Annotated in this window: 188 protein-coding genes and 8 tRNA genes (1 of these 196 running past the window's edge); 106 read left to right on the top strand and 90 right to left on the bottom strand. The window is 57.2% G+C overall.

Annotation, left to right across the window (positions count from 1 at the left end; translation table 11 throughout):
- From G482_RS19645 to G482_RS0110765, 5 genes are all read right to left on the bottom strand, one after another.
- Window positions 1-16 carry the beginning of a DUF3299 domain-containing protein gene (locus tag G482_RS19645; protein WP_051258938.1) on the bottom strand. Its footprint begins 653 nt before the window's first position, so 16 of the gene's 669 nt are visible here — the first part of the coding sequence; the start codon lies at window positions 14-16; its stop codon lies beyond the left edge, outside the window.
- 100 nt (window positions 17-116) lie between these two features.
- The gene (locus G482_RS0110780) at window positions 117-419 is read right to left on the bottom strand and encodes a hypothetical protein (protein ID WP_028450035.1); all 303 of its coding nucleotides are present in this window, start codon (window positions 417-419) and stop codon (window positions 117-119) included.
- A gap of 201 nt (window positions 420-620) precedes the next feature.
- Window positions 621-815 carry a hypothetical protein gene (locus tag G482_RS18300; RefSeq protein ID WP_034619515.1) on the bottom strand — a complete coding sequence of 65 codons (195 nt, stop codon included), beginning with the start codon at window positions 813-815 and terminating at the stop codon, window positions 621-623.
- A gap of 4 nt (window positions 816-819) precedes the next feature.
- Window positions 820-1,584 (bottom strand): peroxide stress protein YaaA, encoded by a 765-nt coding sequence (gene yaaA / locus G482_RS0110770; protein ID WP_028450034.1) that lies wholly within the window; start codon window positions 1,582-1,584, stop codon window positions 820-822.
- 78 nt (window positions 1,585-1,662) lie between these two features.
- Window positions 1,663-2,280 carry a response regulator transcription factor gene (locus G482_RS0110765; protein WP_028450033.1) on the bottom strand — a complete coding sequence of 206 codons (618 nt, stop codon included), beginning with the start codon at window positions 2,278-2,280 and terminating at the stop codon, window positions 1,663-1,665.
- A gap of 249 nt (window positions 2,281-2,529) precedes the next feature.
- Here G482_RS0110765 and G482_RS0110760 point away from each other — a divergent pair, with 249 nt between their 5' ends.
- Genes G482_RS0110760 through G482_RS0110735 form a run of 7 tightly spaced genes read left to right on the top strand, consistent with a single transcriptional unit; the run spans window position 2,530 to window position 9,600 of the window.
- Window positions 2,530-4,191 (top strand): glycosyltransferase family 39 protein, encoded by a 1,662-nt coding sequence (locus G482_RS0110760; RefSeq protein WP_051258937.1) that lies wholly within the window; start codon window positions 2,530-2,532, stop codon window positions 4,189-4,191.
- The gene (locus G482_RS0110755) at window positions 4,188-4,571 is read left to right on the top strand and encodes an SMR family transporter (RefSeq protein ID WP_028450031.1); all 384 of its coding nucleotides are present in this window, start codon (window positions 4,188-4,190) and stop codon (window positions 4,569-4,571) included. Before G482_RS0110760 ends, G482_RS0110755 begins: the two co-directional genes overlap by 4 nt.
- Window positions 4,572-4,582: 11 nt before the next feature.
- A complete protein-coding gene (locus tag G482_RS0110750; RefSeq protein ID WP_028450030.1) occupies window positions 4,583-5,719 on the top strand; it encodes a DegT/DnrJ/EryC1/StrS family aminotransferase in 1,137 nt (378 codons plus the stop codon).
- Window positions 5,716-6,693, top strand: a complete 978-nt coding sequence (locus tag G482_RS18295) for a glycosyltransferase (RefSeq protein ID WP_245575276.1) — start codon at window positions 5,716-5,718, stop codon at window positions 6,691-6,693. Before G482_RS0110750 ends, G482_RS18295 begins: the two co-directional genes overlap by 4 nt.
- On the top strand, window positions 6,686-7,618 hold the full coding sequence (locus G482_RS18290; protein ID WP_051258936.1) for a formyltransferase: 933 nt from the start codon (window positions 6,686-6,688) through the stop codon (window positions 7,616-7,618). Before G482_RS18295 ends, G482_RS18290 begins: the two co-directional genes overlap by 8 nt.
- 18 nt (window positions 7,619-7,636) lie before the next feature.
- Window positions 7,637-8,683 (top strand): bifunctional UDP-4-keto-pentose/UDP-xylose synthase, encoded by a 1,047-nt coding sequence (locus tag G482_RS18285; RefSeq protein ID WP_034619514.1) that lies wholly within the window; start codon window positions 7,637-7,639, stop codon window positions 8,681-8,683.
- On the top strand, window positions 8,683-9,600 hold the full coding sequence (locus tag G482_RS0110735; protein ID WP_028450029.1) for a polysaccharide deacetylase family protein: 918 nt from the start codon (window positions 8,683-8,685) through the stop codon (window positions 9,598-9,600). The genes G482_RS18285 and G482_RS0110735 overlap by 1 nt, the downstream gene beginning before the upstream one ends.
- On the opposite strand, the gene G482_RS18280 is transcribed toward G482_RS0110735, so the two are convergent.
- From G482_RS18280 to G482_RS18275, 5 genes are read right to left on the bottom strand one after another with little or no spacing between them, the layout of a single operon-like run.
- Window positions 9,597-11,906: a PAS domain-containing sensor histidine kinase gene (locus tag G482_RS18280; RefSeq protein WP_051258935.1), complete on the bottom strand. Its 2,310-nt coding sequence runs from the start codon at window positions 11,904-11,906 to the stop codon at window positions 9,597-9,599. The two genes, G482_RS0110735 and G482_RS18280, sit on opposite strands and share 4 nt — an antisense overlap.
- Window positions 11,899-12,894 (bottom strand): 2-hydroxyacid dehydrogenase, encoded by a 996-nt coding sequence (locus G482_RS0110725; RefSeq protein ID WP_028450028.1) that lies wholly within the window; start codon window positions 12,892-12,894, stop codon window positions 11,899-11,901. Before G482_RS0110725 ends, G482_RS18280 begins: the two co-directional genes overlap by 8 nt.
- Window positions 12,895-12,899: 5 nt before the next feature.
- A complete protein-coding gene (locus G482_RS0110720) occupies window positions 12,900-13,160 on the bottom strand; it encodes an RNA-binding protein (RefSeq protein WP_028450027.1) in 261 nt (86 codons plus the stop codon).
- A 14-nt stretch (window positions 13,161-13,174) separates the two neighbouring features.
- Window positions 13,175-14,119 (bottom strand): complex I NDUFA9 subunit family protein, encoded by a 945-nt coding sequence (locus tag G482_RS0110715; protein WP_028450026.1) that lies wholly within the window; start codon window positions 14,117-14,119, stop codon window positions 13,175-13,177.
- Window positions 14,119-16,071, bottom strand: coding sequence for a lytic transglycosylase domain-containing protein (locus tag G482_RS18275; RefSeq protein ID WP_051258934.1), 1,953 nt, complete (start codon window positions 16,069-16,071; stop codon window positions 14,119-14,121). Before G482_RS18275 ends, G482_RS0110715 begins: the two co-directional genes overlap by 1 nt.
- Before the next feature lie 240 nt (window positions 16,072-16,311).
- Between G482_RS18275 and glyQ the strand changes: the two genes are divergently transcribed.
- The 7 genes from glyQ (at window position 16,312) to G482_RS20850 (ending at window position 23,527) form a co-directional block, all read left to right on the top strand.
- Window positions 16,312-17,217: a glycine--tRNA ligase subunit alpha gene (gene glyQ / locus G482_RS0110705; RefSeq protein ID WP_028450025.1), complete on the top strand. Its 906-nt coding sequence runs from the start codon at window positions 16,312-16,314 to the stop codon at window positions 17,215-17,217.
- Window positions 17,218-17,232: 15 nt separating this feature from the next.
- A complete protein-coding gene (locus G482_RS0110700; RefSeq protein WP_028450024.1) occupies window positions 17,233-17,718 on the top strand; it encodes a surface-adhesin E family protein in 486 nt (161 codons plus the stop codon).
- Window positions 17,719-17,748: 30 nt separating this feature from the next.
- Window positions 17,749-19,818 carry a glycine--tRNA ligase subunit beta gene (gene glyS / locus G482_RS0110695; protein ID WP_028450023.1) on the top strand — a complete coding sequence of 690 codons (2,070 nt, stop codon included), beginning with the start codon at window positions 17,749-17,751 and terminating at the stop codon, window positions 19,816-19,818.
- A 48-nt stretch (window positions 19,819-19,866) separates the two neighbouring features.
- A complete protein-coding gene (gene gmhB, locus G482_RS0110690; RefSeq protein ID WP_028450022.1) occupies window positions 19,867-20,424 on the top strand; it encodes a D-glycero-beta-D-manno-heptose 1,7-bisphosphate 7-phosphatase in 558 nt (185 codons plus the stop codon).
- 18 nt (window positions 20,425-20,442) lie between these two features.
- Window positions 20,443-21,186 carry a lysophospholipid acyltransferase family protein gene (locus G482_RS0110685; protein WP_034619512.1) on the top strand — a complete coding sequence of 248 codons (744 nt, stop codon included), beginning with the start codon at window positions 20,443-20,445 and terminating at the stop codon, window positions 21,184-21,186.
- An 11-nt stretch (window positions 21,187-21,197) separates the two neighbouring features.
- Window positions 21,198-21,896, top strand: a complete 699-nt coding sequence (locus tag G482_RS0110680; RefSeq protein ID WP_028450020.1) for a M48 family metallopeptidase — start codon at window positions 21,198-21,200, stop codon at window positions 21,894-21,896.
- 227 nt (window positions 21,897-22,123) lie between these two features.
- Complete coding sequence (locus G482_RS20850; RefSeq protein ID WP_051258933.1) at window positions 22,124-23,527, top strand: lytic polysaccharide monooxygenase; 1,404 nt, start codon at window positions 22,124-22,126, stop codon at window positions 23,525-23,527.
- A 62-nt stretch (window positions 23,528-23,589) separates the two neighbouring features.
- Here the strand turns inward: G482_RS20850 and G482_RS0110670 are convergent, their stop codons facing one another.
- The 5 genes from G482_RS0110670 to G482_RS0110650 all read right to left on the bottom strand — a co-directional run bounded on the left by G482_RS0110670 (window position 23,590) and on the right by G482_RS0110650 (window position 29,534).
- Window positions 23,590-23,844 carry a hypothetical protein gene (locus tag G482_RS0110670; RefSeq protein ID WP_028450019.1) on the bottom strand — a complete coding sequence of 85 codons (255 nt, stop codon included), beginning with the start codon at window positions 23,842-23,844 and terminating at the stop codon, window positions 23,590-23,592.
- A gap of 127 nt (window positions 23,845-23,971) precedes the next feature.
- Window positions 23,972-25,516: a phosphoethanolamine transferase gene (locus G482_RS0110665; RefSeq protein WP_028450018.1), complete on the bottom strand. Its 1,545-nt coding sequence runs from the start codon at window positions 25,514-25,516 to the stop codon at window positions 23,972-23,974.
- 74 nt (window positions 25,517-25,590) lie between these two features.
- Complete coding sequence (locus G482_RS0110660; RefSeq protein ID WP_028450017.1) at window positions 25,591-26,916, bottom strand: deoxyguanosinetriphosphate triphosphohydrolase; 1,326 nt, start codon at window positions 26,914-26,916, stop codon at window positions 25,591-25,593.
- Entirely contained in the window at window positions 26,913-28,169 is a 1,257-nt protein-coding gene (locus G482_RS0110655) for a putative bifunctional diguanylate cyclase/phosphodiesterase (RefSeq protein ID WP_028450016.1), read from the bottom strand. Before G482_RS0110655 ends, G482_RS0110660 begins: the two co-directional genes overlap by 4 nt.
- 3 nt (window positions 28,170-28,172) lie before the next feature.
- Window positions 28,173-29,534 (bottom strand): cyclic di-GMP phosphodiesterase, encoded by a 1,362-nt coding sequence (locus G482_RS0110650; protein ID WP_028450015.1) that lies wholly within the window; start codon window positions 29,532-29,534, stop codon window positions 28,173-28,175.
- Window positions 29,535-29,761: 227 nt separating this feature from the next.
- Here G482_RS0110650 and G482_RS0110640 point away from each other — a divergent pair, with 227 nt between their 5' ends.
- The 5 genes from G482_RS0110640 (at window position 29,762) to G482_RS18260 (ending at window position 34,969) form a co-directional block, all read left to right on the top strand.
- Complete coding sequence (locus G482_RS0110640) at window positions 29,762-30,850, top strand: ABC transporter ATP-binding protein (protein ID WP_034619508.1); 1,089 nt, start codon at window positions 29,762-29,764, stop codon at window positions 30,848-30,850.
- A 12-nt stretch (window positions 30,851-30,862) separates the two neighbouring features.
- Complete coding sequence (locus G482_RS18265; protein ID WP_034619506.1) at window positions 30,863-31,792, top strand: ABC transporter permease; 930 nt, start codon at window positions 30,863-30,865, stop codon at window positions 31,790-31,792.
- On the top strand, window positions 31,782-32,558 hold the full coding sequence (locus G482_RS0110630; RefSeq protein ID WP_028450012.1) for an ABC transporter permease: 777 nt from the start codon (window positions 31,782-31,784) through the stop codon (window positions 32,556-32,558). Before G482_RS18265 ends, G482_RS0110630 begins: the two co-directional genes overlap by 11 nt.
- Window positions 32,559-32,748: 190 nt before the next feature.
- Window positions 32,749-33,807, top strand: a complete 1,059-nt coding sequence (locus tag G482_RS0110625; RefSeq protein WP_028450011.1) for a polyamine ABC transporter substrate-binding protein — start codon at window positions 32,749-32,751, stop codon at window positions 33,805-33,807.
- A 52-nt stretch (window positions 33,808-33,859) separates the two neighbouring features.
- The gene (locus tag G482_RS18260; protein WP_084414619.1) at window positions 33,860-34,969 is read left to right on the top strand and encodes a VanZ family protein; all 1,110 of its coding nucleotides are present in this window, start codon (window positions 33,860-33,862) and stop codon (window positions 34,967-34,969) included.
- Between the two features lie 60 nt (window positions 34,970-35,029).
- Here G482_RS18260 and G482_RS0110615 read toward each other — a convergent pair whose 3' ends face one another.
- Window positions 35,030-35,626: a 6-pyruvoyl trahydropterin synthase family protein gene (locus tag G482_RS0110615; protein ID WP_028450010.1), complete on the bottom strand. Its 597-nt coding sequence runs from the start codon at window positions 35,624-35,626 to the stop codon at window positions 35,030-35,032.
- Window positions 35,627-36,295: 669 nt separating this feature from the next.
- On the opposite strand from G482_RS0110615, the gene G482_RS18255 reads away from it, so the two are divergent.
- From G482_RS18255 to G482_RS20845, 3 genes are all read left to right on the top strand, one after another.
- The gene (locus G482_RS18255; protein WP_156905389.1) at window positions 36,296-39,277 is read left to right on the top strand and encodes a glycosyl hydrolase family 18 protein; all 2,982 of its coding nucleotides are present in this window, start codon (window positions 36,296-36,298) and stop codon (window positions 39,275-39,277) included.
- 675 nt (window positions 39,278-39,952) lie between these two features.
- Window positions 39,953-41,941: a glycosyl hydrolase family 18 protein gene (locus G482_RS0110600; protein ID WP_028450009.1), complete on the top strand. Its 1,989-nt coding sequence runs from the start codon at window positions 39,953-39,955 to the stop codon at window positions 41,939-41,941.
- A gap of 132 nt (window positions 41,942-42,073) precedes the next feature.
- Entirely contained in the window at window positions 42,074-45,139 is a 3,066-nt protein-coding gene (locus tag G482_RS20845; RefSeq protein ID WP_084414615.1) for a glycosyl hydrolase family 18 protein, read from the top strand.
- A 73-nt stretch (window positions 45,140-45,212) separates the two neighbouring features.
- Here the strand turns inward: G482_RS20845 and G482_RS18245 are convergent, their stop codons facing one another.
- From G482_RS18245 to phoB, 5 genes are all read right to left on the bottom strand, one after another.
- Window positions 45,213-46,022: a BUD32 family EKC/KEOPS complex subunit gene (locus tag G482_RS18245; RefSeq protein ID WP_051258929.1), complete on the bottom strand. Its 810-nt coding sequence runs from the start codon at window positions 46,020-46,022 to the stop codon at window positions 45,213-45,215.
- 61 nt (window positions 46,023-46,083) lie between these two features.
- Window positions 46,084-46,710 (bottom strand): nucleotide-binding protein, encoded by a 627-nt coding sequence (locus G482_RS0110585; RefSeq protein ID WP_028450008.1) that lies wholly within the window; start codon window positions 46,708-46,710, stop codon window positions 46,084-46,086.
- A 249-nt stretch (window positions 46,711-46,959) separates the two neighbouring features.
- Window positions 46,960-48,039, bottom strand: a complete 1,080-nt coding sequence (tal, locus tag G482_RS0110575) for a transaldolase (RefSeq protein WP_028450007.1) — start codon at window positions 48,037-48,039, stop codon at window positions 46,960-46,962.
- Window positions 48,040-48,258: 219 nt separating this feature from the next.
- Window positions 48,259-49,545: a phosphate regulon sensor histidine kinase PhoR gene (phoR, locus tag G482_RS0110570; protein WP_051258928.1), complete on the bottom strand. Its 1,287-nt coding sequence runs from the start codon at window positions 49,543-49,545 to the stop codon at window positions 48,259-48,261.
- A gap of 71 nt (window positions 49,546-49,616) precedes the next feature.
- Complete coding sequence (phoB, locus tag G482_RS0110565) at window positions 49,617-50,303, bottom strand: phosphate regulon transcriptional regulator PhoB (protein ID WP_028450005.1); 687 nt, start codon at window positions 50,301-50,303, stop codon at window positions 49,617-49,619.
- 190 nt (window positions 50,304-50,493) lie between these two features.
- On the opposite strand from phoB, the gene G482_RS0110560 reads away from it, so the two are divergent.
- From G482_RS0110560 to G482_RS0110540, 5 genes are read left to right on the top strand one after another with little or no spacing between them, the layout of a single operon-like run.
- Complete coding sequence (locus tag G482_RS0110560) at window positions 50,494-50,871, top strand: gamma-butyrobetaine hydroxylase family protein (protein WP_028450004.1); 378 nt, start codon at window positions 50,494-50,496, stop codon at window positions 50,869-50,871.
- 17 nt (window positions 50,872-50,888) lie between these two features.
- Window positions 50,889-51,626, top strand: a complete 738-nt coding sequence (gene ubiE / locus G482_RS0110555) for a bifunctional demethylmenaquinone methyltransferase/2-methoxy-6-polyprenyl-1,4-benzoquinol methylase UbiE (protein ID WP_028450003.1) — start codon at window positions 50,889-50,891, stop codon at window positions 51,624-51,626.
- Window positions 51,626-52,201 carry a ubiquinone biosynthesis accessory factor UbiJ gene (locus G482_RS0110550; RefSeq protein WP_034619501.1) on the top strand — a complete coding sequence of 192 codons (576 nt, stop codon included), beginning with the start codon at window positions 51,626-51,628 and terminating at the stop codon, window positions 52,199-52,201. Before ubiE ends, G482_RS0110550 begins: the two co-directional genes overlap by 1 nt.
- Entirely contained in the window at window positions 52,201-53,724 is a 1,524-nt protein-coding gene (gene ubiB / locus G482_RS0110545) for a ubiquinone biosynthesis regulatory protein kinase UbiB (RefSeq protein WP_034619499.1), read from the top strand. Before G482_RS0110550 ends, ubiB begins: the two co-directional genes overlap by 1 nt.
- Window positions 53,725-53,741: 17 nt before the next feature.
- Window positions 53,742-54,374 (top strand): hypothetical protein, encoded by a 633-nt coding sequence (locus G482_RS0110540; RefSeq protein WP_028450000.1) that lies wholly within the window; start codon window positions 53,742-53,744, stop codon window positions 54,372-54,374.
- 23 nt (window positions 54,375-54,397) lie between these two features.
- Here the strand turns inward: G482_RS0110540 and G482_RS0110535 are convergent, their stop codons facing one another.
- From G482_RS0110535 to G482_RS0110485, 11 genes are all read right to left on the bottom strand, one after another.
- Window positions 54,398-54,838 carry a type IV pilin protein gene (locus G482_RS0110535; protein ID WP_034619497.1) on the bottom strand — a complete coding sequence of 147 codons (441 nt, stop codon included), beginning with the start codon at window positions 54,836-54,838 and terminating at the stop codon, window positions 54,398-54,400.
- Window positions 54,838-59,550 carry a pilus assembly protein gene (locus G482_RS18240; protein ID WP_051258927.1) on the bottom strand — a complete coding sequence of 1,571 codons (4,713 nt, stop codon included), beginning with the start codon at window positions 59,548-59,550 and terminating at the stop codon, window positions 54,838-54,840. The genes G482_RS0110535 and G482_RS18240 overlap by 1 nt, the downstream gene beginning before the upstream one ends.
- Window positions 59,551-59,561: 11 nt before the next feature.
- Window positions 59,562-60,089, bottom strand: coding sequence for a pilus assembly PilX family protein (locus G482_RS0110525; protein ID WP_028449998.1), 528 nt, complete (start codon window positions 60,087-60,089; stop codon window positions 59,562-59,564).
- Between the two features lie 9 nt (window positions 60,090-60,098).
- Complete coding sequence (locus G482_RS0110520; RefSeq protein ID WP_028449997.1) at window positions 60,099-60,875, bottom strand: PilW family protein; 777 nt, start codon at window positions 60,873-60,875, stop codon at window positions 60,099-60,101.
- Window positions 60,876-60,884: 9 nt separating this feature from the next.
- Window positions 60,885-61,535, bottom strand: a complete 651-nt coding sequence (gene pilV, locus G482_RS0110515; protein ID WP_028449996.1) for a type IV pilus modification protein PilV — start codon at window positions 61,533-61,535, stop codon at window positions 60,885-60,887.
- Window positions 61,536-61,544: 9 nt separating this feature from the next.
- Entirely contained in the window at window positions 61,545-62,069 is a 525-nt protein-coding gene (locus G482_RS0110510; RefSeq protein ID WP_028449995.1) for a GspH/FimT family pseudopilin, read from the bottom strand.
- 472 nt (window positions 62,070-62,541) lie between these two features.
- Entirely contained in the window at window positions 62,542-64,440 is a 1,899-nt protein-coding gene (locus G482_RS18235) for a putative bifunctional diguanylate cyclase/phosphodiesterase (protein ID WP_051258926.1), read from the bottom strand.
- 108 nt (window positions 64,441-64,548) lie between these two features.
- Window positions 64,549-67,353 (bottom strand): valine--tRNA ligase, encoded by a 2,805-nt coding sequence (locus G482_RS0110500; RefSeq protein WP_028449994.1) that lies wholly within the window; start codon window positions 67,351-67,353, stop codon window positions 64,549-64,551.
- 176 nt (window positions 67,354-67,529) lie between these two features.
- Window positions 67,530-69,626 carry a hypothetical protein gene (locus G482_RS0110495; protein WP_028449993.1) on the bottom strand — a complete coding sequence of 699 codons (2,097 nt, stop codon included), beginning with the start codon at window positions 69,624-69,626 and terminating at the stop codon, window positions 67,530-67,532.
- Window positions 69,601-70,050, bottom strand: a complete 450-nt coding sequence (locus tag G482_RS18230) for a DNA polymerase III subunit chi (protein WP_051258925.1) — start codon at window positions 70,048-70,050, stop codon at window positions 69,601-69,603. Before G482_RS18230 ends, G482_RS0110495 begins: the two co-directional genes overlap by 26 nt.
- A 63-nt stretch (window positions 70,051-70,113) precedes the next feature.
- Window positions 70,114-71,577, bottom strand: a complete 1,464-nt coding sequence (locus G482_RS0110485) for a leucyl aminopeptidase (RefSeq protein ID WP_028449992.1) — start codon at window positions 71,575-71,577, stop codon at window positions 70,114-70,116.
- Window positions 71,578-71,654: 77 nt separating this feature from the next.
- Here G482_RS0110485 and lptF point away from each other — a divergent pair, with 77 nt between their 5' ends.
- The 4 genes from lptF (at window position 71,655) to G482_RS19640 (ending at window position 76,144) form a co-directional block, all read left to right on the top strand.
- Window positions 71,655-72,716, top strand: coding sequence for an LPS export ABC transporter permease LptF (gene lptF, locus G482_RS18225; protein ID WP_034619492.1), 1,062 nt, complete (start codon window positions 71,655-71,657; stop codon window positions 72,714-72,716).
- Between the two features lies 1 nt (window position 72,717).
- Window positions 72,718-73,791: an LPS export ABC transporter permease LptG gene (lptG, locus tag G482_RS0110475; RefSeq protein ID WP_028449991.1), complete on the top strand. Its 1,074-nt coding sequence runs from the start codon at window positions 72,718-72,720 to the stop codon at window positions 73,789-73,791.
- A 36-nt stretch (window positions 73,792-73,827) separates the two neighbouring features.
- Window positions 73,828-74,841 (top strand): UDP-glucose 4-epimerase GalE, encoded by a 1,014-nt coding sequence (gene galE, locus G482_RS0110470; RefSeq protein ID WP_028449990.1) that lies wholly within the window; start codon window positions 73,828-73,830, stop codon window positions 74,839-74,841.
- Between the two features lie 100 nt (window positions 74,842-74,941).
- Window positions 74,942-76,144: a hypothetical protein gene (locus G482_RS19640; protein WP_051258924.1), complete on the top strand. Its 1,203-nt coding sequence runs from the start codon at window positions 74,942-74,944 to the stop codon at window positions 76,142-76,144.
- Between the two features lie 36 nt (window positions 76,145-76,180).
- Here G482_RS19640 and G482_RS0110460 read toward each other — a convergent pair whose 3' ends face one another.
- Window positions 76,181-76,849, bottom strand: a complete 669-nt coding sequence (locus G482_RS0110460) for a type II secretion system protein (RefSeq protein WP_028449989.1) — start codon at window positions 76,847-76,849, stop codon at window positions 76,181-76,183.
- A 188-nt stretch (window positions 76,850-77,037) separates the two neighbouring features.
- Between G482_RS0110460 and G482_RS20840 the strand changes: the two genes are divergently transcribed.
- The 3 genes from G482_RS20840 to G482_RS0110450 all read left to right on the top strand — a co-directional run bounded on the left by G482_RS20840 (window position 77,038) and on the right by G482_RS0110450 (window position 79,362).
- Window positions 77,038-77,487 carry a pilin gene (locus G482_RS20840; RefSeq protein WP_308417127.1) on the top strand — a complete coding sequence of 150 codons (450 nt, stop codon included), beginning with the start codon at window positions 77,038-77,040 and terminating at the stop codon, window positions 77,485-77,487.
- 97 nt (window positions 77,488-77,584) lie between these two features.
- Window positions 77,585-77,980 (top strand): pilin, encoded by a 396-nt coding sequence (locus G482_RS20095; RefSeq protein ID WP_034619490.1) that lies wholly within the window; start codon window positions 77,585-77,587, stop codon window positions 77,978-77,980.
- Between the two features lie 17 nt (window positions 77,981-77,997).
- Complete coding sequence (locus G482_RS0110450) at window positions 77,998-79,362, top strand: O-antigen ligase family protein (protein ID WP_084414610.1); 1,365 nt, start codon at window positions 77,998-78,000, stop codon at window positions 79,360-79,362.
- Window positions 79,363-79,376: 14 nt separating this feature from the next.
- On the opposite strand, the gene nrdG is transcribed toward G482_RS0110450, so the two are convergent.
- The 3 genes from nrdG to hslU all read right to left on the bottom strand — a co-directional run bounded on the left by nrdG (window position 79,377) and on the right by hslU (window position 83,832).
- On the bottom strand, window positions 79,377-79,883 hold the full coding sequence (nrdG, locus tag G482_RS0110445; RefSeq protein WP_028449987.1) for an anaerobic ribonucleoside-triphosphate reductase activating protein: 507 nt from the start codon (window positions 79,881-79,883) through the stop codon (window positions 79,377-79,379).
- Between the two features lie 69 nt (window positions 79,884-79,952).
- Complete coding sequence (nrdD, locus tag G482_RS0110440; protein WP_028449986.1) at window positions 79,953-82,112, bottom strand: anaerobic ribonucleoside-triphosphate reductase; 2,160 nt, start codon at window positions 82,110-82,112, stop codon at window positions 79,953-79,955.
- A gap of 397 nt (window positions 82,113-82,509) precedes the next feature.
- Window positions 82,510-83,832, bottom strand: a complete 1,323-nt coding sequence (gene hslU / locus G482_RS0110435) for an ATP-dependent protease ATPase subunit HslU (protein WP_028449985.1) — start codon at window positions 83,830-83,832, stop codon at window positions 82,510-82,512.
- Window positions 83,833-84,004: 172 nt separating this feature from the next.
- Here hslU and G482_RS18205 point away from each other — a divergent pair, with 172 nt between their 5' ends.
- The 4 genes from G482_RS18205 to G482_RS0110415 all read left to right on the top strand — a co-directional run bounded on the left by G482_RS18205 (window position 84,005) and on the right by G482_RS0110415 (window position 91,102).
- Window positions 84,005-85,612 carry a sensor histidine kinase gene (locus tag G482_RS18205; protein WP_169721067.1) on the top strand — a complete coding sequence of 536 codons (1,608 nt, stop codon included), beginning with the start codon at window positions 84,005-84,007 and terminating at the stop codon, window positions 85,610-85,612.
- Window positions 85,609-87,177 (top strand): DUF3369 domain-containing protein, encoded by a 1,569-nt coding sequence (locus G482_RS0110425; protein ID WP_211227608.1) that lies wholly within the window; start codon window positions 85,609-85,611, stop codon window positions 87,175-87,177. Before G482_RS18205 ends, G482_RS0110425 begins: the two co-directional genes overlap by 4 nt.
- An 81-nt stretch (window positions 87,178-87,258) precedes the next feature.
- Complete coding sequence (gene ilvA, locus G482_RS0110420; protein WP_028449983.1) at window positions 87,259-88,782, top strand: threonine ammonia-lyase, biosynthetic; 1,524 nt, start codon at window positions 87,259-87,261, stop codon at window positions 88,780-88,782.
- Between the two features lie 109 nt (window positions 88,783-88,891).
- A complete protein-coding gene (locus tag G482_RS0110415) occupies window positions 88,892-91,102 on the top strand; it encodes a PAS domain-containing protein (RefSeq protein ID WP_028449982.1) in 2,211 nt (736 codons plus the stop codon).
- Window positions 91,103-91,283: 181 nt separating this feature from the next.
- On the opposite strand, the gene cysK is transcribed toward G482_RS0110415, so the two are convergent.
- Window positions 91,284-92,216: a cysteine synthase A gene (gene cysK / locus G482_RS0110410; protein WP_028449981.1), complete on the bottom strand. Its 933-nt coding sequence runs from the start codon at window positions 92,214-92,216 to the stop codon at window positions 91,284-91,286.
- A 94-nt stretch (window positions 92,217-92,310) separates the two neighbouring features.
- Between cysK and G482_RS0110405 the strand changes: the two genes are divergently transcribed.
- On the top strand, window positions 92,311-93,540 hold the full coding sequence (locus tag G482_RS0110405; protein ID WP_028449980.1) for a multifunctional CCA addition/repair protein: 1,230 nt from the start codon (window positions 92,311-92,313) through the stop codon (window positions 93,538-93,540).
- Window positions 93,541-93,834: 294 nt separating this feature from the next.
- Here the strand turns inward: G482_RS0110405 and G482_RS18200 are convergent, their stop codons facing one another.
- From G482_RS18200 to G482_RS19630, 4 genes are all read right to left on the bottom strand, one after another.
- Complete coding sequence (locus G482_RS18200; RefSeq protein ID WP_051258922.1) at window positions 93,835-95,487, bottom strand: sensor domain-containing protein; 1,653 nt, start codon at window positions 95,485-95,487, stop codon at window positions 93,835-93,837.
- On the bottom strand, window positions 95,484-96,296 hold the full coding sequence (locus tag G482_RS0110395; RefSeq protein WP_028449979.1) for an alpha/beta fold hydrolase: 813 nt from the start codon (window positions 96,294-96,296) through the stop codon (window positions 95,484-95,486). The genes G482_RS18200 and G482_RS0110395 overlap by 4 nt, the downstream gene beginning before the upstream one ends.
- A 149-nt stretch (window positions 96,297-96,445) precedes the next feature.
- The gene (locus tag G482_RS19635) at window positions 96,446-97,480 is read right to left on the bottom strand and encodes a sensor domain-containing diguanylate cyclase (protein WP_028449978.1); all 1,035 of its coding nucleotides are present in this window, start codon (window positions 97,478-97,480) and stop codon (window positions 96,446-96,448) included.
- Between the two features lie 51 nt (window positions 97,481-97,531).
- Window positions 97,532-99,040 carry a YiiX/YebB-like N1pC/P60 family cysteine hydrolase gene (locus tag G482_RS19630; RefSeq protein ID WP_051258921.1) on the bottom strand — a complete coding sequence of 503 codons (1,509 nt, stop codon included), beginning with the start codon at window positions 99,038-99,040 and terminating at the stop codon, window positions 97,532-97,534.
- A gap of 189 nt (window positions 99,041-99,229) precedes the next feature.
- Here G482_RS19630 and chrA point away from each other — a divergent pair, with 189 nt between their 5' ends.
- Both chrA and G482_RS0110375 read left to right on the top strand, forming a co-directional pair.
- Window positions 99,230-100,540, top strand: a complete 1,311-nt coding sequence (gene chrA, locus G482_RS0110380; protein WP_211227605.1) for a chromate efflux transporter — start codon at window positions 99,230-99,232, stop codon at window positions 100,538-100,540.
- A 58-nt stretch (window positions 100,541-100,598) separates the two neighbouring features.
- Window positions 100,599-101,090, top strand: coding sequence for a hypothetical protein (locus tag G482_RS0110375; protein ID WP_156905388.1), 492 nt, complete (start codon window positions 100,599-100,601; stop codon window positions 101,088-101,090).
- A gap of 262 nt (window positions 101,091-101,352) precedes the next feature.
- Here G482_RS0110375 and G482_RS18185 read toward each other — a convergent pair whose 3' ends face one another.
- From G482_RS18185 to G482_RS0110360, 3 genes are read right to left on the bottom strand one after another with little or no spacing between them, the layout of a single operon-like run.
- Complete coding sequence (locus G482_RS18185) at window positions 101,353-101,862, bottom strand: copper uptake system-associated protein (protein ID WP_051258919.1); 510 nt, start codon at window positions 101,860-101,862, stop codon at window positions 101,353-101,355.
- A 16-nt stretch (window positions 101,863-101,878) separates the two neighbouring features.
- Complete coding sequence (locus tag G482_RS18180) at window positions 101,879-102,346, bottom strand: copper chaperone PCu(A)C (protein WP_034619485.1); 468 nt, start codon at window positions 102,344-102,346, stop codon at window positions 101,879-101,881.
- Window positions 102,347-102,403: 57 nt separating this feature from the next.
- Window positions 102,404-102,976, bottom strand: coding sequence for a hypothetical protein (locus G482_RS0110360; RefSeq protein WP_028449975.1), 573 nt, complete (start codon window positions 102,974-102,976; stop codon window positions 102,404-102,406).
- A gap of 65 nt (window positions 102,977-103,041) precedes the next feature.
- Between G482_RS0110360 and metF the strand changes: the two genes are divergently transcribed.
- Window positions 103,042-103,878 carry a methylenetetrahydrofolate reductase [NAD(P)H] gene (gene metF / locus G482_RS0110355; RefSeq protein ID WP_028449974.1) on the top strand — a complete coding sequence of 279 codons (837 nt, stop codon included), beginning with the start codon at window positions 103,042-103,044 and terminating at the stop codon, window positions 103,876-103,878.
- Window positions 103,879-103,947: 69 nt separating this feature from the next.
- Here metF and G482_RS0110350 read toward each other — a convergent pair whose 3' ends face one another.
- From G482_RS0110350 to G482_RS0110335, 4 genes are all read right to left on the bottom strand, one after another.
- Complete coding sequence (locus G482_RS0110350; RefSeq protein ID WP_028449973.1) at window positions 103,948-104,418, bottom strand: outer membrane lipoprotein; 471 nt, start codon at window positions 104,416-104,418, stop codon at window positions 103,948-103,950.
- Between the two features lie 111 nt (window positions 104,419-104,529).
- Window positions 104,530-105,141 (bottom strand): 2OG-Fe(II) oxygenase, encoded by a 612-nt coding sequence (locus G482_RS0110345; RefSeq protein ID WP_034619483.1) that lies wholly within the window; start codon window positions 105,139-105,141, stop codon window positions 104,530-104,532.
- The gene (locus G482_RS0110340; protein WP_028449971.1) at window positions 105,125-107,128 is read right to left on the bottom strand and encodes a site-specific recombinase; all 2,004 of its coding nucleotides are present in this window, start codon (window positions 107,126-107,128) and stop codon (window positions 105,125-105,127) included. Before G482_RS0110340 ends, G482_RS0110345 begins: the two co-directional genes overlap by 17 nt.
- A 26-nt stretch (window positions 107,129-107,154) precedes the next feature.
- Entirely contained in the window at window positions 107,155-107,412 is a 258-nt protein-coding gene (locus G482_RS0110335) for a YkgJ family cysteine cluster protein (protein WP_051258987.1), read from the bottom strand.
- A gap of 102 nt (window positions 107,413-107,514) precedes the next feature.
- Here G482_RS0110335 and G482_RS0110330 point away from each other — a divergent pair, with 102 nt between their 5' ends.
- The 8 genes from G482_RS0110330 (at window position 107,515) to oppF (ending at window position 116,982) form a co-directional block, all read left to right on the top strand.
- Window positions 107,515-108,231, top strand: coding sequence for a hypothetical protein (locus G482_RS0110330; RefSeq protein ID WP_028449969.1), 717 nt, complete (start codon window positions 107,515-107,517; stop codon window positions 108,229-108,231).
- A complete protein-coding gene (locus G482_RS0110325) occupies window positions 108,228-109,460 on the top strand; it encodes an acyltransferase family protein (RefSeq protein ID WP_028449968.1) in 1,233 nt (410 codons plus the stop codon). Before G482_RS0110330 ends, G482_RS0110325 begins: the two co-directional genes overlap by 4 nt.
- A gap of 503 nt (window positions 109,461-109,963) precedes the next feature.
- Window positions 109,964-111,001, top strand: a complete 1,038-nt coding sequence (locus G482_RS0110320; protein ID WP_028449967.1) for a porin — start codon at window positions 109,964-109,966, stop codon at window positions 110,999-111,001.
- A 185-nt stretch (window positions 111,002-111,186) separates the two neighbouring features.
- Window positions 111,187-112,788, top strand: coding sequence for a peptide ABC transporter substrate-binding protein (locus tag G482_RS0110315; RefSeq protein ID WP_028449966.1), 1,602 nt, complete (start codon window positions 111,187-111,189; stop codon window positions 112,786-112,788).
- 331 nt (window positions 112,789-113,119) lie between these two features.
- The gene (oppB, locus tag G482_RS0110310; RefSeq protein WP_028449965.1) at window positions 113,120-114,040 is read left to right on the top strand and encodes an oligopeptide ABC transporter permease OppB; all 921 of its coding nucleotides are present in this window, start codon (window positions 113,120-113,122) and stop codon (window positions 114,038-114,040) included.
- Window positions 114,041-114,050: 10 nt separating this feature from the next.
- Window positions 114,051-114,965, top strand: a complete 915-nt coding sequence (locus G482_RS0110305) for an ABC transporter permease (RefSeq protein ID WP_028449964.1) — start codon at window positions 114,051-114,053, stop codon at window positions 114,963-114,965.
- Between the two features lie 9 nt (window positions 114,966-114,974).
- Complete coding sequence (locus tag G482_RS0110300; RefSeq protein WP_028449963.1) at window positions 114,975-115,970, top strand: ABC transporter ATP-binding protein; 996 nt, start codon at window positions 114,975-114,977, stop codon at window positions 115,968-115,970.
- Complete coding sequence (gene oppF / locus G482_RS0110295; protein WP_051258918.1) at window positions 115,960-116,982, top strand: murein tripeptide/oligopeptide ABC transporter ATP binding protein OppF; 1,023 nt, start codon at window positions 115,960-115,962, stop codon at window positions 116,980-116,982. Before G482_RS0110300 ends, oppF begins: the two co-directional genes overlap by 11 nt.
- A gap of 141 nt (window positions 116,983-117,123) precedes the next feature.
- Here oppF and G482_RS0110290 read toward each other — a convergent pair whose 3' ends face one another.
- The 5 genes from G482_RS0110290 to G482_RS0110270 form a co-directional block, all read right to left on the bottom strand.
- On the bottom strand, window positions 117,124-117,507 hold the full coding sequence (locus tag G482_RS0110290) for a nuclear transport factor 2 family protein (protein ID WP_211227603.1): 384 nt from the start codon (window positions 117,505-117,507) through the stop codon (window positions 117,124-117,126).
- Between the two features lie 276 nt (window positions 117,508-117,783).
- Window positions 117,784-119,754, bottom strand: a complete 1,971-nt coding sequence (locus tag G482_RS0110285; RefSeq protein ID WP_051258917.1) for a hypothetical protein — start codon at window positions 119,752-119,754, stop codon at window positions 117,784-117,786.
- Between the two features lie 3 nt (window positions 119,755-119,757).
- The gene (locus G482_RS20425; protein ID WP_028449959.1) at window positions 119,758-120,180 is read right to left on the bottom strand and encodes a GtrA family protein; all 423 of its coding nucleotides are present in this window, start codon (window positions 120,178-120,180) and stop codon (window positions 119,758-119,760) included.
- On the bottom strand, window positions 120,180-121,451 hold the full coding sequence (locus tag G482_RS0110275) for a mannosyltransferase family protein (RefSeq protein WP_028449958.1): 1,272 nt from the start codon (window positions 121,449-121,451) through the stop codon (window positions 120,180-120,182). Before G482_RS0110275 ends, G482_RS20425 begins: the two co-directional genes overlap by 1 nt.
- A 72-nt stretch (window positions 121,452-121,523) precedes the next feature.
- On the bottom strand, window positions 121,524-122,468 hold the full coding sequence (locus G482_RS0110270; protein ID WP_028449957.1) for a glycosyltransferase family 2 protein: 945 nt from the start codon (window positions 122,466-122,468) through the stop codon (window positions 121,524-121,526).
- A gap of 430 nt (window positions 122,469-122,898) precedes the next feature.
- On the opposite strand from G482_RS0110270, the gene G482_RS0110265 reads away from it, so the two are divergent.
- Window positions 122,899-126,741, top strand: a complete 3,843-nt coding sequence (locus G482_RS0110265; protein ID WP_028449956.1) for a phospholipid carrier-dependent glycosyltransferase — start codon at window positions 122,899-122,901, stop codon at window positions 126,739-126,741.
- A 108-nt stretch (window positions 126,742-126,849) separates the two neighbouring features.
- On the opposite strand, the gene G482_RS0110260 is transcribed toward G482_RS0110265, so the two are convergent.
- A complete protein-coding gene (locus tag G482_RS0110260; RefSeq protein WP_028449955.1) occupies window positions 126,850-127,233 on the bottom strand; it encodes a YidB family protein in 384 nt (127 codons plus the stop codon).
- A gap of 228 nt (window positions 127,234-127,461) precedes the next feature.
- Between G482_RS0110260 and G482_RS0110255 the strand changes: the two genes are divergently transcribed.
- The 3 genes from G482_RS0110255 (at window position 127,462) to G482_RS0110245 (ending at window position 131,444) form a co-directional block, all read left to right on the top strand.
- The gene (locus G482_RS0110255; protein WP_028449954.1) at window positions 127,462-128,685 is read left to right on the top strand and encodes an HD-GYP domain-containing protein; all 1,224 of its coding nucleotides are present in this window, start codon (window positions 127,462-127,464) and stop codon (window positions 128,683-128,685) included.
- Between the two features lie 32 nt (window positions 128,686-128,717).
- Window positions 128,718-130,220 (top strand): polyphosphate:AMP phosphotransferase, encoded by a 1,503-nt coding sequence (gene pap / locus G482_RS0110250; protein WP_028449953.1) that lies wholly within the window; start codon window positions 128,718-128,720, stop codon window positions 130,218-130,220.
- Window positions 130,221-130,364: 144 nt separating this feature from the next.
- Window positions 130,365-131,444, top strand: a complete 1,080-nt coding sequence (locus tag G482_RS0110245; RefSeq protein ID WP_028449952.1) for a hypothetical protein — start codon at window positions 130,365-130,367, stop codon at window positions 131,442-131,444.
- A gap of 6 nt (window positions 131,445-131,450) precedes the next feature.
- Here G482_RS0110245 and G482_RS18175 read toward each other — a convergent pair whose 3' ends face one another.
- Window positions 131,451-132,281 carry a class II glutamine amidotransferase gene (locus G482_RS18175; RefSeq protein ID WP_051258916.1) on the bottom strand — a complete coding sequence of 277 codons (831 nt, stop codon included), beginning with the start codon at window positions 132,279-132,281 and terminating at the stop codon, window positions 131,451-131,453.
- Window positions 132,282-132,364: 83 nt separating this feature from the next.
- On the opposite strand from G482_RS18175, the gene G482_RS0110235 reads away from it, so the two are divergent.
- Complete coding sequence (locus G482_RS0110235) at window positions 132,365-132,769, top strand: hypothetical protein (RefSeq protein WP_028449951.1); 405 nt, start codon at window positions 132,365-132,367, stop codon at window positions 132,767-132,769.
- Between the two features lie 74 nt (window positions 132,770-132,843).
- Here G482_RS0110235 and G482_RS0110230 read toward each other — a convergent pair whose 3' ends face one another.
- The 3 genes from G482_RS0110230 to G482_RS0110220 all read right to left on the bottom strand — a co-directional run bounded on the left by G482_RS0110230 (window position 132,844) and on the right by G482_RS0110220 (window position 136,072).
- Complete coding sequence (locus G482_RS0110230) at window positions 132,844-133,635, bottom strand: enoyl-ACP reductase FabI (protein ID WP_028449950.1); 792 nt, start codon at window positions 133,633-133,635, stop codon at window positions 132,844-132,846.
- Between the two features lie 48 nt (window positions 133,636-133,683).
- Window positions 133,684-134,700 (bottom strand): CAF17-like 4Fe-4S cluster assembly/insertion protein YgfZ, encoded by a 1,017-nt coding sequence (ygfZ, locus tag G482_RS0110225; protein WP_028449949.1) that lies wholly within the window; start codon window positions 134,698-134,700, stop codon window positions 133,684-133,686.
- Between the two features lie 91 nt (window positions 134,701-134,791).
- Window positions 134,792-136,072, bottom strand: a complete 1,281-nt coding sequence (locus G482_RS0110220) for an AsmA family protein (protein ID WP_028449948.1) — start codon at window positions 136,070-136,072, stop codon at window positions 134,792-134,794.
- A gap of 81 nt (window positions 136,073-136,153) precedes the next feature.
- Between G482_RS0110220 and G482_RS0110215 the strand changes: the two genes are divergently transcribed.
- From G482_RS0110215 to G482_RS0110200, 4 genes are all read left to right on the top strand, one after another.
- Window positions 136,154-136,229 (top strand) — tRNA-Asn (locus G482_RS0110215).
- 62 nt (window positions 136,230-136,291) lie between these two features.
- Window positions 136,292-136,367 (top strand) — tRNA-Asn (locus G482_RS0110210).
- Window positions 136,368-136,512: 145 nt separating this feature from the next.
- On the top strand, window positions 136,513-137,052 hold the full coding sequence (locus G482_RS0110205; RefSeq protein WP_028449947.1) for a hypothetical protein: 540 nt from the start codon (window positions 136,513-136,515) through the stop codon (window positions 137,050-137,052).
- Window positions 137,053-137,151: 99 nt separating this feature from the next.
- Window positions 137,152-140,067 carry an HD domain-containing phosphohydrolase gene (locus G482_RS0110200; RefSeq protein WP_028449946.1) on the top strand — a complete coding sequence of 972 codons (2,916 nt, stop codon included), beginning with the start codon at window positions 137,152-137,154 and terminating at the stop codon, window positions 140,065-140,067.
- A gap of 85 nt (window positions 140,068-140,152) precedes the next feature.
- Here the strand turns inward: G482_RS0110200 and G482_RS0110195 are convergent, their stop codons facing one another.
- Both G482_RS0110195 and murJ read right to left on the bottom strand, forming a co-directional pair.
- Window positions 140,153-141,355 carry an amino acid aminotransferase gene (locus G482_RS0110195; protein WP_028449945.1) on the bottom strand — a complete coding sequence of 401 codons (1,203 nt, stop codon included), beginning with the start codon at window positions 141,353-141,355 and terminating at the stop codon, window positions 140,153-140,155.
- 124 nt (window positions 141,356-141,479) lie between these two features.
- Window positions 141,480-143,015, bottom strand: coding sequence for a murein biosynthesis integral membrane protein MurJ (murJ, locus tag G482_RS0110190; protein ID WP_028449944.1), 1,536 nt, complete (start codon window positions 143,013-143,015; stop codon window positions 141,480-141,482).
- A gap of 166 nt (window positions 143,016-143,181) precedes the next feature.
- Here murJ and rpsT point away from each other — a divergent pair, with 166 nt between their 5' ends.
- A complete protein-coding gene (rpsT, locus tag G482_RS0110185; RefSeq protein ID WP_028449943.1) occupies window positions 143,182-143,445 on the top strand; it encodes a 30S ribosomal protein S20 in 264 nt (87 codons plus the stop codon).
- A gap of 155 nt (window positions 143,446-143,600) precedes the next feature.
- On the opposite strand, the gene G482_RS0110180 is transcribed toward rpsT, so the two are convergent.
- The gene (locus G482_RS0110180; protein ID WP_028449942.1) at window positions 143,601-143,954 is read right to left on the bottom strand and encodes a hypothetical protein; all 354 of its coding nucleotides are present in this window, start codon (window positions 143,952-143,954) and stop codon (window positions 143,601-143,603) included.
- 146 nt (window positions 143,955-144,100) lie between these two features.
- On the opposite strand from G482_RS0110180, the gene G482_RS18170 reads away from it, so the two are divergent.
- Window positions 144,101-145,207 (top strand): response regulator, encoded by a 1,107-nt coding sequence (locus G482_RS18170; RefSeq protein ID WP_051258915.1) that lies wholly within the window; start codon window positions 144,101-144,103, stop codon window positions 145,205-145,207.
- 56 nt (window positions 145,208-145,263) lie between these two features.
- Here G482_RS18170 and G482_RS18165 read toward each other — a convergent pair whose 3' ends face one another.
- Entirely contained in the window at window positions 145,264-147,063 is a 1,800-nt protein-coding gene (locus tag G482_RS18165; RefSeq protein WP_051258914.1) for a GGDEF domain-containing protein, read from the bottom strand.
- A 211-nt stretch (window positions 147,064-147,274) separates the two neighbouring features.
- Window positions 147,275-148,894, bottom strand: a complete 1,620-nt coding sequence (locus G482_RS0110160; RefSeq protein ID WP_028449941.1) for an NAD+ synthase — start codon at window positions 148,892-148,894, stop codon at window positions 147,275-147,277.
- Window positions 148,895-149,067: 173 nt separating this feature from the next.
- On the opposite strand from G482_RS0110160, the gene G482_RS19625 reads away from it, so the two are divergent.
- Together G482_RS19625 and G482_RS0110150 are read left to right on the top strand one after the other, a co-directional pair.
- Window positions 149,068-150,363 (top strand): serine/threonine-protein kinase, encoded by a 1,296-nt coding sequence (locus G482_RS19625; protein WP_051258913.1) that lies wholly within the window; start codon window positions 149,068-149,070, stop codon window positions 150,361-150,363.
- Between the two features lie 90 nt (window positions 150,364-150,453).
- A complete protein-coding gene (locus G482_RS0110150) occupies window positions 150,454-151,491 on the top strand; it encodes a hypothetical protein (protein ID WP_028449940.1) in 1,038 nt (345 codons plus the stop codon).
- Window positions 151,492-151,587: 96 nt separating this feature from the next.
- On the opposite strand, the gene G482_RS0110145 is transcribed toward G482_RS0110150, so the two are convergent.
- Window positions 151,588-152,469: a LysR family transcriptional regulator gene (locus G482_RS0110145; protein ID WP_028449939.1), complete on the bottom strand. Its 882-nt coding sequence runs from the start codon at window positions 152,467-152,469 to the stop codon at window positions 151,588-151,590.
- Window positions 152,470-152,571: 102 nt separating this feature from the next.
- On the opposite strand from G482_RS0110145, the gene G482_RS0110140 reads away from it, so the two are divergent.
- Window positions 152,572-153,021 (top strand): multidrug/biocide efflux PACE transporter, encoded by a 450-nt coding sequence (locus G482_RS0110140; protein ID WP_034619477.1) that lies wholly within the window; start codon window positions 152,572-152,574, stop codon window positions 153,019-153,021.
- Between the two features lie 48 nt (window positions 153,022-153,069).
- Here G482_RS0110140 and G482_RS20835 read toward each other — a convergent pair whose 3' ends face one another.
- Window positions 153,070-154,893, bottom strand: coding sequence for a chitinase (locus G482_RS20835; RefSeq protein ID WP_084414602.1), 1,824 nt, complete (start codon window positions 154,891-154,893; stop codon window positions 153,070-153,072).
- A 178-nt stretch (window positions 154,894-155,071) separates the two neighbouring features.
- Complete coding sequence (locus tag G482_RS18150; RefSeq protein WP_051258912.1) at window positions 155,072-156,829, bottom strand: SulP family inorganic anion transporter; 1,758 nt, start codon at window positions 156,827-156,829, stop codon at window positions 155,072-155,074.
- Window positions 156,830-156,985: 156 nt separating this feature from the next.
- Here G482_RS18150 and G482_RS0110125 point away from each other — a divergent pair, with 156 nt between their 5' ends.
- The 4 genes from G482_RS0110125 to G482_RS20830 all read left to right on the top strand — a co-directional run bounded on the left by G482_RS0110125 (window position 156,986) and on the right by G482_RS20830 (window position 161,897).
- Complete coding sequence (locus G482_RS0110125; RefSeq protein ID WP_156905387.1) at window positions 156,986-157,381, top strand: DUF2946 family protein; 396 nt, start codon at window positions 156,986-156,988, stop codon at window positions 157,379-157,381.
- A gap of 103 nt (window positions 157,382-157,484) precedes the next feature.
- Window positions 157,485-159,608, top strand: a complete 2,124-nt coding sequence (locus tag G482_RS0110120; RefSeq protein WP_028449936.1) for a TonB-dependent receptor family protein — start codon at window positions 157,485-157,487, stop codon at window positions 159,606-159,608.
- Entirely contained in the window at window positions 159,605-161,104 is a 1,500-nt protein-coding gene (locus G482_RS0110115) for a PepSY domain-containing protein (RefSeq protein WP_028449935.1), read from the top strand. Before G482_RS0110120 ends, G482_RS0110115 begins: the two co-directional genes overlap by 4 nt.
- 52 nt (window positions 161,105-161,156) lie before the next feature.
- Window positions 161,157-161,897 (top strand): energy transducer TonB, encoded by a 741-nt coding sequence (locus G482_RS20830; RefSeq protein WP_034619475.1) that lies wholly within the window; start codon window positions 161,157-161,159, stop codon window positions 161,895-161,897.
- Between the two features lie 33 nt (window positions 161,898-161,930).
- Here G482_RS20830 and G482_RS19620 read toward each other — a convergent pair whose 3' ends face one another.
- The 6 genes from G482_RS19620 to G482_RS0110080 form a co-directional block, all read right to left on the bottom strand.
- Window positions 161,931-164,354 (bottom strand): ATP-binding protein, encoded by a 2,424-nt coding sequence (locus tag G482_RS19620; protein WP_051258911.1) that lies wholly within the window; start codon window positions 164,352-164,354, stop codon window positions 161,931-161,933.
- Window positions 164,355-164,419: 65 nt separating this feature from the next.
- Window positions 164,420-165,568, bottom strand: a complete 1,149-nt coding sequence (locus G482_RS0110100; RefSeq protein ID WP_028449934.1) for an ABC transporter ATP-binding protein — start codon at window positions 165,566-165,568, stop codon at window positions 164,420-164,422.
- Window positions 165,546-165,872: a hypothetical protein gene (locus G482_RS20325; RefSeq protein WP_028449933.1), complete on the bottom strand. Its 327-nt coding sequence runs from the start codon at window positions 165,870-165,872 to the stop codon at window positions 165,546-165,548. The genes G482_RS0110100 and G482_RS20325 overlap by 23 nt, the downstream gene beginning before the upstream one ends.
- 8 nt (window positions 165,873-165,880) lie before the next feature.
- Entirely contained in the window at window positions 165,881-166,723 is an 843-nt protein-coding gene (locus G482_RS0110090; RefSeq protein ID WP_034619472.1) for a carbohydrate ABC transporter permease, read from the bottom strand.
- Window positions 166,724-166,732: 9 nt separating this feature from the next.
- Entirely contained in the window at window positions 166,733-167,644 is a 912-nt protein-coding gene (locus G482_RS0110085; RefSeq protein ID WP_028449931.1) for a carbohydrate ABC transporter permease, read from the bottom strand.
- A 193-nt stretch (window positions 167,645-167,837) separates the two neighbouring features.
- Window positions 167,838-169,082: an ABC transporter substrate-binding protein gene (locus G482_RS0110080; protein ID WP_028449930.1), complete on the bottom strand. Its 1,245-nt coding sequence runs from the start codon at window positions 169,080-169,082 to the stop codon at window positions 167,838-167,840.
- Between the two features lie 377 nt (window positions 169,083-169,459).
- On the opposite strand from G482_RS0110080, the gene G482_RS18135 reads away from it, so the two are divergent.
- From G482_RS18135 to G482_RS0110045, 7 genes are all read left to right on the top strand, one after another.
- Window positions 169,460-170,752 (top strand): ABC transporter substrate-binding protein, encoded by a 1,293-nt coding sequence (locus G482_RS18135; RefSeq protein ID WP_245575275.1) that lies wholly within the window; start codon window positions 169,460-169,462, stop codon window positions 170,750-170,752.
- Complete coding sequence (locus G482_RS0110070; protein WP_028449929.1) at window positions 170,724-171,443, top strand: response regulator; 720 nt, start codon at window positions 170,724-170,726, stop codon at window positions 171,441-171,443. Before G482_RS18135 ends, G482_RS0110070 begins: the two co-directional genes overlap by 29 nt.
- A complete protein-coding gene (locus tag G482_RS0110065) occupies window positions 171,436-172,983 on the top strand; it encodes an ATP-binding protein (protein ID WP_028449928.1) in 1,548 nt (515 codons plus the stop codon). The genes G482_RS0110070 and G482_RS0110065 overlap by 8 nt, the downstream gene beginning before the upstream one ends.
- A 180-nt stretch (window positions 172,984-173,163) precedes the next feature.
- Entirely contained in the window at window positions 173,164-173,958 is a 795-nt protein-coding gene (locus G482_RS0110060; RefSeq protein ID WP_211227602.1) for a phytanoyl-CoA dioxygenase family protein, read from the top strand.
- 76 nt (window positions 173,959-174,034) lie between these two features.
- Window positions 174,035-175,066 (top strand): GGDEF domain-containing protein, encoded by a 1,032-nt coding sequence (locus G482_RS18130; protein WP_051258910.1) that lies wholly within the window; start codon window positions 174,035-174,037, stop codon window positions 175,064-175,066.
- A gap of 100 nt (window positions 175,067-175,166) precedes the next feature.
- Window positions 175,167-177,515: a glycosyl hydrolase family 18 protein gene (locus G482_RS20825; protein WP_034619470.1), complete on the top strand. Its 2,349-nt coding sequence runs from the start codon at window positions 175,167-175,169 to the stop codon at window positions 177,513-177,515.
- Window positions 177,516-177,542: 27 nt separating this feature from the next.
- On the top strand, window positions 177,543-177,758 hold the full coding sequence (locus G482_RS0110045) for a hypothetical protein (RefSeq protein ID WP_028449925.1): 216 nt from the start codon (window positions 177,543-177,545) through the stop codon (window positions 177,756-177,758).
- 63 nt (window positions 177,759-177,821) lie between these two features.
- Here the strand turns inward: G482_RS0110045 and G482_RS0110040 are convergent, their stop codons facing one another.
- The 4 genes from G482_RS0110040 to G482_RS0110025 form a co-directional block, all read right to left on the bottom strand.
- Window positions 177,822-178,250, bottom strand: coding sequence for a YkgJ family cysteine cluster protein (locus tag G482_RS0110040; protein ID WP_034619468.1), 429 nt, complete (start codon window positions 178,248-178,250; stop codon window positions 177,822-177,824).
- Between the two features lie 170 nt (window positions 178,251-178,420).
- A complete protein-coding gene (locus tag G482_RS0110035; protein WP_169721066.1) occupies window positions 178,421-180,640 on the bottom strand; it encodes a carbohydrate-binding protein in 2,220 nt (739 codons plus the stop codon).
- A 119-nt stretch (window positions 180,641-180,759) separates the two neighbouring features.
- Window positions 180,760-181,809 (bottom strand): polysaccharide deacetylase family protein, encoded by a 1,050-nt coding sequence (locus tag G482_RS0110030; protein ID WP_028449922.1) that lies wholly within the window; start codon window positions 181,807-181,809, stop codon window positions 180,760-180,762.
- A gap of 198 nt (window positions 181,810-182,007) precedes the next feature.
- Complete coding sequence (locus G482_RS0110025; protein ID WP_028449921.1) at window positions 182,008-183,225, bottom strand: MFS transporter; 1,218 nt, start codon at window positions 183,223-183,225, stop codon at window positions 182,008-182,010.
- A 208-nt stretch (window positions 183,226-183,433) separates the two neighbouring features.
- On the opposite strand from G482_RS0110025, the gene G482_RS0110020 reads away from it, so the two are divergent.
- The 6 genes from G482_RS0110020 (at window position 183,434) to G482_RS0110000 (ending at window position 191,796) form a co-directional block, all read left to right on the top strand.
- A complete protein-coding gene (locus G482_RS0110020) occupies window positions 183,434-184,357 on the top strand; it encodes a hypothetical protein (RefSeq protein ID WP_034619464.1) in 924 nt (307 codons plus the stop codon).
- 123 nt (window positions 184,358-184,480) lie between these two features.
- The gene (gene fba / locus G482_RS0110015) at window positions 184,481-185,548 is read left to right on the top strand and encodes a class II fructose-bisphosphate aldolase (protein WP_028449919.1); all 1,068 of its coding nucleotides are present in this window, start codon (window positions 184,481-184,483) and stop codon (window positions 185,546-185,548) included.
- Between the two features lie 174 nt (window positions 185,549-185,722).
- On the top strand, window positions 185,723-186,862 hold the full coding sequence (wecB, locus tag G482_RS0110010; RefSeq protein WP_211227601.1) for a non-hydrolyzing UDP-N-acetylglucosamine 2-epimerase: 1,140 nt from the start codon (window positions 185,723-185,725) through the stop codon (window positions 186,860-186,862).
- Complete coding sequence (locus tag G482_RS18125; protein WP_051258909.1) at window positions 186,859-188,307, top strand: glycosyl transferase family protein; 1,449 nt, start codon at window positions 186,859-186,861, stop codon at window positions 188,305-188,307. The genes wecB and G482_RS18125 overlap by 4 nt, the downstream gene beginning before the upstream one ends.
- A 4-nt stretch (window positions 188,308-188,311) precedes the next feature.
- On the top strand, window positions 188,312-190,834 hold the full coding sequence (locus tag G482_RS19615) for an NfrA family protein (RefSeq protein ID WP_169721065.1): 2,523 nt from the start codon (window positions 188,312-188,314) through the stop codon (window positions 190,832-190,834).
- The gene (locus G482_RS0110000) at window positions 190,834-191,796 is read left to right on the top strand and encodes a DUF4434 domain-containing protein (RefSeq protein ID WP_028449917.1); all 963 of its coding nucleotides are present in this window, start codon (window positions 190,834-190,836) and stop codon (window positions 191,794-191,796) included. Before G482_RS19615 ends, G482_RS0110000 begins: the two co-directional genes overlap by 1 nt.
- A 3-nt stretch (window positions 191,797-191,799) precedes the next feature.
- Here the strand turns inward: G482_RS0110000 and G482_RS0109995 are convergent, their stop codons facing one another.
- On the bottom strand, window positions 191,800-193,242 hold the full coding sequence (locus tag G482_RS0109995; protein ID WP_028449916.1) for an NAD-dependent succinate-semialdehyde dehydrogenase: 1,443 nt from the start codon (window positions 193,240-193,242) through the stop codon (window positions 191,800-191,802).
- Window positions 193,243-193,374: 132 nt separating this feature from the next.
- Between G482_RS0109995 and G482_RS18120 the strand changes: the two genes are divergently transcribed.
- A complete protein-coding gene (locus tag G482_RS18120) occupies window positions 193,375-194,124 on the top strand; it encodes an LOG family protein (RefSeq protein ID WP_051258907.1) in 750 nt (249 codons plus the stop codon).
- 54 nt (window positions 194,125-194,178) lie between these two features.
- Here the strand turns inward: G482_RS18120 and G482_RS18115 are convergent, their stop codons facing one another.
- From G482_RS18115 to gloB, 4 genes are all read right to left on the bottom strand, one after another.
- Entirely contained in the window at window positions 194,179-195,711 is a 1,533-nt protein-coding gene (locus G482_RS18115; protein WP_051258906.1) for a S41 family peptidase, read from the bottom strand.
- 98 nt (window positions 195,712-195,809) lie between these two features.
- Window positions 195,810-198,644 carry a DUF2339 domain-containing protein gene (locus G482_RS18110; protein ID WP_051258905.1) on the bottom strand — a complete coding sequence of 945 codons (2,835 nt, stop codon included), beginning with the start codon at window positions 198,642-198,644 and terminating at the stop codon, window positions 195,810-195,812.
- 109 nt (window positions 198,645-198,753) lie between these two features.
- Entirely contained in the window at window positions 198,754-200,292 is a 1,539-nt protein-coding gene (locus G482_RS18105) for a lytic transglycosylase (RefSeq protein ID WP_051258904.1), read from the bottom strand.
- Between the two features lie 121 nt (window positions 200,293-200,413).
- The gene (gene gloB / locus G482_RS0109970) at window positions 200,414-201,160 is read right to left on the bottom strand and encodes a hydroxyacylglutathione hydrolase (RefSeq protein WP_028449915.1); all 747 of its coding nucleotides are present in this window, start codon (window positions 201,158-201,160) and stop codon (window positions 200,414-200,416) included.
- Between the two features lie 24 nt (window positions 201,161-201,184).
- Between gloB and G482_RS0109965 the strand changes: the two genes are divergently transcribed.
- The 12 genes from G482_RS0109965 (at window position 201,185) to G482_RS0109910 (ending at window position 212,538) form a co-directional block, all read left to right on the top strand.
- Window positions 201,185-201,919, top strand: coding sequence for a class I SAM-dependent methyltransferase (locus tag G482_RS0109965; protein WP_028449914.1), 735 nt, complete (start codon window positions 201,185-201,187; stop codon window positions 201,917-201,919).
- A 168-nt stretch (window positions 201,920-202,087) separates the two neighbouring features.
- Complete coding sequence (rnhA, locus tag G482_RS0109960) at window positions 202,088-202,519, top strand: ribonuclease HI (protein WP_028449913.1); 432 nt, start codon at window positions 202,088-202,090, stop codon at window positions 202,517-202,519.
- A gap of 133 nt (window positions 202,520-202,652) precedes the next feature.
- Window positions 202,653-202,865, top strand: a complete 213-nt coding sequence (locus G482_RS0109955; RefSeq protein WP_028449912.1) for a hypothetical protein — start codon at window positions 202,653-202,655, stop codon at window positions 202,863-202,865.
- 230 nt (window positions 202,866-203,095) lie between these two features.
- Window positions 203,096-204,226 (top strand): methyl-accepting chemotaxis protein, encoded by a 1,131-nt coding sequence (locus tag G482_RS20820; RefSeq protein WP_051258903.1) that lies wholly within the window; start codon window positions 203,096-203,098, stop codon window positions 204,224-204,226.
- Window positions 204,227-204,235: 9 nt separating this feature from the next.
- Window positions 204,236-204,604 (top strand): response regulator, encoded by a 369-nt coding sequence (locus tag G482_RS0109945; protein ID WP_028449911.1) that lies wholly within the window; start codon window positions 204,236-204,238, stop codon window positions 204,602-204,604.
- Between the two features lie 12 nt (window positions 204,605-204,616).
- Window positions 204,617-204,907: an STAS domain-containing protein gene (locus tag G482_RS0109940; protein ID WP_028449910.1), complete on the top strand. Its 291-nt coding sequence runs from the start codon at window positions 204,617-204,619 to the stop codon at window positions 204,905-204,907.
- The gene (locus tag G482_RS0109935; RefSeq protein WP_028449909.1) at window positions 204,900-207,056 is read left to right on the top strand and encodes a chemotaxis protein CheA; all 2,157 of its coding nucleotides are present in this window, start codon (window positions 204,900-204,902) and stop codon (window positions 207,054-207,056) included. The genes G482_RS0109940 and G482_RS0109935 overlap by 8 nt, the downstream gene beginning before the upstream one ends.
- 81 nt (window positions 207,057-207,137) lie before the next feature.
- The gene (locus G482_RS0109930; protein WP_028449908.1) at window positions 207,138-208,787 is read left to right on the top strand and encodes a methyl-accepting chemotaxis protein; all 1,650 of its coding nucleotides are present in this window, start codon (window positions 207,138-207,140) and stop codon (window positions 208,785-208,787) included.
- Window positions 208,788-208,799: 12 nt separating this feature from the next.
- Window positions 208,800-209,372 carry a chemotaxis protein CheW gene (locus tag G482_RS18095; RefSeq protein WP_051258902.1) on the top strand — a complete coding sequence of 191 codons (573 nt, stop codon included), beginning with the start codon at window positions 208,800-208,802 and terminating at the stop codon, window positions 209,370-209,372.
- A gap of 15 nt (window positions 209,373-209,387) precedes the next feature.
- Complete coding sequence (locus G482_RS0109920) at window positions 209,388-210,194, top strand: CheR family methyltransferase (protein WP_028449907.1); 807 nt, start codon at window positions 209,388-209,390, stop codon at window positions 210,192-210,194.
- A 20-nt stretch (window positions 210,195-210,214) separates the two neighbouring features.
- The gene (locus G482_RS0109915) at window positions 210,215-211,321 is read left to right on the top strand and encodes a protein-glutamate methylesterase/protein-glutamine glutaminase (RefSeq protein ID WP_028449906.1); all 1,107 of its coding nucleotides are present in this window, start codon (window positions 210,215-210,217) and stop codon (window positions 211,319-211,321) included.
- An 8-nt stretch (window positions 211,322-211,329) separates the two neighbouring features.
- Complete coding sequence (locus G482_RS0109910; protein WP_034619461.1) at window positions 211,330-212,538, top strand: protein-glutamate methylesterase/protein-glutamine glutaminase; 1,209 nt, start codon at window positions 211,330-211,332, stop codon at window positions 212,536-212,538.
- A gap of 69 nt (window positions 212,539-212,607) precedes the next feature.
- Here the strand turns inward: G482_RS0109910 and G482_RS0109905 are convergent.
- The 3 genes from G482_RS0109905 to G482_RS0109895 form a co-directional block, all read right to left on the bottom strand.
- Window positions 212,608-212,683: transfer RNA gene (locus tag G482_RS0109905), tRNA-His, on the bottom strand.
- A gap of 30 nt (window positions 212,684-212,713) precedes the next feature.
- Window positions 212,714-212,790, bottom strand: a tRNA-Arg gene (locus G482_RS0109900).
- Between the two features lie 22 nt (window positions 212,791-212,812).
- Window positions 212,813-212,889 (bottom strand) — tRNA-Pro (locus G482_RS0109895).
- A gap of 134 nt (window positions 212,890-213,023) precedes the next feature.
- Between G482_RS0109895 and folD the strand changes: the two genes are divergently transcribed.
- The 11 genes from folD (at window position 213,024) to G482_RS0109840 (ending at window position 226,139) form a co-directional block, all read left to right on the top strand.
- Window positions 213,024-213,878 (top strand): bifunctional methylenetetrahydrofolate dehydrogenase/methenyltetrahydrofolate cyclohydrolase FolD, encoded by an 855-nt coding sequence (gene folD / locus G482_RS0109890; protein ID WP_028449904.1) that lies wholly within the window; start codon window positions 213,024-213,026, stop codon window positions 213,876-213,878.
- A gap of 287 nt (window positions 213,879-214,165) precedes the next feature.
- Window positions 214,166-215,197, top strand: coding sequence for a quinone-dependent dihydroorotate dehydrogenase (locus G482_RS0109885; protein WP_028449903.1), 1,032 nt, complete (start codon window positions 214,166-214,168; stop codon window positions 215,195-215,197).
- A gap of 168 nt (window positions 215,198-215,365) precedes the next feature.
- Window positions 215,366-215,947, top strand: coding sequence for an electron transport complex subunit RsxA (gene rsxA, locus G482_RS0109880; RefSeq protein ID WP_028449902.1), 582 nt, complete (start codon window positions 215,366-215,368; stop codon window positions 215,945-215,947).
- The gene (gene rsxB / locus G482_RS0109875; RefSeq protein ID WP_028449901.1) at window positions 215,944-216,504 is read left to right on the top strand and encodes an electron transport complex subunit RsxB; all 561 of its coding nucleotides are present in this window, start codon (window positions 215,944-215,946) and stop codon (window positions 216,502-216,504) included. The genes rsxA and rsxB overlap by 4 nt, the downstream gene beginning before the upstream one ends.
- The gene (rsxC, locus tag G482_RS18090) at window positions 216,504-218,843 is read left to right on the top strand and encodes an electron transport complex subunit RsxC (RefSeq protein ID WP_084414590.1); all 2,340 of its coding nucleotides are present in this window, start codon (window positions 216,504-216,506) and stop codon (window positions 218,841-218,843) included. The genes rsxB and rsxC overlap by 1 nt, the downstream gene beginning before the upstream one ends.
- Window positions 218,840-219,895, top strand: coding sequence for an RnfABCDGE type electron transport complex subunit D (locus G482_RS0109865; RefSeq protein WP_028449900.1), 1,056 nt, complete (start codon window positions 218,840-218,842; stop codon window positions 219,893-219,895). The genes rsxC and G482_RS0109865 overlap by 4 nt, the downstream gene beginning before the upstream one ends.
- Window positions 219,892-220,518 carry an electron transport complex subunit RsxG gene (gene rsxG, locus G482_RS0109860; RefSeq protein WP_034619459.1) on the top strand — a complete coding sequence of 209 codons (627 nt, stop codon included), beginning with the start codon at window positions 219,892-219,894 and terminating at the stop codon, window positions 220,516-220,518. Before G482_RS0109865 ends, rsxG begins: the two co-directional genes overlap by 4 nt.
- A gap of 4 nt (window positions 220,519-220,522) precedes the next feature.
- On the top strand, window positions 220,523-221,233 hold the full coding sequence (locus G482_RS0109855) for an electron transport complex subunit E (protein ID WP_245575274.1): 711 nt from the start codon (window positions 220,523-220,525) through the stop codon (window positions 221,231-221,233).
- A 344-nt stretch (window positions 221,234-221,577) separates the two neighbouring features.
- Window positions 221,578-222,756, top strand: coding sequence for a macrolide transporter subunit MacA (macA, locus tag G482_RS0109850; RefSeq protein WP_028449897.1), 1,179 nt, complete (start codon window positions 221,578-221,580; stop codon window positions 222,754-222,756).
- Entirely contained in the window at window positions 222,749-224,704 is a 1,956-nt protein-coding gene (locus G482_RS0109845) for a MacB family efflux pump subunit (protein WP_028449896.1), read from the top strand. The genes macA and G482_RS0109845 overlap by 8 nt, the downstream gene beginning before the upstream one ends.
- 10 nt (window positions 224,705-224,714) lie before the next feature.
- Complete coding sequence (locus tag G482_RS0109840; RefSeq protein ID WP_028449895.1) at window positions 224,715-226,139, top strand: efflux transporter outer membrane subunit; 1,425 nt, start codon at window positions 224,715-224,717, stop codon at window positions 226,137-226,139.
- Between the two features lie 78 nt (window positions 226,140-226,217).
- Here G482_RS0109840 and pdxR read toward each other — a convergent pair whose 3' ends face one another.
- On the bottom strand, window positions 226,218-227,648 hold the full coding sequence (pdxR, locus tag G482_RS0109835) for a MocR-like pyridoxine biosynthesis transcription factor PdxR (protein WP_028449894.1): 1,431 nt from the start codon (window positions 227,646-227,648) through the stop codon (window positions 226,218-226,220).
- Between the two features lie 79 nt (window positions 227,649-227,727).
- A complete protein-coding gene (locus G482_RS0109830; RefSeq protein ID WP_028449893.1) occupies window positions 227,728-228,618 on the bottom strand; it encodes a CPBP family intramembrane glutamic endopeptidase in 891 nt (296 codons plus the stop codon).
- Between the two features lie 258 nt (window positions 228,619-228,876).
- On the opposite strand from G482_RS0109830, the gene G482_RS0109825 reads away from it, so the two are divergent.
- A complete protein-coding gene (locus G482_RS0109825) occupies window positions 228,877-229,521 on the top strand; it encodes a pyridoxamine 5'-phosphate oxidase family protein (protein ID WP_028449892.1) in 645 nt (214 codons plus the stop codon).
- A gap of 80 nt (window positions 229,522-229,601) precedes the next feature.
- Here the strand turns inward: G482_RS0109825 and G482_RS0109820 are convergent, their stop codons facing one another.
- The 4 genes from G482_RS0109820 to G482_RS0109800 form a co-directional block, all read right to left on the bottom strand.
- Complete coding sequence (locus G482_RS0109820; protein WP_156905386.1) at window positions 229,602-230,072, bottom strand: hypothetical protein; 471 nt, start codon at window positions 230,070-230,072, stop codon at window positions 229,602-229,604.
- A gap of 253 nt (window positions 230,073-230,325) precedes the next feature.
- A tRNA-Leu gene (locus tag G482_RS0109810) sits at window positions 230,326-230,410 on the bottom strand.
- Between the two features lie 86 nt (window positions 230,411-230,496).
- A tRNA-Cys gene (locus tag G482_RS0109805) sits at window positions 230,497-230,570 on the bottom strand.
- A 37-nt stretch (window positions 230,571-230,607) separates the two neighbouring features.
- Window positions 230,608-230,683: transfer RNA gene (locus tag G482_RS0109800), tRNA-Gly, on the bottom strand.
- Window positions 230,684-230,686: the final 3 nt, after the last annotated feature.

The raw sequence follows: 230,686 nt of genomic DNA, 5'->3' as shown, positions 1-230,686 counted from the left end.
GGAACAGGGAAGGCATGATGAATTACCGCAAAAAGGATGACTTATTGTAACTGAGTTGCATCTGAGTGGGGAGTATGCCGCACACAGATGAAAAATTGGTGACAAAAATCCCTGCCTTACTGCACGGGTTTGAATTGCGGCTGCAAATTGCTGAGGATGGGGTCGAGCCGCTGGGCTGCTGCGGCATGCTCCGGCTGCAAGTACAAATACACAGCCAGCGGGGCAAATTGGCTGATTTTCCAGCTGCGCTGCAGGCTAGAGAGCTCGCGCTGCAGCGGTACGGCGGAGCTGGTGACACAGATCTGGCTGCGCGCCGCACGCACCATCGCCAGACAAGATTGCAGGCAATCCACCGGCCACAGCGTAGCCTGGCCGCGTAAGATTTGCTCCAGCTCGCGTGAGCCACGCGGGTAGCTCACGCTCAGGCCATGTAAATCCTGCCAGCTGTTGATGCGCTGTTGTTGGCTGAAAGCGTAATAATGGCTGATAGCCAGCGGGGCTTGGAGGCGCAGCAGCTGAGGGTGGCGCAGGCCAAACGCTAGCGTGCGGGCCGGGTCGCCGGCAAACTGGCCGTTTTGTAATTCTAGCTCGGCGCGCTGGGTGGGGCGGTAAGTCAGCGTCTAGCTCAGGCCCGCTTTGCCAAAGAGTAAATCCAGCCGCTGGCGTAAGATCTGCTCGGAGGGGCTGCCCGGCTCAATGCTGCTGACCAGCGGCAGCGGTTCGGCCGCCGCCAGTGTGGTGAACAAACCAAGGACTAAGCTAAGGAACACGCGCATGCCCCAGTATAGGCGGTGAAAGTGCGCGGTTCCATGCATCTGCTTAGCCTGCCAGCTGCCGGCGGAACACCCAGCGTTCGGCCGTGCTGGCCTCGGGCGCCAGTGCATAGCCTTCCAGATCAAACTGACGCAGGGCGCTTGCCTCGGTAATCCCGCGGTCGGCTGCGTAGCGCACCATCAGCCCGCGCGCGCGTTTGGCGTAAAAGCTGATGATTTTGTATTGCCCGCCTTTAAAGTCTTCAAACACCGGTGTAATCAGCTGCGCTTGCAGCTGCTTGGGCTTGATCGCCTTGAAATATTCATCGCTGGCTAGATTCACCACGGTGTCTTGCTCCAGCGCATTGACCGCTTCGGTGAGCTGCAGGCCCCAGAATTCATACAGATTTTTGCCGCCGGGGTTGGCAAGGCGCGTGCCCATCTCAAGGCGATAGGGCTGCATTAAATCCAGCGGGCGCAACAGGCCATACAGGCCCGATAAAATCCGCAGGTGCTGGCTGAGATAGCCGAGCTGCGCCGCCGACATGGCTTGGGCATTCAGGCCTTCGTACACGTCGCCCAGAAAAGCCAGCACGGCCTGTTTGGCATTGGCGGGGGTGAAGTCGGGCTGCCAGCTTTGATAGCGGGTGAAATTGAGCTGGGCCAGCTCATCGGATAAATGCATCAGCTCGGCGATTTGCGCCGGGCTATAGTCGCGCAGTACGGCAATCAGCCGCGCCGCTTGCGCCAGATAGGCAGGCTGCGTGTAATCGCTGATCTGCGGCGGGGTGGTGTAATCCAGCGTTTTGGCTGGCGAAATCAACATCAGCATGGGGTTTGATGGGTATATGAATAAAGGCCAGATTTAGGCTGGCCTTGAGGTTGATACATGGGCTAGGTATGTGCGAGCTTAATTGACATCCACCCCGGCATCGCGCAGTTTGGCGGCCAGCTCCATCGCAGTTTTAACCTGCATTTTTTCCAAAATGCGCGCGCGATGTACCTCAACGGTTTTCATCGAGATCGACAAATCATCGGCGATTTGTTTGTTCAGGCGGCCGGTGAGGATGAGCTTCATCACTTCGTTTTCGCGTGGGGTGAGGCAAGCCAGACGCTCGCCCACCGCAGTGCGGTTTTCCCATTCGCTGCGATGCAGCTGATCCATCGACAGGCAGCCTTCCACCAGATCGACAATATCATTATCCGAGAACGGCTTTTCGATGAAATCGGCCGCGCCCTGTTTCAGCGCCGCCACTGCCATTGGCACATCGCCATGGCCCGTCAGAAACACCACCGGCGGGCAGTAGGCAAATTCTTGTAGCTTGCCAAATAGCTCCATGCCGCCCATGCCGGGCATCCGTACATCCAGAATCAGACAGCCGAATAAATCCGGGTTGTAGCTGGTGAGTAATTCTTCGGCGCTGGCAAACAGTTGCACCGAGTGATTGCGGGTGGAAAACAGCCAGGAGAGGGCGTCGCGGATCGCGTCGTCGTCATCAACAATGGCAATGTGGCGATTCTGGCTCATGGCGCAAACTCCAGTTTTTGGCGTCGCTCAGCACTGGCAGCCAGCTAGTGGGGACGCATAAATGACATATAGCCAGTATTGTGCATGATTCGCCTGCCTGTTGGGCAATTGGCGGTGAAAAATCGCTGTCGCGTGCGACAGCGGCTTTCGGCTGGCTGTCATCAATGTTTTATCTGCCCGCAATACACTGCCCCGCATTCCATATGGTCGCATCGCGATCAGGTACTCGCATCGAGGGCTGGGCGGTTGATGAATTCGGTGAAACTGGGCGGGCAACATCGCTGGGCGCAATTAGATCGCCCGGCGCTTGGGTTTTGGCTGGGCTTGATTGTGCTGTGGCTAGCCAGTTTGCCAGTGCGCGATCTGATTAGCCCCGATGAAGGCCGCTATGCCAGCTTGGCGCTGCAGATGTTGCAATCAGGTGATTGGGTAACGCCCCGACTGAATGGCATTTTGTATTTTGAAAAGCCACCGCTGCAATACTGGGCTGGGGCCGCGAGCATGGCGCTGTTTGGGGTGAATGAATTTGCCGCCCGATTCTGGCCGGGGTTCACTGGCTTGCTGGCGGTTGCTGTGGTGGGCTGGACTGCGCACAAACTCTGGGAGCTGGGTGAAATCGCAGCGCTGGTGCTGGCCGGCTCGCTGTGGATTGTTGGGAATAGTCATTTTCTGACCCTGGATATGGGTCTTACCGCCTGCTTAAGCGCAGTACTGTGTGCGGTGATGTATGCCATGCATACTGAAGTAACGCCGCAACAGCAGCGCTGGAGCCTGCGGCTGGCTTGGGTTGCGATGGCGGGCGCGGTGTTGGCGAAGGGGCTGGTTGGGTTGGTGATTCCGGGCGCTAGTCTGTTGCTGTATAGCCTCGTTTGCCGCGATTGGCGGCTGTGGCGGGTGATGCCATGGCTGAGTGGGTTGGCGCTGCTTTTGGCATTGACGGTGCCTTGGTTCTGGCTGGTGAGTGCCCGCAACCCAGGCTTTGCCGAATTTTTCTTTATTCATGAACACTTTCAGCGCTATCTGACTACCGAGCATCGCCGCACCGGCGCGATCTGGTATTTCCTGCCGATTTTATTCGCCGGTTTTCTGCCGTGGAGCGCTTGGCTGCCAAAGCTGGTGCGCGAGGGCTGGCAGCACAACCCACCGGCGGGTTGGCAGCCCAATCGATTTTTGCTGATCTGGGCCGGCTTTGTACTGGTGTTTTTCAGTGTTTCCGGCTCGAAACTGCCTTCGTATATTTTGCCGATGTTTCCCGCTTTGGCGCTGCTGTTGGCCCAGACTTTGGCCCGTGGCAACCCAGCCCGCTGGCGGCCTTATCTATGGCTGCCGATTGGTTTGTGGGCGCTCGTGCTGCTGTATGTGCCACTAGCGGGCCGGTTTGCCTCGGGCAATACGCCGCTGGAAGTCGTGCAGCATTTTGCGAATTACCTTGGGGCGGCGGCCTTACTCTTTTTGCTCGCGGCAGCCTCGGCTTGGCGCTATCTCGGGCAAGGCGCTTTGCGCCCGGCGCTGCGCTGTCTGGCGCTAGGCAGTGTGCTCACCGTGGTGGTGGGCAGCGCCGGCCATGATGAATATGGCAATTTGAAAAGCAGCAAAGCGCTGCTGGCGCAGGTGGGGCAGCATACGTCGCTGGCAGTGCCATTTTTCACCGTGCGCACCTACGAGCAAACGTTGCCGTTTTATCTGGGCCGGCCAGTAACTCAAGTGGAATACCAAGATGAATTTGCCTTTGGGCAGCAAGCCGAGCCGGGCGTGGCTCTGAGCATGCCGCAGTTTCTGACCCGCTGGCAGAGCTTGCCCGCCGTGCTGGTTTTACTGGATGAATCCACTTATCGCGAGTTGCAACAGCAAGGTTTACCCATGCGCGTGGTGTATCGCGATCATCGGCGCATGGTGGTGGCTAAACCATGAGCGCCATCAGCTGGGCCTTGATTTTGAGTGGGGTAATGCTGAACGCCATTGCACAGCTGCTTTTAAAAGCAGGCACGCGATCGCTGGGTGAGATTGGGCTACACCCTGCCGCCTGGGGGCCAACTCTGCTGGCTCTGGCCGGCAATTTACCCATTCTGACGGGCTTAGCTTGTTATGTATTAAGCGTGTTGGTGTGGATTGCGGCGCTGTCACGTGTAGAGGTGAGCGTGGCGTATCCGATGCTGTCCTTGGGCTATGTGCTCAATGCCTTGCTGGCCTATTACTGCTTTGGCGAAGCACTAAGCGTACAGCGGGTGCTGGGTATTACGGTAATTTTGGCGGGTGTGTTACTGGTTGCCCGCAGCGCCGGACCACATTAAGGAAGCACTGAGTGGACGATTTTCTCCCCTTTACCCGGCCGGACATTGATGAGGCCACGATCGCTGAAGTAGCGGCGGTCTTGCGTTCGGGCTGGTTAACCACTGGTCCGCGTTGTCGCGAACTGGAAGCGCAACTCTCGGTGCGAGCAGGTGGGCGACCGGTGCGGCTGGCGAGCTCCGCCACCGCCGCGCTGGAGTTTGCCTTGCGCATTGCGGGCGTGGGCGGTGGTGATGAGGTAATCACCACCGCCCTGACCTGGGTGGCGACGGCGAATGCGATTTTGGCAGTGGGCGCCACACCGGTGTTTGTGGATATCGACCCCCGCACCCGGTTGCTTGATCTACAGCGCGTTCCCGCCGCGATTACCCCCCGCACCAAAGCAATCCTGCCGGTGGATCTCGCAGGGTTGCCGCTGGATCGCGAGGCTTTGTACGAACTGGCCCAACGATATGGCTTGCGGGTGATTGAAGACGCAGCCCAGGCGCAAGGGGCGCAGTGGCAGGGGCGTGAGTTGGGCAGCTTTGGCGACCTTACCGTCTTTAGTTTTCACCCGAATAAAAACATCACTACCGGAGAGGGCGGTTGCCTGGTGATGAACACGGCTGAGGAGGCGAGGGCGTTTGAGCTCTGGCGTTTGCAAGGGGTGGAGCGTGCGCCAGATGGCACTTACGACTGTGTTTTGCCCGGTGGTAAAGCCAATTTAACTGATATTGCGGCTGCAATCGGTTTGGGGCAGCTGCGGCGGCTGGATGAATTGAATGCGCGCCGGCGGGTGCTGGCGCAGCGCTATTTTGCTTGCTGGCCGCATGCCGAGCTGGGGCCACACTGGCAGCTGCCGCCCGCTGATTTCACCAACAGCAATTGGCATATGTTCCAGGTGTTGCTCCCGGCCGCGCAGGCGTCGCAACGCCCGGCCTTGCTGGCGCAATTGAAAGAACTGGGCATCGGCGCGGGGGTGCATTATCCGGCGGTGCATACCCTAAGCCTGTATCGGTCGCAGGGCTGGCAACCCACGGATTTGCCGCACACGCTGGACGTCGCGGCACGGATTTTAACTTTGCCGCTTTTCCCAGCGATGCCCGATGCTGCCGTTGAGCGGGTGTGCGCAGCCTTGGTGACGGCCACTCAAACTTGGCGAGCCGCATGATGAATGATCGAGTTAGTCACTTAGCAGCACCACAGCTCAGCGTGGTGATTCCGGTTTACAACGAAGAGGCCAGCCTGCCTGCTTTGTTTGCCCGCTTATATCCGGCGCTGGACGCCCTCGGTTTGCGCTATGAAGTCATTTTTATCAATGACGGCAGCCGCGATCGATCGGCAGGTTTGCTCAGCGAGCAATATGCCCAGAGGCCGGGCGAAACCCGGGTGATTTTATTTAACGGCAATTTTGGCCAGCACCGGGCGATTTTGGCGGGCTTTGCTCATGCGCGGGGCGAGCAGATTGTCACCCTGGATGCCGATCTGCAGAACCCGCCCGAAGACATTGGCCGCCTGCTGGCGCCGATGGCGGAAGGCTTTGATTACGTGGGCTCGATACGTCGGCAGCGTAATGATCATTGGTGGCGACATGTGGCCAGCCGGGCGATGAATCGGCTTCGCGAGAAAATCACCCGCATCAAAATGACCGATCAAGGCTGCATGATGCGGGCCTATAGCCGCCGCATTATCGACATTATCAATCAATGCGATGAAATGCATACCTTTATCCCCGCGCTGGCCTATTCGTTTGCGCAGCGCCCAACCGAGGTGGTAGTGGGGCATGAGGAGCGCCATGCTGGCGAATCAAAATACTCGCTGTATAGCCTAATCCGCCTGAATTTTGACCTGATGACCGGGTTTTCCCTGGTGCCACTACAGCTGTTTTCGATGCTGGGCATGTTGGTGGCGCTCGGCTCAGCGCTGCTGTTTGTGTATTTGCTGGCCCGCCGCTTGTGGATCGGCCCGGAAGAGGGCGGCATGTTTACCCTGTTTGCCCTAGTGTTCTTTCTGGTGGGCATCGCACTGTTTGGGATCGGGCTTCTGGGTGAATATATCGGGCGCATTTATCAAGAAGTGCGCACCCGCCCGCGCTATCTGATTGCGGCCGTGCTGGAGCAAAGCAGTGAGGTGACGCATGACTAGAGCGGTGGTGTTTGCCTATCACAATGTCGGCGTGCGCTGCTTGCAGGTGTTGCTCGCGGCTGGCGTAGAGGTCGCGCTGGTAGTGACCCACACCGATGATCCGCGCGAGCAGATCTGGTTTTCCTCGGTAGCGGGCCTCTGTGCGCAATATGGTTTGCCCTGTATTGCCCCTGCCGATGTTAACGACCCGGCCGTGGTGGCTCAGGTGGCCGCGTTGGCGCCGGATTTTCTGTTCAGCTTTTATTATCGCCAGCTGCTGCAGGCGCCGTTGCTGGCGATCCCAACCCGTGGGGCTTACAACATGCACGGCTCCTTGTTGCCACAGTTTCGTGGGCGAGCGCCGGTGAATTGGGCGGTGCTACACGGGGCCCGTATAACGGGTGCCACGCTGCATCAAATGAATACCAAGCCGGATAACGGCCCGATCGTGGGTCAGCAGGCGGTACCGATTTTGCCGGACGATACGGCCCACGAGGTATTTGCCAAGGTCACCGTGGCGGCTGAGATGTGCCTGTATCAATGTCTGCCGTATTTGCTTGAGGGCAAAGCGGATCATCGCCCGCAAGATCTTACCCTAGGGGGGTATTTTGGCGGACGCCGACCGGAGGATGGGCGGATTGATTGGCACCAGCCCGCGCGGGTGATTCATAACTTGGTGCGTGCGGTTAGTTATCCGTATCCGGGGGCGTTTGCCGATTTGCCGCTGGGGCGGCTGGTGCTCTGGCAAACCCGGGTGCTGGCCGAAGACGGCTATCCGCCGCAAGCCTGCTGTTTGCAGCTCGATGAGCAGCAACGGTGGGTGATTTACACCACCGAGGGTGGGCTATTGCAAGTCTTGGCGGGCGAGCTGGATGGCCGCTCGCTCGCTGAACCCGAAATCGCCCGTGCGCTGCAGGGTCGGATCCGTTTGAGTAATCCCGCTTGACCGACAAGAGATGATCGCATGAAAAAAGTACTGATACTGGGCGTGAATGGTTTTATCGGCCATCACCTCACCAAGCGCATTTTGGCCACCACCAACTGGGAAGTGTTTGGCATGGATATGTATGCCGACAAGGTGCGCGAATTTATGCCACATCCGCGCTTTCATTTCTTTGAAGGTGACATCACGGTTAATCGCGAGTGGATCGAATATCACGTTAAAAAATGTGATGTGGTGCTGCCGCTGGTCGCGATCGCCACGCCCGCAACCTATGTGCAGGCGCCATTGCGGGTGTTTGAGCTCGATTTTGAAGCGAATCTGCCCATCATCAAATGGTGTGTCAAATACCGCAAGCGGGTGGTGTTTCCGTCGACTTCCGAGGTGTATGGCATGTGCCGCGATGAGGAGTTTGACCCCGAGCAGTCGGAGCTGGTGTATGGGCCCATCAATAAACCGCGCTGGATTTACGCTTGTTCGAAGCAATTGATGGATCGCGTGATTGCGGCCTATGGTCAGCAAGAAGGCCTGGATTACACGCTGTTTCGCCCCTTTAACTGGATTGGGGGTGGGCTCGATAGCATACACACGCCGAAGGAAGGCTCTAGCCGGGTGATCACCCAGTTTCTGGGGCATATCGTGCGTGGCGAAACTATTCAGCTGGTGGATGGTGGCCGGCAAAAACGCGCTTTTACCTACATCAACGATGGGATTGATGCGCTGATGAGCATCATTGCTAACCCCGGTGGGAAAGCAAGCGGGCAGATTTACAATATTGGCAACCCGCACAACAACTACTCGATACGCGAGCTGGCCGACATGATGCTGGCCTTGGCGCGTGAATATCCTGAATATGCCGCGGGTGTAGCGCAGGTGCAGGTCGTGGAGACCACGGCTGGGGCGTATTACGGCCAGGGCTATCAGGATGTGCAAAATCGGGTGCCGAAAATCAGCAATACCATGGCCGACTTGGGCTGGCAGCCACAAGTGAGTATGCAGGAAGCTTTGCGGGGGATTTTTGAATTTTACCGCGATGAGTTTGCGGCCGAACGCGATTTGGCGGTGGCGTGATGTCGCGTCAGCTGGTGTTGAAAGTGGATGTAGATACCTGGCGGGGCACCTGCGAAGGTGTACCACGGCTGGTCGACTTATTTCAGCGCTATCAGGTCGGGGCGACCTTTTTGTTTAGTTTGGGGCCAGATCACACCGGGCGGGCGCTTAAACGGGTCTTTCGCCCAGGCTTTTTGCGTAAAGTTTCGCGCACTTCAGTGCTGTCGCATTATGGCTGGCGCACTTTACTGTATGGCGTGCTGTTACCCGGCCCCGATATTGGCCGGCAAGGCGCAGCGATCTTGCAGCAAGTGCAGCAGGCTGGGTTTGAAGTTGGGATTCATTGCTGGGACCACGTGGCTTGGCAAGATCAGGTGCCCACACAAACATCCGCTTGGACTGCGCGGCAGCTGGAGTCTGCGGTCATGCGTTTTCGCCAGGTTTTTGGCTGTGCCCCGCTAACGCATGGTGCCGCCGGCTGGCAAATGAATGAAGCGGCCTACCGCCAGCAACTGGCTCTCGGATTGCGCTATGCCTCCGACAGCCGCGGTACAGCGCCATACTGGCCGATGAACGAGGCAGGTGAGGTGATTGGCGTGCCACAGCTGCCCACCACCTTGCCCACGCTGGATGAGTTGCTCGGGCGTGATGGCTGGCAGGCCGAGAATGTGCATGAGGCTTTGCTGGCTTTAAGCGCTGAGGCGAACTCATTGCAGGTGTTCACCCTGCATGCGGAGCTTGAAGGGCAGAAACTCTTGCCAGTACTGGAACGGCTGCTGCAAGGCTGGCTTGCGCAAGGATATCAGCTGGTGAGTGGCGAGACGGCGCTGGCGGGCTTAAATCTACCGCATCTACCCAAACACTACCGCCGCCGCGGTGAAGTGCCTGGCCGCAGTGGCGAGCTGGAGCTGCAAGGCCCGCCTTACTTGGCGGCCTAAGGCTCGTAGGCTTCGTTTTCGAGCACTAGGGGCAGAGTAAAGCGGAAAATCGTGCCGCCGGCAGGGTTGGCCTCCACCCACAGCCGGCCCTGATGGTGCTCGATGATCGAGCGGCAGATATTCAGCCCCATGCCCATGCCGCTGCCCTTGGTGGTGTAGAAGGGCTTGAAGAGCTGCTCCATCTGCTCGTCGCTGATGCCGGTACCGCGATCAATAATGCTGACTGCCAGCATTTCGTCCTGTTTGCGCAAGATGATCTTGAGTGCCCGATCTTTCACAGGCGTAGCGGCCATCGCTTCGATGGCGTTTTTGCTCAGATTAAACATGACTTGTTCCAGCATCACGGCATCGGCGTAAATTGCCGGCAGCTCTGGGTCGCGCTCGACTTGCAGTTTGACTTGGGCTTTTTTGATCTCTGCGCCTAATAAGGTGAGCACAGTTTCCAAAAGCTCACTCACTTCGCAGCGGGTGCGGTGCGGTGCGCGGCGCTGCACGAATTCGCGAATTCCGCGGATGATTTGCCCGGCGCGTTTGGCCTGCGCGGCCATTTTTTCAATCGCCTGATCCAGTTGCGCCACATTGGGCTCGGCTTGCGACAGCACATTGCGGCAGCCAGTGGCATAGCTGGCAATGGCGGCCAGCGGCTGGTTGAGCTCATGCGCAAGGCTGGAGGCCATTTCGCCCATGCTGATCAGGCGGGTGGTTTGCTGGAGTTGCTCGTTTTGCTGGCGCTCTTGCTCCTGCGCGGTTTTCAGTACTGTGACATCGGTGGCGATTTCCAGCCACACTTCGGAGCCATCTACCCACACGCTGCTGCGGCTTTTTACCTGATACCAGCGCTGGTGAAAATCATCAAACCATTCGCCATCGACCGGCAGGCGTTTATGCCGGCTAACCACCGGAATATTGCAATAACGGCCGTGTTTTTCGGGGATATCAAAAGCGCGATCAAATTGCCGGTTGGACAGCAGTAGCTCGCCTGAATTGGCATCGGACACCGATACCGCCGCATCTAGGCCATTGAGCACGGCCACAAAACGCTCATGCGACGCTTGCAGTGCCTCGCGCTCGCGCTGTAGCTCGGTAATGTCGTAAATTGCGCTAATCCAGCCGGTGTGCACACCTTCACCATCAATCAGCTTGGTGGCATACAGCCGCACATCAAAGCGCTCGCCATTGCTGCGCATAAAGCGCATCTGGTAGCCGGTGCTATCGGCACGGCCACTGAGAATCGCACGGTAAATGGCCATGCATTCTTCGATGTCTTCCGGCGGCCAGTAGGGCATGGGGTGCGAAGCGCCCAAGAGTTTTTCCTGTGAATAGCCCACCATCTCGCAAAACGCACGGTTCACATAGAAGAGCCGGCCTTCTAGGTCCATGGCCCGAATGCCGGTGACCAGCGAGTTTTCCATCGATTCACGCAGGGCTTGCTCCTGGCGCAACTGGGCTTCGGTGCGCTGGCGCTCTTTGATGTGCCGGCGTAGCGCCCAGGTGGAGGCCAGCATCAGCAATGACAGCGCCCCCACCACCAGCGTGAGCGCAGTTTGCCAGTTATCGCGTTTTTGCGCATACACATGCGCGGTGAGTTTGAGTTGATTGGGGCCCCAGGCCAGATCAATGCTGCTATTGAGGTGGCTGGCGTCGTGCGAGCGATCAAAGCGGCCAGCTAATAGTTTTTCTTGCTGCCAGAGGCTGATTTGATAGCGTTGGGCAATCCACCACGGCACTTGCTGTTGCAACATGGTGCGTAAATTGAGCTGGGCGATCAGCACATGGCGGCCATTGAAATTGAGCGTAATCGGCACTGCGATGGCCAGCACCGGCATATCTTCCGCCACCATAATGATTTTGCTGTAGGCGCTGGGCGCGCCGGCCAGCACCGCATCGCGAATCGCGATCAGCTCCGGGTGGCGATAGTCGGGCAGCTCGGCCACTTTGATTTCGGGCTCGCGCCAGCGCTGGCGGCCGGTTTCATCCACATATTCCAGCGCGATGATTTCCGGGGATTCTTGTAACAGACTCAGCGTGCGGGCGGTGAATTCGGCCGAGGCCAGACCATCGGTGGCCATGCTGGCGGCCACGGTACGTAGTTGGTGGGTGAAATTATCCACCCGGGTGGTGAGCGCCTGCTTTTGCCAGAGCAGATCCTGCGTCAGGCTGTTATTGCGTGCCGAGCGATCACTGTAGGCGGTAAAGATCAGGAAAATGGCCAGCGCAAGGCTGAAAAGCGCGGCGGCAAACGAGGGGAGTGTCAGCAGCCAGCGCGATTCAATGGTCTTGTGGGTGCCAAAGCGCGGGCTAGGCACTCGGCTTTACCTCATTGCGCAAAGGCTGGCCATTGGCTTGGTCGGTGATATTTTGCAACGTGGTTTCTGCGATGTTTTTCAGCGCCACATCGGTTAGATAACCCTGATGCGAGGTGATAAGCACATTCGGAAAGGTGGTCAACCGCGCCAGAATATCGTCTTTCAGCACGCTATCGGAGTGATCTTCAAAAAACACGCCTTCCTCATGCTCGTATACATCCAGCCCCAAGCCGCCAATCTGGCCGCTTTTGAGCGCGGCGAGGGCGGCGCGGGTATCAATCAGACCGCCGCGTGAGGTATTCAGAATAATCACGCCAGCTTTCATGTGCGAGAGCGTCTCGGCATTGATTAAATGCTGCGTGCTGGCCATCAGCGGGGTGTGCAGCGACAAAATATCGCTGCCGGCCATGACTTCTTCGAGCGTCATAAAGGTGCAATCGACATCGCACTCTTTGGGCGGGTAGGGATCATAGGCCAACACCTTGCAGCCAAAGCCGCGGGCGATGCGGGCAGTGGCCAGGCCGATTTTGCCTGCACCCAAAATCCCGAAGGTTTTGCCGTGCAGATTAAAACCCTCCAGCCCTTCGAGCTGGAAATTCCCTTCGCGCACCCGATTGTAGGCGCGGTGAATTTTGCGGCTGAGCGTTAGCAGCAGTGCAAAAACATGCTCGGCCACCGCCTCGGGCGAGTAGGCCGGCACACGCGTGACCGGAATGCCCAATTGCTGGGCCGCCACGAGGTCAACGCCGTTAAAACCGGCGCAGCGCAGCGCCACATGACGCACGCCGTATTTGGCGAGCTTGGCGAGTGTGGGGGCATCGAGGCGGTCATTCACAAACGGGCAGACCACCTCAAAACCATCTGCCAGCGGGGCCGTGTGGATGCCCAGCCGTTCCTCGAAAAACACCAGCTCATGCTGGTGGGCGGCATTGGCCGCTTCCAGGGTCTGGCGATCGAATCGTTTGCTGTCAAACACGGCGACCCGCATGGGGCTTACTCCTTAAAATTATGCGAAATGGTGGCGTCCAGATCGTGGCCCTGATAATGCAAGCCGCTGATCTTTTCGTCTAGTACCTTGCCCAGTGCGGCCGGAGCGTCTTCCGGATAGCGCACGCAGGCCAGCGCATTGCGCTCGCCAGCACCGGTTTCCAGGCGGATATCCAGCGGCGCAGGGGCGCCGAGTTGTTCGGTTAGCAGGCGGTGGACATCTTCTGCGGTGGTACTGACGGGCAGGTTACTGATTAACAACTGCATGGTGCTACCTCCGGTTAGTGAGAACGACGGGCCTGCCGACGCAATTCATCCAGCCGCCGGGCTGGGTTTTGGCCGGCAAGATATTCAGGGGCGATGGTTTCCAGCGCGCTGGGCTGCCAGCCCAAAATCGCCGCAAACCCTGCCGGATCAACATTATCCACTTGCAATGAATCTAAATTATCGTGGCTGACCGGGGGCTTGGGCAGCACACTCATCAAGGTGGCTTGCAGGCGCGCCGCCCAGTTTGGCAGCCCGATCACGCAGCGGGGGTGGCCGCTGAGGCGGCCGCTCAGCTGCACCAGCTCGCGCAGGGTATAGACTTTATGGCCCACCAAACTCAGTGTTTGCCCAATCAGATCGCGCCGGCTAACCGCCACAGCAAATGCTTCGGCCACATCGCCCACCCACACCGGCTGAAAGCGGGTGTCTGCGCCACCAATCGGCACCACCGGCGCAAACGCCTGCAGGCTGGCAAACAGATTCAAAAAGCTATCCTGCGCGCCAAACACCACCGAGGGGCGGAAGATCGTCCACGCCAGCTCACTGGCGCGCACTTTGGCTTCGGCCTCGCCCTTGCTGCGCTGGTAGTGTGAAGGGCCGTTCACGTCGGCACCCAGCGCGCTCATGTGCAAATAGCGCTGCACGCCCGCGCTTTTGCAGGCGGCGATAATCTTTTCGGTAAGGAGTATATGGCTGTGAGCAAAGTCTGCTGCGCTTCCCTGCAATATACCCACCAGATTAATTACCACATCCTGCCCATGGCAGAGCTGAGCCAGCGTGGCCGGATCATGCACATTGGCATTCACCACTTCGCAGCCTGGCAACACCAACAGATCGGCCTTGGTGGCTTCGCGGTGGCGGGTCGGAACGGTGAGGCGATGGCCAGCCCGGGCGAGCTTGGCCGCAATCTGGCGACCGATAAACCCAGAGCCGCCAATCAACAGAATGGAAAGTGCCATTATTCAGAAACCTCCTGCGCGGAATTTTTGCCGGGAATCGCGGGCAGCCGTTTCAAGAGTTGGGTCGTGCTACCCGGGAAATAATGCGCATAATGCGTCGCATTGGTCAGCACCGCTTTGACATAATCGCGGGTTTCGTTAAACGGGATCGTCTCAATATAGATCGCCGCTTCCAATTCGCGCGCATCTCGCCATTTGCCCGCATTGCCGGGGCCAGCGTTGTAGCCGGCGGTGGCCAGCACCGGGTTGCCGCCAAACCGCTCGGTCCAGTAGGCCAGATAGTAGCTGCCCAATTGCGGATTGATCTCAGGGTCGCTCATATCGCTGAGTTTGAAATCGCTGAGATTCATTTTCTTGGCCACCCACTGCGCGGTGGCGGGCATCAGCTGCATCAAGCCGGTAGCACCGGCGCTAGAGCGGATGTCGGCGATAAAGCGGCTTTCCTGGCGGATCAGCCCAAAGACCCAGGCCGGATCCAGGCCATTGGCTTTGGCCGCACTCTCGACCGAAGCCCGATACGGTAGTGGAAAGCGCAGGCTGAAATCATTGAGCGTTTTCGGGCGCATGGCCGCGAAAATACTGCGGTCGTACATCTGATTGCGGCTGGCCAGCTCGGCGGCGGCGAGCAGTTGCTGATCGCTCAGCCCCCGCATGGCGGCGTTCCATTCACGATTGGCCTCGATGCGCCAGCCCTGATCATTCAGCAGCAGCGCGCGGCGCACGCCCGGTACTTGATTGATCGCGGCCAGATCGTCTTTGCTGGCTTTGTAGCCCGGCACTGGCGCGCTGAGGATGCTACCCAGCTCTTCGCGAGCCAGCAGGCCATAAAAGTCGATTTCCTGGCTTAATTCCGTCCACAGCGCATTGGCGGTGGCAGCTTTGTTTTGCGCCAGCAGCGCGCGGGCTTTCCAATAGCGCCAGGCGCTGTCTTGTTGCTCATCAGCGGGTAGGGCGTTGATGCGTTGCTCAACGGTTTTCCAGTCGCCACTACGCAGCGCGGCACGGATGGTCCAGGCGCGATCATCGCTACTTAAATCTTGTAAATGCCCACGCGCGATCCATTGCGAGGCTTCGGGCAGATTGCGCCGGGCGGCGATTTGCCCCAGCTGCTGCCAGCCAAATTGCAGCTCGGTGGCCGGCAGACTGCTATCGCTTAGCAAACGGGCAGCTTGGGCCGGATTATTGCGAGCGATTTTCTCGACCGCAAACAGCCATAGCTCACGGCCAGCGCGGCTGCTGGTGTCGATTTCATCCACCCAGCGCTCGGGCGCGGTGTTGACAGTATTGAGATTGGCGGTGAGGACCGGAGTGCTTTTTTTGCCTTTCTTCACCATCACTGGTGGGCGTGGCACCAGATACTCGGGACTCCCCACGCGGGCCGCCAGCTGCCGGGCGAGGTCGAGCTGATTGTTGCTCAGCGCCTGCCGAATGCGCCACCAGATGTCTTCTTCTTTGAGCAGGCCTTGGCTAAACAGCGCTTCAAAGTAGGGGTTACAGGCGCTGGCTTGGGGTTTGGCGCTAAACCACAACTGGCGATGATTGGCCAATGCGCTGAAATCATTGCGCTTGAGCATGGCTTGCTGTTTCAAGCAGATCTGCTCGGCGTTCGGGCTCTCAAGCCGGCTGTAATACACCTCGTATTGCGCCCAATCTTGGCGGCGGGCCAGCTCTTTAAGCCAGTCGGCCAGAAAGCGCTCGGCCAGAGGGCTGGGGGAGTAGCGGCTGAGAAACTGGCCGGCATCGCCATCGCTGGTTTGATTAATCTGGGTTGTGAGGTAGTAATAGCGCGGATACATTTCCAGCGGGTCGCCCACGCTTTGCTCGCTCAGTTGGGCGAGCGCAACCATATCTCGGGCGCGCGCGGCTTCGCGTAGCTCGTCAAGGTTCATGCGGGCTTGGGCGCTGGCGGCCAGCAGGCAGCTCAGCATAATCAGGGTGGCTTTTTTTAACATGGACAGCAGCAATTTACAGTGGCGGGACGGCAGCGCTAAGGATAAACGAGGGCTGCAGGCTTGTCTTGCATCAATGGGGTGGTTTTGTTCAGTTTTGTGTAGGTAATTTGTGGCATCTGGCGCTGCCGAATGTTGCACTCAGCCCTGCTTGCCGCCGTGGCGTGGCACGGGGAGGGCAAAACCAAGTAGAATTAGCGAGTTTAGAAAATTTTAGCCGCGCTTTTGGCGCCCAAAGAACACATGCTGACTTTTCAGGAAATCTTGTTAAAGCTCCAAAATTACTGGAGTGACCACGGTTGTGCCCTGCTGCAACCCTACGATATCGAAGTGGGGGCGGGCACCTTCCACACGGCGACTTTCCTGCGATCACTGGGCCCCGAGCCATGGAATGCCGCCTACGTTCAGCCTTGCCGCCGCCCGAAAGACGGCCGCTATGGCGAGAACCCCAACCGCTGCCAGCATTATTACCAATACCAAGTGGTGCTCAAGCCTTCGCCAGACAATATCCAAGAGCTGTATCTGGGCTCGCTGGAATACCTGGGTATTGATACCAAAGTCCACGATGTGCGCTTTGTGGAAGACGACTGGGAAAGCCCAACGCTGGGCGCCTGGGGGCTGGGCTGGGAAGTGTGGCTCAACGGGATGGAAGTGACGCAATTTACCTACTTCCAGCAAGTGGGCGGTCTGGATTGCAAGCCGGTATTGGGCGAGATTACCTACGGGGTTGAGCGTCTAGCGATGTATCTGCAAGGCGTGGACAACATCTACGACATCGTTTGGACCGAATACCCGAACGGCCAGAAAGTCACCTACGGCGACATCTATCATCAGAACGAAGTCGAGCAATCGATTTACAACTTCGAGCAATCGAATGTGCCGTTCCTGTTTGATCAATTCAATCAGTTTGAAGCCGAAGCCAAGCGCCTGATCGAAGGCGGCCTTGCGCTGCCAGGCTTTGAAATGGTGATGAAATGCTCACACATGTTCAATCTGCTGGATGCGCGTGGCGCGATTTCGGTGACTGAGCGTGCGGCCTACATCGCCCGCGTGCGCAATCTGGCGCGGCTGGTGGCGCAGGCTTATTACGATTCGCGCGAAGCCTTGGGCTTCCCGATGTGCCAGCCGGTAGAGAAAGCCGCCAAATAAACGAAGGAGCCGCACATGCAACGTCTGTTATTGGGTTTACTGGTAGTGACTGTGGCAGCGTGCGGCAAATACGAGGACAAGGTGAGCGGCCCGGTGCCGGTGCCGGATCAAAAAGCCGACTGGCGCAGCTACGGCAAAATGCCGGACTTTGAAACCCTGGTGGATGTCAATTCGATCCAGCATGATGCCGGTTATGCCGAGCAGAATTACACCTTTGTCTGGATGGTGCAGCGCTTTAACGAAGACCAGATTGATGGCACTTCCAAGGGCAAGTACCGCTACAAATACACCCGGCAGGCCATTGATTGCCCCTCTGGCAAGATGGCCGGCGTGGCGGTGTCGATGAATGATGCGGATGATCTGGAAGTCGCCCGCTACGACGTGCCGGGCTTTCAGTGGGAATTTGCGCCCCAGCAGCCGGGTACTTTCGGGGCGGATTTCGTGGCCCAAGTGTGCAAAATGATGGCCGAAAAAGAGCAGGCCAAGCAAGCTGAAGAATAACTGAGGATGCTGCCAACGCAGCAAAAGCATATGAATCCAACCTTACTGATCGAACTGTTTACAGAAGAACTCCCTCCCAAGGCGTTGCCTAAGCTCGGCGCTGCGTTTGCCGAAAGTATTGCCGCGGAGCTAGTGAAACTGGGCTTTGCCCCTGCCAGCAGCGAAGTGAATACTTTTGCCAGCCCACGCCGTTTGGCGGTCACTGTGGCGGATGTGGCGGCGGTGCAGCCTGAGCAGGCCATCGAAAAACGCGGCCCTGCAGTGAGCGCAGGTTTTAAAGATGGCCAGCCTAGCCCCGCCTTGCTGGGTTTTGCCCGCTCGTGCGGTCTGAGTGCCGAGCAGCTGGATCAGCTGGGCACCGTGCATGACGGCAAGCAGGATGTGTATGTATTCCGTTCGGTGAAGGCGGGCGAGCCGCTGGCGACGGTGCTGGCCGACATCGTGGCGGCAGCAGTGAAAAAACTGCCGGCGCCCAAAATGATGCGCTGGGCCGATCGCGATGGCCAGTTTATCCGTCCGGTGCATGGCCTGATCATGTTGCACGGCGAACACGTGGTGCCCGGTCAGGTGCTGCATTTAAGCTCAGGTCAAACCACACGCGGGCATCGTTTCCTGTCGCAGGGTGAGCTGACCATTGCCAATGCGGCCGGCTATGCGCGCCAAATGTATGAAGAAGGCAAAGTGGTGGCCAGCCTCGCCGCCCGCAAAGCCCTGATCAGTGAAAAACTGCAGGAAGCCGCCGCCGCACTGAATGCCCGCATCGCTGCCGATGAAGCGCTGTTTGACGAAGTCACCGCGCTGGTGGAATGGCCGGTGGTACTCAAAGGTGAATTTGAAGCCGAATTTCTGCAAGTGCCGCAGGAATGCCTGATCCTCACCATGCAGCAAAATCAGAAATACTTCCCGCTGCTGGATGGTAACGGCAAGCTGATGAATCAGTTCTTGCTGGTGTCTAATCTGCAAACCAGCGACAGCAGCCACATCATTAACGGCAACGAGCGCGTGCTGCGCGCGCGCCTGTCTGATGCCAAATTCTTCTTCGAACAAGATAAAAAAGCGCCGCTTGATAGCCGGGTGCCGAAGCTCGCCAATGTCGTTTACCACAACAAGATCGGCTCGCAGCTGGAGCGCGTACAGCGCTTGCAAGCGGTTGCCGGCGCCATTGCTGGTTTGCTTGGGGCCGATGTGGCCAAAGCCGAGCGCGCGGCCTATCTGGCCAAGGCCGATTTGCTGACCGATATGGTGGGTGAATTCCCTGAGCTGCAAGGCATTATGGGTCAGTACTACGCCAAGCACGACGGTGAAGATACCGAGGTGGCGTATGCGGTTGAAGCCCATTACAAACCTAAGTTTGCGGGCGATACCCTGCCTGAAGGTGCGACTGCGCAAGCGGTTTCACTGGCGGATAAGCTCGAAACGCTGGTCGGTATTTACGGGATTGGCCTGATTCCAACTGGCGACAAAGATCCATTCGGGCTGCGCCGTGCGGCGCTGGGCGTGTTGCGGATCGCCCTGCAATCACCGCTGGATCTGCGCGAATTGCTGCGCACCACGGCCGCGCAATTCCCGGCCGGCCTGATTGCCGAAGGCACGGTGGAAGGCCTGTATGGCTTTATGCTCGATCGCCTGAAAAACCTGCTGGCAGCGGATTATCCGGCTGCAGATATTGATGCTGTGCTGGCGCTGAAACCAAGCCGCATCGATGATTTGCTGGTGCGTCTGGCGGCTGTGGCCGAATTTAAGGCCTTGCCCGAATCAGCCGCACTGGCGGCTGCGAATAAGCGGATTCGCAATATCCTGAAAAAAGTCGAAGGCGAAGTGCCAGCCCTGGACGCGGCCTTGCTGCAAGAAACGGCCGAGCAAGAGCTGTTTGCCGCGCTGCAAACCTTGCAAGCGCCCGTGGCGGCAGCGCTGGCGGCCAATGACTTCACCAGCGCGCTCAAGCAACTGGCCGCGCTGAAAGCCCCCGTAGATGCCTTCTTCGATGGTGTGATGGTCATGGCCGACGATCTGGCGGTGCGTGGCAATCGTCTGGCGCTGTTGAGCGCGCTGGCCGAAGTAATGAATCGCGTGGCCGAGCTGTCGCTGCTGGCCGACTAAACCCCGGGCGGGCTTGCCCGCCCTTGCCGAGGAAGATGGATGCCTGCCATGAAGCCCGAAGCCAGCAAGCTGTTGATTCTTGATCGTGATGGGGTGATTAACGAAGACCGGCCGGACTTCATCAAATCGCCGGAAGAATGGCTGCCGATTCCGGGTAGCCTGGAAGCGATTGGCGAATTAACCCGCGCCGGCTGGACCATCGTGGTGGCCACCAACCAAAGCTGTATCGGCCGCGGCATTATCGATATTGATATGCTCAATCGCATTCACGCCAAAATGCACCGCGCGGTGGTGAATGCCGGCGGGCATATCGATGCGATCTTCTTTTGCCCGCATGCGCCCGATGCCGGCTGTGATTGCCGCAAACCGGCGCCCGGCATGGTGCAGGATATCGCGCGCCGCTTTCGGGTGGATGTGGATGAATGCCTGATGGTGGGCGATTCGCTGCGCGATTTGCAGGCGGTGAGTCGTGCTGGCGGGCAGGCGCTGCTGGTGCGCACCGGCAATGGCCGTAAAACCGAAGCGGCTGGCGATTTGCCGGCTGGCACGCGTGTGTATGATGATCTGGCCGCCGTATGCGCCAGTTTGCTGGAAAACCCCAATTAATCACCTTGTTGCCCGTTCATGATCTGGTTTCGTTCTGCCCTGTATAGCCTTGGCCTGCTGGTATTAACCCCGCTATTTACCTTGATTGCCATTCTGGTCTTGCCGCTGCCGGCGGTGACCCGCAATACTATTGTGGCCTGGTGGGCGCGGCTGATGTTTATCTGGCTGCGCATCACCTGCGGGCTGACCTTCAAGGTGGAAGGCGCCGAGAATATCCCACATGGGCCGGCGATGATTATGTGCAAACACCAATCCGCCTGGGAAACCATGGCGCTGCAGCTGATTTTTCCGGCGCAGGTGTGGGTGCTGAAACGCGAATTGCTGCGCATTCCATTTTTTGGCTGGGGCCTGGCGGCCACTTCGCCCATCGCGATCGACCGCGGTCAGCGCGCCCAGGCGCAAAAACAGTTGATGGAGCAGGGGCGTGATCGGCTGAATAAAGGCCTGTGGATCGTGATTTTCCCCGAAGGTACGCGCATCAAGCCGGGCGAGCGTGGCCAATACAAGCAGGGCGGCGCCCGCTTGGCCAAAGATCTAGAAGTGCCGATTGTGCCGGTGGCTATGAATTCGGGCGAATTCTGGCCGAAAAATTCGTTTTGTAAATGGCCGGGGGAAGTGACGGTGCGAATTGGTGCGCCGATTAGCCCCGAAGGCAAAAATTCGCTCACCTTGATCAATGAAGTGGAAAACTGGATCGAAGGTGAAATGGCGCAGATTACCGGCCGTGGGCCGTGTTATGTGGCGCCGAGCAAGGCCGAATAAGGGGTATTGCCATGCAGGCAATATTTCGCCTGCCTCAGGGCGAAATACCCTATCAGGTATCGCGTAGCGCCCGCCGCCGCAGCATTGGTTTGAAAATCGATGCCGGCGGGCTGACCGTGATCTTGCCCGCCCGGGCGCCGCTGGCTGAGGCCGAGCGGGTGATTCAACTTAAACTCACCTGGATTCAAACCAAGCTGGCGCAGCGGGCCGCGCAGCCATCGGCGCTGGGGCCGGCGCCGTGGCGTTGGGGCGATGAAGTGCGCTGGCTGGGCGCCCCGCGCCGCTTGCAGCCAGCCAGCCGCACACGGCTGACGGAGGCCGAGCTGTACTTGGCCGCCGCGCGCGAAGACCTGCTCACTCCTGCGCTCGTGCGCTTTTATCAGCGCAGTGCCCGCGCGTATTTTGCTGAACGCGTGCCATTCTGGGCGGCGCGGATGGGCTTGCAGCCGCAGCGCATTTTGCTGACTTCGGCCCGCACCCGCTGGGGCAGCTGCACCAGCCAAGGCGCAATCCGCCTTAATTGGCGGTTGTTGCAGGCGCCGGCCGCGGTGATTGATTACGTGATAATTCATGAGCTGGCGCATCTGCGAGAAATGAATCATTCGGCGCAATTTTGGGCGCAGGTGGCGCAAGCCTGCCCCGATTGGCGGCAATATCGCGCCTGGCTGAAGACCCACGGTCAAGCCTTAATGGTACTGGATCAGCGCTAAATCCAGACCGGCTGTGCCACAGTTCACATCTACGGGTTAACCCTAATCCGGGCTTTGCTTGTCAGCTTTCATGCCAGCGTGGTAAATTGCTCTCGCGAAAATGTAGTCGAATTTTTCGCGCTAAAAATCAAGCAAAAGTATGAATAAAATCATTGGTTTGTGCGGGTTGTAAATCAGAAAATACTGATATGACTGCCAAGCCAGCTCACCAGAAACTGGAGAAGACAATGCAACAACAACGTAATGGGTTTGCTCTGCCCGTGCGTATTGCACTTGCCGTAGGTTGTTTGGGTGCCGCACAACTGGTATCAGGTCATGGCTCGATGGAAGTGCCAATCAGCCGTGTGCTCAGCTGCTTTAACGAAGGCCCGGAAAATCCAAAATCCGCCGCCTGCCAGGCCGCAGTAGCGGTATCAGGCCCACAATTTTTGTACGACTGGTCGGGTGTGAATCAAAACCCGAACGGCAACCATAAAGGCTTCGTCCCAGACGGCCAGCTGTGTGGTGGTGGTAAAGCCAACTACGCTGGCCTGAATCTGCCGCGTACCGATTGGCCAGTGACCAATATCGCGCCCGATGCCAATGGCAACTTCGAATTTATCTGGAATGCGCCAGCGCCACATACCACCAAAGACTGGGTGTTTTATGTGACCAAAGACAGCTGGAATCCAAACCAGGCGCTGTCTTGGGGCGATCTGGAACAATTCTGCCAGCTGGGCAATGTGCCGGTAACTGCCGACAAGCGCTACAAAATGACCTGCCCGCTGCCAAAGAAAACCGGCAAGCACATCATTTATGTTACTTGGCAACGTAGCGATAGCCCAGAAGCGTTCTACTCATGCTCGGATGTGAATTTCTCGGGGGCGGTGTCGACCTACAAAGAACTGGGGCAGATTCGCGCGCAGCAAAATCTGGCGCAAAGCACCAAAGTCACATTCCGTCTGTTTGATAACGCTGGCCGCGATCTGGAATCTGCGCAAATCATCGCCGATTACGATGCGCAAACCGGTGCCGATCTGACGCAAATGAACATCTGGCCGTATTTCCTGGCGCAGAAAGTGAATGGCAGCTCGAAATATGTGAGCGTGGGTGTATTGCAAGCCAATGGCTCGGTAGCGCCTGTGCAAACCGCGCAAGACAATCGCGTATATAGCCGCTCAGGTGCCGATTACATCTTCCGCGTGGATATCGAAGCGCCGGCCGGTGTAACCCCTAAACCAAGCACGCCAACACCGGCTCCGGTGGTGACGCCAACACCAAAACCTGTGGTGACACCAACCCCAGCACCGGTGGTAACGCCAACGCCAGCGCCAGTGGTTACGCCGACACCTAAACCCGTGGTTACCCCAACTGCGGCTCCGGTGGTGACACCCACTCCGAAGCCAGTGGTAACGCCAACCCCTGCACCAGTGGTGACTCCAACGGCAAAACCGGTCGTGACCCCGACGCCGACACCAGCAACTGGCTCAACCTGCGTTACTGCGTGGGAAGCGGGCAAAGTGTATGCCGCACCGGGCAACAAAGTGAGCTACGGTGGCCGCAACTTTGAAAACAAATGGTGGACCACGAACGAGAAACCCGATCCAAGCAGCCAGTGGGGCGTGTGGAAAGATCTGGGCGTTTGTAAATAAGCCCAAGTCCAGCTAGCCGCTAGGCCAAACCCGCGAGCAATCGCGGGTTTTTTATTGCCTGTTTAATGCTCGGCGTGGGCGACACTACTGGCGGGCTGCGTCGCGGCGGTTGAGGCCGCGCTAGCTTGCGCTGCGGCGTAGGCGAGCTCGCCGACGGCATAGGCGCCTTTGACGCCAGCTTTGCCGACGTCATAGCTCACCTCAACGGCCGTGGCGGCGACCGACACCGCGGCGCCAGCCACCATGGCGGTGGTCGTTACAACTGCGCAACCCGAAAGTAGCGTGGTGATGGCGAGGAAAAAGAGGCTTTTTTGCATCGGCTTGGCGAAGGTTCAAAGTGGGAACGGGATTGTGGGCTAGAATCGTCGATTCGTCGATCTGCCTGCTGAAAGTCTGTATGCCACGCCGTGATTAAAGCTAACAGACTTCCGATTTCATGCTTGGTTATTGGATTAGAATTCCTTCTAATAGACGAGGCTCTGCTTGAAAGTCAGGTGAAAGAAGATTGTCCTTAGGTTTAATGAGGTCAGATTCTATGTCAAGGAATGGAATCAAGGTTCCTGGGAAGCGAGACATTGAGAAAGGGCGCTTGGTTTCATGCTGATTTAATTGAAGGTTTGGCCAGAATATTAAAGGAATGCTATGCCCTGACATGCGCCCGGGGGCGTGTCCATATGTGTTTTGGTCATGACCTACATTTTGTGCGTGATCTGACGTGTAAATGACCTTTACTCGGGTGCCATTTTCTTTTTCTATTTTTGAGCTTAGAGTGATTATTTTGGAAAGTAGCTCGGATTGGTATTTGATGGCGGTATCATAGTTTGATCTTGCCTTGATTACCCAGGGCCAGCGCCCTTCTTTTTTCATCGTAGTAAATACTTTGTCCTCTGTGAAGTCTGTCGGGATATATCCTTGGTGTCTTAGGTCATAATGAGGGTGTGCACCAATTAAGTGGAGAATGATGAATTTCAATTGGGCGGTCTCTTGAAGTGCGGTCGCTAAGTGCGGCAGTACTTTTTCATCTAGACTCGCGTTGTTTCTACCCTCGCTGCCAGTGTTGGCGCTTATGAAACTATCACTCTCCATCCCAAAGCGCCCATTGATATAGCTGTCGGACTGATTTGATATCCAGTAGGTTCTATATCCAGCAAGCCTGGCTGCTTGGATTACACTAGGACCAGTTTTATTGGTGTCGATGATCAACATATCTCGAATCGCAGGGAGTGTGCTCCCCCAGCGTGAGGTTATGTCGTCAAAGACTGATAGCTCTGCGCGGCGCTGAATAAGCTCTGGAGTAGTGTTTCGCATATAACCATATAGTGACATGTTTGATTTGTTTATGCTTTCACTAATGATGAGAATTATGCTTTGTTGGTTGGGGCCAATATATTTTATGTTTTTTGAGCTGATTGATGTATGTGATTGAGCTATTTCCTTGTCGGTTTGAAGCGCTTTCTCTTTCCATGCGATCATTTGGTTTTTTGTTTGTAGGAAGTAGAATATGGGGTTTTCTTTTCTTGTTGTTGGGTTTGCATGTGCAATGACGAAGAGTAGCCCCCACAGTATTGTAGGCCATTTCTTTGAGTGTTTTCTTATTGATATGGGTGCAATAAATATTAGTGATGTTAGGGTTATGTATAGAAGTAGGAGGGTAATCTCGAATCGATTTGATATCAGAAATTCTAGAGCTTCTATTTTTGTTGTGTTGGCCACTGATGAAATTACTATGGCTGAGTGAATTGGCTGGTTGTATTTTAGTAATGAGAAAGCTGTTAGCCCTATTTTTGTTGCCATTAAGATAAGCAAGCCGGTAAGGATTGCTGTGTGTGGGTTTTTTCTTTGAGCTTGAATAAGTAGAAGAGTTAGTGCGCCTAGGAAAAGTGCGGTCTTCGCAACTTCGCGCCAATTTGCACCCGCAAACGAGAGGGTTGCAATTGTTAGTGCAAAAGGAAGGATGGTAATCAAAAAACGGTAGATTTTGGACTGCATTTAGTTAGGATCTTGTTATTTATTATTCAATTATTGGCCAGCGAAGTTTCTTCACTGGCATCAAAATGGCGAGCTTATCGCCCCATGCCACCCACTTGCTGTGCCAGATAGGTAGCGTAGTTGTCGGTCATGCCGCCGACAAAGTCCAGCACCCGGCGATAGGTTTCATACAGCGGCCAGTCTTTACGCGGGGCATTGTATTCCATCAGATCGAGCACCCGTTTCATGCGGAATGGCATGTGAGTGCTCACTTTCAGTTCGTATGAGGCTTTGCAGAAGGCATCGAGCAGGATATCGAGACAGGTGAACGAGCCGACTTCGATTTCGATTTTGCGCCGCTCGTTAAAAATCCGATCACGGGCGAGCTGTTTGGCTTCATTAATCCCTTGGCGCATGGCGTAGGGGCAGTCATTGAGTAAATCGCCCTGATACGTGCCAGCCATCAGGCGTGGATAATTGGCCATAAAGGTCTCGGCCACCCCGCGGATGCAGCGATCAATCGCCTTGCCGCGTAACAAGGAGATTTTGCGGCGGACCGAGGGGGCTGCCGCGACTTCCAGTTCCAGCAGACTACGCTCGCCACCGCAGATTTTCATCAGCAGTGGCTCCACGCTCTCGTAGGGCAACATGCCGATTTCGATGCCGTCTTCCAGATCGAGAATGGCGTAGCAAATATCGTCGGCGGCCTCCATCAGGTAGGATAAAGGATGGCGTGCCCACTTGCCGGGCGCTAATTCCGGTAGCCCAAGGCGCTGCGCCACTTCGGCCAGTAAATGCTGTTCACTTACATAACAGCTGAATTTGCCTTTGCCGCCGGCATGTTCGCTGGTCCACGGGTATTTGAGCGTGGCGCCCAAAGTGGCGTAGGTGAGGCGCAACCCGCCTTCAAAGCGATGGTTTTCCAGCTGGGTGATAATGCGAAAACCTTGCGCATTGCCTTCGTAGGTCATTAAATCGCGACGTTCTTCGGCGCTGAGGTTTTGTAGCAAATAGGCGTGTTCTGGCCGGCGGAACCAGTCACGGATCGCATATTCGCCGGCGTGACCAAAGGGCGGGTTGCCAATATCGTGGGCAAGGCAGGCGGCCTGCACAATGCCGCCTAGGTCATAGGGGGTGATATGGGCGGGTAGCTCGTCTTTGAGGCGCTCGCCGATCAGCACCCCTAGGCTACGCCCCACGCAGGCAACTTCGATACTGTGCGTGAGCCGGGTGTGAACGTGATCATTTTCGGTCATCGGGTGGACTTGGGTTTTGCGCCCCATCCGGCGAAACGGCGAGCAAAACACGATCCGGTCATGATCTTTATGAAAATTACTGCGGCCCGCTTCGTTATCCAGTGCTTCGCTGGCGTCGGTGCCCAAACGTGCGGCGGTGAGTAATTGCACCCAATTCATGCTCATCGTGGTTTCGCCAGGAAAGTGAGTAAGTCCGCCAGTTTGAGTGGGCGGCTGTAGTAGTAGCCCTGAATTTGATCACAGCCATATTGCTGCAAAAGCGCAAGCTCGGCGGCTTGCTCCACGCCTTCGCCGGTCACCATTAATTGCAAACGGTGGGCCAGGGTAATGACTGATTCGACAATTGCTCGGTCTTCCGTCGATTCGGACAGCTGCATGACAAAGCTACGGTCAATTTTTAGCTCATCAATGGGCAGGCGTTTTAAATATGCCAGCGATGAGTAGCCGGTACCGAAATCATCCAGCGCCAGTTTGCAGCCCATCTGTTTAATTTGTTGCAGGTGTTTGAGCGAAAGCTCGAATTCTTCAATCACCGCTGATTCGGTAATCTCGAATGTAACCAATTCGGCCGGAATTCCCCATACGGCCATCGCATTGCCAATAAAGCCGGCTAGGTGTGGGTCGCGTAGATTGTTTGGCGCCAGATTGATGCTCAGCGTGCCTTGATAGCCCGCGAGGCGTAATTGCGAGAAATTGCGCAAACCGGTTTGAATCACCCAGTGGGTCAGCTGATCCATCAGCCCGAGATAATCGGCAACGCTGATAATTTCGTAAGGGGAGATGCTACCCAGGAGCTCGTCTTCCCAGCGCAGCAGGACTTCTACGCCGCTCACTGCGCCGCTGGCGGGGGCGATTTGCGGCTGAAAGGCCAAATGAAAGCGGTTGTCGTACAGTGCATTGCGCAATGGTTGCTCAAGCCGTACCAATTGTTGGCCCAGCCAATCGCGATCAGGGTCGTAGACCCCAATATGCTCTTCAGCAAACTGATGGGCCGCAATCTTGGCCGCATCGATCAGCGCTTCACCATCGCGGCCATGCTCGGGGGCCATGGCGATGCCGATTTGTGGGTAGAGCTTGAGCTCATCGCTGCCCACATCATGCAGCAAGGTTTTGGCCCGATGCGCAGCTAACAGGGCATGGCTGGTGCCATTCAGCTGGCCGAGTAGCAACCCCACCGAGTGGGAATCGAGCTGAAAGATATGATCGGCCGGCCGCAACAAAGGCAGCAGGCGGCTGATCAGGCATTCAAGTAAATGATCGCGATAATGGCCGGGGTGCAGATGGCGTAATTCGAGGTAAATCAGCGCACTTTGCTTGTCAGGCCCGCCGCGCTCTAGGGTTTGCCTGATGCATTCATCCAGTTGGCCCAGCGGGGTGAGTTTTTGCTTGATGGGATGCAAAGGGCGCGGATTGCTCATCGGCTACTCCAGGAAATACTCGCGCGGATCAATATTGTAAGCGCCCCGGCTCAATTCACGCCGCAAAGAGATCGGCAAGCCATTCGGGGCCGTTGGATTGGTGATCAAATCTAGCGTGTGCGGTTTGGCGTAGGGGGTTTTATCCGGCGCCAGAATGACCATTAACTTGGGTTTTAGTCGGCGGACCCGGTTTTGGCCAATTACAATCCCGACTTCGCCCGTTGAGAGCTCAACTAAGGTGCCGACGTGGAAAATGCCGATGCACTGCGCAAATTGCTCAACCAGCGCCGGGTGGAAATATTTTTCGCTCCACTTGTACAGCAGTTGCAGCGCTTCATGTGCGGGTTTGGCATCGGAGTAAGTGCGCTCGCTGGTGAGCGCGGTGAAACAGTCAACAATCCCCGCCATGCTGCCAAACATACCAATCTCTTCGGCTTTGAGTCCCTGTGGGTAGCCGCTGCCGTCATAGCGTTCATGATGGCGGGCCACCATATCCACCACATCCAGCGGTACGTTATCCATCTGACCCAGAATATCGAGACTATGCTGCACATGGGTTTTCATCAGCATGAATTCGCCTGGCGTATAGCGCCCAGTGCGATTAAGCAGATCTTCGGGCAGGCGAATTTTGCCAATATCCAGCATCAGGCCAGCGAGGCCCAGCTTGCGTAGTTCCTCCACCGGGTAGCCCAAATGCCGGCCAAAGGCGAGTAAATACACGGCGGTATCGATCGAATGTGAGTAGGTGTACTGATCGCGGTCTTTTAGTTGGGTGAGTAGCAGCAGGGCATTGGGGTTGCGTACGATTGAATCAACTAGATCGTTGACCACCGCATTGGCTTCTTCGATCTTGGGGTGTAGCTCTTTACGTACAGATTCCATAAAGCTGCGCATAAAGGTTTGCGAGCTTTTATGGACGGCCTGAGCTTTGGGAAGCTCGACTTCTACTTGCTCTTCGCGATCATACAGAATGACCTGCGTGTTAAAGCTGCGGCGAGGCGTGGCAGTGTCGCGCTGAAACAAGCCAGCAAAGAGGCGGCGCAACTCCAGCAAGAGGCTGATCCGTTCGCGGCGCTCTTGTTCTTGCGGATTATGTTGCAGCAAAGCGCTGATGGGCGGGGCGCTAAACGCGGCTTTGTCGGATTTGGGTTTGATATCAAACAGCCCGGCCCAGCGATTGATGCCGCCATTCGAGCGGCTGAAATCGACCGTGACGTATTCGCAGTATTCGCGCAGCTGCTCCAGTTGCTGGTGCTGCTCGATCAGAAAGCCCTGTAGCAGAAATGGGGTATCCAGCCACGGCCGATCCAGCTCGGTAACATAGAGCCCAATTTGCAAGTCCAGAACGTGTACGCGGGTTTCCACAGGCAATTAGTTCTTACGAATGAGTCGCATTTCTATTGATCTTGCCTGACTCAGAGTTGATCCAAAACGCTATTCTAGGGCAATCCATGGTCTTCGGGGCGAATGAAATGCGCTGTGCAGTTAGAGTAATCCCTACATTTTGCCGCCACACAGCCCTTTTTTCGCCGATTTCCCCCCCCATGGGAGCGAGTTTGCTAAAATGTCGCGGCTTTTTCGTGAGGATAATCATGGCGCTGCTCGAGATTCGTGATGTTGTAAAACAGTTTGGTGATTTTACAGCGGTCAACCACGTAAGCCTCTCTGTCGAGGCGGGCGAATTCTTTACGCTGTTGGGCCCATCGGGCTGCGGTAAAACTACGCTGTTGCGCATGCTGGCCGGCTTTGAGCAGCCTGATTTAGGTGAAATTCTGCTCGACGGCGTCAATATGGCCGGGGTGCCGCCCGAAAAACGCCCGGTGCATACCGTGTTCCAAAATTACGCGCTTTTCCCGCATATGACCGTGGCGCAGAACATTGCGTTCCCGCTGAAAATGGCCAAAGTACCGGCCGAAGAAATCAAAACGCGGGTAGCCGAAGTGCTGGACGATGTGCGTCTCAGCCAGTTTGCCAGTCGCTATCCGCATGAAATGTCGGGTGGGCAACGGCAGCGGGTGGCCATTGGCCGCGCCTTGGTGAATCGCCCACGCTTGCTGCTCTTGGATGAGCCCCTCTCGGCGCTGGATGCCAAGCTACGTGAAGAAATGCAGATCGAGCTGATTAATCTGCAAAAAGAAATCGGCATTACCTTTGTGTATGTCACGCATGATCAGGGCGAGGCGCTGGCGCTGTCGCACCGTATTGCCGTGATGAATAAAGGCCAGGTAGCGCAGCTGGATGCGCCGGAAACCATCTACAGCTATCCGAAAAGCCGCTTTGTGGCCGATTTTATCGGTCAATGCAATTTGCTGGATGCCACCATCAAATCAATTGGCGCCGACCGCATGCAGGTGGAAATCGCCGGGGTGGGCATTGCCGAAACGCTGCCGGTGGCGGGGGCGCAAGTGGGCCAAAGTGGTTGCCTGACCTTGCGGCCAGAGAAAATTAAGCTGGGCGCGACCTTGCCCACTGGCGACGCAGACGAAGTGCATTTCAAAGGCCGGGTGCATGATTGCCTGTATCTGGGCGATGTGACGATTTACATCGTTGAGCTGGAAAACGGCATGCTGGTTGAGACCATGCTACCTAACTCGGCACCGGGGCGGGCGAAGTTCTTTGATGATAATGATCAGGTGGAGCTGGCATGGCGCTATGACGCTGGCCACTTCATCTTGGCCTAAGGATGGGCGGTCATGGCGAAAAGCAATCGAATTAATAAGTGGCTCATTTCCGGGCCACCGCTGCTGTATCTGATCATTTTCTTTGCAATTCCATCGTTGATCATGGCCTTTGCGGCCTTCCGTTATCCGGGTGATTACGGTGGCTTGCTGCCTTTGATTGGGCCAAACCCCGACACCGGCGCGAATGAATTGCTGGTGACGGCGGAAAACTGGCGCGACTATCTGACTTTCGATAATTTCGGCTTGTTTTTCTCAGACCCGATTTATATCGAGCTGTTTTTGAAGTCGTTCTGGTATGCCGGGATCACCACGCTGGCGTGCTTGCTACTGGCCTATCCGCTGGCTTGGCTGATCGCACGCAGCCCGAAGAAATACCGCGATCTGATGATCTTGCTGGTGATTCTGCCGTTCTGGAGTAACTTCCTGATCCGCGTGTATGCCTGGATGATTATTCTGGGGCCGCAGGGCTATTTCACCATGGCGCTCAATCAGGTCTTGGGTGTGGTGGGTTTAGGCCCGGTGCAGCTGATGTTTAGCCACTTTGCCGTGATTATCGTGCTGGTGTATGTGCACCTGCCCTTCATGGTATTGCCGCTGTATGCCAATCTGGAAAAACACGATATGGCATTGCTGGATGCGGCTCAAGATCTGGGGGCATCGGGCTGGCAGCGTTTCTGGAAGGTCACTTGGCCGCTATCCCTCCCGGGGGTATGGGCGGGTGCGGCGCTGGTGTTTATTCCGGCGCTGGGGATGTTTGCAGTACCGGATCTCGTTGGTGGTACCGATGGCATCATGATCGGCAATCTGATCAAACAGCAATTCCTGGATAGCCGCGATTGGCCATTTGGCTCGGTACTGTCGATTATGTTGACGCTGGCCGTCTTGCTGCTGGCGGGGCTGGCGGCCATGGTTGGGCGCGGAGGTAAGCGCGATGCACTCTAAACAATCGAAATGGCTGTGGGCGGCGGCGCTGTTGGCCTATGCTTTTTTGTATGTGCCACTGATTATTGTGGTGGTGTATTCCTTTAACGATTCCAAGCTCAATGCCGAGTGGGTGGGCTTTACCTTCAAATGGTATGAGCATCTGCTGCATAACGAGCAAATGCTGGTGGCCGCACGTAATTCGCTGTTGATCGCCATCGTGACCAGCTGCTGCGCCACGGTGCTAGGTACGCTGGCAGGTATTGCCATGCATCGCTACAAATTGCGCTTGCTGCCCTTGCTGGTGCTCACGCCCATCGCCATTCCCGAAATCCTGATGGGTGTGTCGCTGCTGATCTTCTTTGTGATGCTGAATATGACGCTGGGGCTGGTATCGGTCACCTTGGCGCATATTGCGTTTTGTATCGGTTTTGTAGCGATTGTGGTGCGTTCGCGCTTACAAGGGATGGATGATGCCTTGGTGGAGGCCGCGCGCGATTTGGGCGCAACGCCATTGCAGGCTTTCCGCCTGGTGACGATGCCGCTGATCATGCCTGGCATTATTGCGGGGGCTCTGATGGCGTTTACCTTGTCGATTGATGATTTCGTGATCACCTTCTTTACTGCAGGGGCGGGTGCTTCAACGTTGCCGCTGCAGATTTATTCGATGATCCGGATTGCGGTTACACCGGAAGTGAATGCGATTTCAACGCTGTTGATGTTGCTCACGCTGGTGCTGATTCTGATTGCCAGCAAGGTGGCGCCAAGCGCATTGCGGGCTGAATAAAGCCGCCTTATCGCGATTAAAAAGGCAGCGCAGCGCGCTGCCTTTTTTCATGCCTGCAGGTAGATCAAGGTCTTGTGCAAAAAACCGTCAACCGCATGCAGATTGCCGCGACAAGACAATAATTCGTGGCATAATCGCGCAACTTGGGGTGGCCAAGTTTTTCCACTTTTAATTCTTGATGGTGAACACAATGAAAAAGTTCTTACTGGCCCTGCTGCTGGCCGCGGGCACCGCAAACGCTGAAGATGTATTGCATCTTTATAACTGGAATAACTACATCACCCCAGAAACCGTCAAGAATTTTGAAGCCAGCTGCAAATGCCGTGTGGTGCAAGATTACTACGGCGCGATGGAAGAAATGCTGGCTAAGCTCTCGGCCGGTGCGAAAGGCTACGACGTAGTCGTGCCAACCGGTTTTGCGGTGCAGCCCCTGGTGAAGCAGGGCTTGGTGCAACCGCTGGATAAATCCAAGCTGCCGAACATCAAGAATCTAAACCCATCGTTTATGAACAGCGCTTTCGACAAGGGCAATCAATACTCGGTGCCATACGCCTTCACTACCACGCTGGTGGGCTACAACGACAAAAAGATCAAAGAGCTGGGCATCGATCCAAGCTCATGGGCGATTATTTTTGATCCAGCCGTACTGGCTAAAATCAAAGGCAAAGTGACGGTACTGGATGACAGCCGCGAAGTATTTGCCGCTGCGCTGATGTATAACGGCTTCTCGGCTAATTCGACCAAGCCGGAAGAGCTGAAAAAAGCCCAAGAGACCATCCTGAAAGCCAAGCCATTCTGGGCCGCCTTCAATGGGCAAAGCTATATCAAGGAGCTGACCCTGGGCAATATCTGGGTGGCGCACGGCTACTCGAACGATATGTTCCAGGCCAACACCGATGCCAAAGCAGCCAAGCGCCCATTCGGGATTGCCTACAGTCTGCAAAAAGAAGGCAACACCTTGTCGCTGGATAATATGATGGTGCTGAAATCAGCCCCACGCCCAGATCTGGCGGCCAAGTTCATCAACTTTATGCTTGATGGCAAAAATTCGGCCCAGCTGACCAATGCCATTGGCTCAGGTAACCCGAACGCAGCATCACAAGCGTTTGTGAAACCCGAAGTAAAAGCCATTAGCGCGGTATTCCCAAGTGCTGACAATATGAAGAAACTGCAGCAGCTGAATGCGCTCGAAGGCAAAGCGCTGCGCGATCTGGGCCGGATGTGGACCCAAGTCAAAACTGCAAAATAAAATGAGCTGAACGACAAGCGGGGGCGTAAGCCCCCGTTTTTCTTCCTACGCTATGGCGCGATTTCCCCCTATCCGCTACCTTGCCCGTCAAGCCGAGCCGACTCGGGTGTCACCCTTCTTTGTGGCGGTGGCTTTGTTGCTGGTGCTGGTGGTGAGTCTGTTCCCCTTTAGCGATTGGCGCTTCACGGGCGAGCCGGTGTTTGCCTTTTACACCTATCCGCTGCCGTACTACATCACCCTCTTTGATAACACGGTCAATGTGCTGGCGTATATTCCGCTGGGCTTAGGCTGGATGCTGCTGTTTCGCCGGCGCTGGTTTGCGGCGATTTTGGCGGTGTTGCTGTGTGCCCTCACCTCGGCCAGTGTTGAATTTGTGCAGCAATTTTTGCCGGGGCGGGTGGCCTCGAATCTGGATATTCTCAGTAATACCGCCGGTGGCGTGATCGGCGTAGCCATTGGTTTGGTGTTGCGCAGTCGGCGCTGGATGCAGCGCTGGTTAATTTTCCGTCACGAAGTTTTAGCCCCCGGCCGGATGATGGAGTGGGGGGCGGTATGGCTGGTGGTGTGGCTGGTGGCCCAACTCGACCCAAGCCAGCCTTTTTTGGGCGTGGTGGTCGAGCCACGTGGCTTGCCGCAGCCCTTTATTGCGCCGCTGGCGGATGCCGCACTGTTTTTGCGCCTGCTGGAAGGCGGCGGCATGATGTTGAATCTGGTTGGGGTAGGCTTGTTTGTGTCGGTGCTGCTGGCCTATCAGCGGGATTTCCCCCGGGCGATGTTTGCACTCCTGGGGGCGGCCTTGCTACTGAAAATGGCTTTTGCCGGCATGTTGCTGCGGCCAGAGCAGTTTTTTGTCTGGCTGAATCTGAATATCGTACTGGGGGGCGTGGGCGGCGTATTGCTGCTGGCTTTATGCTGGCGCCTGCAGCGGCGCTATCGCGCCTTGCTGTCGGTGTTGTGTTTATCGCTAGCAACGGTGGTGAGCTTGGTGTGGCCGCTCTCCCCGCAATTGTCGGCCACGTTGCCGCTATTTAAATGGCAGTATGGGCACTTGCTGCACTTTAGCGGGCTCTCACAAATCATGGGCGATCTCTGGCCGTTTGTTGCCGTGTTGCTGATGCTGGTGTATCTACTCAGCCCACGCCGCAGCGATGAGTGGTACTAAGGTATATTGCCGTAGCCTTTATTGATTGTGCGTTATACGGCTATACCCCTTGGTTTGGTCTTAGGCGTCAACTTGCCGTGGCACGGCTGGATTATAAAACTGCTGCTCGCTGAGCAGTTTCTGGTACATGTCGGGGTCTTTCCATTCGGCCTGACATTGGGGCGAAAAGATGATGTCCTCAAGCCGAATGGTGCCCATACGCGGGTTGTAGGCATCATCGCGAAAGGCTTGCGCGTAGCCGGTATCGGTTTCATGCGCAATGATCGAATGCAGGCGCACATCGGCTTCACCATTGGCCATAATCGTTTGCGCCAGAATCTGGTCGATGATCACGAAAAACAGTCGCGCAAACTGTTCGGCCGAAGGGGATACCGGCATCGCAATCCAGCGCGCCGAGAAGGTTTGGCACAGGCGGATGTACTCGGCATCATCTTTATCCCAAAAACACACCGCATGGTCGAACGCATCGATCACATCACGGATCGTGCCTTTCATTAAGCCAAAATCATAAACCATCTGCCCGTGATCCAGCGCGCTGGCTTCCAGTAGCACTTCAACCTTATAGCTGTGGCCGTGAATGGAAGAGCGGCAACGCTCGGATGAGCAGTTGCGCACAATATGTGCATTTTCAAATTTAAATAGTTTACGAATCAACATTTTAACGCGCCCAAACGGTGAGGCATGGTTTTATCAGATGGCGCCCGGCGCCACAAGGGGCGATTTTACCAAGCCACCGGGTTTAATGCTTGTTTCCTTGCAGGGATAAGCCGCTGGGTGCCGTAGCCTAATACCAGTCCGTGGCGCCTACTTACAAAAACGATTAGAAATTCAGTGGAAAGCAAAAAAGAAATCATCGTGTAAGTATTTGCGTGGGCGAGGTGGAATTCACTTTTTTGAAACACTCCAGCAGGAAAAAAAGTGAAGGCAATTTGTCTGTGAAACTACTCACAGGCGCAATGAAAAGTTACATCAGCAAGCGCTAATGGTGTGGCGCGCTATTTTTATGTTGCAAAAAAAACCAATAAAAACAATATTTTTTTGATTAAATTGTGCGTCGCACAACTCGATATTGCGGTTTTTATGTAGTTTCATGTAGTCCACAAAAAAAAGCTTCAGTGGCCTAACTCACAAGCCCAAATCGGGGTGTTGACAAGGTTTTTCTCGGCACGTTAAAACAGTCTCACTGGTTAAGCTCAGCCCTTAAAGCGAGCTGGCTAGCGGTAAAAATCACCAGATACTTACAATACGGTGACAAGCAGGCAGTTGGTGGGCAAGACCACTTATCCACTAGTGCCAATGCCATTTATAAAATCGGAGGAGACATTAATGTCCCGTTTTAATCGTCTTGCACTTGCTGCCCTGCCAGCTGCAATGTTCGTGGCCTACAGCTATGCCGCACCATTGTGGCAAGAAGGCAATACGTACAATGCTGGCACAGTCGTTACTTATAAAGGCGTGGACTACTCTGCGCTGGTGACCCATACCGCTTATGTCGGTGCTGGCTGGACCCCTGATACCACCCCAACACTGTGGAAAGCAGTGGGTGCTTCAACTAACCCAACTGCCGCACCAACCACCGCGCCGACTACAGCGCCTACCGCTGCTCCAACCGCAGTGCCTAGCGCAGCGCCAACCACCGCACCGACTGCTGCGCCAGCGGGTTGTGGCAATGTGGCGGCTTGGAATTCAGCGACTGCCTACACTGGCGGCGCTGTAGTTTCATATAACGGCCGTAAATTCTCGGCTAAATGGTGGACTCAAGGCCAGACGCCTTCTTCTACTGATCAGTGGGGCCCATGGAAAGATGAAGGCGCTTGTAGCGGCGCTACGGCTACCCCAGTGGTAACCGCATCACCAACTCCAGTTGTGACTGCGTCACCAACTCCAGTTGTGACTGCGTCACCAACTCCAGTTGTGACTGCGTCACCAACGCCAGTTGTGACCGCAAGCCCAACACCAGTAGTAACTGCATCGCCAACGCCGGTGGTTACCGCGTCTCCAACTCCGGTTGTGACTGCTCGCCCAACCCCAGTGGTAACCGCTTCACCTACACCTACGCCAGTGGTTACTGCGACTCCAACACCAGTGGGTTCGCCATCGCCAACGCCAGTGGTTACTCCAACACCAACACCTTCAGTGACGCCACCCGCTGGCAGCCAAGACCAGTGTCGTCCAGTGGGTCTGGTTTCTGAAGTTGCAAACGTTCCATATTGTACTGTTTACGATACCAACGGCCGTGAGAAGCTCGCCAATGGTATGAAACGCCGCAGCATCGGTTACTTCACCAGCTGGCGTAATGGCGCAAACGGTCAGCCTGCTTACCTGGCTGCCGATGTGCCTTGGAACGACATCACTCACGTGAACTACGCTTTTGCGCACATCGACCAGAACTGGAAAGTTTCTGTCGGTACCGATGGCCCAACTAATGCCGCAACTGGCATGTCTTGGGATGACAAAGGTCCGAAATACGCGCTGGATCCATCACTGCCATTCAAAGGCCACTTCAACATGCTGAACAAGCATGCAGATGCCAAAGGCGTGAAACTGCTGCTGTCGGTTGGCGGCTGGGCTGAAACTGGCGGTTACTTCGATGATTCAGGCAAACGCATTGCCAGCGGTGGTTTCTATTCACTGACCGTGGATGAAGCAACTGGTGCAGTTCGCCAAGATCGTATCAATACCTTCGCTAAATCAGCGGCTGAATTCGTGACCAAATATGGTCTGGATGGTATCGATATCGACTACGAATACCCAACTTCAATGTCGGATGCGGGTAGCCCAGACGACTGGAAGATTGCCAATAAGCATCGTGGCAAACTGTGGGACGGCTACATGGCGCTGATGAAAACGCTGCGTCTGGAGCTGGACAAAGCCGCTGCGGCCCAAGGCAAGTACTACATGCTGACGATCGCTTCACCATCTTCAGGCTACCTGCTGCGTGGCTTCGAAGGCTTCCAGGCACTGAAATACCTGGATTACGTGAACATCATGAGCTACGACTTGCACGGTGCTTGGAACCACTTCGTGGGTCACAACGCCGCGCTGTATGATACTGGTAAAGACAGCGAGATCGCTGATGCCAAGATCTACGACACTGCAGGCGATGGCAAGTACTACAACGCTCAGGGTTACCTGAACATTGACTGGTCATACAAATACTTCCGCACTGCATTGGCAGGTGGTCGTGTGAATATCGGCCTGCCTTACTACACACGTGGCTGGCAAAACGTAACTGGCGGCACCAACGGTCTGTGGGGTACTGCAGCGGTTGCTGATCAGAAGACTTGCTACAACGGTACTGGTGGCAACCTGGGTCCTGATGCATTGAGCCCGAAAGCCGGTGCGCCATGCGGCTTTGGTGCACAAGGTATCGACAACCTGTGGTTTGACGTGGATGCCAACGGCAAAGAAATGTTTGCCGGTGCTAACCCACTGTGGCACGCCAATAACCTGCGTGATGGCTTGCCAACACCATACGTTGGTATCTATGGCCACGATCTGAGCAAGCCAGAATCGAAAGTTCGCGGTACGTATATCGAGAACTACGATGACATCGCTCAGTCTTCATGGCTGTGGAACCCAACCACGAAAGTGTTCCTGTCGACCGAAAACGAAAAATCGTTCAAGGCTAAAGTACAGTACGCGATCGACCAGGGTGCCGGCGGTATCATGTTCTGGGAGCTGGCAGGTGACTACAGCAAACCATCAGAAAATGGTCTGGGTTACTACTACTTCGGTAGCACTCTGACTTCTCTGGCTGGCCAGATGCTGAAAAACGCAACACCGTACGGCGTACTGCCAGGCGATGAGAAGTTTGTTCAGCCAGCTGAGCAACTGGATGTTGATGTTGATCTCGTAGGCTTCCTGCCAAAAGGTGAAGACAACTACCCAATCCAGATTGGTCTGAAGCTGAAAAACAACTCGAATGTTGATCTGACTGGTGCGAAAGTGGCCTTTGATGTGGCGCCTTCGACTCCGCTGACTTCGTCAACGGTTGAGTTCCTGAAACCTTTCGCACCTCCAGCAGGTAAAGGGATCGAGAACCTGGTTGATATCTACAGCGGCGGTACTTGGTCAGCAACTGTCGCTTCAAACAAAGTAGGTAACGTGGGTGGTCTGCCAAATGCCTTCCATCGTCCAGCCTACCAACTGAAGCAAGGTACTGTGGGTACTACATGGGGCGTGACCGACTTCGGCCCAGGTAAAACCATCACCATCGGTATGCGTATCTTCATGCCAATGCCAGTGCCAACCAACTTCACTCTGACGCTGCCTAACGGCAAAGTCTACGGTATCAAGCGCAAGTAATTCGCGCCCAATCCGCAAAACGCCACGGCTTGCCGTGGCGTTTTTTTATTTGGGCGGTGCAAATTGCGCGATAAATGGGCTGAGATTTTGGCCGACTGAGCAATACCAGTTGCTGACTTTATGGCGAAGTAGAAGTTTTAAATCGGCTTGATTAGTAAGCTTTATGTTGTTGACAGCTTTGTTTTTTGTTTGTCAATATTTGGTAAGCTTTGCGGGCGTGTGCTATGTCACAGTTGCAGCCAAAATAAGCCACCCCATGAAAAAAATTAGGTAGTGAATAGCCTTAAAACTACATCACGTTATTGAAAAAGCTACATCAACGAGCGCTAATGTTGCGATGCACATCGCATTTTGCAGTGGTTTTAAGCTATTTTTTCGTCTTTGATTGAGGTTTGTTGTGCGATGCAATAATTCTTTTGTCATGTAGTTGGTAGTTTTTTTGCAGAGTTTTTTTTGCTGTTGGAAAAAGACCACTTTTTAGATCACAGGGGGTGTTGACAAGGTTTTTGCTTTGGAGATTAATAGAGTCCAACACCGGTCAGCGAAGAATGCGCGGTGAAAAGAGCAGGTGCAGATCGATATATGCTTTCAATAATCTGACTGCACGGCGGATCTGGTTAGTACCAGTTGCATTGCGCGAGTAATGCCAAAAAACACACGAGGATGGAGACCCTTATGTCGCACTTTAATCGTTTTGCTGTAGCTGCTATTCCTGCTGCACTGATGGCCGTGGCCAGCTTCTCTTACGCTGCTGATGCGTGGAAAGAAGGTTCGACCTATAACGCAGGCACTGTTGTTTCATATGCCGGTAACGACTACCAAGCTCTGGTGACTCACACTGCCTACGTGGGCGCTAACTGGAACCCTGCTTCAACCCCAACACTGTGGAAACTGGTTGCTACCGGTTCTGCTACGCCAGCGCCAACCGCGACGCCAGTAACAACGGCTAAGCCAACCACGGCCCCAACAACTGCGCCAACCACCGCACCGACAACTGCTCCAACTACCGCGCCAACTACTGGCCCAGTAGCAGGTTGTGGCTCTGTAGCGGCTTGGAATTCAACTGCTGCGTATAGCGGCGGCGCAGTAGTTGCCTACAACGGCGGCAAATACTCAGCTAAATGGTGGACACAAGGTCAGGCGCCTTCTGCAACTGATCAGTGGGGCCCATGGAAATACGAAGGCGAGTGCGGCCCAGCTGTAACTGCGACGCCAACTGTAGCGCCAACACCAACCCCAGTTGGCATGACCCCAGCACCAACCGTAGCGCCAACTCCAACTGCAGTTCCAACTGCAGCGCCAACACCAGTTGCTACCTTGGCTCCAGGTCAAGAAGTGCCTCCACCTGCGCAAGCGCAAGTTGGCTCTTACTTCACTCAGTGGGGCGTGTATGGTCGTGACTACCAAGTTGCCGACATCATCTCTAGCGGCGCTGCTCAGCAACTGACCTTCATCAACTACGCCTTCGGTAACATCTACCAGAAAAATGGTGGTTACGAGTGCGGTATCGTGAACAAACTGGAACCAGGTGCAACTGATGCAAATGCACCAGGCGCTGGTACTGGTGGCGATGCTTGGGCCGACTTTGGTCTGACTGCGAAACGTCGTGTTGATCCAGCTGATCAAATCAAGTGGGACGACAAACTGGCCGGTAACTTCCGTGAGTTCCAGGCTTATAAGAAAAAATTCCCAGACACCAAACTGTTCATCTCTCTGGGTGGCTGGACTTGGTCGAAATGGTTCTCTGCTGCATCGAAAACCGACGCGCTGCGTAAACAGCTGGTTAAATCGTGTATCGACATCTACATCAAAGGTAACTTGCCAGTGGTGGATGGCCGTGGTGGCGCAGGTTCAGCTGCGAACATCTTCGATGGTATCGATATCGACTGGGAATTCCCAGGTGTTCAAGGCGTGGGTTACAACACTGTAGCGCCTGAAGACAAACAAAACTTCACCCTGTTGCTGGCTGAATTCCGCAAACAACTGGATGAACTGGCTGCCGCTAACCAGAAGAAATACTACCTGACCGTTGCTATCGGTGTAGGTCGTGACAAGATCGAAATGACTGAGCCACGCGAGTACGCACGTTACCTCGACTGGATCAACATGATGACTTACGACTACAACGGCGGCTGGAACGCACAAGGCCCGACTGACTTCCAGTCTCACCTGTTCGCTGATCCAAGCAACCCACAGTACAAGTGCTCTGGCAAACCAGCCGACAAGTGCTACGGTGACCGCAGCCTGGTGTCTTACTACAACACCGATGACGCAGTGAACCTGCTGATCCAAGCTGGCGTGAATCCGAAGAAACTGGTGGTTGGTATTCCTAAGTACGGTCGTGGCTGGACTGGTGTGACCAATGTGAACAACGGTCTGTACCAGAAAGCGACTGACGCAGCACGCGGTACCTACGAGAAAGGCATCGAAGACTTCAAAGTACTGAAAAACGCTGCGGGTACTGTGTATGTACACCCAGTAACTAAACAGTCTTACAAGTTCGACGGTTCTACTTTCTGGTCGTACGATACACCTGAAGTGATCCAAACTAAGATCGACTACGCCAAAGCCAAAGGGCTGAACGGTGGTGTGTTCAGCTGGTCACTGGATGGTGACGACAGCGCAGCAACACTGTCGAAAGCCATGGGTAAAGCCCGTCAGTAATCTGGCACCAAGAACCCCCTCGCAAGAGGGGGTTTTTTTATATCTGCTCGTTAGAAGCAGAACTGAGCTAGCGAAGCCAAAGATGCGCGCAGCCGGGGATTTTCCCCACCAAAAACATATGGAGAAGATGAAATGTTGCACACAACCTCGCGCAAGTCGTTTGCGCTCAAGGCGCTGCCAGCAGCAATGCTGCTGGCAGCCGGCCTGGCTTCGGCCACCGATGTCGCCCCGTATTATGAAATGTGGTACGCGGGCAATAATCTCTCGCTAACGCAAGCGCGCCAGCAGCTGGGGCTCAATTCTGTGACCTTAGCGTTTACCATTGCCAAGGGTAATAGCTGCGCAATCAGCAATGACGGGTCGGGTACAGATATACTCAATGGGGGTATGAAGACCGACATCGCCACCTTCCGCCAAGCGGGCGGGCGCGTGATTGCCTCGTTCGGCGGAGCTTCCGGCACGTATCTGGAAGCGGTTTGCTCGGTGGATGCCATGGTCAATTTGATCGATGGCATGATCACCACGCATGGGATTAAGGCGCTGGATTTTGATGTGGAAGGCGGCTCACTCAGCAACGCGACCTACAACAGCACTCGCTCGGCCGCGATCAAGCAGTTGCAAGCCAAATATCCCGATCTGTACGTGTCATTCACCTTGCCGGTGATGCCAACAGGCCTCACAACCGAAGGCGTGAACGCGGTGAAATCGGCCATTAACGCCGGCGTGCGCGTGGATATGGTCAATGTGATGGCGATGGATTATGGTTCATCCGCTTCAGCCAGCAAGAAAATGGGTGATTTGGCCGTACAGGCCGCGCAAAGTACCTTTATCCAGATCAAGCCGCTGTTCCCCGGCCTCACTGACGCCCAAATCTGGGCCAAAGTGGGCGTGACGCCCATGCTGGGTGTGAATGATGTGCAATCGGAAGTCTTTGGGTTGGCCGATGCCCAAATTCTCACCGACTTTGCCAAGCAAAAAGGCCTGGGGCTGATCGCGTGGTGGTCATTCCATCGCGATAACAGCAGCAACGGGGCCAGCAAAGCCAATTTTGAATTCTGGAATATCTTCAAAAACGCGCAGGGTGGCGTGGTTGCGCCTACGCCAACTCCGAGCGTAACCCCGACGGCAACACCGGTGGTGACACCCGTTGTGACCGCTACCCCCAAACCTGCCGTCACCCCAACGCCAACCCCGGGTGGGGTAGCCGCATGGGATAAGGGCACGATTTATACCGGTGGCCAGCGTGTGGTCTACAACGGCGTGGTGTATGAAGCGCAATGGTGGACGCAGGGCGAAGTGCCCGGTGCCGCGCAGTGGGGCCCGTGGAAAGTGGTGAGCGGTAGCACGCCGGTGCCAAGCAGCGCACCAACTGCGGCGCCAACCGTCGCCCCAACAACTGCACCGACGATCGCTCCAACCGTAGCGCCGACCGCAACGCCAACGGCGCGCCCGAGCACGCCGAACCCAACTCCGGTCGTGACCGCGACCCCGGTACCGGGCAATAGCTGCGCAGTTTGGGCTGAAGGTAGTACGTATAAGGCTGGAGACGTTGTCAGCTATAGCGGCCAGAGCTATACCGCCCTGTCTGCCCACACCGCTTATGTCGGCGCGGGCTGGACGCCATCGACAACGCCGACCTTGTGGAAAGTAGGTGGTGCGTGTGGTTCTGCAACTCCCACCCCGACCGCCACGCCAACGGCTACGCCAGTCGTAACTCCGGTCGTAACGCCGGCCGTCCCCACCGCAACCCCAGTCGTTACCCCGGGTGGCACAACGCCAACGCCGAGCGCCCCAGCCGTTACCAATACACCAGCGCCAACCGTACCGGGTGGCGCGGTTCCCGCGCCAAGTGAAAAGCAAGTTGGTTCTTACTTTGCCCAGTGGGGCGTGTATGGCCGTAGTTTTGAGGTGGTGGATTTTGTGAACAACGGCTCGGCCGCACAAATGACCTTCCTGAACTACGCCTTCGGCAATATCTATCAGAAAAACGGCGGCTACGAATGTGCCGCCGGGATCGATAAGCTGGAGCAAGGCGCCACCAGCCCGAATGCACCCGATGCGGGTACGGGGGGCGATGCCTGGGCCGATTATGGCCGCCCACCGGCTCGGCAAGTAAACCCTGCCAATGCCATCACTTGGGAAACGCCGCTGGCTGGGAATTTCCACGAGCTCAAAGACCTGAAAGCGAAATTCCCGAACCTGAAAGTGTTTATCTCGCTCGGGGGCTGGACGTGGTCGAAATGGTTCTCGGCGGCTGCGAAAACCGATGCGCTACGCAAACAATTGGTCGCTTCGTGTCTGGATATCTATATCAAGGGCAATCTGCCGTCGTATAGCGGCCGCGGTGGGCCGGGCTCGCTAGCCGGCGTGTTTGACGGGATTGATGTGGATTGGGAATTCCCAGGCGTTGTCGGTCAGCCCTACAACACCGTTTCGGCAGAAGATAAGCAAAACTTCACCCTGCTAATGGCGGAATTCCGCGCGCAACTGAATGCGCTGAGCGCCGCCAACGGCAACAAGAAGTACTATCTGACCGCGGCGATGTCGGCGGGTAAAGACAAGATCGAGATGACTGAGCCGGCTAAGTACAGCCAGTATCTGGATTGGATTAACCTGATGACCTACGACTTCCATGGTGGCTGGGAATACACCAGCGCCACCTATATGGATAGCGCGTATGAAAATCATGCTAATCCAAATGCCAAGACTGACTTCCATTCGAATTTGTACGCTGATCCGAAGAGCCCGAATTATCTCGATCCGGTAACCGGGCAACGGGGTGTGGCTTCGTATTACACCATCGATGACGCGGTGAGCAATCTGACCGCGGCAGGCTTCCCGGCCAATAAGATTGTGCTCGGGGTGCCATTCTATGGCCGTGGCTGGACTGGGGTGCCGAACGTGAATAATGGTCTGTACCAAACGGCCACGCAACCGGCGCGCGGAACTTGGGAAGGTGGCATTGAAGACTTCAAAGTGCTGAAGAACGCCGCGGGTACGATTTATACCCACGATGTGACTAAGCAATCTTGGAAGTTTGATGGCTCAACCTTCTGGTCTTACGATACGCCGGAAGTGATCCAAACCAAGATCAACTACAGCAAGGCCAAAGGACTGGCCGGGATGTTTAGCTGGTCGCTGGATGGCGATGACAGTAGCGCGACACTGATGAAGGCAATGAGCAAAGTGAAGCAATAAGGTCACCTTGTTCAGCCTTAAAGTGAAAGCCCGGCGCGAGCCGGGCTTTTTTGTGGCGCATGGGCTAGGCATTTTAAGGTGCCAATGGCCCGGGCACATCCAGACACCGATAGGCATGCAGCGTGGCCGCCGCGCCTTGCAGCGAAATCACATCGCGGCCCCAGGGTTTGCGCTGCTTGGGCAGGTGGCGCAACCAGGCCAAAGTGCTGGCGCTGCGGGCCACCAGCTGCTGCACGGTGGGATCGTCTTGGCGCAAATAGCGCGCCAATAGTTGTGCCTGTTCGGCGGGCCCCGCTCTGAGCAGATAACTGGTGGAATGCAGATAAAACAGCCAATCGCGGCTTTGCGCTTCGGCGAGACTCAATACACTGAGCGGATCATCTTCAAAATCAATGAAATGTACCTGACCGGCGTGGAAAATAATATTCCTGGCAAAGGCCTGGCTTAAGGCCTGCCCACAGCGGTGAGTGGCCAGAATCGCATTCAGGCCCGCCAGCCACACTTTGCGCTGATCGGCGGGCTGATGTGCGAGCAAATGATCAATCGAGGTCTTGCCCACATTGCGCATCACCAGATAGCCGGGCTGTGCGGCCAATAATTCGGGCACCAAGACGCCGGCTGCATGCAGGGTTTGCAGTCGCCGGGCTTCAATCGCCTGCCCAGCGGCGCCGCCCGGGGCAGGCACTGCACACAGCAAAGGCTGGCGCAGGCTGCGGGCGAGTAGATTGAGTAATGAATACGCCAGCGGGCGGTTGCGGCCTTCTTGGCGTTTTACAATCACGGCCTCGCCGGCCAGCTCTAGCGCTAGCACGCGACCTTGCTGTTGCGCGAGGGCGCGCTCGAGTTCGGTCTGTTGTTGCGTGCTAAGAAGGGTGAAATGCATGGCGGCCTCAAAGTGAAGCCGGCGATTGTACGCCGAAATGCCGCCGGCTGGCTGTAGCGGATTACCGCTGCAGCACCCACTGAATCAGCGGCCGCCATTCCTGGACGTCGCGCTGATTTTTGCTCGCGGGCAGATCAAACAAGGTCATGCCGCGCTGGATGGTTAGATTATAGAGCTGCGTATCGCGGATGGTGGCGATCAGCGGAATCTCGAATTGGCGCAAAAACTCGGCCAGCTGTTGCGGCGCATTGCTACGCGGATTCACGCGCATGGCGACGGCGGCCACTTGGACTTCTTCGCGGCGCACGGCCTTGGTTTCGGCCAGCTCCGCCAGAAAATCCTGGCAGGCCCATAAGTCAAAGGCAGAAGGCAAAATCGGGATAATGACCCGATCGACGACTTTCAGGGCTTTTTTAAGTTTGCTGCCGCCAAAGCAGGCGGGGCTATCCAGCACCGCCACTTGGCTGCCTTTGGGCGGGCGGGCGATTTGATCGCTGCCGATTTCCCAGCGCTCGATACGGGGTAGATTGCTAGGGCGGCGATCCAGCCAACGCTGGCTGGAGTGCTGGCGATCCAGATCGCCCAGCATCACCTTGGTTTCTTGCCACGAGAACCAGCTGGCCAGATGGGTGGAGAGGGTCGACTTGCCGCTCCCGCCTTTGGGGTTGGCAATCAAGATCTTGCGCATATTCAATCACCAAGTAACAGGGGAAACATTATGGCAGGTAATGTCAGCTTTATTGTTACATATTTGTTAAATTATTACAAAATTAGGAAGCTTTAATGAAGGTTGAGCTGGGTGTGGTGGAAAAGCTGCGTTTTATGTCGATGGGTATATTGTCGCGTGTTTTGTTTGTCAATGGGTTGATTGGTATACCCTGGTGGGGTAATAAAAAACCCGCCTGCTGGCGGGTTTTTTGCTGAAAAACTAGACCGTTTATTTGGTCAGTTCCATCAGTTTGGCAAAGGCTTCGTCAAACTGTTTCAGGCCTTCAACCTGCAGCTGCTCGCCGGCCAGATTGTAGTTAATGCCCAGCTCGCGTACTTTCACCAGTGTATGTACGGCAGCATCAATGCCGGTGTCCAGCGTGTTTGCGGCTTCGCCGTGGTCACGGAACAGCGCCAGGGTGGCATCGGGTACGGTGTTCACTGTTTCTGGGCCGATCAGGTCTTCCACGTACATCACATCGCGGTAGGCTTTGTTTTTCGTGCCGGTAGAAGCCCACAGCAGGCGTTGTGGGTTGGCGCCTTTGGCTTTCAGCGCGGCAAAACGGTTGCCGTGGAACAGCGCTTTGTAATGCTGGTAAGCCACTTTCACGAATGATTTAGCCACGGTGCCACGCAGAGCCAGCGCATCGGCCGTGCCAATGGCTTCCAGTTGTGGGTCGATCAGGCTATCCACGCGTGACAGGAATACTGAAGCCACGGCTTGCACTTTATCGATTGGCAGGCCGGCGGCCGCGCGCGCTTCCAGGCCGCGAATGTAGGCGGTCAGTACGTTATCAACGTGTTTCAGGTTGAACATCAGGGTGATGTTCACGTTGATACCAGAAGCAATCAGCTCTTCGAAGGCCACGACGCCAGCATCAGTGGCTGGTACTTTGATCATGGCGTTCGGGCGATTGATTTCGGCCCATAGGCGTTTGGCGTTGTCGATGGTGCCTTGCGCGTCGTTCGCCAGTGTTGGAGATACTTCCAGGCTCACGTAGCCATCTTGGCCATTGGTGGCGTCGTACATGGCGCGAGTCAGGTCGCAAGTGGCTTGAATGTCCGGTACAACCAGCGCTTCGTAGCGTTGTTCGGCGGTCAGGTCCTGTTTTTTCAGTTCAGCCAGATCACCGGTATACAGCGGATCAGAAGAGATTGATTTGTAGAAAATCGCAGGGTTGGAGGTAACGCCGGCGATGTCGTCTTCGGCGATCAGCCGAGCCAGCTCGCCAGAGGCCAGAAGGCCGCGCGACAGGTTGTCCAGCCAGATGCGTTGGCCGAAAGGTTTGATTGCTGCGATTCTGCTCATGGTAAAAACCTCATTAGTATTGAACTGATGCAAACAGGGTGGAACGTCGTTGCAAAGGACATGGGGCATTATCACTGCAAAACAAGCCTGATGCCTTTGCGCAGGCGCAAAAAAACCGTGATTGCTGCAATGTACGGATAGTTGTCCGGCAGAGCAAGTGCTGGCCTTGGCTTGATCCACGTTGACGGCAACAAAAAGCCCGCGCAAGGCGGGCTCGGTTTATTCGATGATGCGGGTGGCGGGAAACTTCACCGCAAATTCACTGCCTTTGCCAGGCTCGGAGGTGATGCACAGCTGCGCCTGATGGCGGTGCAGAATGTGCTTCACAATCGCCAGCCCCAGGCCGGTGCCGCCGGTATTGCGAGAGCGGCCACGATCAACGCGATAAAAGCGCTCGGTCAGGCGGGGAATATGCTCGGGGGCGATGCCGATCCCGGTGTCGCGGCAGGTAAAGCACAGCATATCGTCGCGCCGCTCCCAGCCAATGGTGATCTTGCCGCCCGCCGGGGTGTAACGAATGGCATTGGAAACCAGATTGCCCAGTGCCGAATGCAGCTCGTCGTTATTGCCGATCAGACGGGCGCGTTCCAGTTTGCCGATTTCGACCGTATGCCGGCCTTGCGAGAGGCCCATGCCTTCGGTGCGCAGTAATTGCATCAGCTGCGGAATATCGACTTCCTCTTCGCGCACTTGCGCGCCGCTTTCCAGTTTGGAGAGCGTGAGCAAATCATCCACCAGTCGCTGCATGCGCTGGGTTTGTTCGTACATCAGCTGCAAATGCGTGTCGCGGGTTTGCGCATCTGACGCTGGCATATCGATCATGGTTTCGATAAAACCACCCACCACTGTTAGCGGGGTGCGCAGCTCGTGCGAGACATTGGCCACGAAGTCGCGATGCACGGTTTGTACGCGCTCGAGTTGGGTAATGTCGCGGCTGAGCAAGAGTTTGCGTGTTGAATCAAATGGCACCATCTGCGCCGAAAGCGTTTGCTCGGTGGGGCGGGTAGTGCGAATCACGATCGGGTGGCTAAAGTCTTCCTGCTTGAGGTATTCACGCAAGCTAGGGTGACGTAGCAAGTGTGTAATCGGTTGGCCGGTATCGGTTTTACGATTCAGCGCCAAATGATCGCAGGAAGCCGGATTGCACCATTCGATGCGATCGTACTCGTCCAGAATCACCACACCATCGGGCAGCGCTTCGGCGGCCGATAGAAAACGATCCAGCGTATTAGCCAGCCGCTCTTTGGCTTTTTTCTGCTTGCGCACTTCGGTGTAAAACTGATCGAAGACTTCTTGCCAGAGCAAAAAGCTGCTGGGCACATTATCGACTTGCGGGTTTTGCAGCCAGTGATACAGGCGGTGCAAATTAAAAATATGAAACAGGCAGGTGAGTGAGACGACCACCAAGGCAAAGGTCAGCCCCCACTCCCGTCCGGCAATCCCGCCGATAAACAGCGCGATCAGGGTCACGGACAAATAAAAAACGATGGAGCGGAGCCAGAGCATTCGGTGCCTTTGAGAGCGGGCGTCAGGTCAGGGTAATGCAGTGCATTACCCCGAGGAACTGCGGATTGTACTTAATTGACAGACAGGCGGTAGCCTGAACCACGAACGGTTTGAATCAGATGATCGTGGCCAGTTCCCTCCAGTGAAGAACGCAGGCGACGAATGTGTACATCAACCGTGCGCTCTTCCACGAATACATGGTCGCCCCATACTTGGTCGAGCAGGTGAGCGCGGGTATGTACGCGCTCAGGGTGGGTCATAAAGAAGTGCAGCAGACGGAATTCGGTAGGACCCAGATCCAGCGCCTTGCCATTGCCCGATACGCGGTGAGTGACCGGATCAAGGCGCAGGCCTTGGATTTCCACCGGATCATCAGTTGCTTGTGGCGCACGACGGCGCAGCACGGCTTTGATGCGTGCTTGCAGTTCACGTGGGCTGAAGGGTTTGGTGATGTAATCATCGGCGCCGGTTTCCAGCCCCGCGATTTTGTCTTGCTCGTCCGAGCGGGCCGTTAGCATAATCAGCGGAATGCCACGGGTACGTTCATCGGCGCGCAATTTACGTGCGAAGTCGATGCCGGACATGCCAGGCAACATCCAGTCGAGCAGAATCAGATCGGGCAGGGCATTGCGCACAATGCTCTGCGCGCTTTCGACCGAGTCGGCACGCATGATGTGGTGACCGGCTTGGGTCAAGTTAAAGGCAATCAACTCCTGGATTGCTGGTTCGTCCTCGACCAGCAGAATGTTTGCGGCCATGACAGCTCCTCGCGCGATAAGTTCAATTCAGATTGGTTGCGAGAATAAGGCTTTAGTGTGAACTTAATATTACAAGTCTGCAAACTTATGGCATAAATTTCATGGGGTGAAAGCAATGTCACTTCGCTGGCGGCTACAAGGGCGGCGCGGTATCATGGAGGCTATTCAAATCAACCCTTTTGAGCTGGATATGGCCGGTTTGCACGCCAACACCCCGCAGCCCACCGAACTGACGCTGCATCAAGCTTCCCGAGTACTGGAAATCGCCTTCGATGATGGCGCGCGGTTTAGACTGCCGTGCGAGTACCTGCGGGTATTTAGCCCCTCGGCCGAAGTGCGCGGGCATGGGGTGGGCAATGAAGTGCTGCAAGTCGGCAAAAAGCTCGTCAATATCCGCGCGATTGAACCGGTGGGCCATTACGCGGCCAAACTGGTGTTTGATGATGGCCATGATAGCGGCCTATTTAGCTGGCAATATTTATACGAACTGGGCGCCCAGCAGGACGCCAACTGGCAACAATACCTGAGCGATCTCGCCGCCGCCGGCGCATCGCGTGAACCGCTGTAAGCAGCAAGGGCAAAGCAATGAGCGACGCGAAAACCCACTTCGGTTTTTCTACAGTCAACGAATCGGAAAAAGCGCAAAAAGTCGCCGAAGTTTTCCATTCGGTGGCCCAAAAATACGATGTAATGAATGACCTGATGTCAGCAGGTCTGCACCGGGCCTGGAAGTTTTTCACCATTGAAACCAGTGGCGCCAAGGCGGGTGATCGGGTGCTGGATATTGCTGGTGGCACCGGCGATTTATCCAAGGCCTTTGCCAAAAAAGTAGGTAAATCGGGGCAGGTGTGGCTGACCGATATCAATAGCTCGATGCTGGGCGTGGGCCGTGATCGCCTGCTGGATTCCGGATACCCCCTCCCGGTAGCTCAATGTGATGCAGAAAAGCTGCCGTTCCCAGACGAATACTTCGATATTGTTTCGGTGGCGTTTGGCCTGCGCAATATGACGCACAAAGATGCTGCGCTGAAAGAAATGTGCCGCGTGCTCAAGCCCGGCGGCCGTTTGCTGGTGCTGGAATTTTCCAAAGTATGGGCGCCACTCAAGCCGGCTTACGATCTGTATTCATTCAAGCTGCTGCCGCTGATGGGCAAGCTGGTGGCCAATGATGCCGATTCCTACCAATATCTGGCCGAATCCATCCGCATGCATCCGGATCAGGAAACCCTGAAAACCATGATGCGCGATGCGGGCTTTGGCCGCGTGGATTACCACAATATGACCGGTGGCGTGGTGGCGCTGCATAAAGGGACCAAATTCTGATGCTGCTGGCGCGCTTGCTCAATCATTTGCTGGCGCAAGCGCCAGAGCAATTGCAGGCCTTGCAGCCGCTGGCCGGGCGTAGCTTTGCGCTGCAGCTACCGCTGCTCACCGCCACCGTGGTGGTGATGCCCGATGGCCGCTTGGCTGATTCACAAGCCGAGCCGGAAGCTACGCTGACGTTGCCGACGGCGTACTTTCTTACCCGGCTCACCGATCCGCAAGCCGCATCGCGGCAAGTGGTGCTGGCGGGCGATCCGGATTTGGCCGCCCGCGCCGGCGCCGTACTGGGCGCGCTCGCCTGGGATGCGGCCGAAGATCTGTCGCGCTGGACTGGTGATATTGTGGCGCATCGGGTCGTACGCTCAGGGCAAGCGCTGGCGCAATGGCCCTTGGCGGCCGGTGAGCGGCTGGCCACGGCCGTGGCGGAGTACGCGCGCGATGAAGCGCGCTGGCTGGTGCGTAAAGAGCAGGTGGCCGACTACTGTAGCGCGGTGGACACCTTGCGGCACGATGTGGCGCGACTGGAAAAACGGCTGGCCCGCCTACAGGCGCGGCTGGCGGACAAAGGCGAATAATGCTGCGTTTTTTTCGCATTCTGTATGTGATTGTCCATTTCGGGCTCGATGAATTTTTGCTGGGGCACGAGCGTGTACGTGGCCTGCGGCAGCTGATCGGCGCGCTGTTTTTCTGGCGCAAATTACCCGATAGCCGCGGTGTGCGTTTGCGGCTGGCGCTGGAATCACTGGGGCCAGTGTTTGTTAAATTTGGCCAGGTGTTATCGACCCGCCGCGATTTATTGCCGCCTGATCTGGCCAATGAACTGGCCTTGCTGCAAGACCGAGTGAAGCCCTTTGCCTCGGAACTTGCCATTCGGCAAATCGAAACCAGCCTGAATCAGCCGTTGGCGGCGCTGTTTGCCGAGTTTGATGCCACACCGGTGGCTTCGGCCTCGGTGGCGCAGGTGCACCGCGCCCGGCTGCATGCTCCCGCGGGAGGGGTAGGGCAAACGGTGGCGGTGAAAGTGCTACGCCCGGGTATTTTGCCGGTGATCGAAAGCGATCTGGCTTTGCTGCGCATGCTGGCGCTGTGGGTGGAAAAGCTATTTGCCGATGGTAAACGCCTGAAGCCCCGTGAAGTGGTGGCCGAGTTCGACCGTTATCTGCACGACGAGCTGGATTTAATGCACGAAGCGGCCAATGCCAGCCAGCTGCGGCGCAATTTTAAAGATTCCGATCAGCTGATCGTGCCCGAAGTGTTTTATGACTATTGCGCGCGCGAAGTGCTGGTGCTGGAGTGGATGGACGGTATTCCCATCGGCCGCATCGACGAGCTAAAAGCCGCGGGCATGGATTTGAAAAAGCTCAGCCGCTACGGGGTGGAGATTTTCTTTAGCCAGGTATTCCGCCACGGTTTTTTCCACGCCGACATGCATCCGGGCAATATCTTTGTGGCGCCAGATAACAGGTATATCGCGCTAGACTTTGGTATTGTTGGCTCGCTGAGCGATACCGATAAGCAGTATCTGGCGATTAACTTTCTCGCTTTTTTTAATCGCGACTATCGGCGGGTGGCGACGGCACATATCGAGTCGGGCTGGGTGCCGAAAGAAACCCGTGTGGAAGAGCTGGAAGCTGCAGTGCGCACGGTGTGCGAGCCCTTCTTTAATAAGCCGCTGAGCCAGATCTCGTTTGGTTTTGTTTTGCTGCGGCTGTTTGAGACTTCGCGCCGGTTTAATGTCGAAATCCAGCCGCAGCTGGTGTTGCTGCAAAAAACCTTGCTCAATATCGAAGGGCTGGGTCGCCAGCTCGATCCCGACTTGGATTTATGGCAAACCGCCAAGCCATTCTTGGAGCGCTGGATGAATGAGCAAATCGGCTGGCGCGGTCTGCTCACCACGCTCAAACATGAGGCGCCGCAGTGGGCGACCCTGCTGCCGACTTTGCCGCGTAAACTCAACGAAGTTCTGAACCAAAACCACACCGAGCTCTTGCTGGCGGGCTATAAAGGGCTGATGTGGGAGCAGAAAAAGCGCAATTATCTGCTGGGGCTGATCGCCGCTCTGCTGGCCGGCCTGCTCGCAACAATTTGGTGGTACTAACTCGGGAAGCAGATGGCATGCAGCGGCGCAGCTTGGCTCCATCGGTATTGCGCCACTGGCTGGCTCCCATTGTGCTCTCGCTCAGCGTGCATGGGCTGCTGCTGTGGACTTTACGCCCGGATTCGGGTTGGAGCACGCCGTGGCCGGCGGCTACTACGGGCGGGGCCGGGGCGCTGAGTGTGAGCTTGGCCGCATCGCCCTCGGCTGAGCAGGCTGCCGCCGAACCAGCGGCAATTCCTTTACAAAGTCTGGCCGACCCAACTGCATACACAACCGCTGCCTTGCAGCCGTACCAGCCGGCCCTTGATCTGCTCGCTAGTGCACAACTAGCGCCAAGCCCCACGGCGCAGTCTGCTGCCAGCATGGGGGCGTTGCCCACCCCTGCGCCAGAGCGGCAAGAGGCGGTGGCATTGAGTGAGCCGCAATTTGTACCCAGTGACTTTGCCCGCAGCCCTGCCGAGCTAGTGCTGGAGCTGGAGATTGATGCCACCGGCCTAGTGCAACAGATTCACGTGCTCAGCGGCAATATCCCCCCCGAAGAGCGCCACCCCATTTTGCGTAAAGTGGGCGCCATGAAATTTCGCCCAGCCATTGAAAATGGACTGGGCGTCGCTTCCAGCAAAACCTATCGAGTTGAATTTACCCACTAAGCCTGCGCCGAGCGGGCACGTGTTTACCAGTTGTCTTCACCGGTATCGGCGGTATCGCCATCGTTATTTTTATCCCAAGCTTTGCGACCGGTATGCCGCAGCTCCAGAATGCCGTTGCCACTTTGCGCGCCTTTGGGGGTCGCGATGAGTGTGAAGGTGGAGCCATCGGCACTGCAGTTGCTCATCGCGATATCGTAATACTTGGTACTGCCATCAATCGGCGACTCGGTATACGGTGGCGTTGGGCAGGTGGATGACGCCGAGTAACGGCTGTTTTCGGTAAAACGCCGCTCAAGGATTTGTGCACTTTGCATTAGCACCCCTTGCGCATCTGCCCGCCGGGTCTTGCGCACGTAATCCTGATAATTCGGGATCGCGATCGCGGCCAAAATGCCGATCACCGCCACCGTAATCATCAGCTCGATCAGCGTAAAGCCGCGTTGTGCCGCCAATGTGCTTGTCATTATTTGATTACCTCGCTCCAGTTCACCGGTACAACCACCCGTGAGTCACACACATTGATCTGAGTGGCATTGCCTAATGGATCAACGTCGATGGCTTTTTCACACGCGCTGGTGGATTTCTTACCGTTATAGTTGCGGCCAAAGCCCCGTTCATCATTCAGGCCGGAAGGAATCGAGCCTTTAATGGTGGTGGTCCCGTTCGGGGTGGAGGTGGTCGACAAAAAGCCGACATTATTAATGCTAACTTTGGTGCCTGTGCCGCTATTGGTAATCACAAAGCGCGGGCGCGATTGGCCACCATCATCCAGATTCAGTGCCATCAGCCCCGATTTAGAGGTAAATGCGCAGCTGTTGCTCACGTCTTCGGCTGGCGTCATGGTGTTAAAAATCACCGTGCCGCCCGAAATCCGTGGCATCCCGACGTGACGCTCTTCCCCAAGTGGGAAATTGGTATACCAGCCATATTGAATGCCAGCTGTGTATTTATTGTCATCGGAGCAATTACTCTGGAAAGTGCCATCCTCTTTTTTCGGCAGGATACAGCGGTATTTCTCAATGTCGCTGAGCAGCAAGCCGGGGATATTTAATTTGGTCAAATCAGCGCTATTGAACTGGGCAATTCTTTGCTCGACCAGGCTGGTGAGCGCAGGTGGGGTGTAGCTATTGCCCACTGCGGCATTGGTCATTACCCCATCGCTGCCGATGCTCAGTTCTGGATCAACAATGCCATAGAAACTATTGGCATCTGCTTGTCCGGTACAACTGCTGTTATAACGGTCGCAGTCTTCATAAAACTTGCCGGTGCCGAAATACACCATCAGCCGTTTATTTGTGATGCTGAGTGAGGATTCGGCCTTTTTCTCCATAGCGATCGCCGGTGGGCTTACAATCGATTGTGCCTTATCACTTCGCACGGCACGGAACATCGGTTTACCACCGAGGCCAACCCGCCATTGCGCGGAGTTGGTGCTGCTCACATCAAATTTCCACAGATTGCCAAACATATCCCCAGCATAGATGTAATCAGCGGTGCCGTTGCTATCAATATCGGCCGCAGTTGGGGCTGATAGACCATTGCTATTGCTGAAAAGACCATTATTGCCCGCGATGGTGGCATCGACCGTCAGTTTCACCACTTTACCGTTCCACCCACTGCTGCCCGGGCCAGAAACATCCAGCATAAACAGGGTGGCACTGCCCGTGGTGCTATTTAAACCATTGCCAGTAATCACATACCATTTGCCATCATTCATCTTGGTAATGAGCGGGCTAAATGGTTGGTAACCCATATCCGGGCTGCCTTTGGCGGTGTCGTTGCTATTGAAAAATTCCCAGCGGGTGACGCTGGAAATCACCGACGAACCCACGCTCAGCGGATTGCTAATATCCAATGCAAACAGCCCTTTGCCGCCAAAACCAGCGGTAGCGGCCAGTAGAGTGCGCCAAGTGCCATCGTCAGTTTTAACATCCTGCACGGCGGTTTGGCCATTCAGGTAATACTCGTGGCTATATGATTGCTCTTCGAGTTTGCGCAGCTTGTCGAATACAAAAGAGGGAATATAGCCAAAGCGCTCACGACCATTGTGTTCCTGATTGGTGACCACATCGTCCATAAAGGCGTGATACACCCCGCCATTGGCGCCGGCATACACGAAATTAATCCGGCTGGCCTGTTGGTTGGCAAACGCTGCGTAGCCTGTATCGGCATAATAGTCGGCGCGTGGTACAGGCCCCACCGCGTAGGGTTGAGCGTCCAGAATGTCAGCAATGTAGTTGGTTTCATTTCCGACTTGTTCGCGCACCCGATATTTACCGCTGGTGGTCCCTTCGTTGCTGTTGTCGCCACGGATGTATTTGGCGCGCGCTTCCATGCGCGGGGTTACCACAAAGCCACCAGGGTCGCCATCTGGGTAATTGAGGGCTGCTTTTTGCGCCGATGAGAGTTGCGCCATTTCGGCGGCTGCATCAAAGGCCCGGCCAGTGCGGGTGTCCGGGTTCCAGGACATCAACACCCGTTCGATCGGTGGAATGAGCTTGCCGGGGTCGTTAGCATCCCAGTACACCGTACCCAGTTGCAGGCTATCGGTATTCAGCGCCAGAGCCGACAGATTACCGCTCCATTGATTGGCTTTGTAGGCGGTACGGTAAATCCGGTACTCCGAACTTTGCGAGCTACTACCGGCGGTGCTACCCACTGGGGCACTGGAGCGGGTGGTGGAGTCGATCCGCGAGAATGCCCGATCTAGCTGTTCTTTCAACTTCAATGGATTGGTAACCAAGAAGTAGTTATCCGGTACTCCATCACCATCGGCATCCCATTCGGCAATGTTATCCAGAACATCTTTGTTGGTACTCCCTTCTGCGTCATCATCAATGAAGCCACCGTATTTAGCGGCGTACCAAAGTGGTGACTTCAGGTCGGTGATGGTGCTCGCCGCACTATTGGGCGTGAAGGTACGGGTGTCGGTGAGTGCACTCATATTGCCGGTGGCGCCGAACGGTGTGCCCGATGGGTTGCCAGTAGTGGCCGGCAGCGCATCCATCCAGTATTTCACATCGCGGCCACCAATATCTTTTACCACCAGATACACGCCATCTTTGGTCGAGCCAGACACTACATAGCCCATATGCTGATCAATCCCACCTGCGGCGTAGGTCGAATTGACCTTTACTTCGATGGTGTTGTTGGCCAAGAGGCGAATTTCATATTCGGCGATGGCATCCATATCATGGTCGCCACCGTATTCCACATCTTCAAAGTTGATGCGGAACTTATAGTAAGGGCGGCCAGCATTGATCGATGTATCAGTGGCAAAGCCGGGTACATTGCGGATGGTATCGATGTAAAAATCGACAATCTGATTGGTTGGCCGATAGTCGCCCTGATTACCGGTGCCACCGCCATTGGAAGGCGACTTGGCAAACGGCGTGAAGACTACTTTTTGGCCCGCTACCGGAATCTCGATTTTGGGCAGGGCTGAAGCCAGGGCGATCGAGAAGGTGCTAATGGTTTGCTTCGATGGCGCTGCATTGATGTCGTTTTTGCGGGCAAAGTCTGCCACAGCCGCGCTGTAGAATGTCCCGGCTTTGCCTGGTTCTTCTGGCAAGCCTTTTAGGCCAAAAAAGCTGCTAGCGGCTTTGGTGGTAGGGGCCTGATCATTATTCGTGCCATTCTCACCAATGATGACATTCTTGCTGCCTGAGCCAAATTCGCTTTGCCACATGGCATTCAGAATGCTCTGAATATTGAAGCTATTGCCGTTCAGGCTGGAATTGCTCAAATTGCCGTCGAAATTGGGATAAATATCGGATAGCAGGGTGATCACGGGCTTGGCGCAGACGTGGTTGCGGCGTTGCGAACCATTCATGCCATAGGGGTCGGTCCAGGCGGCGACCGAGAGGCCAACGCCGGCGCCTTTGGCATCGCTGGTATAGCCGGCGCTACCACCGGCATAGTATTTCACGGTTTCCCACAGCATTTCTGCTACCGGGTTGCCCCAGCTACTGCAACGGCCATTGTTCAGTTGCTTAGAAAACGCATTGCCATAGCTACAGTCATCATCATTGGTACTGACGCCGTAGTATTCGCGACTATTCGAAAAACCCTCGATCCGCATATTGTCGATATTGCGGATGATGCCAACGGTGCTGGTGAAGGTGCCATTGCTGGTGTTGATTTCGTCGCTGATGCTACCGATATTTTTACGCAGTACCCCGCCTTGGGTGTTGTCTGAGTAGCTGCCGGTAAAGAGCCCAAAGCGCATGCCATCAGCATCGCCGTATTGCTGGATCAGGCCATAGGGCTTGTAGGAAGTGCCATAGCGCTTGCACTCGTCCTCGAGCAGACCGGTTTTGCAGACTTGTACGCGCACGACATAATCAGTGAGATCGCTGGTCGGGATGTTCACGCGGTTATTCGAGCCATCCGCATATTGGGCATCCGCCACCGGGCGCTCGATACTGAGCCATTCCCATACCCGGCGGTTGCTGTCTTTAATGGTGCGCAACAGCGGTGGGTTGAGATAACTGGTCTGGCAGCCATTCGGGGTGCAGCGCGTGGTGTTGGCAAAGAGGTGGCGCCGACCGGATGCAGGCAAAGCCATTGGGGTATAGTCCTGAATGTCATAGCCATCAACGGCTATACTCATATACTCCTTGCCCCAGCTGTGCGCATCCTGCGGGATGAATGTGCGTTCTAGAACCGTGTCGCTGGCGGTATCTGTACTGCGTTTTCCGCCATACAAGACCCGGCGAATGGCATCAATCCGTGAGGTGGTGAGGTAGTTGAGGAAGTCACCACTCCAGCGCGCACTGCTGAAACTGCGGCATTTTTTATTGGTGGTGGTGTTAATGGGTTCAAAGCGCGAGTTACTGCTGTTGTAGCTGTAGCACTTATAGCTATCGAAATAGCCGTAGTAATCGATCTTGAAGTTGCCTTTACCTTCGCCATAGCCGGGTTTGACCCGCCAGCCTTGGTAACCCACATCGTAAACGCCATCCCCATCCAGATCGGATGCGTCATTGTAGGCCTCATAATAAAGCCGATGATCTTTACCCAACACCAGCATATTCAGCGGTGGCTCGTTGGATGACTGATACAGCGGGGTGAATGGATCGCGCCCGCCCTGGGTCAGGTTATTCAGTGCCACTGCCTGCGCGAATGCGGGCAGAAATAGCAGGCTGAGCATGAGAGATAAAGTGGTGCGTTGCATGATCAGACTCCTTAGCTCTCGCAAGCTTTCACAATCGATTTCAGTAATACCGAGCTATTGGCGTCGGCGCCGGTGCCTTGCGCCCAGATTTCGTAATAGGTGCAGTCGCCTTGGACATTGTTATTCATATCGCGAATTGCCCAGCGCGGCTGAGCGGCTACGCCAGCCACGGTTTGGATGGCAGAAGCATTGCCACTTTGGGGTTTATTGCAACTCGTGTTGTTGATGGCACAGGTACCCGTGCCACTACCCCAGTTGGTACTATTGAGCAGGTAGGTTTTGGTGGCGTCTTCTTTGTTGCACAGGCCATTACTGCAGCCTGAGGCTGGAAAAATCACTTCTTCGGTTAACTGGGCTTGCGCACGGCGCATGGCCAGCTGGGCCATTTCAAATGCTTGTGCACGGGCGCGGTTATTCCCGGCCGAGTGCTCCCGTAAGGTCGCGCTGCGGACGGCGTAGACCACCGTGATGGTGATCGCCACCAGAAACACAATGCTGGTGATCAGCACAAAACCATGCTGGGTATGCGTTGAGCGCATGTGGCCTCCCTAATTGGTCTTGTTACGCAAATACAAAGTGGTCGAGAAGGTGCGGTAGAGATGACCGTCACTATCGTCCACTGATTGTTGTGCGTGGTTAGGGAAATTGCAGTTCAGGTAGGTTTTGCCCGAACTGCTCACGGTAATTTTGTCGTCACTGCTGCGCACGACCATACACGCGCGTACCGCATAGACATTGGCCCAGTTGGTGGGGCTGTCGGTGTAGCTATCGGCCAGCCGGTCGCCATCGCTGTCCACGCCATAGGTGAGCTTGAAATCAACGATATTGTCCGCCAGCACCTGCGAGTTACTCACCGTCGTGCCGGCGGTATTCAGTGTGCCGCAGCTGAGCTGGTTGTTTTGAAAGCTGAGCCGATAGGCATATTGCTGGTTGAGTTTCAGCGCCGGGTAATCGGCATTGCCGCTCGTGTCTTGCGCACAAGTCACCATATTGCCTTCAGTGTCACCCAGAAAGCGCAGGTCGACGCTGGTACTGGTGCCTTTGATAAAGGCGCCAGCCGTCATGCCATAGCCAGCCGGAAAAGCTGTGGCCGCCGCCGCGGTCATATTGGCGGTATTTTGAAAGCCCGCCTGATAAATCATGCGTTGCAAGGTTGCGAGCGCATATTTGCCATCTTCGGTCATCCGGGCCAGCGCAGTCTGGCTGCGAAAGGTTTGCCGGGTTTGCAGATAAATATTGGCGATCCCCAGTGTGAGCAACAAAGCCAGCGTTAAGCCGACCATCAGTTCAACGAGGGTGAAGCCGGATTGGCGAGGTTTAAACATGCTGCCCCCCTAGGAAATCGTCAGCGAGAAGCGGGTTAGATCCGGGGTGGGATCCTCTTTGGTCGGCTTTTCGTCCTGCCACCAAATTTTGACGACAAAGGGTGCTGTCGCGTAGGCCGCATTAGTGCTGGGTAGGCAGCCGGTTTTGGCTGCGAAATCTTCGCTGGTGCTATCGCGTACGGGTTCAGTGCCGTCGTCTGGCGTCGTATCACGGCAAATAACCGCCCCGCCAGTACTACCGAGGGGGAGCGATGCCGCCACGAGGTCAAGCCAGGCTGCGAGCTCCGCGCGGGCGAGGGTTGTGCTATTGCTGCTGCTTTCTGGGGTGTACCCGGTGGCGTTTGCACAGCCAAAACGGCTGGTAGTGGTATTGAAGGTGCAGGTAAAACGGGCGTAGTCGGGTGATTTGGGCAATAGTGGTGCGCCAGTGCCGTAGTAGCGGGCATCTGCGCCCGCTTCGGTGGAGGCAATGGTTTTGGCCCGATTGGCCTGTACCTGCTCAGCCAGACTGCTGGCTAAATCGCTGGCCACTGAGCGTAAATAGGAGCTTTGCGTCGCGCGCAGCGAATACGCCTGCAACGAGGCTAGCCCCAAAATCCCTACCGCCAGTACCACTAACGATACCAGCACCTCGATCATGATCATGCCACCTTGTTTCATTGCGGGCTCCTAGCTGCAGGTTGTGCCCAGATCACGACGGATGCGGCCAACCTTGTCGACCGTTACTGTGCGTGCCTTGGCGCCGCTGTTACATAGGGTAAACACGGTATCGCTGCTGCCGGCTAACACCACTGAACGAAAGCGCAGCGCTTTGGTGTTGTTGCTCACGCTGATGCTGCTGACGTTTTTCACGGCATGGCCGATCTGCAGCAGTGTTTCGCCCGAGTCGTAGCTACTGTCGCCATCTGCATCCAGAAAAACGAGCCAGCCTGTTGTCCAGTTGGGCGTGCTGGTGACGCAAGTTGGCGTATCGGCCGTTGGGTTGGCCGAGTTGCAGACCGAAATACTGGTGCCACGTTTGATCGCCTCGGTTTTGGCGTAGCTAAACACATTCAGCAAATCTTCTGAGGCGCCGCTCAGGGCGCTGTTTTTGGCAAACATGGCTAAGCTGGGGGCGGCAATCCCGGCAATAATGCCGAGCAAGGCCACCACGATCATCATCTCGATGAGTGTGAATCCGATTTCTTTGCGCACTGGGATACCCTCTAGTTTTCAAAATATTAGAATATTCTGATTTTCAACGTAAATAGGCGCGATACCCTTAATGAATAAACCATCTTGACGCGAAGCCCAATTTGGGCTGCTTAACGTGAGGCTTTGGTGAATGGAAGGTCGGCAGGCGAAGCCTATGTAAGTTATTGCGAGATTAAGTAAGGGCGGATGCGGTGAGGTTTGCGAGTGTGGATGATTTTAATCTAATGATTTTTATGCATTTTTATTGTTGTCTTTGCTGTCCGTTGGTATGAGGGTGGCAAAGTGTAACAAGAACAGCCGCTGGTGCTGCAGCACCTGCCGTTTGGCGGGTGTCTGAACAAAAAGTGCTGGAATATTGCCTTGATAAGGCGATGTGTTTCCAAAAAGAAACACTTTGGAGGGGCGGGAGAGATCCCCGAAGTGAAATAGCCCTCAGGCGAGGCGATGGCCGGTGCGCGCCGGCTATTGCCGATTAGGCTGCCGGCGAGGGGCTGGCTTGATGCTGCAGCACATAGCGTTTGAACTCGCTTGCGGTAATTGCTGGCGACCACAAAAAGCCCTGGCCTTGCTCGCACCCAAGCTCTTGCAGCTTGGTTAGGGTGCGGGTGTCCTCAATCCCTTCTGCGATCAGGTGTAGATTCAGGCTATCTGCCACTTGAATAATTGCCCGCACAATGGCCTCATCGTGCGCATCATCGCTCAGGCGACGTATAAATGATTGATCAATCTTGAGACGCTCGACTTCAAAATGCTTGAGGTAGCTCAGATTGGAATATCCCGTGCCAAAATCATCAATCGAGAAACTGATGCCTAGGCTACGTAGATTTTGCAGAATGGTTTTCAGGTGGGCCGAGTCTTCCAGTAGCAATGATTCGGTAAGCTCTAGCTCCAGCAGGTGCGCCGGTAAGCCGGTTTGTGCGAGGGCGTGATTGATTAGCTGCTCCACATCGCCACGGCGAAATTGGATCGGCGAGATATTAATCCCGACCACTAATTCACCAAGGCCTTCGTCTAGCCAATACTTGGCTTGTCGGCAGGCCTCCAGCACAATCCATTCACCCATCTCGACGATCAGCCCAGAATTTTCTGCGACCGGAATAAACTTCCCTGGCGGGACTAAGCCGAGCTCGGGGTGGCGCCAGCGCACCAGCGCCTCCGCGCCGATAATTTGGCCGCTGCGCAAATCAAATTGGGGTTGGTAGTGCAGGGTGAATTCCGATTTGATCAGCGCCACGCGCATTTTCGAGGCCAGCTCCAGTTGCTCCGTGGCTTTGGTGTTCATGCTGTCATCGTAAATCCGGAACGCATTGCGCCCGGCGCCTTTGGCCCGGTACATCGCCATATCGGCTTTTTGCAGCAGGCTATCAAAGTCATCCTGCTGATCGTGGGCGACGGCGACGCCGATCGAGCAGGTAGCGGTAATGTTCAGCGGGCCGAGGGCCAGCGGCTCGGCCAGACGCTGGATCACCTGCTTGGCAATGTCGGCGGCGATTTCCGGTGCCGGAATGCATTCCAGAATAATCAAAAACTCATCCCCGCCTTGGCGCGCTACCGTATCGCTTTCACGCACGCAGGTTTGCAACCGCTCGCTCATGGTGAGCAGCAGCTGATCGCCGGCGGCATGCCCCAAGGAGTCATTGATGGTTTTGAAGTTATCCAGATCGATATACAGCAAGGCGGTTTGCTTGTGCGCACGGCGGGCCAAAGCCAAGGCATGCTCGCAGCGATCGCGCGCCAGTAGCCGGTTGGGCAGCTTGGTGAGTGCATCGTGGCTGGCCAGAAATTCCACTTCTTTTTGAGAGCGCCGTACGCGTTGATTTTCGCTGCGCAGCGAAGCTAGGGCATGGCGAAAATCGCGCATGATTAAGGCAATACTCATGCTCACCGTCACCATAATCAGGGTGACATCAATCCAGAATGGCCAGCCGGGGAGCGCATCCTTGGCCACGCGCCAGCCTTGTGCCTCGGCAATCACCAGTAAGGTGATATTGAGCATGATCAGTGCAAACTCAAGCCAGAATAGCCACGGTGCACACAGTAGGCCGGTAAAAACCATGAGGGCTGGATAGGCCAGTAGTGTCGGGTCGTGGGTGCCGGTACTTAGCCAATGAATGGCCGCCAGCACGGCCAGTAGGCTGAGGGTGAAGGTGGCGGATGCTGCTTGGGTATAACCGCGTTTGGCCATGCCGTAGGCGCCTAGCGTCAGCACCGCACCGCTCACCAGTAAAATGGCATCACGCCAGTTGCCAAAAAACACATTGTGCGCGCTGCTGATCAGCAGGGCCACGATGGTAATGGTTATAAATTGCCCGAGCCGTCGCCGGCGGATGCCTTCCGTGTTGGGGTCAGAGCTGAGCAGGTATTTGCGCATGCGGGCGGGTGGTCAGAGTGAGGGCTTTTGCTTATCGGCAATGCGCCGCAATATTAAAGGGCTGGGCGATAAAAAAACGGCCCGAAGGCCGTTTTTAATAGCGCAATTTTATTGCAACTTGGCCAGTTGCGCGGCCAGTTTCGCCAATTTGTCATCCAGCTCGGCCAGCTGTGCCCGGTCTTTTTCGACCAAGTGCGCCGGTGCTTTGTCGGTGTAGCCTGGTTTTTCCAGCTTGGCCACCAGCTTGTCGCGGGTGTCGGTGGTTTTGCCGATTTCCTTATTCAGGCGGGCGGTTTCAGCGGCTTTATCCACTTCCACTTTCAGCATCATGCGCGTGGTGCCGGCGACGGCCACAGGCGCATCATCGGCGGGCAGCGCGGCCACGATATTCACTTCCGACAGTTTGGCCAGCGGCTTCAGATAAGGCGCAAACTCGGCCATCTCTGTGCTGCCTTCGAGGAACATCGGCACTTTTACTGCTGGAGATAAGCCCATTTCACCGCGCAGATTACGGGCGGCAAAGGCCAAGGCTTTCAGGGTTTCGACCTTGGCGTCGGCGACCGCATCCACCCGTGATAGATCTGCCACCGGCCATTGGGCCAGCATCAGTGATTCGCTGTCTTTTTTGCCGGCCAGCGGCGCCACGGTTTGCCACAGCTCTTCGGTAATGAACGGCATAATCGGATGCGTGAGGCGCAGAATCGTCTCCAGCACCCGGATCAGCGTGCGGCGGGTGGCGCGTTGCTGCGCTTCGGTACCGGTTTGGGTCGATACTTTGGCCAGTTCAATATACCAGTCGCAGTATTCGTTCCAGACGAATTCGTAGATCGCTTGCGCTGCCAAGTCAAAACGGAAGGTGTCGAGCGCTTCGGTGACCTGGCTTTCGGCTTGTTGCAGGCGGCCAATAATCCACAGATCAGGGAAGCTGTAATCCAGCTCGGCGCCGTCTGCCAGGCCACAATCTTTGCCTTCGATGTTCATCAGCACAAAGCGGGTGGCGTTCCAGATCTTATTGCAGAAATTGCGATAGCCTTCGCAGCGTTTCTGGTCAAAGTTGATCGAGCGGCCCAGTGAGGCCAGCGACGCAAAGGTAAAGCGCAGCGCGTCCACGCCATAGGCTGGGATGCCATCGGGGAATTCTTTCTTGGTTTTTTCGGCAACTTTTGGCGCTTTCTCTGGGCGACGCAGACCGGTGGTGCGTTTTTCCAGCAGCGGCTCTAGCGCAATGCCGTCGATCAAATCAACCGGATCCAGCACATTACCCTCGGATTTGGACATTTTCTGCCCTTCCGCATCACGCACCAAGCCATGCACATACACATGCTTGAACGGCACTTTGCCGGTGAAATGCGTGGTCATCATAATCATCCGGGCCACCCAGAAGAAAATAATGTCGTAGCCGGTCACCAGTACGGATGATGGCAAGAACGCCGCTAATTCAGGGGTTTCCTGCGGCCAGCCTTGGCTCGAGAACGGCACCAGCGCCGAGCTAAACCAAGTATCCAGCACGTCGTCTTCGCGGCGCAGCGTTTTGCCCGGGGCTTGCGCCTGGGCTTCGGCTTCGGTGCGGGCGACATACACTTGGCCATCTTCGTCATACCAGGCCGGAATCTGATGACCCCACCACAGCTGGCGGCTGATACACCAATCCTGAATATTATTCAGCCAAGCGTAATAGGTATTCACCCAATCAGCAGGCACAAACTGCACTTCGCCGTTTTTCACCACGTCGAGGGCTTTGTCGGTAATGCTGCGGCCATCCTCGGTCGGTTTGCTCATCGCCACAAACCATTGATCGGTCAGCAGCGGCTCGATCACGGTGCCAGTACGGTCGCCGCGTGGCACCATCAGTTTGTGCGGTTTGGTGTCCAGCAACAGCCCTTGTGCTTCCAGATCAGCCAGCATGGCTTTGCGGGCGTCGCCGGTGGTGAGGCCGGCGTAGGCGGCCGGTAAATCGAGACTGCCCAAGGCGGCACCATCAAAGCTGAAGATCTGGGCTTTGGCCAGAATCGTCGCTTGCAGGCTCATCACATTGATCAGTTGCGTGTTGTGGCGTTTACCCACCTGATAGTCGTTAAAGTCATGGGCCGGAGTGATTTTTACAAAACCGGTACCGAAGGCCTTATCCACATATTCATCGGCAATGATCGGAATCTGCCGGCCAGTGAGCGGCAGCTCAACCTGTTTGCCCAGCAGATGCTGATAACGCTCGTCGTCCGGCGCAATGGCCACGGCCACGTCGCCCAGCAGGGTTTCCGGGCGGGTGGTGGCAACGATAATGAATTCATCGGAATCCACCACCGGATATTTGATATGCCACATCGAGCCGTTTTCTTCTTCGGAAATGACTTCCAGATCGGAAATGGCGGTGCCCAATTTGGCATCCCAGTTTGACAGGCGTTTGCCGCGGTAGATCAGGCCTTCGTTGTACAAACGCACAAAGGCTTCGATCACTGCGGTCGACATGCTGTCGTCCATGGTGAAGTATTCGCGATCCCAATCCACCGAAGCGCCCATGCGGCGCATTTGCTGGGTGATGGTATTGCCCGATTCCTGTTTCCATTCCCAAACTTTGTCGAGGAAAGCGGCGCGGCCAAATTCATGGCGAGAAGTTCCTTTGGCATCCAGTTGGCGCTCGACCACGATCTGGGTGGCGATCCCCGCGTGGTCGGTGCCCGGCAGCCACAGGGTGTTTTCACCCTTCATGCGGTGGTAGCGGGTCAGACCATCCATCACGGTCTGGTTGAAGGCGTGGCCCATGTGCAGCGTGCCGGTCACATTGGGTGGTGGCAGCTGAATGCAGAAGGCCTCGCGGGCGAGGTCCATATTGGGCTTGAAGTAACCCTGGCTTTCCCAGAACGGATACCAGCGTGATTCGATATTCTGTGGTTCGAAGCTCTTGGCGAGTTCCATGTCGGCGTGCTCAAAAATACGCGAAACCCCAGATTATACGTCAGTTGCGCAAGTGGGTGCGCGTGGCGGCAGCGTGAAGGGCTAGATGGGATGCGGGGTAGCGGTTTGGTGGGCAGGTATTGCCGCTGAAGCCTTTATTAATGAGCTTTGGCAGGCAATACCCTTAGTTTGCGAGCTTAAAGTAGGCCTTTGCTGCGCAGCTCGGCCTGCACCAACTCGCTAATGCGCGGCGCGAGCTGGGCTTCCAGATCAAGGCTGATCTGGGTGGTGAGCTTGCGGAGCGTTTCTTCATACAGCTGATTCATCAGCGTACTGAAATGCTGTTTAGCCAGCTGCTCGACTTCGCTGGCGATATCTATCGCCAGCTGCGCACCGACCATGGCCGTGATGTCATCAATCGCATGCTGATTGAGTGTTGGGGGTATAGCTTCGCTTGGCTCATCCGGTAAGGCTGCTGTGGCGATACTGGCAGGGGTATCGTGGCCAACCGGCTGCGGTTCGGGGGCGCTGCCTGCTGTGGCAAGTGTTTGCGGTGGCAGCTCAGGTGTGGGGCTTGCCGTTTCCGCGGTTGCCGGCAACGGGGCTGAGCTTGTGCTTTCGGTGCTTGCTTCTGCCAGAGTCGGGGCGGCGGCAGGGGGGCGCATCGCTGGCTCGATAAAGCTCAGGCTGGGTTCGCTGGCATCCAGATCAATATGCGCTTGCGGCGCGGCCGGAGCAGCGTATAAAACCAGCTCTTCTTCATCGTCCCAGTGCAGGCTGGCGCTGGACGGTGTGGTATTGGGTTGCGGTGTTTTGCTCGTCTCAAAGCTGACGCTGGCGGCGGGTGGCAAATCGGGCACAGCGGCCCATTCCATCGCGCCGGCGGCGGACGCGGCGGGTTGCTCAGGCGCGGCCAGCGGTGAAGCGATGCGATGCGTACCGTCCGCTAAGGCGTCAGGTGTTTCTGCCCCTGCGCTTGCCGCTGGCTTTGAAGCTAACCCGGCAACCATGCCGGTGTTGGTGCTGTTTTGCTCTAGAGGGGTGTCGTTCAGGCTAAGGGCCTTGGCCTCCAGCGCGGGCGCTGCCCACTCGGTGAGTACGGGCGCAGCGGGCGCCAGATCGGCAATGGTCAGGTGGATTTCATCCCCAAGACTAATGCTGAGTTCATCCTCAGTCACCAGTGTTGGCGCTAGCTCGCTGGCTAAATTGGAGGTGGCCGGCAGGCTGAAGTCTGAACTGCTGACTAGATCGGGCTGCGCGGCGCTTGGCTGGGGTTCGGCGTGCAGGGGCTCTGCGTGCAGGGGCTCTGCGTGCAGTGACGATACTACCGGCGGCTCAGTCAGTGTTGCTGGTGGCGCCACTTCGATGACTTCGCTCTGTTCGGGCGCAAGTGCGATCTCGGTATCGGCCACGCTCAGCGTGGTGTCGTCTTGCAATTCTGGATTGCTGTCCAAGGGCTGGAGTAGCGCGTCCAGATCGAGTTGCGGAATTTCCGCCGCAGCGGCGCTGGTTTGCGCCAGCACTTGCTGGAAGTCACCAATCGTGACCGGCTCCGCCACGCTCAGGGTGGGCAGCTCGTCCAGTGGCAAGACCAAATCGGTAGCGATAAATTCTGGCTCAACCAGCGCTTCAGGATCGCGTGGGGTGTGGATGGCCAGCTCGGGTAAATCCAGCAACTCGCGGGGGGGCTCGTTCAGGGCGGTGAGATCGAGCAGCGGCAAATCCAGAAATTGCGGCGCACTGTGATTGGCTGCGGTGGCCGTAGGTGCGCTAGGGATGGTGAAGCTGGGGGCGCTGCTTTTCGGGCTTGGCGTCTCAATGCGTGGCCAGCGGGCGGCGGTTTCAGGCCGGGTTGGGCTAGCTGGGGCAGTGGCCGGCTTGGCTTGCTCAGCAGGCGCTACCGCGGGCTCGGCCGGTACGGGGGCATTCGCTTGTGCTTCGGCGCGGGCCGGGTTGGGGCGAAACGGCAGCGGTTCGATATCGAGCGAAGGCTTGGCTTTGCTGGCGACCAGCGGAATTTCGGCATCGAGATGGCTAATGTCCGGCTCGCGATGATCGTGCACCCATTCGCGCTCCAGATGGGCGATTTTGTCGGCCAGATCGAGCTCAACCACCTCGGTCAGCGCGGGAATATCATCATCACTGACCGGCTGCGGGGCGCGGGCCACTTCGGTGAGGACCGGAATATCATCCTGCTGCGGGGCGGCACCATGCCGATGGCGGGCCATCAGGGCATCCATCTTGTTAAAGAGTGGATTGACCGAATCGTCAGCCGGCGGATTCTGCTCGGGCACGGTATAGCTCCTGCATGTCGGTGCCCTGCGGCGCGTAGCCTAGTTGTTTGTAGGCAGTCCAGCGCCGGCGGGCGGCCAGTTTTAGGTCTTCATCAGTATCAACAATTTCGATCAGACGGGCGCAGCGCTCAAGCTGGGTGACAACATGGTCAGTCCAGTTGAACAGCACATCGCGATCGTGCAGCAATTCTACCCGGTGATCAATCACGATGGGTGTTAGCCCGACCATTGCATCATCGGCGGCACAGTGGGGCAGAAAGCCGGTGGCGGGCACTTCCCACAATAGGCGATCCAGCGCGGCGCTGGCGGCGGGCGAGCCGGTGAGGATCCACACCGATTTGCCAGCGGCAATCGCTTTGCCAGCCAGTTGGCACAAGGCGCTTTCGCGCGAGCTTACATTAAAATAAAACGAGATTACGGTCATGGTGTGCTGGGTATTGCCTTGCAGGCTTTGTCGAAAATGGCCTGCAAGGCGATACCCTAAGGGTTACAGATTGCTCAGGTATTTCAGCAGCAAAGGTACTGGCCGGCCAGTGGCGCCTTTGGCTGCGCCTGATTTCCAGGCGGTGCCGGCGATGTCCAGATGCGCCCATTTTTGCTCTTTCACAAAGCGTGAGAGGAAGGCTGCGGCGGTAATCGAGCCGGCTGGGCGGCCACCGATATTGGCCATATCGGCAAAGTTGGATTTAAGCTGCTCTTGATATTCATCGAACAATGGCAGCTGCCAGGCTTTGTCATCTGCTTGTTTGGCGGCTTTGAGCAGGGCGTGCGCCAGCTCATCGTCGTTAGCAAACAGGCCGGTGGTGGTGTGGCCCAGCGCAATAATGCAAGCGCCAGTGAGGGTGGCAATGTCGATGATGCTGGCGGGCTCGAAACGCTGCACATAGGTCAGCGCGTCGCACAAAATCAGCCGGCCTTCGGCATCGGTATTCAGAATTTCGACCGTTTGGCCACTCATGGTGGTGACAATATCACCCGGTTTAGCCGCATTGCCCGCTGGCATGTTTTCGCACGCGGCAATCACGCCGACCAGATTGATTTTCAAATCCAGCTCGGCCACAGCGCGGAATACGCCCAACACGGTCGCGGCGCCGCACATATCGTATTTCATCTCGTCCATGCCTTCGCCCGGCTTGAGCGAAATGCCGCCTGAATCAAAGGTGATGCCTTTGCCGACCAGGGCCACTGGCTTGGTTTTTTTATCGGCATTGCGGTATTCCAGCACGATCAGCTTCGGTGGCACGACCGAGCCTTTGGCCACGGCAAGGAAGGAATCCATTTTCAGTTGTTCGAGCTCTTCTTGCTCCAGCACGTGTGCCGAGAAATCAAACAGCTCGGCCAGTTGCACGGCGGTTTCGGCCAGATAAGCCGGGGTGCAGACATTCGGTGGCAAATTGCCCAGATCGCGGGTTAGATTCATGCCATGGCCCAGTGCCAAGCCATAAGTGAGGCCGGCTTCTACTTCGGCCAGATCGGCTTTTTTCGGCGCCAGCAGGCTGACGGTGGCTAATTTACTGGCGGGGGCCGGCTCAGATTTGAACTGCTCGCAGCGATAGGCTTCCAGCATCAGGGCGTTTACCACTTCCTGGGCTACGGCTTGCTGGTCTTGTTTTTTGTAGCCGGCGGCGCTCAGGGCCACGCAGACGCTGGTGTTGCTGCTGGCAAGCAGGGCTTTGGCCAGCGCACGCGCGGTGTCGCGTACGGCCGCTTCGGTGGGTTCTTTACCCAGTTGCGCCAGAATGACGCGTTTGAAATCCAGGCCCGCTGGGAGGCCAAGGCTCAGTACGGCACCGGCCTTGGCTGCCAGCTCGCCATCTTGAATCGCCTGGCTCAGAATGCCGCCGGCGGTGATATCCAGTTCCTTGCCAAAGGCGGGTAGTTTTTCACCGCAAACCGGTAATACTAAACAATCCGCAGATTCGGGGGCGGGGGAAACTATGGTAAATTCCATCTTTGCTGCTCCGGGGCAATTTCGATAACTAATCGATTATTCACTTCCACCACCGTCAAGTCAAAAGACAATCGCCGATGCTTTTTCGCAAAACCCTGATCCATGAAATGACATGGCTGGCCTTTGGCCTGTTTATTGTTTTGCTGTTGATCGTAATGACCTCGCAAGTGGTGCGCCTATTGGGCGAGGCCGCGCTGGGCGCCCTCGCTAGTTCCGCCGTGTGGGCGGTAATGGGTTTTACCGCCGTGCGCTACTTGCCCCTGCTGTTTTCCCTGATGTTGTTTATTACCATCCTCACCGTGATTACGCGCTTGTGGCGTGATCATGAGATGTTTGTCTGGTTTTCGGCCGGGCGCTCGATTTACAGCTTCATTCCGCCGGTTTTGCAGCTGGGGGTGCCGGTGGTGCTGCTGATTGCCGCGTTGTCGCTGATCGTCTCGCCCTGGGCGCAACTCAAAGGACGCGAATACCGCGAAACCAGCCTGAAAAACGAAGAAGTGACCCAAGTGGCTCCGGGCGTGTTTCGCGAATCGCGCAATGCCGATCGGGTGTACTTTATCGAGAATTTTTCCAGCGAGCGCGGCGAGGGCGAAAATGTATTTATGCAGATCCGCCGCGACGGCAAGTTGACCACCGTGCTGGCCGAGCAGGGCGGAATTGAGGTCGACGACAACGGTGATCGCTGGCTGTGGCTCAAGCAGGCGAAATCATACCAAGCCACGCCCGGTGTGGCGCAATACGATATTCTGGCCTTTAGCGATGGCAAAATCCGCCTCGATGAGCCTAGCCGCCCGGTGACGAGCCCGGCGATTGAGGCCATGCGCACCAGCGAGCTGGTGAAAGAGCTCACCCCCCAGCGCTGGGCCGAGTTGCATTGGCGGCTAGCGCTGCCGATTCAGGCGTTGATTTTGTTGCTGGCGGCGGTGCCGCTCGCGTTTGCCAACCCGCGCGGCGGGCGCTCGTTCAATATTCTATTCGCGGCCTTGCTGGCTTTTTCGTATTACAACGCCATGAATGTGCTGCAGGCCTGGATTGCCACGGGCAGAGTGCCAGGCTGGCTGGGGATGTGGCCACTGCACGCTGCGGCGGCGCTGCTGACGGTTGGGCTGTATGTGTGGCGTAGCAAGGTAAGGGGCTGAAATGAGCCGGTTAGGGCGTTATGTATTAAGCACCATTAGCTGGTATGTGTTGCTCACCTTGCTGGTGCTGTTGGGGCTATTTGTCTTTTTTGATCTGATTGGGGAATTGCGTGATGTGGGCAAGGGCAGCTATCAGTTTCAGCATGCGCTGGTGTATGTCTTGCTCAGTGCCCCATCCCGGGCCTATGAGCTGCTGCCGGTGTCTTTATTGATTGGCAGTATCTTTGCGCTGTCTAGCTTGGCTGATACCTCGCAGATGACGGTGATGCGCGCGGCGGGGGTGTCGATGCTACGGCTGGTGCGCTGGCTGGTGGTGGGCGGCGTGGCCTTTGGGGCGCTCACTTTTGTCACCGGCGAATATCTGGCGCCGGTCAGTAATGACGCGGCGACGCGCTATCAGGTGGCCGCCAAAGAATCATTACTGTTTGGCCGCTTTCGCTCTGGCGTCTGGGTGAAAAACGATGATCAGATCATCAATGTGGCCGCCATGCAGCCGGATTTCACGTTGCAGGGCTTGCGCATTTACGTGCACGATCACCGCCACCAACTGCTGAAAACCTTAGATGCCGAGCGCGCGGTATACCAAGGCGATGGCCAATGGCAGCTACACAATGTGGTACAGACACGCTTTTTTGTCGATCAGGTGCAGGTAAGCAAAGCCGCCCAATCGGCATGGACTAGCTCGCTCGATCCGAAAATGCTGGCAGTGTTGATGATCAAGCCCAAAGAAATGGCCGTCTCGGCTCTGGCCCAATATATCGGCCACCTTAAGCAAAACCGGCAAAGCACCACGCGCTACGAGCTAGCGATGTGGAGCAAGATTTTTTATCCGGTGGCCTGTGTGGTGATGATGCTGATCGCCCTGCCGTTTGCGCTGGGTCAGCGTCGCAGTGGCAATGTGGGTGTGAAGATCTTCCTAGGGATTTTGCTGGGCGTCACGTTTAATTTTATTAACCAAATGATGGCGTATATTGGCGAGTTGTATCGCTTGCCACCACTCTTGGCGGCGATGTTGCCGACACTGGCTTTGGCTCTATTGGCCGGCTATTTCCTCTGGCGACAAGAACGCACCTAACACAATCACGATTCGGTACTTTTGGATACCCCTACTATGTATGTCTTGCTAACTGGCGGCGCAGGTTATATTGGGTCGCATACCTATATTGAATTGGTCAAGGCTGGCTTTAAGCCAGTGATTTTTGATAATTTTTATAATGCCAAGCCGGAAGTGCTCAATCGCCTGCAGACAATTCTGGGTGAAGAGATCCGTTGCATTCAGGGCGATATCCGTGATCGTGCTGCCATGGCGGCGGCGTTTGCGCAGTATGCGTTTTCTGCCGTGGTACATTTTGCTGGCTGGAAGGCGGTGGGCGAATCGGTGGCCAAGCCGCTGGAGTATTACGACAACAATGTTGTCGGTACGCTGCGCCTTTTGGAGGCAATGAAGGCGGCTGGAGTTAAAAATCTGGTGTTCTCATCCAGCGCCACCGTGTACGGCGACCCGCACACCGTACCGATTCTGGAGCATTTTCCGCTCTCGGCCACCAATCCATATGGCCGGAGCAAGCTGATGATCGAAGACATGCTGCGCGATTTACGCGTGGCCGAGCCTGAGTGGAACATCGCCCTGCTGCGTTATTTCAATCCGGTGGGCGCGCATGAATCGGGCCTGATTGGCGAAGACCCGCAAGGCATCCCGAATAATCTGATGCCATTTGTCGCGCAAGTAGCGGTGGGTAAGCGCGACAAATTATCGGTCTTTGGTGGCGATTACCCAACGCCGGATGGCACTGGTGTGCGCGATTATATCCATGTGGTTGATCTGGCCATCGGGCATGTCAAAGCGCTGCAAAAACTGGCCACTAAGCCGGGCAATGTGACGGTGAATCTGGGCACGGGCAATGGTTATTCTGTGCTCGATATGGTCAAAGCATTTGAAACTGCCTCGGGTCGTACGGTGCCGTATCAGATTGTGGCGCGGCGGCCGGGGGATATTGCCGCGTGCTACGCTGACCCGCAAGCCGCCTTCGAGCAGCTGGGCTGGCGCGCTGAGAAAAATCTGCAAGACATGTGCAATGACAGCTGGCGCTGGCAAAGCCAGAATCCGCAGGGCTACGGCGACTAATTCCTCGCCCCAGCAACCCGCAAGCTTCCGGCTGACTTCGCTCGCGCGTTCTAGCGTGCGTTTTCTATAGTGATGAAGTCTGTTGCTTGCCGGGTTGTGCATGCGTTTACCTTCCCAGCAGCAGGGCGTTGCCTTGCTGCTTTTACTTTTTCTGCTCGCGGCGGTCGGTAGCTCGCTGCTGCTGCGCGAACTAAAATCGCGCGAGCAAAGCGCGCTGCGGCAGCAACGTTCGGCCGAGGCCTTGCTCACGGCTCGCGCGGCACTAGTGGCCTATTCGCTAACCCAGCCCAACGCAGCTGGCGTGCCGTTGCAGCTACCTTGCCCGTATCTGAGTACTTCATTAGGCGAGGGCATTGCGGCCAGTAGCTGTGCGCATGGTGAAGTCGGCCGCCTCCCTTGGCGTACGCTGGGAATTCAAAATCCGCTCGATGGCTGGGGTGAAACACTGTGGTATACGCGGGATAGTAATTTCCGCGCTCCGGCCAGCGGGCGGCTGCTCAATAGCGATTTGCGCGCCACACTGCAGGTGTATCAAAACGATGGCACGACGCTGGCCACGGCAGCGGGTGATGAAGCCGCCGCCATTTTATTTGCGCCCGGGCCCGGGATTTATGGTCAAGATCGCAGTAATCTGTGGAATGCCGCCGCCTTTCTCGAAGCCCGCGCGGGGCGCAATAACGCCACGGCCGGTGGCCCATATATTCAGGGCAGTCTAGATGCTAGCTTTAACGATCAGCTGCTGATCATCAGCGCCAGTGACTGGCTGGACCGACTCAAGCAGCGCTTGGCTAGCGAAATTAAACTGGCGCTAGAGAGCTATCGCTCCAGCCACGGTTACTATCCGGCGCCGGCGCGTATCAGCGACGCCCGCTGCAGCGATAATCGGCAGAATAGCGGCAGCAGCACGGATTGGTGTCCTAGTGTGGTGGGCGAATGTCGCGGCATTCTGCCGCAAACCGATGAGACATATGCCGCCATCAACTACCCCACCTGGTTTCGCAATAATCTCTGGCATCGTGCGGTGTACTATACCGTGGGAGGCACGGCCAGTTGCGGAGTGCTGACGGTGCAGCGCAGTGGCCAAGCCGATAGCCACCCCTCCGTGCTATTTTTCTTGCCCGGCACGCCACAAGCCAATATCGCCCGCATTGCCGCTACACAAACGACCAGCAGTGTGGTGAGTACAAATTTGAGTGATTATCTGGAAGACGCCGCCAATCAAGATGGCTGGGGTGGCGCGGCAGATGATGCCTATGTGTGGCCAAGTGCGGGCAGCAATGATCGGCTGTTTAGCATACCCTAGAGAGTATATGGATCAGATCTATTGAGGATAATGCTTTTATGGCAATACCCCAGCACTCACCATGCGCCCTAGTACTAAAGTCGTCGGCAACCAGGCCGTGACATCGTCGTAACTCTCATCGGCATTGCGGCTAATAAACGTGGTATCGCCATTGCTGTTTTCTAGCTGATCACCTGTCGCGGCGGCCAGGCTTGAGCCATCATTGGCATAGCCACCCAGACCATCCTTGCCATGTGAAACGAGCACCACCGGCAAGTTATTCGCTACGATGGTGCCGCCGCTGCTCGCGCGAACCGTGATATCGCCGCTACTGCTCAAATTCGGCAGGCTGCTGCTGCGTGAAAAGCTATTACTGACGCGATACGTCACTCGACGATCCCAGCCATCCACTTTACTGACCCCCAGCGTCACCCATGGCAGCGCGCCGACGAGGCGATTGCAGCTGCCAGTGCCGGTGTTCAAGTCTTCCAGGCCCTCGCCCGTGCCGCTAGTACTCGGATTGGCCGGGCAGGGCAGCCGCTTATTCTGCACCGCAAAGCCCAGCAGCGCCTCTTTGCTGGTCTCCAGCACAGTTTTCGTCTGCGCCAACTTGCGCGCTTCCAGCTGCGCCCCTAATGGCCCCAGCAGCCCCGCCATCAGTAGGCCGACAATGACCAATACCACGGCTATTTCAACGAGGCTGAAGCCCCGCGGTAGTTGTTTCAAGGTTGCGCACTCCGTTTGACTGAGTGTTGAGGTGTCCTGACCTATTGCCGATAGACTAGCAATTGTGAATGTTGTCACAGGCCGTGAGTATTGGAATCTAAGCGTGAGTTGTACTTGGCACGCAAAGTGCTTAATCAGATTCGAGCGAGCAAAAGCTCTCACCCTCACTTTAAACAGGAGTTTTAAGAATGCAAAACACTATGAAACGTGCCCAACAAGGTTTCACCCTGATCGAGTTGATGATCGTTGTAGCGATCATTGGTATTTTGGCGGCCGTAGCGATTCCCGCATACTCAAACTATCAAGCCAAAGCAAAATTGACAGCTGGCTTGGCTGAAGCTTCAGCTGGTAAAACGGCAATTGAAGAATTGCTTAATAATGGTACAAAAGGTACTGATATTCCTGATGCTGGAGCTGCAGGCTCTCCATTCCCTAAAGCAACAACAGGCAATTGCACTTTGGCCACTGACTTTGCAGATGATGGCACAGGGACAATTGAATGCACAGTGCAAAATGCTCCTGCATCTGTGAATGCAGCTAAATTGACGCTGACTCGTTCTGCGGTTGGTGGCTGGACTTGTGAGACCACTGGCGCTACTGATAAAACATTGGCTCCTAAAACTTGCCCGCAATCATAACTCTTAACATTTTTGTTAAACCCCATCCTTGGATGGGGTTTTTTTATAACAAGGCATGAACTATGCTTCTGGAGTTATAAAGCACAGGGGAAGAGCAATGCGCAAACAAATAGGCCTAACTCTGATTGAATTGATGGTGGTTGTTGCAATCATTGGAATTATTGCTTCGATTGCGAGTGCTCAGTACCAAATTTATTTGGCCCGTAGCAAAGTAGTGGCTGCATTCTCAGAAATTTCAACTGGAAAAGTGAATTTTGTTACTCGATCTAATAATGGCGATATCAATAATAGCCCGGCGAGTATTGGATTGCAAGAATTAACTTATAACTGTAAAACAACTGTAGATACAACTTCAATAACATGTGAGCTGCAGAATACGCCTAGTAGTCTTGTTGGTGGTGTGGTCACCTTGATATATAGTAGCGTTGCCGATCAATGGGTGTGTACAACTAGCAATATAGTTGTAGAGCTTCGACCTGAAACCTGTAGTTAAGAAGTCGATAATTAATAATGCTTCGTTATTCGATAATAAGTAAAGAATGGAATAAATATCTTCTCGTGGGTGTTTTGTTGGTTTGGTCTTTTTCCTGGCCTTTGCTTAACTCTATTTTTGATGCTGTTTCAGCTGATTATTATGATCGTTTTCGGATGCTGATGTTGCTGGTCTTTACGATCTCTGCATTGTTTTGTAAGATGCGCGTCATTCGGGTTGGTTTTGGTTTTGTTGTAATTCTATGGCTGGGCTTTTTAAGTTCATTAATGGCTGTTAGGCCAATTTATGCCCTTGTTGAGCTGATTTTAATTATTTTGGCTTATCTTGTTTTTGTGCAAAGCCAGAGTTTTGGTATAAAGCAGCTTTACATTTTTCGCTTTGGTTTGGCTGAGACTAGCCTGGTATTTTCAATATTGTATGGTGTCTTGTTTTATTTCTCTTTTTTCTCATTTTTGGCTAGTTTGCCAGTAGGCATTTTTTTTCGTGTCGACATTGTTCCTCTATATCCATTTGTTGAGAATGTTCGTTACATCAACTCGGCACAGGTTATTTTGATTTTTTTACCATGGCTTACAGTTCGGTTGAAGCAAATGTGGGGCATGCATGTCTTATTTGCGTTGTTGGCAAGTTCTCTGACTTTGAGTTTGTTATTAATTGGTGGCGCACGCTCAGGATTGCTATCCGTTTTGCTCGGTTTGGTAGTGTTGTTTTTTACGGGTAAAAATAAGCGCGCTGTTTTAATATACTCATTAATCAGTATCGTTCTGGCCTTACTTCTTTATTTTTTCACATCGCTGGTATCCGAGCTTGTTTTTAATAAGGGATTTACTGGGGATTTTTTCTCAAGGTTTGGTGCTGGTCAACTAAATTCAATCAACGCAGTAACAAGTAGTCGATATGATCTTTGGGTTTTGGCCATTAAAGTGGCAATATCGAATCCACTGTTTGGAATCGGGCCTCAGCACTTTGCAAGTTTAAGTTCGTTTGTGGCACACCCACATAATTTTTATCTGAATATTGCTGCTGAATGGGGTATTCCAGCGCTGCTGCTTCTTGTGTATCTAACCTACAAATATTATCGCCATCTTTTCCAATGTCTTGGTGGGCAGGTGTTGCTGGCGGTCATGGTGGCCATTCTTTGTGATGCACTTTGGTCTGGAAATACCGTCTACCCCATTTCCCAGATGTACATCTTGCTCGTCGCAATGCTAGTCCCTCCTTACCAATCTGTACATGGATTTGTAATGTCTCAGTCCCTGACCAAAGCGGTTGCGGTTACATTGGCTATTGGTTTGGTTGTGCTTAGTGTAATTACATTTCAGAGTAGTTTGCTCGAGTTGGGTGAGGCCATGCCACGGTTTTGGATTGTCGGTACGTTTTAAGCTCGCTCACTCACTCATGTTGCGGCTTGCATTTTTGATCTTTGGATATTGCCTTGAGCGTGATCTTTTATTCGCAAATGCTGCAACTCAATAGCACGCTGATTTCCCGATCCGCGCCACGGCAATGTGGTGGGGTTTTCTTTTTCGTATTTGCCGTCGATCACCACATCCACAAATCCAAACACCTCCAGCTCCTGCACTTCTTCAAACAAATACCCCGTCCATAACCAAATATTCTTTTCTGGATATCTGGCTTTAAAGGCTTTGCAGAGCCAAAGAATCGCTGCGCGGTTGGCGGGGTGAAGTGGATCACCTCCAGATAGGCTGAGACCGTCGAGTTCTTCGCAGGCATCCAGTAATTCTTGCTGGACTTGTGCCGTAAAAGGGTGACCCGATTTTCTATCCCATGTGGATTGGTTGTAGCAGCCGGGGCAGGCGTGGACGCAGCCAGTGACAAAAAGCGTCACTCTAAGCCCCGGGCCGTTTACCATATCGTAGGTGTAGTAGCGATCGTAGTTCATGGTGATCTCTGCTTGGCGATACCTATAGCGGTATATTCTGAAAATCTAATATTTATGCGGCTTGGTGGGCTATACCTTCGCCAGTTTGCGCTCGCTCACTGCTTCAAAATGCTTTACGCGGCGCATCACTTCTTTTTGTTTGCCGGCGTTAAATGGCCGTGCATTGGGGCTGCCGAGGTAGCCGCAAACGCGGCGGGTGACGGAAAGTGTCGCACTGTCGGTGTTGCCGCAGTCCGGGCAGACAAAACCTGCCGCGGTGGCCAACGCTTCGCCCATAAACCCGCAGGCGCCGCAGGCATCGACTGGGGTGTTGCTGCCAAAGTACGGCACTTTTTCTACTGCGTAATCCCAAATGCGCTCTAGCGCCAGCAGGTTGTGCTGCATATTCGGTAGCTCAACATAGGTAATATGCCCGCCGCTGGCGTATTCGGCGTAGCCGGCTTCAAAGTCGATCTTGGCGAAGGGGTTGACCTTGCGCAGCACATCCAGATGGAAGGAGTTGGTGTAGTAGCCCTTGTCGGTCACTTCGGCGATGTCGCCAAAACGCGCGGCATCCAGTTTGCAGAAACGATGGCACAGTGATTCACTCGGGGTGGAATACAGCGAGAAGCCGATGCCGGTTTCTTTTTTCCAACGCGTGGTGGTGTCGGCCATCACCCGCACCACATGGCGCAAGAAGGCCTGCGCTTCGGCACATTCGGCCGGATGCGCGCCAAACAGCAGCACGCCTACTTCATGCAAGCCGATATAGCCCAGCGAAATCGAGGCGCGGCCATTACGAAATAGGCTCATGATGTCGTCTTGCGGTTTGAGCCGTACGCCAAATGCGCCTTCGGTATATAAAATCGGCGCCACATTGGCTTTCACGCCGGATAGACGCTGAATGCGGATATTCAGCGCTTGGTAGCATAGCTGCAGGCGGCTGTGCAAAATCTCAAAAAAGCGGGTCTGGCTGCCTTGCGCCTCAAGCGCGATGCGCGGCAAGTTCAGGCTGACCACGCCCAGGTTATTGCGCCCATCCAATACTTCGCGCCCGGCTTCATCGCGCCACACCGACAGAAAGCTGCGGCAGCCCATGGGCGAGACCGGCACGCTAGAGCCGGTGATCTGGCGGTTGAGCTTGGCCGAGATGATGTCGGGGTACATCCGTTTCGATGTGCATTCCAGCGCCAGCTGTTTAATGTCGTAGTTCGGGTCGCTGGGTTTGAGGTTGATGCCGGCTTCCAGAAAGAACACCAGTTTCGGAAACACCGGTGTAGTGCCTTCTTTGCCCAGCCCTTTGATGCGCACGCGCAAAATTGCCTGCTGAATAATCCGCTCCGCCCAGCTGGTGCCCATGCCGAACGAGAATGTCACAAACGGCTGCTGGCCATTCGAGCTAAACAGCGTGTTGATCTCGTATTCGCAGGCCTGAATGCCATCGTAGGCTTCTTTTTCGGTGCGTTCGCGCGCATAGCGTTCCGGCTCACTGATGCCATAGTCGGCGGCAATGGCCAGGTTTTTCTCGTAGGTTTTCAGTACATACGGCGCCAGCGTTTGATCGATATTCGGAATCGTGGTGCCGCCGTATTGATGGCTGGCCACCTGGGCAATGATTTGTGCCGTCACCGCGCAGGCCACGCCTACGGATTTAGGGCTTTCGATCTTGGCATTACCCAGGCGAAAGCCGTGTTCCAGCATGCCTTTCAGATCAACCAGGCAGCAGTTGGTAAAAGGCAGAAACGGCGAGTAATCCAGATCGTGAAAATGAATATCACCGCTATTGTGCGCTTCCAGAATGTCTTTGGGCAGAAAAGTGCTGGCAAATTGCTTGGAGACAATCCCGGCCATCAAATCACGCATTACCGGGAATACATTGGCGTCTTTATTGGCGTTTTCGGTGGTGGCATCCACATCCGTTTTATTCACCAGCCCCATCAGCTTGGCGTGCAGTTCTGAGCCTTGCGCGCGAATACGATCACGATCGTGGCGATACTCGATGTAAATCCGCGCCACTTCCGGGTATTCCAGCATCAGGGCGTTTTCTACTAGCTGCTGAATCGTCGGGATGTCGAGCGGGCCTTGCTGGCTGAGCAGGCGGCAGGTTTCTTCCACTTGCTCGGTGATCCGTTCGGCCAGCGCCTCGGGCTGCGGATAGCGCGCCGCCGAGGCCGCTTTGCGGCAGGCTTCAAAAATCTTGGCGCTATCGTAGGCGGCACGGGCTCCGTCGCGTTTGGTCACTTTGAGCATGATGGGCAAAATCCTCGCAAGAAAAGGGGCGCTAGGGCCAAAAAAGCGGGCGGGCGGTTGGCCCGCCCGAAATATGGCTCCGTGATGGTCTGCACGCAGACCGGAACAACCTGCACGACTTCAGCTAGGGGCTGATGTCGTGTTGAAACACAATATATTGTGTTTTTTGCGGGGGCGTTGCGCTAAATATTTGAGTTTTGATGCGGGTCAAATTCTGACGCGTACTGGCGCTGCAGCCTGTAAGGCGGAGGTGCTCGTCGGCTGGCCGGGTGATATTGTGGCGCGGGGATGGGATTGGCGCGTGGCGGTCTGGCGGAGTGGTCTTTGCAGAAATGAAAGGGGTATTGCTATTGGGGCTTTTGAATATCTAGCCTCCAAGGCAATACCCAGGCGGTGTTTAGAGCATGTAGCGCGCGAGGTCTTCGTTGGCCGCAACGCCGCCGAGTTTCTGGCGCACAAATTCGGCATCGACCACCACGGCGCCGCGTTTGGCCTCGAAGGAAACATCTTCCAGTAGCCGTTCCATGATGGTGTACAGCCGGCGCGCACCGATGTTTTCGGTGCTTTCGTTCACCTGAAACGCCATCGCCGCCATTTGCTGAATGCCTTCAGGCGTAAATTGCACCTCGATCTCTTCGGTGGCCAGCAGCGCCTGATACTGCTTGGCAAGGCACGCATCGGTACCAGTCAGGATGGTGGCGAAATCATCGACGGTGAGCGAATTGAGCTCCACGCGGATCGGGAAACGGCCTTGCAACTCAGGGATCAGATCCGATGGTTTGGCCAGATGGAAGGCGCCGCTAGCAATAAACAGAATGTGGTCGGTTTTCACCATGCCATATTTGGTGCTGACCGTCGTGCCCTCTACCAGCGGCAGCAAATCGCGCTGTACCCCTTGGCGTGAGACTTCGCCGCTGCTGCCTTCGGCGCGGGTGGTGACTTTATCGATCTCGTCGATAAACACAATGCCGTTTTGCTCTACAGCTTGCAGTGCTTCTTGCTTGGCATCGTCTTCGTTCACCAGCTTCGCGGCTTCTTCATCCACCAGTAGCTTGAGTGCGTCGGCGACTTTGAGTTTTTGCTTCTTCGTTTTGCCGCCCATCGCGCCTTTAAACATCTGCTGCAGCTGATTGGAAAAGTCTTCCATCCCCGGCGGGCTGAATACTTCCATGGTCGGTGGGGCGGCGGCGACGTCGATTTCGATGTCTTTGTCGTCAAATTTGCCTTCGCGCAGCATTTTGCGGAATTTCTGCCGCGTTTCGCTTTGGCTGTCATCGTGATTCACGCTGCCATAGCTGTTTGCCGGTGGGGGCAGCAGCACATCCAGTACGCGCTCTTCCGCCGCGGCTTCGGCTTTAACGCGGTTGCGGGCGATGGCCTGATCGCGCACCTGCTTGATGGCGATTTCCATCAGATCGCGAATGATGCTGTCGACATCTTTGCCCACATAACCCACTTCGGTGAATTTGGTGGCTTCGACTTTAATAAACGGCGCGTCAGCTAGCTTGGCCAGCCGGCGGGCGATTTCGGTTTTGCCCACCCCGGTGGGGCCGATCATCAGAATGTTTTTCGGGGTGATTTCATGCCGCAGCGGCTCGGCCACTTGCTGGCGCCGCCAGCGATTGCGCAAGGCAATGGCCACGGCTTTTTTGGCGGCGGCTTGGCCAACAATGTGTTTGTCCAGCTCGTGAACAATTTCCTGTGGGGTCATCTGCGTCATGCTGTGCTTCCTGGGAATCAATGCTGTATTAAATAGTGCCGTGCCGCCGAATTTAAAGCCCCGCTTGGCGCGGCGCGCGGCGCAATGCCTGTCTATAGTAAGAGCCGGTCAATGCAGATGCGGGCGGCCTGTGACAGCGAAGCGATATTTTTATGGGGCGATGGCGGGCGTGGTGTTATTGCCTGCGGGCCTGCTGCTGGCGCTGGTTTTGTTGCCGCTGGAGCAATGGCCATTCCAGATTAGTAGCAGGGCGCTGGCGGTTAGCCTGAGTTGGCAGGGTATTGCGCTACTGGCCTTGGTATTGCTTTTTTGTATGGCTATACCCCTAGTGTTTTCGGGGTTGTGGTTGCTGGCGCAACGTCAGCGCGTTTTGCAGCGCTGGCGCGCCGAGGGCGACCCCTTTTTACACACCGCCCACACCGGCTGGTGGCAACCGTTGCTGCAGGCCTGTGGTCAGCGGCTGGCTGCGCAGGAGCTGGAGCTGATCGCCTTGCGCGAGCGCAATGAGCTGTTTGCCGATGCACTGGATGAAATCAACGACATCAGCTTGCAGCTGCGCCGCTCTGAGCGCCGCTGGGCATTGGCCTTGGAGGCCACGGGCGATGGCATCTGGGAATGGGATGCCGAGCACGATCAGTGGTATTTTTCTTCGCGCTGGAAATCCATGCTGGGCTACGCCGAGCATGAATTAGCCGATGAGCTGGCCAGCTGGCATGGCTTGCTGCACCCGGATGATCTTGACGCGGTCAAAAGCCAGTTTTTGCAATATGTGCAAATTCGCCCGCTGGAGGGCGAGCGCATCTTGGCGCTGGAATATCGCTTGCGCCATCAGGATGGAGGCTGGCGAGTGCTGGTGTGCCATGGCGTGGCCGATCGTGATGTTAGCGGGCGGGTGATTCGGGTGGTGGGCGCGCAGGCCGATGTGACCACCCAGCGGCAATTCACGGCCGAACTGGCGCAAGCCAAAGAAGAGGCCGAGGCTGCGCTGGGCCATTTGCGCCGCGCCCAGCAGCAAATGATCGAATCAGAAAAACTCGCCGCCCTCGGCGCGCTGGTGGCCGGGGTTTCGCATGAGGTAAATACCCCGCTGGGTATTGCGCTGACCGCCGCATCCACGCTCGATACTGAAACCCATACCCTGCAGCAGCAACTGGAAGAAGGCCATCTCAAGAAAAGCGATCTACAGCATTACGCCACTGTCGCTCGCGATGCGGCCACGCTGATTTTGCGGCATTGTGATCACGCCGCCGCGCTGATTCGCAGCTTTAAAAATATCTCGGTGGATCAGACGGCCGCGGTGGTGCGGGAGTTTGTACTTGGCGATTATCTGGAAGAAATCTTGCAATCGCTGCGCCCCACTTTGCGCAAAACCGCTCATCAAATTGCGCTGAGCTGCCCGGCGGCGATCCAGTTGCGCGCCGATCCATCGGCCTTTACCCAGATCATCAATAATCTGGTGAATAACGCGATTTTGCATGCGTTTACCCCCGAGCAAGCCGGGCAGATTCAGATTAGTGTGCAGGAGTTATCTAGCACGGTGCTAGAGCTGCGCTTTCAGGATAACGGGCGCGGCATCGAGCCGGCCGCGCGAGCAAAAGTATTCGAGCCGTTCTACACTACAAAACGTGGACAAGGTGGCAGTGGCCTAGGGATGAGCATCGTGCACAATCTGGTGGTCGCGCATCTGAAAGGTTCGATTCATATCGAAGAAACACCGGGCGGTGGCGCGTGTTTTGTCATTCAGTTTCCCCGTTACGGTTTAGGGAGTACGACACAATGAGCATGCTGGACGACGACAACTGGCTGGAAGACGATACCCAGGTCGAAGAGCAGAATAAGGTGCAGCCCTGGAATGTATTGGTGGTCGATGATGAGCCTGATATCCATCACGTTACCAAGCTTGCGCTGACTAATATTGATTTTCTGAAGCGGCCGCTGAATATTCTGTCCTGTTACTCCGGCCGTGAGGCCGTTGAGCTACTGGCCCAGCGCGATGATATTGCGCTGGTCTTGCTTGATGTGGTGATGGAAACCGAAGACGCCGGCCTGATGGTGGCGCGCGAAATTCGCGAAACCTTAAATAACCATCATATCCGCATCATTTTGCGCACCGGCCAGCCCGGCGTGGCACCTGAACGGCATGTGATCGAAAACTACGACATCAACGATTACAAAGCCAAAACCGAGCTGACTCGCGACAAACTGTATACCTCGGTACTGGGTACTTTGCGTTCCTACAACGACATCATGCTGATCGAGCATCAGCGCCGCCAGCTGGAAGCCAACCGCCGTGGCCTGATCAAAGTCGTGGATGCTTCAACCAGTATTTTCCGCCTGCAGTCAATCCAGCAATTTGCCCAGGGCGTGCTGGAGCAGCTGCAGTCCTTGCTGTTTTTTGAGCAAGACGCGCTCTACTTGGTGGTGAATGGGGGTATGGCTGCGCTAAGCCAGGATAATGACCTAGTGGTGATGTATGCCACCGGGGGGTATCAGCAGTTTTGCGGCCAGCCACTCAGCGGTGCCGAGCTGAGCCGCCTGCAGCCGTCAATCGATGAGGCGATCAGCAAGCAGCAAAGCGTGTTTGCCAGTGATCATTTCGTAGGCTTTTTTATCTCGCCGCACGGGCCGATTAATCTGCTGATTATCGATGGCCCGGTCGAGCTATCACACCCCGATGCCAATCTAATCGATTTATTCTGCAAAAACGTGGCCATTGCCTACGAAAACCTGATGCTGAATAAAGAAATCGAAGACACCCAGCGCAGTATTATCTATCAGCTTTCCGAGGTGATTGAAAACCGCTCGAAAGATACCGGCAAACACATTCATCGCATGGCTGAGTTTTCCTATGTGCTGGCGCTGGAGCTGGGCTTGAGCGAAGAAGAGGCGCAAATTATCCGCGCGGCCAGCCCGCTGCATGATATTGGTAAAGTGGGGATTCCCGATCAGGTGCTGAATAAACCCGGGCCACTCGATAGTGCCGAGCGGGCGGTGATGGATACCCATGCCCAGCTGGGCTATGACATGCTGCGCGAATCCAAGCCCCGCATTCTGAAAATGGCGTCGGTGATCGCCTATGAGCACCATGAGCGCTGGGATGGCAGCGGCTACCCGCGCAAACTCAAGGGCGATGAGATCCATATCGCCGGGCGCATTATTGCGCTGGCCGATGTTTACGATGCCCTCACACATGCGCGTTGCTACAAAGACCCTTGGCCGCGCGATCAGGTGCTCGAGACGATCCGCAGCGAATCGGGCAAGCATTTTGACCCGAAAGTGGTGGACGCCTTCTTTAAGTGTCTGCCCCGTATCGAGGAAATTCGCCAGACCCTCACCGATCACTGAGCCCGCGGGGGGCTGGTTTAGGGGTAGAATGGGCAGTTGGGTACGCACTGCCCATTTTTTGTTGATTGCTCACTGGCCCCGATGATGACCGATTACCTTGAACGCACCTTGTCTGCCCGCGTCTACGACGTGGCGATCGAATCCCCGCTGGAATTTGCCCCGAATTTATCACGCCGCATGGGTAATACCATTTACTTCAAGCGTGAAGACATGCAGCCGGTATTCTCGTTCAAGATTCGTGGTGCGTATAACAAGATGGTGCAGCTAACCCCGGCCGAGCTGGAGCGCGGCGTGGTGGCGGCTTCTGCCGGCAATCACGCCCAAGGCGTGGCCATGGGGGCGCAACATCTGAAATGCCGCGCCACCATCGTGATGCCGGCGACCGCGCCCCGCATCAAGGTGGAGGCCGTGAGCCGCCGCGGCGCCGAAGTGGTGCTGGTGGGCGATTCGTATTCCGATTGCTACGAGCACGCGATCAAACTCGCGGCGGAGAGCGGCGCTACTTTTGTTCACCCTTACGATGATCCGGATGTCATCGCCGGCCAAGGCACGGTGGCGATGGAGATATTGCGTCAGCACCCCGATCCGATTCATGCCGTGTTTATCCCGGTGGGCGGTGGCGGCCTGTTGGCCGGGATGGCCGCGTATATCAAGCGCTTGCGCCCAGAAGTGAAAGTCATCGGGGTTGAGCCCACCGATGCCAACGCCATGTATCTCTCGATGAAGCTGGGTGAGCGGATTACCTTGCCCCAGGTCGGGATTTTCGCCGACGGCGTGGCGGTGAAGCAGGTGGGTGAAGAGACTTTCCGCCTGACGCAGCAATACGTGGACGACATTATTCTGGTCGATACCGATGCGATGTGTGCGGCGATCAAAGATGTGTTTGAAGATAACCGCTCCATTCTTGAGCCGGCTGGCGCTCTGGCCATTGCCGGGGCCAAAGCGTGGGCCGCGCGCGAAGGCGTGGAAGGCCAAACGCTGATCGCGATTGCCTCGGGTGCGAATATGAATTTTGATCGCCTGCGCTATGTGGCCGAGCAAGCCGAAATGGGCGAGCAGCGCGAAGCCATTATGGCCGTGACGGTGCCGGAGCAACCCGGCAGCTTCCGTAAATTCTGTAGCCTGATCGGTGCGCGCAATGTCACCGAGTTTAACTACCGCTATGGTGCGGATGATCAGGCGCATGTGTTTGTCGGTCTGTCGATTCAGCAGCGTCGTGAAGTGGTGGAGCTGATCGAAAAATTGGCTCAGGAAGGTTTGCCGGCACTGGACCTCACCGACAATGAAATGGCCAAGCTGCATATTCGCCACCTCGTGGGCGGGCAGGCCCCGCAAGCGCTGCATGAGCGAGTGATCCGCTTTGAATTTCCCGAGCGGCCAGGCGCGCTGCTCAATTTCCTCAATGGCATGAGCGATAACTGGAATATCTCGCTGTTTCATTACCGCAACCACGGTGCGGACTATGGCCGCGTGCTGGTCGGGATACAGGTACCTCCGGAAGACGATGCGGCCTTTGGCGAGTTTTTGTCCCGCCTGGGCTATCCGTATTGGCTGGAGACGGAAAATCCCGCTTATCAGCTCTTCCTTAGCGCCGGAAACGCGTAAGAAACGCCACACCGCCGGGGCCACAGTTGCCCCGCCTGCCAATCTGGCATACAACTACAACAGGCCTGCCGGTTAACGGCAGGCCGTTGTGATTGCGGGAGGTCATTTGTTGAAGCTGTGGTCCTGGATCAAGCGCTACGCCGTTTTGCTAGCGGTCTTGGCTGGTGGTTTGCTGGTGCTGCTGTCGAGTGCCGCGCTGTTGTTGCAGCAGGTGGAAAGTACGGCGCAGCATCAGCTCGAAGTGATTGCGGCCGGGCAGGCCAGCGAGCTCGAAGGGCGGCTGAATCAGCAGCAAGAAGTGCTGCTCGGCTTGCAGGCCGCGGTCACCCTCAACCCCGCGCTGGATCGGCAGCAGTTTTATGATCTGCTGTTGCAGAGCAATGTGCTCTACCGACATCCCAGCTTGCTGGCCATGGCCTTGGTGCGGCCGATTGGTGAGTCCCAAATCCAGGCCCATATTGCCGCCGTCCGCGCGGATAAACGCGTGGCCCCGCTAGCCTACAAAGACTATCAGCCCGCCCCGCTCACCGGCGAAAGCCCTTACCAGATTCTGGAATACCTTTATCCGATCAACCGGATGACCGGCGATCTGCTCGGGCAAAATGTGCTGCAATCGCTGGCGCTGAGCGAAACCCTGATCCGCGCGCGTGATACTGGCCGACTGCTGACCAGCCTGGTGTTTCGCCTGCCGGGCTCTGAAGAGCCGATGTTTGCCTATATCGCGCCGATCTATCGTGATTTGCCCCCCGAGCCCTCAATGGATGATCGCCGCGCTCAGCACGCCGGTAGTGTGGTGGCGCTGGTGCGCTTACGCGAGGTGGTGCGGCCGCTGATTCGAGGCAACTATGATGACCGTTTGAGCTGGCGCTTGGTTGATCAAGGCTATGCGCTAAAAACCTGGGTACGGGCACGGCCAGCCAGTGAGGTGATGCGCTACGAGGTAGCGCCTGAGCTAAAAATCACGCGCTCAACCACGCAGCTGGTGCATTTGCCTGGGCGGCAATGGCAATTGCATTACGACTCGCACACCGAGTTTCTCAATGAACATCAAAATGAATGGCTGTTGATGGCGCTGGGCGTGGCGCTGCTTGGCTTGGCCGGGCTGGCGGGGCTGATGCAATACCTCTACAGCTCTCGGCATTGGGCGCTGCAAGTGCTGGAGCAAACCAAGGGTGATCAGCTGGAGCGCCAGCAGCAGGTGCAATACCTGTTGCAGGCGGTAGAACATACCCGCGATGCGGTGGTGTTGCGCCAGCCGGATGGCCGAATTTTGTATGCCAATGCCGCCGCAGATGCGCTGTTTTGCCCGCCGGGCGAGAAGCTGGCCGGGCAATATCAGGTGCTGTTAAGCCAATCCGAGCTGGGTGAATTACCCTTCCCGCAAAGTTTTGCCAGCCGGCACACGCTACCGGATGGCGAGCTGCGCCACCTCGAAGCCTATCTGCAGCCGATTCAGAATGACCGGCTGCAGCCCGTGGCCAATGCTTTGTTTGTACGTGATATCAGTGTCGAATATGAACAAAGCCTGAGCCTGAAAAAGCAGGCCCAGCGCTTGCAGGAAATGCTCGACCTCTCCAGCGATTGGTTCTGGGAGCAAGATGCCGAGGCCCGCTTTACGCTGGTGACTGGTGGTTTCTTTACCCGCTTTGATATCGCGCCGAATTTCTTCCTTGGCAAGCGCCGCTGGGAGCTGGGCACCGGCGGGCTCACGACGGCACAGTGGGATGAGCATCGGCATGTGCTGGCTATGCACCGGCCGTATCGCGATTTTGAATACACCTCCCAACTCGGGCGCGAAACCATCATCGTCAGCGTCTCGGGCCATCCTTTGTATAGTGATGATGGCGAGTTTTTGGGCTATCGCGGCATTGGCCGGGATGTTACATCGGTGCGGATGGCGCAGCGCGCCTTGCTGGCCGAGCAGCAGCGCGCGCAAGCCACGCTGGATTCAATCGCCGATGGCGTGATCACCACCGATGTTTTTGGCCGGGTAGATTACATCAATCCGGTGGCCTCATCCTTGGTGGGCTGGGAGCTCAGCGCCGCGCGTGGGCAGCCGCTGAGCGCCATTTATCAGACCGTAGACCGGCTCAGTCGCTTGCCGCTGCCTGATCTGATTGATGAAGTCTTGCGCGAAGGCGGGCAATATCACGGCGCGCGGCGCAGTGTGCTGCTGAATAAATTCGGGCTCAATTTCCAGATTGAAGAGTGCGGGGCGCGGATTCGCGATGAGCAGTCGCACACGATCGGTGCGGTGCTGGTATTCCGTGATGTGAGCAACTGGCGGGCGCTGGATGATCGGCCGGAGATTGATTATTAGCCGGATTATTAGCCGGATTACTAGCCGGATTACTAGCCGGATTACTAGCCGGATGACTCGTGATAGCGCTTCGTGGCGTGCAGTCGGGCGACTGCGTTTCCGCTAGGGGGTAGAGCTTTGTTGGGTATATGGCTGTAAACCTTGATTGATTTGGTTTGCAGCCATATACCCAGGTTGCTGCTTAGTCGGCCAGACCTTCAAACAGCTTGGTCGACAAATAGCGCTCGCCAAAAGACGGAATAATCACCGCAATCAGCTTGCCGGCGTTTTCTGGCCGCTGCGCAACCTGAATCGCCGCCCAGGTGGCCGCACCGGCCGAGATACCGCACAAAATCCCTTCTTGCGTGGCCATGGCCCGCGCGGTTGCAAAGGCATCGTCATTGCTCACGCGGATCACTTCGTCGTAAATCTCGGTATTCAGCACTTTTGGCACAAAGCCGGCGCCAATCCCTTGGATCGGGTGCGGGCCTTTGGCGCCGCCACTCAAGACTGGGCTGGCGTCGGGCTCGATGGCAATGGCTTGGAAAGAGGGTTTTTTCGCCTTAATCACTTCGGCGATACCGGTAATCGTACCGCCCGTACCCACCCCGGAGATCAGAATGTCGATCTGACCATCAGTGTCTTCCCACAATTCCAGCGCGGTGGTGTTGCGGTGAACTTCCGGGTTGGCCGGGTTTTCAAACTGCTGTGGCATAAAGTAATTAGCGTGTTCTTCGGTCAGCGCCTTAGCTTTGGCAATCGCGCCGCCCATGCCCTCAGGGCCTGGGGTTAGAATCAGCTCGGCGCCATAGCCGCGCAGCAGCGCGCGCCGCTCTTTGGACATGGTTTCCGGCATGGTCAGAACCAGCTTGTAGCCGCGTGCAGCGCACACCATGGCCAGACCAATACCGGTATTGCCCGAAGTGGGCTCCACAATCACGGTGTCCGGGGCCAAGAGGCCGGCGGCTTCGGCGGCATTGATCATGCTGACGGCGATACGGTCTTTTACCGAATGCGATGGATTAAAGTATTCCAGCTTGGCCACGATGGTGGCGCCCGCGCCGGCACTCACGCGGTTGAGTTTGACTAGCGGTGTTTTGCCGATCAGTTCGGTGACATTGTTGGCAATCTTCATAACCCCATCCTCATGCTGAATTAAGCGATAATCGCTAGATTGTAGACCGGAAATGACGGCCGGCAGAAGTAACTCTTCAGACTAAGGAAATAACATGCAGATTTATCGGGTTGGCGGCGCGGTACGCGATCGTCTGCTGGGGCTGCCGGTCAAGGATGTGGATTGGGTGGTGGTGGGCGCCACGCCCGCAGCGATGTTGGCCCAAGGCTTTCAGCCGGTGGGCAAGGATTTTCCGGTGTTTTTGCATCCAGATACCCATGAGGAGTATGCGCTGGCGCGCCTTGAGCGTAAAAGCGGTCATGGCTATACCGGTTTTGAGGTGCACGCCAGCCCCGACGTAACGCTCGAAGAGGACTTGCTGCGTCGCGATCTCACCATCAATGCCATGGCCGAAGATGCTGATGGGCAATTGATTGACCCCTATGGCGGCCAGGCTGATCTGGCGGCGCGCACTTTGCGCCATGTCTCGCCCGCCTTTGCCGAAGACCCGGTGCGGATTTTACGTCTGGCCCGCTTCGCCGCCCGTTTCGGGTTTGCCACTGCGCCCGAAACCATGGCGCTGATGCGGCAGATGGTGGCCGCAGGCGAAGTGGATCATCTGGTGCCCGAACGGGTGTGGCAGGAAATCGCCAAAGGCCTGCTGGAGGCGCGGCCCAGCCTGATGTTTGCGGCTTTGCGCGAATCCGGCGCGCTGGCGCGTATTGCCCCAGAGCTTGACGCCCTGTGGGGTGTGCCGCAACGGGCTGATTATCACCCGGAAGTCGATACCGGCCTACATACGATGCTGGTGCTGGATTATGCCGCCGCGCAAGGCTGGCCGCTGGCCACCCGCTTTGCGGCTTTGTGCCACGATCTCGGCAAAGCCCTAACCCCAGCCGACGTCTTGCCGCGGCATATTCAGCATGAAATGCGCGGAGTGCCACAGGTGGAAGCGCTCTGCCAGCGCTTGCGCGTGCCGAGCGAATGCCGCGATCTGGCGGTGCTGACTTGCCGAGAGCACACGCTGGTGCACACCGCCTTTGAATTACGCCCGGCCACGGTGTGGCAGCTGCTGCAGCGCTGTGATGCGCTACGCCGGCCCGAGCGCTTTGGCCAGCTCTTGGATGCTTGCCTCGCCGACGCGCGCGGGCGCTGGGCGTTTGAGGATTGCGCCTATCCGCAAGCCGATTATCTGCGCGCCCTACTGGCAGCGGCGGCGGCGGTGAATGCCGGCGCGATCGCTACCGCGTGCGCCGACAAACGGCAAATCCCGCAAGCGGTGGAAGCTGCGCGGATCGAGGCGATTGCCGCGGCCAAAGCGAGCTATCCGCAGCCGGCCAGTTAAGTGGCTATTTTGTCAGTAAAATGTGTGGGCGTGGCGGGTAGCTAGATACCACTTTGGTAGGTGCTTTTGTGGCGAGGTATTGGTGGGGAAGGTGGCTTAAAACGGTTGTTTGGGCGGGTTTTCTTTGTGCGCCAGCTCACGGTGTGTAGTGTGCCTACTTGGCACTACTGCCAAATCTGGTATTATCTCGCTCAGTTTGATGTTGCCACTTCGTGGCAGTGTTCTACCGTTTTTTTTGCGCACATCGAGGGCTTCGGCTCTTGATCTTCCAACCGGCCTTTGGGCCGGTTTTTTTTATGCCTGCAGCGCTGTGGCATCGGGCGCTCGCGCAAAACGAAAGGTGTTTTTGCCTGCGGTTTTGGCCGCGTACATGGCCTGATCGGCGGCTTGCAGTAATTCGGCTGCCCGCAGAGCATGGATGGGAAACTGGGCAATTCCAATCGATACGCCCACCTGCAGCGCCTGCCCACCCCAGTCTAGCGCTTGGTTAACTGCTGCAATCATCCGCTCGGCAATCTGGCTGCTGGCCAGCGCATCCATCGGGTGGTTGAGCAGCACAATAAATTCATCACCGCCAAAGCGCGCCACGGTATCGGCGCTGCGGGTTTGCGCCACGAGCCGCAGCGCCACTTGCTGCAATACCCAGTCACCGGCATCGTGGCCAAATTGATCATTGATTTGCTTGAAACCATCCAGATCCAGATACAGCAGGGCTATGTGTTTGGGTTGGCGCTGTGCGCTGATTATGAGTTGTTCCAGCCGCTCCATGGTCAGGGCGCGATTGGGCAGATTGGTGAGCGGGTCATGAAAGGCCAGATGGCGAATGCGCTCATCTTTTTGCCAGCGCTCGGTGATGTCATTGAGCATCCACACCAGCCGCGGCGCGGCGGACTCGTGTCCCGGCAGTGCCGCCACGGTTTGCCAGGCGAGAAAAGGGCGGCCATCGCGGCGTAGATACCAGCTCTCGCCGGCCCATTGCCCATGCTGCTGGATCGCCTCTACCAACGCCGGGTGATGATCGGGGGCTTCAGGCGGGTTTAGCGTACTCATCGAGCAGCCCAGCGCAGCGGGGGCCGGCCAGCCGGTGATGCGGGTAAAGGCGGGGTTGACCGAAATGATCTGCAATTGGGCATCGGTAACGACGATGCCTTCGCTGGCTGCCTCATACACACTGGCCGCCAATTGCAAGTCGGCCTGTGCGAGTTTGAGTGCGCTGACATCACTGACCAGCACAAAAAAACCGATCACCTCACCCAGCAGATCGCAATCCGGGGTGAGATTCACCAAGGTGTGGCGCAAGGTGTGTTGGCCAGTGGCCATGCTGCGCTCAAATTGCTGTACTTGCCCGGTTAATACGGCCTGAATGGCCGCGTCTTCGTTGGCAAACAGGGGGCTGGCAAGTATCGCGCTGCCGATGATGGCCTCGCTTGTGCAGCCAAACCAATCTTGATACACCTGATTAGCAAAGCGGTAATGCAATTGCCGATCGACATAGGCCACAAGGCTGGGCAAGGCATTGGCAATGGTGTTTAAAAAGCGTTCGTTATCGGCGAGCGCCAAATTGGCCGCTTCCACCCGCTGGCGGGCATCGAGTAATTCGGCTTCAAACGCACTGCGCTCCTGCGCAACAAAAAACACCCAGCAATACTGCGGCCGCTCGGTGCTGCCAGTTTGCTGGCAATTGGCCAGCACCGGTATCAGCTCGCCGTGCGGGCCTAAGAGTTTGAGATAGATCTCGCGCAGCTCCCCATCGCGCAAGAGCATGGGCCATAAATGGGTATGTAGAAAAATCCGCCCGGCTGGGGGGAGCAATTGCTCTAGTCGCAATTGCACGAGCTGCGCCGCCGGCTTCCCGGTGAGCTGACACAAGGCGACATTGACTGAGAGCAGCTGCCCTTGGCCATCGCATTGCGCCAGCGGGCAGGGCACCTGATCGAGCTTGATCATGCTGGAGCGCTGGCAGTGGCCTGTAAAAAGCGGCGCATGCTGGCAATCACCAGCTCGGGGTGGGACAGATGCGCGCAATGGCCGCCCACATCCAGCACTTCCAGCTGGCTATGCCGCAATGCCCGGTGCATGTATTCGCCCACGCTGAGCGGCACCAGTGCATCGCGTTCATGCTGAATAATCAGTGCTGGCGTGGTAATGCGTGTCAGCTCGGCGCGGGTGTCGGCAAAAAAAGTGGTGCGGGCAAAGACCCGTGCCACCTGCGGGTCGGTAGAGCAAAAGCTTTCGTTCAATGCTTGCGTGGTCGGTGAATCTGGCGCGCCGGCGGCCAGCGGGGCCAGATAGTTGGCCCAACCGATGTAGTTCTGATCCATCAGATTCAGGAGCTCATTCAGATCGGCTTGTTCAAAGCCGCCAAAGTAATCAGGTGGATGGTTAAGAAAACTGGGCGAGGGGCCAATCAGGATCAGGCGTTTTATCAGCTTGGGTTGGGCGAGCGAAGCCAGTAGCCCCACCGAGGCACTTACCGAGTGACCAACGAAAGTGAGACCCTCGCTAATGCCCAGCGCGGCGCAGATTTCCAGTACATCGGCCACATACCCCTGCAGCGTGCTGTAGCGCTGCGCATCAAAGGCGGCGCGCACAGAGCGGCCGCTACCGACGTAATCAAACAGGATAAGCCGGTATTCATCGGCAAAGGCCGGGGTGAGGCGCTGCCACATGGTTTGATTGCAGCCAAACCCATGCGCGAGCAGCATCGGCTCGCCATTTCCGAGTTGCTGGACATAATTGCGCTGCAGAATCTCCATCATCCCCTCCGCGCTACAAGCAGGCGTTCAAGTCGGCTTTTCACTATAGCCAAGCGCGGCTATTCATGCGGGCGGATTAGATAGCTTTGGGGGTATTTCCCTTATGGCTATTTGGATAAATGCCTTCAGGGCATTACGGGTGATGGGTATTAGATGCTGATGCTGTAGTCGCTGTCTTCTTGCCGGATGCGGCTATGGATCAGGAGCTCATGTTGCAGTGGCCGGTATTCCAGCCGATCGCGGCCAAGGTGCTTGGCCTGATACAGCAGCTGATCGGCTTGCTGTAATACTTCGCCCAGACTTTGGTTGCGCTGGCGCTCGACCAGCCCGCCGCTGATGGTCAGGGCGCGCGGGACTTCGAGGCAGTCGCGCGAGAGCCAACGCACGCCAGAGAGGATTTTTTCGCCCACGGCCACGGCTTGCTCCAGCGGGGTGTCGGGTAGTAGCACAACAAATTCTTCCCCGCCCCAGCGGGCAATCAGGTCTTCGGCCCGCAGCAGGCGCTGAATATGGCGCGCCACCGCCTGGATGGCCAGATCGCCGGCCGAATGGCCGTACTGATCATTGATGGATTTAAAATGGTCAATGTCTAAAAACAGCACCGATAGCGCACGCTGATGCCGGTCGGCGCTGCCAATAAGCCGCTGTGCTTCCTGCTCGAACGCTCGGCGGTTGGCCAGCCCGGTGAGTGGGTCTTGGGTGGCCATGCGCGCCAGTTCACGATTGGCCCGCTCCAGCTGCGCGGTACGGCGGCCGACCATTTCTTCCAATAGCTCATTACTGCGGCGCAGCAGCTGTTCTTGTTCCTGCAGTGTGCGCAGGGTATTGGTGAGGGTGGACACATCACTCAAAATGGTGATGATCTGGGCGCTGCCATCGGGCTTGATCAGCGTTTTAAAGGCGGAATGCACAAACAGGGCGTGGCCATCTTTATGCCGCACCCGCCACTCGCTGGGCGCGGCGCGATCTTCGGTGAGCGCCAGCTGCAGGATTTCCGGCTCGCGTGCTTGGTCTTCCGGCAGCAAAATCAGGCCAAAGGTCTGGCCCAGTAGCTCCGCGCGCGAGTAGCCAAAAATACTGCAATACGCGTCATTCACATGCAAATAGCGGCCCGCCTCATCGGCAATGGCAATGCCGGAAGGGGAGAGATCAAACAGCGCTTGCAGGATTTCGGCGGTAATCATGCCGTGGCCTTCAGTCGGTGAAGGTGAAGTGAGAGCAGCACGGGAAAAAACTCAATTTTGCGCCATCCATGTTGCTTTCGGATTAATCAGTTTGGCGAGCTTAGTGCGTAAATCATTTTGTTGGCGCTGTCCCGCGCGATATAGCACCACCGGGTCGAGTAGCGGCTGTGGGCCGATGGCCAGCTGCGCGACGTTATCCGGGCTGATGGTGTAGCGCCCCAGGGTTTTATCCAGCGGCCAGGGCAGATCTGGGAATACCACATACGCCAGCTCCGAGCAGACGATGCGTTCGTGCGTCAGCACATCAAAATTAAAATCGTATTCTTTGCCCACTTGCGCCACTGTGGTTAGCGCGGCCGCTTGCAGATAATCGCGTTCACTGCGCAGGTTTTGCCGCAGCACTAACAGATCATCGATATCCAGAAAATGCTCTAACCGGCTAATGGTCACGCCGCTGCGCAGCGCCTCGACTATGCGCCCGCCCTGGCGGATTTTCTGCTGATGCGCGGCCGGAATCCGCTCCCACACACCCAGCTCGCGCAGTTGGGCTTCGCTGCCCAGCCAAATTGCCACATGGCCATAGTGGCCGGGGATCATTTTGTCGGTAAGGCGGAAAGGGGTTTTTTCCAGCAGGATATCCATTGGCTGCAGCTGGCTTTCGAGTTGCGTCTGTTCGCTGGCGGGCATGTCACGCAATTTGCCGTTGCGGGTTTTAACCAGCCCCAGCATATTGCCAAAGCCCATGCTCAGCCCAAAGCTGACGGTGTTTTCTAGGCTTTTTTCCTGCTGGCTAAGATTGCTCACCAGCTGTTTCAGGCTGCCGCTGCTGAGCGCCAAGCTGTTTTCGCGGTGTAGCCTTACATACCACACCGTACTTTGGCTCAGCGCATAGTAGTCGTTTTCGGCCGGACTACTATCCAGGCCCCGCTCACGGCGCTGCTGCATGAGTTGGTCAACAAACTCAGTCGCGCGCTTGAGGCGGGTGCGGTATTCGGCCGAGTAATAGTTATTCGAGAGCTGGCGCAGTGTGACATTGTTGCCGACATCGTAGGTCAGCAGATAAGCAATGGCCGGATTATTGCGGTAGGGCTCAATCGCGATCTGGTAGCTATCCATCAAAACCAGCGCCGCCGCCAGCCCACGTTGGATGTCTTCGAGCAGGGCCTGCCCGCGGGCATCGCCGGGGTTTATGTAGGCGCTGCGAATGCCTTTGCTCAGCGCCTGGGGCGGGTTATCCAAGATCAGCTGCGCATCGGTGGCTTCGTGCTGGCTTAATTGCAGATTGACGTTGGTTTGAAACAGCGGCGCCATCTGGGTGGCATAAGGTAGCAGGGCGGCGCGCAATTCGATGTAGCGCAGTGCCATTGCCCGCAGCTGATTGCTTTGCGCGCGGGTAAGCGGTGGCGTTTCGGCTTTGGTGATCTGATTTTTTACGGCAAATTGATAGGCCTGGTTGCGCAGCGATACCAGCTGCGCCACCTGCGATTGAAATTGACTACTGCTCTCGCTGGCCACCGCGCAGTGTGCCAGCAGTCCGAGCAGGATGCACATCCAGCGCATACGGCCTCCTGTATAGATGATGATGATGGCGTTAAGCGCTTATTTTGTAAATATAATCCCTAGTTCGTGTAGGGCTGTTGTTGCACTTTCTGATACTGTGTTTAATGTTGCTTTGCAGCATCTGTCGGGCTGTGCTGGGGCCGCGCTTGCGGCATAATCGCCGCATTCAGCCTAAGCGGATGCACTATCTTGCCCACCCCAACGATTTCCTTTGCGACTGCCTTGCGCTTCTGGTTCAAGCTGGGCTGCATCAGCTTTGGCGGCCCGGCCGGGCAAATCGCGCTCATGCATCGCGAGCTGGTGGAGGAAAAACGCTGGATTAGCGAGCCCCGCTTTACCCATGCGCTGAACTATTGCATGTTACTCCCCGGCCCGGAAGCCCAGCAGCTGGCCACCTATCTGGGGTGGCTAATGCATGGCCGCCTTGGGGGTATTGCCGCCGGCGCATTATTTATATTGCCTTCGCTGATTATACTGCTGGCAGTATCTGGCCTGTATGTCCATTACGGCAATGTCGGTTGGGTGGCGGCGGTGTTATATGGCATCAAGCCGGCGGTGACCGCGATCGTGGTGCAGGCGGTGTATAAACTGGGCCGGCGCACGCTGCGGCGAGGCGTCTTGCTGGCGCTGGCAGGCTCGGGATTATTGGGTAGTTACTTGGGCGTGCCGTTTCCGCTCTTGGTGGCCGTAGCCGCCTTGCTAGGCTGGGCGCTGGCGCGCTACGCGCCGACTTACTGGCCAGCGGCCAGCATTGGGCATGCGGCGGCCGCCGAGCCCGCCGAATCGGCTGCACCACTGAGCGCGCAGGCTGTGCATACCCGTTGGCGGCCACGTTCGGTGCTCGCGGTGGCGCTGACAGGGCTGGGCCTGTGGGCCGCGACGCTGGCGGCACTGTATCTTTGGGCGGCGCCCCTGTATACCCAGCTGGGCTGGTTTTTTACCAAGGCGGCCTTGTTAACCTTTGGTGGCGCCTACGCGGTGTTGCCCTATGTCTATCAGGGCGCTGTGCAGCACTTTGGCTGGCTGAGCGCGGGGCAAATGCTCGACGGCCTCGCGCTGGGGGAAAGCACGCCGGGGCCGCTGATTATGGTGGTGACGTTTGTCGGCTTTCTGGCGGGCTTTCAGACCGCCAGCGGCGGGCAAGACCCGTGGCTACTGGCGCTTGGCGCCGCGCTGTGCGTGACGTGGTTTACCTTTCTGCCCTCGTTTGTGTTTATCTTGGTGGGGGCGCCGCTGGTGGAAGCCAGCCGGCAAATCCGCAGCTTGCAAGCGCCCTTGCTGTCGATCAGCGCACTGGTGGTTGGGGTGATGCTCAATCTGGCCCTATTTTTTGCCGGGCATGTATTCTGGCCGCAGGGCTTCAGCGCTTGGCCGGATGTGACTGCGCTGGGCCTGGGCCTTTTGGCAGCGTGGGCGCTGTTGCGCTGGCAATGGTCGGTACCGCGGGTGCTGGTATTGGCCGCGGGGCTCGGTCTGCTGCGCCATGCCTTTGGCGGATAAGGCTGGGCGTGAGGCGGGCGAGGGCGTAGAATCGCCGCAACTTGAAAAGGATCAACCCATGCAAAAGAAAGCCCTGAGCGAATTGCTCGAAATCATCGTGGACGGCAGCCTCGATCACGACGATATCCAGGCCATGCTCAATGAAGTGATCGCCGCCGCCGATGATGCGGCCGCCTATCTGGCCAACGATCCCCAATCGGCCTATCGGCCGGAGCTGAATCTGCCGCTGTGGCAGTGGGTGTTGCTGGAGCAGCTGGAAGACGGCCTGCTGTTCCGCGCCGATGAAATTCCGGCCTTGTATGCCCAGATTATCGATGCCTTTGGCGATGATGAACTCGAGCTGCCACTGGCCGGCTTGGATGGCCTGAGCGAGCAAGCCGCCCTGTATAAGGTGCAAGATGAGCTGGAGCCAACCTTTACGCTGGTGAATTTCAGCCAGCCATTTGGTGCGCGCTGGCAAACGGTGCTGGTGCGCAGCCAGAAGCTGAGCCGCTTTCTGGATCTGGCCAAGGCACTGGAAATCCCCGCCCGCCCCAGCGATCTGGCCTAAACGCCCGCTAGCAAAAAGCCCCGCAGTTGCGGGGCGCATGCTGTTGACACCGTGGTAGAACAGACCTAGTGGTAGAACAATGTTCTTCAAGTCTCGGCAAAGCCGAGCCCGGGAAATAGGCATTTAATCTGCAGCCTTGATGTTCTATTCCCACCCCTCCCGTCCCCTCCTTGAGGGGAGCCTCGCTTTGCGAGTGGAGCGGGTCATCAAGCAAAAAGCCCCGCAGTTGCGGGGCTTTTTTTCAACTAGACAGCAGCCTGACTTAGTGGCTATGTGCGCTGCTGGCGGCGCTGGCCGCATGGGCTGCGTGCGCCGTATGCTCAGCTTGTGCGCTGGCCTGACCGTGGTGGGCGTGTTCGCCATGGTGACCTTTGCCATCCATCTTCACCACGCCAACAAATGAATCCAGTTGTTGGCGTTCGGCGCTACTAAGGCTGGCTTCGGCTTGATTCAGCTTTTTCAGCAATTGCTGCGCGCTGCTGACGCTGATGCCCGCTTGGCGCAGCAGATCGCTACTCAGTGCGCCGGCGCAAAGCTGGGTTTGCCACTGGCCATGCTGTTTGCGTAGCACCGCGCGGCCACCGCGCTCGCCTTGCAGCCATCCGGCCAGCGCTGCATCACCCACTACTACCACCGGTTTAACCGTAAGTGGCGCATCGGGTTTTTCCCATTGCTGTTGCATGCCGTGGCGGATGTCTTCGATATCGCCAGCTCGCGCGAGGCCTGTCTGCAAGAGGCCCAGTACGGCCAAGGCCAAGAGGATTTTCTTCATGCTGATCTCTTTTTAATTAATGGCCGCTGTGCGCGTCGTCTTTGGGTTGATAAGTCATGTCTTCGACTTTGACTTGCACTTCCACCACGCCACCTTTGGCAAAGGTGAGTTTCAGTGGGAATTTCTCACCGGCGACCAGTGGGCGTTTCAGACCGAGCAACATCACGTGGTAGCCGCCGGGGGCGAGTTTGGCTGGGGCAGCCACGGTCACCGGCAGGCTGGCAATAGGGCTCATTTTCATCACGCCATCGGCCATTTTCATTTCATGCAGCTCGGTTTTTTCAGCGATATCGCTATCGACTTTCACCAGCTGATCATCTTTGGTGGTTTTGATCAGCATAAAGGCGCCGGCATTTTTTGCGGCTGGCGCGGTCGCGCGCGCCCATGGATGCTGAATAGTCAGATCACCCACGGTAAAACCATGAGCATAAGAGAGTGTCGTGGCGCACAGCAGTGCCGCGCCAGCAAAAGCGGCTTTCAACATCGGATGATTCCTTGCGGTCAATTTGATTTTTATGGGGGTATGGCTTGCCAGAGTCTATTACAGCTGGGGTGGAGCCTGACTCGGGGGGAGGGTATAGATCGGGTCCGCGATAAAAGAGCCTTCGAATCGCATCAGTCGGAGCGAGCTGACGTGCTCTCGAAACGAAGGCAAGGCGGTCAGCGCCGGCGGGGGCGCGAGGGTGCTGCTGGCCTGCACGGCGCAAATGGCGCACATCGGCAGGCCGGAAGCGGCGGGGGCACTCTCCGGGTTGGTGGTGCCTGGGATACTGGTTGTGGCAGTGAGGTTGGTGGGCTGATCCGCGCTCACTGGGCTGGTGCTGCCCTTGGTGTTAGCGGCGCTGCCGAAGGTACGGCAGGTATTTTGTGCCAGCAGCTGATCCAGCTGGCTCGGCATGCTCAGGGCGTGGGCAAACGGCAATAGCAGGTGCAGGCTGAGCGCGATGAGCGCCAGCAACACCCAGCGGGGATTGCGCATGCGAGCCAGTGTGAGCATAAAAAAGTGAGCCGATTCAATGCCAAAGCAATGGCCGCCATTGTAGCGGGTGTTGTGGGCGCTGGATAGTGAAGTGGCTTGATGGAAATCATGCATGTTGAAATGAATATTCTTCATCTTGGGGCGACGCTTTATCAATTAGCATTCATGGTTAAACGCAATTAGCATGAGTTTTGTTCATTATGAGTCGCCCAGCCACCCCCATTAGTTTTGAGTTTTTTCCGCCCAAAACCGCCGAAGGCGCAGCCAAACTGGCGGCCACCCGCGATCAGCTGGCGCAGTTTCAGCCCGAATTTTTCTCGGTGACCTTTGGTGCCGGTGGTACCACGCAAAGCGGTACTTTGCAGGCGGTGTGCGATATTCGTGCCGCCGGCTATGCGGCGGCCCCGCATTTATCGTGCATTGGCGCCACGCGCGAGTCGATTCGCCAGATTGTGCAAACCTATCAGGCGCATGGTATTCGCCATATTGTGGCGCTGCGTGGGGATATTCCATCCGGCATGGTGGATGTGGGCGAATTCCGGCATGCCAATGAGCTGGTGAGCTTTTTGCGCGCCGAATTTGGCGACTGGTTTCATATCGAGGTGGCGGCGTATCCGGAATGCCATCCACAGGCCGAGAACGCACTGGCCGATATTCAGCATTTTGTGCATAAGGTGCGCGCTGGGGCGGATTCGGCGATTACCCAGTATTTTTTTAATGCCGATGCGTATTTTCGCTTTGTAGATGCGGTGCGGGCGCAAGGGGTGGAGATTCCGATCGTGCCGGGGATTATGCCGATTCAGAATTACAGCCAGCTGCAGCGCTTTTCCGATATGTGCGGTGCCGAGATTCCGCGCTGGTTGCGCTTGCGCTTGCAGGCGCTGGGCGATGATAGCGCGGCGATCCGCGCCTTTGGTCTGGATGTGGTCACCGAGCTGGCCGACCGGCTTTTGGCCGGCGGCGCGCCAGGGCTGCATTTTTATACGCTCAATAGCGCCGGGGCGGTGTCGACCATTTGCCAGCGGCTGGGCTATTGATTGTGTTTGATTGGGTATATGGCCAAAAGCCTTAATTGATAAGGATTTTGGCCGTATACGTGGTGGGGTTTATTGGCGAATCGTTACCCGGGCGGTCACGCCATCGGTGATCACATCCACGGTTTGGCCCACGGCGAAAGGTTGATCAGCGTCTTGCACAATCACCAGCCGCTCGCCGTTATCTTGCATCGCCACGGTGAGCTCTTTGGCCGGTTTACGGGTGATCTGGTTTTCGGCCTGATTGCCCAGCCAGCCGCCTAGCAAACTACCCAGCACGCCACTTACCACCGAGCCGGTGCCTTTGCCGACATTGTTGGCTGCCACCACGCCGCCAATGACCGCGCCGGCAATCGAGCCCACGCCGCTGGTGCTGTCGGCCATTTCAACGGTGCGCATGCTTTCAATCTTGCCCGCGCGGGCTTTGGCGACGCGCTTCATTTCGTCTTTGTGGTACACATTGGCCGAGTCGGCGGTGATACAGCCGCTCAGTAAACTACTGGCCGCCAGTACGGCGGCGGCTAACAGGGTGGTGTAGCGCATGATGCTCTCCGGTGGGCCGGGGTAATCCAGCCAGTCTCATTTTGGATTGAATGGCTTTGAGTCTACCCGTCTGCCGCAAAATTGACTGTGGCATATGCACAATCGGCGGCTTTAGCTGCGTCGGCGGTACCAGCCGGTGAGCGAAAAGCGTTCGCGCCGGGCGGGTAACACTTCATGCTCGAAGCGATTAGATAGAAACACCACCAGCGTGCCGCCATGCGGGGTGACGTCCACGCTTTGCTCCTCGTCGAGATAAATGCGCAGCTGGCCGCCATCTTCGGCTTGCCAATCAGCGGCGTTGAGGTATTGCACCACGGTGACTACCCGGGTGTCTTGCTCACGATGCTGATCCAGATGGCGCTGGTAAAACGCGCCGGCCGGGTAGCTGGCAAAATGCCATTCCAGCTCGGCAAGGCCCAGATACAGCTCGCGGTTGAGGCTTTGCTGCAGCTCGGCCATCCGCGCGTTGGCTGCTTGCATGGCCGGATCGTGCTCATCGACCCACAGCACCGAATCGCCACGAATATCATCACGAATCCCAAAGCCGCCCGCGCGGCCCACCCCGGCGCGGCTAAACTCGGCCTGCCGCGTTTGCGCCAGCTGACGGAGCTCGTCTACCTGCGGGCGGCTAAGAAAATCGGGGATCACCAGCCAGCCGGAGCCAGCCAGCGCATCAGCGACCGTTTGAAACACGGTGCTGTGCTGATTAGGGTTTGGGTTCATCTTTAGGCTCGGCCACCACTTTGGGGGCAATCAGAAAATCAATCGGTTTATGCCAGAAACGGCGCCAGATCAGGCCGACCACCGGGCGCAATTCGCCCAGCCGGCGTTTGCGTGAACGCAGCGCCACCCACAGCGCCAGCACGAAGCTGGTGATTAGATTGGTGGCGCCAATCAAGGCCACGCCCAGCATGGCCCAGCCCAAAGTCCACCAGGGCAGCACAAAATCATTGGCGGCTAAGGCGTATGAAACATTAGCGGCCGAGAAAGTGATATGACGAATATCAATCGGTAGGCCCAGCAAAATGCCCACCGTACCAATGCAGCCCAGCATGCAGCCAAAGTAGAAATTACCCGCCAGCGCCCCGAGATTGTGTTCGATATAGCGGCCAAACTGCTGACTGCGGCGCTCACCGAAGAGTTTATTCAGGAGCGGCAGCGCGGCAATCCGCTCGGGGATGCGGTTATACAGGGCTTTATTGTCGTAATAACCGGAAATCAGCCCCGCCAGGAACAAACAAACGCCCGCAATGGCCGCATGCGGCACCCCCAGCCCGGTGAGCGGTTTCAGATCGTTCAGTAGGTGATCGGCTTTTTCCAGCCCGACCACATGCACGCCGGTTTGTTGCCACCAGAACCAGGCAATCGCCAGCGCCACCGGCATGGCCAGCGCCACATTGCCCAAAATGGCAATCAGCTGGGTGCGGATCACTTTCACGATCAGCTCAACCAGATTGCTATAGCCCTCCAGTTTTTTACTGCCCGGCGGCGGCAGCGCCGCGGCGATACTGGCGGCGGTCATGGCCGGCTGCTTGGTGGCAATCGTGCAATGCAGCAGATGCACCAGCATAAAGCCCAGCGCGTAATTCATACTGAAGGCAAAGGCTTCCAGCAGCAGCGGTAAATGCGCTTTGGCGATCAGGATTTTGATCAGCGCCATAAAGCCCACCACCACCCCGGCCCCGGCGGCCGAGCGGAACATCCCCATCCACTCGCCACGCGAATCGGTGGTGTAGTGCTCGCCCGTGTGGCTGGCGTGCTCGGTGATTTGCAGCGCCAGCAATTCGGTGTTTTCGCGCATCACATCGGTGACGCTGGTTTTGCGGTTTTCGGCCTTGACCAGCTCTTTAAACAGCCGGATCAGCGGCGGGCCGTGCGGCGCGGTGGGGTCGACCAGCTCAAACAGTAATTTTAAGCGATCGATGTGCTGCTTCAGACGCAAGAGATGGTAAGTCAGGCTGACCGACACCCCGTTTTTCGAGGCATAGCGCCAGACCTTGCCCATGATGGTTTCGCATTGGCTCAGCAGCACCAGTAAATGCCGATGATCTTCATCCGGCACCCGGCGGGCGGTGAGATCGTGGCGGTATTTCTCGATATAGGCGAGGATTTCGGCATTAAGGCGCACAAACGGCGATTCAAAGCGCTCGACTTCAGGGTGGTTGCGGATGATTTCCGGCTCTAGCCCGATGGCCGAGATCCGGCAAGACAGCACCTGAATGGCCTCGAGCTGCTGCAGGCGAATATGGGGTGGTAGCTCCCCGGGGCCGAGTTCTTCCATATGCGCGGCGCGGCCCAGCTCATGCCAGACTTCGTCGGGAATCGCGTCTAGCCATTGATAATCATCGCGGCGATGGAAAATCTGCCCCAGCAAATCACTAAAGTGCTCAGGGTTGCTGATCGGGGGTAAGAGTTTGGCCCCGATCCGGCGTTTTACCGCGGTGACCATGCTTTCATTCAGCAAAATACCGGTTTCGGTATAGAGATCGACCTGGCGGGTGTTATCCAGCAGCGCAAACAGCGCTTTGCGCAGCCAAGCGCGATAGTCGGGGTGTTGCTCTAATAGGTAACACAGGGCGCGAATATTATTAATGGCCGCGACGTGATCGTGGCTTTTGGCGGGGCGCAAGGCCGCCACCAATTGAGTTAAGACCGAGAGTGAATCCTGGTCATTCTGGCTGTGTTGCATCTGCCGCAGCAAAACTTCCATGGCGAGGACCTCTGCAAAGAATAGGGTTAGTGCGGGCGCGTGGCCTGCTCTAATTCGGTGAGCCACAGCATGGCTTGGCCGCGATCCAGGCCGCACATTTCCAGCTGGGGCTGTAACCCGGCGCACACGGCCGGGCGATCGGGGTGGCCGAAAATCCGGCAGCGCAGCGCCTCATCCAGCTGCACGCAGGGCACGCCGGCGGGCTTGCCATTGGGCATGCCGGGAATCGGGCTGGTAATCGAGGGTGCGGTACAGCAGGCACCACAGTGTGATCGACATTGCATGCGCCGATTATACCCGATGCACACCTTGGCGCTGGCAGATGCGCAGCGCTGACGGCTTTGGTACATTTTCACTGATAAACAAAAACAAAAGATGGAGTGAATATGTGGGGTCGTCTATCCGCCCTTGGTCTGCTATGGCTGGCCGTGGGCTCAACTGCGCTGGCGGCCGAGCCGGCGCCACTGTGGCAAGAATCTTTCGAGCAAAGCCCGAATTTACCCAGCGACTGGCAATGGTCGGCCTGGAAGCCCGAGATTTCCCGTGCCGAGATCAGTAAGCAGGCTGCGGCCGATGGCCAGCAGGTGCTGCATCTGATCAGTAGCCAGCCCAATCATGCGCGCCTGACCAAAACCATCGCCATCGAGCCCAATCGCCTCTATCGTTTTAGTGCCCAACTGAAAGCGCAAGGCGCGAATGCGGACAAACTGGCCGCGGTGCTGGGGGTTGATGGGGTTTACGAAGCGAGCGAAACCGTACGCGCAGCCGATCGCTGGTATCCACGCGAGCTGTATATCCGCAGTAATGACGCCAGCGCGGTGACGGTATCGCTGGGGCTGGGGCATTTTGGCAATGAAAATCAGGGCGAGGCCTGGTTTGATGCGGTGAGCCTGACTGCGGTGGAGGCGCTGCCCACCGGGGCGAAGGTGGTGGATTTGCCCAAGCTCGCGGCCAGTAGCGCAGCCAGCCCCGCCGTACCGGCTGGGCGTACGCCCTGGTTGTGGCTCGGTGCGAGTTTGCTGGCGCTGGGGTGCCTGATTGCGGCCGTGGCGGCGCTCTTGGCGCGGCGGGATCAGCCAGCCACGGCGGAGGCGCGAGAATGAGCACCGCCCAGCTTAAGGCCGGGCCTGCCCCGGCGACCCAGCATGTGGCCATTGTGGATGGCTTGCGCGGGCTGGCGATTGCTTTGGTGATCTTGTTTCACTATTGGCAGATTACCTGGTGGGTGATTCCGCTGCCCTTAACCGGTGGCCAGCATAATCTGGAAGCGTTGCAAGTGGCCGGCGCGCTGGGGGTGGAGCTGTTTTTCTTTCTGAGCGCGTTTTGTCTTACCTACCCGCAGGCCAAAACCATGCTCGAAGGCGCGCCGCTGGCGAGTCTGGCGCATTACACCTATCGGCGGGCGATCAAGATTTTGCCTTCCTATTGGCTGGCAATGCTGATCCTGCTGGTATGTTTCCCTACGCTATATCCCACAAGCGCTGAGCGTGGATACTGGGTGGATGTATTGATGCATCTAACCTTTATCCACAATCTGTTTGCCGATACGCATTATTCGATCAACGGGGTGTTCTGGTCGCTGGGAGTGGAGGTGCAGTTTTATCTGCTGTTTCCATTGCTGGCTTGGGGTTTTAGGCGCCAGCCGTGGCTAGTGTGCGCCGGCATGGTGCTGCTGGCACTGGCGTATCGGGCCTGGACGCATACCCAGCCGCTGGGCGAATTTTCGCATCGGAATAATCAACTACCGGGTTTTCTGGATCTGTTTGCGGCGGGCATGCTCAGCGCCTATCTGCTGGTGTGGTTACGGCAGGGGCCGGCCGTATTGTGGGCGCAATTGCGCCCATGGTGTGCGGGGCTGGTGTTGCTGGCCTTGCTGGTGCTGGCGTTATTGTTTGCCGATTTGAATCAGGCGCGGGGGGCGGCCGAAGGCTATGCGCTGTGGCAATCGGCGCACCGGCTGGCGCTGGCCGGCTTGTTTGTGGTGCTGGTGGTGGCGGGCAGCTACGCCCCGGCGCTGGTGCGTAGCCTGATTGCCAACCGCGTCACGGTTTGGCTCTCGCTGCTGTCCTACAACCTTTACCTCTGGCATCAGGTGGTGGCGCGGGTTATCAAGGAATATGGCTGGTGGCCGGCTGCAACACCAGTGCCGATGGATGATCCCAGCTGGCGCTGGAGTATGTTTGTGGTGGCATGGCTGGCGGCGCTAGCGTGGGCGGCTCTGCTCACTTATGGCTTCGAGCGCCCACTGTTGCAGCATGGTGTGCGTGGGGTGCTGGCCCGTTTGCGGACCCGCTGGCAGCAATTTCAGCAGGCTAATTTGGCCGAAGCCTAACTACAGGGCGTTTTAAACGCGACCTATGCGCCGAGCATAACAGTTTGGGTGATGTTTGTGCGCAACAGTTTGGCCCCGCCTTCTGGCGGGGCTTTTTTATGCACCGAAAATATGACGCGATTGTTAAAAGCTATCTTTCCTTGACCACGATAGGCTGCTAAACCGCATTTAGCCGTCGATTTGGGCGGTTTTCTGTCGTAAAAGTACGTAGTGATTGGGTGGGCTTGTAATCTTCGTGCGAGCTTTGTGTGGGTAATTTCGGTGAATAGGCGGCGATCTACGGGAAAACACCTATCAATCTGTTTTTGGGGTAGTTTGGGTGGTTCGATGAATGGTAATTGGTGAATAAAATCAGTGTGTTGGTGCTAGTGGTGAGTATTGATTGATGGGCTCTATTAGTGATACCCCTACTGCCGCTAGGTTTACCTGTTTGTGAAAAATTGTTGATGGAAATGTGAATTTTACATTGAGCGATTTTCGACCAATTACAGGGAGTCACCCACATGCAAACCAAATTTATCGCTGCCGCCATCGCTGCGGCTTTCCTCGCCGCTGGCGCCCAAGCTGACATCACTGTGGGCGGCTTTCTGCAGACCGAAGTGACCTACAACAAAGACCAAACCAACCACGACGGTAAAACCGATTTTTACCAAGGCCCATCGGATGTTGGCTCTTCGATCGATGTGAAAGGCACGCATGACATCACTGCGAGCGGCAAGCTGCAGTGGGAAGTGAGCACCTACCTGAGCAAAGACACCGACGTCATTCCGGCCGGTCTGGGCTTCTTCGGTGATCGCAAACTGTACGTACGCTGGGCCGATAGCTTCGGTACCGTTACTGTGGGTCGTGATGATTCTCCGATCCGTATGGGCTTCATTGGTTACGATATTTTCAACGGTTACGCTTCACTGGGTACGCTGTTTGATCGCGGCGCTGCTAGCCGTCCTTCGAAACAAATCAAATACGTATCGCCAAAAATGGGCGGTCTGACTGTTCGCGCCAGTGTGCAAGTGGATACCACCCAAGGTACCAATGAGCCAGATCAGGCTTTCTACACCAGCGTGGCCTACGATCTGAACCCAATGTTCGGTTTTGATTTCGGTTATGCCGCTGAGCGTGATCGTGGCGCGGTAAAAGGCAATGACCGTAATTCGGTACTGGCCGGCGTACGCGGTAAAGTGGCTGAAGGCCTGACTTACGGCGTGGTGTTTGTGAATACCGAAAAATGGGCCAACGAAAAAGCTGCACGTAGCAGCGGCTGGATGCTGGGTGAGAACATGCAATACGTGACCGGTGATCACACCTTCCGTATCGCACACACCTACGCGGATAAATCAGGTGCCAACCTGTTCCTGGCTGGTTACGAATACGCATTGCCAGAAGTGACCATGGGCAGCAAAAAGATCAGCTCAGCGCTGTATCTGGAAGGCTCGCTCATCGATAACAAAGCCGATACCGACTTTGTACCAGGCTTCAAATCAAGCACCGTGGCCGGCAAAGATCCAGCAACTGTAGCGCTGGGTGTTTACGTTAGCTTCTAAGCGTGTAGCAGCCTTTGGGCTTGGCTGAGCCAAGCCTAGGGCAATCGGCAATTATCGCGCACGAACAAGCGTCACATAATGGCTTGCATGCTGGTTGATCCAGCCCGCATTTCGCCGCTGTGCGGCCCTGCTGGCCTCTTGCTCGTGTCGCGCTTCGTATCCTTCTTGCTTAAGGAGTTGTTTCGATGAATCACAAATTACTGGCCAGCCTGCTGGCAATCGGTTTTGTAGCCAGCACTCAAGCTGCAGAAATCCCTAAAGGCGTTCAACTGCACGCCACTCAGGAACTGACCCGCACCAATGGTGCCGAGCCTGAAACTCTGGACCCGGCTAACGTGGAAACCGTACCGGCCGCCAATATCGCGATTGATCTGTTTGAAGGTCTGACTGCGATTAATGGCTCAGGCAAAGTGGTACCGGCCGTGGCCGAGAGCTGGAAGCAAACCGATGCGACCACTTGGGTGTTCAAGCTGCGCAAAGATGCCAAATTCAGCAATGGCCAGCCGATCACGGCCGATGATTTTGTGTATGCATTCCGTCGTTTCATCGATCCTAAGCAAGCTTCAAATTACAGCTCGGCATTCGGCGTATTCTTTGCCAATGGTAAAGAAGCAGCTGAAGGCAAAGCACCTACCGATAAACTTGGCGTGCGCGCAATCGACAAAACCACGTTCGAAGTGAAAACCAACGGCCCAGTGGCTTTCCTGCCTGAGCTGCTGGCGAACCCGAACTTCGCACCACTGCACCGCGCAACTGTAGAAAAATTCGGTAAAGACTGGGTGAAACCGGGCAATCTGGTAGGTAACGGCGCTTACGTGCTGAAAGAGTGGAAAGTCAACAGCAAGATGGTGCTGGAGAAAAACCCGAACTACTGGAATGCGAAAAACGTGCAGATCACCAAAGTGAACTATCTGCCGATCGAATCGCAAGATGCCGCGCAAAAACTGTATCTGTCTGGCGAAGCCGACTGGACACTGGAAATCACCCCGAATAGTTTTGCCAAGCTCAAAACCGATTATCCAAAAGAGCTGCGCAACTCGCTCGGCCTGGGTATTCGCTACTACAGCCTTAACAACACCGATCCACTGCTGAAAGACGTACGCGTACGTAAAGCGCTGAATCTGGTGCTGGATCGCGAGTTGCTGGCCAATAAAGTGACTGCCGATGGTCAGCCACCGGTGTACAGCATTATGGTGAATGGCGTAGCCGGTGCTAAATCCGTACCGTACGAGTGGGCGAAATGGCCTATGGCGAAACGCGTGGATGAAGCCAAAAAGCTGTTGGCAGATGCTGGCGTGAAACCAGGCACCAAGCTGACCTTCATCTACAACACCAACGAATACCACAAGAAAATGGCAATTTGGGCCGCTTCTGAGTGGAAATCCAAACTGGGCCTTGATACCCAGCTGGAAAACATGGAATTCAAGGTGCTGGTGAAAAAACGTCATGACGGTGATTATCAAATCGCTCGCAATGGCTGGAGCGCGGATTACAACGACGCGACTTCATTCACCACCTTGGTGGAATGTGGCTCTGACCAGAACGACAACAAAAACTGCAATGCTAAAGCGCAGGAATTGTTCAAACAGGCCGCCGCGACCACGGATGCCGCCAAACGCAGCCAGCTGCTGACCGAAGGCACGCGTCTGGTGATGGAAGACTATCCAGTGATTCCATTGCTGCAATACACCTATCCACGTCTGGTGAAAGCCTATGTGGGTGGTTACGATCAGGCGAACCCAACCGAACGTCGTCGTACGCAAGACCACTACATCATCAAACACTAAGCCTGGCTTAGTGTGGCAACCCCGTCTGCAATGCAGGCGGGGTTTTGTCTTTTGAAAGTGGCAAAACCTAGGGATACCACCTAGCTGTATTCCCTGATGAAGTAAATCTACCTTGCTACGGCGATGTATACCCCTGGTCGCGATCTAGGGATATCCCGTAGGAAGGGCAGTTGGCGCAGCGAGATTTAATCCTGCGCAAAGTGTGGGGCCCGCCAAGCCGTTACAACAGTAGGGTGCCCGCGCGTTGTTGAAGCTGCCTTCGGGCCGTCTTGCCATCGCCATCACGGGATGGATTAACCCGCCTTGCGGGAAACGTTTTTGGAGTTTCACTATGTGGTCTTATGCGCTACGTCGCCTGCTGGCAACGATCCCGACCATGTTGGCGGTGATTACCGTCTGTTATCTGCTTTTGCATGCCACGCCGGGCGGCCCGTTCGATACCGAACGCAAAGTGTCCGAAGCCGTGCTGGCCAATCTGAATGCCAAATACCATCTGGATCTGCCGCTGTGGCAGCAATACCTGTACTACCTCAAAGGCTTGGTACAGGGCGATCTGGGGGCTTCTTTCCGTTATGCCGACTGGTCGGTGAATGAGCTGGTGGCTGCAGCCTTGCCAGTATCGCTGACCATCGGTGGTGTCGCCATGGTGCTGGCGCTGATTATCGGCGTGGCGCTGGGCGTCACCGCCGCGCTGCGGCAGAACAGCATCGTGGATTACTTTGTGATGTTGCTGGGCAATGTCGGCAGTGCCGTGCCATCGTTTGTGATCGGCCCGGTGCTGGTGCTGATTTTTGGCGTGTGGCTCAAATGGCTGCCGGCCGGCGGTTGGCAAGGCTTTCAGCTCACCTATATGGTATTGCCGATTGCGCTGCTTACCGTGATTAATATGGCCACCATTGGCCGGGTGATGCGCGGTAGCCTGATCGAAGTGCTGAACAGTAACTTTATCCGTACCGCCCGCGCCAAAGGCTTGCCGATGCACACCATCATTCGTCGCCATGCGCTCAAACCAGCCATGCTGCCGGTGGTGTCGGTGATGGGCCCGCTGACGATTTCTTCGATTGCCTCGGCGGTCGTGACCGAAACGGTGTTTTCGCTGCCGGGCTTGGGCAAGCTGATTGTGAATGGCGCGTCAAACCGCGATTACACGCTGGTGCTGGGGCTGGTGGTGCTGGTTACCGTTTTTGCTGTGCTGCTAAACCTGATCGTCGATCTGGTGTATGCCGCCCTTGATCCGAAGATTCGCTACTAAGGGGGCCGCCATGAATCAAGAAAAAAACCAAGCTATTTTGCAGGCCGCCGCCGAGGCTGTAGCCGCGCCGCAAATCGCCAGCCGCAGCCCGTGGGCTGATGCGCGCCGCCGCTTTTTACGCAATAAAGCCGCCGTCGTCAGCCTGGTCTTGCTGTCGCTGATTGCACTGGCCTGTATTTTTGGGCCGATGTTCCTGCCGCATCAATTTGATACCACCGACTGGGATGCGATGGGCCTGGCGCCAACCTTGCACAATATGCATCTGTTCGGTACCGATGAAATGGGCCGCGATTTGCTGGTGCGCACGCTGATTGGCGGGCGGATTTCGCTGTTTGTCGGGCTGATGGCCACGCTGGCCTCGGTCACTTTGGGCATTTTGTGGGGCGCCACCGCCGGTTTTCTGGGTGGTCGGGTCGATAGCATCATGATGCGGATCGTGGACATGATGTATGCCGTGCCGTACCTGCTGATCGCCATTCTGATGGTGACGCTGCTGGGCCGCGAGTTTTATCTGGTGGTACTGACCATCACCGTGTTTAGCTGGATGGACATGGCCCGCGTGGTGCGGGGACAAACGTTGTCGCTGAAATCGAAAGAATTCATCGAAGCGGCGCGCTGTATCGGGGTACCGGTGCATAAGCAGATTCTGCGCCATATCGTGCCTAATCTCTTGGGCATCGTGGTGATCTACACGACGATTACTGTGCCGGGCGTGATTTTGACCGAATCGGTGCTGTCTTTCTTGGGGCTTGGGGTGCAAGAGCCGATGACCAGCTGGGGGGTGTTGATTCATGATGGCGCGGCCGTGATGGAAAACACGCCATGGATGTTGCTGTTCCCCGGTGTCATGCTGAGCTTGACGCTGTATTGCGCCAACTACATCGGTGACGGGATGCGCGATGCGCTCGACCCGAAAGATCGCTAAGGAAAGACCATGACATTATTACGAGTGAATAATCTGGGCGTGGATTTTGCCACGCATGATGGCCTGGTTAGCGCGGTGAACGGGGTGTCGTTTGAGCTGGATCGCGGCCAGACCTTGGGCATCGTGGGTGAATCGGGCTCGGGTAAAAGCCAGACCGTGCTGGCCATGATGGGGCTGTTGGCCAAAAACGGCCAGGCCCGCGGCGAAGTGCTGTTTGAAGGGCAAAACCTGCTGGGGATGTCGACGCGCGAGCTTAACCGCATTCGCGGTAATCGCGTGGCGATGATTTTCCAAGACCCGATGACCTCGCTCAACCCGTATCTGACCGTGGAACGGCAGATGACCGAAGTGCTGGAGCTGCACAAAAACATGACCCGCCGCGCGGCTAAAACCCGCGCCATCGAGTTGCTGGAAGCGGTGAAAATCCCTGAAGCAGCGCGCCGCGTGGATATGTATCCGCACGAGTTTTCAGGCGGGATGCGCCAGCGGGTAATGATTGCCATGGCCTTGCTGTGCGAGCCGGAAGTACTGATCGCCGATGAGCCCACTACCGCGCTGGATGTAACGGTGCAGGCGCAGATCATCACCCTGATGCAGGAATTGCAGCGCGATTTCGGCACCGCGATTGTGATGATCACCCACGATCTGGGCGTCGTGGCCGGCCTATGTGACCGGGTGATGGTGATGTACGGTGGCCGCGTGATGGAGCAGGGCAGCGCTGAGCAGATTTTCTACCAGCCTACCCATCCGTATACCGTGGGCCTGTTGGGCGCCTTGCCACGGCTGGATCACGATGGCGATACGCTGGTATCGATTCCCGGTAATCCGCCCAATATGGCGCATATGCCTGCCGGCTGTGCCTTCTGCGAGCGCTGTACGCTGGCTGAGGCTCGCTGCCACAGCGAACGCCCGGCCTTGCAAACGCTGGAAGGCGGCATCTTGCGCGCCTGTCACAAATCATTGGCCGAAGTGAGCCAGCTGAAGGAGATGAGCCATGTCGGTTGAAACCGCAACTGTGGCCGAGCGCCAACCCATCCTGTCAGTGCGCGATCTGAAAGTGCACTTCAAGGTAAAGCACGATAAAGGCTGGCTGCCGTCTACCCGCACGCTCAAAGCCGTGGATGGGATTTCCTTTGATCTGTATGCCGGCGAAACCCTGGGGATCGTCGGCGAATCGGGCTGTGGCAAATCAACCCTGTCGCGCGGCATTTTGAATCTGATTCCGGCCACCGGCGGCGAAATCGTCTGGCTGGGGCGCGAGCTGCACAAAGCCGGCGCCAAAGAATGGCAAGCGGTGCGGCGCGAAGTGCAAATGATCTTCCAGGATCCGCTCGCGTCCTTAGATCCACGCATGACCGTGGCGCAAATCATCGCCGAGCCGCTGCACACGCATTACCCCGAGCTGGGTAAAGACGAAGTGATGCGCCGCGTGCGCGTGATGATGCAGCGTGTGGGCCTGACCGAGCAGCAGATCAACCGCTATCCGCACGAATTCTCGGGTGGCCAATGCCAACGGATCGGTATTGCCCGCGCACTGATTTTGCAGCCCAAGCTGATTATTTGTGACGAGCCGGTGTCGGCGCTGGATGTGTCGATTCAGGCGCAAATTATCAATTTGCTGAAAGAATTGCAGCAGGAAATGGGCTTGGCGCTGATTTTCATCGCCCACGATCTGGCGGTGGTAAAGCATATTTCCGACCGGATTTTGGTGATGTATCTGGGCCGCGAAATGGAGCTGGCTGAAAAACACGCGCTGTACGATCAGCCCAAACATCCGTACACCAAAGCGCTGCTGTCGGCGATACCGATCCCCGACCCTGAGCTGGAGCGCAAGAAAACCATCCAGATCTTGCAGGGGGATTTGCCATCGCCGATCGATCCACCGTCAGGCTGTGTTTTCCGCACCCGTTGCCCGCAAGCCCAGCCGCTGTGCGCCGAGCAGCAACCACAACTGCGCGTGGTGAATGCCCGCACCCAGGTGAGCTGCCTGTTGGCCACTTCGGAGCAAGTGGCCTAAGGCTAGTCGCTATCGGCTAAGCTTGCTCGCTAGCGCGCAAGCTTAGTGCTTGGTGAAGATTGAAAAAACCACCTCAGCCTGCTGAGGTGGTTTTTTATGGCTCAATGCGATTAGCCAGTTGGGCGGTGAGCCGACAGTGCTTTAGCTGATGTCAGTGATTTTGCCGATCAGCCCATCCCAAAATTCGAATTCAGAACGGCCGGAGAAATTGAGAATTTGCCCTTGTTGCAGGCCGTTGGGCAGGTCGCTGGCGACGACGGCGTGAAAGGCGATGTGCGCATGGGCAACGCCATCCCGGATTTCGAATGCTTCAATCCGCTGTTGTCTGGCTGAGAACAGGGCCAGCGATTGCTGGGCCAGCTGTTTGAGTGCCTCAATCCCTTCTGTACTGGCATTGACCACGCCGCCCTCGATGTTTTTAAACTCCACCTGTGCATGCATGCACGAGAGCATGGCATCAATATCCATGCGGTTATAGGCGTCGATATAGCGATCGACCAGTGCGCGAATTTCATTGGGTTGCAATTGGCACCTCCGTGCAGGGCTTGGTAGCGTGAGTGTTTGAGGGTACATCACTGATGCTACACGGGTTTTGCATGGCGTTTTTTGCGTGCACTGAAGGCAATTGCAAGTGCCAATATAGGTGTGGGGCGCGTTTTGTGGTGGGGTCGAGCAAGGTCAATAGTGCCGTGAGAACCGCCGTTATCTCACTCAATTTATCGCTGGCGATGAGTGCAGAACGTACTGGGTATTGCTCTGTAGGCTAATATCATCAACCTTTTTCAGGCAATACCCCTTGGATTACTCAGCAGGTGTCGTCGAGCTTGACCGGGCGCGGGCGGAGACTGCCAGAACCTGCACTGCGCCATTATCAAAGATCACCGGATACGCGCCAAACAGACTGCTCAGCGCCGGATAACGGCCGCGCTCGAAATCGCTGACGTAGATATAGTCCACCTGATATTGCGCCAGTAGCGCGGCGCGGCGCTCTGGGTCTTGGTACATCGCGGCGACATCGTCATGGCGCTGCTTGGTATTCAGGCCATGGAAGAACAAATACGTATCGGTGCCCACCACGATATTGCGGCCGGTGAGGGCGGCAACGGTGTTGTTGTGATTGTCGGCGGTGATAAACATCGCGTTGGCCGGGGTGCGGGCCACAATAAACTCGGCCGCTGCCACATGCGCGCCGCTGTAGGCGTTGTAGTTCGACACCCACTCGCGGGCGAGGGTGAGTGCGCCCGAAATCGTGCCCAGCACCAGGCTGAGGACCAAAATCGCCGCCGCCCACAGATAGCGCTGCTGCTGCCGCCAGCGGCGGTACAGCGTAATGATCAGTGCGCTGGCGGTAATGGTGGCGAACACATACCAGATGTAAAACAGCTTGTTGTTATCGTACAAATTGGGCTGAAAAATCAGCACTTCGGCCACCAGATAAATCAGTGCCGGGCCAAATTGTAGCCAGGCCAAATCGCTATCCAGCAAGCCGCCCAGCTGGCTGCGCCAGCGGCTGTGCGCCAGCAGTACCAAGGCCGCCAGCCAAGCCAGATACACCACGCCGATGTTTTTCAGATAAAACCATAGATAGGGGTCGATTTTAAGTTCGTTCACCCAATTGAGATGCCAGTGCACAAAGCCGCCACCGGCGGTGGCTTGCGGGAAAGTCCAATACAGCAGCTGCCCAATCGCCACGGCAATCGCCGGCAGCCCATACCAGCACCAATCAGCAATCACCGTCAGCCAGTGCTGCCGGCGCACGACTAGATCCACCCCGAGCCAGCCGAGCGAAATCAGGCCAATAGCCATAAACGAGTGGGTATGGATCATCGGCAGCAATCCCACCAAGGCTCCGGCGAGGATACCCCACCCCCGTTTGTCTGCGCCGCTGGCGCGGGTAAAGCGTAGCAAGCTCCACAGTGTAAACAGCGCCACTGACCAGCCAGCCATGGTGGTCCGTTGCGGGATGATCATATCGGCGATCACGTTCGACCAACGGATATTCATCTCATTGTAATTGGTGGGGGTTTTGTAAAACTCGGTCAGAATCTGCCCGAAAGTGTACTCATGCCAGCCAAAGAAATAGATAAACCCCAGCCCGCCATTCAGGAAAAACAGCAGGGTTGCCAGCTCCGTGGCGCGGCTGTCTTTGCTCACCTCTAGCGCCAGCAGCATAAAACACGCCACAATCAGCGCGCACATCAGTAGCGATGGCAGCAATAGTGCCCAGCGCAGCGGTAAGCCCAGCTGCAAGAGTGACGAAGACACCAGATTCACCAGAAACGGATAGCTCAGGCGCTGGCCGGGCAAAATGCTGTAATCGGGTGGGAATACTTGCTGATGCGCCAGCGAGGTCACCATGCCCATATGCATTTGCAGATCGCCAAAAGTGGATTGGCCGACATCCAGACCGGCCGGGCTGGGCTGAATCAGATGGGTGTGCAGCAAATAGGCCATCAGCAGCAGCAAAGGCAGCCCCAGCCACAGTAGGCTGCGTGCTAGGGCTTGATAATCCAGGGCCGGATTAGCCGCCAAGGGCTTGGCATACAAAGCCAAACCCGCCGCCAGCCCGAGCGATAGCGCCAAGCCCAAGCCATGCGCCAGCGGGGTAAAACCCAGCAGAAAAGCAAAGGGCACTGGCGCCCACATCAGCGCGACTGTCGCCAAGACCAATCCCGCAGTGATGCGCACCCAGTGCGGATGCGTAGCCAATAAACGCTGGCTGGCGTATTGCCAGCCGCCCAAATGCAAAATGAAATACAGCAGGGCCAACATGATTTAATCCGATGAAACAGAGGAAGCGGCGCGGAAAGTCCAGCAGCGGTTGCCGATGAAATTCCACACCAGACATAGGGCGGTGGTGAGCAGCTGGGCCGGCCAATAATGCAGCCCCCAGTGGGTAAAGCCGGCCATCAACGCGGTATTGAGCAAGAGCCCAATGCCGGCAATGACATAAAATTTCACCAGCGCGCTGCGGTGGGCGGTCTGCTCGCGCTGGGCCTGAAAGGTAAAGCGGTAATTGAGCGCGTAATTAAGCAAGGAGCTAACGGCATAGCCCACGCCCGAAGCCACGGCCGCGCGCCAGCCTAGCGCCTCGACCCCGAGCCACAAAATGGCGTATTGCAGCAGCGTTGCAACAGCGCCCACCGAGGCGAACGCCCCAAACTGGCGTGCCACAGCGGCCAGTGAAAACCCGCGCATCAATACACCCATCCACGAATAAATAAATAAATCGCCAAGCTTAAGAGCCCGGCCAAGGCGGGCTCCAGCCAGCGCCGGCGCGCGGGCGTGGCCCACATGGCCAAGAGTACCGCTAGCGGAAACAGCACCGACATATAACGCGGGCCGGATAAGAGCCAAGTGGGCGAAAACGAAATCACCGTATACACCAGCGCATAGGCCTGAATACTGGCCGGCAGGCGGCGCCGCCCCCAGGCCAAGAGTGCCAGCGCCCCGGCAAAACAGATTAGCGTGGGCAGCCAGATGCCAAACACCATATTGTGCGTATCGGTGAGCATGCCTTGCCAGATATTGGCGATGTTCTGTGCGAAAAAGCCAAAATCCTGCTGCCAGTTGGTTTTCTGTGCGATGCGAAACTGCCAGGCATTGCCAAAAATATGCTGGTTTAGCCATAGATAGCTGGCAAAGCCGCTGGCGGTGCCGATGAGCGCCAACAGGCGTTGCCACAGCGCAATCTGCTGGCGTTGCCGCCAGGCTTCGATGGCAATTGGCACTAATAATAAAATGCCCTGATTGCGTGTGAGGGCGGCCAGGCCACCCAGCACGGCCACGCTATACCAGTCGCCGCGGCGCAGGCGCCAGATGCAGCTGACGGTTAGCAAGAGAAACAGGCTTTCGGTGTAGGGCGCGCCATAAAAAAAACTAAACGGAAACAGCGCCAGATATAGCACGCTGCGCTGGGCCAGCTCGGCGTCTTGGGTTTCGTCTTCCACCCAGCGATACAGCACCAGAGAGGCCACGGTGAAACACAAAATCGATACCAGCGTGGCGGCAGCAAAAAAGTCGCCAGTCAGCAGCGCACCGAGCCGCACCAGCCACGGGTAAAGCGGATAAAACACGATATGCAGCGGGTTTTGCGGCGCGGCATAGCCAATTTCGGCGAGGGACAAATAATGCGGCGCATCCCATTTGGCCCAAATGTCATCCAGACTTGGCCAGAAGCCCACATATTGGCCGCTCGTACTCATGGCGCTCATATGAAACGCCCAGCCGAGCAAATACACCGCCAGCCGTATGCCCAGCGCCAGCAAGGCAATCTGCAGCAGTGGGTGGCTGCACCAGCGCGACGCGCTAAGCTCGGTTCGGCGGGGTAGACTCATCCGGGCCGAGCGCCATAAGGCTTGCGCGCGGCGGGGGAGTAGGCCACTGGCCTGGGCTAAACGCCAGCCTAAATGCAGGCTCAGTGCCAGCAGCGATAATGAGGCAACAATCGTAATCAGCGTGTGCAGCATGGTGGTGGCTCCAGCAGCAATGGCGCAGAAAAAACCAGCGGGCGCGCCGCTGGTTGCTAGGTAGAAAGGGGCTTATTCCTGCTCGGGAAAGCCCAGACGGTCTTGCACGATATACAGTGGCCGACGTTTGATCTCGTTGTAAGTGCGGCCCACGTATTCACCCAGAATACCGATACACAGCAGCTGTACCCCGCCCAAGAACAGAATCGCCACCATAATCTCGGCCCAACCGGCTACCCAGTTGCTGGTCGTTAAGCGCACGATCAGAGTATTGATAATGCCCACCAGCGCAAAGAACGATGAAATCAAGCCTAGCGTTACCGCCAGCCGCAACGGCTTAGTCGAGAACGACATAATCCCATCGGTGGCAAAGCGCACCATTTTGCGCAGCGGATATTTGCTCTCGCCGGCAAAGCGCTCGGCGCGGCGGTAGGGTAGGGCCACTTGTTTGAAACCTACCCAGCTCACCATGCCGCGAATAAAGCGGTCGCGCTCGGGCATAGTTTTGAGTACATCCACCACTTTGCGATCCATCAGGCGGAAATCACCGGTATCCAGCGGAATCGGCACATCCGACAAACGATTCAGTACCCGGTAAAAGGCGCGCGCGGTAATCAGCTTAAATGCCGATTCGCCCGGGCGGTCGACGCGAGTGCCATACACCACGTGATAACCGGTGCGCCACAGCGCGATCATTTCGCTGATGACCTCGGGCGGATCTTGCAGATCGGCGTCAATCAGCACCACGGCATCGCCGCTGGCGGCGTCAATCCCGGCGGTTACGGCTGTTTGGTGGCCGAAATTGCGCGCAAACCCAACAACGCGGATTTCTGGATTGGCTTGCTGCGCGGCGGTCAGTAATTCGCGGGTGCGATCTTTGCTGCCGTCATCGACAAAAATAAACTCCACCGCCATATCGCTGACGGTTTGGCGAAATTGCGCCAAGCGGCGCAGGGTTTCCCCAATTACTTCTTCCTCGTTGTAACAAGGAATAACCACCGAGAGCAGTTGCTGCATTTTCCATCCTCCATCCGCAGGGCTGGCCGTTCGGCGCAGGCGGCGGTGTTTTTGTAGTGTTGGCTGGTTTAGGTACAAGCCATTTTGGCTTAACCTTACATCATGCCGCCCAGCTTGAAAACCCCGCGGCGGCGGCTTTGTGGGGTGTCTCTCGATAAATGGTATTGCTATGCAAAATGGATGATGCGAATACGCCACAAAGCTTGATAAATAAACGCTTTAGCGCTTGCTGATATTCAAAATGTAATGCTGCTTTGCAGCAATGGCGGCAGGGCTTGTAGTGGCTGGATTTGTAAGAAAACCGCAGTGTGATTTGCACTACTGGGGCAGATGAATGGACTGCGAGGGCCGCGGATCGGCGCTAGTCGTAAGGAAACAGACCCGTTATAGTGCAGCCTTGCCCAAACCCTGTTTTGATCGAGTTTTTGCTATGTCGCTGCCCAGCTTGCGCACCACCGCGTGCAAACAATGGATTTGCCAGTTCTGGCTGCTGTGCCTGTGTGCCTTGCTCGGCGCGCCCGTCTGGGCCAGTGGCGAATTACTGAAAAACGCCAGTGCCGAAGACAGTAGCCCCTCCGGTGGTGCCGCCGGCTGGACTTTCGATCACTGGACGCAGGGCGAGCCTAAAAGCACTGCCAGTCGTGATGAAAGCGTGTTTGTTAGCGGCAAAGCGGCATTGAAAATCAGTCTGCCGCAGGCCGATGACGGCAAGCTGGTGCAAACCGTGCCGGTGAAACCCGACACCTGGTACCGCATCAGCGCCAAGATCAAAACCGAAGGGGTGCCGGCCGATGCCGTGGTCGGGGCCAACCTCAGTATTGTCGATGCGATGGATCATTCGCCCGATCTGAAGGGCGATCAAGACTGGCGCGCAGTGGAAGTGTGGGCCAAATCCGGCCCTGAGCAAAAAGAGATCAAGCTGGCGCTGCGGCTCGGTTTTTATGGCAGCCTGACCACGGGTACGGCCTGGTTTGACGACATCAGCATGAGCGAAGGCACTCCCGGCGAAGGGGCCAAAGTCATCAGCATGACTCCACCTCCCGCTGCGCCTGCCGCGGCGGCGCCGACTGCGAGTACGGGTGGGGTATTGTCTGCAAACGCAATCATGATGATTGTTATTGCGCTATACCTGGTGGGGGCATGGTATTTGCTGCAGCAACGCAATCGTCTGCAAGCGAGTTTTGGCCAGCCGGTGCAAGGCCGCTGGCCGGCGGTGAAATTGGCCCCGGCCTTATTGCTGATTGCCGCGGTGGTGCTCATCAAAGCGTATTGGGCCGGTAGCTACCGCGGGCATTCGTATGATATTGGCACTTTCAGTGCCTGGGCCTTTGATATGTACCAGCGCGGCTTTAGTGGCTTTTACCGGCCGGGCTATTTTGCCGATTATCCTCCCGGCTATATCACTGTGCTGGGTGGGGTGGGGGCGCTGGCCAACTGGTTCTCGTTCGGCTACGACACACCGGCGTTTCTCACGCTGCTGAAAATGCCCTCCATGTTGGCTGATGTGGCTGGCGCGCTGTTTTTGCTGTATGTCGGGCGCAAAGATGAACAAGTACAGCCACTGGCCCTGGTGGCCGCACTGTTGTGGTTGCTCAATCCGCTGGCGATTGTGACCTCGGCCTTCTGGGGGCAGGTGGATAGTATCTTCACACTGATTTTGGCCGCTTCGCTGCTGATGCTGGAGCGCCGGCGCATTTTGCTGGCCGCCGCGCTGTATGCCGTGGCAGTACTGTTTAAACCGCAAGCCTTGCTGGTGGGGCCGATTGCGCTGATCGGTTTGCTGCTGGTGCGTGATGTGCCCCTGCAGCTCAAAGCCGTGGGCGTGGCCGTGGCAACCTTTATTGTGCTTTCGCTACCGTTTACGATTTCGCGTCCACCGCTGTGGATTTTCAGCCTGTATGGCGGCACGCTGGCCAGCTACGACTATCTGACTGTCAACGCGTTTAATCTCTATGCGATTTTTAATGGCAACTGGTTGCCGAACGACACCTTATTCCTGGGAGTGCGGGTTGGGCTGTGGGCTTGGCTGCTAACGCTCTCGGCGCTGGCCGCCGTGCTGTATGGCGTGGTGAAAGGCAAGGGCGAAGGCCGCTATTTGTTTGGCGCGTTTGCGATTTACCTGCTGTTTTTTGTGCTCGGGCCGAAGATGCACGAGCGCTATCTATACCCGGCCGCCTTTATTGGCCTGACCGCGTTTATGGTGATTCGTGATCGGCGTGTGTTCTGGCTGGCGCTGGGCGCGAGCTTAACCACCTTTGTGAATACGCTGGTGACGCTGGATATTCTGGTGCGTTTTAACAGCACCGGCGTACCAAATGACAATGTCTTTATGTTGCTGTGCTCGCTGGCGAATGTGGCCTTGCTGGTGCAGACCTTCCGTGTGGGTTATGCGCTGTTTTTCCGGCAGCAAGTGAATGTGCTGGCTGCGCCAGCGGCAGTCGAGCCCGGCGTCGCTGCAACCGCGGCGCTCGATACGCCGCCTGTGGTTAGCGTGCCGCTGGATCCGCCTTTGGCCCCGGTTAGCCGCCGGGCGTGGCTGGCGCTATTGGGCATTTGTTTGGCTTATAGCGTGGCGGCCTTTACCTATCTGGGCAACCGGCAAGCGCCACAACAATTCTGGAATCCGCCGGCGGCCAGCGATTGGGCGGTGTTTGACTTGGGCCAATTGGCATCCGTAGGGCAGTTGCAGTATCACCATGGTTTGGGTGAAGGCGAATATGCGCTGCAATGGTCGGCCGATGGGCAAAACTGGGTCGCGAGCCCCGGCATTATCGTGAGCAACCGCTTTGCTGAATTGCGCTGGCGCAATCTGGATATCAATCTGCCGGCGCGCTATCTGAAAATTGGCCTCAGCACCGGTGCTTTGCAGCTTAATGAGATTGCCGTGCGCGATCAGCAGAAAGCCCAGCTACCGCTCAAGCAGATTAGCGGCTCAAGCGACGCGGTGGCGCTGATTGATGAGCAAGACAAAACCGTGGCGATCTCCACGGCACTGAATGGTATGTATTTTGACGAGGTCTATCACGCCCGCAGCGCGTGGGAGATTTTGCAAAACATCAATGCCAGCGAAAACACCCACCCGCCGCTGGGCAAAATTATCATCGCCTTGGGCGTGGCGATTTTCGGGATGAATCCGTTTGGTTTCCGCGTGATGGGTACGCTGTTTGGGATTGCGATGCTGCCGGTGTTTTTTGGCTTGTCGCGCCGCTTGTTCCGCAGCGAAAACTTCGCCCTGCTGGCCACGGCCTTGCTGGCGGTGGATTTCATGCACTTTACCCAAACTCGCATCGCCACCATTGATACCTATGGCGTGTTCTTTATCTTGCTTAGCAGCTACTGGATGTTGCGCTTGATGCAGCATCAGCCCGCCGCGCACAACTGGCAGTCGGATCTAAAAGCGCTGTTCCTGTGTGGTTTCACCTTTGGTTTGGGCGCAGCCAGCAAGTGGATTGTGCTGTACCACGGCGTAGGGCTGGCTGGCCTGTATGTGTGGAATCTGTGGCGGCAATGGCAAGTGGCCAAAGAGCTGCCGCCAACGCTGCCGGGGCAACGCAATTACGCTAGCTGGGTGCAGCAGATGGTGCTGTATTCGCTGGTGGCCTTTATTGTGGTGCCGGCCATTGTGTATACGCTGGCGTATATCCCGCTGATGAAAGCTACCGGGGAAGGCATTGCCGGCATGCTGGCCAACCAGACCGGCATGTATCAATACCATAGCCAGCTGAAAGCCACGCATCCGTTCAGCTCGTTCTGGTACGAATGGCCAACCATGGTGAAGCCGATGTGGTACTACGGCGGCAGCGAATGGACGGGGCCGCTGAAAGTGTCCAGCATCAGTGCCTTTGGTAATCCAGTGACTTGGTATCTGGGCTCGCTGGCCTTTGTGCTGGCGCTGGTGTGGCGACTGGCCTATGCCAGCCACGCCGGTTTTGCCCGCCGCTTTGCGCTGAGCCAAGGTCAGCTCTTGGCGCTGGGCTTTATTCTGGCTGCGGGGCTGACGCAATTCCTGCCATGGGCGCTGATTCCACGCAAACTGGTGTTTATCTATCACTTCTTTGCCAGCGTGCCGTTTATTATTCTGGCGCTGGTGTGGTGGCTGCAGCGACTGCAGCTGGATTTCCCGCAGCAAGCCTGGGCCAAATGGCTACCATGGGCAACGGTGGCGGTGGCGACGCTGCTGTTTATCGCGTATTTCCCGGTGATTAGTGGCCTGCCGGTGGCGCGTGGCTGGGTGGAGTGGATCGCCAAAGGCCCGATCACCTTGTATTTCTAAGGCGGCTATTTAGCCAATAAAAAACGGCCCTTGTGGGCCGTTTTTTATTGGGGTATTGCCTGCAATCCTATTGATTTTGAGTGCTGCAGGCCTATACCCTACTTGGCCTTAGCCAAATAGCTTGCCTTTCAGCATATCCAGCCCAGCATTGAGCAAATCATTGCCGGCCGGCAGCTGGCCGTTCGGGGTGAGCTGATCCACCAGTTGCGGCAGCAGGTTGCTGATGGTGCCAGCGGCTTGCTCTGGATCCACGCCCAGTTTGCTCGCCAGATTGGCGACGGTTTCATTGCCCAGCACGGCTTGGATTTGTTCGCTGCTGATCGGCAGGTTTTCCCCGCTGGCGATCCACGATTGGGCGATCTCACCCAGGCCGCCAGATTGGAATTTTTCTACCAGACCACTAACGCCACCGTGCGATTCCAGCAACGATTGCAGCGCCGCGCCTTGTTCGCCTTGCAAAAACTGCCCGGCCAGACTGTCGAATAAACTCATGTGCCAACTCCTTGGGTGAGAATGTAGGCAGATACTATAAGCCAACTTTGACAGCTTGATGTCATCTTTGCGGGGTTTATTAATACCGTCATGGGGTATTCATGTGTATGCATTACGAATAAATGCACTGGTGTATATACCCAGATTAAAGCTCAACGGCAGGCGGAAAAGCGCGGCAAGGCGGCGCGGGCTAGCCTACACTGCAGGCATAGTCGCAGGTGAGTCGAGATGATCAAAAAAATCCCTTCCGATGCCCTGAAAGTCGGCATGTTCATTCATGATCTGAACGTCGACTGGATGAATCACCCCTTTGTTCGCAATCAATTTGCCGTGGCCGATGACAATGTGATCGCCCAGATCATGGCCACCGGCGTGCGCGAAGTGTATATCGATACCGAGCGGGGTCTGGATCTGGCCGATGCGCCCACGGTGGAAGAAGTGAACGCCGAGCTGGACGCCCAGCTGCTCAAATTAGCCGAAGAGCCGCCGCCGATTATCAAAGTCTCATTCGCCGAAGAGCTCACCCGCGCGCGCAAAATCCACAATCAGGCCACAAATGCCGTCAAAACCGTGATGCGCGATATTCGCCTTGGTAAAGCCATCGAGCTTGAGGGCGTGGCGCAGGTGGTGGAAGACATTACCGAATCGGTGCTGCGTAATAGTGGCGCGCTGGTGGGGCTGGGCGGGATTAAAGACAAAGACGAATACACATTTTTGCACTCGGTGAGTGTCTGCACTTTGCTGGTGACTTTTGCCCAATCGCTGGGTATGGATCGGGAAATGATCCGCCTGGCAGGTACGGGCGGGCTATTGCACGACACCGGCAAAATGAAAGTGCCGAATGAAATTTTAAATAAGCCCGGGCGCTTAACCGACGAAGAATTCGCCATTATGCGCACCCACCCCGAAGAGGGCTGGTTAATCCTGAAAGACATCCCGGGCATGGAAGAAATCCCGCTCGAAATTACCCTGCATCACCATGAGCGCATCGATGGTACGGGCTACCCGCACAAACTACCGGGCGATCAGATCAGCCGGATGGCGCAAATGGCGGCAGTGGTGGATGTTTATGACGCAATTACCTCTGATCGTTGTTACCACAAGGGCATGCCGGCGCCGGAAGGCTTGCGTAAGTTATGGGAATGGAGCAAATTCCATTTCAACCCTGAGCTAGTGCAGGCCTTTATGCGCACGGTGGGGATTTATCCGGTGGGGACGCTGGTGAAGCTGGAATCGAGCCGGCTGGGTGTGGTGATTGAGCAAAATGAAGCCTCCATGCTGCAGCCCAAGGTGAAGGTGTTTTTTAGTTTGAAATCGAATACCTACATTCAGCCGGTGCTGGTGGATCTGGCTCGGCCGATGGGCAAGGGCGGGGCGGATAAAATCGTCGGCCACGAAAACCCGGAAAAATGGGGTATCAATATCAGCCGCTTCCTCGGCGAGCAAACCTAAACCGCGGACAGGGCTTTACACAAGGAATCTGCATGTTTGCCGCAGCCGAACTCGGGCACAAACTCGATAAAGAACAATACAAACAAGCCGCCGATCAATTGCGCCAGCAGTTGCTCACCATCCAGTTTCAGCTCAAAGAGCGCGGCGATTTTCCGGTGATTATTCTGCTCGGTGGAGTGCCCACGGCGGGACGCGGGCAGGTGGCCAATTTACTGCTCGAATGGATGGATCCGCGGCATATTGCCACGCATGCCTTTGGCCCTCCGACCGACGAAGAGCAAGCTCGCCCGCCATTCTGGCGCTATTGGCGCGTGTTGCCGCCAAAAGGGCAGATGGCGATTTTATTTGGTGGCTGGTATAGCGGCCCGATGTGGAATGAGCTGCATTTGCAACCAGGCTCGGCCGAATATGAGCACGAATTACTCAAAATCGTCCGGCTAGAAAAAATGCTGGCCGATGAAGGCGCGCTGGTGCTGAAATTCTGGCTGCATCTGCCGCAAGAGCAGCTAAAAAAACGCCTGAAGAAACTCAGTGGCGATGAGCGCACCGCCTGGCGGGTAGATGAAAGCGATCAATGGTTTTTAGAGCATTACGAAGCCATCATGCGCTCGCAACAGGATTTACTCCAGCGCACGAATCTGGCCGATGCGCCGTGGCGGGTGATCGAAAGCTCGGATGAGCGCTACCGTGACATCACGGTCGGTACGCATATTTTGCAGGCCATTCAGCATCATATGGAGCGCGAATCAGTGCGGCAAAAACGGGTGGATGCCGCGCCGCTGATGCCATCGATTGATGGTGTGCGCCTGCTGGATAAAATTGCGCTCGATAGCGATCTGGATAAAGCGCGCTATACCGAAGAGCTGGAAGCCCTGCAGGGGCGGCTCTATCGGCTGACGCGCGAGCCGGCTTTTGCCAAGCATTCGGTAGTATGCGTTTTTGAAGGGATGGATGCGGCCGGTAAAGGCGGCGCCATTCGCCGGATTACCGCTGCGCTGGACGCGCGGCAGTACCGCACGATTCCAATTGCCGCTCCCACCGAAGAAGAGCGCGCACAGCCCTATCTGTGGCGCTTTTGGCGCCATTTACCGCCGCACGGGCAGATCACGCTGTTTGATCGCTCTTGGTATGGCCGGGTGTTGGTCGAGCGGATTGAAGGCTTTGCCAGCCGCGCCGACTGGATGCGTGCCTATGGCGAGATTAATGATTTTGAAGCGCAGATCAGCGCCGCCAATGTCATTGTGGTGAAGTTCTGGCTGGCGATCAGCAATGAAGAGCAGCTGCGGCGCTTTAAAGAGCGCGAAGCGATTGAATACAAGCGCTTCAAAATCACTGCCGAAGACTGGCGCAATCGCGAGAAGTGGGATGCTTATATCGAAGCGGGCAGCGATTTGATCGAGCGCACCGGCACGGCGCTCGCTCCGTGGGAAGTGATTGGCGCCAATAATAAATACCATGCCCGCTTGGCCGTATTGCGCCATTTGTGCGAGCGGATCGAGGCGGCCATTGCGCCGCATAAGAGCAAAAAGAAATAAGCCACTCCATGCGTTTGTCCTATCCGCGGCCGGCATGTATGCCGGCCGTTGGCATTGGCGGCGGCGCTTCACACCACACGCCCCGTAATCCGTTCCCGCTTTAGCAGCCCGCACGGTAGAATAGGCGCTCAACAGGAGGGCCTTGTGGCGGATTGGAGCATCTGGAAAACGCTGGAAGAATGGCGGAGCAAGCGGCATGAGCTTGATCCGGTCTTTGCACGCGCGGGCGTGGCGCCCGAGCTGGAAACCCTAGCGAACCGGATTGCCATTGATCTGCGCCGCTCGCCACCGACCAAGCCTTTGTTGTCAGGTGAGACTGATCGCGATGATAAGGCCATGTCGATGTATTTCGAGGCCTATTACCAGCATTTCGACGAACCTTTGTACAAGGTTGAATCGCTGGTGCGCATGCCCTGGGTGCCCGAGGCAGAGGCCAGTGGCCGCGCGATTTTGGCCGAGGTGGAGCGCATCCGCAAAGAGATGCGCACACATCCGGGTACGCATCCGCCATTCGAGCCGCTGGATCAACTGATTCAGCATTATTTGCGCCTAGATGATCCTGATCTTAATCTGCCCACTGATGTCTTGGCGCAACGGCGCAATCAATTGATCGATATCGCGGGCTATCCGCTCTTGGTGCAGCACACCATCAAAACCCCCTATGACGACAGTATTCCACCTCTGTCGAGCCCGGCGTTTCGCGATCAGTTGCACGAGAAAATGCAGCAATATCTGGATCAGCCGTGGCTGCATTGCCGGGTGATTACTCAATGGTATTTAAGCTTGGCGCTGGATGCGGCGCTGGCGCATAAAAAGCATGATGCCACCGATGATGCGCGCATTCGCAGTATGCTCAAGCGGCGCTGGCCAACGGCGTCGGTGCTGTTTCCCGAGCTTGAGCACATTGATCAGGTTTGGTACTTGCTGCTGGCGCTGGGCGCGATTGTTACATTGCTGATGGAGCTGTGGTGGTTCGCGGTGCCGCTCTTGCTGTGGCTGAATCTGTCGGTGGGCGGGCATCGGCGTGAACATAAAGAAATGGAAACGCGCCGCGCCCAGCTTGTGTCGCGGGCGCAAAGCCTGAAAAAAGCCCGCGATCGCTTTTCGCACCAGCAGCTGCCGCTAGAGCGGTTGGCGCCGATTTTGCGGCAGCTGGATGAGCAGGGCGAGTATTTTGATGATCGCGTTTTCGCGCTGATCGCCCTGCATCAATACACCGGCTAAAGGCGCTTAGCAAACTGCAGGGGTATTGCTCACAGTGGCATCATTAGTGCGAGGCGTGGGATTATACCCGATAGGGTATGCGATCTGCCCTTCGACAAACATCAGTAAATCACCATTCTGCAGCGCATACCATTGCTCATTGTCAGTCAGCGGCTCGGTGGCGATCATGGCCACCCGATCATTCGGGCTGGTTTCCAAAGAAAAATCCACCGCCATATCGGTGTCGCACAAATGCGCACGGGTAAATGGCGCCTGCCGGATCAGAAAGTGCAGCTTGGTGCTGCAATGGGCAAACAGCGTTTTGCCATTGGAGAGCAGGTAATTAAACGTGCCGCCGGCGGCCAGCTGTGCGCTTAACTCCTGCAAGGTGGCGTACAACACCTCGGCCGGCGGGCAGCTGGCAAAGCGCTGCGCCAGCTCATTCATCAGCCAGCAAAATGCCTGCTCGCTATCGGTGCTGCCAATCGGCATAAACCGCGATGACACCGGCGCCGGAATGTGGGTGAGATTGCCGTTGTGGGCGAAAATCCAGTTCTGCCCCCATAGCTCGCGCCCGAATGGATGGGTGTTGGTGAGGTTGATTTCGCCTTGCGTGGCTTTCCGAATATGGGCAATGACATTTTTGCTCTTGATCGGATAGGCGCGCACCAGATCGGCCACCGGGCTGCTGCTGGAGGGCAAATAGTCCAAAAATAAGCGGCAGCCTTCGCCCTCAAAAAAGGCAATGCCCCAACCATCCGAATGTTCGTCGGTTAAGCCGCCGCGACGGCGAAAGCCTTCGAACGAAAACACAATATCGGTTGGCGTATTGCAATTCATGCCCAGCAGCTGGCACATCGTTTAACCCATTGTTCAATAAAGAGAAAAGCGTACAATAAAATCAGCGGTGCCGGCCGTGGCCGGCGGTGCAGGAGTGAGCAATGGCGCTGATTGCAAGCACTGGCTCTAGTATATCTGCCTCCGCGACGCTTGGCAGCGCCGCGCGTGCCAGTGCTGCGCCCAACCGCAGTGAAGATGCGGCCAAAACGCCAGGTTTAAGCGCCGGCCAGCTGCGCTTGCTGAGCCGCATTAGCCAGCTCGATACAGTCCAAGCCATCCCACCGGGGGCGCTGAGTGCAGGCCCAAGTGCACGCACCGAAATTTCACTGGCGGCGCGACAGCTGCTGGCGAATTCCTGGCTGGATGATGGGCTATTACTAACTGGCGGCAGCGTGCGGAGTCTCGGCGCGGCTAGCTCGGCGACCAATATACCCACTCAGGGTATGGCCAGCAGTGGGCGGGTTGGCAGGGCTTTGGGCTTATACCTGCAGGTGGCTAGTTTCTAGCGCCGTGCACGCGCAAGAAAAAACCCGCCAAATTGGCGGGTTTTTTTAACGCTAACAGCGGGTGGTGAGCTGATTTAGTCAGCGGCCGCCAACGCGCCGGCGCCAATGCTAAAGCCAACATCCACGTGCAGCACTTCACCGGTCATGCCTGAGCACAGATCCGACAGCAAGAAGGCGGTGACATTGCCCACTTCTTCTTGCGTGACATTGCGTTTGAATGGAGTCGCTTCGGCGGCGCCTTTCAGCAATTTGCCAAAGTTAGAAATACCCGCGGCGGCCAGTGTTTTGATTGGGCCAGCTGAAACGGCATTGACGCGGATTTCTTTGCTGCTACCCAGTGCGGCAGCCATGTAGCGCACATTGGCTTCCAGGCTGGCTTTAGCCAAGCCCATCACGTTGTAATTCGGGATGGCGCGCTCGGCACCCAGATACGACATGGTCACCAGTGACGATTTTTCATTCAGCAATGGGCGCGCGGCTTTGGCCAGCGCGGCAAAGCTGTATGAGCTGATATCGTGGGCGATTTTGAAGTTTTCGCGGGTCACGGCATCGAGGTAATCGCCTTTCAGCGCTTCGCGTGGGGCGAAGCCAATCGAGTGCACCAAGCCATCAAAGCTTGGCCAGTGTTTGGCCAGATCGACAAACAGTTGCTCGATTTGCTCATCGCTACCCACATCACAGGGCAGTACGATGGTGCTGTTGAAATCGGCGGCAAGTTTAGCCACGCGATCTTTCAGGTCTTCACTGACATAGGTGAAGGCCAGCTCAGCGCCTTCGCGGTGGCAGGCTTGCGCCACGCCATAAGCGATCGAGCGATCAGACAGCAGACCAGTGATCAGAATCTTTTTATTTGCGAGAAAACCCATTGGGCATTGTCCTCGTAATCAACAATCGGGCGATTATAAGCTTAAAAATCAATTCATGGCATAGGGTAGGGGTAAGTTGTGCAGCGCTGGGCCGTCCACGGCGCCCAGATGCAGGCCGTGTTCCAGGCTGGCAATCTGCGCCACTACCAGTACTTCCATCCCGCCCGTTGGACTTGGCGCAGCCAGCATAATCTTGCCACTGGCTTGCCCGTTCATCTCACTACTAAACACATCCATCCCGGCGGTGGCATTGTCGCTGGCCACCTGCATGCGGAACATACGGCGTTTCAGTTTGCCCAGATATTGTGTGCGGGCCACGATTTCTTGGCCTGGGTAGCAGCCTTTGGTAAAGCTGATGCCGCCAATCAATTCCAGATTGGCCATTTGTGGCACGAATTCTTCCTGTGTAGCGGCGGTGACCCACGGTACCCCGGCTTGAATTTCGCTGAGCGTCCAGACTGCAGTGCCGGCTGGCGTGGCGCCGGCGGCGCGCAATTGTTCCCACAGCGTGGGTAGCGCGCTGGTTGGCGCCAAGAGCTGGTAACGCTGGTTTTCCAGTGCAATCAGCTGCACATCGCCATGCATCGCACTACTAAAGGTGGCCGGCAAGGTACCAAACAGGCCATTCAAGATCGCTTGCGCATGCGGGCCGGCAACGCCAATCTGGCCCAGCTCTTCCGCCGTGCTGGCTTTGGTTTTGCTGCGCAGAATAAACATCGACAGGCGTTTTTGCAGTGCGGGCAAAATAGCCTGATCCAGCTGTAGCAAATACTCATCGCCGTGGCGGATCACCATAAAGGTGGCTTGCATGCGGCCCTTGGGGGTGGAATAGCTGGAATACTGTACGCCACCTGCCGGTAGGGCGCGGATATCGCTAGAGAGTTGCCCTTGCAGGAAGGGCTGAGTCTCTTCGCCCTGAAAGCGGATTAAGCCAAAATGGCTTAGCGGCGTGATGGTGCAGCCTTGCTGATAAGCCTGCAATTCGGCATTGGCATCGCCAAATGCAGTAATGACATGAGGTTGGTCGGCCGCGCAGAGGGCGCCCAAAGTGGCATACCAGGTCATGGGTCAATCCTGTGGGTAATCAGTCAAAGATATATAGATGGGGATGATGGCGGATATTAACACGCCCCGGCGAGCGGGGCGTGGCTGAGGCTTACTGGATGTCGCTGGCAGATTCGCTGGCGGGTTTGCTTTCACCATTATTGGGTACCACCGTGCCGGGGCGGTAGGCGCCGCCACTGCGTAGCTCCGGCGCGCCCAGTGCGCCGCTCACCTGCAGCTGATTGCTCACGGTAATTGCGCCGGCGGCCAATTGCGAGGCCACATTGCCGGCCAATTTGCCATCGCGGATCAGAATTTCGCCGCGCGAGCGGAATTTACCCGCATCAAGGGTGACGCCACTGAGGCGCACGGCGCTGCCATTCACGGCCAGATTGCCCGAAAGGGTATTAAAGTTGGTTTGGCCGCCACGGCTTTGTACAGTTGGGCTCTGGCTTTTCAGCGGGGTTACCAGATCAAAATTACTCAGCATCCCGTCCACCAGCACAAAGCGGGCATTAATCTGCGGTGTTTTGAATAGATCGCTATAGCCGCTGCCCTGATAGCGGAAGTTGGCCTCGGCATTCAGGCGGCCGCTGCTGCGGGTAATCGGGCTAAAGACCTGAATCAGTGGCTCGGCCTGAATATTCTTGCCAAAGAGCTGCCCAGCTAGTTGCCAGCCATTACTCCAATCCAGCTTGGCATTACCGGTGACGAGTCCGTTGTAGAGATCCGCACGGATGTCGGCAATATCAATCCCTTGGGCGTTGGCGAGGCCAATCAGTTTTAAGTATTCAAACTTCACCGGGTGGCCCAGCGGCAGGGTCCAGCCTTTGGCATTAAATTGCACTTTAAATTGTTCGCCATCGGCCGGCTGCACTTGTAGCTCAGCCAAGCCATCGGCGGTGGTGACGACCAGATCGTCAATCCGGCCATCTGCTTTAAAGCGCAACATGCCATCCACTGGCCCAACCTGCTGTTTATCTAACTGCACGGTGGTTTGTAGTAGGTCGACTTTGGCGATGCGCAGGCCTTCGGCCCCCTGCGGTTGCAGCCGTTTAGGCAGCTCAAGCGCGAAAGTGCGCGAAAAATTGGCGCGCTCTAGGCGCACATCGCGCAAATTACTTTGCCAGTTGAGTAGATTATTGAAGGTGACCGGAACCGCAATGGTGCCAATCTGGGCGATTTCCGCCTGATCGAGGATGACATTTTGCAGATGAAACTCAGGTTTCGGGCTGTAATGAAAACTGATCTCACTGATGCTGGCTTTGGTGTTGGTGAGCGCAGAAAGCTTTGATTCAATGTCGGTTTTGAACAGGCTGTAGGGAAAAATCAGTGGCGCAGAAGCCACAATGCCGCCAGTGATGGCCAGCCCAAGCAGAAAATTTTTAGCCATTGGGTTCGCTTTGGTCGATAAATTTATACGGTTTTTCTTGACTAATCCGTCGGGGGTCACTATTATACGCCCCATACCGATTCCCCGATAGCTCAGTCGGTAGAGCAACGGACTGTTAATCCGTGTGTCCCTGGTTCGAGCCCAGGTCGGGGAGCCAAAAAATACCGAATTTAAGTTGTGAATTTCAGCAACTTAAAGCAATTGATTGTAAAGATCAATTCCCCGATAGCTCAGTCGGTAGAGCAACGGACTGTTAATCCGTGTGTCCCTGGTTCGAGCCCAGGTCGGGGAGCCAAACTAAAAGCCAGCGCTAGTCGCTGGCTTTTTTCTTTTCTGCGCCAAGTGCGTTTGTACCGCACCACAGCCCGTGTATCGACATGGAGCTTTCCTGATCGGCAGATTATGCTTATTAAGATTTCTATCTGTTTGGAGTCTTGTGCATGTCTGATCCCGCTGCGGCCCCCGCTCCGGCTGAATCTTCATCTGCTCACCCCTCTGAGGCAGCGCCAGCCAGCCCTGAGCCACCATTGCTGCTCAAATACCGCATGCATTTGATCGGCGTGTTTGCGTTTCTACTCTTGGTGGTGTTTTTGCTGGGTGGCATAGCCATTGGCATGAGTAAGCGGCATTTCGAGAAAAAATTCTATCTTGAGCAAATCGACAAACTCAAAGAAAGCGTCGAGACCATGGTGCATGAGCGCGAAGGGCTGCAGGAAGAAATCAAAGCAATGAAGCTCGAATTGCGGGCAAAGTCCGATCATATTCACGAGCTGGAAAGCAAAGTGGAAAAATACGAGCGCCAGCAGGAAAGTCATAAAGAGGCGGCGCCGGAAGCTGGCGGGCATGAGGCCGCGGCGCAGGGAGAAGATCAAGGCTTGAATTACCTGCGGCTCAAAACGGGTGACTGCACCATGGATGGCAATTCTACCGCGACGGCGAGCAAGTGGCGCGAGTGTCTGCAAAAGGCTAAAAAGCAGTAGGTATATGCTCAAAAGCTAAGAAATTTAATGCCTTTGGGTATATACCCCCAGGTTTAGATGATGCGTGTTTGGTGGGCTGTCCCCACTCAGGAGTCGCTGATGTCACAGGCTCGAGCAACACAGGTACCGTTTTATATTCATATCTCGTATTTGTTTGTGGGCTTGTTGCTCAGTTTTGCTTTGCTTAGTAGCTGGCAGCAATATCAAACCACCACGCGCATGCTGAAACAAACGGCCGATCAGCAGTTCCGGCTGGCGGTTGAATCGGCGACGGAAGAAATACGCGAGATTTATCACAGTGGTGCGCGCAGCAGTGAGTTAATGGCACAGCACGAGCTGATGCGTGCCCGAACGCTGGATGAGCGTTTGCAGGCTTTGCCCTATCTGGTGGCCTCGCTGCGGCACAATCCCATCCTTACGGCGCAGTATATCGGCTATGACACGGGTGATTTTTTCATGGTGCGCACCTATGGCCAAAATAAGGTGTTGCAACAGCGTTTCCAGCCGCCTGTAGGCACCGAATGGATTGTGCAAAGTATTACTTATCCGCAAGGTCAGCTGCGCGGCGAGTATTTATTTTTTGATCAGGATTTGAATCTGCTAGAGCAACGGGTGGATGAGCGCTATCGCTTTGATCCCCGCTTGCGGGATTGGTACCGGGTGCATGGGCAGCCGCAGACTTTAAAAGTAACCGCGCCGTATTTCTTTGCCAGTAGCGGCCAGACGGGGATCACCTTTTCGCGTTTAGCAGCCAATCACAAGGCGGTGGTGGGGAGTGATGTGCGGCTGGAGCGCATCAATACTTTCCTGCTGCGGCATAAAATCACGCCGGATACGCGGCTAGCGCTGCTTGATAGTCAGCAGCGCGTGTTGGCTTCACAAAAGGGTGTGCCAGAGCTCACTCGGGGTAGCGACGGGCAGTGGCGCTTACCCGAGCTGAGCCACTATGACCCTAATGTGCTCCTCAATCTGATGGGGCAACAGACCGGGCATGCCGGCTCGGCCAGTACGTTTGCCAATGGGCAGGGGGAGCAGTGGGAGGGTATGGTGCAGCCCCTGCGTTTGCCGGGCATGCCGGCCATGACGCTGGCCATGGCCACGCCCCATGCCGAATTAATGGCCGAGGCGGTAAATGAGCGCAACCGCGGGATTCTCGTCTCTTTGGGTTTGCTCGCTTTTGGGGTGTTGATGGCCATCTGGCTATCGCACAAAGCATCACGGCCGATTAATGCGCTGAGCGATGAAGTACAAAAAATCGAGCAGTTTCAGTTTGATGAGCCGCTGCATGTGCGCAGTAATATCCGCGAGATAGCCCGCTTGGCTGATGGTTTAGGCAGTATGAAGCAAACGATTCATCGCTTTATGTCGCTCTCACAGGCGCTGGCGAGCGAGCGTAATTTTGGGCAATTGTTGGCACGCATCCTGAATGAATTGGGGGCGGTGAGCTTGGCGGAGGGCGGGGTGATCTTTATTACCAGCGCCGATGGTGAGGCACTGGAGGCTGCACAATATTTCTGGCAAGGGCCGGCGCAACCAGCCGATGAGCGGGCGCAGTTGATTGCACTGGCCAGTGAGCATGCCGTGGCCAGCGCTTTGCGTGAAGGCGAGACCCTGCGTCGCTTGTCGCCCGCCCAATTTACGCAGGATTTCCCACTCTTACCGGCCGCTGAGCGTGAATTAACCCAGCTTACATTGCCTTTGCGCAATCGGGATGGGGCTTTGGTGGGGGTATTGGCCTTGGTGCTGGACGAGGCCAAACGGCCTTCGGCTGAATTGCTGGCCTTTGTGGAAACCATCGCCTCCACTGCTGCGGTGGCTGTAGATACTCAGCGCTTGATTAATGAGCAAAAAACCTTGCTCGAAGCTTTTATTCAATTGATTGCTGGCGCGATTGATGCCAAGAGCCCCTATACCGGTGGGCATTGCCAGCGAGTGCCGGAATTAACCAAGATGCTGGCGCGCGCCGCAGAGCGGCAAACGCAAGGGCCATTTGCAGGCTTTAGTTTGAGTGAGGCGCAGTGGGAGGAGTTGCATATCGCGGCGTGGCTGCATGATTGCGGGAAGGTAACCACCCCTGAATACGTGGTGGATAAAGCCACCAAGCTAGAAACACTGTACGACCGGATTCATGAAGTGCGGATGCGGTTTGAGGTACTCAAGCGCGATGCCGAACTGGCCTACTGGCAGGCCGTTGCTACAGGCGGTGATGTATCGGCGTTGCAGGCCGAGCTGGCTGTGCAATTGGCTTCGCTGGATGATGATTTTGCGTTTGTGGCTGCCTGTAATGAGGGTGGAGAATTTATGGCGCCTGAAAAAATCACGCGCTTGCAGCAGATTGCCCAGCACACCTGGCGGCGGACGCTATCGGATCGCATCGGTATCGCGCATGAAGAAAAACAGCGTAAAGCGCGCAGCCCAGAGCCAGCTTTACCGGTACTGGAGCCCTTACTGGCGGATCGCCCTGAGCATTTGATTGAGCGCGGTGCGCGCGAGCAGCTGGCGGCGGACAATCCGTGGGGCTTTAAAGTGAATGTGCCCGAAGCTTTGTATAACCGAGGTGAACTCTACAATCTCAGCGTGGCCCGTGGCACGCTGTCCGCGGAAGAACGCTACAAGATCAATGAGCACATTATTCAAACCATCATCATGCTGGAAAAGCTGCCGTTCCCACGGCATTTGCGGCAAGTGCCGGAAATCGCCGGTGGTCACCACGAGAAAATGGATGGTACGGGTTATCCAAAGCGCCTCCGCCGCGAAGAGATGAGCGTGCCGGCGCGCATGATGGCGATTGCCGATATTTTCGAGGCACTCACTGCGGTAGATCGGCCGTATAAAAAAGGTAAAACCCTTTCCGAGGCGCTTAAGATCATGAGCTTTATGGTCAAAGATCAGCATATCGATGCCGAGCTTTTTGCGCTGTTTTTGCAGGAAGGTATTTATCGACAATATGCCGAGCGCTTTATGCAGGCCGAGCAGATTGATGAGGTGGATATTCAGCAATATATGCCTGCTTAAGGCGGTGCGAGCCAAACAAAAAGCCTGCGCATGCGCAGGCTTTTTTTATCCGAGGCTCCCACTGCAGCGAGTAGCCCGCGGCAGATTACAATACTTTGGCGATTGAGTCAGCCACGTAATCGATGTTGTTGTTGTTCAACGCAGCCAAGCAGATACGGCCAGTTGAAACGGCGTAGATGCCGTATTCAGCGCGCAGTTTTTCAACTTGCTCGGCAGTCAGGCCGGTGTACGAGAACATGCCGCGCTGTTGCGTTACAAACGAGAAATCTTGCGCTACGCCGCGTGCCGCCAGTTTTTCCACCAAGCCAGAGCGCATTGCGCGGATACGTACGCGCATGCCGCCGAGTTCTTCTTCCCACATCGCGCGCAATTCTGCGCTGCCCAAAACGGCAGCCACAACCGCACCGCCGTGGATCGGTGGGTTAGAGTAGTTGGTGCGGATTACGCGTTTCAGTTGGCTCAATACGCGGCCAGATTCTTCTTTGTTTGAAGTGATGATCGACAACGCACCCACGCGCTCGCCGTACAAAGAGAAGCTTTTCGAGAATGAGCTAGAGATAAAGAATTGCAGGCCAGACGCGGCGAAAGCTTTTACCGCCACAGAGTCAGCGTCGATGCCTTCCGCGAAACCTTGGTAAGCCATGTCGAGGAATGGTACCAAGCCGCGCTCGCGACACGCTTCAACCACTTCGCCCCATTGTGCATCAGACATGTCCGCGCCGGTTGGGTTGTGGCAGCAAGCGTGCAAGATGATGATCGAGCCCGCTTCCAGAGTTAGCAGAAACGCCTTCATCGCTGCGAAATCAACGCCGCGAGTGGTCGCGTCGTAGTATGGATAGTCGCCTACTTTGAAACCCGCTGACTCAAAAATCGCGCGGTGGTTTTCCCAGCTTGGGTTGCTGATGTAAACGGTCGCATTTGGATTCAGACGTTGCAGGAAGTCGCCACCAATTTTCAGTGCGCCTGTGCCGCCCAAAGCTTGAGCTGTCACTACGCGACCAGCCGCGATCAATTCGCTATCCGCGCCGAACAACAGGTTTTGCACGCCCGCGTTGTAAGCTGGGTTGCCTTCGATGGCTTGGTAGCCACGTGGTGGCTGAGCGGCTAGACGGGCTTTTTCCGCTTCTTTCACAGCTGCCAGCAGAGGAATTTTGCCTTCGTCGTTGTAGTACACCCCTACACCCAGGTTCACTTTGGTGCCGCGGGTATCGGCGTTATACGCTTCATTCAGACCCAGAATCGGGTCGCGTGGGGCCATTTCAACATTGGCAAAAATCGAGGCAGTCATGCTTTGCTCCATTGGCTACAGAGAGGGTATTTGGTGCTGCCGCACCACAGGTAACTCGGCAAGGGCAAGATTTTAGCACGAAGCCTGCTGGCCGCGCGGTGATCTTGTGCCGATCGGTATTGATCTAAGTCGTGCGTCGGGAAAAATCGCGTGGCCGAAAGCCCAGTACTCCCAAGGTGGCAAAATACGCCACGATCCCGACCGATACCAATCCGGCCAGCCGCACTAGGCGCCAGGCCATATGCCCGTCGGCCCACGGCGGCATAAATTGCAATGTGGCCAGCAAGGCCGCGGCCATGATCGTGACGGCGATGAAGAGCTTGAGTAAAAAGCTACTCCAGCCGGCTTGCGGGCTAAATATCTGCTGGCTGCGCAATTTATAAAACAGAAAGCCGGCATTGGTGAGCGCGCCCAGGCTAATGGCCAACGCCAGCCCGGCATGTTTGAGCGGGCCAATTAGCACCAGATTAAACGCCTGAGTAATACACAAGGTGAACAGCGCAATTTTGACCGGGGTTTTGATGTTCTGTCGGGCGTAAAAGCCCGGCGCCAAAATTTTAATCAGAATCAGCCCGACCAAACCGACGGCGTAGGCGGTGAGTGCTTGCTGGGTCATGGCGGCATCGTGCGCCGTGAATTTGCCGTATTGGAACATCGCCACGGTCAGCGGTTCGGCAATCAGTGCCAGCGCCACCGCCGAAGGCACCGCCAGCATCAGTGCTAAACGCAAACCCCAGTCAAGCAGGCGCGAATATTCGGCAGTGTCATTACTGGCGTAGGTTTTGGAAAGGGACGGCAGCAAAATCGTGCCCAGCGCCACGCCGAGTAGGCCAGTGGGGAATTCCATCAAGCGGTCGGCGTAGTACATCCACGACACCGAGCCAGAAATCAGAAAAGACGCAAAAATCGTATTGATGATCAGCGAAATCTGGCTCACCGACACGCCTAGAATCGCTGGCCCCATTTGTTTCATCACTCGCCAGACACCCACATTGTCCCAGTTGAGTTTGGGGCGGGTGAGCATGCCGATTTTGCGCAGATGGGGTAGTTGGTACGCCAGCTGCGCGATGCCGCCCACAACGCAGGCCCAGGCCATGGCTTTAATCGGCGGATTAAAGTAAGGCGCGAGAAACAGCGCAAAAACAATAAACGAGATATTCAGTAGCGTGGGTACAAATGCCGGGATCGAGAATTTATTCCAGGTGTTGAGCACTGCGCCGGCCAGTGACGACAGCGAAATCAGCAAAATATACGGAAAGGTGACCCTGAGCAGATCAACGGTCAGGGCAAATTTATCGGCATTCTGGCTAAAGCCCGGCGCGGTCAGGGTGATGATCCAGGGCGCTGCCAAAATGCCCAGAATGGTCACGATGCTGAGGATCAGCGTGAGCATTCCTGAGACATCGGCGATGAATTCTCGCGCGGCCTCGTCGCCCTGTTTATTCTTGTATTCGGCCAGTATAGGCACGAAAGCTTGGCTGAATGCGCCCTCGGCGAAGATACGTCGCAATAAATTGGGTAGGCGAAAGGCCACATTAAAGGCATCGGTGGCAATGCCAGCCCCGAACATCCGTGCCATGATGGCGTCGCGAGCAAAGCCCAGCACGCGGGAAACCAAGGTCATTGAGCTGACGGCGGCCATAGCCTTGAGCAGATTCATAGCGAAGAAAGCCCCTGATAGGTATGTGACGCGCATGATACGCTGCTCTTGCGCTGAAGGTGAAGAACGAATAAAATCGTCGGCTTTCTAGGGTTGTGTGTGCTGCCGAAAGTCCGTGTCTCCGGCCAAGCAGTAGACCCGTTACACCTACTAGGAGCATTACACCATGGCAAATACCGCACAGGCTCGCAAACGCGCCCGTCAAGCCACCGCAGCACGTGAGCACAACGCTTCTCAGCGTTCTGAATTCCGTACTGCAGTTAAGAAAGTACTGAAAGCGATCGCTGCTGGCGATAAAGCGGCTGCTGCTGCTGTATACCAACAGTCTGTTAGCACCATCGACCGTATCGCTGACAAGAAAATCTTCCACAAAAACAAGGCTGCTCGTCATAAGAGCCGTCTGGCTGCTGCTGTTAAAGCAATGGCCTAAGTTTTTGCCGGTAGAAAAACCCGCTCTCGAGCGGGTTTTTTTCGCCTAGCGAAAATGCCTAGACTAACATCGTATGGCAATTCGGGCTGGGTATTGGCTTAAACTAATTGAAAATTCTTGGCTTGGGCTCAATACCCTGGTTGGGTATATCTTGATTAGTGTTGTGACAGGCGGAAGCTGCGCATGATGCGCCAGTAAGATTCCTCTTCCAGCACGAAAATCCGGCCATCCGGCGCTTCATGCGGGGCAATATCGATGGCGATGCGCACAAACCGGCCGATGTCTTGCCACAGGGCGGCGGCGAGGCGCTCAACAAACCAGTCGGCGCTTTCGCCGGGTTTGAGCTCGGCTTCGTGGCGTACTTCCAGCAAGATCACGCCATCGGCCAAGGGCTGTTTGCGTACCCACGAGGGCATGCACCAGGTGCGGCGAATCGCGCCCAGCGCAATATCGGCCTCTTGCGGGGCCAGAGGCGATAAGCCTATTTGCAAACGGTACGAGCTGGCCATGATTTATCCATCCGCCGGTGATGGTTTCTTTATGACATGGCAGGCCAGTGCCTGTCCAGTGTTAAAGTGGCGGCATTGCTTTCACACCAATGCCGCCATGGTATGCTAGGCTTGAATTCTAATCGCACCCATACCGATTGCCGAAGATGAATGACAATACCGAGCTGGCGACCCGGCCGAAAATTCTGGTCGTTGATGACTCCCGCATCGTCCGGGCGACAATCCGCAAACACCTTGCCGATGCCTATGAGCTGATTGAAGAAGCCGACGGCGAAGCCGGCTGGCGCCGCCTGCTGGCGGATGATTCGATTGATCTCTTGCTTTCTGATCTCACTATGCCCGAGCTGGATGGGCTGGGGCTCTTGGCCCGCATCCGGGGCTCGGGCGAGCCGCGCATGCACTATTTGCCGGTGATTATTATCTCGGGTGAAGAAGACGAGGCCACCAAGTTGCGCTGCGTCGATTGCGGCGCCAATGATTTCGTTACCAAATCCACCGACCGCACCGAAATGCTGGCGCGGGTGAAAGCCAATCTCGAATTGGCCGCCACCCGGCGCGAGCTGGCTGAAACCCGCGCGGTGCAGGTGCAAACCGCCACAACCGATGCCGTTACGGGCGTGGGCAGCTCGCATTTGCTGAATCTGCAGCTGGAGCAGGCGCTGGCCTTTGCGCTGCGCCACAACAGCGAAGTCACGCTCTTGTTGCTGGAAGTCAATCACGGCGTCGCTTTGCACAATAAGCTTGGTGAGCGCGTGCATGGCCAATTGCTGGGCCTGCTGGCGAAATTGCTCGAAGCCAAATTGCGTAAAGAAGACACGCTGGCGCATCTGGCCGACTCGCGTTTCGCCATCGTGTCGCCGGCCACGCCGCTGACCGAAGCGCGCGTGGTGGCCGAGCGCTTGCGCCAGACCATTGCCAACGCGCGGGTGAATTTCCGCAACGAGCAAATCCGCGTCACCGCATCGATTGCGGTGGCTAATTCCTGGCATGACGATGTGCATTCGGTCGAGCGCATGCTCAGCGTGGCGCAAGACCGGCTGTATGCCGATCCGATGGATAATCAGGTGTTTATGCCTGATCCGGCTGCTGCGCAAGCACCGACGCCGCTGATTTCCGAAGCTTTGGTGATGTTGCACAAAGGCAATCTGGACGAGCTGCGGCCGCATTTGCGGGCGCTGCTGCATAATCTGAAGCCCTTGCTAGAGCTGGCCAAAGACGAAGAAGGGCTGGATTGGGATCTGAGCCAGATCTAGCGGCGATAACGCTATAGTCAGCCAATACCCCGTGCAGTATCTAACAGAAAGCCCGATTAAATCGGGCTTTCGACGTTATACCCGCCACGATTGGCTGGGGGAAGGGGTGGGCGCTGGGTGCGGCGATCGATAAAGATGCTGTTGCCCTGCTCGCGTTTGGCCATGCTTTTGGCGCTGCTGGCGATATTGGCCACTTCGTGGTGCGATTCATACCATTTGGCCAGAATCTGCGCGGCGCCCAGCGACAGCGACACCAGCGGGTGAAACTGCATTTGCCCTTGCCGATTGGGCGCATTGTAGCCGCCGGCTGCGCGGTCTTCGCTGGTGAAATAGCTGCCGATCATGGTTTCAAACTGCGCCAGCACGGTTTCGCAGCGCGCCTGCCAATCGTGGCTGCGCAGCAGCAAAATAAAATCATCGCCGCCCACATGGCCAACAAAATCCAGCACCGGGTCAAAGGCCTGCTGCAATAAAGCACCCAGAAACTTCAGCAATTCATCGCCGCGCGCATAGCCATACACGTCGTTGTAGGGCTTGAAATGATCCAGATCGACGTACACCACGGTGAAATCCAGCTGCTGGGCCAAGAGATGGCTCATGGTGTCCTGAATCGGCGCATTGCCGGGCAGGCCGGTGAGCGGATTGGCGTGGCGCGCGGCGGCCAGCTGCATTTCGGTCATGGCGCGAATCAGCTCGCGGCCCGTGCCCATGCCCAGATAGCGGCCTCGCTCGGTAATGATAAAACCATCATCCAGATTCAGCCGCTCGCTGGCGGTCACCAATTGCGCCAGCTCGGTCAGACTGGTGCTTTGCTCCACCACCAAGGGCTGCGGGTCCATATGCAGGCGGCAATCGCGGTTGCCAAAAAGCTCGCGGCTATACGGGCGGGAAAACAGCTCCAGAATATCGTGGCGTTTGATCAGGCCAATGGGCTGATCGTTTTCCACTACCGGGATGGCATGCAGGTCGGCTTGTTGCTGAAAGCGGCGCCAGATCGCATCGTGGTTATCGCGGGGCGAGGCGGCGGGGGTAAGCTGCAACAGCGAGGCGGCGGTAGTTTGTAGCTCGCGCGCACGCTGGCTGGCCGGCGCCGAGGGCAACTGCACTGTATGTAGCGGCTCCGCCGCCGGGCGAGCCAGCAAATAACCTTGAATCAAGGTAATGCCGATTTGCCGCACGCAATCGAGCTCGGCCACGGTTTCAATGCCTTCGGCGATCACGCTGGTTTTGGTATTCAGGGCAATTTGCTGGATCGAGCGCACAAACTGCCGTTTTTGCGGATCGCTATTGAGGCCCTGAATAAAGTATTTATCGATTTTGACAAAATCAGGTTTGAGCTCCGACCACAGCCGCAGCGAAGAAAAACCCTCGCCCAGATCATCCAGCGCCAGCTTAAAGCCCTGCTCGCGACAGCGGCGCACCGCGGTGGAGAGCTCGGCGTAGTTCTCAATCGTCTGGGTTTCGGTCAGCTCGATGATCACATTGCTGGGGGATAGCCCCGCCGCGTGCAACACATCCAGCAGCGCTTGCTGCTGCGGCAAGGGCACGGTGAGGCTGCCAGGGCAGATATTCAGAAACAGATGGCCGGGCAGAGCCAGCTCGGCGAAGCGGCGAATAATCACGCTGCGGCAGGCCGCATCCAGCTCAGCCACCAGATTGGCAGCTTCGGCGGCGGCAAATAGTGCCACCGGCGATTCCAGCGCATGGCCTTGCGGGCCACGAATCAGGCCTTCATAACCATACACCTGGCCTTCATTCACCACGGCAATCGGCTGGAATACAGCACTCAAGCGTTGCGATTGAATGATCTCAAGCAATCCGGAGGTGAGCGAGGTGGTGGAGCTGGAGGGTGGCATGCCGATAAAGCTAAAGCTGGGTGAGCTCGTAAGGTAACAGCGTAAGGTTACATTTTTGTTGCATGTAGGCAAGCAATTGGCACTTCAAATGCCGGCAAAATGCGGAACGGCTTGATTTTGCACTGCAAAATCAATGCCTGCAGATGTAATAAAAACGCCATACAGCGGGCTATATGGCGCGAGAAAGTGTTGTAGTTCACCGACGCTGGCATTACAGCGTAAAGCGCTGCGTGATCGGCATGCGCCAGTCTTTGCCGAACGAGCGCTCGGTAATGCGCGGCCCCACCGGCGCTTGGCGGCGTTTGTATTCGTTGATTTTCAGTAGCCGCACTACTTTATTCACATCGGCCTCGGCATAACCACGCGCGATGATGTCAGCGATGCTGAGGTTTTCTTCGACATAGGCGGCCAAAATCGCGTCGAGCACGTCGTATTCGGGCAGACTGTCTTGGTCTTTCTGATCCGGGCGCAGCTCGGCCGACGGTGGGCGCGTGATGATGCGCTCTGGGATTGGTGCCGGCTGGCCGTTGGCGATGGCTTGCTCGTTGCGCCAGTTCGACAGGCGATACACCATGGTTTTGGCCACGTCTTTCAGCACCGCAAAGCCGCCGGCCATATCGCCGTACAGTGTGGCGTAGCCGGTAGTCATTTCGGACTTATTACCCGTGGTGAGTACTAGCTTGCCGGTCTTATTGGATAAGGACATCAAGAGCATACCCCGGATGCGGCTCTGCAGATTTTCTTCGGTGGTATCCATCTCGCGGCCTGCAAATTCATCGGCCAGGCCGGCCATCATACTTTCGTACATCGGCCAGATTTCGATTTCGGAATATTTGCAGCCCAGAATATCGATCATGGTGCGCGAATCGGTCACCGAAATATCGGCCGTATAGCGCGATGGCATCATCACCGCGTGGCAGCGCTCGGCGCCGAGCGCATCCACGGCAATCGCCAAAGTCAGCGCCGAATCAATCCCGCCCGAGAGGCCCAGCAAAATGCCGGGGAAGCGGTTTTTGCCGATATAGTCTTTCACGCCTTGCACCAGCGCGCCGTAAATGCTCTCTTCAATCGGGGTATCGGGTGCAACTTCAGCTTGAATAAGGTCGCCAGAGATATACTCACAGTAGGTAATCAGGCTTTGATACGCTGGCGCTTGCAGCACCAAGTCGCCAGATTTATTTAAGGCAAACGAATGGCCGTCAAACACCAGCTCATCTTGCCCGCCAACCAAGTTGCAATACACCAGTGGAATGCCGTTTTCATCGACGCGCTGGGCGGCTACGGCGCGGCGGGTTTCTTGTTTGGCTTGATGGAACGGTGAGGCGTTCAGCACCAACAGCAGCTCGGCACCTTCATCGCGCGCGGCGGCGGCCGGCTCGGTATCCCAAATGTCTTCGCAAATCGCGATCCCCACTTGCACGCCATCTTGCTCAAACACCAATGGCGCAAAGCCGGGCGTAAAGTAGCGCACTTCGTCGAACACGGCGTTATTCGGCAGCAACAATTTATCGTAGCGGCCAAGCAGATTACCGTCGCGAATCACGCTGGCCGAGTTGAACACTTCATCACCCGCTACGCCGCTCGGGTGGCCAACCACCAAGGTAATACCGTCCACTTCATCGATAAAACGGCCAATCGCCTGTTTGCATTGCTGCAAAAAAGCCGGGCGCAGCAGCAGGTCTTCCGGCGGATAGCCGGTGAGGGCGAGTTCGGGGGTCAGCAGAATATCGGCCCCGGCCGCCTGGGCCTCGCGGGCCGCAGCGAGAATCAGCTCGGTATTGCCGGCCAAGTCGCCAACAATGGGGTTGATCTGGGCGAGGGCGATTTTCATGGTGCGCTGTATCCGCAAAATAAAGCGCCATTTTAGCGGGGTTTGCGTCTTGGTGCGCGGGCAAACTGCCGCCACAGGGCTGTGCGCTGCGTCACCCCGGCCACGCCGGCTGGCGGTGCGGGCTGTGGCTCAGGTTACAATACGCGCTTTGCTGACTCTTTCTGGCCGCCCTGATGAGCTCGCCGCAGATCGCCCATTACACGCTGCAACATCGCCTCGGTGCCGGCGCGATGGGCGTGGTGTTTAAAGCGCGGGATACCCGGCTGGAGCGCGATGTGGCGCTGAAATTGCTGCAAGTCAATCTGGCCAGCAGCGAAGCCGCCGAATACGCCGCGCGATTGTTGCAAGAGGCGCGCTCGGCCGCGCGGCTGAATCACCCCGGCATTATCACGGTGTTTGATTGCGGCGAATGGCGTGGCAAAAATTATCTGGCGATGGAGCTGGTGGAAGGCGCGACGCTCAAAGACCTACTGGCGCGACAAGGGCCGCTGCCGGTGCGCGATGTGGTGGGTATTGCTCGCCAGCTCTTTGCTGCATTGGCTCACGCGCATATACATCAGATTATCCATCGCGATATCAAGCCCGCCAACCTGATGCTGACGCGCGCCGGGCGGCTGAAAATCACCGATTTTGGCATTGCCCAACTGCCGGCCAGTGAGCTCACCCGCACCGGCACCGTGCTGGGCTCGCCGCGCTATATGCCGGCCGAACAACTGGCCGGCCAGCCGCTGGATGGCCGGGCTGATTTATACGCTGCCGGCGTGGTGCTGTATCAGGCGCTGACCGGCGCGCTGCCCTTTGATGGCGAAACCACGATGAATATCGTGTATCAGGTGCTGCATCACCAGCCGCCTGCGCCCGCTGTGTTGCGCCCCGAGGTGCCCGAATGGCTCTCGGCGCTGGTGATGCGCTGCATGGCCCGGCAGCGCGAGGCGCGCTTTGCCGATGCCGCCGCTGCGCTCGCTGCCTTGCAAGCAGGCTGGCAGTCGGGCACTGTGGCGCAGCCAGCCAGTGCTACTGCAGCCCATCATCATCAGACCACGGCAAGCCAGCCGGACACCTCATCCCACCATCCCCATCAAGCCCACACCGCCACCGTTGAGCCTAACTCTCGCGCGAGCGCGCAGCCCGGCGCAGTGCCAGCGGGGGATGATCCGCTTCGGCCGTGGCTAGCCAGCAGCGGGCGCTTATTGCATTGGCTGGCCCGCCACGGCTGGCGCGGTACCCGCCAGCTGCTCGCCATCAGTGCGGCGCAACTGCGGCGCTGGACGCCAGTGCTGGCGCGACAAACGCAGCAGCAATGGCAACGCTGGCAGCCGGTGCTTAGCCGGATAGCCCAGCAGGGCTGGCAGCGCTATCGCCGCTGGCCGTGGCCGCTGCAGCTGGGCTTGGCCATCGGGTTGCTGTTGCTGCTGGCCTGGTGGGGCCGCCCGGCGCCACAAATCGAATGGAGCCAGCCACCGGGCTAGCGGGCTGGGATTTTTACCACTTGGCAAGCCGCAACGCTTGGCCGACACTCTGCCGTTTTTTGGCCGGACTCGGCCGCAAGGGAGTGACAGATGCCGCTTCGCATCCTACTGGCCGTGGCCGGTTTGCTCTTGGTGTTGCTGGCCAATGCCGCTAGCGCCGCCGCCCCTCAACACTGGCTGTATTTCCCATCCCGAGGCGGCGAGGGCGAAACCCTGCGCGCCACCAAGGCGCTGAGCGACCCACGCTTTGTGGGGGCGCAAATTGCCTATCCGTGGCGCCTGCTGGAGCCGAAAGCCGGCGAATACGATTTCAGCGCCATCCGCGCCGATCTGGTGTATTTGCGTAGCCAGCACAAACAGCTGTGGGTGCAGCTGCAAGATAAATCGTTCACGCCGCAGCCCAATGTGCCGGCATATTTATTGAGCCCGGCCTATCAGGGCGGGGCGCTCAAGCAAAGCATGGCCAGCGCGCCCGAGCGCGACCCGACCCAGCCTTTGGGTAGCGATGAATATGGCTGGGTGCCCAAAATGTGGGAGCCGAGCGTACGTGGCCGCTATCAAGCGCTGATTAAGGCGCTGGGTCAGGAATTCGATGGCCAGATTGCCGGGATTAACTTCAGCGAAAGCGCTATCGACATTGGCACCGAGCATCGTGACGGCACCACCACGTGGCCGGCGGGGTTTGCCCCAGCGCAGTATGTGGCGGCCATTGAGGAGAATATGGGCGTGCTGGCGGCGGCTTTCCCGCACAGCACCGCGATGGTGTATCTGAATTTTCTGCCAGGCGAATGGCTGCCGTGGGACGACCATGGCTATATGCGCCGGCTGTTTCAGCGTGCGGCCGAGCTGAAAATGGGCGTGGGCGGCCCTGATCTGATGCCGTACCGCAAAGCGCATATGCAGCAAAGTTATGCTTTCTTGCGCGCCTATCCGGCCGAGCTGATCAAAGCGCTGGCGGTACAGGATGGTAATTTGCGCCAGAAAAACCCCAAAACCGGCAAACGCAATACCGTGGCCGATAATCTGCAATTTGCCGAGCAGTATCTGGGGCTGGATTATATTTTCTGGGGGCTGGAAGAGCCGTATTTCAGCCGCGAAGTGCTGCCGAAATTGCCAGCGGCCAAATAGTGCGGCTGGGTATCTGTCTGTGGCCATTATTAAATAATGGCTGTCGAGTAAGACCCCGATTAAGTAAGGGTGCGGGTGCCCCCCGCGTGCCGAGACCTACCTCGCCGCTGCCGTGTGCCCCGCGTGTTGCAGCTGCTCGATCAGCCAGCACGCGGCCGGCCCCAATTGCGCGGTGCGTAGCCACACCAGATCGAGCGTCGTGGCTTGAGGCCAGTTGGCGGTGTTGAGTTGCACCAGTTGCCCGTGGCCAAACTGCGCCGCCAGCCAAGTGGGTAGGGCGGCCCAGCCAAAATTGCGCGCAGTGAGTTCCAGTAGCAGCAGATAGCTCGGTGCCAGCCAGCAACGCGGGCTATGCGGGCCGGCTGGGCTGCTGGTGTAGGTGCTGAGCCGCAGCTCGCGGTGTTGCAATAATTGCGCTTCATTCACCTGCGCTGCCTGCGCGAGCGGGTGCTCTGCACCCACATACAGCGCCATGGCCGTGTGGCCGGGTAGGGCTTGGGCGGAGACATCGGCCTGGTAGCGCCCCTGCGCGCGCATCACCCCCAGCTGCGCCCGCCCGCTACGCAATAGCGCCAGCACATCATCGTCTTCGCCAACGAGGCACTCCAGACGCAGCAGCGGAAATCGTTCGGCAAAGGCGGTTAATAGCGTTTCAAAGGCCTGCGATTGAAATGTATCCGAGAGCACGATACTCAATTGCGCTTCTTCACCACTTTGTAAAGCCAGCGCTTGCTGGCGCAGCGCGGCATGGCTGTGCAGCACATGCTGGGCATGGCTTAGTAGGCGCGTGCCCGCCGCCGTGAGGGTGGGCTGGCGGGTGCGGCGATCAAATAAGGCAACCCCAGCATCGATTTCCAGCTGGCTGATGGCCTCGGACACCGTGGACTGGCTCTTGCCCATATGCCGCGCGGCGGCGGAAAAAGAGCCCAGCTGGGCCGCATGCACAAAGGCGGTCAGGCTATCGATGGAGTTAAACATAAACACACCCTATCTATCGGTAAAGCCGATGGTAACTGATTTTATTCTATCGGTTTTTCTGCGGATAATCTGGGCGAATCACCTTACTACAGAGGATGTGCCATGCCTGATTTAGCCCAATTACCCACCAAAACCTGGCCCGAGCGGGTGTTGCATGCGGTGCTCTTTGAAGTTGGCGGTGTGCTGCTGGTGACGCCGATTGCCGCTTGGTTGCTGGGGGCTAGCCTGGCGCATGTGGGGGTGCTGGCGGTGATTTTGGCCAGCTGCGCCATGCTGTGGAATGCCATTTTTAATTACGGTTTTGAAAAACTGGAGCGCCGGCAGGGTTGGCAGCGCACAGCCAAAATTCGCACGCTACACGCGCTGCTGTTCGAAGGCGGCTTTATCATGCTGGCCGTGCCGCTGACGATGTGGTGGCTACAGCTCAGCCTCTGGCAGGCGCTGGCTTTGGATATTGGCTTTTTCCTGTTTTTTCTGCCCTACACCTATTTGTATAACTGGGCTTACGACACGCTCCGCCTGCAGTATTTCCGCCGCCTGCGGCCCGCCTGAAAATAAAAAACGCCCCGAGGTCGGGGCGTTGTCAGGGCTTAATACGGCTTATTTAGGCAGTTTGTCGAAATAAGCGCGGTGCTGGGTGCTAAATTCAAAATTATTGAATTTGTCCCAGTTGATCGACCACGTCATCAAACCACGCAGGCCCGGGTATGTGGTGCCCGGTTTGTAGCTGCCGCAGCTTGTGCCTTTCATCAGGCAATCGAGCGCAGTGTGCACATCGCCCACGGTGGTAAAGCCGCCGCCGGCATTGGCGTTGGCTGGCAGGCCGATGGCGATTTGATCTGGGCGTAGCGCAGGGAATATAAAGTTGGTGCCTGCAACTTTAAAGCCTTTTAGCAGCATATCGGTCATCGCCACGTGGAAATCGGCATTGCCCATGGTGTGATACACGCCATCCAGACCGGTGATCGGGCCGGAGTTGTAATCCTGCACGTGTAACAGCGTCAGATCATTGCGCAGCGCATAGATCACCGGCAGGTAAGCCCCGGCGCGGGTATCGCAACCCGAGCAAGTGCCGCCGTAGAAGCTATAGCCCAATTGCACAAAGAACGTCTCTGGCGCCATGGTCAGCGTGAATTTGCTGCCGTATTTGGCTTTCAGCTCTTTCAGCGCGGCAATCAGATTCACAATCACCGGTGCTTTCGGGTTAGCCACATCATTGTCGCCGGCATTGAGCTGCAATGAATGCCCTTCAAAATCGACATCCAGGCCATCGAGGCCATATTTATCGATGATGGCCGCCACCGAGCGCACAAAGGCATCTTTGGCGGCGGTGGTTTCGAGGCGAACCTGACCGTTAGCGCCGCCAATCGAAATCTGCACTTTTTTGCCTTTGGCCTGTTTGGCCTTAATCGCGGCAATAAAGTCGGCTTCTGATTCGACATTCGGGCATTCGGTCGATGGGCAGAGCTTGAATGCCACTTCACCACTGGTGGATGAGGTCGGCTCTGCAAACGACAGATTGATAAAGTCCCATTTATCCGACACATCATTCATGCGGATATAGCCCGAGCCATTGGCAAAGCTAGCGTGCAGATAACCGACCAGCAGTTTGTCGTTCGCGGGGGCTGGCGAGTTGCTTGGGGTTGGCGTTGGGCTCGTGGTTACCACGGGCGTCGGGGTTGGGGGCACTTCTGGGGTTGGTGTGTTTCTTGGCTTCAGTTTCCACGCGATCACGCAGGAACCCGCGGCGTCATACACGGGTTCCGCAATATAGTCGGGCGACGGGAGCGGTGGGGTCGGCATTGGGCATGGTGTTAATGTCACGATCGGCGTGGGGCTTGGCGATACCCATGGCGTCGGGCTTGGTGAAACGTATGGTGTTGCTGTAGCTGCACTCACCAATTTCCATGGCCCCCATTCCGCGCCGCCTGGCACATCGCCTTGCGTCCACCATTTGGCCTCGTAAAGCGCGCCGTTATACAGCACTCGGCTACCGCCGGTGTAAACGGCGGTTTTATCCCAGCTTGGTGCGCTCGGGGCCGTGGTAGGTTTAGGTTTTGGGGTATACCAGATTACGCAGTAGCCAGTTGGCGGTGGGGTAGCGCCAATTTCACAGGCCCAATCGCCAACAGGGGTTGGCATTGGTGTTGGTGTAGGTAGGTTTGGTGTGGCGGTAGGCGTCGGGGTTGGTACTGGTGTGGCAGGGGTCGTGCTACTGCCACCTTCCTTCCACAGCGTTGGTGTACTGGCCGGATTCCAGCCCGCGCCGGCGTAGGCGGTGTGGCTTACCAGTGCGGTGTAGGTTTTGCCGTTGTAATCCACGACGGTGCCGGCGCTGTAGCTGGTGCCTTCCTGCCAGCTGGCCGCGTGAACACTGGCGGCGAGCAACAGCCCCGCCAGCAGAGCGGTAATGCGTGAGTGCATAGGTCTTCTCCATCCTGTTTAATTAACACGCCGCCGTGAAACTGACGGCGTAGTGATTTCTGCCAACATGTATTTTGCTTTTTTGGTCAGAAACGGGATGATTGTAGGCCGATGCTGCTGCTTAGCTAAATAATCCAAGTCACTGTTGTAAATAAGGAATTACTGTTTGAGTGGCGTGTCAGCTACGCCGCCGCTCGACGCCATCCCACAGGCTCACCGGCTCGTGGGTTACATCGGGATACAGGCTGCGGTAGTCAGCCAGCGCATCGTGCACATGGCTGTAAAAACTATCGGCGCCAATTGCCGCGGTGACGCCGTAGCGATCCAGTGCTTCGCGTAGTGGGCGGTTGCAACGGGCAAATTTAAGGTCGATTTCGGCCTCTTCCAGCAGGCGATTAAGGGTGAGCAATTGCTCGGCGGCGGTGACATCCAGAAAGGTAATCGCTTGCGCATCAATCAGCACCCAGCGCGTATCGCCATCGGCCGCCACTAGCGCACTAATGCGCTCAACAAAAAACCCCCCGTTGGCAAACAGCAGTGGCGCATAAAAGCGATACACCAACAGCCCCTGCAGATAGCGCGATTCGCCCGTTAGCTCCGCCTCGGTGACGTCATGAAACCCTTTGCGCCCAGACACCGAACACAGCACCGCATCAAAGGGGCGGGCCATGAATTGAATGAGGTATGCCAGCGAAAGCAAGATACCAACTATGATGCCGGGCAATACCCCCACAATCAGCACCCCGGCGGTGGTGATTAGCGAGAACAGGGCGGCGGTGCGATCGAGCCGATACATTTCACGCCAGCTGGCTACATCAATCAGATTCAGCCCCGCCACAATCAGCAGTGCCGACAAACTACACACCGGTAAATAACGCAGGCTATCGGACAACAGCAGCAAAAACAGCAGCAAACAGCCGGCCGCTACCAGCCCGGACAACACCGAGCGCCCGCCGGCCGCATCGTTAATCGCCGTGCGCGATTGGCTGGCACCCAGCGCAAAGCCCTGCGCGCAGGCGGCGGCCATATTGGCCAAGCCCAGCGCCAGTAATTCGCGATTGGGGTTGATGTCGTCGTGGTGTTTGCGCGCAAACGCGCGGGCTAGCAAGATGCCTTCGGGCATAGCCAGCAGCGCAATCCCGGCCGCGGCGGGTAAGAGCTGGGCGATTTCCTGTAGGCTGGTAAACGGCAGCACCAGCGCGGGCAAACCTTGCGGCAGCCGCCCCAGCAGTGCCACGCCGTGTTCGCCCAGCCGCAAAAAATAAGCGGTGGGGATCGCCAGCGCAAACAACACAATCGCGCCAGGTACGCCGGGCACCACCAGCCGCAAGAGCAGCAGCAAAGCCATCGAGATCAGGCCCACAATCACCGTGGTGTCTTGGGCTGTGGGCAGCAGCTGCACCCATTGCGCTACGCGGGGGAAAAACGCGTCTTCGGTGAGGCTAAGGCCGGTGAGTTTGCCCAGCTGGCTGGCGATCAGAATACAGGCTGCGCCATTCATAAAGCCCAGTAGCACCGGCTTGGATAACAGATCGGCCATGGCGCCCAAGCGGGCCTTGGCGGCGATCAGCATCAAGAGCCCCACCAGTAGCGCCAGCTCGGCTGCCAGACGCACATATTCAGCGGGGTTGCCCTGCGCCAGCGGGGCTATTGCGGCGGTGACCAAGAGGGCAATCGCGGCATCCGGCCCGACGATCACCAAGCGCGAGCTACCTAAGAGCGCATACACCAGCATGCCGGCCAGGGCGGTATACAGCCCGCTTTGCGCGGGCATACCGGCCAGATCGGCGTAGGCCACACAGGCCGGAATCAGCACCACGCAGACACTGAGGCCCGCCATGGCATCCTGCAGCCAGTAGGCCCGGCGGATTTGAGCGAGGCTGCTGCTTTGCCAGAGTTGCCGCCACGAAGGGCGCTCGAAACGCGGGCGAGGCATTGCGCTTCCTTAGCTGATGATGGTTTCAGTCTAGCCGCTGCGGTGGCCCGGCGCGGGGAAAATGTGGGCCAGATACCGCTGTTGGTTTGGCGAAAGGTTTGGCGTGAATATTTACGCTATGATCGCCGGCACATTGATTTTGCATATTGCTCACCCGTGTCAGCCCTGACTGTTTTCCATCCTCGTTGGCGCTTTGCCCATGCCTTGGCTTTACTGGCCATGCTGGCGCAATTGCTGCTGCCGTTCGCGCATGCTGCGGCGATGGATGCGGGTGTGCCGCTGGCCTGGTGTGGTACTGGCCCGCAACCCACGGCCATGCAGGGTGATGGTAGTCCGGCGCAGGGCGGGGCAGGCGAAGCCAAAATTCTGGTGAAATGTGCGCTGTGCTCGGTGGCCAGCCTGCATGCACTGGCGCCACCGCCGGCGCTGACTCTCCTGGCGCTGGTGCCAGCGCCGACCCTGCCGGTGGCGAGCCTAGCGCTCAGCCATCGCTCGCCGCTCACGCGCGCGATCCCGCCACCGCCGCGTGGCCCCCCGCTGATTTCCTACTGATCTGTTCGCGCAGCACTGAGCGTGCTGCACTTTATTCATGGCTCCGCTGTGCGCGGGGCTTGAATCTGTCTGCCGTGCGTGCGCCAGATGGATAGGAAATCGTATGTCTGTAACTCCAAACTGGGCCTTGCGCCCCCTGGCCTGCGCCGTGCTGGCCACTTGTTCCCCTTTTACCCTGGCCAGCGAGCCAGCTCCAGCCACGGCAACGCCGCTGGAAGAAATCGTGGTGACGGCCACCCGTGAAGCCACGCCTTTAGCCAAAGCCCCCGTCGCGGTGGGCAAGGTGAATGCCAAAACCATCGCAGACACCAAGCCCACCTTTATCGGCCAAGTGCTGGATAAAATCCCCGGCGTGCACATGACCGATCTGGGCAATGAGCAGCACAATATGTCGATTCGCCAGCCGATGAGCTATTCGGCGGTGTATCAGTATCTGGAAGACGGGGTGCCGATTCGCCCGGTGGGTATTTTCAACCACAATGCGCTGTACGAAGTAAACCTCACCGGCAGCGACGGCATTGAAGTGGTAAAGGGCCCCGCCTCGAGCCTGTATGGCAGCAATGCGGTGGGTGGCGCGGTGAATTTCACCACGGCAGCGCCCAGCGCCCACCTCACGGCCAAGGCCGCCGTGCAAGGTAGTAGCGAGGGGTATCGGCGTGCAGACCTTGGGGTATCTAATTCCTGGGGTGATACCGGCATACGTATCACCGGCTATCAAGCCACGCGTGGCGACAGCTGGCAAGACTACAACAGCATGGATAAAACCGGCCTGACCGCGCGGCTGGATCACTGGCTCAGCGATGAGCTGCGCTGGAAATCGGTACTGACCTATTCCAAGCTCGATACCGATATGCCCGGCAGCCTGAACGAAAGCGATTACCAGACCCGCCCCGGCTATTCCTACCACACCTTTACCACCCGGCAGGTTGAGGCGCTGCGCGTGAGCACCGGGCTGGAAGGCGAGCTCAATGCTGGCGGCCTCAGCAGCGCCACCGTGTATTACCGCGATAACAGCACTTACCAATTGCCGAGCTATCTGATTTTCAATACTGGCCCTAGCTCGGCGAGCGGCCGTACCACCGACAACACCTTTACCTCGCTGGGGCTGAGTGCCTTTCATCGCCAGCAGTGGGGCGATTTGAAGCTCACTGTCGGCGGCTTGCTGGAGCAAAGCCCGAATGATCAGCGCGAGGTGAATTTATCCATCGTGCGCGACCCGAAAACCGGCAAATACCTCAGCTACAAAACCGGCAGTGTGCGTCGCGATTACCATGTGGATCTCGGCAATCAGGCGGTGTTTGCCGATGCCAGCTACCCACTGGGCGCTGGCTGGGCGATCAATGGCGCGCTGCGCTACGACCGCGTGGTGTATGACTTCACCAATAATCTAACCCCCTCGGCCACCACGGGTGCGGCCTCGCAAAGCCAGTCGTTTGCCAGCACTTCGCCTAAGCTGGGCCTGACCTGGGAAGCGGCGAATAATCTCTTTGTTTACGGTGGTTACAGCCGGGGCTTTACCCCGCCGGAAGTGGGCTCGCTGTTTAGCAGCGCCACTGTACCCAATCTGCAATCGGCCACTTTTGATCAATTTGAGCTCGGGGCGCGCTGGCAGGCGCTGGCCAATCTGAAAGTCGATGCCGCGCTGTATCGGCTAGATGGGCAGGATGAGCTGGTGACCTACACCATCGTGCCGGGTAAATCCGAGCCGCGTAATGCCGGCAAAACCCGCCATGAAGGGCTAGAGCTGGGGCTGGATTGGGCCGCTACTGCGCAGTGGAGCGCGCGTCTGGCGGGCCAGTATGCGCGCCACATCTATCAGCAATATCAGCCGTCGCCGCAGGAAAACTACGCCGGCAAAGATATTCCGGCCGCCCCGCGCTGGCAGGGCACGCTGGAAGTGGCTTTCCAGCCCAATGCCAATCTGCGCCTGGCGCTGGAAACGGCCTATGTGGGCGGCTACTGGATGAACAACGCCAACAATGTGCGCTACGGCGGGCATACGCTGTTTAATCTGCGCGGCGAATATCGCTGGCAAGATTGGACACTGTGGGCGCAGGCGCTCAATCTGACTGACGAGCATTACGCCGAGATCGCGTCTTCCAGCTACAAAGGCGTTGGCGAGCGCAATGGCAATACGCAAGACAGTTACAGCCCGGGCGCGCCGCGCACCTTCTTTGTCGGCCTGAGCTATGCCTTTGGTAGCAAAAGCCAAGGGAGCGGGCAATGAAGCGCGATGATCTGACGCTGGATGCCGCGCTGCGCCCGCCACGGGCGGCGGGCTCGGCGCTGGGCTGGCTAACGCGCTGGCACCGCAAGCTGGCCTGGGTGGCGGGCTTGGCCGTGCTGGCTTGGGGGCTTACCGGTGTTTTGCACCCGATTATGTCGGCGCTAACACCGACCGTGCGGCCTTTGCCGCCCGCCGCAGCTTTGCCGGCCGACTTGCAGCCAGTGCCGCTGGCGCAGCTGGCCTTGCCGGCCGGGCCGATTCAATCGGTGCGCTTGCGTATGCTGGGGGAGACTCCGGCCTGGCGTATTGGGCAGCCGGGGCAAGCGCAGGGGCTGTGGTTTGATGCGCGCAGCGGCGCCCTATTGCCGCAGGCTGATGCGCAAGAAGCCGAACGCTTGGCGCGGGCCCTGGTGGGCGATGCGCACAGCCCGGTGCGCCAGTTGACGCCGGTGTATGAATTTAGCCGCAGCTATCCGGCGATTAACAAAATCTTGCCCGTCTGGCGGGTGGAGTTTGCCCGCGCGGATGGCATGGTGGCCTTTGTCGATACCGAAGGGCGGCGGCTGGCTAGCCTATCGGATCGCACCAAACGCACGCTGATGCCAGTGTTTTCGCTGCTGCACACCTGGAGCTGGGCCAGCGAGCCAGTTAAACGCGTCGGCATCACCGTGCTGCTGGTGCTGGTGCTGGCCAGCATGGCGGGCGGGCTGGCGATGTATGTGTTGCGCTGGCAAAAAGGCACGCTCAAGGCCGGGCAAAAACCTTTACGCCGCTGGCACCGTGGCCTGGGCGTGGCGCTGGGCTTCGCCGGCATTGTGCTCACCGCTTCAGGGCTGACGCATTTATGGTTGCAGCGCGCACCCTATGTGCCAGCCAACCCCAAACCGCTTGCGGTGCTGCCCGAGCTGCATCATCTACCGGCCCAGACTGCCAGCTTAACGGCCGTGAATGTGCAGGGGCGGGCGTATTGGCTGCAAGAGCGGGCCAAGCCAGCGAAAAATGCTCAGCCGGCGGCGGGTGGGCATCAGCACCATGCGCCAGCCGCGTCCAACAGCGCCTTGCCGATTTATCTGGATGCACATGGTATGGCGCAGCCGGGTCTTGCGCTTGTGCATGCGGGCGAGCTGGTGCGCCAGGTGCAGCGTGGTGAGCTGGCTGGGCCCGTGAAACAGGTGCAGCTGATCGAGCGCTTTGGCGGCGAGTATGGGTTTTTCCAGAAACGCCTGCCGGTGTATCGGGTGGATCTGGACAATGCGGCCAATAGCAGCTGGTATATCGAGCCGGCCACCGGTACTTTCTCCACGCGCGTGGAAGACGCCGATCGCATCGAGGGCTGGCTGTTTGCGTATTTGCATAAATGGCATTGGCTGGATGGACTGGGCAAGAGCAACCGCGACCTGATCCTGGCCAGCGCCGCGGCGGCGAATGTGGTGTTGGCGGTGCTGGGCTTGCTGTTGTGGCGGCGCAAACGCCCGACCGCCGCTGCGGGCAGGTAAAATGCTGGCTTTCGCGCCATCACATCGGTGGCGAGCAAACGGGGAGGGCGTGATGCCCGGACGTTGGGGCTGGATTTTGCTGTTATCGCTGCTGGTACACGGCCTGCTGCTGGGCTTATTGCCCAGCTGGCAAGGCCGGCTGCTGCCCGCGGCGGCTGAATCAGCCAGTGCGGCAGTGGTGGTGCTGTTGGCCGCCCCCGCCGCGCGCCCGGCCCACGCAGCTGCGGCGCCTGTGCCCCACCCGCGGCCCGCGCAGCCCATCGCCGCACCGGCGCGGCAACCAATCTCCGCTCCGGCGCCACAGCCAATCAGGCCGCTCAATCCTGCGTTGCTGGCGCTGAAATCGGCCCCGCCAGCCGCGGCTGCCTTGCCAGAGCCAATGCCCAAACCGGGGCTGAGCGCAGTGGGCGCCAGCAGCAATAATCAGCCGGCGGCGCCTGCGCCGGTAGATGCGCTGCGGAGCCAAGCTGCAGCCACGGGCGAGCGCGCGGGCGGCGGCGATGATCGCCCGGCCAATGCGCACGGCCCGCAATTGCGTAATCCACCGATCAAGGTGCCGCGGCGTTTGCGCCAGACCGAGCAGGCCCTGCAGGGGCGGGTGGTGGTGCTGATTCGCGTGAGTGCGCAGGGGCGGGCGCTGCGGGTGACGGTACAGCAGGGCAGTGGCAATCCGCTGATTGATGAGTCGGTGACGCAGCAGATACTCGACAACTGGCGTTTCGAGCCGGCCCGCCGTAATGGCGAGGCGATCGAAAGCGAGCTGCCTATCGCGGTGACTATGATCGTTGATTAGGGGTATTGCCCTGTGGGCTATTTAAATGATGGGCTACAGGGTGATACTGTCTTGGGTATTGGGTGCGCACAGCGGTAAAGTGAGGGTAAAGCGCGTGTACACGCCCACCTCGCTGCTGACGCTGAGCTCCCCGCCCAGCTGGCCAGTGACCAGATTGTAGACAATATACAGCCCCAGCCCGCTGCCACCTTGGCCCAAGCGGGTGGTGAAAAACGGATCAAAAACCCGCTTCAGATGTTCGCTGGCGATGCCGGCGCCATTGTCTTCAAAAATCAGCTGGCATTGCTGGTGATCACGCTGGGCCAGATACAGCCGGATCTGCCCCTGCCCTTGTTCGCCAAAGCCATGCAGCAGGCTATTTTGCAACAGATTACTCAATACCTGCTCCAGCGGGCCGGGGTAACTATCCAGCAGCAGGTCTTCCGGCAATTGCAGCTGTACATCGACCCGCGCCGCATCAATATGCGGCCGCAGCATCATGACCACTTCGCGCGCGAGCTCGGCGAGGCCAAATTGCCGTCGCCGTTCGCTATCGGTATCCACCGCCACCTGTTTGAATTGCGCCACCAAGCCGCTGGCGCGGCGAATATTGCGCTCGATAATGTCGCTGCTGCTATGGGCGGTGAGCAGAAAATCATCCAGCTCGGTTTTTTTCAGATTGCCGCTCTCGAACAGGCCTCGCGTTAAATCGCTTTCGCTATGCAGCGCGGTGGCGCAAGTGAGCGCTGCGCCTAGCGGGGTATTAAGCTCATGGGCTATCCCGGATACCAGACTGCCGAGCGCGGCGAGTTTTTCGCTTTGCACTAACTTGGCCATCGCTTGTTGCAGTTCGGCATTGGTGCGGGCCAGCTCTTCGGTGCGCTGTTGCACGCGTTGCTCCAGCGCTTCATTGGCTTCCAAGAGACGCAGATTCAGCTCGCGGATTTCGCGCTGGAAAATTCGCCGTTCGTGATTATTCAGCGCGCGCAGCGCAATATCGGCGATTTGCCCGGCGTGCATGATTTCATCGGGAATCCAGTTGCGCTGCTCGCCCACGTGTTCCAGCAGCAAGACGCAATGCTGGTGGCTACTGCGCACCGGCAAGGCTAGCATTGATGGCGTTTGGCGCGGGTGCAAAAACCGCTCGGCCAGCGTCCAGACTTCCGGGTGGTGCAGCGCATCGTGGGCGATCAGCAGCCGATTAGCTTTGAGCTCGGCGTAGGCCGCCCCCAGCTCGGCCAGCCCCAAGGCGGGCGGCAAGGGCGCATCGGGGTTTAGGCTGTCGTGCTGCTGTAGCGGGGTGAGGCCATCCTCGCCCAGCAGCCACCAGCTGGCGCGGCTGAGCTGCAAAACGCTGCAGGCCTCAGTGCAAATCAGCTGGCGAAATTCGGCCTCGCTGCCGTGTTCGATATCATGGTGATTGGCCAGCTGTATCAGCTGGCTGCTGACACTGGGGCGCAGGCCGGTTTTCATTTCCAGCTCGGCGCGTTGCTCGGGCTGGGCTTGTTCGATGATTTTTTGCTGGTAGGAAAAGCCGTCTTTCAGCTCGGCCAGCGCCAGTGGCGCATTAAATAAGGCCTCGGCATAGCGCGCCGCGGCCAAGTGCTGGCGCATCAGGATGTGGTTGAAGTTATTGGTGAGCGCAATTTGCTGCCCTACCTGAATCAAATCCAGCGCGGTGAGCCAATCTTCCTGCCGCGCATACACCTCGGCCAGTGTGCTGTAGATATTGGCTTCGCCCCATTGGTAATGTACTTGCCGTGCCAGATCGAGCGCGCTTTCCAGTTGCTGGCGGGCGAGCGGCAGATCGTTTTCGGCCAAGGCGATTTCGGCCAAGCGAAACAGCGATTCGGCAGCGTAATCGGGATAGGGGCCCAGGCATAAATCCAGCGCGCGCTGCAGCTCTTGCCGCGCTTCGCTGTGGCGCTGACATTTTTGCAGGTTCACGCCCAGATTGATGCGGATTTTGGCTTCTAGATAGGGATCATCCACTTCGCCAATGCGGCTTGCGGCAGCCTGATGCAGCAAAATCGCCGAGGCGGGATCACCCAGCGCATCATAAATTTGCCCCAGCCCCACTTTAGCCAGCATCCAGGTAGTGGGCTCGGTCTGCGCCAGCTCAATCGCCTGTTGCCAGTTTTGCAGCGCGGTGCGGTAATCGCCCTGGGTGTAATGCAGGCGGCCAATTTGCTCGTAAATGCGGGCTTCCAGGCCGAATTCATGTAGCGATTGCGCCTGCTGAATGGCCTCATAAAGCACATTGCGCGCGGCAAAAGCCTGACCTTCGTGATCCATGATTTTGCCGTACAAATCGGCAGCTTGAATCTGGATGCGCGGCTCGCGGGCGCTGCGGGCTTCATCAATCAACTGCAGGCAGGCGCGCCGCGCGGCTTCAGGTTGCAAATGCCAGGCGCGGCGCAAATCGGCCAGCCGGGTGGCTAAGGCCGCTTGTTCGGTAATGGGCAGCGGATCGCGCATGATGAAACCCCAGCAATGGGATGATTTCAGTGTGGCAGATCCGCTTTACATTGCCAGCGCGTTGGTCAGGCGGCCACTGCCTGCTGCCGTGAGGAGCGGGTATTGCCCGGGCGTAGCCGGCGCAGTGCTTGGCCATCGGCGGTAAACACATGAAAAGACTGGCTGGCCGCGCTGATGCTGATGTCGCTCCCCAGGGCCACTTCGCGCTCGCCATCGCCGCGCACCACCAGATCGCAGCCGTTATCCAGCGTCAGATACAGGTAGTTGGCTTCGCCCAGATGCTCGACCAGGTTGACCTTGCCATTGAATTCTTCGCTGGCGCCGGTTTGTGCGCGCGGCCCTTCCAGCAAATGCTCGGCACGAATGCCAACGGTGACATTTTGCCCCGCTTGCAGGCCGCTACCGTCCACTTCGGCAAAAATCTCTTTGCCTTGTTTGAGCCACAGGCGCACGCCATTGGCTTCCACTGCCCGCACTTCGGCGGGCAGCAAATTCATCTTCGGCGAGCCGATAAAGGTGGCGACAAATAGATTGGCCGGCTGCTGATACAGCTCCAGCGGGGTGCCGGCTTGCTGGATATGCCCATCGTGCATCACCACGATTTTGTCGCCCAGCGTCATCGCTTCGACCTGATCATGCGTCACATACACCATGGTCGCGTTGAGCTCGCGGTGCAGTTTGGCGATTTCGAGCCGGGTTTGTACGCGCAGGGCGGCGTCCAGATTGGAGAGTGGCTCGTCAAATAGAAAGAGTTTCGGCTCGCGCACAATCGCACGGCCAATCGCCACCCGCTGGCGCTGGCCGCCCGACAATTCGCGCGGCAGACGTTCGAGCAGGTGATCGATTTTTAGAATTTTGGCGGCATTTTTGATGCGCGCCTCGATCTGGCTTTTGCTCTCGCCAGCGATTTTCAGGCCGAAGGCCATGTTTTTGTACACGCTCATATGCGGATAGAGCGCATAGCTTTGAAACACCATCGCGATACCGCGCTCAGCCGGTGGTAGATCATTCACCACCGTGTCGCCAATTGATAATTCGCCGCCGGTAATCGATTCCAGCCCGCACAGCATGCGCAGCAGTGTGGATTTGCCGCAGCCCGATGGGCCAACCAGCACCACAAATTCGCCGTGTTTGATGTCGAGGTTAATGCCATCCAAGACCTTGGCTTTGCCATCGTAGGATTTGGAAAGGTTATTCAGTTTTACTGTGGCCATGATTTAAATTCCTCTTGCAACCTTCAAGGGGTATTGCCATGAAGGCTATATTCATATTGATCTTGATGGATATACCCATCAAAAAGCTGTTCTTGGTGATGCGCTGATTGTGCTGGGGCTTGAATCCCGTGTAGCGAAAACCGCGGCGAGGAGAGAGACAAACGTAGTTTGGCTCACGACGAAGCAAGGGCAGCGCGGAGCGCTTTTCGCCCGGGTCGCCTTTCTTTGCTTCCTTTCTTTGGCGAAGCAAAGAAAGGAAGTCCCCGTCGCGGATTGCGACTGTAAACAGCCGTGCCGCAGGCACTAACAGGCTTATTTCACCGCGCCCGAGGTCAAGCCGCGGATCAGTTGGCGCGAGAAGATCATGTACATAATCAGCACCGGAATCACCGCCAGGCTCAGGCTAGCTAGCACCGAATTCCAGTCGGTAACGTACTGACCAATAAACTGCTGCACGCCCAGTGTGACGGTTTGGGTTTCTTCACCCGGCGCTAAAATCAGCGGGAACCACAGATCATTCCACACCGGAATCATCGTAAACACCGCCACCGTCGCGACCGCAGGGCGAATTAGCGGCAAGATGATCTGGAAGAAAATCTTGAATTCACCGACGCCATCGCAGCGTGCCGCTTCTTTCAGCTCTTTCGGGATTTGGGCGATAAATTCGCTCAAAATCATGATCGCCAGCGGCAAGCCCTGCGCGGTGTAGACCAAGATCAGCGCGGTGAGGGTGTTGATCAGATCAAGCTTCACAATCAGCTCTAGGATCGACACGGTGCCCAAGCGAATGGGCACCATGATGCCGATGGCCAGATACAGCGCCAGCAGGCGATTGCCGCGGAATTTATATTCCGCCAGCGCCCAGGCGGCCATGGCGCCAAACAGCAAAATCAGCGCCAATGAAATCAGCGTGACTGTCAGGCTGTTGCCGAAATACAGCATGAAATGCGATTTGGCCAAGACCTTTTCAAAGCCGCCGATAAAGAAGGTTTCGGCGTTCGGCAGCGCCAGCGGGTCGTCGAAAATACCGGCGCGGCTTTTAAAGGCATTAATCAAAATCAGCATGATTGGAAACAGCGCCAATAGCGTATAGCCGCCCAGCACCAGATGCACGCCGGCACTGGAGAGCGGTTGGGAAATTTTATGAGTTTTCATCGCGCAGCCTCACAGCTCGTAACGTGTCAGCTTGCGCTGCACGAAATAGAAATACGTTCCCACCCCGGCGAGGATGACCAAAAACATCAGCGTGGCCACGGCCGCGCCCATGGTTGGGCTGCCGACCTGGCTTTGGTAGCCAAAGAAGGTGCGGTAAAACAGCGTGCCGAGAATATCGGTGCTGTAGTTCGGGCCGGCGATGGCGCCTTTGACCGAATAAATCAGATCAAAAGCATTAAAGTTGCCGACAAAGGTCAGGATGGTAACGAGGCCCAGCGTCGGCAAAATCAGCGGCAGTTTGATTTCCCAGAAAATGCGCCACGCCGAAGCGCCTTCCACATGCGCGGCCTCAACGATGTCTTCGGGCACCGCCAGCAGCGCGGCGTAGATCAGCATCATCGGAATCCCGACAAACTGCCACACCGAAATCAGCGCCAGCGTAATCAGCGCGCTGCTTTCCTGGCCCAGCCACGGCGCGAAATAATCCGCGAGGCCGACCTTGGCCATCAAGCCTTCGGACACGCCCCACAGCGGCGACAGAATCAGCTGCCAGATAAAGCCAATGATCACCACCGACAAGAGCGTCGGCAGGAAAATCAGCGTGCGATAGTGGCGCGCGCCTTTGAGGCCCTTGAGCGAGAGCAGCGTGGCGAGCACGAGGCCAATCGGGTTTTGGATCAGCAAATGGATGAAGAAAAACTTGCAGTTATTCCACATCGCATTCCAGAACGCGGCCGACCAGGCCGGATCGGTGAGGATAGTCAGGTAATTACTAAGCCCGGCAAAATGCGTGCTGCCGGTATCGGTGGTGGCGTAAAAACCTAGCCGCAGGGTATCGAGCAGCGGCAAAGCGCTGAACACCGAATACACCAACACGGCCGGGGCGAGAAAGACGGCAATATGCCATGGCATGCGTTTCATCGCAGGCTCCCTGGGTCGAACTTGGGCTGCCTTGCGGCAGCGAATTTGCACAAAAAAAGGGCCGGCAACAAGCGATCATGCAGGCTGCTGCCGGCCAGCTCGCGGATGAGCGAGGAGGAGGAGAGGGTGGGTATAGCGCTACAACAATCTACCAATAATGATTGCAGTGCTATACCCGGCAGGGGTTCCCTGCTTATTTCTGCTGCGGTTTATACCATTTGGCAAAGCCAGTCTGGATTTTGGCCGCGGCGTCTTTCGGCGCCATTTTGCCGTTCAAGACTTGCGAGCTCACATTCCACAGCTCGTTTTCCATCGCTGGCTCGCCACGATTCATGATCTGCGCGTTCAGGCGGATGGTGGAGCCGCAGGTTTTGCGCCAGTCGATCATTTGCTTGGCGACGGGGTCTTTCACGCTAATCAGGTGGTTCGACAGCGAGAAGAAGCCAGTGACTTTGTTGGTGTAGAGATCAGCAAATTCTTGCGAACCGAGCCAAGCCAGGAATTTATACGCGTCGGCTTTGTTTTTGCCTTTTGGGTTTACGCCCATGCCGATGTCGGTGTGATCCGAAATCTGGCATTTGTCGCCGGCTTTAGCTACTGGCGGCGGGAAGGCGCCGAAATCCAGACCTTGCTGATTGAAGTAAGCGATATCCCAAGAGCCGGCTGGGTAGATGCCGGCTTTGCCCATCGCGAACAAGTTTTGGCTATCGGCATAAGTTTGGGCTGACGCGCCTTTACTCAGATACGGGCCCCACTTGGCCATCTGATCCCAGGCGGCCACAAATTGTGGGTCGGTGAATTTGGCTTTGCCGGCGATCAGCGCTTTACGGCCTTCTTCGCCTTTCCAGTAATTCGCGCCAATGCTGGTGAATACGATCTGGTTGGATTCCCACTGATCGGCAGTCCCCAGCGCCAGTGGCACTTTGCCGGCTTTTTTCAGCGCTTCGAGCGTAGCGAAGAATTCAGCCTGGGTTTTTGGCTCTTTCAGATTCAGGTCTTTGAAGATCTTCTTGTTGTAGAAGAAACCGTGAATCACCGAGGCCATCGGCATGCAGTAAGTGTCTTTGCCGTCATCGGTTTGCCACGCCACTTTGGCCGAGGCTGGGAAGTTCTCCATGCCGGCTTTGCCGTCGAGTTTTTCCAGTTGGCCTTGTTTAAACAGTGTCAGCGATTTATCAAACGGGCGGCAGGTGATCAGATCGCCAGCGGTGCCGCCGGTGAGGCGGGCGGTCAGCGATGAATCGTATTCGGTCGGAGCAGTTGGGGCGAATTTAACCTGAATGCCGGGGTTTTTCTTTTGGAAAGCCGGGATCAAAACGTCTTCCCACAGCGCCTTGTCATCCACCCGCCAAGATTCGATGGTGACGGTGCCAGCTTGCGCCAGCGTGCTGGCCAGTAAAAGGCTGCCCAGCAGCAGTTTTGTGCTTGCATGTTGCATGTTCGATATATCCTCAGTGCGCGCCGTTGTTATGAAGGTGGCGCTTTGGTTGCCGTGATCTGTTGCCACGGTGTCGGCAAAGTAGCACGGCGATTTTTGTGACACGAATACAGGCTGATGAAACCGTGTCGAATCAGCTATGTATTTGATATTGAACAATTTAATTGAAAATCGGGGCGTAATCTTTTCCTGCGGCTGTTACAGATATTAACGAAAGCCCGCATCGCGACCGGCAGCAAACTCAGCAAAAATAAGCATTGGAATGAAATGCTTGGCGCACGAGTGTGTTAGGGTTTAGCAAGAGTCTGTGATCTTTTATTACAATTTTGTCGTCTTGCTTACGATATAGTTTGGCCGCTGGGTGGGGTATACAACAGGTGTTTGAATACAAAGCAAAAATCTTGGCCTTGGGCTTGCTGCTGAGTTTGCCGCTGCAAGCTGCCGAATCGCTGGACGTGTTGCACTGGTGGACTTCGGCCAGTGAGCGTGCGGCTGCCCGGTTTTTGCAACAGCGCCTCGCTGATGAGCGCATAGACTGGCATGACGCGGCAATTCCCGGTGGTGGTGGCATTGGCGCGATGCGGGTATTGAAAAGCCGTGTGCTGGCCGGCAAACAGCCCGCCGTGGCGCAGCTGATTGGCCCGGCGATTGCCGAGTGGGCTGATTTGGGGCTGATTTTAGAGCTGGATACCGTGGCCCGCTATCAGGGCTGGAGCAAAGCGCTGAGCCCCACGGTGTATCAGCTTTTGCAGCACCGCGAGCATGTGGTGGCCGCCCCGCTGGGCGTGCATCGCATCAATAATCTGTATTACAACGCGAAACTGTTTCGCAAGCTGGGCATTGCCGAGCCGCACAGCAGCGAAGATCTGAAACGCGCGGCGCTGCGGTTGGCCGCCGCCGATGTGGTGCCCTTTGGCCAGAGCAGCGAGCCTTGGCAAGTGGCGACTTTATTTGAAACGCTGGTGCTGGCCGAGGGCGGGCCGGCGTTTTACCGTGAGCTATTTGTAAAGCGTAATCCGCAAGCCTATCTGGATGTGCGCTTTGCCAATGCCTTGCAGCGCTTGCGACAGATCCGTGCGCATGGTGGCAAAACCCCGCGTGAGCAAAGCTGGACCGAGATCGCGCAACAACTCGCTAATGGCCAGGTGGGCATGGTGATTATGGGCGATTGGTTTAAAGGCGAATTGCAGGCGCTGGGCAAAAAGCTGGATACGGATTTTGTCTGTACCACCTTGCCGGGTACGGCCAACTGGCATTTGTATAGTGTGGATACGCTGGTGATGTTTGCCGGTGATTATTCGCAGCAGCAAACGCAGGAAAAAATGGCACAGGCGCTGCTAAGCCCGCCGGTGCAGCATGGCTATAACCGGCTGAAAGGCTCGGTGACGGTGCGGCGTGATTTGTCGCGGGTCGAGCAAGGCCAGCTCGATCGCTGTGCGCTCAATTCATGGCAGACCTTTAATCGCGGTAGTGCGGTGCAGGCACCCAGCCTTGTGCACCGGATGGCCAGTGATGAAAAATTTAAAGACGCCGTGGTGGCGCAAGTGCATAAGTTTTATCTGGATGATGGCCTGAGTGTGGCCGACAACCAGCAAAGAATGGCCGCCATGGTGCGGGCGCTGAATATTCAGGAGAACAATAATGACGACCCGAAAAATCCTGATCGTTGATGATGACCAGAAAACCCGGATGCTGCTCAAAGCTTATCTGGAGCGCAACCAATATGATGTGCGGCTGGCGCACGATGGCGAGAGTTTTTATCAGGAATTCGAGCGTTATCGCGACGAGCTGAGTCTGGTGATTCTGGATGTGATGCTGCCCGATACCGATGGTTTTGCGCTGTGCCAGTTTGTGCGCAAACAGTGCAATGTGCCGATTATTATGCTGACCGCCAGCTCGGATGACACCGACCGCATTGTGGGCCTGGAGCTGGGCGCCGATGATTACATTGCCAAACCGTACAACCCGCGCGAATTGCTGGCGCGGATCAAGGCCATTCACCGCCGCGCGGGGCTTGATGCCGTCAGCACCGGTGGGCGCTTTTATCGGTTTGTCGGCTTTACCCTTGATACCGTCGAGCGCACTTTGCAGTCGCCCAGTGGTGATCTGGTGAAGCTTACCGGGCTGGATTTTCAGCTGTTGAAGTTTTTCCTAGAGCATCCGGGCGAGATTTTAGATCGCAGCCAGCTGGCTGAAGAAACCCGTGGCCGCGATATTGGCCCGCTGGATCGCTCGCTGGATGTGCAGGTTAGCCGCCTGCGTCAACGCCTCTCCGACAATGGCAAACAGCCTAGCCTGATTAAAACCGTGCGTGGCGCGGGCTATGTGCTCTCGGCCGAGGTGAGCCAGAGTAATGCCTGATTCCCGCGCCCGGCCAGCTCCACCGGCCGAAGTCAGCGAAGCACCAGCGCCTGGCTTCTGGCTGCGCTTGCAGCGGCGCTGGGGCTCCCGTGCGCCGCGCTGGTTTGAGCGGCTGTTGCCCGCGAGCCTGTTAGCGCGCTTTTTGCTGGTGATGACACTGGGCGTGCTGGCCTCGCAAATCCTGGGCAATCTGATCTGGGCGAATTATCTGCAGGCCAAATCCGAGCAGGAAGTCGGGCAAGCGGCTTTGCAGGTGTCTTCGGGCGCGGCCAGCGCGATTCAGTATTTCCAGAGCCTGCCGCTCACCTACCGGCATCTGGTGATTGAACAGATGCGTGAAATCGGCGGCACGCGGTTTTTTATTAGCACCAATAATTCGGCGATTGATTTTCAAAGTATTGGCCCGCAGCCCATGGCCGATTTGGTCACGCAGAAAATCCACGCCGATTTTGCTGCCCGCCTGCCGCAGCTATTGGGGTTAGATGTGCAGTTTGCCTGGCCAGATGATCTGGTGGTGAATAAATCCGGTACACATATGCTGGAGCTACCTGATCACTGGATTCGCAATACCATCCTTACCCAGCCACGCCCAGCGCCGGTGCTGGTGATTCAGGCGCAGATCGAGCCCGGGCAATGGCTGTATCTAGCCACGCTGATGCCCGATCCGTTCTTTCTGGATAACAGTAATCCCTTGCCGCCTGAGCGCTGGCTGCTGCAGTTTGTCACGCTGTGCACCGTATTGTTGTTGAGCTGGGTGGTGGTGCGCTGGATTACCGGCCCGCTGGCGGCACTCTCCAATGCTGCTGAGGCCTTTGGCCGGGGCGAATCGCCGGTGTTGCCCGAGGCCGGCAGTATTGAATTCGTGCGCACGGCGCAGGCGTTTGCCGCCATGCGCGAGCGGATTGTGCGCTACCTCGAAGACCGGGAAAAACTCTTTTCGGCGATTAGCCACGATTTGCGCACGCCCATCACCCGGCTGAAATTGCGCACCGAAATGCTGGATGATGAAGCCACCCGCGCCGAGTTTCACGAAGATCTCGATGAGCTCGATATGATGGTGAAAGGCGCGCTGCAAAGCGTAAAAGACAGCGATATTCACGAAAATCACACCGCGATCAGCCTTGATGCCATGCTGGGGCGGATGGTGCGTGATGCGCGGCTGGCCGGGCACGAAGTGGCATTTAGTCGCAGCGGCCTGCGGGTGAAAGGCAAGCCTTTGGCGCTGAAACGTGCGATCGGCAATCTCTTGGATAATGCGCTGTATTACGGCCAGCGCGCCGAAGTGAAAGTACTGGAAGGCGTGGGCAAGCGGGTGATTATCATCCGCGACCATGGCCCGGGGGTGCCGGAAGAATCGCTGAAAACGCTGTTTGATCCCTATGTTCGGCTGGAGCACGGCCGACAGCGCAATAGCCACGGTCACGGGCTGGGGCTGGGCATCGCGCGCAATATCATTCAGGCCCATGGCGGTGAGCTGAGTCTGGAAAACCATCCCGATGGTGGCTTGCAAGCCATTGTGACTTTGCCTGCCGTTCTTTAATTGTGGGTATGTTCCGTAGTGCTAGTTATATAAATCGTTTCTGCGCTATACGGTGGGTGGGTATTAGAAGGCCTGCTGCCGTGCATGTAGGCTGTATTGCCCCGCACTTGCGGCAAGTGCGCATGGGCGTCGCCCCGGCATTGCAGTACAATTACTGCTCGATATCTGGATGGACTGACCGTGGGTATTTCCTCTTTCAGCGATTTTAGCCAGCCTGCGGCGATTGCCGCCGACTTTGCCCGCGATGGGGTGGTGATTTTGCGCGGTTTTCTCGCCGCCGAACGCGTGGCGGCCATTCGCGCCGAGGCGATGCACCAGCTGGATTTGCGCCTGCCGCCGCTAGAGCTGGAAGCTGAGCTGGGCTACCCCGGGGCGCCGAGCTCCACCCAGGCAGAAGGGGGCGCAACCATTCGCCGCTTGCGTGAAATGGCCGCGCGCCATCCGCTGTTTCATGCTTGGGCGGGCGAGCCTGCGCTGTTGGCGCTGTTACGTCTGCTGCTGGGCAGCGCGGACATTACCCTGACGCAGGCGCATCACAATAGCCTGATGACCAAACAGCCTAGTTTTAGCAGTGATACGCTGTGGCACCGCGATGTGCGTTACTGGCGCTTTAGCCGCCCCGAGCTGGTATCAAGCTGGCTCGCGCTGGGCGAAGAATCGCCGCGCAATGGCGGCTTGGGCTTTATTCCCGGCTCGCACCGGGTGGATTTCCCCGAGGCAGCCTTTGATGCCAAGGAATTTTTGCAGGCCAGCCACCCCGAGGCCGCCCCGTGGGTCGCGCGGGCCGAGTTTCCAACGCTGGCCGCTGGCGATGTAGTGCTCTTTGATGCGCGCACTTTCCATGCCGCTAGCCGCAATACCACCACACAGACCAAGTATTCGCTGGTCTTTAGCTACCACGCCCGCGATAACTTGCCACTGGCCGGTTCGCGTTCGGCCAGCCTGCCTGGGATTGACTGGCCGAGCGGCTGCTAAATCGGCCGGCGGGCTTGGGCTTGCCCGCGGGCTGGTCTAGATTGGAAGCTCTGTTCCTTTCGCACGCATGTCAGCCATGAATTTGCAGAAAAACCCGCACGATTTTATCTATTCACTGGCTGAATTTACCGGCCTGATCGACCGCGATGATCTGGCTGTGAGCTTGTGTCTGACGATTTTCGAGATGCTGCCATCCAGCTCGCTGCGCTTTTACCGCACCATGCAGGGCACCGGTAAGCAGCGACTGGGCTTGCTGGTGGAATTCGACGAAAACGGCATCCGTCAGCATTCGCTGGAGCAAACCACGGCGAAAGCCGGTGAGGCGGAGGTAGACCCGCTGCTGCACGGCGCGCTGGTGTCGGAAAGCTCCCTACAGGTCGATGCCAATGGCAATCGGGTGATTTTGGGCCTGCATCGGCAGCAGTCGGTGTATGCGCTGCTGGATATGCGGCTGAATAAAGGTCTGGTGCCGGCGGATTTTCGCTTATTGCAGGGGATGGCGCGGATTTATGAAAACCACATCGCGCTGCTGGATTACGGTGAAACCGATACCCTCACCGGCCTGCTGAATCGCAAAACGCTGGAGCGGCAGTTTTTCAAAATCGTCACTGCGCTGCAAAATCTGCCGGGCGTGCATCCTTTGCAAAATGGCCGCCGGCAAGAGCAGGGGGTGGGGCATTATTTTCTGGTGGTGCTCGATATTGATCACTTCAAGCGCATTAACGATCGGCTCGGGCATTTGTATGGCGATGAGGTCTTGCTGCTGATCGCCCAGCTGATGCGCTCCTGTTTTCGCGCCAACGATCGCTTATTCCGCTTTGGCGGGGAAGAGTTTGTGGTGATTCTGGGGCCGCAAACCCGGGAAGGGGCGGTGCAGGCGCTGGAGCGTTTTCGCAAAAAAGTCGAAAAACACAGCTTTCCGCAAATCGATCAGCTCACCATCAGTGGTGGCGTCACCGATATTCGCCCGTATGAAGTCTTGAGCATGACCTTAGGCCGTGCCGATCAGGCGCTGTATCAGGCCAAAGACAGTGGCCGCAATCAGATCGTGTTTTTCGATACCCTGCCCCAGCAGGAAGTCGCCAGCGGCAGCGACGAGCTGTTTTAACTGCGGCATTCGCGCCGCAAGGTGGCCTTGGCACAGCGGTGTCGGCCATCGCCTCTGGTAAGCTGCTGCCCAAAGCGCCACAGAGCGCGATGGAGACGAAATGCGCTTACCTGTTTTCTGCTGGGCTTGGCTCTGCGGTTTGCTCATGGCGACCGCCGGTGCCGGCCAGCTCACTGCCTATTATCCCTACTGGGTGAGTTACGCCCAGACCCGCCCCTTAGCCGATTTACCCCTTGCGAGGGTGGATCAGCTCACCTACGCCTTTGCGCGCTTTACCCCGCAAGGGGAGCTGATCGCAGGGGATAATTTTGCCGACCTCACCAAACCCTATACGCTGGCTGATGGGCGCATGTTGCGTGGCAATTTCGCGCTATTACGCGAGCAAAAACGCCTGTATCCGCGGTTGAAAACCGTGTTGGCCGTGGGGGGCTGGAATTATTCGGCGCAGATCTCTACCGCCTTGCAACCCGCGCAGCAGTCGCGCGCAGTTCGCTCGACCGTGGCGCTACTGGCAGCGCAAGGTTTTGATGGCATCGAAATCGACTGGCGCTATCCGGTGGCCGGCGGCAAGGCCGGCAATGCGGTTGATGCGGCCGATGGTGAGCATCTGCTGGCATTTGTTAGTGCGCTGCGGCGTGCTCAGCCCGGGCTACGGATTGGTCTGGCAATTGGTACCCAGCCGTATCAATGGCAAGGCCTGCATTGGGCTGAGCTCGCGGCGCAGGTGGATTACTTTATGCTGATCGCCACCGATTTTGTCGGCGCTTGGTCAGGGCGAACGGGGCATAAATCACCACTGTATGCGCCACCAGGGCATGTATCTATTGCTTCTGCGGTCGATACGGTATTGGGGTATGGCGTAAAGCCCGCGCAGCTGAGCGTACTGATCCCTACGCAGGGCATTAGTTTTAATGCCGTGCCACCGACGGCACAGGGGCTGGGGCAGCCGCATGGCGGCGTCAGTATGGGCTCGTGGGATAATGAGCAAACTGGGGCCACCGGCGTGTTTGGCCAAGATGAGCTGGCCGCCTTGCGGCAGGATGGCGATTTTGTAGAGCATTGGGATCCGCTGGCCAAGGCCACCACTTTTTACAGCGCCAGCAAACGGCAGTTTATCAGCGTAGAAAGCCAGCCAGCTCTGGCTGCCAAGCTGGATTTTGCCCGCGCGCGCGGCTTGCGCGGCATCGCCCTGTGGGAGCTCACTAGCGACGCGGCCGATTACCGGCTGCTGCGGCAAATCGAACGCGATGCCGCGCCGTGGCAGTGCCGCTGGCATGATCTGCAGTACTGGTGGCGGCATCACCCGGCCTGGGTGGAATTGCTCTTGGGCTGTATCTTGGCTGCACAGCTGGCGCTCATGCTGCAGTGGTGGTGGCGGCGCAAGCAGCGCGCACAACTGCTGGCGCAGGAAGTCGCGCAAATCACGCAGTTGCGGCAACAGCTGAGCGAGTTGCCGATTCAGCTGCTGACTTTGGCCGAGCTGGCCGAGCAGGGGGGGGCGGCGCAGCAGCCGTGGGTGCGGCGTAGCCGCCAGCTGGCCTGGCAGCTGCAGCCCTTGCTGCCGGCTCCGCCGCGACCAGCGCTCGCCGCGCCGGCTGTGGCGGTAGAGCGTGTGCCAGAGCCCGAGTCTGCCGTCGCTGAAGAGCTAGGTGAGCCTAGTACGCCCGCGGTGGCCGTAAATGAGTTGGCTGCCGGCGAACTGAGCGAAGCCCCGCTCGTCGATGCTCCCCAGTCCACTTCCCTCGCCCAAGCCGTGGCCAGCCCCAGCGCAAAAACCGCCGCCAGCGCCGCTCAGCGCTTGCAGCGGCTGACCGAGTTGGGGCGGCAATTGGGAGAGCAGCGCAGCTTGGAAAAAATGCTGGAAATCACGCTGGGCTTTCTGGCCACCGAACCACTGGTGCGCCACAGTAGCGTGCTGGATCTGGATGCCGACGAGGCGAGCCCCAGCCCGCGTGAGCTGGGCGTGGCGGCGCAGCGCATGAGTCAACCGCTGGATGATTATGTCCTGCAGCTTGAGTTCACTGCGCCACTGGATGAAGACGACGCGGCGTATTTTCAAAGCCTGTTGCAGCAGCTACAGATTGTGCGGCGGCAATTGTATGAATTGGGGCGCCAGCCGCAGCTTTTAAGCGAGGTGTATGAGATCGCTTCGCGGCGGGATAAGCTCTTATTTATCCGCGCCGACAAGGGTTACAGCGCGATTCATGCCAGTGATCTCGTCGCGCCTTTGTATATTACTTTACGTTTACGGGCGATTCGGCTTTACTTTGAAGAAAGCCTGCTGGTGCAAGTGCACCGCTCCTATCTGGTTAACCCGCGCAAGGTGACCGGGATGAGCAAGCGGGGGCGGGAGCATTGGTCGGTGCAGCTGGGCGAGACGGCGATTCCGGTGGCCCGCTCGATGGTGCCCCGGCTGCGGGAACAATTTCCCCATTGGTTTACCGAATAACAACAAGCATCGCAAGGAGCTGAAATCATGACGGTGAGTCTGGCGCAACTGGATGAACTACTGCAACAAGTTCAGGCACCGCACCCGTTTAAGGCCTATGTCGCGGCCACCAAGCTGGAGCAACTTCGACCGGAAATGGATGATGCCCAGTTGGCGGCGTATGAAGCGGCTTTGCTGGCGGCCGCGGTGGTGCGCGAGGCGCCCGCCGCCGGTAGTGAGGGTAGTGCTGCTATGAGTGCATAGGGGTATGGCTGGCTAGGCCTTATTAATAAAGGCTTGCGCAGTAATACATAGGCGGTCAAGTGTTTAGCACTTGGCCGTTTCGCGTTTCTGGTTATATGCGCAATACCCGGGGCGCGGCCCGACTTGCGGATGTTTGCGACAGGTATTGGGGCGGTTTTCGTAGATAGTACAGCGGCGGCTGCGTTCATCCAGATAAATACAGTCGTGATTGGCCCGGCGCGCCAGCGTGTAGATTTCGTTTTTGAAATTGAAATGCTCGATGATGCGCGCCTTCATCAGCCGTTTAGCGATGTTTTTCGCCGGCTCCACTGCATCAAATTCATCCACCACACCCATGCGGATCAGATCAACGATTTTGACTTCCACCGGCATGGTGCAGCAGCTGCCGACGCAGTCGTCACACAAGCCGTTGTAATACTTCACCCAAGTCTCGGTGCGATCGAGATCGGTGATGGTGATGATATTGCGTTTCTTCAGATTTACCACGTCCATCCTGCTTCGCGTGTTCTAGCGCCGGGGTGGCGCGCACGTCTTGGTCGAATCAGCCGCGAAGAGTAGCACAGGGTGATGACAGAAAAAAATCCCCGTACGCCGGATGGCAGTACGGGGGCAAGCTCAAGCAGAGTATCTGACCCGAGCGGGGAAAAGATGTAGTGCGACGTTTACTGGCTGTCGCCCAGCGTGATAGCGCCGGCCAGTGGGTGCGCCGTCACCAGCCAGCTACCGGCCGGGCCGGCTTTCACCGCCAAGGCCTGACCGCCTTGGGTGGCTTGCAGCGTGCCGCGCAGATTGGCGACCGTCAGCTGCAGCGTCACTGGGGTGGCGTATTTCTGGCATTCGGCGCTGGTGTTAAAGCCGACGGTGCGATTGCCTACCACCGCAGGTACGACCAAGCTACATTTTTCGCGGGCGTAGCGATATTTGATCACATTCGATGGAGTATCCATCCACAGCTCGCCACTATCGACTTTAGCCTTGGCGTAATCGAGGTGAGTCAGATAGCGATTGAGCGGAATCGTTTCCCAGTAGCCAGTATCGACACCATGCGCAGTGCGCGTCGCCCAGCCACCTTGGCTGATGGCCGCATCAATGTGCAGATTGAGAATCTCGCTGCCCATTGGATAGAGCGACCATTTACCATCGGCGGTAAACAAGTCCCATTTCACGCGGTATGGATTATCAAAGTTGGCTGGATTCACCCCGGCTGGCATGGTGGTGTAATCCACCGCATTGTTCGGGCCTGAGCCATCGACCAGATGCGTCGCGCGGCCGCCAATGAAGTTGGGCTGCGCTTTCAGGAAGTCGATCGCTTTGGTCGATGCCACATCACCCGGCCAGATAAAGTAGCTAGCTTGATAGCCATCCAGTTTGGCCGCGATATCGGCTGTAGCGCCGTTGATTTCGGTTTCCAGGCTGGCATCCGGAATATACGGGTTCGGATGATTGCGGCTGTGGCTCACGATTTCATGGCCGTTGGCGATAAAGGTCTTCGCCGCTGCCCAGTGTTGCTCTGAGCAGCTGCCGGTGATCATACCAAAGCCGGCTACCAGACCGCGTTTTTTCAGCTCAGGATCCATGATTTTGCTGTATGGATCAGTGCCGTAATACATCGAGCAATAATCATCATGCACCAGTGAATACGCGCCTTTGGCGCCGTTTTTCCAGGTGGTAATGGCCGCGGCCGTCAGGCTGAGATTGCCTGCGGGTGTGGTGCTTGGCGTGGCGCTTGGTGTTGGGCTTGGTGACGCACTCACCGTTGGGGTTGGTGTTGCGGTGATCACGGGTGTCGGGCTTGGTGTTGCATTACCAATCACACCCAGATCTTTCCATGGTCCCCACGGATCGTTGGCATTTGGCGTCTGGCCCTGTGTCCACCATTTGGCTTCAAAGGCGCGGCCGTTGTAGCTCACCCGCTGACCACTGGTGTAGGCCGTTGCGGCATTCCAGTTTGCATAGGTGGCGATTGGGGTGGGGCTCGGCGTGGCCAGCACATCACGTGGAATGGTCACAGTGATGCTGGCGGAGCGGGTTTGCAGGCCTAGATTATCGGTGGCCACAGCAAACATCACTTTTTTGCCGCCGTTTGACCAGCATGCCACGTCATTGCTGGCAGTTAGTTCGTATGGTGCACTGGTTTTAGTCCCGACGAGGGCGTTGTCAATATAAAACTCAACTTTAGCAACGCTGCCATCGCTATCACTGGCCTCTGCCTTGAGCTGGAATGGGCTTTGGCATGCTGCCTGAGCGGCCGTACTAAAACTGATGGTTGGCGCTTGGTTAACCGGCGGCGTGCTTGGGGTGGGTGATGGCGTTAAGGATGGGCAAGGCGCGGGCAAGGCATTGCTTGGCGCCCACACGGTACGGTCGTAGCTGATGGTGCCATTGCCGTTGTCGCGTGGCTGATTGGCTGCTGTACTTAAATGCGCCTGCTGCGCAGTAAAGACCAGAAACGGCACGCTAGTACTGCTCACGGCGACAATCGCGCCGCTGGCATAGTTCTGGTTGCTTTGCCAGCTGGCATAGTTAGCGCTGCCACAGGGTTTAATGCCATTGGGCACCTGGCTGGCCGTTAGTGTTACCACATTGCTGCTAGGGGTAGGGCTCGGGGTGGGCGTTGGGCCTGCGCCGATTAATTTCCACGGCCCCCATTCACCGGCTTCGGCCGGATTATTGCCTTGCGTCCACCAGCGGGCTTCGTAGATTTGGCTGTTATAAATAACGCGCTGGCCGCCGTTATACACGGCAGCACTATCCCAGCTTGGGTAGCTCGGCGTCGCAGTAGGGCTTGGCGTGGGCGTTGTGGCCTGCGCCGGATTCAACACCAGACCAGCGCTGGTGAGTAATGCGAACACCAGGGCGTGGCCCATGTTCTTGGCTTGCATAATCTCCATCCTCTTTCTAGTTAGGTGAGTTGCCCGCTACCGGAATCGGCACAACTCGTCACGCTTCTTGGGGTATTGCCCGGTAAGTCTTTTATTTATTATTGTTGAGGCTTATACCTCTATTGGATGCGCACATCGCCCTTGGTCGGGTCGAGCAAAATACGGTATTGGCCGTTGGTGAGTTTCTGGCTAGCCAGCGCTTGGCCCTGCTGGCTAAATTGGCCTTGCCAGTCGGCGTCGGGGGTGAGATCGACAGTCAGCGCGGTGTGATAGCGCTGGCAATCGGGGCCGCTGGCATCCACCTTGATCTGCTTACCTTGTAATTGCAGCGCACATTGCTGGCGGCTGATGGCATAGCGCAGCACGGCGGTGGGCGGGGCGACCCACAGCTCGCCGGCTTTGACTTTGGCGGCAAGAAAGTCGGCGTATTCGGTGTATTGGGTCAGCGGCACGCTTTCAAACGAGCCATCGGCCACGCCATGCATGGTGCGGTAGCTCCAGCTGCCGCTCTCGAGGGCGGCCTGCGCATGCTGGATCAGCATATTGCCGTTGGCCGGTTTGTAGCGCGACCATTTGCCATCGCGCCAGTACATATCCCATTTCACAAACAGTGGGTCGATTTCATCGACGGCATTCAGGCCGGCATTGCTGCCATCGTAGAGGTGTTTGGCCGCTCTGAGCCCGAGGATTTCCGGCTGGGCTGCGGCAAAGGCTTTGGCTTCGGGCGTGGCCAGATCGCTAGGGAAAGCCACAAACTGCATGCTATAGTCCAGTTTGGCCTGTACCAAGCGTTGAGCTTGGGCGATTTCTTTCAGATTGTCCCAACCCGCGATCGGGGCGAGGCTGCCCGGCTCAAGCATTCCGACGTGGCTTGTGGTGTGATTAAACAATTCGTGCCCGGCTTGCAGCGCTTGTTTGAGCTGCTGCCATTGTGGCTCGTTACATAATCCGGCAATCAAGCCTAGGCTAGCATGTAGGCCGCGAGCTTGTAGCACGGGCAGGGCATGCTGAAAAATCCCGCCGGTATTTCCGCCGCACACATCATCATGGGCAATGGTATGCGCCGCCTTGGCGCCAGCGGGCCAAGGTTGCACTTGCAAGCTGGCGGCCAGCAGCGGCAGCGGGCTCAGCAAAAGTAAAAAACAGGTAATCAGGCGGTGGAACATCATGTGCACTCCAAGCGATGGAGGCATCATGCCTTGCCACATGACAATTCGGGGTGTGCCTAGCTCACTATTTCACGAATGGCGATGTGGCTTAAAAAAACCTTTTATTTTTAATGGCTTATCTTGTGGTTGTTGCACCGTGCATTCACGAGCTGTGTAGTGAATTTGCGCCAACTACATGACTTGCGACACGACAAGGGCTTAGTCGGTCTGCCGAATCACCGCCATTTGCCAGCTCAGATACACCATCACCGCGCTCATCAGTAGGCCAAAGGCGGGCATGATCCAGCCAATTGACCAGTGCAGCGACAGCATGCCGGTGACCATCGCATACGATAGCGGGGTGAGCCCCATCGACGCCATGCTGTTCAGGCTCATTACCCGGCCCAGCTTGGCTTTGTCGGAAAACTGCTGAATCAGCGACATCATCGGCACATTATTACCCGCTACGCCCAGCCCGATCAGCAGCTGAATGCCTACCGCCACCCAGACCCAATGCGTGTGAGCCAGCAAGGCCAGCAGCACGCCTTCCAGCGCGATAATCACCGTAATCATCAGTAGCCGCTTGTGTTGAGGCGGATACAGCGTGAGCAAAATCCCGCCCAGCACCATGCCGGCGGCAAAGGCGCTATTCAGAAATGACAAGGTCGCTGGCTGGCCATCGAGGTTTTCGGTGACGATCAGCGGAATACCCAGCGCCAATGGTCCCATAAATAATAAATTGGCAGCGGCATACACCAGCATGAGTGCCCGCAAGACCGGAGTTTGCAGCGCATATTGCACGCCTTCTTTTAGCTCGCTGAGCATCGAATGCCCGGCTTGCACGGCGCGGGGCGTGAAAGGCTCATTAATCAGCCAAATACACAAGGTCGCTAGCAGCAACGTGGCGCCGGTGAGGGCAAAAATCGTTTCATACGACAGCGCCGCCAGCAAAATGCCGCCCAGCACCGGGCCAAACACCAGCCCCACCTGATTGGTGGTGAGCATGACCGAGTTGGCGCGGGTGAGGTCGTGTTCTGGCACGATGGTGGGGGTGAGTGCATCGCGTGCCGGCCAAAAAAAGGCATCCAGCGCGCCATACAGAAAGGCAAAGCCGGTGAGCGCCCAGATATCTAGCCGCTGCCAGTACAGCAGGGCGACCAATCCAAACAGCATTAGCACGCGGCTGGCCAGCGAGATGAAGATAATCCGGCTGCGTGGCATCCGGTCAGCCAGTACGCCGCCGACGGCCATCAGCAACACCCTGGGCACCGAGCCCGCAATCATCACCAGGCCCAGCTGGGCTTTGGCGTCCAGCGTTTTTACCACGTACCAGGTTTCGGCCAGCATGGCCACGGCGAGGGCAAAATTGCTGATGATCGAAGCCAGCCACAACAGCATGAAATTGCGATTGCGCCAAAGTGAGGGAGCGGCAGTCATAAAGCCATCCTTATCCGAATGTTCATCATGATAGGGATTAAGCCCGACAATAGAAAGCGCCTTACAAACTCGGACTGTAATATTTACAGATTGGGCCTATCCAGGTGTGAGCTGCAGCTGTAGGCGCTCGGCGATGACTACAGTAAGATACGCACAGGCTGCGCAGCTTGATCTGCCAGCGAAAAACAACAACAGGATGGAGAAAATAATGCAACGACTGGTGTTATCGCTATGCCTTGGGCTGTGGGCCAGTGGCCTGTGGGCGGGTGAGATTCTGATCAATAGCGCGCTGGAAAAAGGCGACTATGCCTTGGCATTTGCCTCGGCCAAGGCCGATGTGAAATCGGGCCAAGCGACGCCCGCGGTGAAGATGTTGCTGGCGCAGTTTTATATGCACGGCAAAGGCACCGAGAAAAACGTAGCCGCAGCGCGTAAATTATTAGAGCCGCTGGCGCGCAGCAATGCCGAAGCGCGGTTTTTGCTGGGCGGCATGCTGAAACAAGAAGCGCTACAAGATTTGCAGGGCGCCAATGGCCGGGTCGATTCGGCGCGCTATGAAGCGCTAGGTAAGCGCAGCCTGAAAGAGCGTGAGAACGAGCGGTATGCCGCCGAACTCATTTATTCATCTGCCTTGCAGGGCTTTACCCCCGCAAAAGAGGTGGTGTGCGCCGATATTAGCAATTCGGTCACGGCGCTGAGTGGGGCGGAGCGGGCCAACTGGTATCGTCAATGTGCAAATCGCGAAGCGTGGGCACGGGCAAGCGAGCTGGGTGAGAGCCTGGCGCCACTCAATTTACGCCGCGAAGTCATGCGCGATCCGGTGGTGACCGAGGCCTTCCAGCGCCTAGCCACGGCAGCGCAATGCACCAATGAAGACATCAAGCCGGTGGATTTTCAAATCAGCCAGCCGCTAAGTGGCGCAGAATATCTGCAATTGAAGCTCAACCCAAGCAAGCCCTACACGCTGATTCGCGGCCAATGGCAGGAAACCTGGACTGGCGAAGCTTGCGGGCAACGGCTGTCGCTGGCCATTAACTTCACTGCCGATGGCATGGGCGGGGCGCAGTTTGTGCCGGCGGTGTCAGCCGAGGAGCTCGCCAGCTTGCGCGCGGCGGTCAAGCGCAGCGAATAAGTGGTATTGCTGGCCTGCAGCAAGTGGTTTCAGGTATCTCCCTGATGGGAAAATCGCTTATTTGTAGTGCTACTCGGGCATGATTAAAGTGCCCTTGTCGCAACGCAACATAAGAGGTTGGCAATGCCACTGGTTTCGCTTCGTCAGGTCCTCGATCACGCCGCCGAACACGGCTACGGCGTGCCCGCATTCAATGTCAATAATCTGGAGCAGGTGCAGGCGATCTTGCAGGCGGCCGAGGCCACCCGCAGCCCGGTGATCTTGCAGGCCAGCGCCGGGGCGCGTAAATACGCCGGCGAGCAGTTTTTAAAGCAGCTAATCGAAGGTGCGCTGGCCAGTTTTCCGCATTTGCCGATTGTGATGCACCAAGATCACGGCACCAGCCCGGCCGTCTGCCTGACTGCCATCAAGCATGGTTTTAGTAGTGTGATGATGGATGGCTCTTTGCTCGACGATGGCAAAACCCCCAGTAGCTACGATTACAACGTGGCGGTAACACAAGAAGTAGTGCGCATGGCGCATGCCTGCGGGGTTTCGGTGGAAGGGGAGATCGGTTGCTTGGGGCGGCTCGATACCGGCCGGGGCGAAGCCGAAGATGGGGTGGGGGCCGAACGGGCGCTCAGCCACGCCGAGATGCTCACCGATCCGTGGCAAGCCAAAGAGTTTGTGGCGGCCACCCAGGTAGATGCACTTGCCATCGCGATTGGCACCAGTCACGGCGCGTATAAATTTTCGGCCCCGCCCACCGGCGCGGTGCTGGATATCGAGCGGGTGAAAGCCATTCACGACACAATACCGAATACCCATCTGGTCATGCATGGCAGCTCCAGCGTGCCGCAGGATTTACTGCAGCAGATTCGCCAGTATGGTGGCGAACTGCCGCCAACTTGGGGCGTGCCGATCGAGGAAATTCAGCGAGCCATCCGCTGGGGCGTGCGCAAGATTAATATCGACACTGATTTGCGCCTCGCCATGACCGCCGCGATTCGCAAGCATCTGGCCGAGCATCCGGCTGACTTTGACCCGCGGCAATATCTGAAACCGGCCATTAGTGCGATGCAAACGATTTGCCGCGCCCGTTATGTTGATTTTGGTTGCGCCGGGATGGCCGACAAAATCAAACCGCTGTCGCTGGATAAAATGCAGCATAAATACCACCCGCAGCCACCTAAGCTCACGCTAGTGGCCTAGCCGATTTACCGTCTCCATCCTCTGCCGCACTGTTCGCTCGCGCCGGTGCGGTCTTTTTTTGCCCAACTGGCCTTGTCGATGTAATAGTGCACAACATCTGAATTCTTACTTCATATCTAAATTATCTGGCCGGCATATAATTGCAGGTCATAAATCTAGAAAGGTGGAAGAAAGATGAAGCGACCTATCCGCGTGTTATCGGTCTTCGGCACCCGGCCAGAAGCGATCAAAATGGCCCCATTGGTGCATGCGCTGGCAGCCGATCCTGCCATCGAAAGCCTGGTGTGTGTCACCGCCCAACATCGAGAAATGCTCGATCAGGTGATGCAGCTGTTTGCGCTGCAGGCTGACTATGATCTTGATTTAATGACCCCCGGCCAGCAACTGGCGCAGTTGCAGGCCCGCGCCTTGCAAGGCGTGGATGAAGTGTTGGCGCAGGCGCAACCCGATCTGATTCTGGTGCATGGCGACACCAGCACCACTTTGGCCGCCGGGCTGGCTGGGTTTTACCGGCAGATTCCGGTCGGCCACGTTGAGGCGGGCTTGCGCACCTGGCAGCTTGATGCGCCGTGGCCCGAAGAAATGAATCGCACCGTGGTTGGGCTATTTGCCGCGCTGCATTTTGCGCCCACGCCGCAGGCCGCCGAAAACCTCACGCGCAGCAGCCATCGGCAGGGCGAGATTCACATTACCGGCAATACCGTGATTGATGCGCTACTCAGCATCAGCCAGCGTATTGACCGTGAACCTGCCTTAGCCGCCGAGTTGGCGAGCCAATTTCCGTTTCTTGATCCCCGCAAAAAACTGCTGCTGGTAACGGGCCATCGGCGGGAAAACTTTGGCGATGGTTTTGAGCAGATTTGTGCCGCGCTGGCGCAGCTAGCCCAACGTGAGGATTTGCAGATTGTGTATCCGGTGCATCTCAATCCGAATGTGCAGGCGCCGGTGCAGCGCTGGCTGGCCGAGGTGCCGAATGTTCATCTGATTGCGCCACAAGATTATTTGCCCTTTGTGTATTTGCTCAAACAGGCGCACATCATTCTGACTGACAGTGGCGGTATTCAGGAAGAAGCGCCCGCGCTGGGAAAACCGGTGCTCGTGATGCGCGATACCACCGAGCGGCCCGAGGCGGTTGCGGCTGGCACCGCCAAATTGGTCGGCACGCAAACCACCACCATCGTGCAGGCGGTGAGCGAATTGCTAGAACAACCCGCCGCCTATGCCGCGATGGCGCAAGCCAAAAACCCGTATGGCAGTGGCGATTCGGCGCAGCAGATTGTGGCCTTGATTAAAGCCTGGAGCGCCGCACGATGAGCTGGCTTGATTTCTTGGCGACCTACTGGTTTGTGTTGGCCATTTTGCTGCGGGTGGGGATTGTTACCATCTTTATTAGCTCGATTGATGACTTTTTGATTGATGTTCGCTATTGGGTATGGCGCTTAACGCACCGTAAAGACTGGCGCCGCAGCGAATACCTGCCAGAGTATGCTGATGAGTTATATCAGGATACCCAGCAGCCGATTGCAATTATGATTCCGGCCTGGCAAGAGGCGCCGGTGATTCAGCGCATGGCCGATTATGCTGCGCGCACCTTTGATTATGACAATTACCACATCTTTGTCGGCACTTACCCGAACGACCCAGAGACCCAAGCCGAAGTCGATAAGGTGGCTGCGCGCTACCCGAATGTGCACAAGGTGGTCACTCGCGACCCCGGCCCGACTACTAAGGCCGATTGCCTGAACAACATCATTGCTTTTATCACCGAAATGGAAGCGCGCGACGGCATTCATTTCAGTTGCTTGGCCTATCATGATGCCGAAGACATTATTCATCCGCTGGAGCTGCGCGCCTTCAACCGGCTGGTGCCGCAGTTTGATCTGGTGCAACTGCCCGTGATGCCGCTGGCGCGGCGCTGGACCAGCGTGGTGGGCAATCACTATGTCGATGAATTTGCCGAGTGGCACGGCAAGGATATTCTGGTGCGGCAAATGTTGACCGGCCAGGTGCCAAGCGCTGGCGTGGGCACCGCATTTAGCCGTAAAGCCATTAGCCTGCTGGAGCAAATCAACGGCGGCGTGGTGTTTGATACCGGCACGCTGACCGAAGACTATGAGATTGGCTTTCGGCTGCATGCGGTGGGGGCCCGCGAAATGATGCTGCACTACGATGTGCAGTTTAAAGGCGAGCCGCCGAGCTGGTTTGGCCATAAAGGCGTGCACCGCATGATTTGCGTGCAGGAATATTTCCCCAACCACCTGTGGCAAGCCATACGGCAAAAATCGCGCTGGATCGTGGGTATTGTCTTCCAGGGCTGGAAAAACCTAGGCTGGCAAGGTAAACCCCTGATGCGCTATATGCTGATGCGTGATCGCAAAAGCGTGCTGGCCTTCCCATCGCTGCTGATGGGCTACCTGATTGTTTTCTCGGTCTTTCAGGCCTGGGTACACCATGAAATCGACCCCGATTGGTGGACTTTCCCCGAGCTGATTCCGCACGATAGCTGGCTGTGGGCGCTGGTGGGGATCAACTTCCTATTTATGTGCAATCGCATCTTGCAGCGCTTTATTTTTACCCGCCGCTATTTTGGCTGGTGGCAAGCACTGCAATCGATACCGCGCCTGCTGGTGGGCAATGTGGTCAATATCGGGGCGTTTTTCCGCGCCTTTTTCCAAGTGCGCAATAGTCGCAAAACGGGCAGCGCGGTGAAATGGGATAAAACCAGCCACGACTTCCCCGATCTGCATGCGGATGATTAAGCCAATGAAAAAACCTATTTTTGTCGTGCCGGTTTTGCTCAGTAGCCTGCTGCTGGCCGGCTTGGCCACTCCGGTTCAGGCCAGCTGGCTGGGCGATGAGTGGCGCAATTTTCGTACCTATCCGCGTCTGAACAAAGCCTACGAGCTGTATCGCAAAAATGATCTGGCTGGCGCGCGTCCGCTGGTGGAAGAAGTAGTGCGCATCGACCCCAAAGCGCGTGAGGCGCGGATTTTGCTATCACAAATTTGTGGTCGTTTGGGCGATGCCGCTTGTCTGGATCAGCAAGGCGCGCAGTGGAGCCATATTCGCCCCTCCGATGCGCTGGGCCCCTATTTACAAGCCTATGCCGCCTATCTAGAGCAAAACTGGACGATCGTGCCCGCGTATGCCAGCGCCGCCCTTGCTCGCAGCGGGCTGACGGCGACCCAGCAACAACGCGGCGCGCGCGCCTGGGTGACGGCGCTACTGCATGAACAACGCAAAACCGAAGCACAACAGGCTATCCGTTTATTGCAAGCCAAGCAGGTGCCGATCGCGGCCAGCGATTTACAAAACTGGCAACAACAATTAGCAGCCGAGCCTGCTACTACCGAAGAAACCCCAGCCACCACGGCAGAGATTGCGGCGCCCGTAGCGCAGCCGATTGCATCGCCTCAAGCGAAAAAAACGCCATCTGTAGCAAGCAAAAAAACCAAAATGGCGGTTAATCAGCCCCGCGCAGCAGAAGTCGTTGCACCAGCGAAAGCGCCCCAGTTTCCGTATCGCGAACTGTCAGCCGCGGAACGCCAAGCCGAGCTATCGGCGCTATTTGCCAGCTTTATCCGCCAAGCTCGTTATCAGGAGCTAGAGCTGTCGGTACAAGCGCTGCAAACGGCGGGTTTATATTCCCCAAAAATCGAGCAGCAATTGGCCAATCGACTGTCAGGGAAACATTGTGCCGAGCTGATAAAGCTAGTCGCAATTTCTAGCGATGCAAAAAGCAGCAGCAGTCATAGCCAGCTAGCGGCTGCCTACTGCGCGATGCAAGAGAAAGACCCGGCCCTTGCTGCGCAGTACTTTGTTGCGGCTCAGCAGATCGCACGGCAATTAAACCAAGCTGTGCCCGTTGCATGGCTACGCGGCGAGGCCGATGCGCGGCTGGCCGCAGGTGAGCTGGCGGTAGCGCTGGAACGTTACGATCAAATCAATCAGCTAGCCCCCAGCCCAGCCCTCGCCAAACATATTGCAGAATTGGCGCTAGCACACCCGGAATTACCCTACAGCGCGGCGCTACTGGCCCGCTACGAGGCGGCATTGCCACCGGGTGAAGTACCGCTAAGTCATGCGCGCCGATTAATGCAGCAGCACAATTGGGCTGCTGCGGTGGCGGCCTATCAGCGTGCGTTGGCAGCCAATGAGCAGGCAGATAGCTGGTACGAATTGGCACAAGCGCATCGGCATTTAGAGCAGACAGCCGAACAAGGCGCAGCGCTGGCCAAAGCGGTGCAACTCGCGCCCGACAATGCGCAATTTCAAGCCGAATATGGCTATTGGCTAAAACAAGCGCAACAAGCGCCGCCTGCACTGGCGGCATTGAGCTCGGCCTATCAACTAGAGCCCAGTCGCAAAGAGCTGCTGCCTGATTTGGGGCAAGTCGCTTCCGACGCGGGGCAACGTGAATTGGCAGCCCAGTATTGGCGGCAATCGATCGACGCCGCTGCGCAGATTCAAGAGCACTTGGATTACGATGCCGAGACCGCGGCCGAGCGGCTGTTTGGCTGGCAGCGCGCAGTGCAGACGCATGAAGACCGCTGGTCATTTATTTTGGGTGGGCAATGGCGGCTAGATAATCAGCCCGATACCGCCATGATGACTAGCCCAGTGCAATACGCCCAATACAATAGCCAGCTCGCCGCCAATGTGGCTTACCGGCTCGATCCGTTGTGGGATAGCGCGCATCCGACCTATGTCTTTGGGCGTGTCATGACGAGCCTCGAAGAGCATTCACTGCAGCCACTACGCAAGGCATGGATGACCGGGGTGGGCGTGAGTCAGCGCTTATCCAAAGACTACAATGTGCTAGGCTCAGCGGAGTGGGTGCATGCTGAGGAAGGGATAGTGCAAGATGACTTGATGCTGCGCTTATCAGGCTCGCACTCGCTGGGCGCCGATTGGAATCCAGTCGCCTCAGCCTGGAATCATTTTAGTCTGTACGGTGACTTTGCCTGGTTGGTGAGGAGCGAGGCCTATTACCTCACCGCCAAAGCCGAGGCTGGTCGGCATTACAAGCTCAGCCAGTTTGAGGGCAAAATGACACTCGAGCCTTACGTAAATAGCATTTTTGCCATGAACAACGCCAATGACACCAATTCGGCGGTGAGCCGTTGGGATGTGGGCGTGGGGCTGGCGCTAACGATCTGGCATGGTGGAGATACTTGGCGCGCACCGGATTGGACGCAACGCTGGAGTCTCGAAGCGCGGCAGGCAATTGGCGGCAATACCAAAGATCGCCATAGCATCTTGCTGAACTGGCAATTGGTGCACTAATGGACAAGCGAATTGCTGGCTACGCTGCGCTACTGTTGAGTTTGCTAGCCCACCCAGCCCAGTCCGCGCTGGAGTGCAGCAGCCAGCCCGCGCCCATGGTGTTTTACCAGCCCCTCTTGCGACATCAGGGCTTGAGTGAAGAGATGCTGGAGCCGATTAAAGCCAAGCTGCAAGCGCGCCAGGTAAAGACCATTATTCTGCAGTGGAGCCGTTATGGCGCTTATTCCTTATGGGATAGTGGCGGTTATGACTGGCTGCAACGGCGCTTGTGTGGCAACCGCAAGTACCAGTTCATTTTTGGTCTGTACGCCGATCCGCAGTTTTTCGAGCAGCTAAAGCTAAGCGATGCCGAGCTGAAAGACTATCTGCATACGCTGGCGCAGGCCAATCTGGCGGAGGCGGCCAAAATTACGCCCCACATGGGCGAACAAGTGAAAGGCTGGTATCTGTCGGAAGAAATCGACGATTTAAACTGGCAATCCTTGCCCCGGCAGCAATTGCTGGCCGAGCATTTGCGCGAGCAAGTACTGGCTTTACGCAAACTCACGCCGGGAAAGCCGGTGTATGTGTCGACGTTTTTTGGTGGGCATAGCCCACCGCGCGTGTATGCCGAGATGCTGCAACGCTTGCAACAACAGAGCGGGGTGATCTGGCTGGTGCAGGATGGGCAGGGGGTGCGCCGTGATCCACGGCCAGATACCGCGGCCTATTTACAGGCGGTGGCAGCCACATTGCCTGCTGAGCGTTGGCAGGGGGTGCTGGAGGTATTTACCGAGCGGGTGAAAGACGGGCAGAGTAGTTTTTGCCCCGTATCCCGCCCCACCGAAGCGCGGCGGCAACAGCTCTGGTGTGCCGCCACCGGGCGAGCGGCACAGGCGGTGTTCTCGCTCAATCAACTGGCCGGTGAGCAATTGCTCGACCCCGGTCAGCAATGTCGTAGCCAAAATCAGCGCATACGCTAGTGCCTATTGACCAAGGCATAGGTATTTCAGCTCGAGGTATTCTTCAATTCCGTACTTCGAGCCTTCGCGCCCAAGCCCTGACTGCTTGATGCCACCAAAAGGGCCCACCTCATTGCTAATCAGCCCCGTATTGATGCCGACCATGCCGGTTTGCAGCGCGGTCGCCACGCGCAAAGTGCGGGCCAGATCACGGGTATATACATAGGCGGCCAGCCCGTATTCGCTGGCATTGGCCAAGGCTAGCGCTTCTGCTTCATCGCTAAAGCGCACTAGCGCCGCCACCGGACCAAAGGTTTCTTCGTGATTAATCAGCGCCGTGGGCGGTACATCGCGCAGCAGGGTCGGCGCAAAAAAACTTCCTCCTAGCGGGTGTCGCTGGCCGCCGCAGACGAGCTGTGCGCCTTGCGCCAAGGCATCAGCAATATGGCTTTCGACTTTCTCGACGGCTGGGGTATCGATCAGCGGCCCAATCTGGGTACTATCTGCATCACCATACCCTACCTTTAATGCGCTAATGGCTTGGGCGAAGCGGGCGGTAAATGCCTCGTAGATCTCGCTTGCAATTAAAAAGCGATTGGCGCAGACGCAGGTTTGGCCGGCGTTGCGAAATTTACTGGCCATGGCGCCGGCCACCGCGGCATCCAGATCGGCGTCGGCAAAAACAATAAACGGCGCATTGCCGCCCAGCTCGAGCGAGAGTTTTTTGATATTGCTAGCGCTACTGGCCATCAGCTGGCGGCCGGTGGCGGTGGAGCCGGTGAACGAGAGTTTGCGTACCTGTGGGCTGTTGGCTAACGTTTCGCCAAGCTCGGCGCCGGGGCCGGTAATGACATTGAGAACCCCGGCTGGCATGCCGGCCCGCTGGGCGAGCTCCGCCAGCGCCAGCGCGGTGAGCGGGGTTTGCGATGCGGGTTTGACGACGATGGTGCAACCGGCTGCCAGCGCCGGCCCGACTTTGCGCGTGAGCATGGCAGCGGGGAAATTCCACGGGGTGATTGCCGCACACACGCCGATGGCTTGTTTTAGGGTCAGAATATGCCCGCCGGCTTGCGGATGTGGCATCACATCGCCATAAATGCGCTTGGCCTCTTCGGCAAACCATTCGATAAAGCTGGCCGCGTAGGCAATCTCGCCGCGCGCTTCGGCCAGCGGTTTGCCTTGTTCGGCCGTCATGATGCGGGCCAGATCGTCTTGCGCGGCCATTATCAGCTCAAACCAGCGGCGCAGATACTGGGCGCGCTCTTTGCCGCTGCGCGCCTGCCAGTCAGTTTGGGCCGCGGTGGCCGCAGTAATCGCCAGCTGAGCTTCGGCCGCCCCCAGCTTCGGTACTGTGGCCAGTAATTCGCCACTGGCGGGGTTGTAGACCGGTAATACTGCACAGGCAGACTGCCATTGGCCGTTAATCAGGCAACGGGTTTGAACTAGTGTGGGGTCGCTCAGTCGCATAAAAGGCCCGGCTTTGGCTCGTGAAGCGGCTATTTTAGCGCAGAGCCGGCGTCGGCCTATACAAAGGTCGTGGTTTATACCTAAGCTGACAGAGTGACAACCAAGACCAATAACAACACAGAAGGGAACAGCATGATTAATCCAAACAATAAACCCATCGGCGTGATCGACGATGAGGAAGCCCTGGACATCGTTGGCTCAGCCGTACTGAAACTGTGGGATGCGGTGGATGATTTATCCCGGCTGCGCCCGGCGCATACCCCGGATTATCACGTGACTATTTTTGGCTCGGCGCGCATTCAGGAAAACACGCCGGCCTACGAAGCAGTGAAACAACTGGCTGCCCAGCTCGCGGCGATGGGCTGCCGGATTGTCACCGGCGGTGGCCCGGGTCTGATGCAGGCTGCAAACGAAGGCGCTAGCCAAGGCGCACCGAACAAACCCGAAGCCTCGGTCGGGATCCGGATTGATCTGGATTTCGAGCAAAATGTGAATGATTTTGTCGGGCGGGTATTTGAGCACAAGACCTTCTTTTCGCGGCTACACCATTTCATTCTGCGCTCGAATGCGTTCATTGTGACGCCCGGCGGGATTGGCACCTTGCTTGAGCTCTCGATGGTGTGGCAGCTCTTGCAAGTGCGCAAACTTTACGACACCCCGCTGATTCTGGTGGGTGAAATGTGGCATGAGCTGGTGGATTGGGCGCAGCACTATATGGTGGACAACGAAGCAGGTCTAGCCAGCGCCGTGGATATGCAGATTCCGATCGTGGTGGATACCATCGAAGACGCCATCCACCTGATCCGCGAGCACCACGCCCGCTGGCAGGAAGTGGATCATCAGCTCAAACTTAACCCTAGCCGCTCATCGCCACCACGCTGAGCTGTGAGCAAATAAAAAGCCCCGCAGTGCGGGGCTTTTTGCTGGTAGACGGGGTTAGCGTTGAATCCAGTATTTGTTCTCACGAATGATGCTGCGGCGCAGCTCACTATTGCCAAGCCCCAGCGCTGCACTGCTAGGTAGGCAACTACTTGGGTTATTTTTGCGATACAGCGCCGCTTTAAGCATGCCCTCGGTTTGATCGCCCAATGCTTTGGTGAGATCGTCGCTGGCGCTGCAGGTTGGCGTGATACCATCCGGATTGACGCCGTCGCCCTTGTGATTGACTCCTTGGAATTCCATCGGGAAATACGAAATCCCGCAATTGGATTTGCCAATGAAGCCATACGGTTTGCCGCAAGTAGTGCCGCCGATAACTTCCACGGTGACATCAATCCCGCGCAGGCCATTGATAATGGCTTCACTGGCCGAGCAAGTAGAGCCGCTGGTAATCACATACACCTTATTCAGATTCAGCGTCGGCAAGGCGGCCGTTTTGGTGCAATTGCCATTCACCAAAATGCACGATTCGCTATAGAACGGTGTCACGCCATTGGCGGTATCGGTGGGGCGTTTGTCGTTGTATTGCAGCTTTTCAAACACTTTGTTGCTGCTGGTGGTCGCGCCGGCAATCATATAGGCCAATTCACTGGCGATATACAGATAGCCGCCGCCGTTGTAGCGCACATCCAGAATCAGGGTGTTGACATTCTGAGCTTTGAAATCGGTGATGGTGTCGATTAGCTGCTTTTCAGCCGTGGCAATATGATCGTTGAACACCAGATAGCCGACTTTATCGCTGCCATCGGTGAAGGTGGATTTATACAGCACTGGCGAGCTGGTGACTTTGCCCGGTGTGACATCCGCATTTTGGGCCGGATTGCCATTGCGGGTGTAGGTGAAGGTATGTTTGCTCGCCACAGTTGGATACAGCAATGCTTCTAGCTGGGTGTTCACTGCTTTGTCGGTTGCCGATACCCCGTCGACCGAAACCAGCGTGTCTCCGCGCATGAGCCCCGCCGCTGCCGCGGGCGAGCCCGGCTCAACATAGGCGATTTGGACTTTCTGGGTGGTGCTATTTACGCTGCTGAATTTCCATTCCGCACCGTAGCTAAAGCTCGCGCCGCTGGCGAATAGCTCATCCCATTTCTTGGTTGGGTATGTGAAGCTGAATTTATCTTTCTTGGCGCCGCTGGCGGTTTTGAGCGGGGTTTTCAAGGCTTCGAAATAAGCATCGAGCGAGCTATAGACGGCATTTTCATTGCTATAGGCCGCGTCACCGGCATTGACCGCCGGGATGTCTTTGTACCAGAGGTAAGCATCCAGCATGTATTGCGCCACCCAGTTTTTCTCATTGCTGAGCGAACCCACGGTGTGATTGGCCACATCGGTGCGGTAGGGGTTGTTGGGCGCGCAGACTTGCGCAGAGCCGGGGGCTGGGGTGCTGCCGCCACCACTACCGCCGCCCGGATTGAGCGGGTCGGGTTTGAGCAGGCGCGAGTCATCAAGACCACCGCCGCCACAAGCGGCCAGCAAGGCCGCGCTGATAACACAAAGACTCCAATTTAATACCTGCCGACCCACCTGCATACCTTGCCCCTGATGTGCTGTAATTATTGGGGAAAAAGCTTAGTGTATGATTGGTGAAAGCGCAAGGTTTGTATGCTTGGGGCATGCACTTGGCCGCACTAGTCGTGCGTTTTGTCCTCTGGCGGTAATGGCGCGACATAGCCGATGAGCAGCAGTAACACGCCCACCCCGATAAACGAGGCGATCCGTTCCAGCCCGCTGATGTGCGATAAATCCAGCAAAAATAATTTGCCGATGACCACCGCCAGCAAACCGGCGCCGCACAGCCACATCGCCCGTAGCTGTTGCCGGGTGGCCAACAGCATCAGCAGCAAGGCGAGTACGGTCCAAAAGAGCGATAAGCTCATCTGCACCAACATCGATTGCTTCAGCGCCGTGTATTGATAAGCAACGCCGTGATAGTGATGCAGCGTACGCAGCAGCATGGCGTTGAGCCAAACAAAACTACCTGCCCCCAAGACACCCAGCGCCAGCACTTGGGTTGACGGTGTGCTAGTCGGCAGCGCGGTAGATTGCGCCCGCCACCAATGGCAGAGGGCCAAGCCAGTCAGGATTTGCGCCAGATCCAGCGGGTTGATGATCGGCAGATACGCCCAGCCGCTGTCGCCGGCCGCGAGGGCGCTATAGCCGCCCCAGCCGATCAGCAGGGTGACGGCGGGCCAGCTGGCGGCGCGCAAATAAATGTCAGTATGTTGTTGCACTGGCCAGCGCAAGGCCCGCTGACCGGCCAGCAAAGCGCTCAAGGCGATGGCAAAGAGGCTGATTCGATATACCTCGGTAGGTATGTGTTGCTGAAGTAGATACACCAATTCATGGGTGAAGATACCCCAGCCAGTCAGTGCGCTGATTAAATGCTGCTGCGGCTGGGTGCTGGCGGCTTCATCCTGCCAGTACAGCAGTAGCAGGCTACCCGGCAACAACAAGGCCCAGGCCCAGAAATGAAATAGATGCGGGGTAACATCGAGTTGGGCGAGAGCCAACAAGGCTACCAGCGCGGGCAGGGCGCGCAGTGGGGCGGCTAGCTCTCCCCATTGACCGCGCAACCAGCCCAATTGCAGCAGCCCCGCCGTTAGTAGCAAAAGCAGCATCCGGCCATTCATGATCGCGTCGCCCACCAGCTCGGCGCGGGTCATTTCCAACTGGGCAATCGCCCACCACAGCAGGCCCCAGCCCAACATGACCCAACCCAGCATCGCCCGCCACGCGCCCCAGAGCAGGGAAACCTGCGTCGCCCAGTGCTGGCTGCGCTGTTGCAATTGCCAGGCGCAAAATAGGCTGCTGAGTGCCAGTAGCAGCTGGGCGAGGTAATACTGGCTGCTATACACGGCTGGGCGCAGATCATCCAGGAGCGCCAGTGCCGCGATAAATTGCAAGGCCAGGCCAAAGAGCAGCGGCCTTTGCCGCCCTTGCCGCAGGCTAAGCCACACCACGCCCGCGCCTTCCACGGCCCAAGCCGCCGCTGTGGTGAGCGGGCCGAAAGCCAGCGGGATCGCCAGCGTGGCGAGCAATACCCCCAGTGCCAGCTCGGCTTGTGCCAGTAGGCGCAGTGTTGGACTGCCCTGCTGGCGCTTCAAGCCATAGGCCAGCCCGAAATACAGTAGCGCCGCGATGATGGCGCTGTAGCACAGCCCGTATTGCACGCCGTCCATCAGCCGTGCCTGTAGGGCGAGCGTGATCAGTGGCGTGCCAAACACCAGCGTGGCATCCACTTTGCTGGGCGGCTCATCCGGTTGGCGCAGGGCATGCAGCACGGCAATCGCGGTGTAAAACAACCAAAACAACACCACAAAAGGCTGCACACTGGCCCATTGCGTTGGCTGGTAATCGTTGAGTAGCCACAGTGACAGCACGCCAAAGGTAAAGCCAAAGCCCAGCAAATTCAGTCCGCGCCAGGCTTTAAACCAGGCAATCGCAAAAATCCCGGCATTCAGTAGCGCGTAATAGCCCAGCAGCAGCTGAATCTGCCCGCCGCCCGTGCTGGTGAGGATCGGTGCCAGAAAGCCACCACAGATTCCCATCACCGCCAGCGGGCTGGCATCTTGGCGCACCGAGAGAAAGGCCGCCGCCACACCCAGCAAGCTCAGTAGCGCAAAAGCCACTTCGGGCGAGAGCAGCTGATACAGCCGCAGCGCGCCATAGAGGGTGAAATACAGCAAACCCAGCGCGCCGCCCTGCAAAATCAGCGCATAGGCCCGCCGTGATTCGCGCAGCTGCCAGCCAAAACCAAACAACACGCTGGCGCCCAGCACCAAGCCAGCCAGCCGCGCCTCAATCGGCAGCAGGGCATTATCAGCGGCAAATTTCAGCAAAAAGCCCACACCCACAAACAAAATCAACATACCCAGCCGCACCACGGTATTGCCCCCCAGCAGCCAGCCTTGCAGCTGACGCCAGAATGGATTTTCCTCAGCGGGCTGCGGCGCGCTAGGTTGCCGTGGGTGCTGGGTGGCCGCTAGCAAGGCCTCGGCACTGGCTGCGCTGGCGGCCGGTGCTGCGGCGGTATTGCGTGCTGCTGCCGCAGTGCTCGTCAGTTCGCGGTCTGCGCCGGGGCTGGTCGGAGTAGTGTTGGCGCTGATGCCATGCGGCAATACTGGTGCGGGGATGGCTGGATTCGCGGCGGCTGGCGTGGCGCTCATCGGCTGGCTGCGAGTTTGAGCATCTGCAGTGGCGGTGGGGTGGACCGAGGTGGTCGCGCGGGCCTGCCGCGCGCGTAGCTGAGCCACTTCGGCTTCTAGCCGCGACACCCGCTGCACCAATTGCTGCAAGTCTGCTTGCTGCAAATCTGGCGCGGTGTCCTCCGCGGGAGCGGCGCTACGCTGCTCAAACCAGCGCCCGACCAGAAAGCCGGCAATCGGCAGCAACCAGAACAGGCGATCCAAATCATACAGCCAAGCGGCGCCCAGCCCGAGCAAGGCAAATATCCAGCGCAACATATTGCTCTCCATGTAGGGTATTGCGCTGTAGGCCTTTTATGATCTTGCTTGGCGGGCAATACCTATGAAAACGCCGCTCAGAGAGCGGCGTAGGTCGGCGGAAAAACGCTTAATTCATCACCACGGTCATGCCGGGCGAGAGCGGTTTGCGGTTTTGCTTTTTCAGCTCGGCCAGATCGACATTGAGCTTGCGGGCAATCGAGGCCAGCGTATCGCCGCGTTTCACCACATAGGCTTTGGGTGGGGCAATACCCACGCGCAGGGTGTCGCCCAGCGCCACTTGTGTGGATTTCAAACCGTTCAGCGCCTTGAGCTCCGCCACGCTCAGGTTATAGCGGCGGGCGATATTAAACAGCGTATCGCCTTTAGCCACCTTGTGCTCCCGCGCGCCTTTTTCCGCTTTGCTAGCGGCGGCTAGCACCGGCTTGGGCTGATCTTTCTCGCCGGTATCAATCGCATCGGCTTCACGGTTTTTGTGCAGCGCGGCCAAAGTCTGGCGCTCGGACACATCCAGCCCCGCGACTTTCGGCACCAAAATCGTTTGCCCGCGGGCCACGGTATCGCGGTTGCCAATGTCGTTAATGTCGCGCAGCTCGTCGACATCAATGCCAAAGGTGCTGGCCAGCTGGCTCAGGTTTTCGCCCGGTTTGGTCACATAGGGCTGCCAATTCAGCAGTGGCTGCTCGTACTGCGCCAAGTTGCGCTCGAACTGCTCTTTTTTCTCCAGCGGCAACACCAGTTTGCGCTCGTCTTTGTGCGCGATCACCGGGCGGATAAAGCCAGGGTTGAGGCGCAGTAATTCTTCAACGCTAATGCCTGCCAGCTTGGCCGCCACCGACACATCCATGTGTTTGCCCGGTTGCAGCGTTACAAAGTACGGCTGATTCGGGATCTTGCGCAGTTCGACGCCATAAGCTGCCGGATCGGCGATGATGTTACGAATCGCGAGCAGTTTCGGTACGTAATTGCGGGTTTCGTCCGGCATGCGCAAATCAATATACGCGGTAGAGAGGCCGGCGGCGCTATTGCGTTCAACTGCGCGTTTTACCGCATTTTCGCCCCAGTTGTAGGAAGCCAGCGCCAATTGCCAGTCATCGAACATGCCGTGAATGTCTTGCAAATAAGATAGGGCAGCATCGGTGGCGGCAACCACATCGCGGCGGCCGTCATACCACCAGGTGCGCTCCAGGCCGTAACGCTTGCCGGTGGCAGGGATAAATTGCCACATGCCGGCGGCTTTGGCCGGTGATTCGGCTTTGGGGTTGTAGGCCGATTCGATCATCGGCAAGAGCGCCATTTCCATCGGCATATTGCGGCGCTCGACTTCATTCACCACGTGATACAGATAGCGGCTACTGCGCTCGATAATCCGGTTTAGATAATCAGGCCGGCTGGCGTAATAGTTTTCCCATTTGGTGACCAGCGGGCTATCAATATCGGGAATCGCAAAACCGGTGCGTATACGTTCCCAGATATCGCGTTGCACTAATGGATTGGCATCATTAAATAGCTGGATAACGGTGGCTTGGGTATCCGCAGGGAGCTGAGCTGCGCTGCGAAATTCGTAATCGAGTTTGCCAGATTCAAAGGCCAGCACGGGCAGGGAAAAGGCGGCTGCCAGGCAGGCAGCGCACAGGCGACGCATCATGGGCCCGGATCCTGTTTCAGATATTGCTAATCCTGCGATGGTAAACGGCGCTTTCTGGCCGTGTCAATCAAGATTGGCGGCAAATTAAGTTGCATGATCAGTTGTTTAGCGTGTTTCACGCCTAAAACTGATTTTTCCATTCACGCAGGGCAGTAAAGGTGGCCAGCTCGCCACTGATCCCGGGGCTAAAGCGCTGGGCGGCGGCCTGAATTGGCGCTTCGCCACAGCGCAAAAACGGGTTGGTGGCAAGCTCAAGGCCCATGTTGCTGGGTAGGCTCGCCTTGCCCGCCGCACGCAGGGCCAGCACTTCGGCTTCGCGCTGGGCCAGGGCGGCATTTTCGGGCTCGAGATGGCGGGCAAAGCGCAGATTGCTGGCGGTGTATTCATGCGTGCAGCACACCTGCGTGGGCGCGGGCAGGGCGGCTAAACGCTGCAGGCTGGCCAGCATTTGCGCTGGCGTGCCTTCAAACAAGCGCCCACAGCCGGCTGAAAACAAGGTGTCGCCGCAAAACAGCCTGTCGGCTACAAGGTAGCTCAGGTGATCCAGCGTGTGCCCCGGGGTGGCAATGACTTCGATGGGTGTTTCCAGCAAGGTGAAACTCTCTCCCCCTACCAGCGGTCTATTGACCTCAGCCACACCGGCCGGGCCGTAGATCGGCAGCGCGGGGCTGGCCAGTGCGGCCAAGCCGCCGGTATGATCGTGATGATGGTGGGTAATCAAAATGCCGGCGAGCTGAGCCCCGCGGGCCGTCAGCCAGGCTTGCAGCGGCGCGGCCGCACCCGGATCAACGGCGATGACCGCCTGTTCGTTGTGCAGTAGCCAAATGTAATTGTCGCTAAAGATGGGAAGCGCGGTGAGTGTCAACATGAGTATGCCCAGTCAGGTTCCAGCATGAATACACCAGTCGAGCAGTTTGCCGCCTGGCTGGCCACCCCGCTCGGGCAATATGTGCGCGATAGCGAGGCCGCTTGGTTTGATCGTACCACGGTGGATATCTTTGGCTACAAGGCGGTGCAACTGGAATTACCACAAATGGATTGCCTGCGCGCCAATCGCATGCCATGGCGACTGATCGCCGGCGCGGCCGCGGGCACACAGCTGGCCTGCCAGGCCGATGCCCTGCCGCTGGCCTCGCAATCACTGGATTTGCTGGTGCTGCCGCATACGCTGGATTTTGCTGCCGACCCGCACAGTGTGTTGCGCGAGGCCGAGCGCGTGCTGATGCCGGAAGGGCGGCTATTGATCACCGGCTTTAATCCCTGGAGCCTGTGGGGCTTGCGCCGGCTCAAGGCCAATGAAGTTGCCTGGCAAGGGCAGTTTCTGGCGCCGCAGCGGCTGAAAGACTGGTTGCGCTTGCTGGATTTACAACTGCTGCGTGGTGAATTTCTTTGCTATCGCCCACCGCTGCAACGCAAGGGCTGGTTGGAAAAAAGCCGTTTTCTGGAGCGTGCCGGCGATCGTTTATGGCCGGCCGGTGGCGGCGTGTATTGCCTGGATGTAGTGAAACGCGTGAGCGGCATGACCATCATCGAGCCCGAATGGCGCACCGTGCACGTGCCCGCGCGCAATGCCGCCGCGGTGGTAGAGAAAATGCGGCTGCAAGCTGAGAAAGATCGCTGCAAATAAAGACGGGGTATGTTGATGTAGCCCTTGGATTTTAATATTTTCAGGGCTATACATTAGGGGTGTATGGGCTGAACTTGGGGCAGGCGCTAGCCACTCGCCCAAAACTGCCAGCGGCGCGTAAAATACGGCGCTTCCCAATCGACAGGCCAACGCCAAAGAGACGCAGTGATGGTCGAAATTTATACCGATGGCGCCTGCAAAGGTAACCCGGGCCCCGGCGGCTGGGGCGCTTATCTGCGCTATGGCGCGCATGAAAAAGAGCTCTGCGGCGGCGAAGCCCATACCACCAACAACCGGATGGAGCTGCTGGCGGTGATCTCGGCGCTGGCCGCACTCACTCGCCATTGCGAAGTCACCATCCATACCGACTCGCAATACGTTAAAAACGGCATTGAAAGCTGGATTCACGGCTGGAAACGCAACGGCTGGAAAACCGCAGACAAAAAGCCGGTTAAAAACGAAGACCTGTGGCGCGCGCTGGATGAGCAAGTGGCACGGCATGCGGTGCAGTGGCGCTGGGTGAAAGGGCATGCGGGCAATCCGGGCAATGAGCGGGCCGATGCCTTGGCCAATCAGGGTGTGGCGCAAATCCAAAGCTAGCCCCCGCCCACGCCCCCGCCATTTCACCGTCACCAATTCTTCATTTTTCGGCCCGCACCTGCCCGTATACTCGAATTGAATCAGCGGTTGATTGCTGCACGGCAACACCGGCGGCTAAGCGGAGGCACGGCAAATGGCATACACCAATTCGCTGGAAGACTGGCTGGAACTCACCCTGCTGGTCGCCGAATATCCCGATGGCGCCGACTGGGTGTTGGCGCTGGGCGAGCTAGACCGGCAAGCCGGGCGTGAAGTCGGCTACGGGCGCCGCTTTCTGGAAGCCACCATCCAGCACGGGCAGTTTTACTACGCCCTAGCCGATTCTCGCCAAGACGACACTCTGTAAGTAATTGCCCTGCCGTTTGTCGGCTACTGAGCAGTAAAGTAGCCCCTAAACCGAGCCCAAGCAGGGCTTGCGCGGCACTGTCAGCATGGCGCAAAGCCTTGCTGACAGCGACTTTATCCCTTTTTGTCTTCCTTTTTGCGTAAGAATCGCTCCCATTTGCATCTCGGCAAGCGCAAAACTGCTCTGCTAGAACGGTGGTTGAAAACAACCAACCCGCAGGGAGGAGCGAGATGCCACCCAGGATCGCTCTCACAGCCATTATTCTCATTGTCCAAGTGCTGCTGTTATGGCTGGGCAATGCCAGTTGGTGGGCCGGATTATTGTGCATAGCGGCAACGGCCACACTTGCGTGGCACAGCGCCCCCAGCCCCACACCAAATTCAGACGCGCAGCCTCAGAGCGATCATGCCACCACACGGTTAGGTCAGTTTGCCCAGCAGGCGCGCGAGCTCTTGCTGGGGGTGTTGCCGATCTGGGCGCGTAATCTGGATGTGGCCCGCGAGCAGACTGAACAAGCCATCGGCAACCTGGCCAACCGCTTTGTCGGGATTAATCAGCAGCTCAATGCCGCGCTGGCGCTCACCAGTGGCGGTAGCCAAAGCGATCTGCCCGGCATGATTAGCCGCTCGGAAACGCAACTTAGCCAGATTTTGGAAGCGCTGCACCGCGCAGTGGAAAGCCGGCAAACCATGCTGGATGAGATTCGCGGGCTGGCTAGTTTTACCGCCGAACTCAAGCAAATGGGGACTTCGGTCAGCGCGATTGCCAATCAAACCAATTTGCTAGCGCTCAATGCGGCCATTGAAGCCGCCCGCGCCGGGGAAATGGGCCGGGGCTTTGCGGTGGTGGCCGATGAAGTGCGCAAGCTCTCCAATCTGTCTGGCGACACCGGTAAACACATCACCGAGAAAATCGATCTGATCAATCAGGCCATGGCCCAAACCCTGACCCTAACCAGCGAGCTTTCAAGCGAAGAGCAAAGCATTATCCAGTCGGCCGAGCAGGTGATTCAGGGCGTGATCGGCGAATTTCATGCCGCTACCCAGGCTTTGAACGACAACCTGCAAGAGCTGGAACACCAAAACCGGCAGATCAGCCACGAAGTCGATGAAGTACTGGTTAATCTGCAGTTTCAAGATCGGGTGGGGCAGATTCAAAGCCATGTGGTGGGCGATATCCATAAGCTGCAGCAAGCCTTGCACGACGCCGATCTCACCCAGGAACAATGGCAGCTTCCTGATCGCCAGCTGTGGCTGAGCGAGCTGGAACGCACCTATACCACCCTAGAGCAAAAGGCGCTACACCACGGCCGATCTGGCTCTGCGAGCAATACCCCTACAACTTCAGTCGATTTTTTCTGAGGAGCGGCAATGTCTAAATTAATCATGATCGTTGATGACTCGGCCAGTCTGCGTACCGTGGTCGGCATTGCCCTCAAGGGCGCAGGGTATGACGTGCTCGAGGCGTGCGATGGCAAAGATGCGCTCAGCAAGCTCACCGGCCAAAAAGTGAATCTGATCGTTTCGGATGTGAATATGCCGAATATGGATGGCATTGCCTTCGTGACGCAGGTGAAGCAAATGCCAGCCTATAAATTCACCCCGGTGATTATGCTGACCACCGAAGCCGACGAATCCAAAAAAGCCGCCGGCAAGGCCGCTGGCGCCAAGGCCTGGGTGGTAAAACCATTTCAGCCGCCGATTCTGCTGGATGCGATTTCCAAGCTGGTCTTGCCCTAAGCGGGGTGCTGCATGACACACACCATTCAATTGCTCGGTGAGCAAACCATTTATCAGGCCCGGCAAACCCACACCCAGCTCTGGCAAGCCCTGCATGAGCACAACGAGCCCCTGCAGCTGGAGCTCGCCGGTGTTACCGAGGTGGATTCTTCACTGGTGCAGATCTTGCTGTGGCTGGTGCCCGAGGCCAAACGGCTGGGGCGGCCACTCACCATGGGTGAGCCCTCGGCGGTGCTGGCCGAAGTGCTGGCGGTGCTGGGTTTAAGCGCAATTTTGCAGTCCGAAGGAGCCGGCCATGAGTGAATACGACAGCGCCTTGCCGGCGTTTCTGGATGAAGCCCACGAATTGCTCGCCGCAATGGAGAGCATTTTGATGGATGTGCAGGGCCAGCAGCCCGATAGCGAACAGCTCAATGCCATGTTTCGCGCGATGCATACCATCAAAGGCTCATCGGGCTTATTTGGCCTCGATGCGATTGTGCGCTTTACCCACGAAGCCGAAAACGTTCTGGATGCCTTGCGCGCGGGAGAGCTTAGCTTTGATGATGAGCTCAATACCTTGCTGCTACGCTGCCACGATCACGTAAAAGCCATGCTGCAAGAGCTGGATCACCCCGATGTGCTCGCCAGCATGGCCGCGCCACCGCTGATTGATGAGCTCAAAGCTTATTTCCGGCAGCAAACCAGCGGCGATATCAGCCCACTGGCCGCCAGCGCCACCGAAGCGCCAGCGGCGGCCGAGCAAAGCTGGCTGATTTCCTTGCGCTTTGGCCGTGAAGTGCTGGCCGATGGTATGGATCCGCTCTCGTTTGTGCGCTATCTGGCCGAAAGTGGCGAGCTGGGCGGTTTGCAAACCATTAGCACCCAGCTCCCTGGCGGCGATGCGTTCGATCCTGAGCAATGTTATTTGCGCTTTGAGCTGGTGTATCACAGCGCCATGCCGCTGGCCAAACTCAATGATGTGTTCGAGTTTGTGCGGGAAAGTAGCCAGATTCACATTTTCCCGCTGGCGACGGCGGGTCGCTATCTGGCCACCGTCACCCAGGGGCAGGATGAGGCCGAGCAGCAAGCGGTGGCCGCGGCCTGGCAGCAGCTCGGGGTAGTTATCGAGGCCGAGGCCGAAGTCGTGACCGAGGCGGCGGCTGTTGAGGCGGTGGCGCCTCTGGCGAGCAATCTACAGTTTGCTCAGGCGGCTAAACAGGCCAGTGGCGCGGTGGCCCGCAAAACCGAACACAAAGAAACCAAAACCACCGAAACCCGCTTTATCAAGGTGGAAGCCAGCAAACTGGATAATCTGATCAATCTGATTGGCGAGCTGGTCATCGCCGGCGCCGCCGCCAACCTCATCGCCCGCCGCTCGGGCCAAAGCGCCCAGATCGAATCCACCGCCACCATCGCCACGCTGATTGAGCAGATCCGTGCCGGCACGCTCTCGATGCGCATGGTGCAGATTGGTGAGATTTTTAGCCGCTTTCCTCGCGTGGTGCGCGATGTATCGAAGGAGCTGGGTAAATCGATCGAGCTGCATATCAGTGGCGCGGAAACCGAGCTGGATAAATCCATGGTCGAAAAACTCGGCGATCCGCTGATGCATATTGTGCGCAATGCCATTGATCACGGCATCGAGTCGGTGGAAACCCGGCTGGCGGCCGGCAAGTCGGCCACCGGCAATGTTTGGCTCAATGCCTATCACGAATCGGGCAGCATCGTGATCGAAGTGGCCGACGATGGCGGCGGCCTGCGCAAAGACAAAATCGTCGCCAAAGCGGTGGCCAACGGGCTGATTAGTGCCGACGCCATGCTCAGCGATAACGAAATCTACAAACTGATTTTCGAGCCCGGTTTTTCCACTGCCGAGCAGATCAGCAATATCTCTGGCCGTGGGGTGGGGATGGATGTGGTCAAGCGCGGCCTGGAAGCCCTGCGCGGCACGATTGATATCGACTCGGCTGTGGGCGAGGGCACCAATTTCCGCATCCGCCTGCCGCTCACGCTGGCGATTATTGATGGCTTTTTGGTGCAGATTGGTAAATCAACCTTCGTCATTCCGCTGGAAGTGGTGGTGGAGTGCATCGAGGTGCCGGACGATCTGAAATCTGACGGCACGCACTCGCATCTGAATCTACGCGGCGAGGTGCTGCCGGTGCTTAATCTGTCGGAGTTTCTTGAGCTGGGCGAGCCACCGGGCAAGCGGCAAAACGTGGTGGTGGTCAATTACGGCGAGAGCAAAGCCGGCCTGCTGGTGGATAACCTGTTGGGCGAATTTCAAACCGTAATCAAACCGCTGGGGCAGCTGTTTAGCCATCTGCGGGCGATTAGCGGCTCAACCATTTTAGGCTCGGGTGAGGTGGCGCTGATTCTGGATGTGCCAGCGCTGATTGAGTTTGCCAAGCAAAAAGAAGTCGCCGATTTTGCCGGGCAAACCGAACAAGGCCGGGCGCAGTTACATTGATTTTTTGTTGGGTATAGGTGTGAAAGCATTATAAACATTAGGGTTGAGGTAGATACCCATCCTGAGTACGGAGAGTGCAAAATGAATAAGCAAATGACGGTAGCAACCCGCTTGTTGCTTGGTTTTGGTGGTGTCTTGGCCCTGATGGTACTGCTGGTGGTGGTGGCGATTGCCGGCTATCTCAAGCTCAATGAAAACATCCGCATGATCACCGAGGTGAATAACGCCAAGATGCTCAGCGCCTACGAAATGCTGACCGCCTTGCAGGAAACTCGGGTCCAGACCCGGACGCTGGTGATTGTGTCCGACAAAGATCTGATCGATAAGGCCGCCGCAGCTTATCAAGTGGCTAAAACGCGGTTTGAAACGCAGCAAAGTAAATTTAAAGAGCTGATGGGCAAATCAAGCTCGGAAGAAGAGCGCAATTTGGCTGCGCAAATCGAATCCGCCCTCCCCGAAGCGAGGGCTGCCTCGGACGAAGTTGCGCGGCTGGGGGCCAACAATGAGGCTGAAAAAGCGCAAGAATACATGCTCGCCAAAGCCGTACCCGCCAACGCTAAATTAATTGATGTTGTGCAAAAACTGGCCGAGCTCGAAGTGAAGCAGAATAAAGATGAATCCGAGCATGCGATGCACAGCTACGAAACCGCTTTGTTCCAATTGCTGGTGGTGGCTGCGATTGCGATCTTGGTGGCCTGCGGTGTGGTGTTCTTCCTGGTGCGCAGCTTCAACCGCGTCTTGGGTGGCGAGCCGCACTATGTGGGTGATGTGATGCGCGAAGTGGCCGCCGGTAATCTTTTGGTGAATATCACGCTGCGCCCGGGCGACACCACCAGTTTGGCCGCCTCGATTTCGAATACCATCGATAAGCTGCGCTCGCTGATGGGTGACATCAAGGCCAATGCTGATAATGTTTCGTCCGCCGCGATTCAGCTCACCTCCACCTCGCAATCGCTGGCGCAAACCGCTGCCGAATCTGCCGCGAGCATCGAAGAAACCTCGGCTTCGGTGGAAGAAATCTCCTCATCGATTAGCCAAACCAGTGAAAACGCCCGCATCACCGAAGGCATTGCCAGCAAAGCGGCGCGTGAAGCCACCGATGGCGGCGATACCGTGCGGCAAACCGTGGCGGCAATGCGCCAGATCGCCGAAAAAATCAGCATCATTGACGATATTGCCTACCAGACCAATCTGCTGGCCCTGAATGCCGCGATTGAAGCGGCGCGAGCCGGTGAGCAGGGTAAGGGCTTTGCGGTGGTGGCCGCAGAAGTGCGCAAGCTGGCCGAGCGCAGCCAGGTGGCCGCGCAGGATATTGGTGAAGTGGCCAGCAGCAGTGTGAAGCTGGCCGAGCGCGCCGGCGAATTGCTGGAAGAAATGGTCAGCTCCAGCACCAAAACGGCAGATCTGGTGCAGGAAATTGCCGCTGCCGCGGCCGAGCAAGCTAGCGGCGTGAATCAAGTGAATGCCTCAGTGCAGCAAAGTAATCTGACCACCCAGCAAAATTCGGCCTCGAGCGAAGAGCTGGCCTCAACGGCGGAAGAGCTGAGCAGCCAGGCGGAAAACCTGCAAGAGCTGGTGTCCTTCTTCAAGCTCGATGAGAGCGGCAATAGCGGGCGCCGCCGCGGTGGAGCTGGCCGCAAAGCCAGCAGCGGGCAGGGCGGTGGCAAAGCGCATAGCTATGGCGCCAAATCAGGTGGCGAGCTGGATGACGCCGAATTCACCCGTTTCTAAGCGAGGTGTGTCATGGGAGCTTTAGCCTTAAAAACCAGCAAGGAGCGCGTCCAGCAGGAGGAAGCGCACCTTGATCTCTCGCAGTATCTGACTTTTCAGCTTTGCGGCGAGACTTTCGCGATCGGAATTCTGGCGATCAAGGAAATCCTCGAATACATGCCAATGACGCAAGTGCCGATGATGCCGGATTTTGTGCGCGGGGTGATGAATCTGCGCGGTGCGGTGGTGCCGGTGATTGATTTGTCGCTGCGCTTTGGCAAAGGGGAAACCACGGTGCGTCGCCGCACTTGCGTGGTGATCATCGAGATTGAACACGATGATCAGCAACAGTATTTTGGGGTGCTGGTGGATGCGGTGCACGAAGTGCTGGCGATTGCCGATGGCGATATTGTGCCTGCTCCGCAGTTTGGCAATCACATCCGTTCGGATTTCATTGCCGGCATGGCCAAGGTGCAAAATCGCTTTGTGGTACTGCTGGATTTAAGCCGCGCCTTGTCGGTTGAGGAAATGGCACAGTTGGCCATGCTGGACGAAACCGCGCTGGACGTGGCCGAGTCCGCTGCCGAGGAGCATGTGAGCCATTAAGCGAGCCTGCTGCCCATGCCTGTGCTAACCGACGCTACTTTTGTGCGCTACCAGCAATGGCTGCGCGAACGCACCGGCGTGAACCTCACCGAGGTAAAAAAAACGCTGGTGCATCAGCGGCTGATCAAGCGGCTGCAGGCGCGCAATATTGATACCTTTGAAGCCTATTTTCGTGTGCTGCTCGCCAGCAGCGAGGAAGCCGAGCGCCAATTGGCGCTCGATTTACTCACCACGCATGAAACGTATTTCTTTCGTGAACCCAAGCATTTTCAATGGTTTAAGCATTATTTGCTTTCACCGCAGGCGGTAGGCCGCGCCTTGCGGGTATGGAGCGCCGCATCGTCATCCGGGGAAGAAGTCTGGAGCATTGCCATGATGCTCAGCGACTTTTTAGGTTTGCAGGGTACTTGGTATTTGCTGGGCAGTGATATTAGCCAGCTGGTGCTGGCCAAAGCGCAACAAGGCCATTACCCGATGAGCCGCTGCGAAGGGATTCCGCCGGCCTATCTGCGTGATTTTTGTTTAAAAGGGCAGGGGGCGCAGTTACACACCTTGCGCATCATGCCGGCGCTGCGCAAACGGGTGGATTTTCGGCTGGTGAATTTAAACGAATCTTTACCCGACCTAGGTCACTTTGATGTGATTTTTTTGCGCAATGTGCTGATCTATTTTGATATCGAGACTAAAAACAAAGTTCTGCTTCGCTGCATCGATGCCTTGTACCCCGGCGGTTATTTGCTGGTGAGCCATTCGGAAAGCCTAACCGGGTTTCAGCTGCCATTAGATCTGGTGCAGGCCGGCATTTATCGCAAGCGGGCGTAGCCAAGGGGCCAGGGGGCGCCATGACCATCAAAGTAATGCTGGTAGATGATTCTGCCGTGGTACGGCAGGTATTGGGGCAACAACTCAGTAGCGCGGGGGATATCCAGATTATCGATGTGGCCCATGACCCGATCATGGCGCAGGAAAAACTGCAGCATCGCTGGCCGGATGTGATTGTGCTGGATGTGGAAATGCCCAAGATGGACGGCATTACCTTTTTAAAACACATTATGGCCACCCGCCCCACGCCGATTGTGATCTGCTCATCGCTGACCCAGAAAGGCGCCGATATCAGTATGCAGGCACTGGCGGCCGGCGCGGTGGATGTGATTGCCAAGCCCATGGCTGGGGTCAAAGGTTTTCTGGAAGAAAACCGCAAAATGCTGATCGATGCGGTGCGCGCGGCGTCGGTGGCGCGGGTTAATCGTTTGCGCCAGCCCGAAGCACCAGCCACGAGGCCTACTACCGCCACGGCAGACAAAGGGGCCTTGCCCACGATTCGGGAAAAACTGGCGGCCGATGTGATTTTGGCCGCGCCCACCGGGCATGAGGTGTTTCGCACCACCGAGCGGATAGTGGCCATCGGCACCTCCACCGGTGGCACGCAGGCTTTGGAATTCGTGCTGACCCAGTTACCCAAAACCAGCCCGGGCATTGCGATTGTGCAGCATATGCCCGAACAATTTACCGCTGCCTTTGCCCGCCGGCTGGATGGAATTTGCCAAATTGAAGTCAAAGAAGCCAGCAATGGCGACCGGATTATGCCAGGCCGCGCGCTGATTGCCCCCGGGGGGCGGCATTTGGCCATTCAGCGCAGCGGCGCGTTTTATCATGTGGAAGTGATTGATGGCCCGCCAGTCAGCCGGCATCGCCCCTCGGTGGATGTGCTGTTTCGCTCCGCCGCTAAATCGGCCGGGCGCAATGCGCTGGGTATTATCATGACCGGCATGGGCGACGATGGCGCCAAAGGGCTGAAAGAAATGCGCGAAGCCGGCGCACACACCATCGCGCAAGATGAAAAAAGCTGCGTGGTATTCGGCATGCCCAAAGAGGCCATTAAGCTGGAGGCCGCAGCTGAGGTGATGCCTTTGGCGCAAATCGCGCAATCGATTTACCGCTACGGTTAGGGGCTAGTATGAGCAGGGCGGCGCCGATTAAAGTGATGATCGTCGATGATTCGGCGATTGTGCGGCAGGTGGTGCGCGAGATTTTGCAGCGCGAGCCCGATATCACGGTGATTGGTGCCGCCTTTGACCCGCTGTTTGCCTACGACAAAATGCAAAAGCAGTGGCCCGATGTGCTGCTGCTGGATATCGCCATGCCGCGTATGGATGGCATTACGTTCTTGCGGCGCATTATGAGCGAGCAACCCACGCCGGTGGTGGTGATGTCGGCCCTGACCGAGCGGAATGTGGAGCTCAGCTTGTTGGCGCTGGCCTCGGGGGCGCTGTGCGTGATCAACAAACCGGCGATTGGTTTTCGCGATTTTATGCACGCCAGCAGTACCGAGCTGGTGCATGCGATTCGCGCCGCTGCCCAGGCTAAGGTGCAAAAGTTGAACTTACCGCCTTTGCCCGAACACGACAGTGCTGCCTTGCGTCGCCCTGCCAGTATGCCGCCGCAGATCAATCCTGCCTTGCCCGCCAAGCCAATACCCGCCACCCCTATGCCTGCTTTTGATGACCCGCTGGCCCGTGGTGCGCAAGAGCGGCGCGTAGCGCCCAAGCTCACCGCCGATGCGGTGCTGCCCGCCCCAGCCAGCAAGGCCCAGGTGCCTGCCACGCCCAAAATCGTGGTGATCGGCACTTCCACCGGCGGCACCCAAGCACTCGAACAGATTCTGCCGCAGTTGCGGCCAGACTGCCCGCCGCTGGCGATTGTGCAGCATATGCCTGAAAAGTTTACCGCCAGCTTTGCCGATCGCCTGGATATGCTCAGCCAGATCGAAGTGCGCGAAGCACAGCATAATGACCGAATGCGACGCGGTTTAGCGCTATTGGCACCGGGTGGCAAGCATCTGCTATTGCGGCGCAATGGCAATGAATATTACGTAGAAGTCATTGATGGCCCGCTGGTCACGCGCCATCGCCCCTCGGTGGATGTGCTGTTTCGCTCCGCGGCGGTTGCGGCCGGGCACAATGCGGTGGCATTTTTGCTGACCGGCATGGGCGATGATGGCGCGCGTGGTCTGCTTGAATTACGCCAAGCGGGCGCACAAACCTATGCGCAAGATGAAGAAAGCTGCGTGGTATTTGGCATGCCCAAAGAAGGAATTGCCCTTGGCGCAGCGCAACAGGTGGTGGCGCTCGGGCAGGTGGTGCCGCTGATTCAGGCGGTACATTAGCCGGGCAGTATTTGAGAGCTAACTAATAGACGCAAAAAAGCCCAGTCCGAAGACTGGGCTTTTTATCTTTGGGGTGGCTGATGGGGCTCGAACCCACGACAACAGGAATCACAATCCTGGACTCTACCAACTGAGCTACAGCCACCACAAAACCTTGAAATCTGCCGCTGTGTGCTGGCGCACCCGACAGGAATCGAACCTGTAACCTACGGCTTAGAAGGCCGTTGCTCTATCCAGTTGAGCTACGGGCACATTCAATACTTTGTGTGTCTCTTGGTCGGGGCGGTGGGATTCGAACTCACGACCACCTGGTCCCAAACCAGGTGCGCTACCAGACTGCGCTACGCCCCGACTAGAGAAGGCCGAACTATACGCAGCAGCTGCACAGGCGTCAAGGGCTTCCCCAAAAAATTTTGCTAAAAAGTGCAAAAAAGCCCGATCAATGCGAAAATCTCGTTTTTGCCCATTTGCCGGAGTTTCCCGCCATGACTGCCCAGATCCTTGATGGTAAAGCCATTTCCCAAGAAATCGTTCAAGAAGTGCGCGCCAAGGTTGATGCCCGCGTGGTGGCCGGCAAACGCGCACCAGCGCTGGCGGTGATTCTGGTGGGCTCCGATCCGGCCTCACAGGTGTATGTGGGTAATAAAAAACGTCAGTGCGAAAACGCCGGGATTACCTCACTGGCTTACGATCTGCCCGCAGAGACTAGCGAAGCCGATGTCCTGAAACTGGTGGCCGAGCTGAATCAAAATGACGACGTGGATGGCATCTTGGTGCAGTTGCCACTGCCTAAACACATCGATGCCGATAAGGTAATCGAGCTGATCGATCCAGTGAAAGATGTGGATGGTTTCCATCCTTATAATATCGGTCGCCTTACTTTGAAAATGCCGCTGCTGCGCCCATGCACGCCGCGCGGGGTGATGACTTTGCTGGAAAAAACCGGCATTGACCTGGTGGGCAAAGATGCGGTGGTGATTGGTGCGTCGAATATCGTGGGCCGTCCGCAAGCGCTGGAGCTCTTGCTCGCGCGTGCCACTGTGACCGTTTGCCACAGCAAAACCAAAGATCTGGCCGCCAAAGTGGCGGGCGCGGATGTGGTGGTGGCCGGCGTGGGCATCCCGAATTTTGTGAAGGGTGAATGGATTAAAGAAGGCGCGATCGTGATTGACGTGGGTATCAATCGCCTGGAAAGCGGCAAGCTGTGTGGCGATGTGGAATTCGATACCGCCAAAGAGCGCGCCAGCTGGATCACCCCGGTGCCGGGCGGTGTTGGCCTGATGACCGTGGCCACCCTGATGCAAAACACCTACGACGCGTGCGTGAACCGCATCGGCTAAGCCAGCCACACGTAGCGCAACTTAAAAACAAGCAGCGAAAATACGCTGCACTGGCTGCTGAGCAAGTGGAATAGCAATATGTTTCAAGTCTCGGCCAAGCCGAGCCTGGGAACTAAGGCTTTTAATCTGCAGCCTTGATGTTCTATTCCCGCCCCTCCCGTCCCCTCCTTGAGGGGCGCTTCGCTTCGCGAGTGGGGTTTGTTAGCAAGCAGAGTGGCGAATATACGCTGCAATTTGCCAATGGTGCCCGGTGGGCGCCGTTGGTGTCACTGGAGAAGGTACACAATATGGCTTATCAACTCGCCAAACCGCTATTGTTTATGCTCGAAGCCGAGCGCGCACACCACGCTGCGTTTAAAGGATTGGGTCTGCTCAATAGTCTGGGTTTTCTGCGCACGTTGGCCCCGACCGTACCGAATGATCCGGTGACCGTAATGGGGATTGAATTTGCCAACCCGGTGGGGCTGGCGGCGGGGCTGGATAAAAACGGCGATTATATTGATGCGCTGGGCGAGCTGGGCTTTGGTTTTCTGGAAATCGGTACGGTTACTCCGCGCCCGCAGCCCGGTAACCCGAAGCCGCGTCTGTTCCGCCTGCCGGAGGCGCGCGGAATTATCAACCGTATGGGTTTTAATAATGGCGGCGTCGATAATCTGCTCGATAACGTTACCCAGGCCCAGTATCGTGGTGTACTCGGCATCAATATTGGCAAAAACGCCGATACCCCCATAGAAAAAGCCGCGGAAGATTATCTGATTGGTCTGCGCAAAGTGTACGCGGCGGCCAGCTATGTCACTGTGAATATCTCCAGCCCCAATACCAAAAACCTGCGCCAGCTGCAGCAGGGTGATGAGCTGGGCGATTTGCTGGCGCAACTGAAGGCCGAGCAGGAAAAACTCGCCCAGCAACATGGTCGCTATGTGCCGATTGCGGTGAAGATCGCGCCGGATCTGGATAACAACCAGATTCAGGAAATCGGCCAGCTGCTGGTTACGCACCAGATTGATGGCGTGATCGCCACCAATACCACGCTGTCGCGCACCGGGGTCGAAAACCTGCCGCATGGCCAGGAAACCGGTGGTCTTTCGGGTGAGCCCGTGCGGGCCAAATCCACCTCGGTGATTCGCGAGCTAGCGCAAGTGCTGGATGGTGCGCTGCCGATTATTGGTGTGGGCGGCATTATGAGTGGCGAAGATGCAGTAGAGAAAATCCGCGCTGGCGCGGCCATGGTGCAGGTGTATAGCGGGCTGATTTATCAGGGCCCAAGCTTGGTGAGCGAATGTGCGGCGGCTTTGGCGGCGCTGCGCCAAGGTAAGTAAGGCGCTGTGCGATTAGGTCGATAAACCATATCGACTTTATGAATTATTAATTTTAGTTCATCGTATTTTTTTGATTAGACCCGGGTCGCGGTGGCTTGCTTTTCGTTACAATATCGGGTGCTTTGTGAGCCAATTGCGGGCTCGCCCTTGATTTTCCGGTGAGAGTCTATGGATTTTAGTCATTACCTGCTGCTGCTGGTCGGCGCGGTGCTGGTCAACAACGTTGTGCTGGTGCGTATTTTGGGGCTATGCCCGTTTATGGGGGTTTCCAAGAAACTGGAAGCCTCGATCGGTATGGGCCTGGCTACCGCGTTTGTACTGACGCTGGCCTCGGGTACTTCGTGGATGATGGATCAGCTTTTGATCGTCTGGAAGCTGGAATACCTGCGCACGCTGTCTTTCATTGTGGTGATCGCCGCCATCGTGCAATTCACCGAGATGTTTATCCATAAAAGCAGCCCGGCACTGTATCAGGCGCTGGGGATTTATCTGCCGCTGATTACCACCAACTGCGCCGTATTGGGCGTGCCACTGATCAACTCAACCGCGCGCCACAATCTGATGGAATCGCTGGTGTTTGGCTTTGGCTCGGCGGTGGGCTTCTCGCTGATTCTGATTTTGTTTGCCGCCATGCGTGAGCGCATGGAAGGGGCGGACATCCCGCAGGCCTTCAAAGGAACGCCGGCGGCCTTTATTACCGCAGGGCTGATGAGTCTGGCCTTTATGGGTTTTGCTGGGTTGGTGAAATGAGTTTTCTGTTAGCGTTGGCCGTGATGGCCATTCTGGCGCTGGTGCTGGGGGCAATCCTCGGCTTTGCGGCGATTAAATACAAAGTGGATGAAGATCCGCTGGTGGATAAAATCGATGCCATCCTGCCGCAAACCCAATGCGGCCAATGTGGTTTTCCGGGCTGTAAACCCTACGCCACTGCCATTGCCAACGAAGAAGCCGAGATCAATAAATGCCCACCGGGCGGCGAAGACGGGATTCGCAAGCTGGCCGATTTGCTGGGCAAAGATTTTGTGCCCTTCGACGATGGCGGCGCCAGCGCCGAAAAAGCCCGCTCGGTCGCCATCATCCGCGAAGACACCTGCATTGGCTGTACTTTATGTATTCAGGCCTGTCCGGTGGATGCCATCGTGGGTGCAGCCAAACATCTGCATACCGTCATCGAAAGCGAATGTACCGGCTGTGAGCTGTGTATTGCGCCATGCCCGGTGGACTGTATCGACATTGTGCCGGTGGGTGAAAACGTCAACACCTGGAAATGGCGCTATCCGATCATTCAATTGAAGAAGGTGGCCTAATGCTGGAAACCACCCGCGAGATTTTCCCCTTCCACGGCGGTGTGCATCCGCCGGAAATGAAAGACCTCTCTAATCGCAGCCCGATTGCGCGTGGCCCGCTGCCCGCGCAGCTGGTAATCCCCCTGCAGCAAAGCATCGGCAACCCCGCCAAATGTGTGGTGAATGTCGGCGATATCGTCGGCAAAGGGCAGCTGATCGCCGCGCCCGATGGCAATCTGTCGGTGGCGGTGCATGCACCGACCTCGGGCCGGATTGTGGCGATTGATGCGCGGCAGGTAGCGCACCCATCCGGCTTGGCTGAGTGGTGCGTGACGCTGGAAAGCGATGGCCGCGATGAATGGATTGCCCGCGATAAATTTGACTGGCGCGGCGCGCTAGAGCGCGGCGATGGCAAAGCGATTCGTGATTACCTGCAGCTGATGGGCGTGGTGGGGCAGGGCGGGGCGGTGTTTCCATCGCACTTGAAACTGGGCGGGCGCGAAGCGCTGCAAACCCTGATCATCAATGGCGCCGAATGCGAGCCCTATATCACCTGTGATGATCGCCTGATGCGCGAGCGCGCGATCGAGATCGTGGCCGGTATCGGCATTGTGCGCAAAATGCTCAATGCCCGCGAAGTATTGATCGGGGTAGAAGACAATAAACCCGAAGCCGTGCATGCCCTGCGCGAAGCGCTGGCGCATTGCGGTTTCGCCGCCGAAGTGGTGGTGGTGCCCACGCTGTATCCGTCCGGCGGCGCCAAGCAGCTGATCAAGCTCTTGACCAATAAAGAAGTGCCAAGCGGCGTGCGCTCGACCGATCTGGGCGTGCAGTGTTTTAACATCGCCACCATTTACAGTATCTACGCCGCGCTGGAACAAGCCGAGCCGGTGATTTCGCGCATCGTTACCCTCACGGGCGGCGTAGCCAAGCCCGGGAATGTGGATGCGCTGATCGGCACACCGATTGATGATTTGCTGGCCTTCGCCGGCGGCAGCAGCGCGCGCGAATATATTTATGGCGGCCCGATGATGGGCTTTACCTTGCCATCGACTGCGGTGGGCCTCACCAAGGCCGGCAACTGCGTGATTGCGATGGACGCCGCCAGCTTCCCGCCCAAAGCGCCCGAAATGCCATGTATTCGCTGTGGCGAATGCGCGGTGGCCTGCCCGCAAGAGCTGCAGCCGATGGATCTGTATTGGTTCTCGCGCAGCAAAAACTTCGGCAAGGCGCAGGAATGGAATCTCTTCGACTGTATCGAATGTGGCGCCTGTGCCTATGTATGCCCATCCAGCATTCAGCTGGTGGATTACTACCGCTTTGCCAAATCCGAAATCTGGGAAGCCGAACGGGCGAAAAAATCGGCCGATACCGCGCGCCAGCGGCATGAATTCAAGCAATTCCGCGAAGAGCGCGAAAAAGCCGAAAAAGCCGCTCGCCTCGCTGCCAAAGCGGCGCCGAAACCGGCTGAAACTGCCGCTGCGGCCAGCGCCGATGCGGGCGCCCCAGCCGCGGACGCTGATGACAAAGCCGCGAAAATCAAGGCGGCCATGGCGCGCGCCGCGGCCAAGAAAGCCGAAGCGGGCGATCTGGCTGCGCCACCTACCCAGGTCGGCAATGGCAAAGTGCCGCACGTGCTGAGCGACGAGCAGGCCGCGAAGATTCGCGCCTCAATGGAAAAACGCGCCGCTGAAAAAGCCGCGCAAGAGGCGCTCAGCCCCGAAGAGCGCGCAGCCCGCGACGCCGAGCGCGCCGCCAAAATTGAAGCGGCTAAAGCCGCTGCGGCAGCGAAAAAGGCTGGTGCAGATACCCTAGTGGAGCATGCCTCTGCAAGCTCTGAACAGGATGCGTCTGCGGCAGATACCCCGGCCAAGTCTGCGCTCGACGAAGAAAAAGCCGCCAAGATTCGCGCCGCGATGGCGGCGGCTGCGGCAAAAAAAGCCGCTAAAGAAGCAGGCGCTGCTAGCCCGGCCGCCGCTGCGCCAGATAAAGACGCTGTGGCGCCAAGCCCTGCCGCGAGTACCGCCACTGAGGCAGCCCCCGCCAAAGCTGCGCTCGACGACGAAAAAGCGGCCAAAATCCGCGCGGCCATGGCTGCCGCCGCGGCACGCAAAGCTGCCAAAGAAGGCGGCGAAGTCGCGCCGGTGGCCGAGCCTGCCGCAGCCTCGATGACAGAAGTGGTCGCAGAAGTCGCCGCAGCTGCAGGTACCGCCCCGGCGGCAGCGTCTACGCCAGAAGCTGTAGCGCCAGCCGCAGCGGGGATAGATCCGGATAAAGCGGCCAAGATTCGTGCCGCCATGGCTGCGGCTGCCGCGAAAAAAGCAGCGAAACAAGCTGCGCAAGATGAAGGTCAGGCATGATGCGAACGTCTCCCCATGTGGTAAAACCCACTCCCTTGCAGCTGGTGATGCTGAAAGTTGCCGGCGCTTTGCTGCCCGGTATTGCGGTGTATGTGTATGTGTTTGGCGCCGGCATTGTGCTGCAGTTACTGCTGGCCACCGTTACCGCGCTGCTCACCGAAGCAGCTTGCCTCAAGCTGCGTAATTACCCGGTGAAGCCGTTTATCACCGATGGCTCGGCCGTGGTTACGGCCTGGCTGCTGGCGCTGTCGCTGCCGCCATTATCGAGCTGGTGGATGATTGTGCTGGCGACGGTGATCGCGATTGGGCTGGCCAAACATCTGTATGGCGGCCTGGGGCAAAATCCGTTTAACCCGGCCATGGTGGGTTTTGCAGTGATGATCGTGTCGTTTCCGGCGCAGATGGGCCGCTGGAATGCGCCACTCTCGCTGCTCTCGCATGAGCTTACTAGCTGGCAGCAGTTTGGGTATATCCTCACAGGCCAATTACCACAAGGCTTGGCGTTTGATACCCTGGCTTCGGCTACACCACTGGATGCGGTAAAAACCGGCCTGACCCAGCAGCATGCGCTGCCGGATATTTTGCAGGGCGCGATTTTTCAGGCCGGCTGGCTGCCGAGCGAAATGGGCTGGATTGCGGCTGCTTATCTCTTGGGCGGGCTGTTTTTACTGCAGCAGCGCGTGATTCAGTGGCATAAGCCGGTGGCTTTTCTGGCAGCCCTGCTGGCGTTTTCGGGGCTGTTTCATCTGATCGACCCCGCTCGCTATGCCAGCCCGCTGTTCCACGCCTTTAGCGGTGCGGCGATTCTGGGTGCGTTCTTCATTATTACCGACCCGGTTTCGGCCCCGACCACCCCACTGGGGCGGCTGATTTACGGCGCGTTGATTGGTTTGCTCACCTGGTTGATCCGCACCTACGGCGGTTATCCGGATGGTGTGGCCTTTGCTGTGCTGATTATGAATATTGCCGCGCCATTTATCGATCAATACACCCAGCCGGCGGTATTTGGCCGCAAGCGTGGCAGTGTTGGGGCGAAAGGGGGTAAAGCATGAAAACCATGCTGCAAAATGGCGTGCGTGGCGCGCTGACCTTGCTGGTGTTTGCGCTGACCTTTACCGCCCTGATGGCGGGCACCTATACGCTGACCAAAGACATTGTGCTGGGCAATGAAAAAGCCGCCAAAGTGGCCCTGATTGCACAGGTATTGCCGGCGGGCAGCTTTGATAATCAGCTGCTGGATGATGCCGTTGCCCAAGATACGGTGGCGCTTAAGCAGCTGAATAACGAAGCTGGTGCGCAGATTTATCGCGCCAAAAAAGCTGGCCAAACCGTGGCCGCGGTCATCGAAACTGTGGCGCCGGATGGCTATTCGGGCAAGATCAAGCTCCTGGTCGGGGTGAGCAAAAGCGGGCAAGTGCTGGGCGTGCGCGTGGTGGCGCATAAAGAAACTCCGGGGCTGGGCGATTACATCGATGTGCTCAAATCCAAATGGATTTTAGGCTTTGATGGCAAATCGCTGGCCGCACCAGCGGCAAGCGAGTGGAAAGTGAAAAAAGACGGTGGAGTGTTTGATTACACCGCCGGTGCCACCATCAGCCCGCGCGCGGTGGTGAAAGCGGTAAAAAACACCCTCGATTATGTGGCCGCACAGCCGGCTGTGGTTTTTGGAGCTTAAAGCCATGATGAGCTGGCAAGACGCAAAAGACATTATCTACAACAGCATCTGGAAGCAAAACCAGGGTGTAGTGGCGATTTTGGGGATGTGCCCGGTGCTGGTGATGTCCAACAACATCATCAATGGCGTGTCGCTCGGTTTGGCCACCAGTATCGTGATGCTGATTTCGGGTGCGGCGATTGCGGCGATCCGTGATTTTGTCCCCAATGAGCTGCGCGCGCCGATCTTTATTTTGATCATTGCCGCGCTGGTGACGATGGTGGATCTGCTGATGAATTCCTATGTGCACGATCTGTATCTGGTGCTGGGGATTTTCATTCCGCTGATTACCACCAACTGTATCGTATTGGCGCGGGCCGAAGCGTTTGCCTCGAAAAACCCTGTCAGCCAGTCGGCGCTGGATGGCTTTTTTATGGGGCTGGGGCTGACGCTGGTCTTGGGGATTCTGGGGGCGATGCGCGAGCTGGTGGGCAAGGGCACGCTGCTGTCGGGCATTGATCTGGTATTTGGCCCCGCAGCGCAAGGCTGGGTGATTCATGTGATCCCCGCGCATTACAATTATCAATTCCTGCTGGCGATTCTGCCGCCCGGCGCGTTTATTGGCTTGGGCTTTTTGATTGCCGGTAAGCAGGCACTAGATCGTCGCGCCGAGGCGCGTGCCAAAGCCGCCGCCCGCTTAGCCCCGCCCCCTGCGGAGCCACAGGCCGCCAGCTAAATTACGGTAACACCAAAACAACGGCGCTTCGGCGCCGTTTTTGCTTGCGGATCAACCCTACTCGCGAAGCGAGGCGCCCCTCAAGGAGGGGACGGGAGGGGTGGGTATAGAACATCAAGGCTGCAGCTTGACAGCCTTTTTTCCTAGGCTCGGCTTGACCGAGACTTGAAGAAGATGGCTCTTCCACTTTGACAGCAGCCTGCAACGGCACTTCGGCGCCGTTTTTTATGCCTGCGACCTATTCACACGGTATTAAGTCGCACTTAAGCTTGCCCGCTATTGCCGGGTAGTGGCTTTGGATTATGCTAGCGCCTAACCAATATGCAGAGTGAATGAGGTAAGGTATGAGTAGGCTGGCGGCAATCAAGCAGGGCTGGCGCAAGCTGGGATTCTGGCGCTGGGTGGGGCTCGCGCTCATCGTGGGCGTGGCCTGGTGGCTGTGGGGGCGCAAGCCGGTTGATCCGGCCAGCCAGGTGATTACTGCGGTGGTGAGCAAGGGCGACGTTGAAGTCTCGGTGCTGGCCACCGGCGTGGTCGATGCGGCCAAAACGGTCGAAGTGGGCGCACAGGCGTCGGGGCAGATTCAGCATCTGGCGGTGGCGCTGGGCGATCGGGTGAAAAAAGGCGATCTCTTGGCCGAGATTGACCCTAGCGTCACCAAAACCGAATTCGACGCGGCCCAAAGCGCGATTGATGGCCTCGAGGCGCAGCAAACTGTGCGCCAACTCGCCCTGGATGAGGCCGAGCAAGAGCTGGCGCGGCAGCAGCTGATGCTGAGCGGCGATGCCACCGCGCGCAAAGAGTTCGATGCCGCCCAGCTGGCGGTGAAAACCCGGCGTGCGGAAATCCGCATGATCGCCGCGCAGCTGAAAGAAGCTCAAGTGCGGCTGGAAAAAGCCCGTACCAATCTGGGTTTTACCCGCATTGTGGCGCCGATGGATGGCGTGGTGACCGCGATTGCCGCCAAAGAAGGCCAGACCGTGAATGCGATCCAGTCCGCGCCGCCGATCCTGACCCTGGCCGCGATGGACAATATGCAGGTGAAAGCCCAGGTGGCCGAAGCCGATATCGTGCGCCTCAAACCCGGTACACCGCTGTACTTTAGCGTGCTGGGCGCCCCGGAGCGCCGCTTCGAGGCCAAAATCAGCGGCATCGAGCCCACGCCACAAACCATCAATAACGCCATTTTCTACAATGCGCTGTTTCTGGTGCCCAATCAGCAAGGGCTATTGCGCCTGCAAATGACGGCGCAAGTGACTTTCCTGCTGGATCGGGCGCGCAATGTGCTCACCGTGCCGGTGGCGGCGCTAAGCCAGCCCAAAGGCCAGCTCTATACGGTGACGGTGCTAGAGGCCGATGGCCAGCTGCGCACGCGGCAGGTGGAGATCGGGGTGAAAGGCAATGTGAATGCCGAGGTGCGTAAAGGCCTGCAAGCCGGCGAAAAAGTCGTGGTGAGCCGCGCCGACAGCAGCAAAAAGCCTGGCGATGATGGCCACCCTGAGCCGGAGCCTGGCCATGGCTGAGACGCCGATTATTGAATTATGCGATATCGTCCGCAGCTTTCCGGCTGGCGATGAAGTCGTCCAGATTTTGCGCGGGGTGAATCTCACCATCCGCCGCGGTGAAATGGTGGCGATTATCGGGCAATCGGGCTCGGGTAAATCCACCTTGATGAATATTCTGGGTGGGCTGGATAGCGCCAGCAGCGGCTCGTATCGCTTTGCGGGGCGTGAAGTCAGCGAGCTGGATGCCGACGAGCTGGCGACACTGCGCCGCGATCATTTTGGCTTTATTTTTCAGCGCTATCACTTGCTGGGTGGGCTCACAGCCACCGAAAACGTGGCGATGCCTGCGGTGTATGTCGGCACGCCACCCGATGAGCGCCAAGCCCGCGCGGAGCAATTGTTAGCCCGGCTTGGGTTGGGTGAGCGGCTGGCGCATCGACCGCGGCAGCTTTCCGGTGGCCAGCAGCAGCGGGTGTCGATTGCCCGGGCGCTGATGAATGGCGGCGAAGTGATCTTGGCCGATGAGCCGACCGGCGCGCTGGATAGCCGCAGCGGCCAGGATGTGCTGCAGATCTTGCAAGAGCTGCACGCGCAGGGCCATACCGTGATTTTGGTGACGCACGATAGCAAGGTGGCGGCGCAGGCGGAGCGGATTATCGAGATTCGCGATGGCGAGATTGTTTCGGATGCGCCCAATCCGGCGCGGTTGGCGCTGGCCGTACCCGAAGTGGCGCCCACAGGCTTGCATCACAGCCGGCAGGCGCAGGCCTTGCTGGGCCGCTGGCAAGAGGCTTTTACCATGGCGCTGCGCGCCTTGCTGGCCAACCGCATGCGCAGCTTGCTGACCATGCTGGGGATTATTATCGGTATTGCCTCGGTGGTGACGATTATGGCGCTGGGCGAGGGGATGGAAAAACAGGTGCTGGATAATTTCTCGGGCCTGGGCACCAGCAATATCGATATCCGCCCCGGCACAGGGCCGGGGGATGACAAAGCCGCCAGCATCAAAACCCTGCGCGAAAAAGACCTGCGCGCGCTCGAGGCCGAGCCTTACGTGGCCGCGGTGACGCCGTTGACGCAAATCGGCGCGCGGGTGCGCTACCAGAATATCGACGTCAACGCTGCCGTGCAGGGCGTGGCGCCGGCGTATTTCACCTTGCGCGATCAGCGTTTTAAAGCCGGGGTGCCGTTTAGCAATGACGATGTGCGCCGGCAGGCGCAGGTGGCGGTGATCAGCGAAAGTACCCGCGCCAAGCTATTTGGCAGCGCCGATGGCATTGGGCAGATTATTTTGCTGGGCAAGATACCGGTGCAGGTGATCGGCGTGGCCGAGGCGAAATCCAGCGGATTTATGAGTAGCGATAGCCTGGATGTGTGGCTACCGTATTCCACCGCGGCCAGCCGGCTCTTTGGCCAGCTGCATTTCAATCTGATCACGGTGCAGGTGAAACCCGGCTTGCCGGTGAAGGCGGCCGAGCAAGCCATCATCAGCCGCATCCGGCTAGAGCACGGCCAGCAGGATTTTTACACCCGCACCATGGAAGACCTGATGAAGTCGTTTGAAAGCACGGCCAATAGCATCAAGCTCTTCCTGACCATGATCGGGGTGATTTCGCTGGTGGTGGGCGGCATTGGGGTCATGAATATCATGCTGGTGTCGGTGACGGAGCGCACGCATGAAATCGGCATTCGCATGGCCGTGGGCGCGCGGCAGGGCGATATTCGCAGCCAGTTTCTGATCGAAGCCGTGCTGGTGTGTTTGCTGGGCGCGGCGATTGGGATCGGGCTCTCCGGGGCGCTGGCGCTGTTGGTGAATATGCTGGTGAAAGATTTCCAGATGGTGCTGTCTTTCTCCACCATCAGTATCGCGGTGCTGTGCGCCAGCGGGATTGGCATGGTGTTCGGTTTTCTGCCCGCCCGGCGGGCTGCGCAGTTGGCGCCGATTGAAGCGCTGGCGCGCGAGTAGGGGTATATCTATGCAGGCTAATTTTAGTAAGGTTTATAAGGCTATACCCATTGGTGTATCGCTGGCGCTGCTGTCTTTTCTGGGCGCGTGCGCGAGCCCGGCCTGGCAAGCGCCGGCGGTGAATACCCCGGCCAGCTGGCAAAGTGCTACGGCCAGTCAGGCCAGCCAGCCGGCGGCCGATGCGGCATTTTGGGCCAGCTTTGCCGACCCGCAGCTGCTGCAGTTGCAAACCGAGGCCCTGAGCCGAAATGCCGATCTGGCGCAGGCAGCGCTGCGCTGGCGCAAAGCCGGTTTACTGGTGACGCAAAATCAGCAAGCCCAGCTACCTAATGTCAGCCTTTCGGCGAATTCGGGCGCCGCCTGGCAGCTAGATCCGGCACGTCATACCAGCGATTCGTTTGGGCTGAGTTTATCAGCGAGCTGGGAGCTTGATCTGTGGGGCAAGCTTGCCGATCAAACCCGCGCCGCCAGCTGGCGCACCACGGCCAGCGCCAGCGATTGGCAGGCTTTGCGCCAATCGGTGCGCAGCGAAGTGGCCCAAGCCTACTGGGCCATCGCCCGCGAGCAAGCCGCCCTGACGCTGGCGCAGGCCGATCTGGCCCGCGCCGAAGCGCTGCAAGCGCGGGTGAATACCCGCTATCAGGCGGGCTATGTGTCTGGGCTGGATGTGGCGCAGGCGCGCGATAGCGTGGCCCAGCAGCGTAGCCGGGTGCTCGAAGCCCAGCTGGCGCTGGATAAAAGCCGCTGGGCGCTGGCCACCTTGCTCGATCAGCCCCCGGCCACCTACGCCCAGCTGCAGGCCGCGCTGCCGAGCGAATTTCCTGCTGTGCCGGCAGGCTTGCCCGCCGAGGTGCTTGATAGGCGGCCTGATCTGGCTAGCGCCCGCGCCAATCTGCAAGCGGCTTTTGCCGACGAAGCGGTGAGCCGCAAAAGCTGGTATCCCACCCTGTCGCTCACTGGCTCGTTGGGCAGTAATAGCCAAGAACTAAGTAATCTGCTGGTGAATCCGGTGGCGCAGCTCGGCGCCGGGCTAGTGCTCCCATTTATCAACTGGCATAAGCGCGATACCGCGCTGAAAATCAGCGCGCTGGATTACGAAGCCGCGGTGGTTGGCTACCGGCAAAAGCTGTATCAGGCTCTGCAGGAAGTGGAAATCGCGCTGGCCAGCCGCAGCCAGCTGCAAGCCAATCAGCCACTCTTGGCCACGCAATTGCGCGATGCCGAGCAGGCCGAGCGGCAAACCGAGCTGCGTTATCGGGCGGGCGTGATTCAGTTTGATAGCGTACTCAGCGCGCAGGCGCGGCGGCAGCAGGTGCAAAATCAGCTGCTGCAGCAGCGCTATCAGCTGGCAGTAGCCAGTAGCAATGTCTACCGCGCACTGGGTGGCGCACCGGATGCCGCTACGCCAGACAGCCTTGCGCAGGCCGCTCGCTAGCACCGCGTTGGTGGCGAACTTCACTTGGGGTATTGGGCTGAAAGCCTCTTCAATTGGTGGTTTGGTGGGGATACTTGCTCAGGGTATCCCCGCGTAGCTCGCCAGCCGCCGCACCAAACCATCAACTTCCTCGACGGGGATCTGGGCGTAGCCGAGGATAAAACCATTGCGCCGATGCTCGGCTTGCCAGCAATACGCCGCGAGCGGGCGGGCGATCAGGCCGTGGGCGATGGCCTGCTGGCTGCTGGCGCTGGCGTCGAATTCGGGGCTGAGCTCGAGCGCTAAATGCATACCAGCGGCGCCGCCGTACAGCGTGGCATGCGGGCCAAAATGGCGCTCAAGCGCGGCGCTGAGCGCATCGCGGCGCTGGCTGTAGAGCTTGCGCATCCGGCGCAAATGCGCGGCATATTCACCGCTTTGAATGAACTCGGCGAGTGCCAATTGCTCCAGCTGGCGGCCCCGCGGATAGCATTGCGCCAGCATCGCCGTGACCGCTTGCACATAGGCGCGCGGCACCACCAGATAGCCGGTGCGCAAGGCGGGGAAGAGTGATTTGCTGAAGGTGCCCAGATACAGCACCGGCGCGTCGGGCAGCAAGCCTTGCATTGCCGGTAGCGGCGGGCCGGCGCGGCGAAATTCGCTATCGTAATCGTCTTCGATAATCAGCGTGCCATGCTGTTGCGCCTGTGCCAGCAACGCCAAGCGGCGCGGTAGGCTCAGCACATGCCCAAGCGGATATTGATGCGAGGGCGTTACATAAATCAGCTGTGGCGGGGTTTGCCAATCGGCAGCGCTGGGCTTGATGCCGTCGGCATCGACGGCAATGCCGCGCACGGCTAATTGCGCACTGGTGAAGGCATTGACCGCGCCGCCGTAACCCGGGTCTTCCACCCATGCCACATCACCCACATCGGCAAACAGCTTGGCGCATAAATCCAGGCTGGCTTGGGTGCCATCGGTGATCAACACCTGACTGGCATCGCAGACCACCCCGCGCGCAGCGCGCAAATGTCCGGCAATCGCTTCGCGTAGCGCCGGCTCGCCCGCCGCTTGCCCATAGGCCAACTGGCTGGGGCGGGCGGTGCGCCATTGTTTGGCCAGCAAGCGTTGCCAGCGGGCGTGGTCAAACTCGGCCAGCGCCGGCACGCCAGGCGTGAACGGGGCGAGGGTATCGACATCGGCAAACGGCGCCTGATAGGCCTGCCCGCGTTGCGACAGCCCGCGTTGCGGGGTGTGAGGCACGCTGGGTACGGCCGGCAGCGCTGCCACCCGCGTGCCGCGCGGGCCACTTTCCAGTAAGCCTTCGCTGGCCAGTTGCTCATAGGCGAACACCACGGCATTGCGGGCGATGCTCAGCTCGCGTGCCAGCTGGCGGCTGGCCGGTAGGCGCTGCAAAGGCGCTAAAGTTCGCTGCAAAATTGCACTGCGCAGCGCAGTATACAGCTGTTGTTGGCGCGAGCTGCGCGCATTACTTGCGGCAAACTGGTGCAGCAAAAGGGCAAAATCCATGATGATCGTTTGGCTTGAGGCTGGGGTAGAAGAGTGGGCCAGCTGCAGGTTCTTGCCTACGGCTGGCGCGGGATAGAGGTTAGGCGCTGGCTGCTGTGCTGGCTTGGCGTTGCCAGCAGGGCGGAATGATTTTGCCGCGTTTAACCGCCATGCGCAGCAGAATGATGCCGGTGGCGGTGCAGACAGTAAGCGCCAAAATCGATGATTCAACGCCAAATTGGCCCCCGGTCAGCCAGTTTGGGCCCTGCATCGTGGAGCGAATCAGGCCTTGCTGCGGCGCATTGCCAGAGACAATGCCCGAGAAAATGGCCGACTGGGTGTAATTCCAGGCCAGGTGAAAGCCGATGCTCAGCCACAGCCGGCGCGTCAGCATAACCGCCGCGGCCAACAAGATACCCGCTTCAACCGCAATAAATAGCGCCCCTTCGAGCGTCGCCGCCGGGTTGGTGAGATGCGTCAGCCCAAAGACCAGTGCTGAGACCACCAGTGCAATCCAGCTGCCCAACCAGCGCTCTAGCGATAAAAACAGTGCGCCACGAAAAAGTAGCTCTTCAAAAACGCTAGAGCTCAGCGCCATGGCCACGGCCGGTAGCATGTAATTCCAGCTATTGAGGCCGGTAATGCGATAAATCCCCAGCGCCATCAGCGCGAGCTCACAGATCGTATATAAGCCGACCCCAACCAAAAGCCCGATCCCCAGTTCGCGGCCCAGGCCACTCACACCCAGCTCGCTGGTCTGGCGCTGCTCGATAAAATGGGAATAAGCGATATAAATAGCAAAGCCGGCAATACACAACGCAATAATATGTGCCGCCGCTTTGACCGGCTGGGCAGCATAGCTGGTCATTACATCGGTATTCATCCCCATCATCACGAGAAAGACAAGGCCAAGCAGCAAAATGCGGCATGGCGGAGTGGCGAGTAGCCAGCGAAGCCAGCCTAGTTTGCTGGGTGCCAGTGGTGCGGTCATGCTTTTCTCCTGTGTATGAATACGCGGTGTTAGCGACGAATGCTGGGTTGAGTATAGCGAGCCGGTGTGCGATCTAGATTGCACAGCACAAAATTCGCCAATCTGGCGCATGGGGGATTCGGGGCGCTGGCGGCCGAGCTTCAGCCGGCGCCGCGGGCGATTTAAGTGAGTGGTACCTGATATTTTGTGGCGAATGGATCTTATCTTGGAGCCAGCGCTTTGGCTATGCTGGCGTTTTATTTGCAACGAGATCTAGCTATGTCCTCCGCACCGAGCCCCCGCACCCGTATCCGCCGCATTCCGGAAAACGCCGATTACGCGCCCAGCACCCTGTATGCGATTTTGGATAGCCACTATTTGTGCCATCTGGCGTTTCACGATGAGCGCGGCCCGCATTGCTTGCCGATGGCCTACTGGCGGATCGACGATGCCTTGTATATTCATGGCTCGAATGGCAGCCGGCTGATGAAGCATCTGGCCGGTGGGGCGCCGGTAAGTATTGCCGTCAGCCACCTCGATGGGCTGGTGCTGGCGCGCTCGGCGTTTAATCATTCGATGAATTATCGCTCGGCCGTGATTTATGGCCAGTTTGAGCGGATTGAAGGCGAAGAAGCCAAAGCCGCCGCGCTAGATGCCTTTATGGATCATCTTGCCCCAGGGCGGAATGCCGAAATTCGCCGCGGCAGCCCGCAAGAGCTGGGCGCGACCATTGTGCTGAAAATTAGCCTGGCCGAAGCGGCTTGCAAAATCCGTAGTGGCGGCGCCGAAGACGATGAAAAAGATCTGCACATCGCCGCCTGGACCGGGGTATTGCCGCTCACCATGACGCGCGGTGAGCCGCAAGCCGATGCCGACTGTACGCAGCCGCTGCCGGCCTATGCGCAGGACTGGTCAGTGAAGTGAGGTTGGGGTATATGGCTGTGGCTATTGTTGGTAAAAGGCTTTGGTCGTATACCCAATTGGGTATCGACTGCTGGCTCGCTTCACTTCGCCTGTCGCAGCCGCCGCGACTGATATTGCTGGCATTGCTGCTCAACCGTGTGACGGCCATCGAGCTGTAGCCCTGCATACAGCTGGCAGGGGCGGGCAAAGGCGACTTTCGGCTTTATGTACCAATAGGGTGGCTCGGGCGAGCAAATGTACATTTCCTCGACCTGCCAGCGCCGCTGGGTTTTTTTGGCCACCACCCACAGCATCTTATCGAGATCGGGGTCGCATTGCGCGGCCTTATTCCAGTCTAGCGTTTTGCCCTCTGCTGCCATCAGGCCACCAACAATAACGGCCCAATTTCCTGCGTGATTGAGTTGCTCGACCCGAAAGCGCACGGCTTGCCCGGCTTGGCGGCTAGCTTCGGGGCGGATGGATTCCAGTAATACCTGGCGCTCGGCACTGCTTAGCGCCATGGCCACGGTCGAGGTGGCAAGTATGCACAGCGTGGGGATGAGATGGCGCATATTGGCGTAGCCTCGCTGGAAAACGGCGGCCGTGTTGGCGCTGCCGGCTGCTGCAATCGGGTGCTTAGCGTAACGCGCGCAGCGCTGGCGCTTCAAGGCGGGCGCAAGCCCGAGCGATTAATCTGCACAGTGGCAGGGCAAGCACTGCGTGCGAAGCGCGGGCAATAAAAAACCCGCAGAGCGAGGCTCGATGCGGGTTTTGCTACGACAGACGTGCTGCCGATTTGGAGTTGCTGCGTTGCTGCTAATGGGGTGGTGCCCGGAACCGGAATCGAACCGGTACACCTTGCGGCGAGGGATTTTAAGTCCCTTGTGTCTACCTATTTCACCATCCGGGCACAGTGCGCGCAGTTTAGCAGGCTTTCAACCGGCTGAATAGATCGCGGCGCTACAAAAAAGCCCAGCAACGCTGGGCTTTTCAGTTTGGAGGCGGGTACCGGAATCGAACCGATGTCTACGGATTTGCAATCCGCTGCATAACCACTTTGCTAACCCGCCGTAATGGGCAAAGAAAGCCAGGGCTTTCTTAAAAATTTGGAGCGGGATAAGAGGCTCGAACTCTCGACCTATACCTTGGCAAGGTATCGCTCTACCAACTGAGCTAATCCCGCATC

This window comes from Chitinibacter tainanensis DSM 15459, from assembly GCF_000429785.1.
Lineage (GTDB): Bacteria > Pseudomonadota > Gammaproteobacteria > Burkholderiales > Chitinibacteraceae > Chitinibacter > Chitinibacter tainanensis.
This window is presented reverse-complemented; position numbering and strand designations above follow the sequence as displayed.

Coding starts and splice junctions, on each gene's coding strand:
- G482_RS0110520 (WP_028449997.1), bottom strand. CDS start 60,875: ATGTTTAAACCTCGCCAATCCGGCTTCACCCTCGTTGAACTGATGGTC.
- G482_RS0110325 (WP_028449968.1), top strand. CDS start 108,228: ATGAGCACCGCCCAGCTTAAGGCCGGGCCTGCCCCGGCGACCCAGCAT.
- G482_RS0110205 (WP_028449947.1), top strand. CDS start 136,513: ATGTCTGATCCCGCTGCGGCCCCCGCTCCGGCTGAATCTTCATCTGCT.
- G482_RS0110345 (WP_034619483.1), bottom strand. CDS start 105,141: ATGAACCCAAACCCTAATCAGCACAGCACCGTGTTTCAAACGGTCGCT.
- G482_RS0110680 (WP_028450020.1), top strand. CDS start 21,198: ATGCAGGCAATATTTCGCCTGCCTCAGGGCGAAATACCCTATCAGGTA.
- ubiE (WP_028450003.1), top strand. CDS start 50,889: ATGAGCGACGCGAAAACCCACTTCGGTTTTTCTACAGTCAACGAATCG.
- G482_RS18120 (WP_051258907.1), top strand. CDS start 193,375: ATGATTAATCCAAACAATAAACCCATCGGCGTGATCGACGATGAGGAA.
- G482_RS0110350 (WP_028449973.1), bottom strand. CDS start 104,418: ATGCGCTACACCACCCTGTTAGCCGCCGCCGTACTGGCGGCCAGTAGT.
- G482_RS20840 (WP_308417127.1), top strand. CDS start 77,038: ATGCAAAACACTATGAAACGTGCCCAACAAGGTTTCACCCTGATCGAG.
- G482_RS0110065 (WP_028449928.1), top strand. CDS start 171,436: ATGCCTGATTCCCGCGCCCGGCCAGCTCCACCGGCCGAAGTCAGCGAA.
- phoB (WP_028450005.1), bottom strand. CDS start 50,303: ATGGCCGCAAACATTCTGCTGGTCGAGGACGAACCAGCAATCCAGGAG.
- G482_RS18245 (WP_051258929.1), bottom strand. CDS start 46,022: ATGCATTTCACCCTTCTTAGCACGCAACAACAGACCGAACTCGAGCGC.
- G482_RS0109820 (WP_156905386.1), bottom strand. CDS start 230,072: ATGCGCCATCTCATCCCCACGCTGTGCATACTTGCCACCTCGACCGTG.
- G482_RS0109825 (WP_028449892.1), top strand. CDS start 228,877: ATGTCCTCCGCACCGAGCCCCCGCACCCGTATCCGCCGCATTCCGGAA.
- G482_RS0110195 (WP_028449945.1), bottom strand. CDS start 141,355: ATGACTGCCTCGATTTTTGCCAATGTTGAAATGGCCCCACGCGACCCG.
- G482_RS18105 (WP_051258904.1), bottom strand. CDS start 200,292: ATGATGCGTCGCCTGTGCGCTGCCTGCCTGGCAGCCGCCTTTTCCCTG.
- G482_RS0110260 (WP_028449955.1), bottom strand. CDS start 127,233: ATGAGTTTATTCGACAGTCTGGCCGGGCAGTTTTTGCAAGGCGAACAA.
- G482_RS0110375 (WP_156905388.1), top strand. CDS start 100,599: ATGCAAAAGAAAGCCCTGAGCGAATTGCTCGAAATCATCGTGGACGGC.
- G482_RS0110725 (WP_028450028.1), bottom strand. CDS start 12,894: ATGCGGGTCGCCGTGTTTGACAGCAAACGATTCGATCGCCAGACCCTG.
- G482_RS0109885 (WP_028449903.1), top strand. CDS start 214,166: ATGGCTTATCAACTCGCCAAACCGCTATTGTTTATGCTCGAAGCCGAG.
- G482_RS0110320 (WP_028449967.1), top strand. CDS start 109,964: ATGCAAACCAAATTTATCGCTGCCGCCATCGCTGCGGCTTTCCTCGCC.
- G482_RS18230 (WP_051258925.1), bottom strand. CDS start 70,050: ATGACCGTAATCTCGTTTTATTTTAATGTAAGCTCGCGCGAAAGCGCC.
- G482_RS0110300 (WP_028449963.1), top strand. CDS start 114,975: ATGACATTATTACGAGTGAATAATCTGGGCGTGGATTTTGCCACGCAT.
- rsxA (WP_028449902.1), top strand. CDS start 215,366: ATGGATTTTAGTCATTACCTGCTGCTGCTGGTCGGCGCGGTGCTGGTC.
- G482_RS18125 (WP_051258909.1), top strand. CDS start 186,859: ATGAGCTGGCTTGATTTCTTGGCGACCTACTGGTTTGTGTTGGCCATT.
- G482_RS18130 (WP_051258910.1), top strand. CDS start 174,035: ATGAATTTGCAGAAAAACCCGCACGATTTTATCTATTCACTGGCTGAA.
- macA (WP_028449897.1), top strand. CDS start 221,578: ATGAGTAGGCTGGCGGCAATCAAGCAGGGCTGGCGCAAGCTGGGATTC.
- G482_RS0110600 (WP_028450009.1), top strand. CDS start 39,953: ATGTCGCACTTTAATCGTTTTGCTGTAGCTGCTATTCCTGCTGCACTG.
- G482_RS0110535 (WP_034619497.1), bottom strand. CDS start 54,838: ATGACAAGCACATTGGCGGCACAACGCGGCTTTACGCTGATCGAGCTG.
- G482_RS0110670 (WP_028450019.1), bottom strand. CDS start 23,844: ATGCAAAAAAGCCTCTTTTTCCTCGCCATCACCACGCTACTTTCGGGT.
- glyS (WP_028450023.1), top strand. CDS start 17,749: ATGAATCCAACCTTACTGATCGAACTGTTTACAGAAGAACTCCCTCCC.
- G482_RS0110720 (WP_028450027.1), bottom strand. CDS start 13,160: ATGCAGTTGTTAATCAGTAACCTGCCCGTCAGTACCACCGCAGAAGAT.
- G482_RS0110000 (WP_028449917.1), top strand. CDS start 190,834: ATGGACAAGCGAATTGCTGGCTACGCTGCGCTACTGTTGAGTTTGCTA.
- G482_RS19640 (WP_051258924.1), top strand. CDS start 74,942: ATGCGTTTACCTTCCCAGCAGCAGGGCGTTGCCTTGCTGCTTTTACTT.
- G482_RS18095 (WP_051258902.1), top strand. CDS start 208,800: ATGGGAGCTTTAGCCTTAAAAACCAGCAAGGAGCGCGTCCAGCAGGAG.
- G482_RS0109965 (WP_028449914.1), top strand. CDS start 201,185: ATGAATACACCAGTCGAGCAGTTTGCCGCCTGGCTGGCCACCCCGCTC.
- G482_RS18170 (WP_051258915.1), top strand. CDS start 144,101: ATGAATGACAATACCGAGCTGGCGACCCGGCCGAAAATTCTGGTCGTT.
- G482_RS0110150 (WP_028449940.1), top strand. CDS start 150,454: ATGCCGCTTCGCATCCTACTGGCCGTGGCCGGTTTGCTCTTGGTGTTG.
- G482_RS0109995 (WP_028449916.1), bottom strand. CDS start 193,242: ATGCGACTGAGCGACCCCACACTAGTTCAAACCCGTTGCCTGATTAAC.
- G482_RS20825 (WP_034619470.1), top strand. CDS start 175,167: ATGCGCTTACCTGTTTTCTGCTGGGCTTGGCTCTGCGGTTTGCTCATG.
- G482_RS0110500 (WP_028449994.1), bottom strand. CDS start 67,353: ATGGAACTCGCCAAGAGCTTCGAACCACAGAATATCGAATCACGCTGG.
- G482_RS0110425 (WP_211227608.1), top strand. CDS start 85,609: ATGAGCATGCTGGACGACGACAACTGGCTGGAAGACGATACCCAGGTC.
- G482_RS0110335 (WP_051258987.1), bottom strand. CDS start 107,412: ATGCAATGTCGATCACACTGTGGTGCCTGCTGTACCGCACCCTCGATT.
- G482_RS18110 (WP_051258905.1), bottom strand. CDS start 198,644: ATGTTGCGCTGGATATTTGCCTTGCTCGGGCTGGGCGCCGCTTGGCTG.
- G482_RS0110020 (WP_034619464.1), top strand. CDS start 183,434: ATGCAACGACTGGTGTTATCGCTATGCCTTGGGCTGTGGGCCAGTGGC.
- G482_RS0110485 (WP_028449992.1), bottom strand. CDS start 71,577: ATGGAATTTACCATAGTTTCCCCCGCCCCCGAATCTGCGGATTGTTTA.
- G482_RS18115 (WP_051258906.1), bottom strand. CDS start 195,711: ATGCAGGTGGGTCGGCAGGTATTAAATTGGAGTCTTTGTGTTATCAGC.
- G482_RS0110275 (WP_028449958.1), bottom strand. CDS start 121,451: ATGCTGCACACGCTGATTACGATTGTTGCCTCATTATCGCTGCTGGCA.
- G482_RS0110145 (WP_028449939.1), bottom strand. CDS start 152,469: ATGTTTAACTCCATCGATAGCCTGACCGCCTTTGTGCATGCGGCCCAG.
- ygfZ (WP_028449949.1), bottom strand. CDS start 134,700: ATGACCTGGTATGCCACTTTGGGCGCCCTCTGCGCGGCCGACCAACCT.
- pilV (WP_028449996.1), bottom strand. CDS start 61,535: ATGAAACAAGGTGGCATGATCATGATCGAGGTGCTGGTATCGTTAGTG.
- G482_RS0110660 (WP_028450017.1), bottom strand. CDS start 26,916: ATGAGCATGAATTGGGTGCAATTACTCACCGCCGCACGTTTGGGCACC.
- G482_RS0110760 (WP_051258937.1), top strand. CDS start 2,530: ATGAATTCGGTGAAACTGGGCGGGCAACATCGCTGGGCGCAATTAGAT.
- G482_RS0110560 (WP_028450004.1), top strand. CDS start 50,494: ATGGCCGGTTTGCACGCCAACACCCCGCAGCCCACCGAACTGACGCTG.
- G482_RS0110360 (WP_028449975.1), bottom strand. CDS start 102,976: ATGAAGAATATTCATTTCAACATGCATGATTTCCATCAAGCCACTTCA.
- G482_RS18255 (WP_156905389.1), top strand. CDS start 36,296: ATGTCCCGTTTTAATCGTCTTGCACTTGCTGCCCTGCCAGCTGCAATG.
- G482_RS19635 (WP_028449978.1), bottom strand. CDS start 97,480: ATGATTACCGCCGAAATCCTGCAAGCGCTGTTTGATCTCTCCCCTTCC.
- G482_RS18275 (WP_051258934.1), bottom strand. CDS start 16,071: ATGTTAAAAAAAGCCACCCTGATTATGCTGAGCTGCCTGCTGGCCGCC.
- G482_RS0110655 (WP_028450016.1), bottom strand. CDS start 28,169: ATGAGCAATCCGCGCCCTTTGCATCCCATCAAGCAAAAACTCACCCCG.
- G482_RS18265 (WP_034619506.1), top strand. CDS start 30,863: ATGGCGAAAAGCAATCGAATTAATAAGTGGCTCATTTCCGGGCCACCG.
- G482_RS18175 (WP_051258916.1), bottom strand. CDS start 132,281: ATGTGCCAGCTGCTGGGCATGAATTGCAATACGCCAACCGATATTGTG.
- G482_RS0110450 (WP_084414610.1), top strand. CDS start 77,998: ATGCTTCGTTATTCGATAATAAGTAAAGAATGGAATAAATATCTTCTC.
- hslU (WP_028449985.1), bottom strand. CDS start 83,832: ATGACGCAGATGACCCCACAGGAAATTGTTCACGAGCTGGACAAACAC.
- G482_RS0110735 (WP_028450029.1), top strand. CDS start 8,683: ATGTCGCGTCAGCTGGTGTTGAAAGTGGATGTAGATACCTGGCGGGGC.
- G482_RS0110585 (WP_028450008.1), bottom strand. CDS start 46,710: ATGCGCAAGATCTTGATTGCCAACCCCAAAGGCGGGAGCGGCAAGTCG.
- wecB (WP_211227601.1), top strand. CDS start 185,723: ATGAAGCGACCTATCCGCGTGTTATCGGTCTTCGGCACCCGGCCAGAA.
- G482_RS20850 (WP_051258933.1), top strand. CDS start 22,124: ATGCAACAACAACGTAATGGGTTTGCTCTGCCCGTGCGTATTGCACTT.
- G482_RS0110715 (WP_028450026.1), bottom strand. CDS start 14,119: ATGGCACTTTCCATTCTGTTGATTGGCGGCTCTGGGTTTATCGGTCGC.
- G482_RS0110285 (WP_051258917.1), bottom strand. CDS start 119,754: ATGTTGGCCCTGCTGTATTTCATTTTGCATTTGGGCGGCTGGCAATAC.
- pdxR (WP_028449894.1), bottom strand. CDS start 227,648: ATGGATTTTGCCCTTTTGCTGCACCAGTTTGCCGCAAGTAATGCGCGC.
- G482_RS0110330 (WP_028449969.1), top strand. CDS start 107,515: ATGTGGGGTCGTCTATCCGCCCTTGGTCTGCTATGGCTGGCCGTGGGC.
- G482_RS0110230 (WP_028449950.1), bottom strand. CDS start 133,635: ATGGGTTTTCTCGCAAATAAAAAGATTCTGATCACTGGTCTGCTGTCT.
- G482_RS0110540 (WP_028450000.1), top strand. CDS start 53,742: ATGCAGCGGCGCAGCTTGGCTCCATCGGTATTGCGCCACTGGCTGGCT.
- G482_RS18180 (WP_034619485.1), bottom strand. CDS start 102,346: ATGTTGAAAGCCGCTTTTGCTGGCGCGGCACTGCTGTGCGCCACGACA.
- G482_RS0110140 (WP_034619477.1), top strand. CDS start 152,572: ATGCCTGATTTAGCCCAATTACCCACCAAAACCTGGCCCGAGCGGGTG.
- G482_RS0110180 (WP_028449942.1), bottom strand. CDS start 143,954: ATGGCCAGCTCGTACCGTTTGCAAATAGGCTTATCGCCTCTGGCCCCG.
- oppB (WP_028449965.1), top strand. CDS start 113,120: ATGTGGTCTTATGCGCTACGTCGCCTGCTGGCAACGATCCCGACCATG.
- yaaA (WP_028450034.1), bottom strand. CDS start 1,584: ATGCTGATGTTGATTTCGCCAGCCAAAACGCTGGATTACACCACCCCG.
- G482_RS0110045 (WP_028449925.1), top strand. CDS start 177,543: ATGACGGTGAGTCTGGCGCAACTGGATGAACTACTGCAACAAGTTCAG.
- G482_RS18290 (WP_051258936.1), top strand. CDS start 6,686: ATGACTAGAGCGGTGGTGTTTGCCTATCACAATGTCGGCGTGCGCTGC.
- G482_RS0110765 (WP_028450033.1), bottom strand. CDS start 2,280: ATGAGCCAGAATCGCCACATTGCCATTGTTGATGACGACGACGCGATC.
- rsxG (WP_034619459.1), top strand. CDS start 219,892: ATGAAAACCATGCTGCAAAATGGCGTGCGTGGCGCGCTGACCTTGCTG.
- G482_RS19620 (WP_051258911.1), bottom strand. CDS start 164,354: ATGCGCGATCCGCTGCCCATTACCGAACAAGCGGCCTTAGCCACCCGG.
- rsxC (WP_084414590.1), top strand. CDS start 216,504: ATGCTGGAAACCACCCGCGAGATTTTCCCCTTCCACGGCGGTGTGCAT.
- G482_RS19625 (WP_051258913.1), top strand. CDS start 149,068: ATGAGCTCGCCGCAGATCGCCCATTACACGCTGCAACATCGCCTCGGT.
- G482_RS18240 (WP_051258927.1), bottom strand. CDS start 59,550: ATGCAACGCACCACTTTATCTCTCATGCTCAGCCTGCTATTTCTGCCC.
- G482_RS20845 (WP_084414615.1), top strand. CDS start 42,074: ATGTTGCACACAACCTCGCGCAAGTCGTTTGCGCTCAAGGCGCTGCCA.
- G482_RS0110120 (WP_028449936.1), top strand. CDS start 157,485: ATGTCTGTAACTCCAAACTGGGCCTTGCGCCCCCTGGCCTGCGCCGTG.
- G482_RS18295 (WP_245575276.1), top strand. CDS start 5,716: ATGATGAATGATCGAGTTAGTCACTTAGCAGCACCACAGCTCAGCGTG.
- glyQ (WP_028450025.1), top strand. CDS start 16,312: ATGCTGACTTTTCAGGAAATCTTGTTAAAGCTCCAAAATTACTGGAGT.
- folD (WP_028449904.1), top strand. CDS start 213,024: ATGACTGCCCAGATCCTTGATGGTAAAGCCATTTCCCAAGAAATCGTT.
- G482_RS0110255 (WP_028449954.1), top strand. CDS start 127,462: ATGATCAAAAAAATCCCTTCCGATGCCCTGAAAGTCGGCATGTTCATT.
- oppF (WP_051258918.1), top strand. CDS start 115,960: ATGTCGGTTGAAACCGCAACTGTGGCCGAGCGCCAACCCATCCTGTCA.
- murJ (WP_028449944.1), bottom strand. CDS start 143,015: ATGAATCTGCTCAAGGCTATGGCCGCCGTCAGCTCAATGACCTTGGTT.
- G482_RS0110115 (WP_028449935.1), top strand. CDS start 159,605: ATGAAGCGCGATGATCTGACGCTGGATGCCGCGCTGCGCCCGCCACGG.
- G482_RS18150 (WP_051258912.1), bottom strand. CDS start 156,829: ATGCCTCGCCCGCGTTTCGAGCGCCCTTCGTGGCGGCAACTCTGGCAA.
- tal (WP_028450007.1), bottom strand. CDS start 48,039: ATGAGCAGAATCGCAGCAATCAAACCTTTCGGCCAACGCATCTGGCTG.
- G482_RS0110625 (WP_028450011.1), top strand. CDS start 32,749: ATGAAAAAGTTCTTACTGGCCCTGCTGCTGGCCGCGGGCACCGCAAAC.
- G482_RS0110070 (WP_028449929.1), top strand. CDS start 170,724: ATGACGACCCGAAAAATCCTGATCGTTGATGATGACCAGAAAACCCGG.
- G482_RS0110615 (WP_028450010.1), bottom strand. CDS start 35,626: ATGTTGATTCGTAAACTATTTAAATTTGAAAATGCACATATTGTGCGC.
- G482_RS0110085 (WP_028449931.1), bottom strand. CDS start 167,644: ATGAAACGCATGCCATGGCATATTGCCGTCTTTCTCGCCCCGGCCGTG.
- G482_RS0110630 (WP_028450012.1), top strand. CDS start 31,782: ATGCACTCTAAACAATCGAAATGGCTGTGGGCGGCGGCGCTGTTGGCC.
- G482_RS0110755 (WP_028450031.1), top strand. CDS start 4,188: ATGAGCGCCATCAGCTGGGCCTTGATTTTGAGTGGGGTAATGCTGAAC.
- G482_RS0109865 (WP_028449900.1), top strand. CDS start 218,840: ATGATGCGAACGTCTCCCCATGTGGTAAAACCCACTCCCTTGCAGCTG.
- G482_RS0110040 (WP_034619468.1), bottom strand. CDS start 178,250: ATGGACGTGGTAAATCTGAAGAAACGCAATATCATCACCATCACCGAT.
- G482_RS0110265 (WP_028449956.1), top strand. CDS start 122,899: ATGTCGCTGCCCAGCTTGCGCACCACCGCGTGCAAACAATGGATTTGC.
- G482_RS0109920 (WP_028449907.1), top strand. CDS start 209,388: ATGCCTGTGCTAACCGACGCTACTTTTGTGCGCTACCAGCAATGGCTG.
- rsxB (WP_028449901.1), top strand. CDS start 215,944: ATGAGTTTTCTGTTAGCGTTGGCCGTGATGGCCATTCTGGCGCTGGTG.
- G482_RS0109935 (WP_028449909.1), top strand. CDS start 204,900: ATGAGTGAATACGACAGCGCCTTGCCGGCGTTTCTGGATGAAGCCCAC.
- G482_RS0110685 (WP_034619512.1), top strand. CDS start 20,443: ATGATCTGGTTTCGTTCTGCCCTGTATAGCCTTGGCCTGCTGGTATTA.
- G482_RS0110200 (WP_028449946.1), top strand. CDS start 137,152: ATGTCACAGGCTCGAGCAACACAGGTACCGTTTTATATTCATATCTCG.
- G482_RS0109830 (WP_028449893.1), bottom strand. CDS start 228,618: ATGACCGCACCACTGGCACCCAGCAAACTAGGCTGGCTTCGCTGGCTA.
- G482_RS19615 (WP_169721065.1), top strand. CDS start 188,312: ATGAAAAAACCTATTTTTGTCGTGCCGGTTTTGCTCAGTAGCCTGCTG.
- G482_RS20830 (WP_034619475.1), top strand. CDS start 161,157: ATGCCCGGACGTTGGGGCTGGATTTTGCTGTTATCGCTGCTGGTACAC.
- G482_RS0110340 (WP_028449971.1), bottom strand. CDS start 107,128: ATGGAAGTTTTGCTGCGGCAGATGCAACACAGCCAGAATGACCAGGAT.
- G482_RS0110035 (WP_169721066.1), bottom strand. CDS start 180,640: ATGCAAGCCAAGAACATGGGCCACGCCCTGGTGTTCGCATTACTCACC.
- ubiB (WP_034619499.1), top strand. CDS start 52,201: ATGCTGCGTTTTTTTCGCATTCTGTATGTGATTGTCCATTTCGGGCTC.
- G482_RS0110665 (WP_028450018.1), bottom strand. CDS start 25,516: ATGCAGTCCAAAATCTACCGTTTTTTGATTACCATCCTTCCTTTTGCA.
- gmhB (WP_028450022.1), top strand. CDS start 19,867: ATGAAGCCCGAAGCCAGCAAGCTGTTGATTCTTGATCGTGATGGGGTG.
- G482_RS20095 (WP_034619490.1), top strand. CDS start 77,585: ATGCGCAAACAAATAGGCCTAACTCTGATTGAATTGATGGTGGTTGTT.
- G482_RS18300 (WP_034619515.1), bottom strand. CDS start 815: ATGCATGGAACCGCGCACTTTCACCGCCTATACTGGGGCATGCGCGTG.
- G482_RS0109910 (WP_034619461.1), top strand. CDS start 211,330: ATGAGCAGGGCGGCGCCGATTAAAGTGATGATCGTCGATGATTCGGCG.
- G482_RS0110235 (WP_028449951.1), top strand. CDS start 132,365: ATGGCGCTGATTGCAAGCACTGGCTCTAGTATATCTGCCTCCGCGACG.
- G482_RS18235 (WP_051258926.1), bottom strand. CDS start 64,440: ATGCGCAAATACCTGCTCAGCTCTGACCCCAACACGGAAGGCATCCGC.
- G482_RS0110395 (WP_028449979.1), bottom strand. CDS start 96,296: ATGGAGATTCTGCAGCGCAATTATGTCCAGCAACTCGGAAATGGCGAG.
- G482_RS0109840 (WP_028449895.1), top strand. CDS start 224,715: ATGCAGGCTAATTTTAGTAAGGTTTATAAGGCTATACCCATTGGTGTA.
- lptF (WP_034619492.1), top strand. CDS start 71,655: ATGCTTTTTCGCAAAACCCTGATCCATGAAATGACATGGCTGGCCTTT.
- pap (WP_028449953.1), top strand. CDS start 128,718: ATGTTTGCCGCAGCCGAACTCGGGCACAAACTCGATAAAGAACAATAC.
- lptG (WP_028449991.1), top strand. CDS start 72,718: ATGAGCCGGTTAGGGCGTTATGTATTAAGCACCATTAGCTGGTATGTG.
- G482_RS18185 (WP_051258919.1), bottom strand. CDS start 101,862: ATGAAGAAAATCCTCTTGGCCTTGGCCGTACTGGGCCTCTTGCAGACA.
- G482_RS0110100 (WP_028449934.1), bottom strand. CDS start 165,568: ATGGCCACAGTAAAACTGAATAACCTTTCCAAATCCTACGATGGCAAA.
- G482_RS0109945 (WP_028449911.1), top strand. CDS start 204,236: ATGTCTAAATTAATCATGATCGTTGATGACTCGGCCAGTCTGCGTACC.
- G482_RS0109855 (WP_245575274.1), top strand. CDS start 220,523: ATGATGAGCTGGCAAGACGCAAAAGACATTATCTACAACAGCATCTGG.
- G482_RS18260 (WP_084414619.1), top strand. CDS start 33,860: ATGGCGCGATTTCCCCCTATCCGCTACCTTGCCCGTCAAGCCGAGCCG.
- fba (WP_028449919.1), top strand. CDS start 184,481: ATGCCACTGGTTTCGCTTCGTCAGGTCCTCGATCACGCCGCCGAACAC.
- G482_RS0110550 (WP_034619501.1), top strand. CDS start 51,626: ATGCTGCTGGCGCGCTTGCTCAATCATTTGCTGGCGCAAGCGCCAGAG.
- metF (WP_028449974.1), top strand. CDS start 103,042: ATGAGTCGCCCAGCCACCCCCATTAGTTTTGAGTTTTTTCCGCCCAAA.
- G482_RS0109915 (WP_028449906.1), top strand. CDS start 210,215: ATGACCATCAAAGTAATGCTGGTAGATGATTCTGCCGTGGTACGGCAG.
- G482_RS0110270 (WP_028449957.1), bottom strand. CDS start 122,468: ATGCAGCAACTGCTCTCGGTGGTTATTCCTTGTTACAACGAGGAAGAA.
- gloB (WP_028449915.1), bottom strand. CDS start 201,160: ATGTTGACACTCACCGCGCTTCCCATCTTTAGCGACAATTACATTTGG.
- phoR (WP_051258928.1), bottom strand. CDS start 49,545: ATGCTCTGGCTCCGCTCCATCGTTTTTTATTTGTCCGTGACCCTGATC.
- G482_RS18200 (WP_051258922.1), bottom strand. CDS start 95,487: ATGATCAAGCTCGATCAGGTGCCCTGCCCGCTGGCGCAATGCGATGGC.
- galE (WP_028449990.1), top strand. CDS start 73,828: ATGTATGTCTTGCTAACTGGCGGCGCAGGTTATATTGGGTCGCATACC.
- G482_RS0109955 (WP_028449912.1), top strand. CDS start 202,653: ATGGCATACACCAATTCGCTGGAAGACTGGCTGGAACTCACCCTGCTG.
- G482_RS0110030 (WP_028449922.1), bottom strand. CDS start 181,809: ATGATGTTCCACCGCCTGATTACCTGTTTTTTACTTTTGCTGAGCCCG.
- ilvA (WP_028449983.1), top strand. CDS start 87,259: ATGATGACCGATTACCTTGAACGCACCTTGTCTGCCCGCGTCTACGAC.
- nrdD (WP_028449986.1), bottom strand. CDS start 82,112: ATGCTCAAAGTGACCAAACGCGACGGAGCCCGTGCCGCCTACGATAGC.
- G482_RS0109940 (WP_028449910.1), top strand. CDS start 204,617: ATGACACACACCATTCAATTGCTCGGTGAGCAAACCATTTATCAGGCC.
- G482_RS20425 (WP_028449959.1), bottom strand. CDS start 120,180: ATGCGCGGGTTTTCACTGGCCGCTGTGGCACGCCAGTTTGGGGCGTTC.
- rpsT (WP_028449943.1), top strand. CDS start 143,182: ATGGCAAATACCGCACAGGCTCGCAAACGCGCCCGTCAAGCCACCGCA.
- nrdG (WP_028449987.1), bottom strand. CDS start 79,883: ATGAACTACGATCGCTACTACACCTACGATATGGTAAACGGCCCGGGG.
- G482_RS0110315 (WP_028449966.1), top strand. CDS start 111,187: ATGAATCACAAATTACTGGCCAGCCTGCTGGCAATCGGTTTTGTAGCC.
- G482_RS0110405 (WP_028449980.1), top strand. CDS start 92,311: ATGCAGATTTATCGGGTTGGCGGCGCGGTACGCGATCGTCTGCTGGGG.
- rnhA (WP_028449913.1), top strand. CDS start 202,088: ATGGTCGAAATTTATACCGATGGCGCCTGCAAAGGTAACCCGGGCCCC.
- G482_RS18285 (WP_034619514.1), top strand. CDS start 7,637: ATGAAAAAAGTACTGATACTGGGCGTGAATGGTTTTATCGGCCATCAC.
- G482_RS0110090 (WP_034619472.1), bottom strand. CDS start 166,723: ATGAAAACTCATAAAATTTCCCAACCGCTCTCCAGTGCCGGCGTGCAT.
- G482_RS0110640 (WP_034619508.1), top strand. CDS start 29,762: ATGGCGCTGCTCGAGATTCGTGATGTTGTAAAACAGTTTGGTGATTTT.
- G482_RS20820 (WP_051258903.1), top strand. CDS start 203,096: ATGCCACCCAGGATCGCTCTCACAGCCATTATTCTCATTGTCCAAGTG.
- G482_RS0110025 (WP_028449921.1), bottom strand. CDS start 183,225: ATGACTGCCGCTCCCTCACTTTGGCGCAATCGCAATTTCATGCTGTTG.
- G482_RS0109930 (WP_028449908.1), top strand. CDS start 207,138: ATGAATAAGCAAATGACGGTAGCAACCCGCTTGTTGCTTGGTTTTGGT.
- G482_RS20835 (WP_084414602.1), bottom strand. CDS start 154,893: ATGCACTCACGCATTACCGCTCTGCTGGCGGGGCTGTTGCTCGCCGCC.
- G482_RS0109845 (WP_028449896.1), top strand. CDS start 222,749: ATGGCTGAGACGCCGATTATTGAATTATGCGATATCGTCCGCAGCTTT.
- G482_RS0110525 (WP_028449998.1), bottom strand. CDS start 60,089: ATGCGCTCAACGCATACCCAGCATGGTTTTGTGCTGATCACCAGCATT.
- G482_RS19630 (WP_051258921.1), bottom strand. CDS start 99,040: ATGCGCTGGATGTGCATCCTGCTCGGACTGCTGGCACACTGCGCGGTG.
- G482_RS0110160 (WP_028449941.1), bottom strand. CDS start 148,894: ATGAAAATCGCCCTCGCCCAGATCAACCCCATTGTTGGCGACTTGGCC.
- G482_RS0110700 (WP_028450024.1), top strand. CDS start 17,233: ATGCAACGTCTGTTATTGGGTTTACTGGTAGTGACTGTGGCAGCGTGC.
- cysK (WP_028449981.1), bottom strand. CDS start 92,216: ATGAAGATTGCCAACAATGTCACCGAACTGATCGGCAAAACACCGCTA.
- G482_RS18165 (WP_051258914.1), bottom strand. CDS start 147,063: ATGCCACCCTCCAGCTCCACCACCTCGCTCACCTCCGGATTGCTTGAG.
- G482_RS0110080 (WP_028449930.1), bottom strand. CDS start 169,082: ATGCAACATGCAAGCACAAAACTGCTGCTGGGCAGCCTTTTACTGGCC.
- G482_RS0110220 (WP_028449948.1), bottom strand. CDS start 136,072: ATGGCTAAAAATTTTCTGCTTGGGCTGGCCATCACTGGCGGCATTGTG.
- G482_RS0110305 (WP_028449964.1), top strand. CDS start 114,051: ATGAATCAAGAAAAAAACCAAGCTATTTTGCAGGCCGCCGCCGAGGCT.